This window comes from Treponema sp. OMZ 855, from assembly GCF_024181145.1.
GTDB lineage: Bacteria > Spirochaetota > Spirochaetia > Treponematales > Treponemataceae > Treponema.
The window spans coordinates 56,722-286,035 of sequence record NZ_CP051194.1 but is presented as its reverse complement, the minus strand read 5'-3'; the positions used below and the strand labels follow the sequence as shown (position 1 = coordinate 286,035).

Annotated in this window: 233 protein-coding genes and 2 tRNA genes (2 of these 235 cut by a window edge); 108 read left to right on the top strand and 127 right to left on the bottom strand. The window is 45.1% G+C overall.

Annotated features, from left to right (window positions below):
* Together E4N65_RS01485 and E4N65_RS01480 are read right to left on the bottom strand one after the other, a co-directional pair.
* Positions 1-1,019 carry the 5' portion of a Na+/H+ antiporter NhaC family protein gene (locus E4N65_RS01485; RefSeq protein ID WP_044013938.1) on the bottom strand. It extends 286 nt beyond the left edge of the window, so the window shows 1,019 of its 1,305 coding nt (coding positions 1-1,019); its start codon is at positions 1,017-1,019; its stop codon lies beyond the left edge, outside the window.
* 393 nt (positions 1,020-1,412) lie between these two features.
* The gene (locus E4N65_RS01480) at positions 1,413-2,390 is read right to left on the bottom strand and encodes a metal ABC transporter solute-binding protein, Zn/Mn family (RefSeq protein WP_044013940.1); all 978 of its coding nucleotides are present in this window, start codon (positions 2,388-2,390) and stop codon (positions 1,413-1,415) included.
* 172 nt (positions 2,391-2,562) lie between these two features.
* Between E4N65_RS01480 and E4N65_RS01475 the strand changes: the two genes are divergently transcribed.
* The 4 genes from E4N65_RS01475 (at position 2,563) to E4N65_RS01460 (ending at position 10,716) form a co-directional block, all read left to right on the top strand.
* A complete protein-coding gene (locus E4N65_RS01475; protein ID WP_052185468.1) occupies positions 2,563-3,894 on the top strand; it encodes an exonuclease SbcCD subunit D in 1,332 nt (443 codons plus the stop codon).
* Entirely contained in the window at positions 3,884-7,093 is a 3,210-nt protein-coding gene (locus E4N65_RS01470; protein ID WP_253673736.1) for an AAA family ATPase, read from the top strand. The genes E4N65_RS01475 and E4N65_RS01470 overlap by 11 nt, the downstream gene beginning before the upstream one ends.
* 101 nt (positions 7,094-7,194) lie before the next feature.
* Entirely contained in the window at positions 7,195-9,906 is a 2,712-nt protein-coding gene (locus E4N65_RS01465) for an efflux RND transporter permease subunit (RefSeq protein WP_044013941.1), read from the top strand.
* 39 nt (positions 9,907-9,945) lie between these two features.
* Positions 9,946-10,716 (top strand): outer membrane lipoprotein-sorting protein, encoded by a 771-nt coding sequence (locus tag E4N65_RS01460; protein WP_044013943.1) that lies wholly within the window; start codon positions 9,946-9,948, stop codon positions 10,714-10,716.
* 74 nt (positions 10,717-10,790) lie between these two features.
* Here the strand turns inward: E4N65_RS01460 and E4N65_RS01455 are convergent, their stop codons facing one another.
* On the bottom strand, positions 10,791-11,057 hold the full coding sequence (locus E4N65_RS01455) for a co-chaperone GroES (protein ID WP_016522397.1): 267 nt from the start codon (positions 11,055-11,057) through the stop codon (positions 10,791-10,793).
* Positions 11,058-11,489: 432 nt separating this feature from the next.
* Between E4N65_RS01455 and E4N65_RS01450 the strand changes: the two genes are divergently transcribed.
* Positions 11,490-12,350, top strand: a complete 861-nt coding sequence (locus E4N65_RS01450; protein WP_253673734.1) for a sigma-70 family RNA polymerase sigma factor — start codon at positions 11,490-11,492, stop codon at positions 12,348-12,350.
* A gap of 19 nt (positions 12,351-12,369) precedes the next feature.
* Here the strand turns inward: E4N65_RS01450 and E4N65_RS01445 are convergent, their stop codons facing one another.
* Positions 12,370-12,807, bottom strand: coding sequence for a Holliday junction resolvase-like protein (locus tag E4N65_RS01445; RefSeq protein WP_044013949.1), 438 nt, complete (start codon positions 12,805-12,807; stop codon positions 12,370-12,372).
* A gap of 149 nt (positions 12,808-12,956) precedes the next feature.
* Here E4N65_RS01445 and E4N65_RS01440 point away from each other — a divergent pair, with 149 nt between their 5' ends.
* Together E4N65_RS01440 and E4N65_RS01435 are read left to right on the top strand one after the other, a co-directional pair.
* Positions 12,957-14,105, top strand: a complete 1,149-nt coding sequence (locus E4N65_RS01440; protein WP_253673732.1) for a hypothetical protein — start codon at positions 12,957-12,959, stop codon at positions 14,103-14,105.
* A 49-nt stretch (positions 14,106-14,154) separates the two neighbouring features.
* Positions 14,155-14,700: a histidine phosphatase family protein gene (locus E4N65_RS01435; RefSeq protein ID WP_253673731.1), complete on the top strand. Its 546-nt coding sequence runs from the start codon at positions 14,155-14,157 to the stop codon at positions 14,698-14,700.
* Here E4N65_RS01435 and E4N65_RS01430 read toward each other — a convergent pair.
* From E4N65_RS01430 to E4N65_RS01420, 3 genes are all read right to left on the bottom strand, one after another.
* Positions 14,666-15,370, bottom strand: a complete 705-nt coding sequence (locus tag E4N65_RS01430) for a pseudouridine synthase family protein (RefSeq protein ID WP_253673730.1) — start codon at positions 15,368-15,370, stop codon at positions 14,666-14,668. The two genes, E4N65_RS01435 and E4N65_RS01430, sit on opposite strands and share 35 nt — an antisense overlap.
* A 358-nt stretch (positions 15,371-15,728) precedes the next feature.
* Entirely contained in the window at positions 15,729-16,556 is an 828-nt protein-coding gene (locus E4N65_RS01425; protein WP_253673729.1) for a purine-nucleoside phosphorylase, read from the bottom strand.
* Between the two features lie 10 nt (positions 16,557-16,566).
* A complete protein-coding gene (locus E4N65_RS01420; RefSeq protein ID WP_044013953.1) occupies positions 16,567-17,064 on the bottom strand; it encodes a hypothetical protein in 498 nt (165 codons plus the stop codon).
* A gap of 242 nt (positions 17,065-17,306) precedes the next feature.
* Between E4N65_RS01420 and E4N65_RS01415 the strand changes: the two genes are divergently transcribed.
* From E4N65_RS01415 to E4N65_RS01280, 28 genes are all read left to right on the top strand, one after another.
* On the top strand, positions 17,307-17,819 hold the full coding sequence (locus E4N65_RS01415; protein WP_253673728.1) for an LPD29 domain-containing protein: 513 nt from the start codon (positions 17,307-17,309) through the stop codon (positions 17,817-17,819).
* Between the two features lie 24 nt (positions 17,820-17,843).
* A complete protein-coding gene (locus tag E4N65_RS01410; RefSeq protein WP_253673727.1) occupies positions 17,844-18,041 on the top strand; it encodes a hypothetical protein in 198 nt (65 codons plus the stop codon).
* Positions 18,038-18,271 carry a hypothetical protein gene (locus E4N65_RS01405; protein ID WP_253673726.1) on the top strand — a complete coding sequence of 78 codons (234 nt, stop codon included), beginning with the start codon at positions 18,038-18,040 and terminating at the stop codon, positions 18,269-18,271. The genes E4N65_RS01410 and E4N65_RS01405 overlap by 4 nt, the downstream gene beginning before the upstream one ends.
* On the top strand, positions 18,271-18,543 hold the full coding sequence (locus tag E4N65_RS01400; RefSeq protein ID WP_253673725.1) for a hypothetical protein: 273 nt from the start codon (positions 18,271-18,273) through the stop codon (positions 18,541-18,543). Before E4N65_RS01405 ends, E4N65_RS01400 begins: the two co-directional genes overlap by 1 nt.
* A complete protein-coding gene (locus E4N65_RS01395) occupies positions 18,522-20,246 on the top strand; it encodes a ParB/RepB/Spo0J family partition protein (protein WP_253673723.1) in 1,725 nt (574 codons plus the stop codon). Before E4N65_RS01400 ends, E4N65_RS01395 begins: the two co-directional genes overlap by 22 nt.
* Positions 20,247-20,559: 313 nt before the next feature.
* Complete coding sequence (locus E4N65_RS01390; protein WP_253673721.1) at positions 20,560-22,173, top strand: hypothetical protein; 1,614 nt, start codon at positions 20,560-20,562, stop codon at positions 22,171-22,173.
* 16 nt (positions 22,174-22,189) lie between these two features.
* The gene (locus E4N65_RS01385; protein ID WP_253673719.1) at positions 22,190-22,783 is read left to right on the top strand and encodes a terminase small subunit; all 594 of its coding nucleotides are present in this window, start codon (positions 22,190-22,192) and stop codon (positions 22,781-22,783) included.
* A complete protein-coding gene (locus tag E4N65_RS01380) occupies positions 22,780-22,962 on the top strand; it encodes a hypothetical protein (RefSeq protein ID WP_253673718.1) in 183 nt (60 codons plus the stop codon). Before E4N65_RS01385 ends, E4N65_RS01380 begins: the two co-directional genes overlap by 4 nt.
* Positions 22,963-23,012: 50 nt before the next feature.
* The gene (locus tag E4N65_RS01375; protein WP_253673716.1) at positions 23,013-23,939 is read left to right on the top strand and encodes a DNA cytosine methyltransferase; all 927 of its coding nucleotides are present in this window, start codon (positions 23,013-23,015) and stop codon (positions 23,937-23,939) included.
* The gene (locus E4N65_RS01370) at positions 23,921-24,262 is read left to right on the top strand and encodes a hypothetical protein (protein ID WP_253673714.1); all 342 of its coding nucleotides are present in this window, start codon (positions 23,921-23,923) and stop codon (positions 24,260-24,262) included. The genes E4N65_RS01375 and E4N65_RS01370 overlap by 19 nt, the downstream gene beginning before the upstream one ends.
* The gene (locus tag E4N65_RS01365) at positions 24,249-24,602 is read left to right on the top strand and encodes a hypothetical protein (protein WP_253673712.1); all 354 of its coding nucleotides are present in this window, start codon (positions 24,249-24,251) and stop codon (positions 24,600-24,602) included. The genes E4N65_RS01370 and E4N65_RS01365 overlap by 14 nt, the downstream gene beginning before the upstream one ends.
* A gap of 2 nt (positions 24,603-24,604) precedes the next feature.
* Positions 24,605-24,904 carry a hypothetical protein gene (locus E4N65_RS01360; RefSeq protein WP_253673710.1) on the top strand — a complete coding sequence of 100 codons (300 nt, stop codon included), beginning with the start codon at positions 24,605-24,607 and terminating at the stop codon, positions 24,902-24,904.
* Complete coding sequence (locus E4N65_RS01355) at positions 24,901-26,262, top strand: terminase family protein (RefSeq protein ID WP_253673708.1); 1,362 nt, start codon at positions 24,901-24,903, stop codon at positions 26,260-26,262. Before E4N65_RS01360 ends, E4N65_RS01355 begins: the two co-directional genes overlap by 4 nt.
* A gap of 73 nt (positions 26,263-26,335) precedes the next feature.
* Complete coding sequence (locus E4N65_RS01350) at positions 26,336-28,033, top strand: portal protein (protein ID WP_253673706.1); 1,698 nt, start codon at positions 26,336-26,338, stop codon at positions 28,031-28,033.
* Entirely contained in the window at positions 28,020-28,298 is a 279-nt protein-coding gene (locus E4N65_RS01345) for a hypothetical protein (protein ID WP_253673704.1), read from the top strand. Before E4N65_RS01350 ends, E4N65_RS01345 begins: the two co-directional genes overlap by 14 nt.
* Before the next feature lie 45 nt (positions 28,299-28,343).
* Positions 28,344-29,207, top strand: a complete 864-nt coding sequence (locus tag E4N65_RS01340; protein ID WP_253673702.1) for a hypothetical protein — start codon at positions 28,344-28,346, stop codon at positions 29,205-29,207.
* 18 nt (positions 29,208-29,225) lie between these two features.
* Complete coding sequence (locus E4N65_RS01335; protein WP_253673700.1) at positions 29,226-30,188, top strand: major capsid protein; 963 nt, start codon at positions 29,226-29,228, stop codon at positions 30,186-30,188.
* 77 nt (positions 30,189-30,265) lie between these two features.
* The gene (locus E4N65_RS01330; RefSeq protein WP_253673698.1) at positions 30,266-30,655 is read left to right on the top strand and encodes a Bbp16 family capsid cement protein; all 390 of its coding nucleotides are present in this window, start codon (positions 30,266-30,268) and stop codon (positions 30,653-30,655) included.
* 14 nt (positions 30,656-30,669) lie between these two features.
* On the top strand, positions 30,670-31,125 hold the full coding sequence (locus tag E4N65_RS01325; RefSeq protein WP_253673696.1) for a hypothetical protein: 456 nt from the start codon (positions 30,670-30,672) through the stop codon (positions 31,123-31,125).
* A 128-nt stretch (positions 31,126-31,253) separates the two neighbouring features.
* The gene (locus tag E4N65_RS01320) at positions 31,254-31,847 is read left to right on the top strand and encodes a phage connector family protein (RefSeq protein ID WP_253673694.1); all 594 of its coding nucleotides are present in this window, start codon (positions 31,254-31,256) and stop codon (positions 31,845-31,847) included.
* A 122-nt stretch (positions 31,848-31,969) separates the two neighbouring features.
* On the top strand, positions 31,970-33,916 hold the full coding sequence (locus E4N65_RS01315) for a phage tail protein (RefSeq protein WP_253673692.1): 1,947 nt from the start codon (positions 31,970-31,972) through the stop codon (positions 33,914-33,916).
* 13 nt (positions 33,917-33,929) lie between these two features.
* On the top strand, positions 33,930-34,958 hold the full coding sequence (locus E4N65_RS01310) for a hypothetical protein (RefSeq protein WP_253673691.1): 1,029 nt from the start codon (positions 33,930-33,932) through the stop codon (positions 34,956-34,958).
* 23 nt (positions 34,959-34,981) lie between these two features.
* A complete protein-coding gene (locus E4N65_RS01305; RefSeq protein WP_253673690.1) occupies positions 34,982-37,492 on the top strand; it encodes a hypothetical protein in 2,511 nt (836 codons plus the stop codon).
* The gene (locus E4N65_RS01300) at positions 37,493-44,905 is read left to right on the top strand and encodes a putative barnase/colicin E5 family endoribonuclease (protein ID WP_253673689.1); all 7,413 of its coding nucleotides are present in this window, start codon (positions 37,493-37,495) and stop codon (positions 44,903-44,905) included.
* Positions 44,906-44,950: 45 nt separating this feature from the next.
* The gene (locus E4N65_RS01295; RefSeq protein WP_253673688.1) at positions 44,951-46,207 is read left to right on the top strand and encodes a phage tail protein; all 1,257 of its coding nucleotides are present in this window, start codon (positions 44,951-44,953) and stop codon (positions 46,205-46,207) included.
* A gap of 3 nt (positions 46,208-46,210) precedes the next feature.
* Positions 46,211-47,137, top strand: coding sequence for a hypothetical protein (locus E4N65_RS01290; protein ID WP_253673687.1), 927 nt, complete (start codon positions 46,211-46,213; stop codon positions 47,135-47,137).
* A 14-nt stretch (positions 47,138-47,151) separates the two neighbouring features.
* A complete protein-coding gene (locus E4N65_RS01285; protein ID WP_253673686.1) occupies positions 47,152-47,685 on the top strand; it encodes a hypothetical protein in 534 nt (177 codons plus the stop codon).
* Positions 47,686-47,701: 16 nt separating this feature from the next.
* Complete coding sequence (locus E4N65_RS01280; RefSeq protein ID WP_253673685.1) at positions 47,702-49,480, top strand: LamG domain-containing protein; 1,779 nt, start codon at positions 47,702-47,704, stop codon at positions 49,478-49,480.
* Here E4N65_RS01280 and E4N65_RS01275 read toward each other — a convergent pair.
* Positions 49,473-50,180, bottom strand: coding sequence for a hypothetical protein (locus E4N65_RS01275; protein ID WP_253673684.1), 708 nt, complete (start codon positions 50,178-50,180; stop codon positions 49,473-49,475). The two genes, E4N65_RS01280 and E4N65_RS01275, sit on opposite strands and share 8 nt — an antisense overlap.
* A 160-nt stretch (positions 50,181-50,340) precedes the next feature.
* On the opposite strand from E4N65_RS01275, the gene E4N65_RS01270 reads away from it, so the two are divergent.
* From E4N65_RS01270 to E4N65_RS01255, 4 genes are read left to right on the top strand one after another with little or no spacing between them, the layout of a single operon-like run.
* The gene (locus E4N65_RS01270; RefSeq protein ID WP_253673682.1) at positions 50,341-51,033 is read left to right on the top strand and encodes a hypothetical protein; all 693 of its coding nucleotides are present in this window, start codon (positions 50,341-50,343) and stop codon (positions 51,031-51,033) included.
* 2 nt (positions 51,034-51,035) lie between these two features.
* Entirely contained in the window at positions 51,036-51,485 is a 450-nt protein-coding gene (locus E4N65_RS01265; protein WP_253673681.1) for a M15 family metallopeptidase, read from the top strand.
* Positions 51,486-51,494: 9 nt separating this feature from the next.
* Positions 51,495-51,863, top strand: coding sequence for a hypothetical protein (locus E4N65_RS01260; RefSeq protein WP_253673680.1), 369 nt, complete (start codon positions 51,495-51,497; stop codon positions 51,861-51,863).
* The gene (locus tag E4N65_RS01255) at positions 51,860-52,360 is read left to right on the top strand and encodes a hypothetical protein (RefSeq protein WP_253673679.1); all 501 of its coding nucleotides are present in this window, start codon (positions 51,860-51,862) and stop codon (positions 52,358-52,360) included. The genes E4N65_RS01260 and E4N65_RS01255 overlap by 4 nt, the downstream gene beginning before the upstream one ends.
* 105 nt (positions 52,361-52,465) lie before the next feature.
* On the opposite strand, the gene E4N65_RS01250 is transcribed toward E4N65_RS01255, so the two are convergent.
* The 3 genes from E4N65_RS01250 to E4N65_RS01240 all read right to left on the bottom strand — a co-directional run bounded on the left by E4N65_RS01250 (position 52,466) and on the right by E4N65_RS01240 (position 56,545).
* Positions 52,466-53,650 carry an ISNCY family transposase gene (locus E4N65_RS01250; protein WP_253673678.1) on the bottom strand — a complete coding sequence of 395 codons (1,185 nt, stop codon included), beginning with the start codon at positions 53,648-53,650 and terminating at the stop codon, positions 52,466-52,468.
* A 207-nt stretch (positions 53,651-53,857) separates the two neighbouring features.
* A complete protein-coding gene (locus E4N65_RS01245) occupies positions 53,858-55,843 on the bottom strand; it encodes an ATP-dependent helicase (protein WP_253673677.1) in 1,986 nt (661 codons plus the stop codon).
* A 423-nt stretch (positions 55,844-56,266) separates the two neighbouring features.
* Positions 56,267-56,545 (bottom strand): helix-turn-helix domain-containing protein, encoded by a 279-nt coding sequence (locus E4N65_RS01240; RefSeq protein WP_253673676.1) that lies wholly within the window; start codon positions 56,543-56,545, stop codon positions 56,267-56,269.
* Between the two features lie 93 nt (positions 56,546-56,638).
* Here E4N65_RS01240 and E4N65_RS01235 point away from each other — a divergent pair, with 93 nt between their 5' ends.
* Both E4N65_RS01235 and E4N65_RS01230 read left to right on the top strand, forming a co-directional pair.
* Complete coding sequence (locus tag E4N65_RS01235) at positions 56,639-57,550, top strand: hypothetical protein (RefSeq protein ID WP_253673675.1); 912 nt, start codon at positions 56,639-56,641, stop codon at positions 57,548-57,550.
* A gap of 7 nt (positions 57,551-57,557) precedes the next feature.
* Complete coding sequence (locus tag E4N65_RS01230) at positions 57,558-57,890, top strand: hypothetical protein (protein ID WP_253673674.1); 333 nt, start codon at positions 57,558-57,560, stop codon at positions 57,888-57,890.
* 262 nt (positions 57,891-58,152) lie between these two features.
* On the opposite strand, the gene E4N65_RS01225 is transcribed toward E4N65_RS01230, so the two are convergent.
* Together E4N65_RS01225 and E4N65_RS01220 are read right to left on the bottom strand one after the other, a co-directional pair.
* The gene (locus tag E4N65_RS01225; RefSeq protein WP_253673673.1) at positions 58,153-58,605 is read right to left on the bottom strand and encodes a hypothetical protein; all 453 of its coding nucleotides are present in this window, start codon (positions 58,603-58,605) and stop codon (positions 58,153-58,155) included.
* Positions 58,592-59,056, bottom strand: coding sequence for a DUF3990 domain-containing protein (locus E4N65_RS01220; RefSeq protein WP_253673671.1), 465 nt, complete (start codon positions 59,054-59,056; stop codon positions 58,592-58,594). Before E4N65_RS01220 ends, E4N65_RS01225 begins: the two co-directional genes overlap by 14 nt.
* A gap of 402 nt (positions 59,057-59,458) precedes the next feature.
* Between E4N65_RS01220 and E4N65_RS01215 the strand changes: the two genes are divergently transcribed.
* On the top strand, positions 59,459-59,683 hold the full coding sequence (locus E4N65_RS01215) for a YdbC family protein (RefSeq protein WP_253673669.1): 225 nt from the start codon (positions 59,459-59,461) through the stop codon (positions 59,681-59,683).
* 75 nt (positions 59,684-59,758) lie between these two features.
* Here the strand turns inward: E4N65_RS01215 and E4N65_RS01210 are convergent, their stop codons facing one another.
* A complete protein-coding gene (locus tag E4N65_RS01210; protein WP_253673667.1) occupies positions 59,759-61,468 on the bottom strand; it encodes a methyl-accepting chemotaxis protein in 1,710 nt (569 codons plus the stop codon).
* 465 nt (positions 61,469-61,933) lie between these two features.
* On the opposite strand from E4N65_RS01210, the gene E4N65_RS01205 reads away from it, so the two are divergent.
* The 3 genes from E4N65_RS01205 to ispF are packed head-to-tail and all read left to right on the top strand — an operon-like array spanning position 61,934 to position 63,690.
* Positions 61,934-62,530, top strand: a complete 597-nt coding sequence (locus E4N65_RS01205) for a CarD family transcriptional regulator (RefSeq protein ID WP_253673665.1) — start codon at positions 61,934-61,936, stop codon at positions 62,528-62,530.
* Positions 62,517-63,206 (top strand): IspD/TarI family cytidylyltransferase, encoded by a 690-nt coding sequence (locus E4N65_RS01200; protein ID WP_253673664.1) that lies wholly within the window; start codon positions 62,517-62,519, stop codon positions 63,204-63,206. The genes E4N65_RS01205 and E4N65_RS01200 overlap by 14 nt, the downstream gene beginning before the upstream one ends.
* A 10-nt stretch (positions 63,207-63,216) precedes the next feature.
* Positions 63,217-63,690: a 2-C-methyl-D-erythritol 2,4-cyclodiphosphate synthase gene (gene ispF, locus E4N65_RS01195; RefSeq protein ID WP_253673662.1), complete on the top strand. Its 474-nt coding sequence runs from the start codon at positions 63,217-63,219 to the stop codon at positions 63,688-63,690.
* A gap of 34 nt (positions 63,691-63,724) precedes the next feature.
* Here ispF and E4N65_RS01190 read toward each other — a convergent pair whose 3' ends face one another.
* The 3 genes from E4N65_RS01190 to E4N65_RS01180 form a co-directional block, all read right to left on the bottom strand.
* Positions 63,725-66,970 (bottom strand): SpiroCoCo family coiled-coil protein, encoded by a 3,246-nt coding sequence (locus E4N65_RS01190; protein WP_253673660.1) that lies wholly within the window; start codon positions 66,968-66,970, stop codon positions 63,725-63,727.
* Between the two features lie 96 nt (positions 66,971-67,066).
* Positions 67,067-67,765: an HAD family hydrolase gene (locus E4N65_RS01185; protein ID WP_253673658.1), complete on the bottom strand. Its 699-nt coding sequence runs from the start codon at positions 67,763-67,765 to the stop codon at positions 67,067-67,069.
* 108 nt (positions 67,766-67,873) lie between these two features.
* Positions 67,874-68,614: a head GIN domain-containing protein gene (locus tag E4N65_RS01180; protein WP_253673656.1), complete on the bottom strand. Its 741-nt coding sequence runs from the start codon at positions 68,612-68,614 to the stop codon at positions 67,874-67,876.
* Positions 68,615-68,799: 185 nt separating this feature from the next.
* On the opposite strand from E4N65_RS01180, the gene E4N65_RS01175 reads away from it, so the two are divergent.
* From E4N65_RS01175 to E4N65_RS01165, 3 genes are all read left to right on the top strand, one after another.
* On the top strand, positions 68,800-69,381 hold the full coding sequence (locus E4N65_RS01175; protein WP_253673655.1) for a TetR/AcrR family transcriptional regulator: 582 nt from the start codon (positions 68,800-68,802) through the stop codon (positions 69,379-69,381).
* Positions 69,382-69,647: 266 nt separating this feature from the next.
* Complete coding sequence (locus tag E4N65_RS01170; RefSeq protein ID WP_253673653.1) at positions 69,648-71,015, top strand: alpha-amylase family glycosyl hydrolase; 1,368 nt, start codon at positions 69,648-69,650, stop codon at positions 71,013-71,015.
* A gap of 24 nt (positions 71,016-71,039) precedes the next feature.
* Positions 71,040-72,227 carry an MFS transporter gene (locus E4N65_RS01165; protein WP_253673651.1) on the top strand — a complete coding sequence of 396 codons (1,188 nt, stop codon included), beginning with the start codon at positions 71,040-71,042 and terminating at the stop codon, positions 72,225-72,227.
* Here E4N65_RS01165 and E4N65_RS01160 read toward each other — a convergent pair.
* Both E4N65_RS01160 and E4N65_RS01155 read right to left on the bottom strand, forming a co-directional pair.
* The gene (locus E4N65_RS01160; protein WP_253673650.1) at positions 72,211-73,575 is read right to left on the bottom strand and encodes a TldD/PmbA family protein; all 1,365 of its coding nucleotides are present in this window, start codon (positions 73,573-73,575) and stop codon (positions 72,211-72,213) included. The genes E4N65_RS01165 and E4N65_RS01160 overlap by 17 nt on opposite strands.
* The gene (locus tag E4N65_RS01155; RefSeq protein WP_253673649.1) at positions 73,572-75,017 is read right to left on the bottom strand and encodes a TldD/PmbA family protein; all 1,446 of its coding nucleotides are present in this window, start codon (positions 75,015-75,017) and stop codon (positions 73,572-73,574) included. The genes E4N65_RS01160 and E4N65_RS01155 overlap by 4 nt, the downstream gene beginning before the upstream one ends.
* Positions 75,018-75,169: 152 nt before the next feature.
* On the opposite strand from E4N65_RS01155, the gene E4N65_RS01150 reads away from it, so the two are divergent.
* Complete coding sequence (locus E4N65_RS01150; RefSeq protein WP_253673648.1) at positions 75,170-75,931, top strand: alpha/beta hydrolase; 762 nt, start codon at positions 75,170-75,172, stop codon at positions 75,929-75,931.
* 154 nt (positions 75,932-76,085) lie between these two features.
* Here the strand turns inward: E4N65_RS01150 and fabZ are convergent, their stop codons facing one another.
* The 6 genes from fabZ to E4N65_RS01120 all read right to left on the bottom strand — a co-directional run bounded on the left by fabZ (position 76,086) and on the right by E4N65_RS01120 (position 82,228).
* Positions 76,086-76,508 carry a 3-hydroxyacyl-ACP dehydratase FabZ gene (gene fabZ / locus E4N65_RS01145; protein ID WP_016522437.1) on the bottom strand — a complete coding sequence of 141 codons (423 nt, stop codon included), beginning with the start codon at positions 76,506-76,508 and terminating at the stop codon, positions 76,086-76,088.
* Between the two features lie 110 nt (positions 76,509-76,618).
* Positions 76,619-77,866 (bottom strand): beta-ketoacyl-ACP synthase II, encoded by a 1,248-nt coding sequence (gene fabF, locus E4N65_RS01140; RefSeq protein ID WP_044014000.1) that lies wholly within the window; start codon positions 77,864-77,866, stop codon positions 76,619-76,621.
* 16 nt (positions 77,867-77,882) lie between these two features.
* Positions 77,883-78,629: a 3-oxoacyl-ACP reductase FabG gene (gene fabG / locus E4N65_RS01135; protein ID WP_253673647.1), complete on the bottom strand. Its 747-nt coding sequence runs from the start codon at positions 78,627-78,629 to the stop codon at positions 77,883-77,885.
* 9 nt (positions 78,630-78,638) lie between these two features.
* Positions 78,639-79,607, bottom strand: a complete 969-nt coding sequence (locus E4N65_RS01130; protein WP_253674859.1) for an ACP S-malonyltransferase — start codon at positions 79,605-79,607, stop codon at positions 78,639-78,641.
* A 51-nt stretch (positions 79,608-79,658) separates the two neighbouring features.
* Positions 79,659-80,612: a beta-ketoacyl-ACP synthase III gene (locus E4N65_RS01125; RefSeq protein ID WP_253673646.1), complete on the bottom strand. Its 954-nt coding sequence runs from the start codon at positions 80,610-80,612 to the stop codon at positions 79,659-79,661.
* Between the two features lie 422 nt (positions 80,613-81,034).
* The gene (locus E4N65_RS01120; RefSeq protein ID WP_253673645.1) at positions 81,035-82,228 is read right to left on the bottom strand and encodes a DEAD/DEAH box helicase; all 1,194 of its coding nucleotides are present in this window, start codon (positions 82,226-82,228) and stop codon (positions 81,035-81,037) included.
* Between the two features lie 223 nt (positions 82,229-82,451).
* Here E4N65_RS01120 and E4N65_RS01115 point away from each other — a divergent pair, with 223 nt between their 5' ends.
* The 7 genes from E4N65_RS01115 to E4N65_RS01085 all read left to right on the top strand — a co-directional run bounded on the left by E4N65_RS01115 (position 82,452) and on the right by E4N65_RS01085 (position 86,085).
* Positions 82,452-83,579: a glycosyltransferase family 4 protein gene (locus E4N65_RS01115; protein WP_253673644.1), complete on the top strand. Its 1,128-nt coding sequence runs from the start codon at positions 82,452-82,454 to the stop codon at positions 83,577-83,579.
* Between the two features lie 108 nt (positions 83,580-83,687).
* Positions 83,688-84,209 carry a translation initiation factor IF-3 gene (gene infC, locus E4N65_RS01110; RefSeq protein ID WP_016522923.1) on the top strand — a complete coding sequence of 174 codons (522 nt, stop codon included), beginning with the start codon at positions 83,688-83,690 and terminating at the stop codon, positions 84,207-84,209.
* A gap of 15 nt (positions 84,210-84,224) precedes the next feature.
* A complete protein-coding gene (gene rpmI / locus E4N65_RS01105; RefSeq protein ID WP_253673642.1) occupies positions 84,225-84,431 on the top strand; it encodes a 50S ribosomal protein L35 in 207 nt (68 codons plus the stop codon).
* A 24-nt stretch (positions 84,432-84,455) separates the two neighbouring features.
* A complete protein-coding gene (rplT, locus tag E4N65_RS01100) occupies positions 84,456-84,815 on the top strand; it encodes a 50S ribosomal protein L20 (protein ID WP_253673641.1) in 360 nt (119 codons plus the stop codon).
* A 3-nt stretch (positions 84,816-84,818) separates the two neighbouring features.
* A complete protein-coding gene (zapB, locus tag E4N65_RS12225) occupies positions 84,819-85,289 on the top strand; it encodes a cell division protein ZapB (RefSeq protein WP_371921821.1) in 471 nt (156 codons plus the stop codon).
* Between the two features lie 2 nt (positions 85,290-85,291).
* Positions 85,292-85,630, top strand: coding sequence for a cell division protein ZapA (locus tag E4N65_RS01090; protein WP_253673640.1), 339 nt, complete (start codon positions 85,292-85,294; stop codon positions 85,628-85,630).
* The gene (locus E4N65_RS01085; RefSeq protein WP_253673639.1) at positions 85,627-86,085 is read left to right on the top strand and encodes a YaiI/YqxD family protein; all 459 of its coding nucleotides are present in this window, start codon (positions 85,627-85,629) and stop codon (positions 86,083-86,085) included. The genes E4N65_RS01090 and E4N65_RS01085 overlap by 4 nt, the downstream gene beginning before the upstream one ends.
* On the opposite strand, the gene E4N65_RS01080 is transcribed toward E4N65_RS01085, so the two are convergent.
* Positions 86,024-87,307, bottom strand: coding sequence for a GAF and HD-GYP domain-containing protein (locus E4N65_RS01080; protein ID WP_253673638.1), 1,284 nt, complete (start codon positions 87,305-87,307; stop codon positions 86,024-86,026). The genes E4N65_RS01085 and E4N65_RS01080 overlap by 62 nt on opposite strands.
* A gap of 183 nt (positions 87,308-87,490) precedes the next feature.
* On the opposite strand from E4N65_RS01080, the gene E4N65_RS01075 reads away from it, so the two are divergent.
* The 4 genes from E4N65_RS01075 (at position 87,491) to E4N65_RS01060 (ending at position 94,221) form a co-directional block, all read left to right on the top strand.
* A complete protein-coding gene (locus tag E4N65_RS01075; protein ID WP_253673637.1) occupies positions 87,491-88,930 on the top strand; it encodes an aminoacyl-histidine dipeptidase in 1,440 nt (479 codons plus the stop codon).
* Positions 88,931-89,226: 296 nt separating this feature from the next.
* Positions 89,227-90,648, top strand: a complete 1,422-nt coding sequence (locus tag E4N65_RS01070) for an alanine/glycine:cation symporter family protein (RefSeq protein WP_253673636.1) — start codon at positions 89,227-89,229, stop codon at positions 90,646-90,648.
* Positions 90,649-90,924: 276 nt separating this feature from the next.
* On the top strand, positions 90,925-92,817 hold the full coding sequence (gene oadA, locus E4N65_RS01065; RefSeq protein ID WP_253673635.1) for a sodium-extruding oxaloacetate decarboxylase subunit alpha: 1,893 nt from the start codon (positions 90,925-90,927) through the stop codon (positions 92,815-92,817).
* Between the two features lie 63 nt (positions 92,818-92,880).
* Entirely contained in the window at positions 92,881-94,221 is a 1,341-nt protein-coding gene (locus E4N65_RS01060) for a glycoside hydrolase family 3 N-terminal domain-containing protein (protein ID WP_253673634.1), read from the top strand.
* 4 nt (positions 94,222-94,225) lie between these two features.
* Here the strand turns inward: E4N65_RS01060 and E4N65_RS01055 are convergent, their stop codons facing one another.
* Complete coding sequence (locus tag E4N65_RS01055; protein ID WP_044017008.1) at positions 94,226-95,035, bottom strand: hypothetical protein; 810 nt, start codon at positions 95,033-95,035, stop codon at positions 94,226-94,228.
* Positions 95,036-95,252: 217 nt separating this feature from the next.
* On the opposite strand from E4N65_RS01055, the gene E4N65_RS12205 reads away from it, so the two are divergent.
* The 3 genes from E4N65_RS12205 (at position 95,253) to E4N65_RS01040 (ending at position 98,011) form a co-directional block, all read left to right on the top strand.
* Positions 95,253-95,537 carry a CC/Se motif family (seleno)protein gene (locus tag E4N65_RS12205; protein WP_304413155.1) on the top strand — a complete coding sequence of 95 codons (285 nt, stop codon included), beginning with the start codon at positions 95,253-95,255 and terminating at the stop codon, positions 95,535-95,537.
* Between the two features lie 411 nt (positions 95,538-95,948).
* Entirely contained in the window at positions 95,949-96,881 is a 933-nt protein-coding gene (locus E4N65_RS01045; RefSeq protein WP_253673632.1) for a 2-dehydropantoate 2-reductase, read from the top strand.
* A 71-nt stretch (positions 96,882-96,952) separates the two neighbouring features.
* On the top strand, positions 96,953-98,011 hold the full coding sequence (locus E4N65_RS01040; protein ID WP_253673630.1) for a PTS sugar transporter subunit IIC: 1,059 nt from the start codon (positions 96,953-96,955) through the stop codon (positions 98,009-98,011).
* A 140-nt stretch (positions 98,012-98,151) separates the two neighbouring features.
* On the opposite strand, the gene E4N65_RS01035 is transcribed toward E4N65_RS01040, so the two are convergent.
* Positions 98,152-98,793 carry a YoaK family protein gene (locus E4N65_RS01035; protein ID WP_253673628.1) on the bottom strand — a complete coding sequence of 214 codons (642 nt, stop codon included), beginning with the start codon at positions 98,791-98,793 and terminating at the stop codon, positions 98,152-98,154.
* A 143-nt stretch (positions 98,794-98,936) separates the two neighbouring features.
* Here E4N65_RS01035 and E4N65_RS01030 point away from each other — a divergent pair, with 143 nt between their 5' ends.
* The 5 genes from E4N65_RS01030 (at position 98,937) to E4N65_RS01010 (ending at position 103,569) form a co-directional block, all read left to right on the top strand.
* Positions 98,937-99,470, top strand: coding sequence for a nitroreductase family protein (locus E4N65_RS01030; protein ID WP_253673627.1), 534 nt, complete (start codon positions 98,937-98,939; stop codon positions 99,468-99,470).
* Positions 99,471-99,564: 94 nt separating this feature from the next.
* Positions 99,565-100,386, top strand: a complete 822-nt coding sequence (locus E4N65_RS01025) for an ABC transporter ATP-binding protein (protein WP_253673626.1) — start codon at positions 99,565-99,567, stop codon at positions 100,384-100,386.
* Positions 100,383-101,117 (top strand): ABC transporter permease, encoded by a 735-nt coding sequence (locus E4N65_RS01020; RefSeq protein WP_253673624.1) that lies wholly within the window; start codon positions 100,383-100,385, stop codon positions 101,115-101,117. Before E4N65_RS01025 ends, E4N65_RS01020 begins: the two co-directional genes overlap by 4 nt.
* A complete protein-coding gene (locus E4N65_RS01015) occupies positions 101,114-102,682 on the top strand; it encodes a Gldg family protein (RefSeq protein ID WP_253673622.1) in 1,569 nt (522 codons plus the stop codon). The genes E4N65_RS01020 and E4N65_RS01015 overlap by 4 nt, the downstream gene beginning before the upstream one ends.
* The gene (locus E4N65_RS01010) at positions 102,679-103,569 is read left to right on the top strand and encodes a DUF4340 domain-containing protein (RefSeq protein WP_253673620.1); all 891 of its coding nucleotides are present in this window, start codon (positions 102,679-102,681) and stop codon (positions 103,567-103,569) included. The genes E4N65_RS01015 and E4N65_RS01010 overlap by 4 nt, the downstream gene beginning before the upstream one ends.
* Positions 103,570-103,619: 50 nt before the next feature.
* On the opposite strand, the gene E4N65_RS01005 is transcribed toward E4N65_RS01010, so the two are convergent.
* The 14 genes from E4N65_RS01005 to rsmI form a co-directional block, all read right to left on the bottom strand.
* On the bottom strand, positions 103,620-105,854 hold the full coding sequence (locus E4N65_RS01005; protein ID WP_253673618.1) for an AAA family ATPase: 2,235 nt from the start codon (positions 105,852-105,854) through the stop codon (positions 103,620-103,622).
* Complete coding sequence (locus tag E4N65_RS01000) at positions 105,847-106,884, bottom strand: hypothetical protein (protein ID WP_253673616.1); 1,038 nt, start codon at positions 106,882-106,884, stop codon at positions 105,847-105,849. Before E4N65_RS01000 ends, E4N65_RS01005 begins: the two co-directional genes overlap by 8 nt.
* A gap of 14 nt (positions 106,885-106,898) precedes the next feature.
* Positions 106,899-107,522: a TP0733 family outer membrane beta-barrel protein gene (locus E4N65_RS00995; RefSeq protein ID WP_253673614.1), complete on the bottom strand. Its 624-nt coding sequence runs from the start codon at positions 107,520-107,522 to the stop codon at positions 106,899-106,901.
* A gap of 137 nt (positions 107,523-107,659) precedes the next feature.
* Positions 107,660-108,223, bottom strand: a complete 564-nt coding sequence (locus E4N65_RS00990) for a hypothetical protein (protein ID WP_253673612.1) — start codon at positions 108,221-108,223, stop codon at positions 107,660-107,662.
* Positions 108,224-108,235: 12 nt separating this feature from the next.
* A complete protein-coding gene (locus E4N65_RS00985; protein WP_253673610.1) occupies positions 108,236-108,832 on the bottom strand; it encodes a hypothetical protein in 597 nt (198 codons plus the stop codon).
* A 1-nt stretch (position 108,833) separates the two neighbouring features.
* Entirely contained in the window at positions 108,834-109,304 is a 471-nt protein-coding gene (locus tag E4N65_RS00980; protein ID WP_253673609.1) for a hypothetical protein, read from the bottom strand.
* A complete protein-coding gene (locus E4N65_RS00975) occupies positions 109,301-110,323 on the bottom strand; it encodes an RnfABCDGE type electron transport complex subunit D (RefSeq protein ID WP_253673608.1) in 1,023 nt (340 codons plus the stop codon). Before E4N65_RS00975 ends, E4N65_RS00980 begins: the two co-directional genes overlap by 4 nt.
* A complete protein-coding gene (locus tag E4N65_RS00970; protein WP_253673607.1) occupies positions 110,313-111,590 on the bottom strand; it encodes a 4Fe-4S dicluster domain-containing protein in 1,278 nt (425 codons plus the stop codon). Before E4N65_RS00970 ends, E4N65_RS00975 begins: the two co-directional genes overlap by 11 nt.
* Positions 111,587-113,044, bottom strand: coding sequence for a hypothetical protein (locus E4N65_RS00965; RefSeq protein ID WP_253673606.1), 1,458 nt, complete (start codon positions 113,042-113,044; stop codon positions 111,587-111,589). The genes E4N65_RS00970 and E4N65_RS00965 overlap by 4 nt, the downstream gene beginning before the upstream one ends.
* Before the next feature lie 3 nt (positions 113,045-113,047).
* Positions 113,048-113,533 carry a divergent PAP2 family protein gene (locus E4N65_RS00960; protein ID WP_044014052.1) on the bottom strand — a complete coding sequence of 162 codons (486 nt, stop codon included), beginning with the start codon at positions 113,531-113,533 and terminating at the stop codon, positions 113,048-113,050.
* Positions 113,534-113,554: 21 nt separating this feature from the next.
* Positions 113,555-114,484: a TrmH family RNA methyltransferase gene (locus E4N65_RS00955; RefSeq protein ID WP_253673605.1), complete on the bottom strand. Its 930-nt coding sequence runs from the start codon at positions 114,482-114,484 to the stop codon at positions 113,555-113,557.
* Positions 114,485-114,490: 6 nt separating this feature from the next.
* Positions 114,491-115,639, bottom strand: coding sequence for an iron-containing alcohol dehydrogenase (locus E4N65_RS00950; RefSeq protein ID WP_253673604.1), 1,149 nt, complete (start codon positions 115,637-115,639; stop codon positions 114,491-114,493).
* A gap of 103 nt (positions 115,640-115,742) precedes the next feature.
* Positions 115,743-116,027: a flagellar biosynthesis anti-sigma factor FlgM gene (locus tag E4N65_RS00945; RefSeq protein WP_044017012.1), complete on the bottom strand. Its 285-nt coding sequence runs from the start codon at positions 116,025-116,027 to the stop codon at positions 115,743-115,745.
* Between the two features lie 47 nt (positions 116,028-116,074).
* Complete coding sequence (rsmI, locus tag E4N65_RS00940) at positions 116,075-116,749, bottom strand: 16S rRNA (cytidine(1402)-2'-O)-methyltransferase (protein ID WP_044017014.1); 675 nt, start codon at positions 116,747-116,749, stop codon at positions 116,075-116,077.
* A 61-nt stretch (positions 116,750-116,810) separates the two neighbouring features.
* Between rsmI and E4N65_RS00935 the strand changes: the two genes are divergently transcribed.
* From E4N65_RS00935 to E4N65_RS00915, 5 genes are read left to right on the top strand one after another with little or no spacing between them, the layout of a single operon-like run.
* Positions 116,811-117,224, top strand: coding sequence for a hypothetical protein (locus E4N65_RS00935; RefSeq protein ID WP_253673603.1), 414 nt, complete (start codon positions 116,811-116,813; stop codon positions 117,222-117,224).
* Positions 117,209-117,979 carry a selenium cofactor biosynthesis protein YqeC gene (gene yqeC, locus E4N65_RS00930; protein WP_253673602.1) on the top strand — a complete coding sequence of 257 codons (771 nt, stop codon included), beginning with the start codon at positions 117,209-117,211 and terminating at the stop codon, positions 117,977-117,979. Before E4N65_RS00935 ends, yqeC begins: the two co-directional genes overlap by 16 nt.
* The gene (gene yqeB, locus E4N65_RS00925) at positions 117,876-118,757 is read left to right on the top strand and encodes a selenium-dependent molybdenum cofactor biosynthesis protein YqeB (RefSeq protein WP_253674851.1); all 882 of its coding nucleotides are present in this window, start codon (positions 117,876-117,878) and stop codon (positions 118,755-118,757) included. The genes yqeC and yqeB overlap by 104 nt, the downstream gene beginning before the upstream one ends.
* Positions 118,758-118,766: 9 nt before the next feature.
* Positions 118,767-119,303, top strand: coding sequence for a 4'-phosphopantetheinyl transferase family protein (locus E4N65_RS00920; RefSeq protein WP_253673601.1), 537 nt, complete (start codon positions 118,767-118,769; stop codon positions 119,301-119,303).
* A gap of 20 nt (positions 119,304-119,323) precedes the next feature.
* On the top strand, positions 119,324-119,617 hold the full coding sequence (locus E4N65_RS00915) for a hypothetical protein (protein WP_253673599.1): 294 nt from the start codon (positions 119,324-119,326) through the stop codon (positions 119,615-119,617).
* 84 nt (positions 119,618-119,701) lie between these two features.
* Here the strand turns inward: E4N65_RS00915 and E4N65_RS00910 are convergent, their stop codons facing one another.
* On the bottom strand, positions 119,702-120,388 hold the full coding sequence (locus E4N65_RS00910) for a metal ABC transporter ATP-binding protein (protein ID WP_371921845.1): 687 nt from the start codon (positions 120,386-120,388) through the stop codon (positions 119,702-119,704).
* 78 nt (positions 120,389-120,466) lie between these two features.
* Positions 120,467-121,954: an HDOD domain-containing protein gene (locus tag E4N65_RS00905; RefSeq protein WP_253673595.1), complete on the bottom strand. Its 1,488-nt coding sequence runs from the start codon at positions 121,952-121,954 to the stop codon at positions 120,467-120,469.
* Positions 121,955-122,171: 217 nt separating this feature from the next.
* Here E4N65_RS00905 and E4N65_RS00900 point away from each other — a divergent pair, with 217 nt between their 5' ends.
* From E4N65_RS00900 to E4N65_RS00885, 4 genes are read left to right on the top strand one after another with little or no spacing between them, the layout of a single operon-like run.
* Positions 122,172-123,017, top strand: coding sequence for a sulfide/dihydroorotate dehydrogenase-like FAD/NAD-binding protein (locus E4N65_RS00900; RefSeq protein ID WP_253674849.1), 846 nt, complete (start codon positions 122,172-122,174; stop codon positions 123,015-123,017).
* Positions 123,018-123,072: 55 nt separating this feature from the next.
* Complete coding sequence (gene gltA, locus E4N65_RS00895) at positions 123,073-124,584, top strand: NADPH-dependent glutamate synthase (protein ID WP_253673594.1); 1,512 nt, start codon at positions 123,073-123,075, stop codon at positions 124,582-124,584.
* Positions 124,585-124,602: 18 nt separating this feature from the next.
* The gene (locus E4N65_RS00890; protein ID WP_253673593.1) at positions 124,603-125,982 is read left to right on the top strand and encodes a tryptophanase; all 1,380 of its coding nucleotides are present in this window, start codon (positions 124,603-124,605) and stop codon (positions 125,980-125,982) included.
* Between the two features lie 26 nt (positions 125,983-126,008).
* On the top strand, positions 126,009-127,334 hold the full coding sequence (locus tag E4N65_RS00885; RefSeq protein ID WP_253673592.1) for a sodium-dependent transporter: 1,326 nt from the start codon (positions 126,009-126,011) through the stop codon (positions 127,332-127,334).
* 17 nt (positions 127,335-127,351) lie between these two features.
* Here E4N65_RS00885 and E4N65_RS00880 read toward each other — a convergent pair whose 3' ends face one another.
* Positions 127,352-128,320, bottom strand: a complete 969-nt coding sequence (locus E4N65_RS00880; RefSeq protein ID WP_253673591.1) for a DHH family phosphoesterase — start codon at positions 128,318-128,320, stop codon at positions 127,352-127,354.
* Between the two features lie 283 nt (positions 128,321-128,603).
* Between E4N65_RS00880 and E4N65_RS00875 the strand changes: the two genes are divergently transcribed.
* The 4 genes from E4N65_RS00875 to E4N65_RS00860 are packed head-to-tail and all read left to right on the top strand — an operon-like array spanning position 128,604 to position 133,247.
* Positions 128,604-129,626: a BMP family ABC transporter substrate-binding protein gene (locus E4N65_RS00875; protein ID WP_253673590.1), complete on the top strand. Its 1,023-nt coding sequence runs from the start codon at positions 128,604-128,606 to the stop codon at positions 129,624-129,626.
* Positions 129,627-129,635: 9 nt separating this feature from the next.
* Positions 129,636-131,354 (top strand): ATP-binding cassette domain-containing protein, encoded by a 1,719-nt coding sequence (locus E4N65_RS00870; RefSeq protein WP_253673589.1) that lies wholly within the window; start codon positions 129,636-129,638, stop codon positions 131,352-131,354.
* Positions 131,347-132,396: an ABC transporter permease gene (locus E4N65_RS00865; protein ID WP_253673588.1), complete on the top strand. Its 1,050-nt coding sequence runs from the start codon at positions 131,347-131,349 to the stop codon at positions 132,394-132,396. The genes E4N65_RS00870 and E4N65_RS00865 overlap by 8 nt, the downstream gene beginning before the upstream one ends.
* The gene (locus E4N65_RS00860; RefSeq protein WP_253673587.1) at positions 132,393-133,247 is read left to right on the top strand and encodes an ABC transporter permease subunit; all 855 of its coding nucleotides are present in this window, start codon (positions 132,393-132,395) and stop codon (positions 133,245-133,247) included. The genes E4N65_RS00865 and E4N65_RS00860 overlap by 4 nt, the downstream gene beginning before the upstream one ends.
* Before the next feature lie 11 nt (positions 133,248-133,258).
* Here E4N65_RS00860 and E4N65_RS00855 read toward each other — a convergent pair whose 3' ends face one another.
* The 5 genes from E4N65_RS00855 to E4N65_RS00835 all read right to left on the bottom strand — a co-directional run bounded on the left by E4N65_RS00855 (position 133,259) and on the right by E4N65_RS00835 (position 141,919).
* Positions 133,259-134,131, bottom strand: a complete 873-nt coding sequence (locus tag E4N65_RS00855) for an Rpn family recombination-promoting nuclease/putative transposase (RefSeq protein ID WP_253673586.1) — start codon at positions 134,129-134,131, stop codon at positions 133,259-133,261.
* Between the two features lie 136 nt (positions 134,132-134,267).
* Positions 134,268-135,806 (bottom strand): DUF3375 family protein, encoded by a 1,539-nt coding sequence (locus E4N65_RS00850; RefSeq protein WP_253673585.1) that lies wholly within the window; start codon positions 135,804-135,806, stop codon positions 134,268-134,270.
* A complete protein-coding gene (locus tag E4N65_RS00845; RefSeq protein WP_253673584.1) occupies positions 135,793-137,136 on the bottom strand; it encodes a Wadjet anti-phage system protein JetD domain-containing protein in 1,344 nt (447 codons plus the stop codon). The genes E4N65_RS00850 and E4N65_RS00845 overlap by 14 nt, the downstream gene beginning before the upstream one ends.
* Positions 137,137-137,326: 190 nt before the next feature.
* Entirely contained in the window at positions 137,327-140,731 is a 3,405-nt protein-coding gene (locus tag E4N65_RS00840; protein ID WP_253673583.1) for an ATP-binding protein, read from the bottom strand.
* A 216-nt stretch (positions 140,732-140,947) separates the two neighbouring features.
* The gene (locus E4N65_RS00835; protein WP_253673581.1) at positions 140,948-141,919 is read right to left on the bottom strand and encodes a Fic family protein; all 972 of its coding nucleotides are present in this window, start codon (positions 141,917-141,919) and stop codon (positions 140,948-140,950) included.
* Positions 141,920-142,046: 127 nt separating this feature from the next.
* Here E4N65_RS00835 and E4N65_RS00830 point away from each other — a divergent pair, with 127 nt between their 5' ends.
* Positions 142,047-142,628: a DUF4194 domain-containing protein gene (locus E4N65_RS00830; RefSeq protein WP_253673580.1), complete on the top strand. Its 582-nt coding sequence runs from the start codon at positions 142,047-142,049 to the stop codon at positions 142,626-142,628.
* 71 nt (positions 142,629-142,699) lie between these two features.
* On the opposite strand, the gene E4N65_RS00825 is transcribed toward E4N65_RS00830, so the two are convergent.
* The 3 genes from E4N65_RS00825 to E4N65_RS00815 form a co-directional block, all read right to left on the bottom strand.
* Positions 142,700-143,914 carry a galactokinase gene (locus E4N65_RS00825; protein ID WP_253673579.1) on the bottom strand — a complete coding sequence of 405 codons (1,215 nt, stop codon included), beginning with the start codon at positions 143,912-143,914 and terminating at the stop codon, positions 142,700-142,702.
* Between the two features lie 310 nt (positions 143,915-144,224).
* Entirely contained in the window at positions 144,225-145,487 is a 1,263-nt protein-coding gene (locus E4N65_RS00820; RefSeq protein WP_253673578.1) for a hemolysin family protein, read from the bottom strand.
* The gene (locus E4N65_RS00815; protein ID WP_253673577.1) at positions 145,484-147,010 is read right to left on the bottom strand and encodes a hemolysin family protein; all 1,527 of its coding nucleotides are present in this window, start codon (positions 147,008-147,010) and stop codon (positions 145,484-145,486) included. The genes E4N65_RS00820 and E4N65_RS00815 overlap by 4 nt, the downstream gene beginning before the upstream one ends.
* Before the next feature lie 126 nt (positions 147,011-147,136).
* Between E4N65_RS00815 and E4N65_RS00810 the strand changes: the two genes are divergently transcribed.
* The 4 genes from E4N65_RS00810 (at position 147,137) to E4N65_RS00795 (ending at position 152,544) form a co-directional block, all read left to right on the top strand.
* The gene (locus E4N65_RS00810) at positions 147,137-147,652 is read left to right on the top strand and encodes an HdeD family acid-resistance protein (protein WP_044014100.1); all 516 of its coding nucleotides are present in this window, start codon (positions 147,137-147,139) and stop codon (positions 147,650-147,652) included.
* Positions 147,653-147,866: 214 nt separating this feature from the next.
* The gene (locus E4N65_RS00805) at positions 147,867-148,928 is read left to right on the top strand and encodes an extracellular solute-binding protein (RefSeq protein WP_253673576.1); all 1,062 of its coding nucleotides are present in this window, start codon (positions 147,867-147,869) and stop codon (positions 148,926-148,928) included.
* A 65-nt stretch (positions 148,929-148,993) separates the two neighbouring features.
* Positions 148,994-151,570 carry an ATP-dependent chaperone ClpB gene (clpB, locus tag E4N65_RS00800; RefSeq protein ID WP_253673575.1) on the top strand — a complete coding sequence of 859 codons (2,577 nt, stop codon included), beginning with the start codon at positions 148,994-148,996 and terminating at the stop codon, positions 151,568-151,570.
* A 17-nt stretch (positions 151,571-151,587) separates the two neighbouring features.
* Complete coding sequence (locus E4N65_RS00795; RefSeq protein ID WP_253673574.1) at positions 151,588-152,544, top strand: TatD family hydrolase; 957 nt, start codon at positions 151,588-151,590, stop codon at positions 152,542-152,544.
* Between the two features lie 18 nt (positions 152,545-152,562).
* Here the strand turns inward: E4N65_RS00795 and E4N65_RS00790 are convergent.
* The 4 genes from E4N65_RS00790 to E4N65_RS00775 all read right to left on the bottom strand — a co-directional run bounded on the left by E4N65_RS00790 (position 152,563) and on the right by E4N65_RS00775 (position 155,063).
* A tRNA-Cys gene (locus E4N65_RS00790) sits at positions 152,563-152,634 on the bottom strand.
* A gap of 302 nt (positions 152,635-152,936) precedes the next feature.
* Positions 152,937-153,677: an RluA family pseudouridine synthase gene (locus E4N65_RS00785; RefSeq protein ID WP_253673573.1), complete on the bottom strand. Its 741-nt coding sequence runs from the start codon at positions 153,675-153,677 to the stop codon at positions 152,937-152,939.
* Positions 153,677-154,570 carry a hypothetical protein gene (locus E4N65_RS00780; RefSeq protein ID WP_253673571.1) on the bottom strand — a complete coding sequence of 298 codons (894 nt, stop codon included), beginning with the start codon at positions 154,568-154,570 and terminating at the stop codon, positions 153,677-153,679. The genes E4N65_RS00785 and E4N65_RS00780 overlap by 1 nt, the downstream gene beginning before the upstream one ends.
* 82 nt (positions 154,571-154,652) lie before the next feature.
* Complete coding sequence (locus tag E4N65_RS00775) at positions 154,653-155,063, bottom strand: EamA family transporter (protein ID WP_253673569.1); 411 nt, start codon at positions 155,061-155,063, stop codon at positions 154,653-154,655.
* 192 nt (positions 155,064-155,255) lie between these two features.
* Between E4N65_RS00775 and E4N65_RS00770 the strand changes: the two genes are divergently transcribed.
* Entirely contained in the window at positions 155,256-155,903 is a 648-nt protein-coding gene (locus tag E4N65_RS00770; RefSeq protein WP_253673567.1) for a peroxiredoxin, read from the top strand.
* Positions 155,904-156,075: 172 nt separating this feature from the next.
* Here E4N65_RS00770 and E4N65_RS00765 read toward each other — a convergent pair whose 3' ends face one another.
* The 25 genes from E4N65_RS00765 to E4N65_RS00645 form a co-directional block, all read right to left on the bottom strand.
* Positions 156,076-157,239: a M20 family metallopeptidase gene (locus E4N65_RS00765; protein ID WP_253673566.1), complete on the bottom strand. Its 1,164-nt coding sequence runs from the start codon at positions 157,237-157,239 to the stop codon at positions 156,076-156,078.
* Between the two features lie 88 nt (positions 157,240-157,327).
* A complete protein-coding gene (locus tag E4N65_RS00760; RefSeq protein WP_253673565.1) occupies positions 157,328-157,747 on the bottom strand; it encodes a hypothetical protein in 420 nt (139 codons plus the stop codon).
* Positions 157,748-157,856: 109 nt separating this feature from the next.
* On the bottom strand, positions 157,857-158,153 hold the full coding sequence (locus E4N65_RS00755) for a HigA family addiction module antitoxin (RefSeq protein ID WP_044014121.1): 297 nt from the start codon (positions 158,151-158,153) through the stop codon (positions 157,857-157,859).
* A gap of 9 nt (positions 158,154-158,162) precedes the next feature.
* Positions 158,163-158,444, bottom strand: coding sequence for a type II toxin-antitoxin system RelE/ParE family toxin (locus E4N65_RS00750; protein ID WP_253673564.1), 282 nt, complete (start codon positions 158,442-158,444; stop codon positions 158,163-158,165).
* 154 nt (positions 158,445-158,598) lie between these two features.
* The gene (locus E4N65_RS00745) at positions 158,599-159,105 is read right to left on the bottom strand and encodes a hypothetical protein (protein ID WP_253673563.1); all 507 of its coding nucleotides are present in this window, start codon (positions 159,103-159,105) and stop codon (positions 158,599-158,601) included.
* Between the two features lie 3 nt (positions 159,106-159,108).
* Positions 159,109-159,465: a hypothetical protein gene (locus E4N65_RS00740; protein WP_253673562.1), complete on the bottom strand. Its 357-nt coding sequence runs from the start codon at positions 159,463-159,465 to the stop codon at positions 159,109-159,111.
* A 50-nt stretch (positions 159,466-159,515) separates the two neighbouring features.
* Positions 159,516-160,247, bottom strand: a complete 732-nt coding sequence (locus E4N65_RS00735; protein ID WP_253673560.1) for a TraX family protein — start codon at positions 160,245-160,247, stop codon at positions 159,516-159,518.
* 78 nt (positions 160,248-160,325) lie between these two features.
* Complete coding sequence (locus E4N65_RS00730) at positions 160,326-161,027, bottom strand: LURP-one-related/scramblase family protein (protein WP_253673558.1); 702 nt, start codon at positions 161,025-161,027, stop codon at positions 160,326-160,328.
* A gap of 316 nt (positions 161,028-161,343) precedes the next feature.
* Positions 161,344-161,844 (bottom strand): hypothetical protein, encoded by a 501-nt coding sequence (locus E4N65_RS00725; RefSeq protein ID WP_253673556.1) that lies wholly within the window; start codon positions 161,842-161,844, stop codon positions 161,344-161,346.
* Positions 161,845-161,998: 154 nt separating this feature from the next.
* Positions 161,999-162,457 (bottom strand): hypothetical protein, encoded by a 459-nt coding sequence (locus E4N65_RS00720; RefSeq protein WP_253673555.1) that lies wholly within the window; start codon positions 162,455-162,457, stop codon positions 161,999-162,001.
* A 172-nt stretch (positions 162,458-162,629) separates the two neighbouring features.
* The gene (locus E4N65_RS00715; RefSeq protein ID WP_253673553.1) at positions 162,630-162,773 is read right to left on the bottom strand and encodes a hypothetical protein; all 144 of its coding nucleotides are present in this window, start codon (positions 162,771-162,773) and stop codon (positions 162,630-162,632) included.
* A gap of 239 nt (positions 162,774-163,012) precedes the next feature.
* Positions 163,013-163,324 (bottom strand): hypothetical protein, encoded by a 312-nt coding sequence (locus E4N65_RS00710; RefSeq protein ID WP_253673551.1) that lies wholly within the window; start codon positions 163,322-163,324, stop codon positions 163,013-163,015.
* 128 nt (positions 163,325-163,452) lie between these two features.
* Positions 163,453-164,112, bottom strand: a complete 660-nt coding sequence (locus E4N65_RS00705; protein WP_253673549.1) for a hypothetical protein — start codon at positions 164,110-164,112, stop codon at positions 163,453-163,455.
* A complete protein-coding gene (locus E4N65_RS00700) occupies positions 164,102-164,458 on the bottom strand; it encodes a HepT-like ribonuclease domain-containing protein (RefSeq protein ID WP_253673547.1) in 357 nt (118 codons plus the stop codon). Before E4N65_RS00700 ends, E4N65_RS00705 begins: the two co-directional genes overlap by 11 nt.
* Positions 164,442-164,750, bottom strand: a complete 309-nt coding sequence (locus E4N65_RS00695; protein ID WP_010697523.1) for a nucleotidyltransferase family protein — start codon at positions 164,748-164,750, stop codon at positions 164,442-164,444. The genes E4N65_RS00700 and E4N65_RS00695 overlap by 17 nt, the downstream gene beginning before the upstream one ends.
* A gap of 144 nt (positions 164,751-164,894) precedes the next feature.
* On the bottom strand, positions 164,895-165,191 hold the full coding sequence (locus E4N65_RS00690) for a Txe/YoeB family addiction module toxin (protein ID WP_253673545.1): 297 nt from the start codon (positions 165,189-165,191) through the stop codon (positions 164,895-164,897).
* Positions 165,192-165,443, bottom strand: a complete 252-nt coding sequence (locus E4N65_RS00685; RefSeq protein ID WP_253673543.1) for a type II toxin-antitoxin system Phd/YefM family antitoxin — start codon at positions 165,441-165,443, stop codon at positions 165,192-165,194.
* 262 nt (positions 165,444-165,705) lie between these two features.
* Complete coding sequence (locus tag E4N65_RS00680; RefSeq protein ID WP_253673542.1) at positions 165,706-165,897, bottom strand: hypothetical protein; 192 nt, start codon at positions 165,895-165,897, stop codon at positions 165,706-165,708.
* A gap of 180 nt (positions 165,898-166,077) precedes the next feature.
* Positions 166,078-166,395: a TfoX/Sxy family protein gene (locus E4N65_RS00675; RefSeq protein ID WP_253673541.1), complete on the bottom strand. Its 318-nt coding sequence runs from the start codon at positions 166,393-166,395 to the stop codon at positions 166,078-166,080.
* Positions 166,396-166,437: 42 nt separating this feature from the next.
* On the bottom strand, positions 166,438-166,821 hold the full coding sequence (locus E4N65_RS00670; RefSeq protein WP_253673540.1) for a VOC family protein: 384 nt from the start codon (positions 166,819-166,821) through the stop codon (positions 166,438-166,440).
* Positions 166,822-167,011: 190 nt separating this feature from the next.
* Positions 167,012-167,377, bottom strand: coding sequence for a hypothetical protein (locus tag E4N65_RS00665; protein ID WP_253673539.1), 366 nt, complete (start codon positions 167,375-167,377; stop codon positions 167,012-167,014).
* A gap of 75 nt (positions 167,378-167,452) precedes the next feature.
* Positions 167,453-167,776: a YcxB family protein gene (locus tag E4N65_RS00660; protein WP_253673538.1), complete on the bottom strand. Its 324-nt coding sequence runs from the start codon at positions 167,774-167,776 to the stop codon at positions 167,453-167,455.
* Between the two features lie 554 nt (positions 167,777-168,330).
* The gene (locus tag E4N65_RS00655; RefSeq protein ID WP_253673537.1) at positions 168,331-168,747 is read right to left on the bottom strand and encodes a hypothetical protein; all 417 of its coding nucleotides are present in this window, start codon (positions 168,745-168,747) and stop codon (positions 168,331-168,333) included.
* Between the two features lie 316 nt (positions 168,748-169,063).
* Positions 169,064-171,121 (bottom strand): polyphosphate kinase 1, encoded by a 2,058-nt coding sequence (ppk1, locus tag E4N65_RS00650; RefSeq protein ID WP_253673536.1) that lies wholly within the window; start codon positions 171,119-171,121, stop codon positions 169,064-169,066.
* Positions 171,122-171,157: 36 nt separating this feature from the next.
* Entirely contained in the window at positions 171,158-172,588 is a 1,431-nt protein-coding gene (locus E4N65_RS00645; RefSeq protein ID WP_253673534.1) for an MGH1-like glycoside hydrolase domain-containing protein, read from the bottom strand.
* A gap of 262 nt (positions 172,589-172,850) precedes the next feature.
* On the opposite strand from E4N65_RS00645, the gene E4N65_RS00640 reads away from it, so the two are divergent.
* From E4N65_RS00640 to E4N65_RS00630, 3 genes are read left to right on the top strand one after another with little or no spacing between them, the layout of a single operon-like run.
* A complete protein-coding gene (locus E4N65_RS00640) occupies positions 172,851-175,235 on the top strand; it encodes an asparaginase domain-containing protein (RefSeq protein WP_253673533.1) in 2,385 nt (794 codons plus the stop codon).
* A gap of 13 nt (positions 175,236-175,248) precedes the next feature.
* The gene (locus E4N65_RS00635) at positions 175,249-175,641 is read left to right on the top strand and encodes a GrdX family protein (protein ID WP_253673532.1); all 393 of its coding nucleotides are present in this window, start codon (positions 175,249-175,251) and stop codon (positions 175,639-175,641) included.
* 58 nt (positions 175,642-175,699) lie between these two features.
* Positions 175,700-176,335 (top strand): HEAT repeat domain-containing protein, encoded by a 636-nt coding sequence (locus tag E4N65_RS00630; RefSeq protein WP_253673531.1) that lies wholly within the window; start codon positions 175,700-175,702, stop codon positions 176,333-176,335.
* Positions 176,336-176,389: 54 nt separating this feature from the next.
* Here the strand turns inward: E4N65_RS00630 and E4N65_RS00625 are convergent, their stop codons facing one another.
* The gene (locus E4N65_RS00625) at positions 176,390-177,331 is read right to left on the bottom strand and encodes a hypothetical protein (RefSeq protein ID WP_253673530.1); all 942 of its coding nucleotides are present in this window, start codon (positions 177,329-177,331) and stop codon (positions 176,390-176,392) included.
* A gap of 211 nt (positions 177,332-177,542) precedes the next feature.
* Here E4N65_RS00625 and E4N65_RS00620 point away from each other — a divergent pair, with 211 nt between their 5' ends.
* Positions 177,543-178,034 (top strand): prolyl-tRNA synthetase associated domain-containing protein, encoded by a 492-nt coding sequence (locus E4N65_RS00620; protein WP_253673529.1) that lies wholly within the window; start codon positions 177,543-177,545, stop codon positions 178,032-178,034.
* Positions 178,035-178,092: 58 nt separating this feature from the next.
* On the opposite strand, the gene E4N65_RS00615 is transcribed toward E4N65_RS00620, so the two are convergent.
* Positions 178,093-179,025 carry a hypothetical protein gene (locus tag E4N65_RS00615; RefSeq protein WP_044017019.1) on the bottom strand — a complete coding sequence of 311 codons (933 nt, stop codon included), beginning with the start codon at positions 179,023-179,025 and terminating at the stop codon, positions 178,093-178,095.
* A gap of 154 nt (positions 179,026-179,179) precedes the next feature.
* Between E4N65_RS00615 and E4N65_RS00610 the strand changes: the two genes are divergently transcribed.
* The 4 genes from E4N65_RS00610 (at position 179,180) to E4N65_RS00595 (ending at position 183,597) form a co-directional block, all read left to right on the top strand.
* On the top strand, positions 179,180-180,673 hold the full coding sequence (locus tag E4N65_RS00610) for a S41 family peptidase (protein ID WP_253673528.1): 1,494 nt from the start codon (positions 179,180-179,182) through the stop codon (positions 180,671-180,673).
* A gap of 17 nt (positions 180,674-180,690) precedes the next feature.
* Positions 180,691-181,515 (top strand): RsmE family RNA methyltransferase, encoded by an 825-nt coding sequence (locus tag E4N65_RS00605; RefSeq protein WP_253673527.1) that lies wholly within the window; start codon positions 180,691-180,693, stop codon positions 181,513-181,515.
* Positions 181,497-182,234, top strand: coding sequence for a WecB/TagA/CpsF family glycosyltransferase (locus tag E4N65_RS00600; protein WP_253673526.1), 738 nt, complete (start codon positions 181,497-181,499; stop codon positions 182,232-182,234). The genes E4N65_RS00605 and E4N65_RS00600 overlap by 19 nt, the downstream gene beginning before the upstream one ends.
* A gap of 76 nt (positions 182,235-182,310) precedes the next feature.
* A complete protein-coding gene (locus tag E4N65_RS00595) occupies positions 182,311-183,597 on the top strand; it encodes an S-methyl-5-thioribose kinase (protein ID WP_253673525.1) in 1,287 nt (428 codons plus the stop codon).
* Positions 183,598-183,676: 79 nt separating this feature from the next.
* Here the strand turns inward: E4N65_RS00595 and E4N65_RS00590 are convergent, their stop codons facing one another.
* The 30 genes from E4N65_RS00590 to tuf form a co-directional block, all read right to left on the bottom strand.
* Positions 183,677-184,816 carry an SAM-dependent methyltransferase gene (locus E4N65_RS00590; protein ID WP_253674841.1) on the bottom strand — a complete coding sequence of 380 codons (1,140 nt, stop codon included), beginning with the start codon at positions 184,814-184,816 and terminating at the stop codon, positions 183,677-183,679.
* A gap of 803 nt (positions 184,817-185,619) precedes the next feature.
* Positions 185,620-185,808, bottom strand: a complete 189-nt coding sequence (locus E4N65_RS00585) for a hypothetical protein (protein ID WP_006188395.1) — start codon at positions 185,806-185,808, stop codon at positions 185,620-185,622.
* 3 nt (positions 185,809-185,811) lie between these two features.
* Entirely contained in the window at positions 185,812-186,255 is a 444-nt protein-coding gene (rplQ, locus tag E4N65_RS00580) for a 50S ribosomal protein L17 (protein WP_253673524.1), read from the bottom strand.
* Entirely contained in the window at positions 186,245-187,300 is a 1,056-nt protein-coding gene (locus E4N65_RS00575) for a DNA-directed RNA polymerase subunit alpha (protein ID WP_253673523.1), read from the bottom strand. Before E4N65_RS00575 ends, rplQ begins: the two co-directional genes overlap by 11 nt.
* A gap of 15 nt (positions 187,301-187,315) precedes the next feature.
* The gene (gene rpsK, locus E4N65_RS00570) at positions 187,316-187,699 is read right to left on the bottom strand and encodes a 30S ribosomal protein S11 (protein ID WP_006188392.1); all 384 of its coding nucleotides are present in this window, start codon (positions 187,697-187,699) and stop codon (positions 187,316-187,318) included.
* A 16-nt stretch (positions 187,700-187,715) separates the two neighbouring features.
* Positions 187,716-188,081 carry a 30S ribosomal protein S13 gene (gene rpsM / locus E4N65_RS00565; protein WP_016519026.1) on the bottom strand — a complete coding sequence of 122 codons (366 nt, stop codon included), beginning with the start codon at positions 188,079-188,081 and terminating at the stop codon, positions 187,716-187,718.
* A gap of 16 nt (positions 188,082-188,097) precedes the next feature.
* Complete coding sequence (gene rpmJ, locus E4N65_RS00560) at positions 188,098-188,211, bottom strand: 50S ribosomal protein L36 (RefSeq protein WP_002672206.1); 114 nt, start codon at positions 188,209-188,211, stop codon at positions 188,098-188,100.
* Positions 188,212-188,253: 42 nt separating this feature from the next.
* Positions 188,254-189,573 carry a preprotein translocase subunit SecY gene (gene secY / locus E4N65_RS00555; protein WP_253673522.1) on the bottom strand — a complete coding sequence of 440 codons (1,320 nt, stop codon included), beginning with the start codon at positions 189,571-189,573 and terminating at the stop codon, positions 188,254-188,256.
* A gap of 17 nt (positions 189,574-189,590) precedes the next feature.
* A complete protein-coding gene (rplO, locus tag E4N65_RS00550) occupies positions 189,591-190,043 on the bottom strand; it encodes a 50S ribosomal protein L15 (RefSeq protein WP_253673521.1) in 453 nt (150 codons plus the stop codon).
* Positions 190,043-190,228 (bottom strand): 50S ribosomal protein L30, encoded by a 186-nt coding sequence (gene rpmD, locus E4N65_RS00545; protein WP_006188388.1) that lies wholly within the window; start codon positions 190,226-190,228, stop codon positions 190,043-190,045. Before rpmD ends, rplO begins: the two co-directional genes overlap by 1 nt.
* 3 nt (positions 190,229-190,231) lie before the next feature.
* Entirely contained in the window at positions 190,232-190,753 is a 522-nt protein-coding gene (gene rpsE, locus E4N65_RS00540; RefSeq protein WP_253673520.1) for a 30S ribosomal protein S5, read from the bottom strand.
* Positions 190,754-190,761: 8 nt separating this feature from the next.
* Positions 190,762-191,124 (bottom strand): 50S ribosomal protein L18, encoded by a 363-nt coding sequence (gene rplR, locus E4N65_RS00535; protein WP_044014173.1) that lies wholly within the window; start codon positions 191,122-191,124, stop codon positions 190,762-190,764.
* A gap of 11 nt (positions 191,125-191,135) precedes the next feature.
* Positions 191,136-191,678, bottom strand: a complete 543-nt coding sequence (gene rplF / locus E4N65_RS00530) for a 50S ribosomal protein L6 (protein WP_253673519.1) — start codon at positions 191,676-191,678, stop codon at positions 191,136-191,138.
* Positions 191,679-191,687: 9 nt separating this feature from the next.
* Positions 191,688-192,086 carry a 30S ribosomal protein S8 gene (rpsH, locus tag E4N65_RS00525; protein WP_006188384.1) on the bottom strand — a complete coding sequence of 133 codons (399 nt, stop codon included), beginning with the start codon at positions 192,084-192,086 and terminating at the stop codon, positions 191,688-191,690.
* A gap of 10 nt (positions 192,087-192,096) precedes the next feature.
* Complete coding sequence (locus E4N65_RS00520) at positions 192,097-192,282, bottom strand: type Z 30S ribosomal protein S14 (RefSeq protein WP_081984397.1); 186 nt, start codon at positions 192,280-192,282, stop codon at positions 192,097-192,099.
* An 11-nt stretch (positions 192,283-192,293) separates the two neighbouring features.
* Positions 192,294-192,845: a 50S ribosomal protein L5 gene (rplE, locus tag E4N65_RS00515; protein ID WP_006188382.1), complete on the bottom strand. Its 552-nt coding sequence runs from the start codon at positions 192,843-192,845 to the stop codon at positions 192,294-192,296.
* A complete protein-coding gene (gene rplX / locus E4N65_RS00510; protein WP_044014178.1) occupies positions 192,845-193,159 on the bottom strand; it encodes a 50S ribosomal protein L24 in 315 nt (104 codons plus the stop codon). Before rplX ends, rplE begins: the two co-directional genes overlap by 1 nt.
* A gap of 15 nt (positions 193,160-193,174) precedes the next feature.
* Positions 193,175-193,543, bottom strand: a complete 369-nt coding sequence (gene rplN / locus E4N65_RS00505) for a 50S ribosomal protein L14 (protein WP_044014180.1) — start codon at positions 193,541-193,543, stop codon at positions 193,175-193,177.
* Between the two features lie 21 nt (positions 193,544-193,564).
* Positions 193,565-193,837, bottom strand: coding sequence for a 30S ribosomal protein S17 (gene rpsQ / locus E4N65_RS00500; protein WP_006188379.1), 273 nt, complete (start codon positions 193,835-193,837; stop codon positions 193,565-193,567).
* Between the two features lie 10 nt (positions 193,838-193,847).
* Positions 193,848-194,054 carry a 50S ribosomal protein L29 gene (rpmC, locus tag E4N65_RS00495; protein WP_162664401.1) on the bottom strand — a complete coding sequence of 69 codons (207 nt, stop codon included), beginning with the start codon at positions 194,052-194,054 and terminating at the stop codon, positions 193,848-193,850.
* A 15-nt stretch (positions 194,055-194,069) separates the two neighbouring features.
* Positions 194,070-194,489, bottom strand: coding sequence for a 50S ribosomal protein L16 (gene rplP, locus E4N65_RS00490; RefSeq protein WP_006188377.1), 420 nt, complete (start codon positions 194,487-194,489; stop codon positions 194,070-194,072).
* 3 nt (positions 194,490-194,492) lie between these two features.
* The gene (rpsC, locus tag E4N65_RS00485) at positions 194,493-195,233 is read right to left on the bottom strand and encodes a 30S ribosomal protein S3 (protein WP_044014184.1); all 741 of its coding nucleotides are present in this window, start codon (positions 195,231-195,233) and stop codon (positions 194,493-194,495) included.
* A 2-nt stretch (positions 195,234-195,235) separates the two neighbouring features.
* Complete coding sequence (gene rplV / locus E4N65_RS00480) at positions 195,236-195,601, bottom strand: 50S ribosomal protein L22 (protein WP_044014186.1); 366 nt, start codon at positions 195,599-195,601, stop codon at positions 195,236-195,238.
* Positions 195,602-195,610: 9 nt separating this feature from the next.
* Positions 195,611-195,901, bottom strand: coding sequence for a 30S ribosomal protein S19 (gene rpsS, locus E4N65_RS00475; protein WP_016522594.1), 291 nt, complete (start codon positions 195,899-195,901; stop codon positions 195,611-195,613).
* A gap of 10 nt (positions 195,902-195,911) precedes the next feature.
* A complete protein-coding gene (rplB, locus tag E4N65_RS00470) occupies positions 195,912-196,733 on the bottom strand; it encodes a 50S ribosomal protein L2 (RefSeq protein WP_044014188.1) in 822 nt (273 codons plus the stop codon).
* Positions 196,734-196,766: 33 nt separating this feature from the next.
* Positions 196,767-197,051: a 50S ribosomal protein L23 gene (locus tag E4N65_RS00465; RefSeq protein ID WP_044014190.1), complete on the bottom strand. Its 285-nt coding sequence runs from the start codon at positions 197,049-197,051 to the stop codon at positions 196,767-196,769.
* Positions 197,051-197,689: a 50S ribosomal protein L4 gene (gene rplD, locus E4N65_RS00460; RefSeq protein WP_044014192.1), complete on the bottom strand. Its 639-nt coding sequence runs from the start codon at positions 197,687-197,689 to the stop codon at positions 197,051-197,053. Before rplD ends, E4N65_RS00465 begins: the two co-directional genes overlap by 1 nt.
* A gap of 15 nt (positions 197,690-197,704) precedes the next feature.
* A complete protein-coding gene (gene rplC, locus E4N65_RS00455) occupies positions 197,705-198,331 on the bottom strand; it encodes a 50S ribosomal protein L3 (protein WP_044014194.1) in 627 nt (208 codons plus the stop codon).
* Positions 198,332-198,404: 73 nt separating this feature from the next.
* The gene (rpsJ, locus tag E4N65_RS00450; RefSeq protein WP_253673518.1) at positions 198,405-198,713 is read right to left on the bottom strand and encodes a 30S ribosomal protein S10; all 309 of its coding nucleotides are present in this window, start codon (positions 198,711-198,713) and stop codon (positions 198,405-198,407) included.
* 59 nt (positions 198,714-198,772) lie between these two features.
* A complete protein-coding gene (gene tuf, locus E4N65_RS00445; protein WP_044014198.1) occupies positions 198,773-199,960 on the bottom strand; it encodes an elongation factor Tu in 1,188 nt (395 codons plus the stop codon).
* Positions 199,961-200,495: 535 nt separating this feature from the next.
* Between tuf and E4N65_RS00440 the strand changes: the two genes are divergently transcribed.
* From E4N65_RS00440 to E4N65_RS00430, 3 genes are all read left to right on the top strand, one after another.
* A complete protein-coding gene (locus tag E4N65_RS00440) occupies positions 200,496-202,517 on the top strand; it encodes a DUF4139 domain-containing protein (protein WP_253673517.1) in 2,022 nt (673 codons plus the stop codon).
* Positions 202,518-202,607: 90 nt separating this feature from the next.
* A complete protein-coding gene (locus tag E4N65_RS00435; RefSeq protein ID WP_253673515.1) occupies positions 202,608-203,402 on the top strand; it encodes a hypothetical protein in 795 nt (264 codons plus the stop codon).
* 1 nt (position 203,403) lies between these two features.
* Positions 203,404-205,188: a hypothetical protein gene (locus tag E4N65_RS00430; protein ID WP_253673514.1), complete on the top strand. Its 1,785-nt coding sequence runs from the start codon at positions 203,404-203,406 to the stop codon at positions 205,186-205,188.
* Here E4N65_RS00430 and pheT read toward each other — a convergent pair.
* Together pheT and E4N65_RS00420 are read right to left on the bottom strand one after the other, a co-directional pair.
* Positions 205,163-206,911, bottom strand: coding sequence for a phenylalanine--tRNA ligase subunit beta (gene pheT / locus E4N65_RS00425; protein WP_253673513.1), 1,749 nt, complete (start codon positions 206,909-206,911; stop codon positions 205,163-205,165). The genes E4N65_RS00430 and pheT overlap by 26 nt on opposite strands.
* Positions 206,912-207,216: 305 nt before the next feature.
* Complete coding sequence (locus E4N65_RS00420) at positions 207,217-207,894, bottom strand: YoaK family protein (RefSeq protein ID WP_253673512.1); 678 nt, start codon at positions 207,892-207,894, stop codon at positions 207,217-207,219.
* A 492-nt stretch (positions 207,895-208,386) separates the two neighbouring features.
* On the opposite strand from E4N65_RS00420, the gene E4N65_RS00415 reads away from it, so the two are divergent.
* Genes E4N65_RS00415 through E4N65_RS00400 form a run of 4 tightly spaced genes read left to right on the top strand, consistent with a single transcriptional unit; the run spans position 208,387 to position 215,661 of the window.
* Positions 208,387-209,424 carry an Hsp70 family protein gene (locus tag E4N65_RS00415; protein ID WP_253673511.1) on the top strand — a complete coding sequence of 346 codons (1,038 nt, stop codon included), beginning with the start codon at positions 208,387-208,389 and terminating at the stop codon, positions 209,422-209,424.
* Positions 209,425-209,464: 40 nt separating this feature from the next.
* Positions 209,465-211,633 (top strand): flagellar assembly lytic transglycosylase, encoded by a 2,169-nt coding sequence (locus tag E4N65_RS00410; RefSeq protein ID WP_253673510.1) that lies wholly within the window; start codon positions 209,465-209,467, stop codon positions 211,631-211,633.
* The gene (locus tag E4N65_RS00405) at positions 211,630-212,439 is read left to right on the top strand and encodes an undecaprenyl-diphosphate phosphatase (RefSeq protein WP_253673509.1); all 810 of its coding nucleotides are present in this window, start codon (positions 211,630-211,632) and stop codon (positions 212,437-212,439) included. The genes E4N65_RS00410 and E4N65_RS00405 overlap by 4 nt, the downstream gene beginning before the upstream one ends.
* Before the next feature lie 36 nt (positions 212,440-212,475).
* On the top strand, positions 212,476-215,661 hold the full coding sequence (locus E4N65_RS00400) for a DNA translocase FtsK (RefSeq protein ID WP_253673508.1): 3,186 nt from the start codon (positions 212,476-212,478) through the stop codon (positions 215,659-215,661).
* Positions 215,662-215,756: 95 nt separating this feature from the next.
* Here E4N65_RS00400 and E4N65_RS00395 read toward each other — a convergent pair whose 3' ends face one another.
* The 6 genes from E4N65_RS00395 to E4N65_RS00370 all read right to left on the bottom strand — a co-directional run bounded on the left by E4N65_RS00395 (position 215,757) and on the right by E4N65_RS00370 (position 222,733).
* Entirely contained in the window at positions 215,757-216,509 is a 753-nt protein-coding gene (locus E4N65_RS00395) for a class I SAM-dependent methyltransferase (protein ID WP_253673506.1), read from the bottom strand.
* A 48-nt stretch (positions 216,510-216,557) separates the two neighbouring features.
* Positions 216,558-218,297: a tetratricopeptide repeat protein gene (locus E4N65_RS00390; protein ID WP_253673505.1), complete on the bottom strand. Its 1,740-nt coding sequence runs from the start codon at positions 218,295-218,297 to the stop codon at positions 216,558-216,560.
* Positions 218,278-218,721, bottom strand: coding sequence for a transcription antitermination factor NusB (gene nusB / locus E4N65_RS00385; protein ID WP_253673504.1), 444 nt, complete (start codon positions 218,719-218,721; stop codon positions 218,278-218,280). The genes E4N65_RS00390 and nusB overlap by 20 nt, the downstream gene beginning before the upstream one ends.
* A gap of 3 nt (positions 218,722-218,724) precedes the next feature.
* Positions 218,725-219,810 carry an MOSP complex formation periplasmic protein, TDE1658 family gene (locus tag E4N65_RS00380; RefSeq protein ID WP_371921844.1) on the bottom strand — a complete coding sequence of 362 codons (1,086 nt, stop codon included), beginning with the start codon at positions 219,808-219,810 and terminating at the stop codon, positions 218,725-218,727.
* Positions 219,811-219,883: 73 nt separating this feature from the next.
* Positions 219,884-221,686 carry an alanine--tRNA ligase gene (locus E4N65_RS00375; protein WP_253673502.1) on the bottom strand — a complete coding sequence of 601 codons (1,803 nt, stop codon included), beginning with the start codon at positions 221,684-221,686 and terminating at the stop codon, positions 219,884-219,886.
* Positions 221,687-221,857: 171 nt separating this feature from the next.
* A complete protein-coding gene (locus E4N65_RS00370) occupies positions 221,858-222,733 on the bottom strand; it encodes a TatD family hydrolase (protein ID WP_253673501.1) in 876 nt (291 codons plus the stop codon).
* A gap of 42 nt (positions 222,734-222,775) precedes the next feature.
* Here E4N65_RS00370 and E4N65_RS00365 point away from each other — a divergent pair.
* The 4 genes from E4N65_RS00365 (at position 222,776) to E4N65_RS00350 (ending at position 225,045) form a co-directional block, all read left to right on the top strand.
* Positions 222,776-222,861 (top strand) — tRNA-Leu (locus tag E4N65_RS00365).
* A gap of 177 nt (positions 222,862-223,038) precedes the next feature.
* On the top strand, positions 223,039-223,977 hold the full coding sequence (locus E4N65_RS00360; protein WP_253673500.1) for a septal ring lytic transglycosylase RlpA family protein: 939 nt from the start codon (positions 223,039-223,041) through the stop codon (positions 223,975-223,977).
* A gap of 437 nt (positions 223,978-224,414) precedes the next feature.
* Positions 224,415-224,657 carry a DUF6364 family protein gene (locus E4N65_RS00355; protein WP_253673499.1) on the top strand — a complete coding sequence of 81 codons (243 nt, stop codon included), beginning with the start codon at positions 224,415-224,417 and terminating at the stop codon, positions 224,655-224,657.
* Complete coding sequence (locus tag E4N65_RS00350; RefSeq protein ID WP_253673498.1) at positions 224,638-225,045, top strand: PIN domain-containing protein; 408 nt, start codon at positions 224,638-224,640, stop codon at positions 225,043-225,045. Before E4N65_RS00355 ends, E4N65_RS00350 begins: the two co-directional genes overlap by 20 nt.
* Positions 225,046-225,070: 25 nt before the next feature.
* Here the strand turns inward: E4N65_RS00350 and E4N65_RS00345 are convergent, their stop codons facing one another.
* The 4 genes from E4N65_RS00345 to E4N65_RS00330 form a co-directional block, all read right to left on the bottom strand.
* Positions 225,071-225,283, bottom strand: coding sequence for a BrnA antitoxin family protein (locus tag E4N65_RS00345; RefSeq protein ID WP_016522635.1), 213 nt, complete (start codon positions 225,281-225,283; stop codon positions 225,071-225,073).
* A gap of 1 nt (position 225,284) precedes the next feature.
* Entirely contained in the window at positions 225,285-225,572 is a 288-nt protein-coding gene (locus E4N65_RS00340; protein WP_253673497.1) for a BrnT family toxin, read from the bottom strand.
* 506 nt (positions 225,573-226,078) lie between these two features.
* On the bottom strand, positions 226,079-227,473 hold the full coding sequence (locus tag E4N65_RS00335; RefSeq protein ID WP_253673496.1) for a tyrosine-type recombinase/integrase: 1,395 nt from the start codon (positions 227,471-227,473) through the stop codon (positions 226,079-226,081).
* A 66-nt stretch (positions 227,474-227,539) separates the two neighbouring features.
* The gene (locus E4N65_RS00330) at positions 227,540-227,917 is read right to left on the bottom strand and encodes a YjcQ family protein (RefSeq protein ID WP_253673495.1); all 378 of its coding nucleotides are present in this window, start codon (positions 227,915-227,917) and stop codon (positions 227,540-227,542) included.
* A 142-nt stretch (positions 227,918-228,059) separates the two neighbouring features.
* On the opposite strand from E4N65_RS00330, the gene E4N65_RS00325 reads away from it, so the two are divergent.
* Positions 228,060-228,548 carry a hypothetical protein gene (locus tag E4N65_RS00325; RefSeq protein ID WP_253673494.1) on the top strand — a complete coding sequence of 163 codons (489 nt, stop codon included), beginning with the start codon at positions 228,060-228,062 and terminating at the stop codon, positions 228,546-228,548.
* Entirely contained in the window at positions 228,545-229,045 is a 501-nt protein-coding gene (locus tag E4N65_RS00320; protein ID WP_253673493.1) for a hypothetical protein, read from the top strand. Before E4N65_RS00325 ends, E4N65_RS00320 begins: the two co-directional genes overlap by 4 nt.
* On the opposite strand, the gene E4N65_RS00315 is transcribed toward E4N65_RS00320, so the two are convergent.
* Positions 229,042-229,314, bottom strand: partial view of a phage tail protein gene (locus E4N65_RS00315; RefSeq protein WP_253673492.1) — the end only. The gene runs 3,597 nt beyond the window's last position; only the last 273 of its 3,870 coding nucleotides appear in the window; the start codon falls outside the window, past its right edge — the gene reads right to left on this strand; its stop codon occupies positions 229,042-229,044. The genes E4N65_RS00320 and E4N65_RS00315 overlap by 4 nt on opposite strands.

Sequence of the window (229,314 nt, the reverse complement as noted above, 5' to 3'; positions counted from 1 at the left end):
AGAACACTACCGAATGCAGTAATCCGTTTGCTGAGCCGCTCCATGAACCGCTGTATCCCTGCAAAAAAATGAGTTCCCTTAAACATTCCCGAATAACAGGATGAAATACAGATAATTATCGATACCCGTATCATAGAAACAATCCCGCCGCCGGTCATAAGTTTTGCCAGTTCCGCATCCTGAGGGTGAAAACCGAAAAAGACTATTTTTATCAGCTCTTCTGCATGTATATGCTGAAAAAGTCCGCCGCAGAACAATCCCGCAAGACAGCTGACAGTCATTGTTATTTTTACATCGATTTTCAGCAAGGAAAAAAGAATAATGATGCCGGCAGGAATAATCGTAAAAAGCGAAAGGTTGTAGGAGTCGGCAAAGATATGAAAGGTCATACCGTTCCCCGTACCGGGATTGATAATAAGCCCGATACTACCATACAGAACCGCCGTGACAATAAAGGGGATAAATGCGGTTTTCACCATCGTTTTGATATTATTGAAGACATCAGTATGCGTTAATCCGCTGATGAGATGCGCTCCCGACGACATCGGTGAGCAGCGGTCTCCGAAAAATATCCCCGAAATAACGGCGCCCCCTGCATATATAACGGGAATGTTCATACTGTTTGCCAGCGTCATACAGATAACACCGATGGTAGCGGCGCTTCCGAAGGCAGTACCCATCAAAAACGATACAAAACAGCATAGCAGAAAACAGATCAGCACCATTGCTTGCGGCACCGCGAACATGGATGCATAGTAGACGATAAAAGCAATGGTTCCGCACGCACGCCATATTGCAGTGATGCTGCCTATCAATATAAAAATTATCAGAATATTTTTTACGGTAAGAATACCGCGGAAGGAATAGCAGAGCATATCTTTCCACGTTTTGCCTTTAATAAGGCCGAACGTGAAGAAAAGCGCATAGCCGAATATCAACGCATATAGAATTGAATAGTCAAGAATAACGCAGATAATTAAACTGACGGAAAACAGCAACAGAATACATAATTCAAGCATAAGCCCTCTACGTTCCTTTCCATCATTATTATGCAGAGTTACCTATCTGTCAATGAGGAAGGCGCAAGGCAATTGCATCAGGTGGTTCTTGGCAACCCCGCAGAATAATGGAGATCGTCCAAGCAGAGTTGAACCTCTTCGCGGTTCAAATGCTTACCCAATCTCCATTATTCTGCAATTTTGATGTATTTGTCTGATGCAATTGTCCTTTTTCTCAAAAATAAAATGTGCAAAATTTTATCCAAAATTTTGCACAAAAGGACGGCAAAACCGCATCGAGGCAAAAAAAAGGTGATAATCACGGTACGGCTAAAGGAGAGATGTAAAGGCCGTACAATGACTATCACCGGGATTAGCTATTGTTTGTATTAAGCCGACACGTAAGATTTAAGCTTACCGTGCCAGGCTTTTGTAAATTTTTTCTATATTGGAGGTCATCCGTTCCATATAGGATAAACCGTCCTCAGCCGACTCGATCGTATAAATTGTTTGCACCGAAGCCCCAACTTCTTTTGCTAAGGTAGCCGAAACTTGCGGGCTGGCCGCATTTTCGGAGAAAACAACTTTAATTCCATATTGGTTACAATAATCTGCTAATTTTGCTAATTGTTGTGCACTCGGTTCTCCGGCAGAAAATACATCTTCGACACTATTCTGTTCAAGCCCGAAGTCACGGCAAAGATAGCCGAACGCTGCGTGTCCGGTAACAAAACGGCGATGGGATACTTTAGCAAAATTATCGCGGTATTTTGCTAAAAGCGCATCAGCATTCGCAATAAAAACTGCGGCATTCGCCTTATAGAAAGCGGCATTTGCAGGATCTACCTCGCTTAAACCGTCGGCGATATTCTTAACCATCACTTTAGCGGATTCAAGGCTCAACCACGCATGAGGATCAACTGCATCGTGGTCGTCATCATGATCATGGTCATGTTCGTCGTGATCATGATCGTGCTCATCTTCGTGGTGGTGGTGATGATGATGGTGGTGTCCTTCTGCGAGTTCGATCGGTTTAATACCGTTACTTGCGCAGATAGTCTTTATCGTATCCTGCTTCACCGCATGGAGCGCATCCATAAGCCACGGTTCCATACCCAAGCCGTTGTAAACAACGGCTTTTGCCTGCATTAAGAACTTCAGATCCCCAGCCTTTGGTTCAAAATCATGAGCTTCAACTCCCGGCGGGATAATCGTATGGACATACACCTTATCTTTACCCACGATTTCCGTGAGTTCCTTCATCGCATCAAAGGTTGCTGCAACGGCAACTTTTCCTTCCATGTTTTTCTCGGTTTTTCCGCCGGCAAACAGATTTACCGCAGCGATGCCGAAAAACATCATACAAACTGCTGTAAAAAACAATTTCTTCATTAAAAAACTCCTCTTGCAATGCTAGTTGCAAATCGGTTGCAAGTATACACAAATGCAAAAAGTTTGCAAGTAGCAAATAAGAATAAAAATTAATTATATATCACACTTTTCTCTACTTGAGGTGCTTTTCCGCCCCTTTACAGAACCGGATATTAGTCATACAGTAGCAAGGATGAAACTGCTCCATACCGCTGACCTGCATTTGGGAAAGACGCTGCATGAAACGCCGCTGCTCGGCATACAAGAAAAAATGCTGAACGATATTCATGATATCCTTACACGAGACGACTATGCAGCACTGATTATCGCAGGCGATGTGTATGACCGCGCTATTCCTTCGGCGGAGGCGGTTTCGCTTTTCAGCCGATTCCTTGCACGGATACGGGAGGATTGTCCCGATACGGCAGTGCTTATCATTCCCGGTAATCATGACTCCGCGCAGCGGCTCGCCTTTGCCCGCGAAATACTGCAAAACCAGCGCATTTATATTGCGCAGGATACAAGCAGGCTTACCGATCCGGTGATTCTTACCAAGGGCGCGGAAAAACTTGCGGTATACCTGCTCCCCTTTTTAAACTTCGGCGCTTTTTCGGAAGAAACAAAAGAAGCGTATCATACGGCAGGGGATTCACAGGCGGAAATGGCGGCGGTTGCGTCGCACATACTGAAACAAGCGGTACGGCCGGGCATACCCGCGCTGTTAGCGGCGCACCTCTTTACCGTCGGCGGGCAGAGCTCCTCCAGCGAGCGCACCTTTATCGGTACCGCTGAATATGTCAATCCCGACCTTTTTTCTTTTTTCGATTATGTTGCGCTCGGGCACCTGCACCGCTGCCAACGGATAACCGACAGAATGTATTATTCCGGTTCGCCCCTCCCCTACTCCTTTGATGAATCGGAGGATGCCAAGTGCGTCCTTTCGATAGATATCGACTGCACGCCGAAACAAAATACCGCCGGAAAGAACAACAAGAAGAAAGTTAGTGCGGAACTCTTCGATACTGAGACAACTAAAGCTCATGCGGAGCTTTTCGATGCGGAAATAACGAAATCCCGCACGGAACTGTTTAATACGGCAAATCAGCAGTCCGATATGAACAATGCAAAGGCTCCGCTCAACATTGAGCGGATACCCATTATTTCCGAACGTCCGCTTAAACGGCTGGAAGGCAATTTTGAAGAGTTCTTTACCGGAAACCGCTACGACGAATGGAGCGGCTGCTATCTGGAAATCACCCTGAACGATGCCGAGGTTATTGCGCACCCGATGCAGTTGCTGCGGCAAAAATTTCCGTTTTTGCTGAGTATCCGGCAAAAGAGCTTTATGAATCGGGAACAGCAGGACGGAGAAGAACAGCTGACCCTCCGGGAACGGACGGCTGAAGACCCGCTCACGCTAGCCGAAAATTTTAGCCGGTTTGAAATCGTCATTAACGGCGAGCCGAACCAAATGAAGCAAGAGCTTTTTGAACAGCTTTGCAAAGAGGCTATAGATGAGACCTAAAGAACTGATATTGCACAACATCGGCCCTTTTACCGGCGAGCATACCGTCAACTTTGACAGCCTCGGCTCCCTCTTTTTAATTTACGGACAAACCGGCGCCGGAAAGACCACGCTCTTCGACGCCATTTCCTACGCCTTCTACGGAAAACCGCTCGGCGGTAGATCAGGCGTTATGCGCAACTTGCGGAGCCACTTTGCGGACGACTATGCAGTCTCCGATGTTATACTCACCTTTTTTATCGGAGCGCAGCTGTACCGAATAAAACGGCAGCTGCCGTATACCAAAGAAGGCCGGAAACTGGAAACACCGGAAGAAGTCTCCCTTGAATGCTACGAAAACGGCAGCTGGGAAAACCGCTCATCGACTAACAAGCGGGAAACCGATGCTTCAATCCAAAATCTGATTAAGCTTTCCGACAAAGAGTTCAGCCGCATCGTCCTTTTGCCGCAGGGAGAATTTGCGCAGTTTTTGCGGGCACAGTCGAGCGATAAAAAAGAGACGCTGATGCACCTGTTTCCTATCAAGCGATATTCGGATTTGATGCAGGAAGCGAAGCTCCGCGCAGACACGCTGCAGCAGGAAGCGCATACAATAGAAGCAAACCTCGAAACCCTGCATACCCGCTTTGTGTACCACCGTTACGAAAGCGACCGCGCAGAGCTGCTGAACGAAATTGACCGTATCAGGGATGAACACGGCGGCGTCTTGACCACCTTACAGACAAAGAACACCGAGCTTGAGCAGGAAAAAATACTTGCAGAGAAGCGGAAAGAGCTGGAGCGGGTTACCGAAGAGCTGGAAGCATGCCGCATCCGCGAAGAGGATATCCGCAATTTAAAAGCGAAGATCGAAAAAGCGCAGCGGGCGGCTCCGCTCGCAGTCCACGTAAATCAGCTCCTTGAGTTGGAAGCGGCATGTGCGGCGGACGAGCGGCAGATACGGGAAAAACGGGAACGCATGGAAGAACTGACCGCTCGTATGAACGCTTTGCAGGAACGGCACAACGAGATCACCGCAAAAGAGCAGCAGCGGGACAGCCTCTATGCCGTCATCGACTCGCTGCGGAAAGCCGCCGTGTTGGAACAGGAAATCGAAACGGAGCAAGCCGAAGAAGGCAAGCTGAAACGCACCGCTGCTGCCGCCCAAGCGCAACTGCAACGCATCGAAGCGCAGCTCGCCGCCGTTACGGAAAAAACCGCAGCCATTGCTCCCGCCGTCGATGCGCTTGACGAGCGGGAACACGCCTACCGCAGCCTGCAAACCCGGCTCGACATGGAGAAACAGCTGCACGAGATCTTATGCAAGCAGGAGCAGCTTGCTACCTTTTTGCACAGCTATGCACAGGCTGCGGATAATGCGCGGACACAGCTTGCGGAGATCGCCCGTGATTACGATATTCAAACGGAACAGATCAATAGAATAGAAGAAGAAAAAAAGGCAGCGGAACGGCAGCGTGCGGCGGCGGCACTCGCGGAACACCTCGAAGAAGGAAGCCCCTGCCCCGTCTGCGGTTCGGTACATCACCCCGCACCGGCTCAAGGTATGTCAGAAAGTGCGTTCAGCTTTGACGAGCGGATAGAAGCGGCAAAACGGAGCGCAGCAAAACTACAGCACGAAAAAGAAAAAGCCCAGACGGCGCTCGCCGGTGCGGAGGCTTCGTATACAAATTATCAAAAGCAAATAGATGAACGGGCTGCCGCTGCGGAAGATTTACAGCTGCGGTATAAAGAATGCAGCGCGGTGCCCTTTCCTGAAGGAAAGGATGCGGCGGAGAGCCGCATTAAGGAAACCGCTCAGCAGATAAACGAAGCGGTGCAAGCGTACAACGCATCCCGCAAAGCCTTTGCCGAACACAAAACGCTGGAAGAAGAAGCCCGTCGTTTGCAGCGGGAGCGGCAGGAATGTACGCAGCAGCACCATAGCGCGGAACAACGCTTAAGCGGAGTTTCCGCCGCGCTGCAAGAAAAACGCCGCCAGTTTGACCAAGCTTTTTCCCAGCTACCCAAAAACCGGCGCAGCGTTCAGTTGAGTTCGGATACGGAAATTTTTGACAAACAGGGAACCGGAGGCAAAGCCAAAGCCCTCAATGCCCCTGCCGGCAAGACTGCACCGGAGCAATACGAAGTACCCGATGCGGAAACTGCGTTGGAACAATGCGAAGCGCTGCTGCAGGAACTCAAACTGACTATCAACGCTTATCATACCGATGTTTCAGAAGCAACGCAAAACCTTGAACGAATCCGCGGTGAACTTTCCGCGGCGGAAACGCACGGACAGGAACGCTCGCAGCAGCGCAGCGAAAAAACGGCATTACTCGAAGCCGCGTATATAAAGGAAGGTTTTGCCGATTTGCAGGATTTACAGCAAGCCGTGTGCAGTGAACCGGAAGTTGCGCAGTGGAAAACCGAAATCGACACCTTTTATGAGCAGTACGCGGCGTATAAACAGGCGGCTGCCGGATTGGAAAAAGACGTTACCGCGACTGAGCCGCGCGATCTCGATGAGATGGAAGCCGCCGTCGAAGCCCTGCGCCAACGGTATGATGAAATACAGGCTCGGCTCGAAGTTCTCAATGCGGAGAAAGCAAAGCTGGAGGAGCTGCACGCCCAGCACACGGAACTGACAAAAGCCCTCGCAGTTAAAACAGCGGAGGCGCAAAACTGGGTAGCCCTTGCGAAAGACCTCTGCGGCAGCAATCCGCGGAAGCTCCAGTTCGACACGTGGATCCTTTCCGCCTTTTTGCATGAAGTAACCGTGTTTGCAAATAAGCGACTTGAGCGGATGAGTGAAGGACGGTACCGGCTTGCCGTCAGCGAAGAGCACGGCGCAGGGAACGCATACCGAGGCCTCGACTTGGAAATCGCCGACGCCTACACCGGTAAGTGCCGCCCCTCCGCAACCCTCTCCGGCGGGGAAACGTTTATGGCCTCCATCAGCCTTGCACTCGGCCTTGCCGATTCCATCCAGGCACGGGCAGGCGGCATCAGAATAGATTCGATGTTCATCGACGAAGGCTTCGGGTCGCTCGACGAAAAAGCCCTGGAAAACGCCGTCAGCATCTTAGATGAAATACGTGGGAACCGGATGGTCGGCATCATCTCTCATGTCGGCGAACTGCAAAGCCGCATCCCACAAAAAATTGAAGTAATAAAAACCGGAACAGGTTCCTCCATCCGGCAAGGCAAGGCGCAACCTTGACTTTACTCGGATGGGAGTATAGTATAGGGACTCTTAATTAATTTTCGGGATTCTTTAAATACCCTAGCTTTAGAGTATCCCGCTTGTCAAAGTAGGTGCTTATGAATTTGAAAAACGCACTGGTTAAAAGGCTATACAAACATCCGCGTATTATTTTGGGTACTATCCTCGGCATCACGCTCTTCTTTGCACTACAGCTTCCGCGTGTCCGATTTGATAATAATAATTTCCGCTTTATACCGGAAAGCGATCCATCACGGATAGCCGACGCCGAAATGGCAAAGATATTCGGAGATTCGGTGCCGCTCTTGATAGGAATCCAACGGCATTATTCGACAGTCGTTAATCGGGAATTTCTAGAAAAAATGCAGGAGCTGGATAAGCAATTGCTTGCATTACCGTTAGTGAAAAACGTTGTATCATTGACGAGAACAACCCATATCGAAGCGGTCGGTGATTCAATTGTGAACGAAAAGCTTGTGCCGGAACATTTAACCGGTTCACAGGAAGAATTGAACACAATTACCGAAAGACTCCGTTCGATGGAAACCTATAACCGAAGCTTGGTTTCCGACGATTTAAAAGCGACACAAACTATTATCTTCCTTAACGTCAAACAGGAAGAAAGCGGTTCGCCGGAAACGGTTGCCGTATGCCGTGAGGTGATGCGCATCGCGGAGGAATGGGACTTCCCCGACTCCGTTACCTACGTAACCGGCGCACCGGTATTCAGCGAAATTGTCAACGAAGCAACCGGGCATGATTTAATGTTCCTTGTGCCTATCGTCGTCATCGTAGTTGCTGGGGTTTTATTCTTTTCATTTAGAAGATTTACCGGCGTATTTTTACCGCTGCTCACCGTAATTATTTCATGCATTTGGGCGATCGGTGCAATGGCGTTGCTGCACATTCCATTGACCATTCTTTCGACGGTGCTTCCCGTCATCCTGATTGCCGTCGGCAGTGCATACGGTATTCATGTTATCAATCACTATTTTGATGAAGTAACGCAGAGTAAGGAAATCTCTACCGAAACTCATTCGGCACAGATTGTCGAAGCTATGGCGCGGGTTATTCCGCCGGTTTTTTTAGCGGCGCTTACAACCTTTGCCGGTTTTGTATCATTCTGTTTTACGAGCGTTGTCCCGATTTTTGAGTTCGGTATCTTTTCGAGCTTCGGCGTCCTTTCAGCCTTTATTGTTGCGGTAACACTTATCCCTGCAATTCTTATTTTGCGCGGACCGCGGAATCCGACTATCGGCGGGCGCTTTGGGGCAAAATCGAGCCATAGCGGCATTATCGATCGGATTATTGCAGATACGCTGATGATTATTCATGCACACAAGCGCAGTGTACTTTTGGTCAGCGTTGGCTGTATCATTTTTGCGGGTTTAGGAATTTCAAAACTCGTTATCGATAACGTATTAATGGAATATTTTGAACCGGATGTGCAGGTTGTCCGATCCGATACCTTTATCCGCGAAAACTTCGGCGGTTCAAAGTTACTGAACTTAATTATCACGGGTACGAAACAGGGTGATGTTATCCGGCCGGACGTATTGCAGGCAATCGATTCACTTGCCGAGTATGCGGAAGAAAATATCCCCGAAGTAGGAAAAATAACATCGCTGGCGGATGTTATTAAACGGTTCAATCAAGTGTATAACGCGGATGCTCCGGCAACGGGACTCGTACCTACCGGTAAAAACTCCACGGGAAAAGGAGAAGAAGATTCATTTGGTGATTTCGGGGACTTCGGAGATACGGACAGCTCATGGGGCTTTGATGATACTGACTCATGGAGTAATTCGGAGCCATCGGCAGCAGCATCCGGTAAAACAGGGAACACCGCTGTGAAAACACAAAAAGAACCGGTGTATACTTTTTCCGAACTCATCGAAAAACTTGCAGCTGCTCAAACAGCCCGCCGCGGCAGATATGTTTCTGCGACCGAGGTGATTGATGCGTTAAAGAAAGATGTCAATTATAAAGGCGCTGCCTACTACGAAATTCCTACGGAGCCGCAAAAATACGGAAAAGAGACGCAGGAAGAACTTACTGCACTTATTCAAAATTATCTTCTTCTGATGGCGGGGAATGTGCAGGACTTTATCGACGACACATATACTCCGACCACGCTTAAAGTAAATATTCAGCTAAGGACGCTCGGTCAACAAGACAGCGAACGGGCATTGCAAGCAATTATGGCGTATGTCAAGGATAATTTTCCCAAAGATATATCGGTAGAACCGAACGGTTCAATGTTTATCGAGCAGTCGTTGAATACCCTTGTAGTACAGTCCCAGCTGATTTCCGTGGCGGTGTCGTTCGGCATTGTATTTTTAATTTTAGCAGTCTATTACCGCTCCATTATTGCAGGTATTATCGGCATTATCCCGCTGATGATTTCCGTTGCACTGAATTTTGGTTTTATGGGAATCGTCGGTATAAAGCTCAATATCGGTACGGCAATGGTGGCAAGTTTTGCAATCGGTATCGGTATCGATTATACCATCCACTATTTGGCGGCCTATCACCATGAGTATACCAAACGGCGCGACGACCGGAATTTCCTTATCCACACGTTCTACGGTTCCGGTAAGGCAATTCTGTTTAATGCGGTGTCGGTTGGTGCGGGCTTTGCCGTTTTAATACTTTCAAAGTTTAATATGCTATCCGAACTCGGTCTATTGATTGCGTTGGTGATGGGTACCAGCTCTTTTGCCAGCTTAACGGTATTACCAACCATCCTTTCGATTGTAAAGCCGCGGTTTATTACTAAAGCCTTACCGGGGGATAGTACAGAGCCGTAGGCTTTGATATTTTTCTAAAAGATTTTTATGGAGGTAACAATGAAAAAATTACTAATGCTTTGTTTTTTATTGCTCTGCAGCATCGCAGTGCTTTTTGCCGAAGAAACCGCCGAATCCATTATGAAGGGCGCTCCGTCAAAAATAACAATTGAAACAATCGGGACGCGGGCAAAGATGGAAATCCAACGAAATGGAACGACGATGGCGGAACTGCTGGTCGATCAATATTCCGTGCAAAAAGAAAACGATCACCGTACCTTTTTGGAAATCAAAGCGCCTGCAAATGTAAAAGGAACGCGTTTTTTGATGATTGCAAAAGACGGTGTTACCGATCAGCGGATTTATCTGCCGTCACTCGGCAAAGTCCGCCGTATTACCGGTGAATCGGAAGGCACCGAAAGCTTTCTCGGTACTGATTTTTCGTATAATGATATGTCGTATCTGCAGCGGGACAGCAGTTTGGACACATACAAGATATTGCGCGAAGAAGAATACGGCGGAGCTTTGTGCTATGTCATCGAGGGCGTTCCTAAGGATGCCAAATCCGAGTATTCCAAAACCAATGTGTGGGTAGAAAAAAATTCCAAGCATTTGGTAAAGATTGCCTTTTATGACCGGAAAAATGTATTGGTAAAAATCATGGAACTGAGCAATTACGAGGCAACCCAAGGTGTGGACACTCCTCGAATTACCAAAATGACAACCCTTTCAACGAATACGGCAACAACTATCAATATTATCAAGATGCAATATAATATGAATATTCCTGATAAGATTTTTACTCCGCGCTATTTGGAACAAGGCCGTTAAGTTTTACCATATAAAAAAATAACCGGTATGCCTATTGGCTATACCGGTTCATCAGATGAGTATCAGCGTAACTGTTATTCAATTACCGCGACGATATCGCCTGCCTTTAAAATTAAGTACTCTTCGCCGTCGATCTTAATTTGCGTTCCTGCATATTTATCGTGCATCACTTTTTGACCGACCGACACCTTAATCTTCTCTTTATCATCGCCGATGGCAACGACAACTGCCGTCTGTGTTTTTTCCTGTGCGGTATCGGGAATAATAATTCCGCTTGCGGTTTTAGTTTCTACCTTATCGACCTTTACTAAAACACGGTCTGCTAATGGCCGTACTTTCATGTAAGAACCTCCTATCATAGTGTACTTTTCGGTAGTAAAAAAAATATGCCCCGATGACATCAAGGGCATTTTAACCGGATATAGCTGTGTCAATTTAACCCAGTTTTAATTTTATTTATACTGAGTGTGTCATTTCAACCATACAAGGTTATGTTAAATATACAAATAAAGATATAAAAAGGCAAGTTTTTTTCCTCTTTTTATGATTCTACGCTAAAAACACCGGTAATACAGCGTTTTTGTCTCATCTTTCTTCTTCATTCTGTCAAAATCATGTCGAATTTTCTATTTAAAAAGTTGGCATGGTGTTTGCTGTAATAATTAGTATATACGGTTCAACCAAGACGATCATCAGACCGCCTCATTGACCGGCGAGTTCTTGCTGCATTGCACCGGAATATCGTACACACCATTTGTGCAAGGAGATGACCTATGGAAAGAATACAGAATACACGTGCAGATAATAATGTCTTTGCAACCTATTTAAGAGAAATAAACAAGATACCGCTGCTGTCCGTAGAAGACGAAGTAAAATATGCAAAAGCCGCTGCCGCCGGTGATGAAAAGGCAAAAAAGATACTGATTGAATCGAACTTGCGCTTTGTAGTAAATGTCGCAAAAAAATATCAGAATAAGAATATCCCGATTATGGATTTAATCAGCGAAGGCAATATCGGATTGATGAATGCTGCCGACCGCTTTGACCCCGAGAAGGGATACAAGTTTATTTCTTATGCGGTATGGTGGATTCGCCAAGCAATTTTAAAAGCCATCTGCGAAAAATCCCGCATGATTCGGCTTCCGTTGAACAGAGCGAACGAACTGGTACAGATTGAAAAAGCTCGTAAACTTATGGGTAAGAGCGGCAGCGAACCGGAAGATAAAGAACTTACAACTATCGCGCAAGAACTCCGTATTGAACCTGAAATGGTGCGGACAATTATGAATGCTGCCCGCGATCCCGTTTCTCTGGATGCACCGATATTTAATGATAATAGCGCTGCCAGTACCGGTGATTTTGTCGAAGATACCCGCTATATGCAGCCTGAAAGCTATGCGCTCGATATTGACTTACGCGAAAATATCGATACGCTGCTTGCTTCCTTGACTGACCGGGAAGCAGAAATTCTCCGTTACCGCTTCGGTTTAAATGGATATGAGCAGCTTTCGTTAAAGGAAGTGGGGATGCGGTTCAATTTAACCAAAGAGCGCATCCGCCAAATCGAAAAGAAAGCGCTTGAACGGTTGCAGTCGATAGGTCATCAGCACGAGCTTGAAAGCTTCGTCGCATAAGACCGCAAAAGTTTGAAGGTTATTCTGCTACACTGGGTATACGGTATTCGGTGTAGCGGACATTCTTCTTTTCAACGGCATCGCGCAGCGAACGTTCAACTTTCGAAAGTGCAGCGTTTCCGGTTTTTACTTCGACAAACAGCACTTCATCAACTGTTCCTGTAGAAAGTCCCGGAAAAGCAACAAAGTCTACCGGTTTTCCTACAAACCGAATTTCCGTCGGATCGGCAGGGAAACCGGGAAAAAACGCTGCGAATTGTTCGGAGAGCTGTCCGTTCAGTACGGCTCGCGACCGTTTAACGGCATCTTCACGTGCCATTTTTATTTCCGCAGCGAGGTGCCTACTCGCAATGAGCTTACCGATCTTCGTTCCAAGGAAGAAAGCCACAATAATGAATAAAATCACTGTAACTGCTAAAATAATAAGCAAGAACCTGACTTCTAACGTATCGAGCATACCTTTCCTCCTCCAAAAAATTTCTTATCGACGTAACATGCCGTATACCGTATTACTGTGAATATCGGTTATCTATAGTATTCCTAAAGTATTCTATAAAATATCCGATATAAGAGTTGATTTTTTCTACGAAGTTGAGGCGTTAGCGTATGTACCGTATAGGATCTGCACTTTGTTGCTGCTTTTTTTTATTGTTATCTATTTCTTGTGCATCCGGCACAGCACAAGGTGTTACCGCATCACCGGTCTCAAAACTGAGCGATGTTACAGAACAAGAATACTCGGAACACTCCCCTCAGGCAGCAGGATCAAGTAATAAGATTACCGAAATATCATCGGAGGAACAAACGCTTGCACGGCTGCTTCCGGAACTTACACAGGCTGTTGAAAACTACGATATACATAAGGTACTGGCATTGTTCAATGCTATTTATGAATCGTGCAACGGACAGGAAGATAATGCGGTTCTCATCGATGCCCGCAAGCGGATAGAACCGTTATTAGAAGCTATTTCCATAGAGGCAGTCAACAAACCCGCACCGGTGAATGCCGGTTCCCCGTTCACACAGCCTTTTACCGCTCGTGTCGTCATTACCGCACCCGAAAAACAGTTCCCGCTCGACAATTATCCTATTACCGTTCTCTACCCGTCCGCCGGTACCGGCAGTAGCTTAAAAAGAGAGCTTGTACGGACGGATTCAGATGGTTTTTTATACTTTACCCCTCCAACTCCCAACCGAGCATGCGACGGTACCCTTTTCTTTTGTCTTTATCCGGTAAAAAAGGATGCCGCTTTAACTGATGATGCAACCGACAATCTCTCCGTTTCTTTCCCCTATAAAGTCGCAACAACGGAAAAACGAATATCTTCCATTATCGCTATTCTTGATTATGATGAAAATAATACTCCGATTTTCTCCAGTAATATAACTTCAACACGGCTGCTTATGGGGCTGATGAAACGCGGCTTTACGAGAATAGGTCTTGATGAATATCGAGAACTTGCTCATACGGACGAGAATTCCGTTATCCGTGCCGCACAAGCAAAAATCGGTGCAGCTGTTGACCGTTTTATTTTTGGGAAAACATATATTACGGTAAAAACAGCGGAAGATAATACCTTCATCTGTACTATACGCGCTGAAATCTCGATTTGGGATTTTAAACAAGCACGGAAGATAAACCGATTTACCTTTACCCATACTGCGAAAGCTAAAACAAAGGCTCAAGCAATTTCACTCGCCCGCACCGATTTGGGGGAAACAGTAATCGCCGAAACATTCAATTATAGTCTTTAAGCAATGCGGCCTCTTGCAGTGCAAACTTTATTTGCTTATACTTTTTGCCATGAAGCTTTTTGTTGTGCGTCACGGTGAAACGGATTTGAATGTAAGCGAGCTCGCCTGCGGGGTTTCGGAGGCAAAGTTAACGGAAAAAGGGCGGATGCAAGCCCAAAACTTAGCAAGCCGATTAAAAGAAGATAAAGAAAGAAACAATATCACAACGATTTACGTATCTCCGCTCAAACGGGCGAGAGATACGGCTGCATATATTGAACAGGCATTACAGCTTACGGCTATTCCGGATGTCCGCCTGCAAGAGATAGATTTCGGTGATTTTGAAGGGAAACCGTGGAACAATCCGGAATTTTTATATATTCATAAAAATCCTTTTTTAACATTTCCTGCAGGTGAATCCTTTGCGAAAGTAGCACACCGTGCATACAGCATTATAGAAGATGTAAAGCATAAGCATACGGGAGACGGCAATATCCTCTTTGTCTGCCACGGTGTGCTGACAGCGGCTCTCTATACGTATTTTAAACCTTTTTCGGTAGAAGAACTGCTGCGGTTGGAAATTAAGAATTGCCAGCTGCTTGAGTTTGATTTATAAGAAGATCGGAGGCTGTTTTTTCCCAACCGGAAAAATATTGCTTCAGACAGGTTCCCATCTCGGGAAAAAACGGCGCTTCAATAAAAGGGGGCATATCAGTCGGTCTTGAGGCGGGAAAATACAACCGCCACGCATGGAGCAAGTAGTGCTTACAGGCAGGCAGCGGATTTCCACCACGGTATTTACGATCCCCTGCTAACGGATGACCTACGCTCGCAGTATGCTTCCGTATCTGATGTTTTTTACCGGTGATAAGTTTAAACAGTATCAGCGATGCATCAATCCCTCTATTATAACTCAGCAAATAACATTGTGTGATGGTTTTACCGCTTTCGTCTTCGGCGGTAATAATCCGTGACAACATGGTGCCGCGCACAACGCCTAAATAGTATTTACCTACTGTTCTTTCCCGCAAACATTGAGAAAACCATTGCGCCCCGGCAAGCGTCTGCGAAAAACAGAGCACACCGGTAGTATCTTTATCCAGCCGGTGCAGCGGTCCAGGTTTAAAAGAAAGGCTTTGCAGAGGATGACTAGCGAAGCGGGCAGGAGGCGGTATATCGGGGGATAACTGTACCGTAGTGTCGCACTGTAGGGTATTGCCGCAAAGGTGCGCAGCACCGAAAAGCAGCGCGTCGATGCTGTGCTCCCCATGTACGGGAATTCCCACAGGCTTATTGACGATAAGCAAATCGGTTGTTTTTAATAAGATCGGGATATCGGTAGGAATGCGAGCTTGCCTACCGGAGGTATGGTTCCGTTTACCGGAGGTATGGTTTTGGCTTTGTTCACCGGACGCAGAGTGCTTCCGTATCGGCTGTTTTTCAGCAGAGAGGAGTATTTCAGAAATTGATAAGATATCGCCTACTGCCGTCCGGTAATTAAGCGCTGTCCGCTTACCATTGATACGGATTAAGCCCTTACGGATTGCTGCATACAGCGCCGAAAGCGGAGTATCCGCCAGAAATTTTCTGATTACACGGTCAAGCCGCCTGCCGGCATCGTTTTCCGAAAGAATAAATTCCGTTTTATGCTTTTCCCATACGGCCGATGCTATTTAACACCAGTTGTTTAAACAGCGGAGCCGCTTTCTTCCCTGCATCCAGCACTTCTTGTTCGCTCAATAATGAGCTGCTCATACCTGCCGCAAGATTCGAAATGAACGAGATGCCGCAAACACGCATACCGGCATGGCGGGCAGCGACCGCTTCTACAGCAGTACTCATACCGACAGCATCGGCGCCGAGTATCCCTGCCAGACGTACCTCTTGCGGCGTTTCATAAGCGGGGCCGGTGAATTGACAATATACGCCCTCTTGAAGCGGAATATGCAAGGACTCTGCCGCTGCCTTAATATGCATCCGAAGATCTTTATCATACACTTGCGTCATATCGGGGAAGCGCACACCGAGGGTTTCAAAGTTTTTCCCAATGAGCGGAGAAGGCACAAGACAGGTAATGTGATCGGTAATCAGCATAAAATTACCTGCGCTGAAGTTTTTGTTCGCCCCGCCTGCCGCATTGGTTAAAAAGAGGATTTCCGCCCCCATCATTTTCATCATCCTGATAGGAAGCACCACATCGGTCATCGGATATCCTTCGTAATAGTGGATTCTCCCCTGCATAATAACGGCAGGAATCCCTTCTATTTTCGCAAATACGAATGCGCCGCGGTGTCCCGGTGCTGTAGAAAGCGGAAAATTACGAATGGAAGCATACGGAATAGTCGCATCAACCTCCAATTCGTTCGCCAGATCGCCCAGACCGGAGCCAAGTACTAATGCGATTTTAGGGGTGTACGGGATATGATCTTTGGTATTTTTAAAACATTGTATCAATTTTTCTTCAGCAGTCATATAATTTCCTTTAAACATCTGCATCGACATTTGTCAACAGGCGTTCCATGTCGGCTAAATCTGCAATACGGCTTGCAACGGTTTTGCCTTTCCCTGCCATTTTTGTATCGTATTGGAGCGTTGCACGATAAAGTTCAAGCACCATCGAAGCCAATAGGTTAAGGTTCGGCGCCAGATTGCTGAATGCCATATTACGGTACACTTTATCTGCAGTCGCCATTTTGGTGTTTGCCTCGGCAATCGAATTAATATTGGGAAGAACATCGCGCCGGACTAAATAAATAAAACGAGCAAGCGCGATAATATCATAATAAAGGTCATCAAGATGGAACCCCTGTAAGACAAAATCCTCGGAATGCTCGGTCAAATCAACGATGTGCCGCGATAAATCAATATTAGAAAGAATTTGTGCAAACAAAGGACGTAAGAAACGCGTTGCGATATTTTCATTGTAATGCCGCCCAATTCTTACGATTATTTCAGCGATAATTCTATCATCCACTAACATGGGCTTTACTATATATCAGTTCACAGGTTTTTACAAGTATAAACATCTTACATATCGACAATAAAGTAAAAAGGTGAACACCCCGCGAGCTGCGAAGGTTTGCTGTGTTCCTTGGCAGCTTGCTCGTAAGCTGCCAGCCATCAGGCGTAGTAGCTTGTAACCTAAAAGCCCCCGTAACAACACAGCAGTTGCGGGGGCTTTTTTTACGCCCCTTAGCAGGGAAAATAGACAAGAGATCTTTTATGACGAGCAAAATCACACAAGCCGAGTTAACCGCCGCGGTATCTGCCATTAGAGCCGAATTAAAGGTGCGGCATCCTGCATATCGCTTTTCTGTCATGGGGAGAAAAACAGAAAAGGCTATCACAATCGCACTGATGGAACACCCCATAGAACAACTAACAAATGAACAGCTTATGAGTGAATGGTTTACAAAAGCACCGGACAGTCTCATCTTCTTTGACTATACAACTTGGGATTTGCATCGGAAGCAAGATGTTAACGAAGCGGTATTTATGTCTAAAATCGCCATTCAATGTAGAAACAATAGCGCATTTAGTACGATTGACCACTTTAGTACATGGCTTAATCCCGTCGTGCTTCAATTATTCAACGAAATACAAAAGAAAGCAGAAAAGATAGCAGGTAAGCGGATAAAAATAGAACTTTCTATCGGAAGGACGTCTAGAGATCGAGTAATACCGTCTCACTATGTAGCACGCACACCGAAAGGGCGGCGGTTGCCGCTGTTTTAACATACAAACAAGGGAGGAATAATCATGGAAATTTCTGACAAAGGGTATGAGATGGTTACGGAAGCGCTTGATGACATTATCAACAAGGCTATTACGGGTATTCAAGAGAAAAGCCCGGAAGTAGCCCTGCACGAGATTCGGGCGTTAGGACATTTTACATTGAAAATCTTGCGCAATGAAAGCCTTATTACCGGCCGCAAAGCGAAGGGAACAAACGTATGATACAGCCGTTAAGCTATCGACGCGACTGCCTTTATCGTACCAGCGCTTTAACCGGAACAACCTTTACTGAAGGGGTGATCTGTTATGCGCCGGATTTTTCTTTCAAATACCACGTATTTCTCATCGAAAACGGTATAGAGCGAAAGAAGGGGTATTGCAAAGCCTATTCGGCCGCAGAGCGTATTTTACAAAGGTTTTTAAAAGGCGGAGCACCGGTAGGAGTGTACTGATGAATAAAGCGGAAGGAGACCGGTACGAACTTTATTCGTCGGTATTGGAGCAAAAAGCGGTTATTACCGATTACGGCGCCGGTATTATGGAAATGCAGACACAGGACGGGGTGCACTATACCCCGCCTGAAATGATACTGCTTTTTAAAGAGGGGAGGACCTACGATAAGCGGGTACACTTAATAAAAAAGATATTCGGCGGGAAGATTGTTTCCGTTGAAGAAAATAGGAAAAAAGAGGAGGAGCCGAGATGGCAAGTATGCAAAGAATAGCGATTAAAGACATCGCAATAGATGATGATCGGCACATAGGGGGCAAGGGCTCGCTTGAAACCCTTAAATCATCCATTGAGAAGGTAGGGCTTATCAATCCGATTACTGTCCGAAAGGGCAAGGATGAGGTATTTCCCTACGCCATTATTGCAGGCCGTAGGCGTATAGAAGCGGCTATCCTTTTAGATTGGACGGAAATTGATGCGGTTGTCTATGAAGCAGATGAGGTGGCAGATGATTCATATTTTACCCATGTTGCACTGGCGGAGAATGTGAACCGGCTTGATTTACATCCGCTTGACGAGGGGGCACAGTATGCACGGCTTTTAAAAGAAGGATATAGCCTTGAAGATTTAGCGGCGTATTTTGACCGCTCAATAAGCCACATCTACCAGCGGATAAAGCTATGCAATTTAATTGAGGATGCACGAGAAATTTTCCGGGATGGACAGATTAAAATCAGCACGGCCGCAAAGATTGCATCTTTACCGAAGCAGGTACAGAAAGAAATAGTTTCTGCACTAAAAAAAGAGCTGCAATGGGCAGGCGACCATGAAAAAACAATCGACCGTGTTATCAGGCAAATGATGCGGATGCCGCTTGATTTTCCGTGTGAGGCTTGCGAACAGTGTACGGCAAAGCGGACGCATTACGGCAATGCGGCGTTATTCCCTGAATACCACGACCGGAGCGATTATTGTATGGATAGCCGCTGCTATGAAAAAAATATCAGAGGCTTTTATCAAAAGACGGTTAGTGAATTTTTAAAAAACTGGAGCGATGCGAAAACTGTCTATATTTATGAAGAGGATAAAGAGAAAGCCGAATATTTACGAAGCATACTCGAGAAAAAGCCGCTTATAGATGCGATACCGGTACATGTATACCACGAAAGCTTTGAAGATTGTAGCACTATTAGGATTTTAGATGAGGATGAAACGGATGCAGTCTACTCGTCTTCAAAAGAAGTTTTAAAGCAGCGCGATATTATACCAGTATTGTATCCCCAATATGGGATGTACCAAGAGCCGGTTTTTTACATTGCCGTTGATGATGCTTCGTATGAAGAAATATTCTCTTCTGATTCTAACGAAGCGGAAAAAGCAGCAGGAAGCGACGAGGCCGTAGAATCGAACGGTTGCGATACCGGCGGGGATACCGATAGCAGATACACCGATGGCGACAACCAAAAGGAGAACGCTTCCGGGGCGGAGCAGGCGGCAGAAGAAGCAGTAGATGCCCGGGATTGGCAGACATTAACACCGCGTGCACAAGCAGAAGCCTTTAAACGAATATTTTTAGAATATTTACAACTTGAACGGGATAATATTCATCATCCGTTTTTTTATTTGCCAGCATTCCGGCATATTATGGAGATACATGTTCATTTTAAAGAAGCATTCCAGATAGTAACCGGTACTTCTTTGCAAGATTTTTATCAGCAGAAAAGATATGAAGACCTTACGTATCAACAGCTTTTAGAATTATACGTTTATGCAGATATAATCGAACGGATGCCGTATCATTTTCACCGTTTAAAAGTAGTAAACGGCATTCCTGTTGTGAAGGCAACAGATCTAAAAACCGATCCTTGGCGGGCACTTTGTGCGGATGTGCTGTACCATTTTTTACAGGAGCGTACAAACGCCGCGACGGGAAAGACAGAAAAAAAAACTGCTGCAACAGCCGATACGTCAGCGTAAACGGGAAGCGCTTTGTCATAAATTACGAAGCGCTTTTTAATGACTTAAAAAAGGACGGGCGAACATTCGGGTTAAGCGATTTACAGAAGCGAACGGGCTTACCGTATTACTCCATACAAGGGCTTGTTGATACGATGAGCATTCAGTTCCCGATTTATAGCCCGTCTTACGGTGAGTATGCAATATTGCAATAGCGTTTTAAAGAGAAAAAGTATGTAAGACTTTTTAAGTCTTTAACAAAAGGAAAGCGAGAGAAAAAAGATGCAAATAATCTTCTATTATATAAAACATATCGGAAAAAGAGAGACGTACTATGCCTTATAAAACGACATTACCGTGGCGGAAATTTCCGCGCGACACCCTTCATAATCCTTCTTTGCTTTTTATTATTAACCGCATGAAAGAAGAGCACCGGCAGGCGGTGTTTACGGTTTTTCTTGGGTTGTACTGTGAAGCCGATGATGACGGCTTTGTCGATATAAGCGATGAAGAGTTTTTTGCGGATCAATGCCTTACTGATGCCGATACGCTTAAGTTGATACTACAGCATTTTGAAAAGCGGCATTTAATTGAAAAGGTAGCCAAGGACGTTCCGATTTATCGCATTGTCGATTGGCTTTCTCCCTATCCACAAGGTGGGGGTGGAAAAACAGCGGCAGAGCGGCAAAAAGAATACCGCGAGCGGAAAAAAGAAGAAGCGCAAACGCACGAAGAAACCCCGGCCGCCCCGCCTGTGGGTGAACCCGCCACCCCGGCCACTCCGGCAGAGCAGGAAAACTCCGAAGGAGAACAAGGCGATGATGTCAACATGACAGATAATGATATAGGGCAAGAGGCTCTCGATGAGCAGATGAGTGAAGATATTTGCGCACTCATTAAAAAGGGAGCGGACTTAACGGACGATGAGCTTATTAGTCAGATAAGATTGTATAAGAGCGCCCGCAAAGACGGCGCAAGCCGAGAAGAAGCGCAAGAAGCGGCGGAACGGCTTTGCTCCGCGCCGGATAGATCAGAAAAAACCGAAAGCGAACAAACCGACACGCCCCCCGATTCCAGCGCCGCCGAGCCGACAGAAAAAAGCGTTATACCACCCGTAACGGGAAGCATAACGGAGCATAACGCGTTATGTAACGACTGTAACGCGTTACATAACGGCCGTAACGCGTTACGGCCTAAGATAAGAGAGGAAGAAGAGAGAGATAGAGACGGAGAAAGAAAGAGAGAGGTAGAAAGAGAAAGAGATCAAGAGAGAGAAAAAGACGCAGAAACAGAGCGAGAAGGTGAGAAAGAGACGGAAGAAGAGAGGAACAGGCAGAAAGAAACCCAAGAAGAGAATCCAGAATCGGGGAACGCCGTACAAGAGCCGGTATCGGAAGGTGATTACAACGATGTACAACACCTTGAAGAAATAGGTAATGAAGAACAGGAGGAGATACAGGGCGACGAAGGAAAATCGAGCCCTGTAAGCTGGATTACTGCCCTTTGGGAAAGCGTTTCACACAATGAGGTGGCCGTATCGGGGCTTGATGAAGCGAAAAGAGCACATTTTGAAGCGCTTTTTAGCAGTCATTTTAAGAAAACAGGTGGCCTTTTATACAGCATAAGTGAGCCGGAGAAGGCTTCACTACGGTTTTTAAGCATATTCTTGCTACCTTTGGCGGATGAACGAAACTCCCTTGAGGTTGTGGCAAGTCAATTTGTCGGGGTTTTGAATAATTTTATCAAAAAAGGGGTGTTTTTCGACTATGAGAAGTGCACGGCGCGCACCCTTTGTTCAAGTTATGTGTTTGAACCGGTATTTTTGAAGGTTGAAAAGATTTTGCAGGCAAAAACAGGCGGCGGAGCACGGTGGGGACAGTGTCTTATCAGCTGTCTTAAGCATTTAAAGGCGGCAGAATACGCCGTAATGAGTATCGATAGCGGATGATGGGTAGGAGCGGATAATGGCGGAGGCGGAAAAGCAGGAGATAAGCGTAAAAACGGAAGATAAAACGGCGTGGGATGAGGAATTGTCGGGCAAAAAACGGCTTTTTGTGCTTTTTTACTGTACGGAAGATGAGTGCTTTTTGAACGGCACCCGCGCGTATTTAAAAGCGTATAAGAACTGCCAGAGTGAGAACGCCGCCGCCGTCAACGCGGGTAAATTGCTCAGAAATGCTAAGGTAAAACAGGCAATAAAAAAACTGCTGCGTTTAGCGCGGGATGAGGACGATGAACAAGCGGTATACCGGATGATCAAGCAGTTTGAACAGTTAAGCTTTTACAATCCTGCCGACATTATCGACGCAAGCGGCGCGCTTCGTGTGAAGGATTTAAAAGAGTTGGGAGCACTTGCCTTGTGCGTGGAACAGATAGAAACACGGGTAACCTCAAGCGGAAGTTATACGGTTGTAAAACTTGCGAACCGCCAAAAGGCAATGGAGGCGTTTAGTAAGTACCTGAACATTATCAGGCCGGAAGTAGACATACAGGCGATGATGCCGGTTGTGATGCTTACCGGCAAGAATAGCGAATTTGAAAAGGAGGAAACAAAATGACAATAACGAAAAAAGAGCTTATCGATGCGATGAGAGACCTCGATGATGATGCAGAAATTTATATTTTCTGCAGTTCGCCTGATATGGGTGTAGAGGAATATGCCGATAGTATTTGCTTTGAAGATAAAGTTACCGGCGACGATGTTATGAATGAACTTACGATTGTTGCGTATTTTTAAGGAGGAGTAAATAGCATGATAATGGGAGATATATTAACGTTGGTGGAGTAATGACCTATCTATCCGTCTGCTCCGGTATTGAAGCGGTAAGCGTTGCATGGGAGCCGTTAGGTTTTAGACCTATCGGCTTTTCAGAGATAGAACCTTTCCCTTGTGAATTGTTGAAGCAAAAATACCCGAACGTCAAAAATTATGGAGACATTACGCAATATGAAAAATGGAACGCAGGACAATTTGACATTCTGGTCGGAGGCACACCTTGCCAGTCTTTCAGCGTTGCCGGAAAGAGAGGCGGAACCGCTGACGAGCGAGGCGCTCTCATGTATGCCTATTTGGGAATTGTGGAAACATATCGCCCCCGCTGGGTTATATGGGAAAACGTCCCCGGCGTATTATCCTCGAACAGCGGATATGATTTTACATCGTTCCTTGCCGGCTTGGAAGAATGCGGGTATGGGTGGGCTTACCGGGTGTTTGACGCTCGGTATTTCGGAGTACCCCAACGCCGCCGTAGAGTCTTCGTTGTCGGACATTCTGATAATAGGACAGACCTTGCCGCAAAAGTATTATTTGAGCCGGAAAGCATGCGAAGGGATTTTGAGAAGAGCGGCAAAATACAAAAGAAGCCTACCGGCATTATTGAAAAAGGCCTTGATTATTTCCGCCGAGGCGGAAACTACAAATACCATAGAGACAAAAAAGCCTCAACATTAAGGAATAGTGCATCGCCTGATTGCTTTGATTTGGTTTTAGATAGAGATTTAATCCGCCGCCTTACCCCGCTTGAGTGTGAACGGTTACAGGGCTTCCCAGACGATTATACACAGATTGAATGGTGCGGAAAACCTGCTGAACAATGTCCCGACAGTTTACGATATAAGGCAATCGGAAACAGCATGGCAATCCCTATCATGTATTGGATCGGAGAAAGGATTAAAAGGATGGAGGAGAAAAAACTATGCTCATATTTCCATTGAAAAAAGAATGGTATGAAAAAATCAAAAGCGGTGAGAAAACGGTAGAGTATCGCGAAGTTAAACCGTATTGGACGCAAAGGATTTCCCTCACTGTTTTAAAATATGGGGAACATCATTGGGATTTTGATAAGAAGCCACATATCTTTGATAATTTTCCTGCCCCCTGCTTTTTTCGGTTAGGCTACACAAAAGAAAGGTTAGAAGCGTGGATCACAAAAATTGAGGTTGTAGACGGTAAAGATACGGATTTACACATAGACAAACCGGTATACGCAATCCATTTTAAAGACGTGAGAGAGGTGGTTTTAAATGGAACTCATTGAAGAAGAAGATGATGATCTGTATTACTGTAAACAGTGCGGCTGGAAAGGTTCTTCAAGTGAACTCATAACCACAGATGCGACATGGGAAGATTACGCCCCATTTTTCTGCCCGAAATGTATGGCAGATGAATACTCTTTATCTTTGGCAGATGATTATTCTAAGCCTGATTTCTGGGATAAATTAAAATTTTTTTGCCGAAAAATATCTTTTTATGGGTTTAGGCGTAGGTGGAGTTTCACACATCTACCTTTTAAATATTTAATAGGTAAATTTCTTAAATATGACATTAAAATGTATTTCAGGAATCTTATCAAAGTAATAAAAGAAAGGAGTAAATAAAAATGGTTCTTGAATTACCGAGCGGATATTGCACAGAATGCGAAAGATATGTAGCAAAGCGCTTTGAATGGACGTCTGCTATGAGATTATGCGCAAGCTGCTTAAAAAAAGCACAATACGTCTATAAAAAAGACCTTATGAGAGACTTGCCAGACTATGAGCACTTCTTTTCTTTAACTGAATGGTATGATGTTTTAAAGAGTATTGAAAGGCAAGATGTTGAAGCAATGGAAAAATATCTTGCCATTGCACAAGAAAGAGAAATCATAGCCGACAATCAGGGCTGTTGCGACTACTTATGATTCTCTGGGAACCGCAGCCGAAGCAGCAGCTTGCCCTTTCGTGTCCTGCGTTTGAACTTTTTTACGGGGGAGCGGCAGGAGGGGGTAAAAGTGATTTCTTGCTTATGGACTTTCTAGCCGGTTGTAATGAAGGGCGCGGTGCGTGGAGGGGAATACTATTCAGGAGGACGTATAAAGAGCTTGAAGAGCTGATTATCAGGGCAAAAGAACTTTATACGCCGCTTGGGGCGCACTATCATAAAACTGAAAATGTTTTTACCTTTCCAACCGGTTCCTTTTTGCGCTTGCGCTATTTAGAGCGCGACGATGATGTCGGAAGCTATCAAGGACACCAGTATACTTGGTGTGGCTTTGATGAGCTCGGTAACTATGCAACCGATTATTGTTACCTTTACATGATTAGCCGCTTGCGGAGTGCGGCGGGGCTTAAATGCTATATGCGAGCGACCGGAAACCCCGGAGGAGTCGGGCACAGCTGGATAAAAATGCGCTTTATCGATGGGAAAAAGCCGAACACGATATATACCGATGAGATGGGGCGCAGTCGCTGTTTTATTCCGAGCCTTTTAGATGATAACCGTATTTTGATGAAAAACGATCCCGAATATGAAAAGAACTTAACCCTTTTGCCGCGGTACCTCTATGAAGCATTACGGCGCGGCAACTGGGACATTGTCGCAGGGGCGGCGTTTGAAGAATTCAGACGCGAAGAACATGTTATTAAGCCTTTTGCCTTAGAGAGCGGGCAATGGTTTAAATTTTGCGCAATGGACTGGGGGTACGCGAAGCCCTTTAGTATCGGGTGGTGGGCGGTCAATAACGAGGGGCGGATGATACGGTACCGCGAGCTTTACGGCTGCGAAAAAGGAGAAGCGAACAAGGGAGTAAAAAAAAGCGCGAGCGAAGTGGCAAAAGAAGCTTATGCGCTTTCCGTAGCGGAAGGAGTTACGGTGATGGTAGCAGACCCCGCAGTATGGAGTAAAACCGACAAAGAAGCGAGCATTGCTGAAAAGTTTGAAGCGGTCGGTTGGAAAATGATAAAAGCAAATAACGAGCGCATCAACGGAAAGATGCAGCTTCATCAGCTATTAAAGACAAAGGGTGAGGACGGTCAGCCGATGCTTTTGGTTTTTGACACCTGCTTTGATTTTATCCGCACAATACCGCTTCTTTTGCCGAGTAAAGCGCACCCGGAAGATATTGATACTGCGATGGAAGACCATATCTACGATGAGACGCGCTATGCAATTATGAGCGAGTATGCGCGGCATCCTGCAAGGGCATTGCAAAAACAGAGCGGACAATGGAGCTTCGCAAGTAAAAAAGCGAAAAGCGCCGGATGGGATCCGTATGCGTAATTATCGAAACTGAAAAGAAATATTTTTAAAAAGTTATATAACAAAATCAAAAGCTCCATTTTAGAATGCCATTATGGCAGAAGCGAAAAAGGATGAAAAAGAGGTTTTAAGCGACATTAAAACGCTTTTTGAACATCTTAAAACAAAGCGTAAAGTACACGAGGGGGAATGGCAGGACGTTACTACCTACATCGGAAGCAAGAACTTCGATTGGGAAGAAGTGCGCGATGAGGTAAAGCGGCCGAAGCGGCATACGGGACGGCCTGCAGAATACCTTGATAAACTCGTGTCGGGTTTAATGGGGTATACCATAAGCCCGAATGTTACATGGCTTAAACTTTCTTTAAGCGATTCGTCGATGCTCGATTATACGGGGGTGAAGGATTGGCTTGAGAATGCAGAAAAAGCGCTGTACGAAGAATTTAACCGCAACAATCTTTACACGGAAGCGCCCGCTTTTATCAGTAACGCCGCCCTGTTCGGGCATGGGGTAATGCTTATCGATGAGAAAAAAGAGACAGCCATCCGCTTTATGACGGTTTCTGCGCCGGAAGTATATATCGCAACAAATGAATACGGGGACATCGATACGGTGTGTCGGTATTTTTCCATGACGGTAAAAAATATTGTTGCGCGTTTCGGTTTAGAAAATGTCAGCGATACCATCCGCAAAGATTATGAAGATGCGCAAGGAAAGCAAAAGGAAATAAAAATCCTTCATGCGGTTTTTCCGCGCGAGAATTACGACAGCGATAAACTCGACGATAAAAACATGGCGTATGCAAGTTATTACGTTGATATGGACGGGGATAAAATCCTTGAGGAGTCAGGATACCACGAATTGCCGTACAGCGTTTTTATTTGGGAGCGCATTACGGCAAGTGCATACGGGGATAGCCCCGCGCGCAAAGCTATTCCCGATATGCGGCTTTTAAACAAGGCAGAAGAAGCGCGGCTAAAGCTTGCGCAGCTTGCTGCAGAACCCCCGATGAACGTACCTGACAGTATGCGCGGCGTAGAAAGTGTCGTACCTGCCGGATTTAACTACTATGAAAGCCCCGATGAAATTATGATGCCGATCAATATCGGTGCGAACTTTCCTATCACGCTTGATACCGTGCGGGATATTGAAGCTCGGATTAAAGACAAATTCAACGTTGATTTTATGCTGATGTTACAGGCGCAAGAAGCACAAAAGACGGCGACGGAAGTAGTAGAACTACAGGGCGAAAAGGCCGCGATGCTAACCTCGCTTATCGTCAATCAAAATAAGGCGCTTTCTGAAATTGTCAGGCGTACCTTTAACATCATGTACCGGCAAGGGAGACTACCGGAAACGCCTGCCATTTTAAATAATTCCGGGGCAAGCTTGAATATCGATTTTATCGGACCTTTAGCGCAAGCGCAGAAGAAACACCACCAGTCAGGCGGAGTGCAGATGAGTTTAATGCTTGCGCAGCCGGTTCTTCGATTATCCCCCGAAAGCGTTGACTACATTAACGGAGATGCGCTTTTAAAGAATGTGCTTGAAACAAACGGCTTTCCGCAAACGGCTATCAGAGAGGAAGAAGAAGTACAAAAGATGCGGCAAGCGAGGGCGGAAGCACAAATGCAAGCAATGCAGATGCAGGCAATGCAACAACAGCAAGAAGCGCTGATGGGAAATTATGACAAATTAAATGAGCCGGTACGAGAGGGAAGCCCAATACAGGAGCTCTCCGAACAATTACAGACGGGACTGGGAGGAGAAGCAGACGATGGAGCGCAATAAAGGACGGTGCGAACTGCCGGGCTTTGAGACAGCGAAGCGCGAAGAGCAATACGAAGAATTACAAAAAACATTCAAAAGAGTATTTAAAAGCGCAGACGGCAAAATCGTATTTAATGCACTTTTAAAAGACCTTTACTATTTTGATGCGGCAACAAGCGACGCTGAAAAAGCGTTATGCGAATATGCGAAGTTTTTTATAAGGGAACGATTGGGAATAAAAAAGACGCTTTCCATCACGGATGCCATCTTATCAAACCTTCACTAACCTTATCAAAGACGCGCGAGAAACCTTAAAAAGGAGTAAACGGATATGGACGCATTAGATCAGAATACTGGAAATCAAAGTCCACAGGGTGCGGGGAATGCAGGAAGCGGCACAGGCATCACCGGCACTTCCCTTACCGGCGCGTTTAATGACGCAAAAGCGGGAGAGGCGAAAGGCGGAGACGCTTTGAAAAATTCGACCGCGCAAGGAGCGAACGGAAACGCACCGGAGCAGACAGTAGCCGAACCGGCAGAGCTTAAAGCATGGGGAGCGCAGCTATCGAAGGAACTCAAGGAGAATAAGGACGTGGTAAAGGCGTTAGCAAAGTTTGAAGATATTTCAAGCCTTGCTTCTTCTTATATCGAACTTGAAAAAAAGCTCGGTAGTATGCACACGTTACCCGGAGAGAAAGCCACGAAGGAAGAACTTGACGCTTTTTATAAAAAGCTTGGCAAGCCCGACGCGGCCGATAAATACGGCTTTAAGCAGGAATGGGACGCAGAAAAACGCTTTGCTGAGGCGGCGTATGAAGCAAACCTTTCCGATGCGCAGGCAAAAAGCCTTTATGCGTTCTTCCATAAAATCGGGGAAGATCAGCAGGCACAGCTTGCCAAAGCGGTAAAAAAGCAGGCCGAAGAGTCTGACGCCGCATTAAAAAAAGAATTTGGAAACAAGGTCAGTGAAAAGATGGAGCTGTATACGAAAGGGCTTAAGGCGTTCGGTTCTGCTCCCGTCTTTTCACAATTGGAACAAACGGGATTAGCCTATCATCCCGATTTTGTAAAAATGTTTATCAAAATCGGAGAGGCGCTCGGAGAAAGCCGCACGGTACTGGGAGACGGTAAAGCACTGACCGGCGGCATTACACCCGCGCGGGACGGCGGCACGTTTTCATTTTTTGGCACATAGATTGATAAGGAGTAGTATATGCCTACGTTAAGTATGACAGACCAGCTTACGGCGCTTGAGGTTATGCGCAGAAGCGGCAATCAAGACGGGTTTCATATCGTCGAACTTTTAAGCCAGACGAATGAAATATTAAAAGATATGCCGGTATTGGAAGCAAATGACGGCACCGTACATAACACGATTGTACGTACCTCACTGCGGGGTGGAACGCACCGTAAATACAACGAGGGTATTAAACCGGGAGCGACCACGACAGATACGAAGCAAGACCGCATTACGATGCTTGAAGATTATAGCATCGTTGATAAAGACCTTGCGGAGCATTCGGGAAATGTAAAATCGTTACGCGAAAGCGAGGCACAAGCGTTCTTGGCCGGTATGGGACAGACACAGGCGGAAGAGCTTATTTATGGCAACAATGCCCGCAATGAAGCAGAGATTAACGGCTTTGCGGTTCGCTTAAGCGATTTAGCAAACAAGAACGTTATCAACGCAGGAGGAACGGGGAACCGCTGTACGTCGATTTATGTCTGCGCACTCGGCCGCGGCTTTACGCATTTAATTTACCCCAAAGGCAGAAGCGATTGCGGGATTAAAACCGATGACATGGGCGTACAAAATTGGCCGATGGAAGGCGGGCGCGTTATGCCTGCCTACGTGCAGTTTTTCTCCACGCATTACGGGCTTTCGGTTGCACACCCGGACGCGGTAAAGCGCATCTGTAACATCGACCAGACTACCAGCGGGGATAAGATTGTCGAACTTATCCTTGAAGCGATGATCCGCCTGCCCGCAGGAGCGCAAACGATTGCGATTTACTCCAATCAAGACGCCCTCGTTAAAATCGATAAGGCGGCATGGAGTAAAGGCAATGCCGTCTTTACGAGTACAGACCCGTGGGGCGAATTGATTACACACATTAGAAAGGGACGCTGCCGGAGAGTGGACGCCATCCTTTCGACGGAGCAAGCGCTTGTCTAATTGGTAATGGGTAATGGGTAATTTAAAGCCGTTACCCATTGCGTGAGTTTTACATTTTTTTCAAAGGGGTACTAAAGATGACTAATTTGTATTTGGATAAACGGCTTGAATTTTCTGAAAATCAGGCAATTACGACGAGTGCGGAAAGTGAGAACGCGCTTGATTTCGGCGTAGAAAAGTGCAGTGCTGAAGGGAAGACAATCGACATCAGAATTAAAGAAGATTTTACCGGCGGTACGTCGCTTACCTTTGTGTTGCAAGACAGCGCAGACGGGGCAAGCTATACCGATAAGCTCACGTCCCCGACTTTCCAAGCGGCACAATTAAAGGCGAAGGGGGAAGACGTGTTTTATTCCCTTGCCATTCCGAAAGGGATGCGCCGGTTTATCCGCTTGAAATACCAAGCGGCGGGAACGTTCACGAAGGGGAAGGTTCATGCCATTTTAAACACAGAAGCACGGATTTAAAAGGAGCGTCCTGCATGAATAAGAAAGAGCTTGAAAAGATGAAAGAGAAGATGAGAGCGGAAAACCCGCTTTTAACGGAAGACCAGATTGAAGATATTATCGCCGAAAGCGAATCAGGCGGCGGCGATGCAGGCGGTGAAGGAGCTCCGCACACGCCGGATTCCGGGGTGCCGGATGCGAATACGCTTACGCAAGAAAAGGCGGCCATTGAAGCGGAAAAAGCGGCGCTTGCCAAAGAACGTGAGGAGCTGGAAGCGGATAAAAAGAGATTAGCCGAAAAAGAAGCAGCGATTAAAGCCGCCGCCGGGAATCCGCAGACAAGCGGAGCGGGCAACAGCAATAACGGGAAAGCTACCACCTACGTGTGTAAGACGCGCTGTACCTTTAACGGACAGTATTACCGCGAAGGAGATATCCTCACGACGACAGAGAACGTGCCGGATTTTTTTGAAGCGGTGGAAGAAGCGTAACGCTCATCTTTTTTTTAAGGATTTTTTCTAGAGGCTTTACGGGCTTGCGTTGCTTTTTTCCCTCCATTTTTGGGCAGCAAAGCCTGTCTAAGCCTCTTTTTTTCTCGATACCGAGCAAGATGGAGTAGATGATGAATATAGACCGAGCATTAGCAAATAGAGCGCTTGCGGCAGTAGGACAAAGTGAACTCGATAGCGCCGACACTTCTTCGAAAGCGTACCTGATGGTAAAAAAATTTTATCTTACCACGATGCTTGAAAGTTTAGAGACTGCCAGCTGGACGAGCGGTAAAAAACGAAGGGGGTTAGAAAAAGCGGCTATCGATAACTATACCGATTTTGCAGGGGCCTATCGGCTTCCGATTGATTGCGGAAAGATTATAGAGCTTACCGACAAGAGTTTTTATATCGTTGAAGGGAATATCCTTTATACCGATTCAAATGAACCGGTATTAGTGTACGTTACGAACGGCCGCCTTGCGGAAGGAACGGGGAATCCTGATGAGGATTTTCCCGATTATGCGCCGCCTGAATATGAAGCAATGTTTTATCAAGCGTTTGAACTACGCTTAGCGAGTAAGTTTGCCCTTGAACTTTCAGGAGAACCGGATTTACACCGGATGCTATTACAGGAAGCGGCAATGATTGAGGCGGCAGGATACCGCAATTCCAAGACGTTAAGCGCCGGAAAAAAGAAGGGGAAACAATGGTGGATCGGTTAAACATTGCACATCCTTGTACAATGTTTAACCTCGAGTTTTAGGCCTTACAGCCTAAAACTCGCTCAGTGTTTGATACACCGCCATCCTTGGCGGAAGGTTTGAGAAGATCAGGAATAAAAGAAATGTTAATTACGAATTTTGCAGGTGGGGAAGTGAGTAAAAACCTTTACGGGCGTATTGATTTACCGCTGTATCAGAAAAGCGTATCACGGCTTGAAAATTTTACTATTCTGACGCAAGGCGGTATTACCCGCCGAAGCGGAACAAAGCGGATAGGGCGGCTCAAGGGAAAGGCGCGGCTTATTCCGTTTATCGTTAATACATCGCTTTCTTTTCTTTTTGAATTTGGTGCGGAGTATATTAGGATATGGAAGAACGGAGCGCTTTTAACCCATAGCGGCTACCCGATTGAGTTTTTACCAACCCCTGATTTACCGCTTTATAAGAGCGCGGAACTGGAAGCGCTTCAATATGTACAGACCTATGACCGACTCTATCTTACCCACCGGCACTACCGGCCGTATGTTATTACATGGCAGGGCGGGGACAGTTTCAGTCTTGGGACGCTCAACATTACCGGCAATGCCCACGAAGTGCCGTTTCAAGCGCCTGATGAATACCCTGCCTGCGTCGCCCTTTTTTCAGGCCGTCTTTTTTTAGCGAGCACCATCAAACAGCCGCAGCGAATATGGGCAAGCAAGGTTTTTGATTATGAAAACTTTACCTACTTTGATACGGTTGTATCTTCATCTACTCAATTAAAAAGAGCTGATTTACGGGTATTCAGTGCAAAAGCTACAAAGGGAAGCGCAACACTGACCGCAGTAACGAAAGATTTTACCGGTATCACGAATATTACCGATTACTATGTCTCCGGGCACAAGGGAGTGCCGAGCGGTACGAAGGTTGCTTCTGTTACGAGCGATACCATGACGCTTACCAATGCGGTAACGGAAGATAAAGAGGATATGGTGCTTTCTATTCATTTATGGAAGAACCCCGAAAGTCCTGCAAGTGAAGATTATAAAAATATAGAAAAAATTAACAATGTAACGAGCCCCGCCCATGCGTTCTATCTTGAACTTGCCAGTGATAAAAATGATGCGATTAAATGGCTTGCGTGTGCGAAAGATTTAATTGTCGGAACCGAATGCTCCGAATGGGTAATCCCCGAAGGAGTGAACGCGCAACAGGTGCAAGTACAGCTCCAGAGCCGGTATGGGGTTTCTGATACGCAAGCCGCGCTTATCGGGCGAACCGTACTTTATATCGGGCAAGGCGGGCATACGGTGAGGGATTATAGCTTTGATTTTCAAGAGCGGACGTATAAATCAATTGATGTAACACAGGCGGCAAATCACCTTTTAGCCGAAAGCGCGGCCGTTGATTTTGACTATACCAATACGGCAAGCCCGCGCATTTTTGTAAACCGTGAAGATGGCACGGTCTGCGTACTACTGTATGACAAAGATATCGGATGCGCCGCATGGAGCCGGATTATTCTTAAAAATGGAAAGGTTACTAATATCGCAACAATACCGGGAGAGGGCGGCTATGATGAATTATACCTGTCGGTTGAAAGAGCGGGCGTCTACTATTTGGAATGCCTTACGGAAGAAAAGGCAGGCGGGGAAGCCGTCTACCTTGATTCATATTGTGCATACACAAGCGAGACGGACGAGAGTCAGTATCGAATGGCAAGCGTTTATGTCAGAGAAAATAGAGAGCTTTTTACGTTAGAGGCGCTGCCAGAGAAGTACAAAGATTTTTCTAAAGAAATGTATATCGGCTATCCGTATGAGTCGGTTGTAGAAAGTTTACCGGTGATCAATTCGAGTGAAAATAATAAAAAGCGGATTGTAAGCCTTTCCGTTCGCTTTTTAGATTCGTATTTACCGCTTGTTTCGCAAGCCGATACGCCGGAGCAAACGATTTACAAAGATGAGCCATTTACGGGAGTAGAAAAGGTGCCGGTACAAGGCGGCTTTGAACGTGATGTATTTTTTAAGTTACGGATGGAAAAGTGCGAACGCTGCACGATTTTAGCTGTGAACGCGGAACTTGCGTAAGAGGAGGTCATTGATGGGAGTATTGGCAGCGCTTAGTGCGATATTTGGGGTACTTGGGGCGGGGTTTAGTATTTTTCAAGGTGTCAGCCGCGCACAAGAAAGACAAGAGGAAATATGGGCGCAACAAGAACAAGAGCGCAAAATGCGAGAAGCGCAAATAGCCGAACAAAAAGCACGCGCAGAACGGGAAATAGAATATGCTACCAGCGTTTTTAATATTGAAAAAGAGGACGCATTTAGAAAAAGTGATGATATAAAACATCAAGGCGAGCGTATTGATATGCGCGCCGACCTTAACGAAACACTGACCGGCCGCGCATTTAACTTAGCAATGCAAAAAAATAACATGGAAGATGAAAGCCTCTTGCTACAGCAACAACGCGGAAAGCAAAACTTTTTAAACCGGCAAGGGGCACAGCAAACAGCGCTCGGCATGAGCGGAGCGCGGCACGGGGCAAACAGCGCCGAACAGCTTTTAAAGCAAAACGAAGAGAACTTTAATCAAGACCTCGACCTTATGAACCGCCAAAGGGAGAATCAAAAGGACATAAATTTGATGCAGGCATTTACTAATCTTAAAAGAGGCATGTTCGGCATTGATGAAGAGCGAGACCAGGCAAATAAGGCTTTTCGGGATGCAAAGCAACTAAGGGATGACTACTCCGAAGGAGGAAGAGCGGTTAATTTATTTCATCAAAAGATAAGCAACCGCCGGGCAGACTTACAAGGCAGTATCGATTTACAGAATTTAGGCGGCGACTTTAAACAAGCGGCATTACGCCGTGCGTATGACAGGGCGGCGTATACGTGGATGGACGGGATTCATGATGCGGCGCAAGGACTTACCACCGGTGCTCAACTCGGCTCAAAGATTGCGAATTTTGCCCAAAACTGGGGTGGCGGCGGTTCTGCCGGATTAGATACCGCTGCAATGAATGCAGGAAAAGCGGGCGGTATAGGAAATCTTTTTTCTGATTTTCAACGGTCGAATGCGTTAAGCGCACGGCGGTATAAAGACCCGTTCGGGTTTATGTTTGGTTAAAAAAAAGGGGGAGAAAAAAGAGTATGGGACAGTACGGTATTTTTGATGCGTTTCAGGCAGTAGCCGGAGCGACAGGAACGATTTTAGATGAATTTGATAGGCAAAATAGATTAAAGGCGGAAGTAGAATTGCAAAGTGCAAAGACGCAGGCGGCAGAACAGTTCAATCAGTATTTAATCGATTTACAGTATCGAAATGATTTTGAAAATTTCCGCACTGACTGGGAGAATAAGAGTAAGGAAATATACAACAATGTAACGAAAGGCTTATCTAGTCCTTTTGCTCGGCGCCTGTATGACATGCAGTATAAAGATTTACACAGTGCACAAAGCATAAAGATTGCAGGATACCAGCGGGCAAAATTAGCCGAATTTAATACGGTTAATACCTTTAACAATATTACGGACATTATCGAAAGCGCGGGTTATACCGAAACAACGGACGAAACCGGAAGGACTATCAGTGTTACCGAACAAAAAGCCGCCGATGCGCAAAAGGCGCTCTTAACACTTTATCAGTATGAAGGGAGAAGCTACGAGAACCTTAATAGCGACTTACAAAAAGTCGGCAAGCAGCTCCTTTTGCACACGATGGAAGAAAAGGCTTTTACCGCCCTTGATAACGGAGAAGACATGGAAGCGGTATTAGATGGGATACGGGCTGACACGTCGCAATTGACACTTTTAAATAATCAAACGGTGTATTCAAAAGAGTTGAAAAAACAAGTGCAAGAGAGCGCGACCGACTACTACACTACTAAAATACATTACAAGCAGGAGCGCAATCAAAATTCTATTACGCAACGGTATAATGATTTATTAAAAAAGTCGGTGCTTGAAAGCTATGGCGCCGCCGTTCCGCTTGCGAAACAGCTTTTAAACGATATAAATAGCGCCATTGCGAAGGATAAAACCGCCTTAAGCCGTCCATTCTCCGAAAGTAAGACAAAAGAGCTTGTTGATTTTTTAAGCGAGCAAGATAAATACTTAAAAGGCGGCGGCGCTTCTGCGTTCGGTTTTTTAGCAAAATTAGACGTAAACGACCTTGCAGAAGTTATTATAGAACAATTAAAGAACGGGTATGCTGTTTTAAAGAAAGACGGAACACCGACAGGGGAGAAGAAATATTTTAGCGCAATAGATATTATCAACCATTACAATGACGATATGATTCCGCAAATGGCAAAAGCCGCTGGGGTGAGCGAAGTTGAAATGCGTTATAAACTTGCAGGATTAAAAGACGTTGTAAGCGCTAAACTATTCGATGATAAACACTGCCCGCAGGACATTAGAATTTTTTTAAAAAACAATGAACAGGATATTGAAAACATTGCCCGCGCGAGAATGGGAAAAAAGGCCGATACGGCGGAAGGAAAGATCGCTATTTCTACTTTACAATCCGGGTTTTATTTAGACCTTACGACAAAGCTTTTAAAGTCTAATTTTGTCGACAAGGAAAGTGGTATGTGGAAACTTGAGGCCGTAAAACAAGCACGCGATGAGTATATGCGACAACACTTATTAAATGAATTTAGTGCGGTAAAAGAAGAAGCAAAAACAGAAGCAACAGCCCCTGTAAAACAGCACTGGATTGGTGAAGATCGGAAGCAAGCAATAGAAGCAGGGGCTTTATTAGACACACTAGGCAAATTTGAAACACAGGATGTTCATGGACGTCCTATTGAAACCGATAAGATGCGCGAAGATAAAGAACAGCTTATCAATTACACATGGAATGATATTGCCGCGCGGGACGGTATTACGCTTAACGAAGCACAAGCAAAATACAGTCTTGTCGTCGATGCGAAAAATTCAGTAATTCACTTGACCGAAAATGCCGGGAGCGGACGTATTGATGGCGTTGTTGTCGAAGATGACGAGGGTAACCGGCCGCTTACCTTTATGCGGGTAAAAAAAGAGGGGAATAAATCGTATTATGAACCGCTTGAAAGTGGCCGTACCGTTGCGGATAAGCGGAAGAAAGAAGAAAAGAACACGGCAAAATTCCAAAACGATATGGCCGATTTCGGCGACCGGATGAATATGGATTATAGAGCAAAGAAACCTGTCTCCGATGCATTTAAGGCGTATGTCGAAACGATACCGCCTGAAAAACAAGCGCTTTTTAGCACCATAAAGAAAAGCGTACAAAAAAATGCAATCAAAACCGGTGCCGATACCGCACAAATGGAACAACGTACTAAAGCGGAATACGAGAGGGTTAAAAATACTATTCCTGAATTTGAAAAGACAATGGAATCGCGCATCCCTGAACACTTAAAAGACGGAACAAAAGAAGATGTTTTAGCGTGCTATGCATCGCTTACAGCTCCATACGATAAAGTAACCTTTATCGATGCGTATGAAAAAGAGCGGCGTGAAACCGATCGCGGCGATTTTTCACTTTTACATATTTTAAATAATTTTATCACACTGGCAGAAGAACGCGGTATTTATAACGGGACATATACGCATGCAGGTATTTCGGCTAAGAGAGCGCAATTAGAGCGAAGGGCAACAAAGGAGAGGCGATAAATGAGCGACATAAACGATACGATTCTTGGGGAAAACACAAGCCGACACGGTAAAACGCGCTATCACTATATTACAAACGACCCAAATACGATGTTTAACGGGCCGGAACAAAAACCGCAAAATATTGATTTTTCTTTTTTATCACCGGAAAAAATCGGCGAAGACATGCAGGAAAAGCAGCGGGCAAAAGCGGCATATAAAGACCATTACTTAATCGACTTGAACGACAAGCAATTAGAAATGATGAATACGCTTGTTGCACAGTCGGAGAATCCGGAAGAAGAAATGTTTAAACTGGCAACGATTGTAAAATACGCCGACGCTTTTAATCTTCCGATGCAATTTGTCAGTAATAATCTTGAATCCATCAATAAAGAATGGATCGGCACGGGGGCAACTCCCTACAAAAATAATTTTCAAGCAGTCGCCGACAGTTTTTTAATCGGCGTTAATACCCTAAATCTTTCGATGCTGGGTAATCGTCTGATGATCGCAGAAAAAGCAGGAAATGAAAAAGAAGTGCAATCACTTTTGAAACAGCTTAAGGAAGCGGAAGATAAAAATCTTTCATTACAAGATAGAATTCCGCGCAGTTGGGTAACAAATATTTTAAAGGCGGGAGCGAATACTATTCCTTTCTCCTCTACTGTATTGCTCCCTTCTCTTGCAGCTTCCGTTGCAAGCCCATTAGCAAGCGGTGTCGTTGGTTTCGGAATATCCACGACAATGCAAAACGGCCTTGAATACTGGGAGTTGCGAAAGGCCGGAGTAAAGCGAGAACTTGCCGAACACCTTGCAAATACCTCGGCGTTCATACAAGCGGGCATTGAAACTTCCTTAGGGAATGTCGCAGGGGTTATGGCAAAGGGTTTAAAGATCGATACGGTTACGAGTAAGGTACTAAAAAAGCTTACCGCGCAGCGGGTATTGCCGACGCTTGCACGGGTTATAATGCAATACGGCGGGGAGATGGTTGAAGAGGGCGTTGAAGAAGCATTACAAGAATTGGTAAGCGCCGGAACAAAAGCGACCGCCGCCGCGCTCCAGGGCGAAGGGGTAGAAACAGAGGATGCGTGGACGATTGCCGGTAACGTGTGGGAAAGTTTTAAGGGCGGTATGGCGGGTTCTATTGTCCTTGGAATCCCGGGCGCGGTGATAAACGGAAAGACACAATTTTCCGAAGCGAAGAACATTAAAAAAGAATCGATTATCAATCCTTCAAAAGAAGCGTTTATCAAGCAAGCTGAAAACCTTTCAATTTTTGAGGGTTTGAATGGAGCTGATAAAAATGAGTATTTAAGCGAGTATTACGATTCGCAACAGCACGAGCGCGAGCAGTTCCAAAACAGTAAGGCCAAAAGCTATGAAGAATGGCTTGCCCCCGATGCCCGCATTGAAGGGGAAACGGTACGGGATAGCGCAGGGCGGGTTGTTTACGAAACCGATGCAGAAGGAAAGCCCGTCTACGAGGAGACGGATGCGGGCTTACAGAAAAAAGAAAAGAAGTACGGGAAAGCGGCGGACGTTGTGCGGGCGGGAGAGCGCCTCTATTTAAGCGAAGGATACCGGCACGAGTTAAAAAACGGCAGTATTAAAGGGGAATACATTGTCGGAAACCCGACCGAACAGACCGACTATAACGATTACGGGCATATCTATTATTCATTTGACAAGCAGAAGAACACGGTAACGATTAACGAGGTTCGGATGCAAAGCGATGCGTACGAGTCTATTATAAAAGAGTTTGTGCGGGATTTCGGCGAAAAGTTTACCGGAGCGGAGATCGTTTGGGAGCCGAAAGGGGAAGTACTCCAGAAGATAAAGGCGGAACTGATTGCAGAAAACCCGCGCGGGGAACAAGGCGGCTTACAGTATTTTACTGACCGAACAGAAGAAGCAGACAGCCGCGCAGCGATAAAGCTTAACGAACGACTAAAAGAGACGATGCCGAACCTTACCGACGTGGAGCGCAATACTGCAGTAAGTATTTTTACCGCGCTTGCACACGGGGCAGGAATGGATACGGAAACCTACCTTAACACCTACTACGGGGAAGCGGTTATCACCAATACGCCGCCAGCCGATATGGCAGGCGTTGCAGCGCAAGAAGGAATACACACCAAAGAGATAAAGGGGGCGAGCGAGTTTAAAGAGCTTTCGGGAGACATTAAGGCGCTGGTGTATGTGAGCGAGAAAGCGGACTTTAGTACATTTGTTCATGAAGCCGCACACATTGCACGTAAGACCTTGCAAGGCAGCCTCTTACTTGACGCAGAGAAAGCCTTTGACGTTGTAGAGGGCAAGTGGACGCGGAGCCAAGAAGAAGCATTTGCCCGCGGCTTTGAACAGTACCTCCGCGAAGGAAAAGCGCCGAATGCGGAATTACAGTCGGTATTTCAAAAGGCCGCGGAGTTTTTAACCCGTATCTATCAGAGCTTAAAAGAGCTTGTACATTTAAACAATGATATACGCGCCGTTTATGATGAGCTTTTAACCGGAGAAAAAAGCGTATTGCAGGAAGCAGAACAAAACGCACAGCAAACAGAACAACGCAACCGCAGCAGTATAAAAGAATTCGGCCAAAATTATACGGATTATTATCACAAGGGAATAGAAGCGATTGAAAAAGTTTTACAGGAAAAGAAAGGGCAGGTTGTTGGAGCCTTTACCAGAGCAGACATCGGAGATATTGACGTCGTTTGGGGCAATGAGAAGATAGGACTTCAAAAGATAATCGCAAAGCACTTAAACGATTTTGAACCGTTCGGAGCTGGTGAACAAGGCGTTGTTTACGGTATCGGGGAAATCGTAGATAAAGGGACTTTAAAGGAAAATAACGGGGTTAATACCATCACCTATGAAAAAGACGGAAGGAGTTTTAGAGTAGGTTTAACAAAAGGCTGGAATGGAAAAGGGGAAAATCAATGGATTATAACGGCGTATGAAGAAAATACAGGAAGCGGCAAAGGTAAGACCCTTTCTGCTGTTACCGAATTTAATCCTTCGCAGACACCCGAAGGAACCGCCGCCGTTACCGATACAGTACAAGAAAAGGCGGATGCCGTCAAGGCTTCCGAAACGAAAAAAGAGGTAGTAGACGAGGCATACCGTCAGGCGACGGAAGCGGCGCGGCAGAAGACGCAGGAAAGCATCGAAGCTTCAAAAGCAAAGGCGGCCGACCTTGCGCAAAATGCCGCACAGTATGAAAAAGAAGCGATTAAATCCTACAAAGAGCAGAATCCGGCATTAAGCGAAACCGAAATAAAAGAGAAGATGCGCAAGGAAGCCGCTCGAGCGCGAATGAGTTATGAAGCTTTTACGCAAATGCAGGCGCAAGAAGCGCGGAACTTAAAAGAGTTTGGCGATGTACTTTTTCAAGTAGAACAAGAGTTTTTTGACGAGGTAGCCGAGAGCGCCGATGCAAAGCGTGCAAAGGAAGCAATAGAAGAAGTGATCACCGTCGGCGACCCCGACACTCAAACGTGGAAGCTTTTTTATTCCAGCGCAGAGGAGCGGGCAAAGGCGGATAAAACATTCCGCGATGCAATCGGGCAGGAGCTGGAAGCGGCATTACAGAAGGATATCAAAAACGAAAAGATAAAGGATGAAACCTTTTTAAAGATAGCAAGCGAAAAAGAAGCCTTGCGCTCATTTTTACGGCAGTATAATGACGCCGCACAGGCAGGAGCGATACCGGCAGAACTTACCGCAAATCTTGACGGGGTGCTTCCCTCTATCGCTTATGCCATCAGTAACGGTAAACCCTTTACCGAAAAACAGCAGCGCCTTGCGATGGATGCGATTATGCAAAACACTACCGCATACCGCAATATTTTTGCCGAAATTAACGGATACACGGCGTTACGAAGTCTTACGGATGCAGAAAAGGCGTTTAGTGAATCCTTTAGCAAGGCGGCAACGGAAGGGCGTGTCAGCTGGGCGGAAAAAGCGAATCCGGAAAGCCGAACACAAACCGAAGCACAAAGCCGTGCCGATATCGATGACGCGCGCTTTTTAGAAGAGATGGCAGATGATGAAAAACTTACCGCTTTTTTAAAAGAAGCGGCCGAACTTTCCGTATTTGACTTTGAACAGAACACTCCCGCAGACGAGGCAGAGCGTGCCCACTTTGAAGATATAAAGCGCAAGCAAGAGCGGATATACCGCGAGATGCGGAACTTTTCGTGGAAGGGCACGCTTGCAAAAGTGCTCCATGGAGAAGCGCCATCTGAAAAATCCATTGCAAATATCCGGGGCCAGATGCAAAACGCCGCACATTCGTTCCGCTCCCTGTATGCCGACATTATGGAGCACCCCGATTTACGGGTACAGGACGCCGATACCACCGATGCACGTATTACGACGCGCTTAAAAAGCCGCCCCTATAAAACGGTAACGCTAGAAAATTTAAAACTGGAACAGATGAGTAATACCCAAAAGGAAGCGCTTATCCGCGCCCTCGATAACGAAGATGTTGAACAGCGGGTACGGCAAGGGGCTATTACAAGCGAGGATGTTGAATATATTCAGGATCTTGTGCGTTCGAAAAATCAGACCATTAAAGGGCTTGAAGCAGAACTTGCCGACGCAAAGGCGGAAAATCACAACGACACAAAAAGAATCGGAGCACTTGAAAAGAAGATTAAAGATGAGCGGATCGCCCGTGCGGTATTAGCCGACACGATTAGGGCGCGAGACGTGGCATTAAAAGCGGTTATGAAGCGGATTAGTTTAAAAACCTGCGATGCGGAGCAGGCGCAAGGGCTTGCCGCGGTACAATGGTTTTTAAAAGACAAGGTACAAAAAGCCTTACATGCGAACATTGATTCAGATGAACAGCGTCTCCGGGAAGCGTATACGCTTTGGAAAACAAACGGCGAATATCGACAGACGTTAGCGCGTATGAGCACTCGAAGAAAAGAGGGGGATTTTAAGCAGTTAATCAATAACCTTGATAAAAAAGATTTTAAGGACTGGACGGCGGACGATAAAAAGTTAGCCCGCCGCCTTATCCCGACCCGCAATAAGTTTTTTAGCTTAGGTCTTTATGCAAAAACTGAACAGAACTTTTCAGATATGCACACGGCAGACTTAACGCCTGAAGCGATTGATACGGCGGTGAGTAAGATTCTCCCTGAATCGCTTGTCGCAAAATTAAAGCACCAACCCTTAAAGCAATGGACGGTTGATGAGCTTATCACCTTAGCGCAGGTGATAGAAGAAAAGCACCGCGAGGGAAAACAAAAGTACATGGCAAAAATAGCCGCGAAACAGGCAGAAGCGGCGCGGATACGGGATGCTTCTATCAAGACATTACGCGACGCGAAAGGTTATAGCGACGATAATGCAGGGTGGAGCGAGGATGAAAAGAAGAAGAAAGGTGGCTTTGATGCGCTTAAGCGAAAGTTAAAATATGCGGCAATGCGCCCGTATGCGTTTATCGAAATGCTTGACGGCGGAAAGCGCGGCGCCTTGTATGATATGCTTGAGTTTGAACAGCGGGAATGTTATAGCCGCTTTAAAGCAGGACGGGATACACGGGTAGAGGCATTTAATAGCTTTTTAGAGAAGCAGGGTTTAACACTTGCAGACTTTGAGAAGAAAAAGACGTTTGAAAACTTTTATGCAGAGCGGGAGCAAAAGAGCCTTACCCTTACGACACAAGAAATACTGGGGGCATACTTAGCAAGCTTTGATGAGAAATCCCGGGCGGCGGTACAGTATGGAAACTTTGCAGAGCAGGCGGAGCGCGATATGGCAAAAACCTCCGACAGTTACGGCGCATTAGATGCCTTTACCGATGCACGATACAGCGCAGTTCTTGCCGAAGCGGAGCGGCTCATGGCAGCCGATGCGCGGTTAAAAGCGGTTGTAGAATATTTACAAGCGGAATACAAAAAAGAAGGGGTGCGCTTGAGAGAGCACAACATCACCGTTAATAACACCGTAACTGAAATACGGGATAACTACTTTCCGATGCAGCGGCTTGAGGTTTCCGGTGAAGAAGATGCGCGGCAGACGCAAAAAAAGATTATCGGCGAACATGCGACCGGTACACGGCACGGCGTTGGCAAAGGGCAGACAAAGGCGCGTATTGATATCGGAAAGGCCAATCAAATGCCGATAAACCTTGCCGCGCTTACAACGTACTTTTCAAGTGTGGAAGCAAACGAGCGCCTTTATGCATACGATGCATACGCACAAAAACTGAACCGCGTTATTAAAGGCTATGAAGCAAAAAACTTCCGGCGCACCCTTGAAAACGCATACGGAAGCGAGGCTGTCCGCTACCTTGATAAGCAGGTTAATACCATCATCGATCCGACGGCAGGAAGGGTGTACTCCGATTCCGATAAACTCTTGCGCGTTATCCGGGGCAATACCGCCGCGGCTTATTTAGGTTTTAAACTTTCAGGGATTATTAAGCAGGGAATTTCAAGCCCCGCTCCTTTTATGCAGTACGTAAACCCTCTCCACTATGCAAAGGCGGCAAGTGATTTAGCTTTTCATCATAAAGAGATGGTTGACTTTATATACAGCCGCTCAAAACTGATGCAAGACCGTAGCTTTGATATGATGCAAAACATTACCGAAGAACTTGCCAAACAGGCAAAAACGAAAGCAGGTAAAGCGCTCACCCAAGTACAGCAATTTGGGATGCAAGGTCTTGAGATGATTGATAAAGCCTGCGTTGCTCCCGGATGGCTTGCCGCGTATCGGGAAGAAGCGGCGCGGCTTACGGAAGCGAATAAGGAAGCAAAGACGCCAAAAACCGACAATGAAATAGACCTTGCCGCAAGCCGCTATGCTGATGATGTGTTAGTCCGTACACAACCGTCAGGACGGGCGGAAGAACTTGCCCCGCTATTCCGTGAAGGTGGAGAAGCGTTGCGTTTACTATTGCAGTTTCAAAGTTCATTAAACGTTATCTACAATAACTTACGCCACGATTTACCGAATGCTATTAAAAACAAACAATACAAACGGGCGGCAGGAATTGTAACAGGTTATGCGCTTGCCGGTATAATAACGGGACTTATAACTGAAGGTTTCGGCGGCGGCGATGATGAGCCTGACACGGCGGATAAGGTTAAAAAAACGATTTACTTTGCCTTTACGCAAGGGACGGACAGTGTACCGGTGATTAACGGGATGGTTAATAGTTTGGCTGAAAAACTCATTACCGGTAAGACAAGTTATCGCGGCAGCTCGAGTCTTTACCCTGCCTTTGAAAAAGCGGTACAAGGAACGGCAGCCCTTCGGGATGCAGATATTCAAAAAGCGGCCGGTCGATATGCGGAGGCAGCAGCGTTAACATTGGGCTTACCGACATCAGGAACAAAAGAAGCTATCAGAGCCGCCGAGCAAGTTTTTAACGGACAGGCGCCGAGTGCGCTCTGGGGGCGAAGATGATGGCTAATTTGTAATGAGTAATGCGTAATCGATAAGGGGTATGCAATGAATCTACAGGCGGAAGATAAAAGTAATAAGGCGATGACCGTCGGTTCTTTGAATGTTTTAGGCGGGATGAAAAGCGATGAACTTACCACCATCCATACGCATTTACAGACGCAAGACGGCGTACAATCTCGTATCATCGCGGACATGGAAAAGCTTTATCAAAGTATTTCGGCCGATGGTGTTATTACCGCGAATGAAAAACAGATGCTGAAAAAAGAACTGACCATTATTGAAACCGAATACCCGATCATCCTTGCAAAAGCGGAAGCAGCAAAAAAGCGAACGGTCGATATTGAAAAATATAAGGAAGCGTTTCAAAAGCTGTACCACTATATCTACCGCGAGTTAAAAGTATTTGATTCCATGCAAACCGCTTTAGAGATAGAACGTACTACGTTTAACGCCGTCTTTGCTGCCTACTATTCCTCCCGGGCGTTATTGCAGATTGCTCAAGACGGAAAGCCCGCCGATATGTCATTTCCTTTAGACGGAAGTGCATTAGTACATACCTGCTTTGATGAAACACCTCAAGCACTGCCACAAGTTAATCCTTCCTATACAGCATGGCAAAGCCGTATCATTGAATACGATTGTACCGGTAAACAAGCAATTACAATGACATTTGCCGAAGCGCTTAACAATGTCATTATTTTATCGGGCACTTTACACAATGATTTTACCTTGCGCGTATTTTTTGATAGTCAAAACGGTAACGGTGCAAAACAATATCAGATCATTTATACCCTCACCGGTAATTATACCGTTACTATCAAAACCGATGTAGCGCATACCCGTACCATTACACAACATATTAGAGAAGAAACATACGGCGCGGGATGTTATGCGGTTGTCGATTTTAAAGGAAATATCTGGCACTTTAAAGGTGAAAAAGGTACAGGCGGCACATTACAAAATATAGATGCGGTCGATTTTATTGAAGATACTGATTTTATTATTACCGAAGGGAATAAAGATATTCAGAAGGTGCACAAAACCGGCGCCCTCTCTGCTATTCAGCAATTCGATAGCCCCATCGGGGAAGTAAAAATATTTTATGACGGAGCGTATAAGCACGGTTTTTTAGAAGCAAACGGACTTCCCTTTAGTCCTGATGTGTTTCCTGAATTTACTGCGTATGTAAAGCGTGTATTTAATACCGGTATCGATCCGGTTACCGGTTGGCCGCTCCGCCCGAAGCTTACAGGGCAGATGCTTGAAACAAAAGTATTTTTAAAAGCAGTACAAGGGGTATAAACTATGGCATATACAAATGAAGCGTTAGGCAAGGCGTTAGAAGATTTAACCGCCGCTTATAATAATTTTATCACTAAGGCAAAAGAGGCGGCAATCGCTGCAATAGGCAATACGGTTATTGCTCAAGTTAAGCAGGATGCTAAAGAGTATATCGCTTCCGAGCTTGCCGCACAGAAAAACAAATTAGAAAAAGCGATAGAAACAGCTAAGATTGCCTTACACAATAGTGCAATAGAAGCGGACACTACGCTCAAACAAGCGGCAGAAACAAAGAAGCAGGAACTTGCTTCTCTTATAACTGCCGCAGAAAATACCATAGAAACAAAGTTGACGCTTGCCAATCAGCAAATCAACGATAAAATACAAAAGACCGTTCAGGAACAATTCGAAGCGGCCGCAGACACAACCGTTAAGGCGAAAATTAATACGGCAATCAATGAAACGCTGATCAAAATCTTTCAAAACGGTTATATCCAACGGCCGGGGATGAAAAGCCCGCTGGAAGATACTGCCCTTCATTTTGAGGGCTATAGTTGGTACGAGGTCAACTATGACGGTAACTTTTTTAGAGCGAAAGGGCGAAATGCTAAGGCTTTTAGCTCTAAAAAATTGACGATAGAACAAATCAGGAATGGCGATTATATCTTTCAAGATGATGAGCAAGAGGATGCTGTCAGGAATATAAAGGGGAGTTTTAAAAAAGGACAAGGGGGATATGAGAGTTTTGATTATACCGGCTGTTCTGGTGTTTTTCAAGCAAGCGATAACCATAGAACAAATGACACTGCCACAGGTGTGACAGTGTCGCGGTATGATAATACCAAGCAAATTATTTTTGACACATCAAAAGATCCAAATCTAAAAACAGCCGAAGAAAACCGCTCACGCAACTTAACCTTTACAATCTGGGCGTTGGTAAAAGACGAATAATAGGAGACTATACAATGGAATTTGTAGAGCGTTTGGAAATTAAAGACAATATTATTTTAAGACGAGTAATAGGGGCAAAACCTAAAGTTGAAAAGGAAGGTATAACTTATATCTACGCCCCTAACATTCAAGCTAACATTGGTGATGATGTTAGAATGTATGAAGATTTAATTACCGGCAAAAAGAAGAGTTTAAAACAACTTGTAGAAGAAAACCTAATCCAACTGCCCGAAGGTAAAAAACTCAATGAAGCCGGTACAGACTTTGAAGATATGAGCGAAGCCGAAAAGGTTGCAGCCGGTCTTATTCAGCTCAAGGCCGATGAAAAGGTCGAGGGTGCTTACGTCGTCAAAAAGACTGAAAAAGAACAGTACGATGCAGGGCTTATCAGCAAGGAAGAATATAACGCATACATTGACCGTCAGCGAGAAGCCGCCTATCGACAAGAAGCGGATCCGCTGGGTATGCAGGTAATGCGCGGAGACATAGATAGGTCAGAATGGCTTGCAAAGATAGCAGAAATAAAACAGCGCTACCCGAAGGTATAAAAAAGGAGTATCTGTCATGGAAGCAATAAACTACGTACCCGGCGGGCAAAATATGATTTTAACGGAAGATGCACAAATAGTGCCGGGGGCTTCCGGTAATGCGTGTTATCTTCCGGCGGGAGTCGGTAAAATAGCCCTTGAAGGAGACCGCAATGAACTATCGGTTTCTCTTTGGCGGCAATGGGATGGCATTGTAGAATCTGATACTCCACGCGGCATTTTTAGTTTTAAGAATATCCAAATCTTTTTCGACAATATGACCGACCTTTTAACCGTTGTTATAAACGGCTTTAAGGCGATTACGGATATTAAAGACGACCAGCAACAAACGCACTGGGGTTTCACTTTTACAAAAAATGGGCTGTTTACAGTGTATAAGAATGCAAAGCAGGTGTATAGCCTATCGGCAGGGGATAAACCGGTAGATATGACCAACGGCTTTACCATCGGAGGGGGGCGCACTCATGCGACATTCGATGAGGTACGAGTATATAAAACCGTACTGAAGCAAGGGGAGATAAACGGACTCTTTTATTTAGTAAGCAAGGGCACGCAGGTAAAACAGCTTGAAAAAATTGTACAATCGGCTACCCCTAAATACCTCGGTGTTACCGAAACGGTACCGACTACCCGAACGGTGGTTATTACCAAAGGCGAAAGGCTGGGGGCACAGGATGCCAATCCCGGCGACTGGGTATTGATGGCTAAAACAGTCGGCGGTTGGAAAGTCGGGGTGTGTTACCGCTGGACGGGGAGTATGTGGATTAACCTTGAGCCGGAATACAACTACACCGAACAGTATCAGGCGGCGCTGTATCATATCTGCGAGATACCGGAACTGATGCAGAATACCGGACACTTCGGGGCATTGTTTGCGAAGGTGCTGGTAGCGCAGCAAGCGTTTATCGATAAGCTAATAGCGCAAGAGGCGTTTATTAAACAGCTTGCAACAGAGCAAGCATTTTTACGGCAACTTATCGTGCAGCGGCTCCGCATCGACAGCGATCCGAACTCTAATACAGACTTTGAAGCATGGTTTGATGAAACGAATGGCTTGAAGATAAATAATAAGGGAGAGGAGATGCTTAGAGTTACACCCGATGGAACACTCCAGCTTGCAAAAAAAATATTTTTTAATTTTGTACAGCATAAAGATATAGGGAATGTTTTATATACAAATTCTGTAGGAGAATCCTGTAAAGATATTTTTAATCGTTACGGAAGTATTTCAAAAACTGCATACGGCTACTTAGACAAAGATTTTATACATAAAATAACAATACAAAAAGTTGATGATGCAAATGTTGATTACTGGTGTTTTGTACATTTATTCTTTGGACGAAGTTCTAGAGGCTTTTGGTATAAATTCAGCATACCGAAAGATAAATATCTTATAACATTTTTTGGAAAAGATAAAACATATACTTATTTACAAATAAGGCATCCAGCGTATATTTCTTACCCACCAGATGGAACAAAATTAGATGGTTTCTATGGCTCGCTACTGTATAACAATACAGCAGCAGAAAAATTTCATTCTGATAAAAGAATTTATAAAACTTCTGGGGGAGGTTATTATGAATCTGCGGTAGGTTATATCGGAGAAAATGTAACACCTGGAGAAATTTTTGAATATGATAAAATAATCGAAGAAAAGAATCCACCTGCTATAGTATTGTATGATGATGATCCGTACAAAATAACTTCTGTTATGAAATTTGAAAACATACCGAAAACAAAACCATCTGCACCAAATATTATATGGAAAGATGGTGAGTTTTTAAAAATTAGTTAGTTAAAAAAAGATATAACTTATCACCTGTTTTTTTCCAATAGGTTTTTAATAGCTTCCAATTATCGGTTATTTTAATAGTTTCTGAGGCAAGTCGATTGATGGCATCTGATGTTTTTTGATCGGTTATATCAGTTATCTGTGATAATTGCCATGCAAAAAACTGAATAGGAACAGGATTTATGATTGTATTTTGAGTAGTTATTGATTGAGTGGTGAACAAAGGCACATAATAATACCGCGGTAGCGTTATGATCTTATTTGTTACAGGGTCTCTTGTTTCACGATCGCCACAATAAAAATAATCTTCTAAATTATTTCTTATACAAGCATCGTTTTTAAGAAGGATGTTTCTACCTGTTTTGTTTACAACTAATACATTCATAGGCAGGCTGTTCTCAAGAACAAGCATACTGTTTGTCTGTGTTTTTATTTTAGCCCCATTCACGCTAATCAATTCGCAGACACTGCCCTCATAGACTTCAAAAACAACTCGGTTTGAATGTGCGGAGTTACTATAAGGATCGTTACGTTTAAATATTGTATACAACGATTTATCAACTTTTTTACCAAATTCTTTTACATTTGTGATAGATACGACTACTCTCCAATCAGATTGGTTATCGACAATAAAGATTGCTGTTTTTTTTCCGCACCCCGCCAGCGTCAAGACCAGCAGCAATAAAAAAGCAATCTTTTTCATAATAAACCCCTTTAAGTGTGCGATTAGTATACTATAAGCAGCATGAAAAAAGCAATAACGGGTGAATTTTCTTATAATTTAAAACATTTCTGCTCCACGCAAGCATTTTTTTTTTACAACTTATATAACATCCTGCTTGCAACTTTTTATACTTACTACCATGACAGTAGAAACATTGCCACATAGCGAATTGATTATAGTCGGTGTTATCGTATTAGCCTTTATTCTCATGATGAAGAAGGGCGGAAAATTTTCTCTTTTTGGGCAAACGGTAGAAGTACCGGTCGGGAATAAAAAGCAGACTGTAGACACAATCGGGCTGATGTACCTGATGAAAGACGCCTGCGAGCGTATAGAGTTGCTTCGCAAGGAGCGGGCAGAAGATATTCTGCCGGACATATCCTACCTTTTAACCGGTATTAGCCGCCTTTCCTGCTGTATGTACCGGGCGGAGGCGATTTTGCGCAAACGGTTGTACAAAAACGGATTTGAAGACCTAACCGTCCTAACTGTTATCGGCTATATCGAACAATTAAGCGATGAGCTTTACAGCCACTTACAGCGCGAAATACACAGCGCCGGTCAATGCGCAGTCAACCCGCCTGAATCGATAGAAAAAAGCAAAACATACGCGATTGCGAAGGAGTTTACCCGCAGGGCCGCAGCGATTTATCTTCGTGAAGTAAAGAGTAAGGCGATGATGTACGAATCTTATCTGCCGCTTTTTGAAAAGCTCGGCGATGCTATCCGCGTCGATTTTTGCAGAGAGAAGAAAGAAAAGAAAATGAAGCAAGCAGAACAACTGCTTGAGGTACTCCATAAACTGGAAGCTAAAAAAATTGAGGAGGTTTAACGATGGGAGCGATACGGGATATTGATCGACTGCAGCCGGAGCTGGCGAAGCGGACACGCGCTTTTTTAGCCGAACTGAAAAAGCGCGGTATAGAGGTTATCGTGCTTGAAACGGACAGGACAGTCGATACGCAACTTGCTTATTATGCACAAGGGCGCAAGCCGCTTGAAGAGGTGAACGCCTTGCGTAAAAAAGCGGGGTTGTACCTTTTAACGGAAGCGGAAAATAAGCGCATTGTAACAAAGACGACGCAGTCGAGGCATTTTGGCGGAAACGCCGTTGATATTGCGCCGATAAAAGACGGCCGCGTCTGGTGGAATGCACCGGAGCAAGTCTGGAAAGAAATCGGCACTATCGGTGAAGAATACGGGCTTGACTGGTGCGCAGGCGGATACGGGCAGGTCTGGGGCAAGGGATGGGATAACCCGCACTTTGAACTTATGAAGGAATAGGGTGTATAAATGAAATTATTGTTATTACAAACATTAAATCAACTGATTTTTTATATCTTTTTTCCATTCACAATAGCAGGACTCATTTTAGAATTTAGTTTAATACCCTTTATTTGTTTTGAAGATAAACTTGATTCTTTTTATCGTGATGAATATTGGAAAGTCAAAGAGAACAAACAAAAACGAATATTCTTATTTTTATTATGGGGATTTAAAAATATGATAGCTTTGATTTTCTTCCCGATTACTCTTATAGAATTTATTCTAATGCATCTTTCTCAGCCTTTTATGGATTTTCAAGATGCCATTGAATGTCGTTGCTGTATTGAAGTACGAAAACAATGGGAAGAAAAACAAAAAGGAGCGGTAAATGAATGAAAAGAATGTTTTTATTGTTTGTAGTATCTGTTTTTTGTTGCTTGCTCTTTCCAGCTGTTGCACAAGAGCGGCTGTATACGGTGACGGAGACGGAGCTTACACAGTTAGAGAGCATATCGCAGAGATTGGCGATAAGCAGACAGAATCTGCTGTTACAGGCGAGCAACTTAACGGAGCGCTTGAAAGCGCAAGAGAAAAAAGCGAAGAGCTTAACCGAGAAATTACAGCGGGCCGAGAGCACAGCGAGCACCTTAAACAGTCAATTACAGACGGAGCGGGAGAGCTTGACATCTTTGACGGAATCTTACAACAAATACGTGAAAGATACGTCCGAAACAATAGCGAAAAAGCAAGCCCTAATTGACGAACAAAAAGACACGCTCCACCGGCGGATGGTTACGATTATTATTCTTTCAAGCATAATAAGTATGATCATTATAGCTATAGGGGTTAAATGGTTTATAAAGGGTAAATTGAGTTTTTTACGCCCTCCCTAGCGGCTGAACTTAAAACGGCAGTTGTCAAATAGTCCTTGACGGCTGCTGTGGGGGCGTCTCTTATATTTAAAAATAGTGTACTGATGCAGAACTAATACGCAGGCTTTATCCTGATAGGGTGATACAGCCGCTATGCAAATCCGTATAAAAGTAACTGTATATCAATTCTTTCTCTATTTTTGGCATCGGATCTCCATACACATCGCTAATCGGTTCACACAATTTAACCGGATAATATGCTTTATTTATATACGCCCGTATTCCGTACCGAACATTCAATGCAAGCACAAATCTTACGCAGCACTTACGCGGTGCGTCAAGCTGAAATGTATAACCGTGATAAATAAAGGTTCCATCGGATTTTGTCCGCTTTTCAGTCCGTACGGAAAGCAGGTATTCCAAATCTTGTCCGGTAGGTACCGGCCGCCAATAAAGCTCCTCCTCTTGCGCAGGGACGGCGAAGCGCTTATTAAATTCATCTACATAGTGAGCAAGGTATTCGTTTGCTTTTTCAATTGTATCAATACCTAGAAAGCGGAAAATAAAAGGAAGCCGCCCCTGTAGGGTTTGCCAAAGACGTTCAATACGCCCTTTTGCCTGCGGTGATAACGCAATAATTAATTCTATGTTCAGCATTCTGCATATTTGCTGCCATTGTGAATTTCCCTCGCGGATTTCTTTTGCTTGTTCTTGAGTAGATACCTTTTCCGTTGAATGTTTGATGTTATACAGGAAAGGCGCCTTATCGGTATAGGCTGCCTGTGGCATTCCGCCAAATCGTTTACGGGTTTGTTGTAATATTTCTATATATCCCATCAGACTCTCGCTGACACACAGATATAATCCTGCCAATTTATGCGTTGCATCGTCTATGCCGCCATGTAGCACTACTTGCGGTTGACCTATCAGCCATTCATGCCGCGAAGCATCCATCTGTAACAATTCTCCTTCATGCGGCCGTTCCTTTCTTGGTAGGTGCTTTTTCTTTTCACGTACAGGAATACGTGCACGCGGGGAGACGATATTAGATGCCGTTAGTGCATTATACAAAGTAGAATAGGAAACACCTCCCGGATAATACTCTGCGACAACGGCAAACGGCGCACGAGAAAATTTATTATTGTAGAAAGCGGCTATATCGGCAGAGTTGTATTTTCTGTTTTTAGGTGTGCGACCGGTGTCCCCATGTATGAAAATAGCATCCCCATACTGCTGGTACCGCTTTTTTAACCGGCATACCGATTGCGGCGTAATGCCAATCTGTTTAGCACATTTACGAATAGATATCACGCCTTGGGCGCACAGAGGTATATACTGTATTTTTAATTGTAACAATCTTGAAGATTTTTCACACAGCATACTCTTGTCAACGGCAAAAATGGAATAATCTTTAGAAAATCTATGAAAATCCGCTTGACTTTTAGTACGAGATGATTTAGCATATAAGCATATTAAAACTGTTCACCTTTTCACTTTATTTACGACAGTATAAACATCTTACATGGAAAACTTCTTTTTCATCTGTGCAAACATCTTGGCGATGTCTTCTTCCTCCGGTTCCGTTTCCGGCTCATGATACTGCACCAGCTCAGCAGGAATTTCTTCCAAGAACGGCGAGGGGCTGCATTCCAGCAAACCCGCTTGCCTGCGCCGAGTCCGACAGCTCGTAATAATGAGCTTGTCGCGGGCGCGGGTAATGGCGACATAGAACAGGCGGCGCTCTTCTTCCACATCCCCTGCATTTTCTTCCATACTACGGGCATGGGGGATAATACCTTCCTCGGCGCCTGCAATAAACACCACCGGGAACTCCAACCCCTTTGCTGCGTGAATGGTCATGATATTCACCTCGCCGGTATCTTCCTCATTTTGGTCATCGCGGCTCAACAGTGTGATGCGATTGAGGTAGGTATACAGCGAAGGGTCAAAGTTGTCGGGGTTTGTCTCCCACGTGTCGATGGACTGCAAGAGGCTTTCGATATTCAAAAACTTAAAGCGCGCCGCTTTTTCGTTTTTCTGAAATTCCTGCGTCAAATAATCAAAATACTGAATGCGCTCCACGAGTTTCCGTACCTTATTTGCCAAGCCCTTTCCCGACAGCAGCTGCTTGCGTTCGGAGTTGATCAGTTCGACAAACTCCTCCAAATCGGCAAGGCTCTTTTCGCGGAAGTCATCCGGCGGACGCTCCAGCAGTGCATGAATCGCAATGCGGATAGAGCACTCCTTTTCCGTTGCAATTGCGGAGAGCACTTCCAACGTTTTTTTTCCGATACCGCGCCGCGGTGTGTTGATAATACGCAGGAGATTGATGTCGTCGTCGGGATTCGCAATCACCCGTAGATAGCTGATAATGTCTTTAATTTCTTTGCGCTGAAAAAAGCTCGTGCCGCCGGACATCCGGTACGGAATATTGGCATCGAGGAAAGCTTCTTCAATCGCGCGCCCCAAGCCGTTGGTGCGGATCAAAACGCCGAAGTCCGCATAGCTCCGGTTCTCGCGCATCTTCTCCGTAAGGATGGTGTCCGCAATAAAATCAGCCTCTGCCGCCTCATTCTCCGGGATAAAAATTTCAATCGGCTTACCGGAGCCGTTCCCCGACCACAGCGCTTTTTCCTTCCGGTTGGTATTGTGCGAAATCACTCCGTTCGCAGCCGCCAAAATCGTACCCGTGGAACGGTAATTTTGCTCAAGCTTAATCTCCACCAGATGCGGAAAGTCCTTTTCAAACAGGCGGATATTTTCGTAATTCGCCCCCCGCCACGAATAAATAGACTGATCATCATCGCCTACCACGCAGACATTATCATCCGCAATCAAATGCATCATCTGATACTGCTGAATACTCGTGTCCTGAAACTCATCCACCATCACATACCGGTAGCGGTTCTTGTACACCGCAAGCACGTCAGGATGCTCGGTAAAAAGTTTAATCGGCAGCATAATCAAATCGTCAAAATCCACCGCATTGAACAGCTTGAGCCCCGCCTGATATTCGTTATACAGCGGACGATACACCGCCGTCTGCGCCGTAAAATTTTTCTGCCCCGTCTTTATCTGAGAAAACAGCGTCCCCACTCCGTACACATCGAGCGTTTCCGTTGCAATTTTCAGTTCCTTTGCCGACTCCTTAATCAGCTGATTGCGGTCTACCTCGTCGTAAATGCTAAAGTTCTGCCGCCATCCCAGCCGGTCAATATATTCCCGCAGGATTTTCACCCCCAGCGCATGAAAAGTACTAATCGTTAAATTCTGTAACTTCTTGCCCGTCAGCTCCTTAATGCGCTGCTCCATCTCCCGCGCCGCCTTGTTCGTAAAAGTCAACGCCAAAATCTGCGACTGAGGAATCCCGCTTTCCAGCATATGCGCAATCCTAAACGTAATCACGCGCGTCTTCCCCGACCCCGCCCCCGCAATAATCAGCACCGGCCCGTTAATCGTGTTGACCGCCTTCGCCTGCTCAGGATTCAAATTTTCCGTATTCATAAGACTGGGGAGTATAGCATAAAACGTGGGGAAAAGATATGGAATAGTTAGGTCTTTTTATTCGTTTAGGCGGTTATTTGGAGGGGGAGGGCTCCCCCTACGCTCCGGCTTCCTGCTTGAACCTGCCGAAATATTTCGGCAGCCTGTATCTTGAGCCGGTGTTTTTCCCTCACGGTCAAAAACCGGCTTCTGCTGTTTCTGTGTTCAAGCAAGCGATCCTCCGCTACCCCCTCAGTACCGCCATGGATGGCGGTGGTATTAAGCAGTAGTGAGTTTTTCTAATGAAAAACTCACAGCCAAAGACTATACACGGAAGTATAGTCTTTGGCGAGGACACCCCGCAACGCCCCGTCTTTATCCGTGCGGAGAGGTAATGCTCACAAGCCGCGTCGAAGTTGTTGATTTATAAAGATATCTGTAAAATCACATCCACCGCTGTACTAATGTCATGATTGTGTCTTTTGCCTTTTCTTTTTCGTCATTCGTATCTAAGAATAATGAAGCCGGACTGATGTTTAATGCCTGGCATATTTTTAAAAGCGTATCCAAACTCGGTGTTCGTTTTCCGGTTTCAATATAGTTAATCATATTTTGTGAAATATTTGCTCTCAAAGCCAATTCAAGTTGCGACAAACCTTGCTTTTCCCGCTCTTTTCGTAAATTGAGAATAACCTTTTGCTGTTGTTCCAGAAGCACACTCATTTATTCAATTTTAATAAAATATAGTATTGCAGCAATGTTATATCGTGTGCTATAATTATAAATATAGTGTTGTTTAAAAGAGGAGGCGTCTCTATGACAGATGACAAGAAAGTATTTGGGAAAGGATTTGATGTTGAAATCACATCGTTTAAGGAACTAAGAGCACAAGCAGAAGCATTTGATTTTAACTTTTACCGAAAACGAATGATAGGAAATCTTCCCAAATCCATACATCAAACCTGTGTTTCTCTCCATGAAGGTATGGTTAGATTTATTGGAGGGAAAAGTCTTTTTATCGGCAAGGGTAAAATCACCTTTGATAAAACAATGGATATTTCGTCTATTACCAGTGTCGGTATGAAAAAAAATTGGGATATATGGGATTTAATATTAGGATGTATATTCATCTTTTTGTCGATTTTATTATTGTTGAATAGCGAGTTCATTCCCGGACTAATTACTCTTGCTATCGGTAGTATAGAACTTTATACTGCGCGGGGGATGGAGTTATTTTTTCATTTTACTACAGATGAAATTATTTCTTTTCAAACATGGAATCAGGGGGAAGAACAAGAACTGATACAGATGCTACGACAGATAAATCCGCATATTGAAGAAAGTTCAAACAGTAAGAATAGCAACTTTGAAATACCTGCTTTTGTTAAAACGCCTGATTTTTGGAAAAATAATATTATTGCAATAATCATGGCTATACTTGTTCACGGGATTATGATCAAAGAGGTAATTGAGAAAAACGGAAATATGATGGTTGTTCTAGTCTTGATCATTATAACACCTATACCATTGTTTACTTCTATTGGAGGATGGAAAATCGGTCAAAAATTTAAGGAGGCATTTGCGCCGGACGGTTTAATTTACTCAAAAACGTCTACATTAATAAAGTGGAAACTTTTCTGGCGATTCGGACCGCAAGTAATCGGTTCTTTTCTTGGTGCTGTTTTACCGCCTGCTTTATTATTGGTTCTTTTCGGTATACAATTGTGAGCCTTTTATGAAAAAATATATCGCATTTCTTATAGCAATCATTGCTATCATTACTGTATATAACAGAGTTAATAGGAAACCGGATTATGATGCAATTTTAGATGAAGTGGAAGTCATTTTCCATGAACTTGCAGAAGCATATCAAGAACAAAATCCGGGAAAGATAATGAAGGCACAGCAAAAACTTGATTCTTTTACTGAAAAATATCAGGCAATAGATGAAACACAAATGACTGCTGCACAGATTAACCGTTCATTGAAAATAACAGCAGAATTATACGAAAAACTTGGTATAGCTGAAGCCGCAGAAGTGAGAAAATTATTTAACAATAATCCGTAAAATGTAGACAATATCTTCCCTTTCGCTCTAAAGGTTCGCATCCATATTCATGTGCGGAAGGGTTAGTGTAAATACAATACAAATATCAACTGTATTATACCGAAAGTTTTTTCATCCATCTTGATTCAGATGCAGTAACCGAATTACGTGAGGCAAGTTTGATATGATTTTGGTAGACTAAGCCTTTTTTAATTTCTTTTAAAATGAGATGAAAAAGCGAATTTTAGCCACTATAAAGGCGTCAGCGAGGGAGTTTGGTCTTTTATTCTACCGGCGCTCCCTCTTTCCATGATTCAAAAATATACTCACGGGATTGATAAAAAAAATCCGTATTATAATTTGAAATTGCTCCGTCAATCCATGACGAATAAACAGAGACCACTGTGTCAACAATAAAATCAAGAGAGTTGTTTTCTGCACAAATATCTTCAATAAGGCGTTCGTATACTGCGCCGATTGTCCAATAATCCGGAACTTCATAATGACACCGTAAAACATTATCAAAGTCTCCGGATGTTATATTATAAATGGATATAATTTCATCAGCAATTTTTTCAATCGGTTCGCAATGAAGCGTGTCTGCATCTTTATAAAGTCTTTTTATATTGTTTTTCCCAAGTTGATTTATCAGTTTTGACCGCTCAATTTTGCAGAGGCGGCCGATATATTCCAACAGACTGCACACATAAAATAACGAACTATTATTTTTCATCATATACCTCGTAAGCCGTCTTAAAAGTCAATGTCTCCAATGCTCGCGCTGTATGAAAACTTATCTGATGGGTAGGCTTTTTGAACTTTGCAAGTTCCCAGAATGCAGATCGGGAGATTTTACCATCAATGAAATCCTGAATATAATTGAAGATAGTATCGTTCGCCATAGGGCCTTCCACTATGTCATAATCATGAGATTTCCCACTCCGGCAATCAATGATAAAATCAAGCCATGCCTCTGTCATCTCCGGAAAGTTCAACATTTTGAGAGAGAAATTCTGAACATATTCATATTCGTTCACTATTCCTTTTCCACAGAATCTCACTGCCCATCTTTTCGCCTGCTCGCTTATAAGCGTACAATAAAAACCAAAGTAAAAGTCTTTACTATACCGAAGAATGCGAATTTCCGGGCTTTTTACAATTTCCCGGCTTCCGTGATAAAGTATCATCTAATAGGTTCCTTTGGTAACTATTATAATTGAGATTTGTCTTTCTGAAAACATACTGTATTATCTGTAATTTGAACAACGGTTTGTTTGAACCGGGTGCGGCCTCTCGCCTGTACCATAGCTATTGATTGCATAAAAAAACCGCTCCAGGAGTATGCAAGATGGAGCGGTTTAAAAATAGAGTATAAATCATTCACACTTATCAATACTTTTTACGAACGCCTTTGACTTATAACGACCTCCTTACAAGGAACTTCTTGTATGATTATATGTTAGCAAAAGATTACATTTATGTCAAGCAGTTATAACAAAAAAGTAAAATAATTTCAGTTTTCCAAAAACGATTTCAATTCGCTAGCCCTATCGATGAGATTATGCTATAACACATATATGGAGGGAATTATGGCAGATGAATTCAGCTATGAAATTACACAAAAACATGGAATTCTTTCTACTTCAAAAAGCGGATGGACGATGGAATTAAACTCGGTGGCATGGAACGGGCGCAGCCCCAAATACGACCTCCGCAGTTGGTCTCCCGATCACGAAAAAATGGGAAAAGGGGTTACACTCACTACGGAAGAACTGACGGCGCTTAAAGCGCTATTGAGCGGTATGCAGCTGTAACATCTTCTCTATAGAGAACCCCAAAAGCGGACGGAGCTTTCAGAGGTTCTCCCAACTCAACAATCTCAAAAACATCTATTCTAAGGTCGAAAAGTGCATTAAAGCCGTTTTTGCATCGTCGCCGGTTTTTTCAATCATTGATGAAAAGTCAACCAGTGAGGTATAAATAGCGTCCGTTTGCAAGTGGATTTTTTCAAAAGATTGGTCAAGTTCATCACTGGTGGCTCCAATGCCCGTAATGACGGTTACTACTTGTTTTATGGTTCCGCCGATATCGTGAGAACTTTCCAATGCGGCAGCCGCAAGTCGGCTCAGCTCTTCCGCAACAACGGCAAAGCCTTTACCGGCATCACCGGCATGCGCCGCTTCAATTGCTGCATTCATGCTGAGCATCTTTGTTTGTTCTGCAATACTTTCGATAATTTCAGACATTTCTTGAATTTTTGAAACGTTTTGGATGATAAACTGCAGATGCTCATGGGTTGTTTTGAACAGCTGATGGCCGGTTTTAAATGTTTCCACCAACTTTTTTGCCGTTTCAGAATCGGTACGGTGATTTTCAGCGGTTTGCTGTACCGAAGAAAGAATTTCTTTCATCTGAGATGCCGAATGATGATATCCATCGCGCGCTTTCTCTGCTGTCACTTGCATCGTTTTATATGTTGCTTGCAGATCGGTATGCTTCTTTTCCAGTGAATCATAGCTGCGTTGAAGATCGGTAAGATTTTGTTCCAGCTGAGTATTGCGCTCAAGAAGAGCTGCTTGTTTTTCAGCAAAAGCGCTATTCTTTATATCGGACTGCGTACTGCCAGTAAAGCGGCTTTCCATATCAGTGCGATTTTTTGTTCCCCACGATGCTGCCGCACCCTCCGATTCTGCAAAAGCTCCTGCTTCGCGGTTGCCGAACGTGAAACGTGCCGGTTGCATTGCCCCTTCCGATTGAGGCGAGCGGAAAGACGCTGTACCGGAAGCAAGCCGCCGCTGCGATGCAGTATCAGACGATCCGTAGGTTTTCAAAGCACCTCCCTCATCGATTATTTCCACATCCGTTTCACGGGTATATAAGCTCTTACTATCCGCCTTATTTTGTATCCCAGTCGAATCGGTCGGCAATCTTTGCTCGGAAATACCGGTTTTCGGCCCCGCTTTCAGCACAATCCGCTTTTTTGCATTACGGGCAAGCAGGATGGTATAAATAGTTTGTACCAATGCCCATGTAACAAAAAGACCTAACAGCCATGTTACCGAAATCAATATCCCCGAAAGAATTGCTGCCTGTTTCCGATACCGGCCGGCGGCGCTCTCTAATGCACCGGATACCGCATCAAATTCATTAACATGAGTACTGATCAGTTTTTCAATTGTTTCCAACTTCTTTTCATCAAACGGTTTCGGCTTTACCGCACCCAGTTGGTTATAATCATTAATCAGCGTGGTAAATTCCGCATTTATTGAGCGAGCAGAAGTAAAATACCTCGAAAGGCTGCTCCGCAATGCAGCATCCTTTTCCGTGTATTTCTCTGCGGCATACTCCACGGCAACTAACGTCGGCTCGTACTTACTTAAAGCACCAATGACAGAAGAAGGGATATGTACACCGGCAACACCGTAACGGTAAACAGTACCGCGTACATAAAGCATATTACGTTCGTAACCTGCCAGTTGTACAATCTGACGTTCAAGCGTATCAGCCGGTTTTGAAATTTGCAGGAAAATTCCGGCTGCGATAAGCAATAGCAACACCAGTATGCCCGATAATATCCCGATTTTCAGTTTTATGTTCATAGCAATAGGCCTCAGTATAAGTATCGGACAATAATCACCGATAGATTAAAATACAACCTAATGCGTTTACCTTCCTTGCTGTGCAAAATTTCATAGGTATAAGGTGAGCGTCTACAATGACGCCGCTCCCCTTAACCGTCAAGTTTTCTTTCGAAAACTTGCATATTGATGTGTGCGCTTTTCGCGCACGAATACAACAGTTTCCAAAATTCATATTTTGTTCAACTGTTGCATTTTAAGGAAATAAAATTTTGCACAATTTCTTTGCGAAGAAGGGCAAACGCATCAGGTAGAATAGATAAAAATCGCAGAAAAATTGAGACTGTGAGACCATTTGAACCGCGAAGAGGTTCAACTCTGGGCGGACAGCCTCTATTCTTCTGCGGGGTTTTAAAATACAATCTGATGCGTTTACCCTACAGAGTCCTTTGACCAAAGCCTTTTTTTATGCTATAACACCAGCATATGACTGAATGTTCATTTACAGTGAAAGAACGGGTTGTATATCCCGGTCAAGGTGTCGGAGAAATCGTCGAAATCAGCGAAAAAAAATTCAAAGATGAAATGCTGACGTATTACGTCATTTACTTTGATGAATCCGACATGACGGTTCTTGTGCCTGCGCTCAAAGCGACCGAGTTAGGTATTAGAACAATCGTTTCTGCCGATGAAGCGCAGGCTGCACTGGCATTTTTATCCGAAAAGTTTGACCCCATTCCCAGTGATTGGAAGATGCGGTATCAAATGAACCTCGATTTATTCAAAACGGGGAGCATTTTAGACAATGCATCCATCGTCCGCTCACTTTACCACCGCAGTAAAATAAAAGAACTTCCTATCCAAGAGCGTAAATTATACGATTCCGCATATCGCATTTTTTACGATGAGCTTTCTTATGCACTGCAAAAACCGAAATCGGAAATTGAAGCGATGATTCATTCATATCTGGAGGTTTTAAGTAAAAATGCTCCTGTCGAAAAACAAGATCAAGTTGATACTGATATATTTGGCGACGATATGAATGATATAGACGACGAAGACGATTTCGATGACGACGAATAATGCCGTTCTAATTACAGCTGCCGGAAGTTCTCAACGCTTTGGAGAAAAAAAAGAATTTCTTCCCTTACCTTCCGATACGCATACATCGGTACTGTCCGCCTGTCTTTACGCTTTTGTATCTGCAGGATGCTTTGGCCGTTATGTCATAACCGTGCCGCAGGGCAAAGTTGAAGCAGCCTATTCGCTGTTGAGTACCGATACACGGCTTTCCTCTTTTTTCGATGCACATCGAGATAGTCTTCATATCGTTGAAGGGGGAGCGAGCCGGCAGGAGTCGGTGTACAAGGGGTTATTGACGCTCGAAGATAAAAACATAACCTCTATACTGGTACACGATGGAGCGCGGCCGTGGGTTTCCGGCGAAGTGATTACTTCGGTATTAACGGCAACCGAACAATACGGAGCGGCGGTCCCTGCCATATCCGTAACGGATACGCAAAAAGAAGTGGACGAAACAGGAAAGATTATCCGGCACCTTAAAAGAGACCGGCTCGCCGCCGTACAAACGCCGCAAGGCTTCCGCTTTGAACCGTTGCTCTACGCCCACCGCCAAGCCTGCAACGACGGCAACATCTACACGGACGACAGCGAAATCTACGCACGATATTGCGGAACTGTTTACATCTGCCCCGGATCACGAGAAAACAAAAAAATCACTTATCGAGAAGACCTTTAAGGAAGACACTATGATACGAATTGGCTTAGGTTATGACCTCCACACCCTTGTAGAGGGTAGACCGTTAATCTTAGGCGGGGTTCATATTCCTTTTGAAAAAGGGGAAGCGGGGCATTCAGACGGAGATGTGCTACTCCATGCTCTTGCGGATTCCCTACTCGGAGCCGCTTGTCTTGGCGACATCGGCGAGCTTTTCCCACCGAATGATCCGCAGTGGAAGAATGCCGACTCCCGGATGCTCCTAAAAACAGTGTGGGAACGGGTACGGGCAGCAGGCTGGCAGCTTGAAAACGCCGATTGCGTTATTGCGATCCAAAAGCCGAAAATTCTGCCGTACCGCGAGGCAATCCGCCGGTCTATTGCGGAAATTCTATCGGTAGAAATCAATCAAATTTTTGTCAAAGCAAAAACCGGTGAGGGGGTCGGCGTTATCGGCAGCGGTACAGCCGCCGCCGTGTGGTGCACCTGTCTTCTTTCGCGGTAAACGCGCTCTCGCACCATCACGTTTAGGCGTCAGCTTATTTCTCAGCAAGCTCTAGGATGAGCTGTACCTCTCCTTGCGATAGATTGAGGGCATTGGCAATAGCGTCCTGCGTCCATCCGCTTCTAAAGAGCTTCAACACATTCTCACGAGTACCCACTGCTGTTGAGCCTTCCGTCTTGTTGACCGGCTTTTCAGTCTTAACCAAATCTGCAAGCAGCTTCAGCTGGTTTTCCGAATTTTTCGATATGTCCTGTAAGCGAGTCTCGGTGCCGGCCAGCCATTCGCGGGCATTGTGCAGTTTTTCAATACGGCCCTCAAGCTCTCCAAGCAATTCATCGATGGTATCAAGCTGCTCCCGCGCCTTCTCTGCTTTTTCCTGGTTGGAAATAAGATACTCCATCTTTTCTTGAATATCTTGCAATTCCGGCGGAATGGTGTAGAGCTTACTCTGTACCGACTTAATATCTTTTTCAACCGTCTTTAAATCTTCAAAGGCGGCATCGATACTCTGCACTGTTTGGTCGAGCACAGTACCTTTTTTCTCCAACCGGTCATAGCGGGTATTCACATCGGCAATGCTTTCTTCGATACGCCGAATCTGTACCTGATAGCGCTGTAATTCATCATCAGCCGAAGCGAGCTCAACAAGTTTTTTATCCATCGATTCGGAAAGCACCGTCAGTTTTGCAAAGTCATTTTCCAAAATTTCAATGTTTTTACGTTCACCCATAAATCGGGCAATTTTTTGTGTCGCTTCCTCTTCGAGATGGGTTACCTTTTCGTATTTCAAATTCAGGTCATCCATTGTATTGCGGTAGATTTCAAAACGGGTAACTTCCGCTTTCAGCTTTTCGATATTCTGTTCCAAGTCGGCCTTCAATTCGTCCGCACGATCAAACACGCGTGTCTGCGTAATAAAGGCATTTTGCCGCTTATCGATTTCTTCAACGGTTGCGGTCAGCTGATCGGAATCGCGCCGTATCTTTTCGAATAAATCATGCTGCGTTTCTTCCACTTCGCTGCGAAGACCGTGTACCAGCTCCCGTATGTTGTCAAGCGAATGATTTGCTTCTCCCGTCGCGTTGTTGATCCGTTTATCCAGCTCATTGGTAACCTGTTCGGCATCGCGCGTAAAGGCTTCGGTAACGCTGCGCACCTGTGCAGAAAATTCTTCTTCGGCACTCTGCACCTTTGCGCTCAGATCATTGATTCTTTGCTGCATCAGTTTAAGCGCTTCATCGCTTTTCACGCTGAAATCTTTATAGTACGAGGTGTATTTTGAGCCGATGCCTTCGATAGCCCGCTCCGTCGATGCGGTAAAATTCGCAACCTTTTCGTCTACCGTAGCCCGCATCTCTGCCAACTGTTGGTCGATGCGAGCCTTCCATGTTTCAAAATCGGTTTTAGCCGCATCGAGCTGTCCGCCTGATTCTTGTTTAACGGTATCAAGCCAATTCTTTACCTCTTTTGTAGCATTTTCAACTTCGACACTCTGCTGCCGCATCGATTCCTGCAATTCAAGCTTGAGACCGGAAAGCTCATTGCGCATATATGTTTGAGCTTTTTCCTTTGTCTGATCCATCATATTTTTAAACTGAGTGTTATAGGCGAGCAGCGCTTCATCGCTTGCCGTAATACGCTTGGCAATTCCCTCTTCGATTGCGGCAATATCTTCTTTGAATTTGGCAAAGTGTCCCTTGTATTCCTCTGCCGTCTGCGCAAGCCGTGCTTTTAAATCCTGTTTATACGCATCTTCCAGATCCTTACGGGCAGACTCGCTTTCCGACCCCATCAGCGCAAGCCGTTCGGTAACATCGTTCCGCAGCTTTTGGATATCTCCGCTGAGCGCATCGCTGCGGCGGGTCAATTCGCTTGAAAAATCGGTTTCAAAGAGACGCAGTTTTTCGGAAAGCGCGGCTTGAGATTCTTCCCGCAGCACATTTAGCTGTTCGGTTATCTCCTGCAAGCGACCGGCAAGCGCATTTGCCCGTTCGGAAAAATGTTTTTCGAAGCCGTTATATTTTTCCTGCATGGTATAGGTATGTTTTCCGAAGTCCTGCAAAAGCCGGTCTTTCACCGACTCTTGTGCCTTTTCCATTTCGGCAGAAAGCTTATCGATACCGGCAATAGATTTATCAAATTTTTCGTAATAGTAGGTCGCTTGTTTTTTATATTCGGCAAACTTTGTATCTGCCGATTGGGAAAGCGCGGTAATACTTTGAGCAGCCTTTGCAGCGGTCTTTTCGAGGCGGGCATTCAATCCCGTTTCAAACTCGGTAAGGCGCGAATCAAGCTGCCGGTTCGTATTCTGCATATCCGCCTCGGTTTTCTCCAATCCTTTTTCAAGATTTGTGATGCGCTGCGTAAATGCAATCTCCGCAGCGCTGAACTGCGAATGCAGTGCGCTTTCAAGTTTATCCGCTTCTTCTTGCCAATCCTGTTTAAACTTTTCGGCAAGCGCTTTATTTTCGGCCATACCGGCAGTGATCTCCGCTTCAAGCGCTGCAGAACGATCATCAAGCGCTGCCTTATACTGCTGCATCTGTAGTTCCATCTGGTTCTGTAGTTTAGCAAAAGATTCATCACCCAGGTTCTGCGCTTTTTTGCTCGCCTCCGTAAACGCCTTTTTATACAGGTCATTCAATTGGATTGAGGTTACCTCGAGCAATTCCGCACTTTTTTTCTCTGCGCTAGAAACCCTGTTTTCAAAAGCGCTAATGGTATTATTAAAACCCGCAGTAAGCTGTTCTTCAAGCATCTGTAGATGTTCACGATTCTGCTTATAAAAACTGTCCTGCATTTCGGGCATCAGTTTTGAAATATGGCTCAACTCACTCCGTGCATCCGTAATTTTTTTTGCAAGTGAATCGACAAAGTCGGATTCCTGACTAACCCGCGCAAGATTTTTTTCCGCAAGGGCAGCCATATCCATAACGGTTTTAATAGTCTCTTCTGCTCCCGCAACATTTTTTTCTATTGCATCGATGGATGATGAACGGGCAGTCAACACATCGGATTTTTTCATAAAATCGTTATATATGGAATCGAGCCGGTTAACAGCCGCAATCGCCTGTGAAAGTTTTGCGTCAAGCTCGATCGCCGCATCACGCAAATTCTGCGTCCGTTCCTTAACAAACCCTTCTATTTCATCTTTAACACGGTCGCCGTATTTTTTTGCTTTTTCTATCGAACGGCTGTTTTTATCCATTTGCCGAAAAAAAAGAATCAGCATCAGAGAAAGCATAAGCGTTATCGCGGAGGCCAAAAGTTGCATTGACATTCTAAGTTCCACCCTTACTTAAAATAAATTCTGTTTTAATGAATAGATCGGACACATCTAAAAACAGCGGTTTTTAAAATTATCCTACCTATTATATTATAGCACATAGTTTAAGAATTGACGATAGTTTGAAAAGGAAATATCCGCATACGGCGGTTTTTTTCTCAAAAATGAAATAAGCGGATTTTGGATATAAGCGGTCTTCATACCGACTGAAAAAGCGCCTGCGACATCATACGCTTTACTGTTCCCGACATACAGTATTCGTTCGCACGGCGTGTTCAAGGCTTCGGCTAGTTTAAGAAAAGGAATACGGGAAGGTTTAAGAGCGCCGAGCGCTTCGGAATCCAGTGCAACATCGCAGAGCGGAAGAATGTCCCATACGGAACCTTTCTGTTCGGGCGGAAAATCCGATAGAATACCGATTTTAAACCCTGCCTCTTTTAATCGCATGATCGCTTCTTTTACAAAAGGGTACGGACGAATACGCACAAATTTCTTTTTCCACCCCTTATATATTTCTCTGTCTAAAAAATCGCCTACTTCTTGCGGGGAGATATTAAGATGAGTTGCCAATAGTTCATTTTGCACATTGAAAAAATCCGGCAGCACTTTATCCGGATCAGATGAACTATATCCGTGTAAAATATGGCGGACTTTTCCAAAAGCTTTCATAAAACGGATATGGCGGATAAAAAACGGAACAGCACGCAGCGTCAGCTTCCATGCGGGATAGAGCGTACCGTCTATATCGAATGCAATAGCTTCAATGCCGGGGATTTTGCTTACAATCATTTTTTTATTATACCGTACCGATTACACCCTGTCCATTCATAAAAAAGAACGTGTGTGAGCCTCAGTTGTTTTCATTTCAGTCTCTTTTTCGTCCCTTTGCTGCGAACCCTATAGAGGATATATGCTGCCCGAACCGGATATTCGGCGGTCAATCATAAGAGGATTGCCTTTATAACCGACCGAACCTGAACCGCTGATATCGGCTCGTAAAAACGTCGTAACCCATACTTTTGCAGAACCGGAGCCGGAAATGGAAATATCGGCATCTTCGGTTTCCAGACGAGTCGTTTTTATATTGCCGGAACCGGAAATACTGCCCTCTAAACTTTGAGCTTTCCCTGTTGCTCCAAAAGAACCCGAACCGGATATGTTCAGCTTTAATTTTTTTACGGTAATATCACGTGCAACAACATCACCGGATCCGGAAACAACTACCGACATCGTACGTCCGGGTATATTGAATGATGAAACGGTACCGGTAAGCGAACCGGAGGCTGTTAATTGTATTAAGACCGGCATGGTAATAATAGCTTTGCAGTTCGAGCACCCGATAACATATCCGTGCTGAAAGCCGATATGCAAGATATTATTAGAAACATCTACATATAAATAGTTGAAGAGATTTTCATCAGCATCAATGGTAACGGAAAAAGTTTCACTCTGTCGTATATCGACCATCCAATCGCCACTGATGGAAACGGAATCAAAATTACTTCGAGAAAAGCTTTCCGTTTTCAACGTTCCATTTCCACGGACACGACCATTAACTACGATAAAGCAGCTGCTGGCGGTAAACAGAAGCAATGCGGTAAGGGCAATGCATACAATACTGATTTTTATTTTATTCATAAAAAAATCCTATTATGATAAATTTCTTGTCTGCAGAATACTTTAAGACAAAAACCGTGTTAACGCAACAGGGTAAACGCATCAGACCATTTTTTAACAATCCTGCAGAATAGGGGATAGACTTTCCGTTAGGTATTGACAATTCATATACCGCTCGGTATATTATATACCAGTCGGTATATAATATGAATAGTACAACAAACGATAACAGCAGAGATGAAATTCTCAACACAGCCATTCGTCTTTTTTCTCAAAAAGGATATGAGGGAGTTGGTGTACAGGAAATTTGTGATAACGCCGGTATTACAAAACCGACCCTGTACTATTTTTTCAAAAGCAAGCAGGGACTCTTACAGGCAATAGCGGATACCAAAGGCGCGGAGCTATTGCAGCGTTTGGGTGATGCGGCGGTGTATGAGCACGATTTTCTTAAAAGTCTGACACGCATTCTGACCGCAGTAATCGATTTTGCAGTTGAAAATCCGGATTTTTTTAATCTGCACAGCGTACTCTTAAATGCTCCCGGTAATGCGGAAACCGAGGCAGTCTACGCACCGTTAAAACAGCGTTTTGATTCGGTATTTGCAGCATTTTTTATAAAATCCGCAAACGAGTTCGGCAATATGCGCGGGAAAGAGAAGCTGTACTCAATCTTGTTCCACAATAATGTCATTTCAGTAGCTCTGCTGTGTGTGCAGCACAAACTGCCTAGAGATGATCAAACGATTTATCGGATTGTGCATAGTTTTGTCTACGGCGTCGCTTAACCTTTTGAAAATATACGACGCATCTACTGCGTCGTACGCTGAAAATAAATGCTCAACGTATCAAAGATACGCCTGCGCTTTATTTTCAGCTAGCTCCTTGTATCTACATCGTCTCTTTTCAAAAGGCTTACGGAAAGGATTGTAGGGGCGGCGAAGCCGTTCCGGAGGAATGGAGCCGAAAGGCGGAACCCCGAAAAGCCTGGTTTTTGCTGGAAGCAAAAAGCCGCCCAAAACTAAAAAAATTAAAACAAATAACGGAGGGGGCTATGGCTCAAGTTTTTTCAGATAAGGTTTTTTATCATATTTATGCGCTGGGGATGGGGAATTGTCCTAAGCGGAATGACTTTGCGTGTCCGGCGGGGGATTTTTTTGAAAAATTGGCGGGGCGGTTGGATGAGATTCGGGCGTTGGGGTGTAATGCGCTGCTGATTGGGCCGGTGTTTGAGTCAACGGCGCATGGGTATGATACGGTGGATTATTATCATGTGGAGCGCCGGCTGGGGAATAATGAGCGTTTTAAGGAGTTTTGCCGGCTGTGCCATGAGAAGGGCTTTGCGGTGGTGCTGGATGCGGTGTTTAATCATACGGGGCGGGATTTTTTTGCGTTTAAGGATATTCAGCGGCATGGGGACGGCAGCGCCTATAAGGATTGGTATGTCAATCTTGATTTTTCCCGGCGGAGTGCGCAGGGGGATTGCTTTGAGTATGAAGGCTGGGCTGGCTGCAAGGATTTGGTTAAGCTGAATGGTGATAGCGGCGCAGTGCAGGAGCATCTTTTTGGTGCGGTAAAAATGTGGATTGAAGAATTCGGCATAGACGGACTCAGGCTTGATGCGGCGGATGTGTTAAGCAAAAACTTCCTGGATGCGCTGGGGGCTTTTTGCCGAAGTATTAAGCCTGATTTTTGGCTGATGGGTGAGGTGGTGCATGGCGACTATGCCGAATGGACGCGGAACAACAGGCTTGATTCGGTAACAAATTATCAAATTTACAAAGCGCTCTGGTCGTGTTTGAATGATCAGAATATGTATGAGCTTTTGTATAATTTGGACAGGGAATACAATAGCGAACGAGGGATGTACAGGGAGAGTGCATTGTACAACTTTGTGGACAACCACGATGTAAACCGCGCGGTCAGTGTGCTCAACAAGCCGGAGCAGCATATTCATCTTTTGTACGGACTGCTTTTTACCATTCCCGGTATTCCATCCATTTACTACGGCAGTGAGTACGGCATCAGAGGGGTGCGGAGCCATAATTGCGATTATGAACTGCGTCCGCCGCTTCCGCCGTTCGGGGCGCTTCCGGATTTTACTGCCCCCGGTTTTGATGCAGGGTTTATCCGCACCTCGATTACAACATTTGCAAAGATACGCGAACAACATCCCGCCTTACAGCGCGGTTCGTACCGGCAGGAGTTTATTGCAAACCGGCAATTCGGCTTTTGGCGCGAGTGCAACGAAGAACAACTATTGATTATCGCCAATTCCGATTTTGCTCAGGGCTTTGTTTCGCTGCATACCATCCCGACGGGTGAGTATGAGAGCCTGACGGATGGAAGAGTCTATCATTCCGATACGTTAAAAGGCCTGCAAATGCCTCCGTGTTCGATACTGATATTGCGCAAGAAGTGATCAAGGCAGTATACTGAAAAAATTATGATACATATATTGCTCGCAATCATTTACGCAGCGTTTATCAGTCTTGGACTGCCGGATGCTCTGTTAGGTTCCGCATGGCCGGCGATGTATCGGGAGCTTTCTGTCCCTGTGTCCTATTCCGGTGCTATTTTTATGATTATTGCAGGCGGAACTATTGTTTCCAGCCTCCAAAGCGACCGGTTGACAAAGATTTTCGGTGCGGGAAAAGTAACGGCATTCAGTGTTTTGATAACAGCAGCGGCACTCTTCGGTTTTTCGGTCAGCCATTCCTATAGTGCACTGTGCCTGTGGGCGATACCATACGGACTCGGTGCCGGAAGTGTTGATGCATCCCTCAACAATTATGTAGCAGTGCATTATGCCAGCAGGCACATGAGCTGGCTGCACTGTATGTGGGGGATAGGCGCCTCAATAGGTCCGTACATTATGGGCGCTGTTCTGACCGGCGGTCAGCCGTGGAATATGGGCTATCGATATATTGCGGTGCTACAAACCTGCTTAACCGCCGTACTACTGGTGAGTCTGCCGCTTTGGAATAAGCAACCAAAAACAGACGGCACTACGGATGAGGATGTAAAAGCGCCACCGCTCCCCCTCAGACAGGTAATTGCCATTCCCGGTGCAAAAGAAATTATGCTTACCTTTTTCTGTTACTGTGCTGTAGAGCAAACCGCAAATTTATGGACAAGCAGTTATCTGGTTTTACACCGAGGGCTTCCGGAAAAAGAGGCCGCAGGACTCGCCAGCCTCTTTTTTATCGGTATTACTGCGGGGAGATTTTTGAGCGGATTTTTAACCTTCAAATTAACCGATACGCAAATGATCCGGCTTGGACAAAGCGGCATCGGCGCAGGTGTTGTGCTGCTGTTCCTTTCGTTCGGAAAAACAACGGTACTGCCCCTGCTCGGGTTAGGGCTTATCGGCTTGGGGTGTGCACCGATTTATCCTTCGATTATCCATGCGACACCTGCACAATTCGGAAAAGATAAGTCTCAAGCGATGATCGGGGTACAGATGGCGTCCGCGTATGCCGGAACCTGTCTGATGCCGCCGATCTTCGGGTTGGTTGCAAATCATATCGGTGTCGCATTGATGCCGCTCTATTTGGCGGTGATTTTAATTGTGATGATCTTTATGCACGAAAAAATGCTCACCAAAACGGCAACTTCTACAGCGTGCAGTTAAAATCCTTAACCAAGATACCGGGCAAGAGGCATCCGCCTACTGCGCGCTCTTCGTAGGTACTTGTTTCTACAAAGAGTTTCCGTTCTTTGGTGAGCGCAAGGAGATTCGCGCCGAACATATTGTACAGCGATTCATCCCAGCGCATATCCGCAATGGGGGCTGTAACTTTTCCGTTTTCCACCCAGAGACAGGCAAAGCGGGTCATTCCCGTTACGCGGGCAGTCGCCGGATCGCTCCAGTTAAGGTAGTGGAAGTTCGAAATGTAGATGCCGGTTCCCAGTTCTTTGAGTACATCCGCTTCGGCGAGCGTCCCCGCCCCGATAGCTGCGGAACGGAATCTTTCACTTGAATCGGCGCCGTTTGCCTTTATACCGTACTGTTTTTCCGAGCGGGAACTCACGATGGTATGAATGAGCTTTCCTTTTTCGATAACGGTTAGTTTTTCGGGAGCGGATTCTCCTTCACTATTAAACGACGGTTCTACACCGATGGAAAAATCTTGCGTCAAATTAAAGGAATCGGCAAAATGCTCCCGCCCTTCTTTTAATGCAAGATAGGCGCTTTCACCCTGCTGCATTCCCCGCTCTCCGAAGCCGTTCCACGAGAAAAACTCTACAACATCAACCAACGCATCCGCAGCGATAAAAACACGATATTTGCCCGGCTCGATTTTTTTCGGTTCAAGCGCAAGCACCTGCAAACTCTGCCGCGCATCGGCGATGCGTTTTTCGTATTCTGCCTGCTGCCAGTCGCGCCCTGCGTACAAGCCTTTTACCGCACGTCCGTTTTTCAGCCAAATCGAATAGTCGAGCGTAAAGGTCTTTGTTTGGAACCAGTGCCGCGCACCGGCCGTATTGGCAGCCCCGCGGCATATCATCCCTTGCGAAAAAAGCCCGGCAAAATCCAAATCCGACACACGCTCAAGCAGCGTCTTTTCTATTATCTCTTGCGGAAGCAGCGCACCGTCATAGATTGTTTCGGAATCGTCGCTTGCAGTGGGAATAGACTGATAGGGGTCTTCGGGAAGCTGCGCGATAATACTGCGTGCATTCTCCAACGCTGCAGCAAGTGTTTCCTTATCTTGTTCAAGCTGGCTGCTCAACCCTTGTGCAAAACGATAGGTTTTCTTGTTTTTATAGAGAGTAATCGAAATTGCCGCCTGTTTCACAAAACCGTTTTGCCGCACCTTAGCGTGATTCATCCGCAGGAAGTAAGTGTCCTCCGCGTCGTAGCTTAGAGACGCTTGTTCAGTGGGCAACAGCTCATCGAAGAAAAAGTCTGCAAGAGACTCAAAATGCCATTTAAAATCGGAATCCATTTCACACATCATTTCTTGATCACAACTCATTTTCCGCCTCCAAATACTTCAACATCGCTGAATGCGCATACGGGACTTGCGTGCCCTACCCGTATCACCTGATTCGGTTCGCCCTTGCCGCAATTCGGGGTGCCGAACACCTCGAAGGTGCTTTCGTCGCCGACTGCGCAGAGGCTGTTCCAAAAGTATCGTGAAATGCCGCGGTAGTTCGGGTCGCGGACGGTTTTTGTCAGTTTGCCGTTTTCGATTAGCTTGGCGTACTCGCAGCCGAATTGAAATTTATTGCGGTAATCGTCGATCGACCATGAACGGTTGGAGAACATCAGAATGCCGTTTTCGATTGAGGCGATGATGGAGTCGAAGCTGCTCGTTCCCGCTTCGAGGTTGAGGTTTGCCATCCGGTCGATGGGCGGACGGTTCCATGAACAGGCGCGCTGGTTTGCAACGCCCCGGAGTCCCGACCGTTTTTGACTTTCCAAACTACCGAGCACCCGTATCAAAATGCCGTCTTTAATGAGGTATTCTTTTACCGCAGCGTTGCCGATATCGTCCGCCCCGTAGCTTGCCAGCTCCTGCGCGATGGTCGGGTCAAATGCGACGTTCATCAGCGGGGAACCGTAGCGGAAGTTGCCGATATCTTCCGGTGTGATAAAACTGCCGCCTGCATAGTTGCGCTCGTCGCCGAGGATGCGGTCTATTTCCAGCGCGTGCCCGACGCTTTCATGGATTTGCAGCATCATCTGGTCGGGCATCAGCACGAGCGTCCGCTTACCGTTGGGGCACGGCTCGGCAGTCAACAGCTCGACTGCTTCCGTGCCTGCCTTACGAGCCTTTTCAAGCAGCGCCGCAGGATTGAACAGTTCCCGTCCGCCCTGATAAGTGAGCGCAGAACGTCCGTGCGCACTCCGCTGCTGGATAACATCTCCTTCCCGTGCAACGGCATTCATGCTGATACCGCCGAACCGAACGGTTTGCCGGATATCGGCTCCGTTGGTAGAAACCATTTCGGTTTCGCAGATACCCGTTTCGCAGGAAGCGGCGGTCTGAATAATCTTTGAAGAAACCTTTGCGGCATCGCAGATGCTGCACAAAAGCTCCACCGTTTCGGCGGCGGGAATCCCGCTTAATTTTTCACGCTTTGTGGCATAGCGTACCTGCGCGGCGGGGCGCATCGTTTGGTCAAAACGGTGGATGCCGTAAGGCTGCGCTGCCAGTGCCGCCGCAAAAGCCCGCTCCGCAGCACGCTTGATACCGCCGCTGCTCAAATCGGCTGTCGCCGCATAGCTAAACGTTCCCTTGTACAGCACCTCCAGCATAACTCCCTCGTCGGAGCCGCCGGCCGCCTCGTCAAATTTACCGTCGATAGCGGAAAACCCAGTCAGATAGTTGGTAACCCGCCGTAACCCGATCCACTCGGCCTGCGGAATAGCGTCCTTCGCTTCCGTTAAAAGCCGGTGTATATTCACTTTCATAAAAAACTCCTTCCGGTGCAGTAAACCTGTTCGAAAACGCAGTTATCGAATATCTCTAGTATAGCATAAAACGGCAATAACCGCATCAATTTTCTATTTACAAAAGGCAGATAAGGGGGTATTGTTTATATGCAAAATAATAGGAGCTTCAGATGTTTTATGATAATAATCCGGCAAAAATAAATCGGTTCACCAAACCTCATTTCTTTCAGGGCGGGGATAAAGCCATTTTGTTGATACACGGGTATACGGGCTCTCCGCGGGAAATGCTGTGGCTCGGTACACAACTGCATAAGGCGGGATACACCGTATCGATCCCGCGCCTGCCGGGGCATGGAACAAACAAAGAGGACTTTATCGCAAGTTCGTGGAAGGATTGGCTGCGGCGTGTGTATGACGAATATCTCAATTTATCCGAAGCATATCAGACGGTATATGTCGGCGGGCTTTCGATGGGGGGCGTGTTGACTGCGCTCCTCGCGGCAAAATTCCAACCTGAAAAAATATTCCTTTGTGCGCCCGCATTTATGGCCGCCGACTCGCGGATCAAACTGACACCGTACTTAAAATATTTTATACAGACCATTCCAACGGAAGGGAAAACATTTTATAAAGAACCCGAATATTATGATTGTGTTAAAAATTATTGCAATTATGATTACGTCGGCAAGGCCGCGGACTTGTACAAACTGCAGAAGATGGCTATTCAGCAGCTTCCGAATATCCGGTCAAAGGTAATAACCGTTTTATCAAAATCGGATCAGTCGGTACCGTTTAAGGAAAAAGAACTTATCGACCGGCTGCTCAGGGCGCCGAATGAGTATGTTATCTTGGAAGAAAGCAGTCATATTGTTACCGACGATGTCGAGCGTGAACTGGTAGCGCAGCGTATTATCGACTTTTTGAACAGATAACTGATAACGTATTTTGCTCATTTCCGTGAGCTGTTTGTAAATAGCTTATTGAATAGAACTGTCCAAAAACTTCAGCTTTTGGACAGTTCCTGCTACTGCTTATACCCGCGGACATCCTGTCAGAGTAGGTGTGCCGTATATTTTAAAAAGGAAACTAGGCCTTTCCCACCAAACACATCCACTCCGCTTCCGCAGCGACAGCATCACCGTTATAGATTTTACCGGATTGCTTAATCATCTGGGATGAAACCCGCAAATTTTTTACCTCGATGCGTACCGTATCTCCCGGGCGTACCTGTGCACGAAGCTTTACCTTATCGATAGTCGCCAAAAAGAACAGCGCACCTGTTTCAAACTTGCCCATAGAACTCAGTGCGGCGCCGCCTGCCTGAGCCATTGTTTCTACCAACACAACGCCGGGCACTACCGGATATTCGGGGAAATGTCCTTTAAAAAAGAACTCTTCCGGCTTAAAGGTATACCGGCTTTCGCTACCTTCATCATCGGCACGGATAATTTCATCGACAAACAAAAACGGCTTCCGGTGCGGAAGCAAGGCTTCAATATCTTTTGTCATCGTTTTCTCCTTCTTCTAAATAAATAGCGCGAAATTTTATCTAAAATTTCGCGCATCTCAAAAGGAAGGCAACCGCTTGAAATATTCCTAATGCGGTTGCCCATTTTTTCCTATTTTACTTTTTTGAACACTAACACGCCGTTGTGGCCGCCGAAACCGAGCGAACCGGATGCGGCGCAATCGATCGTGCAGGAAACGCCTTTTTGCGGCAGGTAATTCAGATCGCACCCTGCTTCCAAATCAGGTTCCGTTAAGTTCACGGTGGGGGGACAGAAGCCTTCTTCAATTGCTTTTACGCAGATAATTGCTTCCAACGCGCCGGCAGCTCCCAAACAGTGTCCAATCATCGACTTTGTTGAAGAGATTTTCAGGTTATATGCATGTTGCCCGAACGCTTTTTTAATCATCGCGGTTTCGGAGGGGTCGTTAATCGGGGTTGATGTTCCGTGCGCGTTATAGTACTGCACATCTTCCGGTTTTACCCCTGCGTCTTCCAAGGCCTTCGTCATCGCCAAAGCTCCGTTGACACCGGAAGGGTCGGGGCTGGTCAGGTGATATGCGTCGGAGGAGCCGCCGTAGCCTGCAAGTTCTGCATATATCTTTGCACCGCGCTTCTTTGCATGTTCGTATTCTTCAAGAATGAGGATACCTGCGCCTTCCCCCATCACAAAACCCGTTCGCTTTTTATCAAAGGGACAGCAGGCTTTGTGCGGTTCATCATTATAATCCGACGCGAGCGTTTGCAGTACGCTGAATGCATTGATACCGAACCCTGTAATTGCGGCCTCGGTTCCTCCTGCAAGGCACATATCCATTCTACCCGAGCGGATTAAATCGAGGGCATTGCCCAAAGCGTCGGTACTGGAAGCACAAGCGGTCGTAATTGTCCACGAAACGCCGTGTAGTCCGAAATGCATACTGACGTTGCCTGCTGCCTCGTTCGGAATGAGCAGCGGAATAGCGAGAGGCGGTATCCGCGAGTGCCCCGCTTCAAAGTATTTTTTGAACGAACTTTCATGGATTTCAAAACCGCCGATACCGTTTCCAATCATCACGCCGGTACGGTCGCCCTCTATCGTTTCTTTTGAAAGTCCTGCATCCGCTACTGCCTGTACCGCTGCCGCCACTGCAAGCTGCGAAAATCGCGCCATTTTACGGGCATCCTTTTTATCCATAAATACGGTAGGATCAAACGCTTTACATTCAGCCGCAATTCTTACCCTATCATCTCCTGGGTCATAGTTGACGGTAATCTTCTCGATTCCGCAGCGGCCTGCTTTTATTCCTTCCCATGTTTCCGCAACCGTATTTCCCAAAGCGGAAACGGCGCCAAGCCCGGTAATTACAACTCTTCTCATTCTTTTCTCCTTATGATTAGGCACCCATACCGCCGTCTACGCCGAGTACCTGCGCGGTAATATACACGGATAAATCGGATGCTAAAAAGACAGCCGCATTTGCAACATCACGCGGCGTTCCTCCGCGCTTTAAGGGAATAGCGGTTTCTATCCAATTCTTCCGCATATCTTCCGGTAATGACGATGTCATATCCGTTTCGATATAGCCGGGCGCAATCGCATTGACACGCACCCCTCTGCTGCCGATCTCTTTTGCAAGGCTTTTGGTCATACCGATTAAGCCTGCCTTACTTGCCGCATAGTTAACCTGTCCGCCTTGTCCGTGTAGACCGACGATACTAGCCATATTAATAATGGAACCTTCCCGCTTCCGCAACATATCGGAAGAGACGATTTGCGATGTTAAAAAAGCCCCGGTCAAATTGACGCGCAATACAGCGTCCCAGTCCTCCTGCGGCATACGGAACGACAGCCCGTCCCGCGTAATCCCCGCGTTGTTGACTAAAATATGGAATCCACCGGATTGCTTGAGTGCCTCTTTTACCGTAACGGTCAGTTCCTCGGCATTTCCGCAGTCGGTGTATATCTCGTGAAATACGCTGTTGTGCTGTGCAGCGAATGCTTCCATTTCCGCCTTTCCTTGAGAGGGCTTTGTACAGAGCCCCCATACCTCAGCTCCTTCTTCGAGAAACCTGCGGACTATTTCTTTCCCGATTCCGCGTGAAGAACCGGTTACCAATGCTTTCTTCCCTTGTAATAACATATAAACCTCTTATGAACGGCTGCCGTCTATCACAGCCGATAATTGTTCAGCGGTACCGGTGGGGCGGCAGTTTCCTGCACAGCCGCTGTCCCGCCACAGATTGCAGAGCGTCATGCCCGGCCCTATTTCCAACAGTGTAGCCGCATTTGCCAGCGCAGCGATTTCCCGCTCTTCCTCAAGCCAGCGCACAGGACGCGTTAGGTGCAGTACGGCGTTTTTTTTCGCTTCTTCGCCGGTTAAAAGCCGCTTTCCGGTAACATTTGAAAAAATCGGAATAACGGGATCATTGAACGCAACATCCTGCAGCACTGCGGAAAATTCTTCGGCTGCACCGCGCATCAGCGGCGAATGGAACGGCCCTGCAACCGCAAGCCGGATAAAGCGTTTTGCTCCCGCTTCCTTGCAGAGTTTTTCTGCGACATCAAGCCCTTCGGCTGTTCCCGATACAACGGTCTGCATCGGACTATTCAAATTTGCTGCAAAGACAATCCCCGTCGCAGGATCGGAATACGGTTTCAAAACTTCGACAATCCGCTCAGGATCAAGTTTGAGTACCGCCGCCATACCGCACCCGCTGCCGGACGCTTTACTCTGCCCATCAAGTTTTTCGCAGTATTTCTGCATGATTTTTCCGCGCAAAGTTACCAGCTTTGTCATCGTTACAAGGTCCAAGACCTTTGCGGCATACAACGCTGAAAATTCACCTAGGCTGAACCCCGCGGCGGCAGCCGGCGTAATACCGTGTTCTCGCAAGACGGTAATAATTGCAGCCTGCATCGCGGTGATTGCAATCTGGCTCCGGTCGCTGCGTGCAAGTTCTTCCGGTTCCGTGTTCCACAAGAAAGACGCGATATCCTCTCCCGAAGCCTTGCTCATCTCATCGATGACAGCGCGAGCAGACGGGTATTCCTTACAAATATCTTCAGCCATTCCCTTAAACTGAGAACCCTGTCCCGAAAACAAAAAAATGTATTCCATCATTTTCCTTCTATGACTATGGTTATAGTAATCTTAAAATTATATTAGACATTAGAACCGGATAATAGCGCCGCCCCATGTCAGACCCGCGCCGAAACCGGTAATCAGTATGGTCATACCTTCATGCAGTTTTCCTTGTTCCATCAGCTCGGTAAGGGTGATGGGGATGGACGCTGCCGAGGTATTTCCGTAGTTTTCAAGATTACGGACAAATTTGCCGAAGTCGATTTTAAGCCGTTTGGATGCGGCTTCCAGTATCCGCTCGTTCGCCTGATGGCATACGATTAAATCAAGATCGTCGGCTTTCAAGTGTTCCTTTGCAAGCAGCGTTTTCACCGTTTCGGTAATATGACTGACAGCAAAATCGTATACAGCCCTGCCGTTCATGTGTACACGGCGGTCGGGCGAAATATAGAGCTTATCAGCCCCCGTTCCGTCAGCACCCAGTATGGTAGCGCCGATGCCCAGTCCGGAAGGCTCAAATGTGTTCTCAAGCAACGCAGCGCCCGCACCGTCACCGAATAAGACGCACGTGGAACGGTCTGTCCAGTCCATAATACGGCTAAGCACCTCCGCCCCGCACACAAGTGCAAATCTCCAATGGTGCCGTTCCATCATACTTGCCGCCGTGTCCAGCGCGTAGATAAAGCCGGAACACCCTGCCGTTAGGTCAAAGCAAACCGAATGCACTGCTTGCAATTTATTTTGAATAAGGCAGGCATTTGACGGGGAACCCGGAAAATCGGGTGTTGCCGTGCCGCAAATAATAAGGTCGATTTTGTCTGTCGTTACAGGCTCGGAAGTCTTACTGTTTTTAAGCGCTTCCGTACATGCCTGATATGCCAGCGATGCGCTCGTTTCATCTGCTCCGGCAATCCGGCGTGAGCTGATTCCGGTGTGACTCTTGATCCACTCATCCGATGTGTCGAGCTCCGGCGGAAAATCGGTATTTTTCATCTCTTTTAAGGGAAGGGCTTTACCCAATCCCTGAATAACAATAGCCATATTTTATCTCCAGTAATAAATTAAGAAAAAACTTGCAACTGTATCTAACGCAGATTGCGTTACGTATTTCGATACAGTCTATATTAGACTAGTATATTTGTTAATTTTTCCCTGTCAACCTTCCCCTTTTGCAAATATACGGCACATCTATCATTAAAAGTGTACATCCGTGTACACTTTTAATGGCGAGTTTCGCACAAGCGAAACATCGCTGCTGGTTAATACGAGCGGCATCCGTGCCGCTACTGAAAATCCTCAACGTATCAATACGTCCATGGATGTCCGGTGTGATAACCAGTAGCGAGATTTTGGCTATGCACAAATCTCGTCGTTGTACAGTTGTGCACGGACGTACAACTGTGCAGCAGGCTATTTTCAAAAGGCTTACGGAAGGCAATATACTGGAATAGCCAATTCCATATCTATGCATTTTCTGCAGCAGACTCGATTTTTCCGTTAGTGAGAATTTTGGGATATACCGTTATTCCCAGTTTTTTTTCGATGCCTTGTAAAATACGCAGCTCGTACTCATCTCCGATAATGATGTTAATGCCTTTTCTTCCTGCCCTTCCGGTACGTCCGGCGCGGTGTATAAAGACATCGGCATCCTTTGAAAGCTGCATCTGCACGATGTAGTCAATATCGGCAATATCGAGTCCGCGCGCGGACAAATCGCTGGTAATCAATATCCGTGTTTTGCCCGATCTAAACCGTGCGATAATTTGTTTTCGTTCGGAACCTTCGAGTTTACCATATAACGGCACGGCATCGATTTTTTTATATTGCAGCTTTTGCGCGAGGGTTTCGACTTCCTGTGCAGGAGCAGTAAAAATAAGGATTTTTTTTCTGCCGTCCAATGCTGTACTGTCCAACGCATGGATCAGCGCACGCAAGGTATCGGCTTTGCTCCGACGCTCGCTAAAAAGCGCCCAATGTTCGATGGAGTTTTGAAGCACTCCCGTATGAGCAATCGAAACATATTCCGGCACTGTAGTAGTTTTTGAACGCCGCAAAAAGCTGTTAAGTAGCTCAATATTTTTTCCATTAAATGTTGCCGAACAAGCAAGCGCCTGCACATCCTGCGGCAGCGCACTAAGAACGACTTGCAGCGCATCTCTGCTTTCCCGCGCAAGCTGCCGATCTGCTTCATCAATTACTACAGCTTCTATTTCTTGCAGTTTGAGTTTCTTTAGCCCGATTAAATCGGAAATGCGCGCCGGTGTTCCGATGATGACGGCAGGCTTTTCTTTTAAGCCGTCTATCTGCCGTTTTAGTGAGCTGCCGCCGACACAGAGCAGTGTCTTAAAACATTTAGTATCAGTCCCTTGCAGCTGTGCAGCAGCTTCTTTAATTTGAGATGCAAGTTCTACCGTAGGGCTTAAAATAAGAATACGCGGAGCGGTTGTCTTTTTCTCATCCCGCATCAGCCGAGTTAGAAGCGGCAGCAAAAAGGCAAAGGTTTTACCCGTGCCGGTTTCAGATTCAAAAAAGACGCTTTTACCTTCTAAGGCGAGCGGTATCACTTTTTCTTGAATAGGAGTCGGTTGTATAATCCCGCCGGCGGCAAGTATTTCAACAAAAGGTTTGTACAGCGGCAAATCCAAAAAGTCAGTCATGTGGCAAGGATAGCATATTGTTACGGTAAATGCTATAATCGTGAAAATATCCAGCAGAGCAGTCTCACCGGATGTTTTATATAACCCCGCAGAATAATCGAGGCTGTTCAACCAGAACTGAACCTCTTCGAGGTTCAGTTAGTCTCACAGCCTCGATTATTCTGCGATTTTGATTTATTTATCCGGTGAGACTGCTCTAAGATACTTAAAAAAGAGGTTTCCTTTGAAAATAGGAATTGATACGCTCGGATGCGATCACGGCAGATCGGGAATCGGAGCCTACATTCTTTCATTAGTCCATAATTTGCCCAAAACCGAACACAGCATTCAGCTTTTCGGCCACGAATTGGATAAATATACCTATACATCGGGTGTTGAAGGGGTTAAGTACACCTGCGTTTCCGTCGGAGATTCTGCTTTTGCGGAGCAGACTTGGCATCGCCTTTCTTTTAATATCTTTGCCCGTAAGCAGCAATATGATATTGTCGTATTGCCGTCGGGGACAAAACTCCTGCCCATGCGTTTTGAAGTACCGGCAGTGCTTGTTATGCAAAATATCCTTACGGATAATGCTCAAGGATATTTAAAAAACTTATCGTCTTTTGTTTCCAAGTTAACGCTTAAATCCGTCAAGGGAATCATCAGCCCCAGCAACTATATCAAGAACAATCTACTTAAAAACGGCATTGCGGAAGATAAAATACGCGTTATACACAATGGAATCGATACCGATCTGTTTCACCCGCATAATCTGCAAGCGCAGGAAGCGCTGATGATTAAGCCCTTTGCCATTCGGCGTCCGTATATCATTTATGCGTCACGGATTATTCATCCGGAAAAGCGGCATATCGAGCTGATTAATGCTTTTTCCATCTTTAAGCAAAAAACAAAGGCGCCGCATCGGCTGGTGATTGCGGGTGCGGACGGCGAACAGGCAGAACAGGTGCATCAGGCTGTCCTTCGCTCTCCCTTTGCATCGGATATCTTGCTCACCGGATATTTCCCGCACGAGAATCTTCCGCTGCTCTATTCTGCTGCCGACCTATGTGTGTTTCCTTCTCCCGTCGAAGGCGTCGGCTTGCCGGTAATCGAAGCGATGGCATGCGGTATTCCGACAGCCTGTGTCCGTGCAGGGGCATTGCCGGAAATTGCAGGCGACTGCACTTGTTATTTTGAACCCGATAAGCCGGAAGAAATTGCCTCAGTCATCGGCAGCCTCATCAACGATAGCGCCGGTGCAAATAAAGAACGGCGGCAAAAACTAATCGATGCCGGAATAGAATGGGTAAAGCAATACAGCTGGAAAAAGACAGCCGAAGAGACGCTTGCTTATTTGGAAACAATCAGATGATTGAAGATAATTGATAGTAACCTTGACATATTCAAAGAAAATTCGATATACTTACGATCTATAGCTTTATTTTATGTGCATTGAGAAAAGTGTACTGGAGGAGAATAGTTGGCGGAGAATAAAGGTTTGCGGATTAATGAACAAATCCGTGTCCGCGAGGTTCGTTTAATTGATGATGCAGGGGAGCAAAAGGGCATTGTTTCCACCCTTGAAGCTCTTAGGATGGCTCAAGACGTTAATCTTGACCTCGTTGAAGTGGCTCCGCAAGCGGATCCTCCCGTTTGCAAGATCTTAGATTATGGAAAGTATCGTTTTGAATTGGAAAAAAAGCTCCGTGATTCCAAGAAAAAACAGAAGCTGCAAGTTCTCAAAGAAATTCGTATGCAGCCTAAGATAAATGACCATGATCTATCCTTTAAAGCACGGCATATACAGGATTTTCTTGATGACGGCGATAAAGTAAAAGTAACAATCCGCTTTCGGGGGCGGGAGTTAGCCCATACCGAGCTGGGGCTGGACGTATTAAATAACGTACTGGCAAAACTCGGCGGAGATTTAACGGTAGAAAAACCTCCGGCAATGGAAGGACGCACCATGTCGATGACGCTCGCGCCCAAATCAAAGAAATAATTTACGAGGTGTACTATGCCTAAGATGAAGAGTAAGAGTGCTGCAGCAAAGCGCTTTAAGCTTACCGGCAGCGGTAAAGTGAAGTACAAGCAAATGAATTTGCGCCATATTTTGACCAAGAAAGCCCCGCAACGCAAACGCGATTTGCGCAAAGCCGGAATTTTAGCCGAAGCTGACAGCAAAAAGATAAGAAAACAGCTGCTTCCTTACGGCACCAATTAAGTTTTGATTATTTAGGAGAATACAATGCCCAGATCGTTATGTTCAAATAAACGCATTCATAGACGCAAGAAGATCTTAAAGTTAGCAAAGGGATTCCGCGGACGCAGAGGTACGAACTATAAAGCGGCAAAAGACGCTGTTGTAAAAGCTCTTACCCATAGCTTTGAAGCACGCCGCGATCGCAAAGGTGATATGCGCCGCTTGTGGATCAGCAGAATAAATGCGGCTGTTCGCGCGGAAGGAATGAGCTATTCGCGCTTTATCAACGGAATGGTCAAAGCGGGAATTACTTTAAACCGCAAGGCCTTATCCAATATGGCTATCGAAGATCCGGCCGCTTTTAAAAGTGTTGTCGAACAGTCAAAAAAAGCATTAGGAGTCTAAAGTATGTTAAACCTCGATCAAATTAAACAGCTTGAAGCGAGAGTCTCCAAAGCGATTGAGCTGATGCAGACTCTCAAAGATGAGAACGATTTATTAAAACTTGAACTACACGATCGCCAAAAACGAATTGATGAGTTGGAGAATATAGTACTTGTCTTTAGAAACGACCAGGCCAAGATCGAGGAAGGCATCATCAATGCGCTCAATCACTTGAGCGCATTTGAAGACACCGTGTATCAAGCAGCGAATTCCACCGCTGCATCTGCCGTACACGAAGCAGCTCCGGCTGTAAGCGAATCTCCGGAAACGCAGTCACCAGCACAAAACTCCGCTGAAGTCGTCGCACCTGAGCAGCCGGAATCGGTACACGAAGACGTTTCGGAAACTCAGGCACCGACCACAGTTGTCGAAACGGCACCGCAGCCGGCTCCGCAAGAACCGGTAAATCATTCCAATCAACTGGATATTTTTTAACGATGGCCGAACGCAAAGGGCGGCTGCAAATCGATCTGTTAGGTACGTCATTTGCGCTCGAGGCTGATCAACCCGCTGAATATTTACAGTCCATTTATAATCATTATAAAAAAGTCGTTTCGGAGGTTCAGCAAACATCCGGTGTTAACGATTCATTGCGTATCGCGATTATCGCGGGTCTCTTACTTTCGGATGAATTGAGCAAAGAACGGCTCAATCAGCAGGGAACGATTCCGCAAAACGAAACAGAGGTATTAATCGAGCAATCGGCAAAAAAAATGATTGAAGATATTGATTCGATTATTTACTCGATTGCTCCGGCAACTGATGAACGCGCATGACCCTCTTTATCGATGCGGATTCCTGTCCGGTACGAATTCGGGAAATTATTTGTAAAACGGCAAAGCGGCTGCAAGTTCCGGCAGTGTTTGCCGCTAATCGCCTCATTCCTATTCCAAAAAATTCTTATTGTACCTCGGTTATAACCGAGGCCGAAGATCAAGCGGCAGATATGTATATTCTTGCCCATGCTGTGCAGGGCGACATGGTTATTACCCGTGATATTCCGCTTGCAAAACAGCTGGTCGATGCACACATCAAAGTTATTAACGACCGCGGTATTGTATATACTATCGAAAATATCGGCGAACGCTTATCTATCCGGAATTTTATGTATGAATTATCGGTAAACGGGCTTGCTCCGGAACGGACAAAAGCATTCGGTAAGAAAGAAATTATGGAATTTGCCCAATCGCTCGACCGGGAGACGCAGCGTCTTCTGAAAAACGTTCCTTGATAGCCTTAATCCTCGGTACAATTTCTAAGAAAGCATCGGTAATTTCGGGATCGAATTTTACGCCGCGCAGCCGCCGTATTTCTTCCAAAACTTTATCTTCAGTCCATTCTTCTTTATACACTCGTTTACAGGAAAGCGCATCGTAGACATCTGCAAGCGCGGTAATGCGTGCACCAAGCGGTATTTCTTCACCGATAAGCCCCTGTGCAGCGGTATTCGTGCGATTGTATTTTACTATCGCGCCTGTCTCCTCCGAGATATGGCCGGGATAGCCGGTTCCGTCCCAGTTTTCGTGGTGCCGCAATGCAATATCCCTCGACATGGTATCAACCGCCGAATTGCCTGACAAAAACAGCTTTGAACCGCGCCATGTGTGACTCTGCATAATTTGGTATTCTTCAGCGGTAAGTTTGCCGGGTTTTTTGAGTATCGAATCCGAAATCCCAATCTTTCCGACATCGTGCAGCATAGCGGCAATTTTGAGTGCATCGCGGAATTTTTCACGTTCATGCCGGTGGACATTATGGTTAAACGCCCAGCGGTCATAAATTTCTACTGCGTAGTTTGCAACGCGATGTACATGGAGTCCTGTTTCCCGCGGATCATGCAGCTCTGCCATCTGCACCATTCGGAGAATCATCTCACGAGTTAACGATGCATGCATGAGCGTTGCCGCAGCATTTGCCGCAAAATGAGAAAGGAACATTTCATCATCGGAAGTAAATGCGCGGATACGGCCGTGTATATCAAGCGCATTAATCATCTGTAACACACCCAATACATCGCCGGAAACGGCAATTAACGGAATCGTCAGCGTCGATACTGTTTTATAACCTGTCGCTATATCACTGACAGTACCGAATTTATAATGCTTATCGGGAGAAATGGCATAAACATCAGGTTCATTGATCAGCTGTTTGGTAATCGCAGCGGAGCCCGCAATAGTCGTGTCATTGATTGGGAACGAAAAAATGTGAAACGGAAGTTTCTCTCCGGGTTTTAATCGTTTTTGCAGCGTTGCGTTTTGCGCATAGTGAATAACCAGCTGCTTTCCTTCAACCAGATAAATGGAACCTGCATCGGCATTCAGCGCCTGCCGCGCTTCAGTTAATATCCTTTCCAGTAAAATATCTTTATCGCGAATACTGTATAACCGGGAAGTGGTCTGCATTATATCAAACAGAATTTCTTCCCGTGTCCTGACTGTCGGCATCGTATTCATACTATTTCCTTTCTACATTACAGTTAACAATATGCGGAGACTGATAATATCATCTAAAATGCGATATGACAATACGGACGGACACCCTGTAACATTCGTAAAATTATGATACACTGAAAGGAACTCTAAGCGATATTTCGATGGTTTAGAGGAATCCACTCTTTCCACTCAGGAGGAACAATTATGAATATAGAAAACATTCAACCCAAAGAAGTATTCCGTTGGTTTGCCGAGATTTCGGCTGTACCGCGCGGTTCACACAATGAAAAAGCCATCAGCGATTTTTTAGTACGCTTTGCAAAAGAACGTTCTCTTGAAGTGTATCAAGATGAGGCGCTCAACGTCATTATCAAAAAGCCCGGGACGGCCGGATACGAAAAATCCCCTACGGTTATATTGCAGGGACACATGGATATGGTCTGCGAAAAAACAGCCGATTCAAATCACGATTTTCTTAAAGATCCGATCAAGCTGATTGTGGAGGGAGACAATCTCCATGCCGACCGCACAACACTCGGCGGCGACGATGGCATCGCGGTCGCTTATGCATTGGCAATTCTCGATTCCAAGTCGATTGCACACCCGCCGCTTGAGGTCTTAATTACCACAACCGAAGAAGTCGGTATGGATGGGGCACGAGCGTTAAAAGCCGATCATTTACAGGGGAGAATTCTTTTCAATATCGATTCCGAGGAGGAAGGGGTCTTTTTAGTCAGCTGCGCAGGCGGCGCGAATACCCATGTCGATTTTAAGATCGAAACGGAACCATTGAAGGGACAGGCGCTCTCAATCAAAGTTGACGGACTGCTCGGCGGGCATTCCGGTATGGAGATTATTAAACAACGTGCAAACGCCATCAAACTACTGGGACGGATTTTGTCCGCAGTAAAGGCGGAGCAGTCCGTGCATATCGTGTCGATTTCGGGCGGTTCGAAGCATAACGCCATTGCAAAAGAAGCGCAGGCGATTATCACTGTCGAGGATGCCGCTCGCTCACAGACAGCGATTGCAAAACTTGCCGAAGCAATTAAAGCGGAATACCGTGTTGCCGACAAAGATATCCGCATTGCAGCCGAAGCAGCGACGGCTCTGCCTAAGATGATGTATAACGGTACGGTCAGCTCCGGCATCATAGACTTTATGACGATGGCTCCTGACGGGGTACAATACATGAGTATGGATATCCCCGGATTGGTGCAAACCAGCTTGAACAACGGCATTCTTGCCCTTGACGGAGAAACTCTGAAGTTTACGATTTCGGTGCGCAGCTCGGTGAAGAGCGAGCTGGATGAAATTGTACAAGTGCTGCGGCTATGCGCCGAACGTACCGGCGGTATCTTTAACAAGGTGTCGGAGTACCCCGCGTGGGAGTATTCGCCGAAGTCGCATGCCCGGGACGTTGCCGTAAAAACATACAAAGACCTTACCGGAAAAGAGCCGGTTGTTTCCGCCGTTCACGCAGGACTCGAATGCGGTCTCATCAAAAAGACCATCCCCGATATCGATGCCCTCAGCTTCGGCCCGAATTTATACGATGTGCATACCCCGAATGAGCATTTGAGTATTTCCTCAGCCGAGCGGATGTGGAAGTTTATCGTTAAACTTCTGGAAAACATGCGGTAAGAAATACAACCCAATAGTTTACGCAGGGAAGCATCGGAAATGGGTAAATCTTACTCGATGCTTCCCTGCGTTCTTTATGTATCAGCCATTTTATGCTAATTAACCGCTAAGTTCACAGCGTGAGCAACAGAGCCGGAATTTTATGACAAACTCGTTACGCTTCCGTCTTACTTATTATCCGTTTTTCAGTTCTATTAAAAATATTTATAAATAGATAAAAAAATAATTATATTCTTGCGGGCGCCGATAATATATGATACGATATATTAAGATTGTTAATTGGAGGTGCTTGTTGTATGGAAGCATTTTTACAAAATCTTACTCATGTGTTTGGAAGTATTAACGGTTTTGTATGGGGTCCCTACTTCCTTATTCCCTTGCTCTGCGGAACAGGGATGTTTTTTACACTCCGACTCAAAGGGGTGCAATTTTCAAAGTTCGGCGCCGGATGGAGCAGGTTGTTCAGTAATTTCTCTTTAAAGGGAGAAAAAGCGGGAAAGCACGGTATGAGTTCTTTCCAAGCCGTAGCAACGGCCATTGCAGCACAAGTCGGTACCGGAAATCTTGTCGGTGCAATGACTGCTTTGATTATGGGCGGACCGGGCGCAATCTTTTGGATGTGGCTCGCCGCATTAGCGGGGATGGCGACGAACTTTGCCGAAGCCTGTATCGCGCAAGTATACAAGACAAAAGATAATTCGGGGCAAACCGTCGGCGGCCCTGCGTATTATATTTCTCGCGGTTTGGGGAATACGGGCTTTTCAAAATTCCTTGCAGCGTTCTTTTCCGTTGCAATTATCCTTGCACTCGGTTTTATGGGAAATATGGTTCAAGCGAACTCAATTTCCGATGCGTTCTTAAACGCCTTTTCTCTGCCGACGTGGGTAACCGGTATCGGCCTTGCGATTATTGCCGGTATTATCTTCATGGGCGGTGTAAAGCGTATTGCTTCCGTTACCGAAAAAGTTGTGCCGTTAATGGCGATTGTTTATATTATTGTCGGGATTATCGTTATTATAATGAATGCGTCCAATATTCCGGCAATGTTCGCGATGATCTTTAAAGGCGCCTTTAACCCGCGCTCAGTTTGGGGAGGAGCTTTGGGATTCGGTATAGGGCGTGCCGCTCGTTACGGTATTGCCCGCGGTCTTTTTTCCAATGAAGCCGGTATGGGTTCGACGCCGCATGCTCACGCGGTTGCTAATGTCGATAACCCGGTTGAGCAAGGTGTATTGGGAATTATCGCGGTATTTATCGATACCTTTGTTGTTTTGAATATTACTGTTTTTACGGTGCTCAGCTCCGGAATTATCAAATTTGAAAACGGACAGCCGGTAATGAAAGGTATTCAGTTGGTTCAGGAGGCTTTCTCACAGCATCTCTTCGGACATACCTTCGGCTACCTCTTCATTGCAATCTGTTTGTTCTTTTTCGCATTCTCCACGATTATCGGGTGGTACTATTTCGGTGAAACCAATATCCGGTATCTATTCGGTTCAAAAGGATTAATGCCGTATAAGCTGCTGGTTGTAATATTTATCTTCTTAGGCAGCTTGCTGAAAATCGATTTGGTATGGGAACTGGTAGACTTCTTTAACGGCATTATGGTTATCCCGAATCTTATCAGCTTGTTGTTACTAAGCGGTACCGTCGCAGCTGTCCTGCGCGATTACAATGCGGGGAAGCCGTATGACGTCAATAATTATATCAGAAAGTAGTAACTGGACATCTCTAAAAACTCAGTTAGACTTTTAGAAGATGCCATCTGTTAAAACCAGTCTTTCCGTAAGCCTTTTGAAAATAGACAGTGTAGATACGAGGCGCGAGCACAAATTAACCGCAGGCGTATCTTTGATACGTTGAGGATTAATTTGTGCGCAGCAACGAAGTAGATGCACTGTATATTTTCAAAAGGTGTATACCTTGCAAAAACCAGCAATAAGCAATATCATTATACTTTAATGTTCAATGTATGAACCGCATAGGAGTAATGTATGGCACATAAAGTTCGGATTTCCGATCTGGTATTAAGGGATGCGCATCAGTCTTTACACGCAACGCGCATGACAACCGCAGATATGCTGCCTATTTGCAGCAAGTTGGATAGCGTCGGGTATTGGAGCCTGGAAGCATGGGGCGGAGCGACGTTTGATTCATGTATCCGTTTTTTAAATGAAGATCCATGGGAACGACTGCGTTCTTTGCATAAGGCTTTGCCGAATACTCCCATTATGATGTTGCTGCGCGGGCAAAATTTATTAGGTTACCGGCACTATGCCGATGACGTCGTCGATGCGTTTGTGAAAGCTGCTGCCGATAACGGCGTCGGTGTATTCCGTATCTTTGATGCGCTTAATGATCCGCGCAATCTTAAACGTGCGGCGGATGCGGCAAAGAAAACCGGCAAGCATGTCCAAATGGCGATCTCCTTTGCGACGACTCCGTATCATACTATCGAAAAATATGCGGAACTGGCAAAAACGTATACGGAATTCGGTGCCGATTCCATCTGTATTAAAGATATGGCAGGGCTTTTAAAGCCGTTTGAAGCATTTGATTTGGTAACAGCTATCAAAAAAAAGACGAGTATCCCGATTAATATTCATACCCATTCGACGACAGGACTCTCCGTAGCGACACTGCTTAAAGCGGCAGAAGCGGGAGCTGATATTTTGGACACTGCGATTTCGTCGATGTCGATGGGGACATCCCACAGTCCGACCGAAACTATGGTAGAAATTTTCCGCGGTACCGAAATGGATACCGGTTTGGATATTAACCTACTCCTTGAAATTGCCGCTTACTTCCGTGAAGTGCGCAAGCATTACGCTCAGTTTGAATCGAGCTTCCTCGGCGCAGATACCCGTATCCTCGTGTCGCAGGTACCGGGCGGTATGCTTTCCAACCTCGAAAACCAGCTGCGCGACCTTAAAGCTTCCGACAAAATGGATGCGGTATTAAAAGAGATCCCGATTGTTCAAAAGGACTGCGGCTATATTCCGCTTGTTACTCCGACCAGCCAGATTGTCGGTACTCAGTCGGTATTCAATGTCTTGTTCGGCCGGTATAAAAAACTGACCGCAGAGACCCGCGATCTGCTTATCGGCCGGTATGGTAAAACCCCAGCCCCGTGCAATGAAGAACTGGTAAAAATCGCTTTGGCAGAAGCAAAAGTTGAAGCCCCTGTAACAGCGCGTCCTGCCGACCTCATTCCCAATGAGCTGGATAAAATAAAAGCCGAAGCAAAAGAGAACGGCGCGGGCAATTCCATCGAAGATGTTTTGACTTACGCGATGTTCCCTAAGGTTGCGCCCAAATTCTTTAAAGAGCGCAGTAAAGGCCCTGTTGTGTTTACGGCGCCGGCGGCGGAGAAAAAAGCTGCGGGTACTGCAAACGGCAGCGGCTCATATACGGTAACGGTAAACGGAACCGATTATGCGGTTTCTTCATCTAACGGCACATTCACCGTAAACGGTACTGCATACGCGGTGAGTGTAAAAGAGAATGCATCCGCCGCATCTACGCAAAAAACGGCTGCCGCAGCTTCGGCATCAACCACATCAGCAGCCCCTGCCGCAGCGCAAGCAGCACCGGCCTCCAAGTCGACAGCACAACATTCCGCGGCTCCGACCGCTTCTAAACCTGCTACGGCATCTTCGTCAGCAGCAAGCGACAGTGGTACAAAGCTGCTCGCGCCGGTAACCGGTACCCTTCTTCGCTACACTGTTGCGGAAGGTGCACAGGTGAGCGAAGGGCAAACGGTTATCATGCTCGAATCGATGAAGATGGAGTTGGAAATCAATGCGCATAAGGCGGGCGTTATTCACTTTACGGCTACAGCCGGTGCACAGATTGCAGAAGGCGACTCACTCGCAGAAATCCGTTAACAGCCGCTCCGCCGGTATCGCGTATCTATGCTAGTACTAAAAAAAATATGCTGCAGATGTTGTTTGACGGCTGCAGCTGTTTTCTTTTTTATCATCTCCGCTTTATTTGTGCAGCCTTTTGCCGCCTTGGCACAAGCAGCGTCAACATCAGCGCAGAACGGCAGCTCTCCCGAACATATCGGCAAGAGAGCCGTACTGTCACGCAATCTTGCCGTATCAACGGCAGCTTCCGAACATACGGCATCATCTCAAAATGAGGAGGCCATACGTGCCGTTGTTTCTCAGCTTTCGCTTGAAGAAAAAGCAGCGCAAGTACTGATGGTTAATATCGCAGGGAGCAAAACGGCAGATGCAAAAAGCATCGCATCGTTTAAAGGAACCGTTCCGGGCGCCGTGCTTTTGTTCGGATATAATATCGCGGACACGCCCCAAGCGGTTGCAGACTTTTTGGAATCGGCCGTACAAGGCTTTCAGGAAGCGGCGCGCCGTTTAGGTCATACTTTTATCCCGCCGCTTTTCGCGCTCGATAACGAAGGCGGTACCGTATACCGAACTCGCCGCATCACTGTACCGCTGCCCGCTGCAGAGGAAATCGGCAAGCGTTTTTCCGTCGAGGAAACGGAGGAGCTCTATCGGTTATTGGGTCAACAAATGCGGGAACTAGGTCTCCATCTTAATCTGGCGCCGGTTGCGGAAGCAGGAACGGAAGATGTTGCAACGGCGCTCGGTACGCGGACATTCAGCCCGGAACCCGAACAAGCGGGGCAATACGCCGCCGCCGCAGTGCGGGGTATGCAGGGCACCGGCATTCTTGCGGCGGTCAAACACTTTCCCGGCAACGGCGCCGCGGATTTACACAAAAGCGCTGCCGAATTAACCGTTGACTATGACACCTTCCTCAGCCGCTATTGCTCAGTATTCCGGCCTTCAATTACAGACGGTGTGGCAGCGGCGCTCATTTCTCATATTATGGTGCCGGCAATTGAAGCGGTGCCGTTCTGCTTTTCCGAAAAGGGAATTGCCCTGCTCCGTAATGAATTGGGATTTTCCGGTCTTATCATCACCGACGACATTGCAATGCAGGCATTAAACCGGAACGGCGCATCGCCTGAAGAAAATGCTGTACGTGCAATCGCTGCCGGCTGTGATATGGTTATGTGTTCGCTGTCGAAAATCTATCCGTTGATTACAGCCATTGCCGAAAAAGCCCGCACCGATACTGCGTTTGCAAAGCGGCTTGACGAAGCAGTGCTTCACGTTTTAACTGCCAAGCAAAAAGTGAAACTCATCGATACAAGCAAGCCCATTGCTGCCGACAACTTCTCTATACCGCATACACCGGATTGGGAAAAATTCCGGCACGCAAAAGAAGCTGCCTCCGTATACGAAAAGGCAATTCGTTAAAAACTCATTTTATCCGATATGGAGAATAGCCTGAAGATGCTTGTGAAGCAATGTCTTTGTAGTCGTCAAAATGCGGAATATAAACACCGATATCGGAATCTTTTCGTTTATTTTGTTCAGTAAACCACTCATATAAGAAAATCTTTCCATTTGTTTGCATAATACCAATCGGATCAAATTCATAAAATTTTTTATTAGGAAATTTTTCCTTTACATAAGGGTGCTTTTCAAGCGCAACCCAATCCCGAGGGACGCTGTTTCCCAAAATTTTATCAAATCTACTTGGAAGTGCATAGTAAAAGAGAAGACCTGTATGCATATCCAGCGCGAAAAGATACACATCAAGCCATGGTAACAAGGTTTTCCCCGTAAAACGATAAAAACAAAACCTCTTTAGGAAATTTACGGTACCTTCATCTTGCGCATAGTATGCAGAGTCAAGCGGATGCATATTTTTGTATCTATAATAGCGAACATGCTTTATCATATTAAATTGGTAGGGAGAAACAACCTCATCCTCACTCCCTGACACCCAACAATTATCTTCTTTTAATTGCCATTCGCCTTTTTCAAACCAATACAACGGGATATTGGCGGAACTAACATACATTTTTAAAATAAGTCGGTCATATTCTTGCTCAGAAAAAGGCGAGCTTCGAGAAACATCTCCAAATAAATTTTTTTTCTGATGTTCTGCTGCTTCCTCTGTTGAATTGCTAGACATTTTTGATTCAGCACTATAGAGAGGAAGAAATACCACTGCAATATAAACGAACAGCAGAGCAAAGCATAATGAATGTTTATTATATAACATAATATGTATGGTTGTGCTATTTCTCGACTTTGTCAAGTGATCTGCACATCGCATATTACTGGTAAATACATCAAACAACATCCAATAAGTTTACCCTGACATTTTTTTAATAGATTTGACGAAAAGTCAAAATTTTTTTATATTACCTCTAGAAAATAGGAATAAATCCTATAACTATAAAGCATTTCTTTAATGTATTAAAGAAAAAGGAGGAACTATGACAGTTACTGTTGATGAAAAAGCAAGAGCCTTTCTTGCAAAACACAATGAAACCAGCGTGTATACCTACTTAGGCGGATGCCGCACGTGAGGCGGCGTCGTACCTCAACCGGCCGTGTTTGCCGGTTCGCCTGATTCGCTCGATAACTACGATACCTTTAACACCGATGGTATTACCGTCTATGTACGCAAGGGTACCCAAACCGAAAATGGCACACTGACTGTTACAGTGGTTAAGATGCTGTGGATGGATTCTTTAGCGGTAGAAGGGATGGCATATTAGCCATAGAAGTTATCCCCGCAGGATGAACGCCTCCGGCAATCGATTTTCAATCTATTTTGAAAATCGATTGTTGGGGTTACCGAAATGAGCTTCCCCTCCTTTTTATCTATTTCAGGATGTTTATCGTCTTTGCAAATATAAACTGTTTCTTTTTTATATGAACCGTCTCTATTCTTAAACGGAAGAAAATAAGCTGAAAGCCTGCAATAATTTATAAATATTATCAGGGAGCTCAGTTTTGCCCAACACTGTGAGTTCCGTGATACCGGCGTCTGATTTATAGACATTGTATATGAAAAGCGATAAAATACCGGCTATTAGGATAGCGGTGTTATATACGGGTTTTATAATCCTATTTTTATAGATAATATGCTATCTATTATGCCGGTCTATCCTAATAGAGGAGTTTTTATGAAGGTTGTTATTGCCGGCTCAGGTGCTATGGGCTGCAGTTTCGGTTTTATGCTGCAAAAAAGCGGTAATGATGTAACACTGCTGGACGGTTGGCAGGATAATATCGATGCAATTAGAAAAAACGGTTTGCACTTGCAAGACGGTACTGCGGAACTATCGACAAAGATCGATGTTTATAAACCGGAAGAGTTTAAGGGCTCTGCCGATTTTGTTATCGTGTTTACAAAATCGATGCAGTTGGAACATATGCTGAGTAGTATTAAACATGTTCTGCGAGATGATACAAAAATCCTCTGTCTTTTGAATGGACTCGGTCATACTGAAACACTGAAAAAGTTTATCGCTCCTAAAAATATTTTTATGGGTGTTACCGTAGTAACTGCCGGTATGAAGGGGCCGGGGAGTGCAGTGTTGTCAAGCCATGGAAAAACAGAAATTCAGAATATTGTACCGGAAGGTAAAGCCGGTGCGAAGGTCATTGTAGAAGCGCTCAATAAAGCAACAATGCCTGCAGTTTATTCCGATAATATTTTATGGTCTATTTGGCGGAAGGCAGCACTCAATGGAGCAATGAACAGCACCTGCACAATTATGGAATGCAATATGCTGGAGCTTGGCAGTATCGTAGGTTGTAAAGATATGATGCGCTGTATCATCTCTGAATTTGCCGCAATAGCAAAAACACAAGGGGTTACATTGGATATCGACTCCGTAACTGACTACGTTTACGGGTTTACGCAGCCGGACTTTGTCGGGGCAAAGCACTATCCTTCGATGCACCAGGATCTGATCAAAAATCACCGTTTAACCGAAATTGATTTCTTAAATGGTTATATTTCCCGTAAAGGTAAAGAACTGCATATCCCTACACCGTATTGTGATCTTATTACCACCTTTGTACACGGCAAAGAGAAATTATTCGGGTTATAAAAGGGCAATGGGAGTATCATTTTGGGGTACTCCCGTATTTGATAGTATAAGGATATAAGATCGAGAACATTATGGCTGAACAAACAAAGAAAATTACGGTTAAATTTTTTATTAATACGCTTTTAAATGGCATGGCTGCAGGGATTGTTGTTGCCCTTATTGCTAACGCTGTTTTAGGACAGATATTTAAGGCGTTGGCGCCATACGGTGCCATATTCGGTATGCTGTACCAGTCTGTTGCGGATGTGCAATATTTGGTATCTGCGGTGATCGGCTTTATCGTCGGTATACAGCTTGGTTTTGTGCCGATTAAGGCTTCTATGATCGGGCTTGCCGGTTTTATCGCGTCTGGAGCAGTACGCCATGTAGACGGTATTGTTAAACTTGCCGGTATCGGCGACTTAATCAATGTGATGATTATTGTTGCACTGGCAGCCCTTGTTACGCTGTGGTTGGGTAACAAGCTCGGCTCGCTTACGATTATTGTGCAGCCGATTATTGTCGCAGGCGGGTTGGGGGCATTGGGACTCTTTATCTTGCCGTATGTAGCAGAAGTAAGCGCTGCAATCGGCCGCGGTATTAACTCGTTTACCGTGCTGCAGCCGGTACTGATGTGTATTCTTATTGCCGCATCTTTCTCTATTGTCATTATCTCACCTATTTCGACGGTGGCAATCGGTATTGCGATTGGACTTGCAGGGTTGGCATCCGGGGCTGCAAACTTGGGGGTTGCTGCTTGTACTGCCGTACTTATTGTAGGATCGTGGCGTGTAAATAAGGCTGGAATTACCGCAGCTATTGCCCTCGGCGGTATGAAGCTGATGATTCCAAACCTTGTGCGTTACCCTATTATGGCATTGCCGGTTGTATTAACGGCCGCTGCATCAGGGATCGCAGGGCGTTTCCTAGGTATTATGGGCGATAAGGTGAGTGCCGGCTTTGGTATTGCAGGGCTTGTCGGTCCGATTAAGGCATACGAGCTATTAAGCGGATCTCCTGCTGTGCGGATTGGTGCATTGCTGATTGCATACTTAGTTGTACCATTCGGCTGTGCTTTGCTGTTGCATATTTTGTTTACAAAAATAATTAAACTCTATAAGCCGGAAATTTATAAATCCGAAGCGGTGTAGGTATTTAACGTCATGTATGGCAACTGTATCGGATATTTCCGGTGCAGTTGCCGTATTAAGACGGAATATCTTTATGTAAGAATATCATATCATTAGAATCAACAATCCCAACGCAGAGCGTTGCCGAAAAACGGCAGGTATTAAACCGCACGAATAAAAGCAAAATAAAATACCGCAGTAAAGAAATAGAAAACTGCAATAATATAAAAAAATAAAGAAGAAGGCATAAATGCGGAGGCGGCAGCACCGGCTGCGAAACATATAATGCCGGACAGATAGTGTACACTGCGTCGCAGTTCTTGCCTTTTTCCACGGATAACTTTCCCCATCGCGAGTCCCGCATCCGTTAAATAGCCGCTAAAATGCGAAGTTCGTATTAAAATTCCGTCATAAGGAATGAACATACCGTTTTGTATACCGAGTATCACACAAGTTATGGAAAGGACAATACGTAGTGGAGGTCCTATAACGGCTATTGCAAAAAAGACTGTTGAAAAAACCAATAAAAGAATGCCGTAGCGTTTTGAAAATGTACAATCACTCTTGTGAAAAAGCATACCGGAGATGCATGCGCCGATATAAAAAGAAAGAATAAGCAATAAAAATGCTGCTGCCTCCGCAATCGCTCCTTTGGAAAGGGTCAGCGCTACACGAGTAATAGTACCGGTATGATGGCTGACTGCCGTACCGGCTATAATAAAAAATACGCCGTTCAGAAACCCTGCGATAAAGGTTAGCAGATGTATTAATATCGTTAGAATAAGTTTATGTCTTTTACTCACGCGAATACTATAATCCGATTTCGATAAAAAAGCTATGTGATTTATTCATACAAAGGCTTTAATACCTGCCGTTTTCGCTCTGTGACGGGGTTTGTTGATTATCCGAAAAGTGATATAGTACATCTTCATCAGGAGGTATTCGTATGGATTTACAAACATGTATGGAACAGCGCCGGAGCGTGCGCAAATATACAAATCAGCCTGTACCGCGTGAGCTGGTACGGGAAATTATTCAGGCGGCGATTCTGGCTCCTTCGTGGAAAAATTCTCAAGTTTCGCGCTATTATGTAGCGGAGGGTAATGCCGAAGAAGAGCTTGCAAAATGTCTTGCAGATTTTAATCGGCAGAGTGTGCAAAACGCGCCGGTCTTGATTGTGTCTACAGTGGTCAATAAGCGTTCGGGCTTTACACGGGACGGTGAATATGAAACGCACCTTAAAGACGGCTTTCAGTACTACGACCATGGAATGCAGGCGATGAACCTCTGCCTTAAAGCGCATGAGTTAGGGCTTGCAACACTTATTATGGGAATTTACGATGAGGCGGCAATCAGAAAGTTTTTTAATATCGATGAAAATCAAATTATCGTTGCAGTTATTGCCGTAGGTTATGCTGCCGAAGAGCCGCCGATGCCGAAACGGAAAGCTGTGGACGATATTACGGTTTTCAAAGAATAGGGCATCTCTAAAAACTCGGTTAGATTTTTAGAGGTTTCCAATAAGGCAATAAAAGTATTGAAGCTGCAAGCAGTTCTTAAGGGCAGAGGCAACAGTGATTATCCTTGAAGTACAGGACATCTGTAAATATTACGGCGCAGGAAAGAAGCGGCACATCGGCTGTGAACACATCAGTTTTACCGCGGAAGCTGGAGGTATTTACTCCCTGCTTGGATTAAACGGAGCGGGGAAAAGTACGGTATTGAACAGTATCAGCGGGTACCGCCTGCCCTCTTCCGGAGACGTATCGATTTGCGGATACTCCATTTTGAACGAACCGATCGAGGCTAAGCGGAATATCGGGATTTTGTATGAGCAAAACCCGCTCTATGATTCGATGACGGTACGGGAGTTCTTGCTTTTTACGCTGCAAATGCGCGGCTTCGGTAATGCCATGCAGCAAGACCTTCTTGACGAGGCGGTTGAGTTTACCGATTTGCAAGAGGTATACGCCAAACGGATTAAGGAGCTGTCGAAGGGATACCGGCAGCGGGTAGGGCTTGCGCAAGCGATTATCCATCACCCCCGCCTCGTCCTCTTGGACGAACCCGCGTCCGGCCTTGATCCGTTCCAGCTGAAAGACTTCGAAAAAAAGATACTCGCGCTATCCACGTATGCGGCGGTCATCCTTTGCACCCATCAGCTTGAGCTGGCCGGACGGATATGCTCGCAGCATATTCTGCTCCACAAAGGACGGCAGATTGCCGGAGGAACACGGGCGGAACTTGCCGAGCGTTTATACGAAGACTTCGGCATTGAAGAAGATGTTTCTTCCGACACGCTTTTGTTCAAAACCTTTGAACAGTACGCCGGAGTTACCACCCGCGAGTTTCGTGAATCTGCCGTTTCCGAAGCCGGTAAGCGGGGGCGGCGATGAATCGATTCCCGGCGTTTAAGGCGCTTTTTAACAAGGAGCTACATGCGCTCATATACAGCCCCGCGCTGTATGCGGCGGCGCTCGTGCTTTACCTCGGAGCGGCGCTCCCGTTCGTGGGTTCAGGATACTGGTTTTCGGCGGGGCTGTCGGACTTCCGCCCCTTTTTCCTCAATCTGCCGTTCCTGTTCTGTATTGTCATTCCGCTGCTCGCGATGAACAGCTGGGCTGACGAAAAAAAACACGGCACCGACCGGCTCCTTGCCGCCTATCCGGTGGATAAACGCCTGCTTGCCGCGGCAAAATATGCAGCCCTGCTCGTCTGTTTTGCAGGAGTCGCCACACTTACGATGATGATTCCGCTTTCGGTTATTCCGCTTGTCTATTTTGATTTTTTTCCGTTTTTTCTTTCGTATTGCGCTGTCCTCTTTTTCGGCGCAGCCTTTACCGCATGGTCGCTCGCACTTTCAAACATCTCTGCGCACACCGCCGTCAGCTTTTTACTCAGCTTTTTTACCGGTATCTTTTTTACCGCAAGCCACGTACTTGCTCAAGTACTCCCGCTCCCGTCAGTCATTGTAAAAATACTGCGCTATTGCTCTTTTACGCTTCATTTTGAATCGGCCGCGCGCGGTATTTTCGACACTCGTGATTTCTTCTTCTATATATTGCTCATCGTTGCGGCGCAGGGGCTTTCGGTCTTTTTACTGTACGTTCAGGAGGAAAGCCGATGAAAACAAAACCGGTAAACATAAAAATGCGCAGCGTAAAAGAGTACCGTATTCAAGCCCTGTTGTTGGGCGCCATCGTCGTAACGGCAGCGCTGTTCTCACAGCGGCTCTATGCTCGGCTTGATATGACGCAACAGCACACCTATTCACTTTCAGCCTATACCCGATCGATACTGAACAGCCTTGAAGGGACGGTAACAATCACGTGGTTCCGCTCGTATAATATTGACGGGTTCCTGCCATCGCTGCAATATGTTGAAGACATCCTCGCAGAATATCAGCGAACTGCGGACGGACGCTGTCTCGTGCTATACAAGGATACGGAGAAGCTTTCCCCGCAGCAGCTGAATCAGCTCGGCATTGTCGCGCGGCAAATTGAGCGGAACAGCAATAATACGCAGGTACTGCAAAACCTCTATTCGGGATTGCTGTGCGAATATCGCGGGGAAAGCCGCGTTATTCCGTTCCTCTCCGATATCTACACCCTTGAAGCTGATATTGCGCGTTTCATTTCCGAGATGAATCAGGATGCGCAAGGGCGAAAACTCGACCGCTCCGTCTATGTTGCGCTTCCCGAAGGCGGCGCAGAAAACGGTGCAGCGGGCAATTATAAGTATGTACTGCCGTGGCTTGAGTATGCGGGGTTTGTACCGATTACGTTGACCAAACCCTACCCTGAGCTGCACCCTGAAATTCCGCTATTGGTAATCGGCTCTTCCTATTTTGATGCCGATATGCTGACGGCTGTTGATACCTTCATTAACAGGCACGGTTCCGCTGTCTTTTTTGTGTCCGCAAACACCGTGGATATCGGCGGCAGCTGGGAGGCAACACCCAAAAAAGATGACGGGCTGCTTGAACTGCTCGCCCGCTCAGGTTTTGCGGTGCAGGCTAATCTTGTGATGGATCCCGTAAACTTCCGCATGACATTACCGGCCGCCGACGGTACTCGGTACGAGCATATCAACTACCCGTTTTGGGTTCAGGTATTCCGGCAGGAGGCGGAAGCGATGCCTCCGCTGCTATCTGCGGCAAAGCCCGTGCAGTTTTTCTGGCCGTCGGAGGTTGTTTGTACCGCCGCGCGGGGAAAGACGCCGCTTCCGCTCTTTGTTTCAAGCAACAGGTCGGCGCTGCAACTGCCGCCGTATAACACCGACCCGCACGGAGCTCCGCTTGCCGCAGCCGCGAACGGTGAACACACAGCCTATCCGCTGGCAGTCTTCAGCGAACGTGGCGTCAATGCGGTGAGCGGGATCAGCGGCGCAGACAATGCGCGGCTCTTGGTGGTTGCGGATGAGTATTGTGTGAGTTCCGCCGTAGAATACACAAATTCCGATGCGAATTTGGACTTTATGGTGAATACCGTGTACTGGATTGCGCGGCAGGATGCGCTTTTGCAGCTGAAAAACAAACAGCCTGCGGTTTTGCCTTTCCGCTACTTTGAAAGCGATGCGGCGTTTAACCGCATTATCGCCGCCGCCCGTATCCTTAACCTTGTGCTGATACCCATGCTGATTATCGGTGCAGGCGCCGCGCTATACATCCTCCGGCGGAGGAACCACGCATGAAAAAAGAAACAAAGGTTCTGTTTATCATCCTCTGCGTGCTGCTCTGCTGCTATGCGCTGAGCTTTTTACACCGGCCTTCCCGGGCGGGCATCTTTTCGAGCAGCTTGATGCATGAACAGGATATCCGCGAGGTTGCGGAAATCCGGTTTTCTATTCCGACAAGGGCTGAACCGGTAGAGATGGGCGAAATGACACTGATTAAAGACGGCGCCCGCTTTTATCTCCGTACCGGAAACGGCAGCTATCCGGTCAGGCAGGAGATTATCGACCGCTTTTTTTCGCTGCTCGGCGCCGGACGCTCCTTTCTCCCCATATCGGCACGCCCGCAGGATTATCCCGATTACCAAATCGATGACGGACACGCTTCGCGTATTGTCTTTGTGCGGAAGGATAAAACCATTCTTTCGGAACTCTTTTTCGGAATGACCGATGCGGTCGGCGCCGGTCAATATGTACGGACGGGAACAAGCGTCAAGGTGTTTTTAATCGATAATGCGTTTGAACCTTTTTTAACGGTCGCCGCTCCCTTCTGGCTCGATTTACAGATATACGCGGCGCTTTTCCGCGGCACGGGCATCCAAGGCTTGGAGTACGGAAATCACAGCATAATCCGAACGGAAGCAAACGGCGCTGCGTTCCGTGCATTGGAAAGCTTTTTAGAAAAATTCTCCTGTATCGATATATACAGCGCGCCGCCATTGCAAAGTCCTCAAACCGCACGGGTGCGTTTAGCGCTCGGTAACGGCACGGAGCTGCGCTTTTCGTTTACTCCTCTGCAAAGCGGCGACTATGTATTTTTCGATAACCGCAACTCAAATGCCTACCTCATCAGCGGGTATACCTGCGAACAGCTGCTCCGGTATATCGATGCGGTATGTAATTCATAATGGGGATAGAAACTAAGGATTGGGTAAAACGCCGTTATGGTGGAGTTCCTCTAAAGGGAAACACTCATGTATACGACGGTACGGGTATACACGGCAGGTTTTCTACACCGCTGTTCCAGCTGCTGAATGATTTTTTCGAGAGCACCTTCCTCCGAACCAAAAGCCTTACGGATTGCCGTGCCGTATTCGGATTCTGCCGAGAACCATCGGCCGAGTTCCGCCTGCGTTACCAGCCGCTTCTCCTGATAATCTACCTTTTTCAGCAGCTGTATACGGTAATCTGCTTTTTCGGCGATGTTTGCAACGGTGTTTTCCGTCCATGCGGTACGTGTATTTCGGCTATCGGAAAAAAAGGCTGCCTCGGCAGCCGCAAAACGATTTACGGATTCGTCAGTCGGGAGCAGTGCCGACAGCCGGAGTCCCTGTTGCGGAAGCGCGAATGCAAAAATGATACGTGCACCGGCGGTATGCTCTTGCGCGATACGGGAAAAGAAAGCGGTAAAACCGTCCGCAGTCGCAGCGGGGTTATACGAAAGCACAACATCAAACGCCAGCTCAGGAAAAAGCGTTCTATACTCTGACGCAGCGGATGGGGTTTCATCGAGCTGAGTAGCGGCAGGTGTTTTTTCACGAGGGTGGGTACAGGCTGGAAGCACGGTCATAATCGGACGGTTTAAAAATTCAAAGGTTTCCGCGTATCGCTGTGCGGATTGCAAGGCTTCTTGGTGTTCAAAGATTCCTGCGGTACATCCGTTAAGGGTGATACGGGTACTCGGCCACAGCAAAAGCCCCCCGTCAGCCCGGTACACCAACACGCGGTCATCGGCGGACAGGTTTGCCAGCCCGATAAGGGTGTCCCGTATCTGCTCCAGTATTTCGGCGCTGCTGCCTTCCGTCCGTGCCTGCCAATCTTCAACCGTAAAGGCATCCTTCTTTCCCTCGGCAGCTTCGTGTATGGCAGCCAGCTGGGTTTCCCGCTTTGCCAGCACCTCATTCCGTATCTTTTCTTCGTAGCCGGTGTATCCGGGTGTGTAAAATACCCTGCCGATCAGTTCGTCGGGCAGATACTGCTGCGCAATCCAGTGGTCGCGGTAGGCATGAGGATACAGGTACCCTTCTCCATGCCCGAGTGATTCTCCATCGCGGTTTGCATCTTTCAAGTGATTCGGCACCTCGGTTTGTTCCCTTTCTACCGCCTTGAGAGCGTCAAAGAAACCGAGCGAGCTATTCGATTTAGGGCATGTCGCAAGATACAGCGCTGCATGGGTGAGGTGGTACCTGCCCTCCGGCAAACCGATACGATCAAAGGCTGCCGCCGCACTTGTAACAACGGTCAGCGCGTGAGGATCGGCAAGTCCGATATCCTCGCAAGCGGAAATAAGCATACGCCGAAAGATAAAGTGAGGGGACTCCCCTGCCCGCACCATTCGGGCAAGCCAGTAGAGCGCCGCATCGGGGTCGCTCCCTCGGATGGATTTTATAAAGGCACTGATGATATCGTAATGGTAATCGCCGTCCTTATCGTAGAGCACCGCTTTTTGCTGGATACTTTCCTCAGCGGCTTGCATGTCGATGATGATTTCCGTACCGGCAGGCGGCGGCCAGTGCTCGGTAGAGGTTTCAACGGCTAACTCAAGCGCGTTTAAGAGACTGCGGGCATCACCTGCGGCGGTTTCGACAAGATGCTCTAATGCGCCTTCGGTAAAAGAGACCTTCCATTTTCCGTAGCCCCGCTCCGTATCCTGCAAGCACCGTTCCACAGTCCGGTACAGGTCGGCATCGGTGAGCGCCTTGAGCTGAAATACCCGACTGCGGCTCACTAAGGCTTTATTCACTTCAAAAAAAGGATTTTCGGTTGTCGCGCCGATAAAGATAACGGTTCCGTTTTCTACCCACGGCAGCAAAGCATCCTGCTGTGCGCGGTTCCATCGGTGTACTTCATCGACAAAAAGAATGGTCGGTTTTCCGTAGAGTTTTTTATATTGTTCCGCCGATGCAATCGCATCGCGTATCTGCTGTACGCCTGCAAGGACAGCGTTTAAACTTAAAAAATTACTTTTGGTATGATTGGCAATGACTTGAGCAAGGGTTGTTTTTCCCGTCCCCGGCGGCCCAAAAAAGATAACGGACGAGAGCCTGTCCGCTTGGATGGCTCTCCTTAACAACCGCCCTTTTCCGACAATATGTTCCTGCCCGATATATTCATCAAGACTGCGGGGGCGCATTCGTGCAGCAAGCGGAAGCCGTTCCGCCGCCGCCGCTGCCTCGAATAAATCGTTACTCACGGTTCCATTCTATTTGACCGGGATTGTAGAAGCCCCACAAGCCGCTATATTTTGTATTGGGATCGTTTACACCGGCATAGATGACATAACCGGTACCGTTCTCAAACGCATAAATAGGATTAATCACATATTTTCCAACGCTGTTGTTATATTGAAGAATATTCCCTGGCGGGACGGAAGAATCTGCGGACCCCGCTTTAATCGATTGTGCACCCGCAAGAGTAGGAATATCGCCGGCAAGCTTAATTTCTCCATATCCCTTTATACCGCTGATCAGTACTAACTGCTTATTTTTCAAATAGGTAATACTTTGCGGGCTGCTTACGCCGTGTACAATATTTGTCCAAGTCGAAGCACTGCCGTCATAACAGTACAATTTCGTGTCGTCAACAACAAAGACTGAATTCAGTGTAGGGCCATCACAAATACCCTTTAGTCCCGAAGAAGGACTCCCAGTTATCTTTGTACTGTCATTCTTGTAAAGACCGTCTTCCAATAAGCAGTATAAACCGGCCGCACCGACCGGCGCCTTGTCGGTAGGCGACGCCCATGTATTCGGCGTGCCGCTCTCAATAGCGCTGCTTATCGTATAGGCCATCGTATTACCGTTCTTTAGTGAGTTGACGGCAAAAACCACCCGCGTTCCGAAAACAGCCTTCGCCGCTAGTCCGGGCACCTTATTCCAAGATTTAGCTCCCGTGTCGTACCAATAAATTGTGAAGGTATCGCCTTGCCCGAATGCGGCATAGAGATCGGAGCCACTGACAGCAAGTCCTGTACAACGACCCAAGGGGCAGCCGCTCAGCTCCGACCATTTTCCTGTTTCTCCCTTTGCCTTGTACCATATTTTTCCGTTTGAAGCATATAACGTACCGGTTATCTCAACTATTCCGTGGACGAAGCCTTTAACGGATGCAGGGTTGAGCTTTACCTCCTGCTCTATAGCAGCAAATATCGGCGGGTTTTTACATGCTGATAAACCGATTATGACAGAAGTTACAAAAGCAATCACAAACATTCTTTTCTTCATAGTTCTGTTCCTTTTTAAAAGTGATACCGGGCAGCAAAGCCGATATTCAAGAAATTGCCCGTACGATTCAAGCTTGAATCTTTATACCATTGCGGAACAATATCCCATGATAATTCGCCGCCGAACGACCATTCGGGGGAATACTGATAGAAAACGCCGGCTTGCGGTCTAAAGAACAAGCTGAAATACCGTGTACCGTTGTAGGATTGAAAATCACCGCCGATCCCGAACGTGAGCGGAATACGGATTTTTTGAATTGCAAAAGTATATCCTGAATTGATGGTAAAGGGAATGGCAAAATAGAGATTACTGCCGCGCGTTAAATGAAAGGTAAAAGCAACATCACCGCCGATGGAAACTCCTTTCGTCAGATAGTGAGTATAACCGAGGAAGATGCTGCCGCCCGGATAAATCTTGGGGTTAATCGCAAACTTATTCGGCGAGGTATTAAAAAGCGGTATCCCCAACTGTAACCCCATGCGGATAAACTGATCGCCCTTCCGAATAGGTTCATAAACATAAGCGGCAATAGGGGCTTGCGCAGACGGTGTTTCCGGTTCTTGAGTTTCGGCAGCTTCTTGCGCAAAGGTATTCCATATCAAAACAGAAAAAAAGAAAAATAACCAACAACGTTTCATAAAGGAATTCAACTCCATCTCATTTTATAGGATTGGGCATCTCTAAAAACTCACGTATAGATTTGTAGAAGATCCCGATAAAACAATATCAAACTTGCCTTGTAAAGTATCTGTAAACAATCACCCTGTACCATAAGTTACAGAAGCGCCGGCGTTAACCATGCAACGTCCCATGCATAGAGCGCTAATGCAATCAGCCCCATACTGATTAGTAATAGCGGTGCATTTTTCCATTGTGTACTGACATTGCTTTCCTCAACCCTCCGTCTGACGGCACAAAGCACAAACGACCAAACAAGCATACTTACTAAGGCGCTCACCAGAATAGCAATCAATTCGATATAGGTGAAAGCCTGATAGAGGGCAAAGATAACGGTACCGCCCGAAAACAAGCGCTCCCGTATCAGCCGACTTTCAGAATGTTTAAAAAATATTCGGTGTACGGTCAGATCGCACAGATATACGATTATCAATGCGGCAATCGGCGTTATACTTACGATATCGAGCGGTAATAAAATAGAAAATTCAAGCAGCCAGCTGAGTGACGCAGAAATGAGTATCACTGCACCATCCCGTAGAATAAACGGAATCACTACGCGGGTTGAACGCGCATTCATCGAAAGGCGTTCCAAACCGATACCGTGCAAAAAGACTAATGAAGCAGGAAAAGTATAAAAAAAGATCAAGGATGCAATAAACATACGGAATCTCCCCTACTGCCGGTTTCGATACGATTCATCGGTTTGGAACGGCAAAAGTTCACCCTTATGAAAACTGCGGAAAAGCCAGAGTGCAACACCGAGCATCATAAGAACACCGGCGCTGCTCCCAAAAAATTTAAGCGGTAAAGGGAACGGGATAAGCGTAATACTGAATAAGCCGGAGCGAGCAGGTAAAGAAACCGTACCGAACACCACGAGTTCCCGCAATATCGAAATAGCCGCTAAGAGAATCGAATAGAGTATCGGCATTTCAAACGGATATTGGCTTGAATCATACATACCGATGCTGATAATCAGTATATACGAAAACCCAACCATATATATGTATCTTTCAAGGCTAATTGCCATCACGGGAAAAATTGCCCCTACGATTTGCGCATATAAGGCTGCCGCAAAAATAATATCAAGGTAGAGTATCATCTGAGAAAACTTATCAATTTTAAAATAAGCGATAAGCATCTTACTTACTATTCCGACAGCCAAAAGAAACCAAAATTCCGCAATAAAGATCAAACCTTCAGCAAAATGAGCTGCGAGGGGGATGACCGGACATAAACCTAAAAAAAAGACAATAGATTTGTTTATCATATTACCACCACTCCCACCGCTTCATTACCGTTTCAATTTTATCTTGCTGCATTGCAACGGCTGTCTGCGTTATTCCGTAGCGCTCCGCTTGCTCCGGAAGGGCGTCAACTCCGGCGAGTCCGCAGAAGATGCAACCGATTGAGCGTTCATAAAAAAAGACGGCAGGATAAACACCGTACTTACCGGTTAGCGGGAGCATAAATACAAAAGCTTCATATCCTGAGTATGATGCAGACAATACAGTGCGGAACGGCAAGCCGGATACTCTTGAGTTACCAATGCCCGTGATTGTTATTTGTTGATCCTTAAAGCCCGGATATGCACGGCAAAGCTTTTCTGCTGCGGCGGTCAAATATTGGGCATCCGCTTTTTTCCGTAGATATGACAGCCCAAAAAATGAGGCAAAGAATACAAGCACAATTCCGGCAAGTGCGGCATATTTTTTTAAAAGGTATTTTGCAGCATCGGTCATAATGCACCTCGTCTTCTTTTATAAAAATATGCTTCGAGCCACTCGATGAGGGGGGTGAGGCAATCAACAAATAAAACGGCGAAAGGAATACCGGCCGGTATCGCACCGGGACCCGCAATACAAAAAGCTAAGATGCCGGTCAGTATACCCGTGATGAATCTCCCTTCCCATGAACGGGGAATAGAGCCGCTGTCGTTCATGACAAAAAAGGCCGAAAAAAGAGCGCCGCTCGTCAGTAGCGCAGATAATATATCACCCTGTCCGTATGCACTTGCTTGCGCTGCGGAGGGAAACAAATACACAAGCAGACCGTAAACGATCAAAAAGGTAAAAGGAAGTGTTTTATGAATCGTTTTTACTGACAGCAATACAATCGAAGAACATAACGTTAAGAGATTATAACGGAAAGCCGGTACGGCGGATGGATAATGAAGGAAAAGACTGATATACCCTTCCGGCAGCGTTACATCAACCCCGTGCAAAAATGTTGAATTAAACACTGACGTTATATATTGGTCGGCCGGTGTCTGCAACAGACCGGAACCGTTCATCGCTGCAAAAACGCTGCCGCCGGAGAGAATCCGATCGGCACTGACCGGCTGTACAAAGCAATCGGGCTTGCAGACTGCGGCAATACAGACGGCAAGCATAACCGGATTAATCCATGATGAACCTTTTCCGCCGAAAACACCCCAGCTGAAAAAATAACTCATAAACGCGATCAAAAAGCTAAAAACGAAGCCTCCGTTAACCGGTAGGAAAAAACCGATCAACAATCCGGTTACGAGCGCATGAATATCAAAGGTACCCTTCCCTTGCATATAACCGATAAGAAAAGACGCAAGCGCTGCCGCCGCTCCGGCAGATATGACCAGAAAGATACTTGCAAAATCGTGCATAATACCCATTGCGATAAGCTGAAGCGATAAGAGGCTCAGCACGAGTATAGCTGTCTGCCGCGCATTCATACCGGTATAGACGTAAGGCGCAGGAGCGAGCATTGTACGGTTATACGGCATAACTATCTCCTCTTGCTGCTGCCGATTTGATAATCGCGCTTAACGGAATACGTACCGGACATACTGCCGAACAACAGGCACAACCGCTGCATAATGCAATAGAACGCAGCGTTTCGGAGGTGTACCGGTCTCTTTGAATATGGCGTACCGTATCGATGGGATCGATATATGCCGGGCAGCTCCGCAGGCATTGTCCGCAGTGCCCGCATTCCTCCAGCTGTTGCTGAATGTTGATATCGTTCCCTACTGCATGAATTGATTTAATCCCCTTACCGGCGGGTAGGTCTAAACTATCAATCAGAGTTCCGCGCAATAAGCCGTTCAGAATGATATGGGTGTTTTTGCTCTTAAAGCCGCCGCATTCTTCTATCAGGTGTCCGATCGGTGTCCCGATGCGTACTTTAATAACCTTGGCATGTTCCAATGTCTTGCCGGTAAGGAGCAAATACGTTGTTAACATCGGTTGGTTATGCTGCACCGATTCATAAACCGACAACGCAGTCGAAGCGTCGATCACGACAGCATCTTTTTCTGCCGAACGTGTATGGGCAGTTCCTGCTGGATAGGTTTGCGGGATGGTGAGATGTGCAAGATCGCGGTCGGAAATAACGGTTCCGATTGTATCAAAAAGGGTGCGGTCTTTCTTTTCCGTACCTGTTTCAACGATGATTTTTGCGGCGCCCATCGCATGAGCGATAATGCCGATTCCTTCTGCAACTTCGCGGATAAAACGGTGCGCTAAAAAAGAATCCAGTATACAGGTAGGGTCTTTATCGTAAAGCATAACGGTTAGTGTTTTTACACCTTGCTTTACCGCCGCTCTAATATCTTCTGCAAGAGAAACCGTTTCTCCTGAAGTATTCACTAAACCGGCATGGTCGAGGAAATGAATCAGCCCTATCTGATCACTTTGCTTCCATAAGTACGGAGTACGTTGCTTCCCCAATATACCGAAGCTGCCTCCTGTTTTGATATGGAGTCCGCGGAATGAATGACCGTTCGGAAGCTGTGCGTCAACAATCCCCGAAACAATACCGGGAACCGAGGCATGAACGTGCGCCGATAAGCTATTCCCTGCACGGGCAACCATCTGTCCTTCATTCACAAAATCTCCTACGGAGACCAGCGGAAGGCTGCTCATTTGTGTTCTGAATGCAAGCGGAACCAACGCATATTGCGGCAGAAAAGCATTTCCTTCAAATTGGGGATCTAAGCGGATATATTTTACTTGCTGTTGTCCTCGTTTAAATCGTATAAATTCCATCATCGTATTTTGCTCATTATAATCAGAACACAGGGAAATAACAACGTGCCGAGGATAATAAAAAATGAGGCAAACGGAGTCAGTGTAGATACATATAAGGGGCGATAGGCAGCAGCAGAAAAACCGGCTTGGGCTATCAGCATCTTTTCTAGCGGAAGCAGCGCCAGCCGTTCATTTCTTAAAGCTCGAAGAATAAACACCGTATCGAAGGAATAGATAACTCTTTCTTCACGATGCAGTTTTCCCTCTGAATTCTCATAATAGGAATCAAAGTACACCCGCATATTCGGTGTAAGCGGCTGGAGCGGTTCATGCACATTCAGGTAGGGTAAAACAGCCGTATACCAATAATCTTCTATATAGTTACTTAAATCGGGGAGATAATCTTGCGGCCGCGATGCCTGCACGGTAAAAAAGCCGGAATCGGTAAACGGAATCGGCTGCCGTGAAACCGGCTGAGGCGCGTTCAATTTAGCGGCAGCAGAACTCAAACGGTTCGTTGAGAACACAAGCGGTATAATTGCAGACACCAGCAGCAAACAGCCGGTTAAAACGGTCGCAGTAATTGCATATCGTGTATTCCAAAACTGCGTCCATGATTGCGGATGCATGGCAAACAGCTTTAACGAAGGATGTTGACGGTACTGCTCCCAATAGGTCTCTTTCAGCTGTAAAAAGCTGTATACGGAAAAAAGTATACTTGCCGATAACAGCAGCGCCAGCAAGAAAAAACACAGCGGAACTATTCCATCGATAGCCGCAGTCAACAGCGGGGCAGCAGGAAGAATCAGCATGAATATATTATGCTTTATCCGCTCTTTAAGCTGCTTCCACTGAATGGTCAATTCGTTTTCCAGAGCCTCCAACCAATATGCGGCAGTCAATATACTTAACAGGGCAGTTGCAGACGATAAACTGCTTTTAATACAAAAAGCGTAACAGACAAAGCTGAACGCAGCGGCAAAAAACAGCAGTTTTTTACGGGAACCGGCAATACAGTAGGCAAACAGAATAAGCGCAAGCAGCCCTTGTATCGGACTATATGGAATAGCAGCTTCAAGAAAAAAATGAGCTCGTTTACCGTAGAGCGAAAAATAGAACGAAAGGTATTTAAAAATCGAAGTATATGGAAGATACAGATATTGATATCCGCCGTCGTCATCGCGGAACCATCGGGTATAACGGCCGATATCGGTAAATGGAAAGCGTTCATGCCGGCCGGTTCCTAGTAATGAAAAGCGGTTTGAAACGGAAAACTCCGATGCAGCTCCCGATATACCGGCCTCTTCCGCAGCAGAAACATACCGTTCAATATCGTCCGAACAGGGAACCGCTGCTATCCGGTACCCATCCCACACAGGAGCATAAAAACGGAGAGGAAAGATAATAAAAAGCAAGAGGATTCCGGTTGCGATGAACGCCGACAAGAAATATAAAAAACCGTTCAGCCGCTTCATGGGTTATACTGTATAATAGAGTGAAAAATAACTTCCGATTACAACACCGAGAATCATACCGGCAAAAACTTCAACAGGGGTATGACCTTGAACTTCTTTCACGGGCTTAAAAGGTATGTCCATTGTTTCGGCCATTTTAGCGCCTACTTCGTTTAACATTTTTGCTTGAAGTCCGCTTGAACGGCGGACGCCCATTGCATCTCTAATAACAATCATCGCAGAAAAAATAGAAAAAATAAATAAATCCGAAGAAACGCCCTGTTTAAAACCGATTGTAGTCGAGAGAGCCGTCACAAGAGCAGAATGACTTGAGGGCATCCCTCCTGTGCGCCATACCAATAAGTCAAAAAAGACCGGCAGAGAATGTACTGATGATCCGCAAAATCCGATGAATGTTTTGATAAATTGACTCAAAAGCCAGCTTGTAATCGCCGCTAAAAAAATCGGGTTTTGAGCTACAATTTTAACTTGTGTAAAAAAAACCTGCATCTTGTGGACAGTTTTGTATAATTAACAGCTTTTGTCAAGCACCGTATCTTTTAAAGAGGCTATCCAGCATTGCATGAGGATACCGAATGCGACTGCAACATTGAGCGAGGCTTTGATGCCCTTCATCGGAATGCTGACAATACCGGCGGAAACCTTTTTGAGGGCTTCCGCGCTGAGCCCCAGTTCTTCGGAGCCGAGCAGGACAATGCCGTGCTTGGGGAAAGAAAAAGAGGTAATCGGAGTACCGCCGGTTTCAAGCGCAAAGACGGGTAAGTCGGCAGGCAGAGCTTCAAGCGGGCAATATTCCCACGGTAGAAAGTGAGTGCATCCCATCGCCGACCGCTGCGCACGGGGCTGTTCGGGGGAAACGCAGCCCTCCGACAAGAGCAGCTTTTCCGCACCGAAAGCCTCTGCGGTACGGAATATGGAACCGAGGTTAAAGGGTGCGCGGATATCTTCGGCATACACATAAACGCCCGGATAAGACGGGCGCATTACCGGAATCGCTGCCGACGGTTTGCCGGTCTGTGTTTCTGCATCGGGCGCTGCCGGGTTCGGCACGGTTGTATCATGCTTCGGTGTATCGATGCCATAGTGCAGCCCCGGAGCGATTAAATCCCATTCTGAGGGCTGCACGCCACTCTGCCGGTACAGCGCATGGCGCAGTGTATTAAATAGTACGCGGTAATCTCCGGCGGTGAGCGTTTCCGCACGTAAGGCGGAAATATAGGTTTTGACGGCAGCGGTAATAACGGAATCGGACGGATACATTGACGCAAGATGCGCACAAAGCCCTTCGATATAAAATGAATCGCAGGAAAGAGAAACAGCCGAACACGGTAAGCCGGAAGGAACCGGAACACATTCGGCTTCAAGTATCTCAAGGATTTTAATAACCTTGCGTATCTTTTGAGTAGTAGGGAGCCGGACAAGCTTAAAAAGCTCAATCATGCGTTATTAATACGCTTGTTTAAGCAGCTCAAACACATCGTCGCTCCGCATCGGTTTGGGGATATAGTTCATAAAACTGAGCGACACGGCGTCTTCGGAAATGGCAACCAGCTGCTCAATAGACAAACCGATATCTTTTAAACGAGTGGGCAGATTAGCCTGAGCTAAACGGCGGCGGATTTCTTCGATAGCGGCCTTTGCGACATAAAGCGGATCGACACCGCGTGTATCAACATTCAGCATCCGCCCGATCTTTAAGAGTTTGTCGAGATTCGATGTTTGTGCATTCGTAAGGATATACGGCAAAAGAATGGTTCCGACTACCGAGCTTGAAATATTATAGCGGCTTGCACATGCAAGGGCGATGGCACTGCCTAATCCCGGACTGGAAAAAGAAATACCGATGGCGGTTAAACAGGCTGCTTCCGCAATAACCGTTTCGCGGGAAGCACCGGTAGAACGTCCGTGCTGCGGATCAAGCGACAACAAAAAGCGATCGATTGCTTTCCCTAAAATCGTTTCCGACAAAAAGTTTGTTTTTGAGGAAGTATATCCTTCAAACGCAATACCGACACCTTGAAGAATAGTTGCCGTCGTTGCATTCGGTGCAAGGTTTGAATAGCAAGCGGTATCGAAAACGCAGAGCTTACAGAGATCCTTCCGCACTTTTAACAGATGAATTTTTCGTGAACGAGCGTCAACAATCGGACTGAACGGAGTAAAGGTAAACGGTTCGCGGCAAGTAGCGGGAACTTCGATAAAAGGAAGCGGTTCCGCCGTACAGGGCTTTCCTTCGATAAAATCATAGATGGAACCGCTTTCATTATACAATGAGGCAACAGCGCGGCCGACTGCAACCGGTCCCATACCGCCGGAGGCAATAACAGCATCGATAAAGACTCCGCGTGCAAGACTTAATGCATTTTCGATAATATCGGAGTCGGCGGAACGTTTTACACCGTCAAATACGAGAACGGATATTCCCCTTTCTTCCAATGCATCAATAACTTTTTTTGCAATACCGGTTTCATGCAGCAACGGATCAACAATAAATAAGAATTTTTTTCCAAACTGAACGGCTTCCGCGCCGATTTTTGCTATGGAGTAACTTCCGAGGATAATATTTGATGTAAGCTTAAAGGTAAAACTAGACATACTCGTATTCCGCCTTTATTTCAGGTTTTTCGGGAGAAAATATATTAGCGATTAAAACTGCGTTGAAACGGCACCATACAGTTTAACCGGGCGCCGCACTCTTTTAGAGACCGTAATCGTCTAATATCCTGTCAGCAACGAGTTCCAAGAGAGCATTATTTATATATGAAGGATCTGCAAGTTTTTTCTTTACCTCAGCAACCTTATCTTCACGAATGTCCGGTGCATTTCTCACCGCTTCCAATGCGATATTTGCATCTGATAATACCCGTGCTTCATTTGAAACGGAAACCGCATCGGTTTTACCGAATGCTTCAGTCCTTTGCGTCCGCTGAAGAGGTTGTACAGGTTTTACAGGATCAATTCCGTTTAGTCTATCAATCGTCATGTTTTTTCCGCCTTCCATAGCTTTTATCGGCATTTTTATCGAAAAAATTAAGCTCTTCCGGATACAAAAACCGAAAACTCGCCTTTTATCGATTGCCGCTCCTGTAATGTATGTAAAATATCCGATACCGAACCGGATAAAATTTCTTCATGCAGTTTGGTCAACTCGCGGCCGACCACTACCTGCCTCATGCTGTCAATATCGGCAATATCTTGTAAGAGCTTAATAATTCTGAACGGGGATTCGTAGAGTACGAAACCCGTTTGCATATCGAAAAGCTCCTGCAGCCGCCGTTTTCTCCGCCCCTGTTTAGGGGATAAAAATCCTTCAAAAAGCACCGATGAGTCGCCCGTTCCCGCAATGCTGACCATAACCGCAAATGCGGAAGCGCCCGGGATAGGGACGACAGGATACCCTGCCTCACGTACCAGCTTGACGAGAACGGCTCCGGGGTCGCTCAAAGCTGGAGTACCTGCATCGCTCGCATAAGCGACGTTCTTTCCGTCAGCCAATAGACCGATAATTTTCTGCGCAGCTTCTGCTTCATTCTGCGCCCTGCACGAAATAAGCGGCTTCCGTATCTCAAAATGAGTTAAAAGCCCCAGCGTGTGCCGCGTATCCTCGCAGGCAATATAGTCGGCCGTTTTGAAAATTTCCAATGCCCGTACTGTAATATCGCCTAAATTTCCAATCGGTGTTCCGACTACATATAACGATGCCACTATAAAAGTATACTGCGTTTTATAGGTTGTCGCAAGTCCGTGAATCGTGTATCTTATTGGCATGGGTACGTTTCTTTCACCGCTTTCGTGGTTCATATTGGTGTTTATCGGTATACTATTAATGGTTGTCGCCTATTTTTTGTTTACTTTCAGCAGCAAAAAAACCGGAACTGCCAAATATTTACCGAAAGGAAAACCGGGTGCGCCCGGCGTCTGCCCTGTTTGCTGTACCGTATTAAGGAAAGGGGAACAGCTAAAAACAAAGGTTTACCCATCGGAAGGAACCGACCGATTATGTTCAATCTATGGGTGTCCTCACTGTTATCCGATAATAGAACCCGATGCAGACCGCTTTTGTCCTGTATGTAAAGCACCTATTCCAGCCGATTCATACCTCATTGCCCGGCTATTTGACCGCGGTAAAACGGATAAACACGTGCGCATTCTCGGATGTAGAGCATGCCGGCACGCATAAACCGACAACGCCGTATCCACAATTTTAATCGCAGAAGTATAGGTTCCCTCACGGAAAAACTCCGCCTCTGCCGCGGCGATGTCGTTTCGTTTATCGGGAGCGGCGGCAAAACCACCTCCATGATTACCGTGGCAAATGAACTTGCGGCACAGGGATTGCGCGTTGCGGTAACTACTACAACAAAGATGGGAACGCGTGAAAAGGGGCGGCTTAATGCCTCCGTGTCTTTCTTCGGCACGGAAACGGGAGAAAAGCTGAGTGCGCCGCCGCCGGAAGTCATCGATGCTATCTGTGACACCTATGATGTGGTGTTAATTGAAGCGGACGGCAGTAAACGGCGGGCGGTCAAGGGGTGGAACGATACCGAACCTGTCATCCATCCCCGTACCACAAAGACGGTAGGACTTATTTCGACACGGACACTCGGCAAGCCGGTGAATGAAACATGGGTACACCGGACGGAACGATTTTTGAATATTACTTCCGCAAAGATGAATAAACCATTGCGGCTTACCCATATTATGCAAGCGGTTTTTCATCCGAACGGTCTTTTTTTAAAGGCGCACGGTACCTGTTTTGTACTCTGTGTTGCGCCGAGGAGCGAACATGAAGCAATCCGCACCGCTTATTATCGTACGCGGGGCAGGCGATTTGGCCAGCGGGGTACTGGCAGCAATCCATATTTGCGGTTTTCGTGTCCTTGCACTGGAAACCGAAAACCCTTCCGCCATTCGCCGCACCGTTGCGTTCAGTGAGGCTGTTAGGATTGGGCATTGCTCAATCGAAGGAATCGAAGCACGCTTGATTGCAAAAGAGCAAGTCGCAGCAATTCTGTCTGCGAACGATGGTGAAGCGGGTACCGATACTACGGCTGATTTCCCCGGCGCAGAGGCAATGACAGTCGGTATAGAAACCGGCGCCGCTGCCGGTTCCAAAGCAAACCGTCCAAGCTTTATCCCCATTGCGGTTGACCCTACGGGAGAGTTGATCAGTGAGTTGCAGCCTGCCGCCGTTGTAGATGCCATCATTGCGAAAAAAAATTGCGGAACGCGCCTCGATATGGCGCCGTTAGTGATTGCGCTGGGGCCGGGCTTTACCGCCGGGAAAGACGCGCACATCGTTATCGAAACCATGCGCGGGCATAATTTAGCGCGCTTGATTTATCAAGGAACGGCGCTCCCCAATACCGGCGTTCCCGGACTGGTCGGCGGAGAAAGCGCCTTGCGGGTTATCCATGCACCGGCGGCAGGTACGCTGCGCGTTCTGCGCGATATCGGCAGCTCGGTTGCCCGCGGCGAAACCATTGCCCGCATCATACATACCGACGGCAGCGTCACCGACGTTGCCGCTTCGCTTAACGGAATAATCCGCGGTATGTTGCCCGACGGGTTTACCGTCCGCAGCGGCCTTAAAATGGCGGATATAGACCCGCGCCTTACCGAGTTGAATAACTGCTTTACCATTTCCGACAAGGCGCGTGCGCTCGGCGGGGCGGTATTGACGGCGCTGCTTTCCCGCGGTATTGTGCCGTGAAATAGCATTATGACGGAGTTGCGGATTTTCCGGCACAACGGATTATCTTTTGAACAAGAACGTACACAGGCAAGGGAAGTGCTGAAGGCTGCTCTTGTCGAACGGCTTCCTCATTGTCCCGAGCAGCTTGTGTTTGAATATGGAAAATACGGGAAGCCGTACCTAAAAAATGCGGCATGGCACTTCAGTGTATCGTATACGCATGGGGTATGCCTCATTGCATTATCAGACGCTGAGATCGGCGCTGACATTGAACGGCTGCGCGCTGCGAAACCGCATGTTGCAAGCCGTTGTTTTACCGATTCCGAAAACCGCTATCTTTACCAAGACATGACGTTGTTTGATAAACGGTTTTACGAGTTGTGGACACAAAAAGAGGCGTATCTCAAATATACGGGGGAGGGGTTTTATCGTTCACCGAAAAGTGTCGATGTTTTATCCCAGCCTATCTGCGAATGCCTCTATACTTTTGCAAATAATGATGCAATAATTTCTTTATGCGGCCGAAGCATACATCCCGTTTCGGTCTATCAGGTTTCTTTATAAGAAAAGTAAGAAGGTGGTTTATGAATCAAGATATGGCAATACTGTGCGTTATCGGCGCTCTTTTGCTTATTATGATGATAAGTTGGACTATCAATCTTGTACGGGCGGCAAAAAATAAGCAGCCGCTGCGCTGGTTGGGGCGGATTGTATATATATCCGGAATCCTTTGTATCGGCTTGAATGCAATCCGCAGTTGGCGAATCTACGAAAATAGTGCCGGTATCATTATTGCGGCTCATGCGATCGCCCTTTTCAGTATTTTATCGGCTCTTATCCGGTCGGAACGGCAGCATAACGAACAAAGCAAGCCGTGAACAAAGTTTGTTTGAGGCGTTTGTGCAAAAATCGGTGTGTACCTGCTTAAAAAGCAGCTGCCGCAGTCGGTTGGTATTTTACGGTCATGAGAGCCGTGTATCCGAATTGTACGGCGGACGGCGGAAGTGAAGAAACTCCGCGGCATATTTTTGCGGATTGCAGAGATGCCCGCATCCGTTTGCGAGATGGAAAATATCGGTTGAGTTGAGTACCGCCGCGTCAAGGTTATGTTCAACGGAGATAACCGTCAGCCCCTGTTCCGTATTCAGTTTTTTAATAAAGGTATAAATTTCCTGCTGGCTCTGTATGTCGATTCCCGTTGACGGTTCATCAAGGATGAGCAAGTCCGGCTCACCGATAAGGGCACGGGCAATGTACATCTTTTGCAGTTGCCCGCCGGACAGCGTCCCCGCCAAAGCATACTTGTAATCAAGCAGCCGGACATCCGAAAGATAGCGGTCGATAACGCCCTTGTCGTGCTGTTTGCGTAATATCCGATAAGAATTTAAGGTTTCGTAAACGGTAATGGGAAAGCCCGTTATCGCCGCTTTTTTTTGCGGCACATAGCCGATACTACGTGCGTTGCAGCGGATAGTCCCCGTATCGGGAGTCAGCAGTCCGAGAATCAGCTTTATCAAGGTGCTTTTTCCCGTGCCATTTTCTCCGACAATCGAGATATACGCCCCTTGCTTAATCGTAAGGCAGAGATTTTCAAATAATACTTTTTTACCGGCGCCGTACTTAAACGATAAATTCTGAATACAGACCATTCCGCACGCTTCGGTATGTTCGTGTGCGGGACTAAAAGCCGGCAAAAATGAAGATTCCTGTCCATTCATAAAAATACGTTAGGCCGGTTCGTGAAATTTTGCATTGAGTTTTTCACATATTTCACGCAGCTGTGATTCATTTTCAATATTATGCTGCCTGAGCAAAATCGGCGGAATTTGATAGTAGCTGATATTTCCGTCAAAGAACTGCAACATAAATTCAGCAAAACTGACCGTAGAAATAAGCTCATAATATTTTTTAGGGGCAGCTTCCGGTTCATATTGGTATTTTATCGTATTGATAATAGCGGCGGGTAAATGCCATTTTTCAGCAACTGCAACACCGATCGCTTGATGCTCCATCCCCGACATCACGCTCTTGATAACCTGATCGGGAATATTTTTTTCGGCTTTCAAGTCGTCGATTTTTTCCAATACTTCCGGATAAATGGAACTGAAAACAATCTTACCTAAATCGTGCAAAAGAGCACAAACATATATTTCTTCGAGAAGTTTGGTCTTTCCCTGCATTTTAGCAAGGTTATATGCAAAAAATGCACATCGATAGGTATGATCCCACAGCCTTTTTTGCTCATTCCCCGTTACTTTTAAAACTTGCAGCGTTCCAACGGAATACAACAGATGCTGAATACCCCGTATACCGGCCATTTTAACCGCTTCGGTAATACTCATACATTCCTTTGTAAGCCCGAATGCAACAGAGTTAACAAGTTTTAACAGGTCGGTTGTTAATGCAATGTCATCACTGATAAAAGAGGCAATTGTCCCCATTGTCGCATTCGGATCGTTGATAAGATGCTGTATTTGCATAATTTTTTCGGGAAATTGCGGAATTTCGTCAATGTAATTGACAATCGTCTTCGTCAATTCTACAAGGTGCCGGTTCGCTTCAAAATCAACCGGAATGGTAATCCGGTTAATCGTTAAGTCTTTTTCCGAAATTAATTGGAACGCATCTTCTTGCAATCCGATTTTTTTCAGCATGAGAAGCATGATAATTAAACCAAGTCCCGCACCTTCCGTATCATCGATGGCCTGCATAAAAGCTTGATCCATATTTTCATAGTCCCGTGCAACCACCATTCGGTCGAAAATACGTTTGAATTCAGTTGCGACCATTTGGACATTATTGCGTACTTCGAAAATAATGTTTCCTTGCTTTACCTGCATAATAACTTTAATATAAAGACCTGCTTTTTTTTGTTGCTGCAGATAATAATCGATGTTCTCGAGACTTTCTTGTTTAAAATTGAGCATACCTTCGTCATAGGACTTCTGATCATAAATATCAAAGCCTTTTTCTTTAAAATACACCCGTTTTGTATTTGCCTTTTTCGCGTTCGTTGTCAGTTCACTGAGACAATAGACAATATAGTCTTGAATTGCATCTTGATGAATTACGCTAAGGAAAGCCTTTGCAACATCGACAATATAGTTTTCCGTTTCCTTGGGGAGCGTATAGGTATTAATCGAGATGGGGATATTCATCTGCACCGCTTGTTTAATCTTGTTTTTATCTACCGGTATAGTTGCAACATTATCCATATATTTAGTATAAGAGAAATTGATAATTTTCGCAATGCGTTATGAACAAAAAGCAGCGGCTTCTGCGGGTACCGGTAACAATCAGACCGATGCCTCTACCCTGATACGAAGCAGTGCGTGTATTGATATTCCATACTTTTGCGGGTAAAATATCGCACACGTGTATCACTGCAAACCGATACCGTATTTTTCCTATATATAGAGAAGAGGTCGAATGATTCACACAATTTTAGAGAAGAAACAATTCTCAAAAGATGTTTTCTATTTGCGCGTTGCTGCGCCGGAAATTGCCCGTCAGAGAAAGGCGGGACAATTTGTCATTATTCAGCTTGATATCGATTACGGTGAGCGAGTTCCGCTTACCATCGCGGATGCCGATCCTGACGCGGGGTGGATCGCGCTTGTCGTTCAGGCGGTTGGAGCTACCACGATTAAGCTCTGTCAGAAAGAGGTGGGAGATTCGGTTGCGGCAATCCTCGGGCCGCTCGGCAATCCCACTCATATCACAAAAGTCGGAAAGGTAGTGTGCGTCGGCGGCGGCATTGGTACGGCGCCTTTACACCCGATTGCCCAAGCCTATAAGCGTGCGGGTAATGAAGTTGTTATCATCATCGGCGGGCGTACAAAAGAACTCGTTATTTTCGAGGAAGAAATGCGTAAGATAGCGGATGAACTCATTATCGTAACCGATGACGGAAGCTACGGCAGAAAAGCGCTGGTTACCGAACCGCTCAAGGAAATCTGCGAAAGCGCCGCGCCGCCTCAAGAGGTTATTGCAATCGGCCCGCCGATTATGATGAAATTCTGCGCAGCAACAACCCGTCCGTTCGATATTCACACAGTGGTCTCGTTAAATACGATTATGATCGACGGTACCGGAATGTGCGGCGGCTGCCGCGTTACGGTTGATGGAAAGACAAAGTTTGTCTGCGTGGACGGTCCCGAATTTGACGGACACAAAGTCGATTTTGACAACATGATGATGCGGATGAAAGCGTTTAAGGAACGGGAAGATCACGATCGTCATGTATGCAGAATCGGGCTGTCGAACGGAGCCAATTAAGCCGAACAAGGATAAACCGGCATTTTCGGAGACTTGCCGGATAGAGGAGTATGAAATGGAAAATGAAAATACACATACCGAACATCACTATGTGCCCCGCGAAGAACTTGCGGAACAGGCAAAAACATATTGGGGTGAACTGAAAGATAAAGAATTAAAAATGAAGGATCGCGCGGCTATTCCGATACAGGAAATGCCGGTGCTTGAACCGCATGCCAGAGCACGCCTTATGGACGAGGTCGCAACCGGCTACACCGAAGAACAGGCACGGATAGAAGCGGAACGCTGCTTAAACTGTAAGAACCGCCCCTGCGTACAGGGCTGTCCGGTCGGCATCCCCATCCCCGAATTTATCACCTGTATTCAAAAGGGAGATTTTAAGGCCTCCGTCGATACGATTAAAACGACGAACTTACTCCCCGCTATCTGCGGCCGCGTATGCCCGCAGGAAAAACAGTGCCAAGCGGTATGTACCGTCGGCAAGATGCATAAATCGGTGGATAAGGCGGTTGCAATCGGCAGATTGGAACGCTTTGTTGCGGATTGGGAACGGGAAAATAATAAGACAACGATTCCGCCGATTGCTCCCGATACCGGAAAGAAGGTTGCGATTATCGGCTCGGGGCCTGCGGGGCTTGCCGCCGCCGCCGATATCCGCCGTGCCGGTCATGCGGTAACCGTATTCGAAGCCTTCCACAAAACGGGCGGCGTTATGGTCTACGGAATCCCTGAATTCCGCCTCCCCAAAGACATTGTCGCTAAAGAAGTAGAAAATCTGAAAAAGATGGGCGTCAAGTTTGAAACCAACTTCTTAGTCGGACGGACGGCAACGCTGGAACAGCTGCTTCAAGACGATGGTTTCGACGCCGCCTTTATCGGTACCGGCGCGGGGCTTCCTAAGTTTATGAACGTCGAGGGAGAAAACCTCATCGGCGTATTCAGCGCAAACGAATACTTAACCCGCGCCAATTTGATGAAGGCCTATCAAGAAGATAAGGCAGACACGCCGCTATATCCTGCAAAGGTTGTTGCGGTTATCGGCGGCGGAAACGTCGCGATGGATGCCGCCCGTATGGGATACCGGCTCGGCGCCGACAAAGTGTACTGTATTTACCGCCGTACTCGTGCCGAAATGCCCGCCCGTGCCGAAGAAATCGCCCATGCGGAAGAAGAAGGCGTCGAGTTCTGCTTTTTGCAAAACCCGACACGCTTTATCGGCGACAAAGACGGCAAGGTGTGCGCAGTCGAAGTGCTGAACTACGAGCTTGGTGAACCCGACGCTTCCGGCCGCCGCAGCCCCGTCGCCATTCCGGGTACCGAACATCAAATCCCGGTGGATACGGTTATCGTTGCGCTCGGCAATAGCTCTAACCCGCTGATGGCAAAGACGACGGAAGGATTGCAGGTAACCAAGACCGGCAACATCATCGTCGATGAAAACCAGAAAACCAGTATCCCGAAAGTGTGGTCGGGCGGAGACATCGTACTTGGCGCTGCCACCGTCATCCTCGCGATGGGCGAAGGACGCAAAGCGGCGGCGAGTATTAACGAATATTTAGCACAGTAACACAAAAGGAGAAGCCGTATGAAAAAGTATGTACCGGAACCGTTTAGAATCAAAATGGTAGAGCCAATCAAAATGACAACCCGCGAAGAACGCCTCAAAAAACTTGAAGCAGCAAAGTACAATATGTTCAACCTGCGCGGGGAAGATGTGTACATCGACTTATTAACCGACAGCGGAACAAACGCAATGAGCGATAAACAGTGGGCGGGTGTGATGGTCGGTGATGAGGCGTATGCCGGCGGAAAAAGCTATTTTAAATTGCTCGAAGCGGGACAGGATATTTTCGGATATGAATTTATTCAGCCGGTACATCAAGGACGTGCAGCGGAAAAAGTTATGTTCCCCTTATTGCTTAAAAAAGGGCAGTTCGCTATTTCCAATATGTTCTTTGATACGACACGAGCGCATGTTACGTTATCCGGCGGAAAACCGGTAGATTGCGTGTGTGCGGAAGCAAAAAAACCGTCCGTCTATGCTCCGTTTAAGGGCAATATGGATGTTGAAAAACTTGAAAAGTATATCAATGAATACGGCAAAGAAAATGTCGGCATGATTGTTATGACCATTACCAACAATTCTGCCGGCGGTCAGCCCGTATCAATGCAAAACATCCGCGAGGTTTCTGCGGTCGCAAAAAAATACGGCATCTTATTTAATATCGACGCCGCTCGTTTTGCGGAAAACGCCTATTTTATCAAAGAGCGCGAAGAGGGATATAACAATAAATCCATTAAGGACATTGTACGCGAGATGTTCAGCTATGCCGACACCTTCACGATGAGTGCAAAAAAAGATGCAATCGTCAACATGGGCGGCCTCATCGGTATCAAGAACAACAAAGATATTTACCAGCTGATTAAAGGCAACTGTATTTCGTTTGAAGGTTTTATTACCTACGGCGGTCTTGCCGGCCGGGATCTGGAAGCCTTGGCGATTGGTTTGTACGAAGGTATCGATGAGGCATATCTGAAATACCGCAATGCTTCTATGGAATATTTGGCATCTCAGCTGCTTGATGCCGGTGTTGCCATCCAAAATCCTGCGGGCGGACACGGTGTTTACGTCGATGCGAACGCAATGTTCCCGCACATTCCCTACTATGAATTCCCCGGCCACACACTCTGTGTAGAGCTGTACAAAGAAGCCGGTATCCGTACCTGCGATATCGGGTCGTTCATGCTCGGCAATGATCCTGAAACAGGCAAGCAGATTAAGTCCGAATTTGAGTTTGCACGGTTAGCTATCCCACGCCGTGTATATACGCAGGCACATTTGGATGTCATTGCCGAAGCGTTAATCAACATCAAAGAGCGAGCTTCGCAGGTGAAAGGCTACCGCATCATCTGGGAACCGCCGATTTTACGTCACTTTCAAGCTCATTTGGAACCCATTAAATAGTCCTAAGCGGGCATTCGGAACGCGATATGATACATAAAGAAACACGGCGCGATCAATTCGGCTCACAGTTTGGATTTATTCTTGCTTGCATCGGTTCCGCCGTCGGTATGGGGAATATCTGGCTGTTCCCGTTTCGTGCCGGGCAGTTCGGAGGTGCGGCATTTTTAATTCCCTACGTCATCTTTGTTACTTTTATCGGATATACGGGTATTGTTGAAGAAATGTGTTTAGGACGGGCAATGAGAACAGGCCCGCACGGTGCGTTTCTGAAAGCGACTCAAATGCGCGGCAATAATTCCGGAGCTGCTATCGGATGGATTCCCGTTATCGGTTCGCTCGGTATTGCAATCGGATATACAGTTGTAGTCGGCTGGATTATCCGCTTTACGGCGGGAGCTTTTTCGGGTTCCATGCTTGCAGCGGAAAACAGCGGTGCATACTTCGGAGCCATTGCCGGACGGCTTTCAAGCTTACCGTGGCACAGTACCGCAATTATCGGTTGCTTTATAATTATGGCAGCAGGTATTTCATCAGGTATCGAAAAAGTCAACAAAGTGATGATGCCGGCATTTTTCGGCTTGTTTATTATTCTTGCCATTCGTGTTGCGACATTACCGAAAGCAGCTGACGGATATACCTTTTTATTTAAAGCAGACTGGAGTAAATTAGCTGATGTAAAAACATGGGTTTATGCACTTGGTCAAGCATTCTTTTCGTTATCCCTCGCCGGAAGCGGTACTGTGGTATACGGCAGCTATTTGAAGGATAATGAAGATGCTCCAACCAGTGCAAAATTCACGGCGATATTCGATACCCTTGCAGCGCTACTTGCGGCATTGGTTATTATCCCCGCAGTCTTTGTGTATAACCTTGAACCGACAGCAGGGCCTCCGTTGATGTTTATCACCATGCCGATGATCTTTAAAGAAATGCCTGCCGGCACCCTGTTTTCGATTATATTCTTTGTTGCGGTATTGTTCGCCGGAATTACCTCACTGATCAATCTCTATGAAACACCGGTAGAAATGCTGCAGCAAAAGTTTAAGCTGAGCCGGAAAGTTTCGCTTCTGATTGTGCTCGGTCTCGGTTTTCTTATCGGATTGATTGTTGAAGACGGAAACATACTCGGTACATGGATGGATGTTATCAGTATTTATATTATTCCGCTCGGAGCCTTACTTGCCGGTATTATGTTCTTCTGGGTATGCAATAAAGATTTCGTGTTACGCGAAGTTTCAAAAGGCCGCTTAAAACCGATCGGCAGCGCGTATGTTGTGCAAGGAAAATATCTTTACTGCGGCGTTACCGTCATCATATATATTCTCGGTATTTTCTACGGCGGTATCGGTTGATTCTGCTTGTATCGGTTTTATTTTCCTTGTTCAGAACGGGCTAATGCAATGATAGCGTTTAAAAATGCGGTTTTGCCGCAGTATCTATCTGCATCTATCGCTCCGCCAGCCATGTGCGCGTGGCCTCCTCCAGACCCCATGTCTTTTACCGTTTCTTGAATTAGATAACCCGCATCAAGTTTGCTATCACGGCTTCGTGCAGAGAGTTTATATTCATGCCCGTTTGTTTCTATTACAATAACAAAAGAAATATCTTTTATCCAAATTAAAAAATCGGCTACAATCGACAAAATGGCTCTTGAGTAATCTTCACTTAATTCTACAATTAAGAAATTATCTATGCGTAAATAGTCGGTAAAAGCCCGTCCTATTTCTTCGAGATCGCAGATGTTTATGGTCGTTTTAATCATTTGATATGTTTTTTGCACATCCGATTTAAAGTAGAGTTCATAATAAGCATCCAGATCAAGTTTGTTTACACTTCTGGATAAAAAAGCCGTATCCAGCTGTATACCTGCAATCATTGCTGTCGCAGTCATTCCGTCATATTCTTTTCCCGATTCTTTCCAATAAGACCAAATAATAGAAGAACAGGCTCCGATTCCCGCCCTTATATCCGTATAAGCTGCTGTAGACTGCATTCGTGCCGGATGGTGATCTATTACGGCCTTTAAGATACCGCCTACCTTTTTTACGGTTCCCTTAAAAGGGGAGCCATCTACAATTACAACTTGGTATTTTTTTAAATCAGCAATTTCATCAAGTTTTAAAAGAGGATAGTCTAAATATTCTACAAATTCTATTAAAGATAGACTTTGAATATGACCGCCATAAGCAATCTCTACTTTGTAGCCGTAACTTTCTAAAAGTTTTAAAAGAGCATACGCCGCACCGAGGGCATCATGATCCGGAAAATCATGCGTTTGTATAAGTACCGGTTGGTCTTTGCTTAAAACCGAGCAAAGCGTAGATAACTTTTCTTCCATAAAGAATAATCCTAAAGTAAAGTAGATAACATTATAGCATAAAAAGAGGTATTTTCCAATCGTAACAATTCGGTGTAATTTATTAAAGGAGAGGTCACACAGGCATTATTATTCTATGGGACTGCTAAAAATAGTCTGACGCGGCCCCCCCCTCGCTCTGTCAAAAATCCTAGACAAGAATAGAGAAATATTGTACGGTATGTACCTGCCGATTAACAATTTTACTATTTTTAATCGCTTTATTCATAATTAATATAGTTAATATAGTAAGTAGGAGTGTAACATGACGTTAAAACAAAAAATCATCATACTCGGTTGTAGTATCGCCTTAATTGCAGGCGTACCGCTTTTTGCAAAACCTAAAACGGTTTCCGTTGCGGTCTTTGTGCCTGGAATTGTCAAAGGGAACCCGACGTATGAATTGCTCGTAGAGGGTGTGCAAGACGCGAAGGCGCAGCTGGATAAAAAAGGTACACCGATTACCGTCAAGGTTGTAGAAGGCGGTGTGAATCAGGGAGAATGGCAAAACGGATTGACGGCGCTTGCCTTAAGCAAAAAGTATGATCTCATTATCAGTTCCAATCCTTCGTTGCCGGCCATTGCAGAAAAGGTGCTGCAATCCGCTCCCAAGCAAAAATTCCTGCTGCTGGACGGATACCTTGCCGGAAACGCTCAAATAAAAACCGTCGGATTTAATCAGTACGAACAGGGTTACCTCAACGGTTACTACGCCGCGCTCATCAGCAGCAGTTCGATGAAGAATGCAAACGCTGCGTATAAGATCGGTCTTCTCGCCGGACAGGAATTCCCGGTTATGAATGATAAAATACGGAAAGGCTACTTGGATGGAGCCAAAGCCGTCAATAAAAACTTTGAGCTCGATTTCCGTGTCCTCGGCAATTGGTATGACGCAGCCAAAGCCTCCGAGCTTGCCGCTTCGATGATTAAAAACAATGTGGATGTCATCTTAACAATCTGCGGCGGCGGAAATGCAGGCGTTGTGGCAGCCGCCCGTGAACACGGCGCGTATGTGATGTGGTTTGACCGGCCGGGCTATTCCTACGGGAAGGACATTGTCGTCGGTTCAACGGAAGTCAGCCAAAAGACAGCCTGTACCGATTCCGTGATTGCCTTTGTGGAAGGACGCTTGGAGTTCGGCACATCGGCAGAACTCGGCATAAAAGACGGTGCGGTAAACTTTGCTTTTGAAGGAGTACCTTCCGCCGTACCGGCAGACATTACTCAAAAAGTAAAACAACTGATAGACGGCGTTAAAACCGGAGCATTGACCTTATCCGCTCACTAGGATTCCTTTGTGTTTTCGACGGAAAACTTACGCTTTACGTTTCCGGAAAACGGTATTACGGCTGTAGACGGGGTAAGCATTGAGTTTGAGGCAGGTAAGATACATGCGCTGTTAGGCGAAAACGGCGCCGGAAAATCAACGCTTGCCCGCCTCTGTACCGGTCATTTACAGCCGGACGGCGGCCGCATCCTTTACAACGGCGAAGCGCTGGACTTACGTTCCGCTGCGGACGGTATTGCACAGGGGCTCGTGCTGACGCCGCAGCATCCGCAGCTTTCGGCGGAGCTTACGGTATGGGAAAATCTTGCAATCGGATTACACACCGAAAAAGATATCGCCGCCAACGTTCTTTCGCCCAAAAAAACTCAAAACGCAATTGCGGCGGCGCTCGCCCGCTACGATATCGTACTGCCGCTCACCCAAAAAGCGGAAACGCTCGATACGGCGCAGCTGCACTGGGCGGCAATCGGAGAAGCGCTGCTTAAAAATCCTTCCGTATTCTTTTTAGACGAACCATCCGCCTCCTTTAGTCCGCAGGAAATTACCCAGCTGTACGGCATACTCCGCAGCTGCGCGGACAGGGGCGCATGTATTATCGTAGTAACGCACCGCATTCAAGAAGTCTTGAGCTTTATGGACACGGTGCATATTCTGCGAAACGGTAAAACGGTCTGGAACGGTTCGATCGATTCTACCGTAAACGCAAACCTCCTGCTGCAAGAAATTTTCGGTTCCGAACAGGCGGAATGGACTGCCGCCGAAGCAGCACCGGATACTCCGCCGATTCAAGCCGACTCCGGTACAGCCGCCGGGTCATCAAACACCAATACTCCGTCATATACAAATACACTGCAACCCGACACGGTATCTCCGGAACATCCGTCTGCGGCATCCCCATCCAAAGCAGCGCTAAAGGGCACGCTACAATCGAGTACGCTCTCTTCGGTATCGCAGTTCCAAAGTTCTTCCACATCGCAGTTTCAGGATGCTGCGGCAAAACCGGCGGAGGGACTGACTGTTTCGCATGTTGCTGCCGTCAGCAGCAGAGGCGTCCGCTTTTCGGATTTTTCGATCGATGTTCCGCACGGGAAGATAACCGGCGTCGTCGGCATAAAAAAACAGGGGCTAGAGCTTTTGGAATATCTATTGGTCAACACGCTCAAGCCGGACAGCGGCACTATCCGGTTTGACGGGCAGCCCCTGAGCCGCATACCGCGCGAAACCTACGCCTACATCCCCAGCAAGCGGATGAGGAACGGCATTGCCGGTAGACACAGCATTGCGGAGAACCTCTATGTCCGCGCACGCACCTCGCTGTACCGTTTCGGTATTTATTCCCCCGCGGCGGTTGAAGCATGGAAGCGCAGCTGTTCATTCGATATTCCCCGCTCGTGGAAAGATTCGGTGTTGAGCTTATCGGGCGGTATGATCCAAAAACTGATTTTCAGCCGCGAACTCGACAATCCGCCGCCGCAGTTGGTTATCTGTGCCGAACCCTATTGGGGGCTGGACAGGAAGGTACAGCTTGCGCTGCTGCAGCGGCTCCGCAATCTCGCTGAAAACGGGGCGGCGGTTATCGTGCTTACCTCGGACGTAGACGCTGCGCTTGAAACCTGCGACCGTATTCATGTATTATACCGCGGCGTCCTGACCCGCTTTATGGAACGTTCCGCATATAACCGCGCGGAAATCATTGCGGCGATGATGCAGGCGAGTAAAGATGAATAAAGATACGCAACAACACCGTCTCAAAAAAGCAGCCCCGCTTTTAAACAGTATTATTTCGGTAACCGCAAGCGCAGCCGCAGCGGCAATCTGTTTGGCGGCGCAGAGCGAAGAACCGCTCGAAACGCTTATCGCGTTTTTTATTTCCCCTTTTACCAACACGTTTTATTTCGGCAATATGCTCGACCAAGCCTCCCTCATTTTGCTCTGCGCAATGGGTTTTATCCTTTCGGCAAAGGCAGGCTTTTTCAACCTCGGCGGTGAAGGGCAAGCGTATCTCGCCTCGTTTATCGCGGTAGAATTCGCATTGCTGACTCCCCAGTTCCCGCAGCCCTTCGGCCTTATCGCCGGATGTATACTCGCGGCTCTTTGCTCCGGCCTTTTAGGTTTTATTTCCGCTTTTTTGAAGCAATTTCTCGGCATTACCGAACTGATCAGCACCTATTTATTATCGTGCGCACTGCTCCCGCTCATCGATTACGGCGTGAATGACATATTCAGGGATTCCTCAAGCAATCTGATGGCAACCCCGTATACAAGCGAAGCGTGGTTCTTCACTTCCTTTTGGAATCCTTCGACATTGAATAGTAGTATCTTTTTTACGGTGATAATAACGGCGCTGCTTTTCTGGATGTTCAAGCGTACCCGCTACGGCTACGAACTCGGATTAACCGGCAATAACCGCGCTTTCGCACAATCCCAAGGAATTAAGGTCGGCTTGATTTCAGTCTTGGCGCTGACATTCGGCGCAGCAGCCCACGGACTTGCGGGCGCATTCAGCGTATACGGCTCGCGGCACTATGTCTACGCAGGCATTACGTCGGGACTGGGTTGGAGCGGCATCTCCGCCGCGCTTATCGGGCGCAATCATCCGTTGGGGGCGGTATTCGGCGCGCTGTTTTTTGCGTGGATGGAAGCAGGCGGCAAGGCTGCGATGCTCCAGACAAGCACGTCCTTTGACCTTTCGTCGATTGTGCAGGGAATTGCGTTTATATTGATAACGGTTGATTTTTTCCGGCAAAAACGAGGGAGAAAACTTTTATGATAACCGCGATTACTTTGATTGCACAAGCCGCGCCGCTGCTGATTGCCGCCTGCGCCGCCCTCGTTTCGGAATATGCAGGGTTATTGAACGTCGGGATAGAAGGACTGATGCTTTTAAGCGCCTTTACAGGAATCGGTGGAATTCTATTAACTGAAAGCCTCGGCGGTCTTATTCCGGGGCTTGCCGTCTCGCTTGCGTTGGGGGCAGGGTTAAGTATGTTTATTACCTATCTTGCTATCTATCGTAAAGCCAATATCTACATACTCGGACTTGCGGTAAACTTAACCGCCGCAGGCTTTGTTTCGATACTCAGCACACGGTTTTTCGGTAACCGGAGCATCGTTGCGCTGCCGCCGGAGCTGCTGCTTCAGCCGCAGCTCGTCAAAACGGCGAGCGCCGCGCTCGCCGTTTTGACCGGCCTCGGACTTGCGCTCTTTTGCCGCTACACCAAAACAGGCTTGCGGATAAAGATTCTCGGAAAAGACTCTGCATTTTTGGATTCGATTGGGGTGCATACCGCACGGTTAAAGATAGCGGCAATGGGTATGTCCGGGGCGGCGGCGGCGTTGGCAGGCTGCCTGTTATCCCTCCAGCTGGGAGCCTTTGTTCCAAACCAAAGCGCCGGCAAGGGGTGGATTGCACTCGTGCTTGCGTATGCAGGCGGACGCTCCGTTATCGGAACAATCTGCGCCGCGCTGTTGTTCGTCTATCTTGAAAATACCATCGCGGCAGCGCAAATCGGTATGGAACATCCGGCGCTTTTAATCGGCCTGCCTTTCGTGCTCGGGCTCTTTCTGATTATCGCCGAAAAGCTGATTATCCGAATATGGAAGCGGTATAGAGGGAAATGATTGATAAGGAATTATTTTATCGCTTCAACCTCTGCTTGGCTGAGTCCTGCAATTTTGCAAATATCGTCAAGCGGATAGCCCATAGTAAGCATTGTTTTTGCTGTTTCGAGCTTTGCTTGGCGGGAACCGCGTGCCTCGCCTTCGGCAAGGCCACGCTCAAGCCCTTTTCTCTCCGATTCGCTTATCATCGATAACCGATCGCTCTCATATTCCCATGCTGCTTCATACCGTTTCCGTTCTTGCTCATCAAGATAAAAAATATCCATCACTTGGTTTGCTTTCGTCATTACCGCATTTCCCTGTGCAAGCATTGCTCTCTTCTCCTTGCTGTCCGTTTTGATAAACATAAGCCATTTCTCTAGGCTTGTCAAATTATCTTTTTGTAGCTTTGTTAAGTCTAAAAAATGAATCTCTAATAACTCATCTAAGAGTGTTTGCTCTTCACTTTCCCGTATCTGATAGATCGAATGCACTTTCCGACTTAGCTTAAAAGGGCTATTCACTACATTGATTGCAATACATTTTTTTAAATTTCCATACTGTAAACCACTGCTGAAATGCTCATGGATCAGTTTAGAACAATAAAAGATACTGCGCTTCGGGTAATAGTCAAAGTAAGTATTCTGCATTTCTACATCGATTTTGCGGCCGTCTTTTAACCGAATTTTTATGTCGAGCCGACCGGTTTTTTCTTTATAGAAACGCGGAAGCTGTTCGGTATTCTCGATACGGACATCATCAAAATCATCTTTACCCAAACTCGCAACCAATGAGATAAACTCAATCATAATATCTTTGTTTTCTTCGCTACCAAAAAGCTTTTTGAATGCGTAATCGTTTCGAGCGGTAAAACGCAACTGCTGAGTTATAATAGATTTTCTCATTCTCACCTCCTACAGTACTTATGCGACTTTTGGAGATTTTTGGCTAAGAAAATTAAAGGTAATAGGGTATTTTTCTATATTTTCTATAATTTAAAAGACATAAAGGCTTCGGCAATGGCATCATTACCCATTATTGCTACCCGAATAGAATCTTAGGCACTGTCAGCGCTACGGACTTGCCGTTGTATGTGTATGTAATCCGCTCGGTTGCATCATCGAGGATAACGGCGGCGGGTTTGAGTTTCGGCGCAAGGGCAAAATAGGCGGCGACTTCGGAAAGACCTTTTTCTATCGGGAATTTTTCGCTCAAGTCGTGCAGCGAAAATTGAACGGCGCTATGGAGAAATTGACTGCGATACTGTTCAATATGTTTTTTGAGCAAGGCTTCATCAATATAAAATTGATTAAAAATACCGCTTCGCTGCAGCAGCGCTGCCGACTCTTGCTCGGTGAATGATACGATCGGTTCAAAGCTTTGGTTAAGCGGCGGAAGAATAAGCGTCCGTGCCTGCGGGAAAGAGAGTTTCGGCCTGGTCTGAATATAAAAATCATCAGGAAAAACAATATCACGTTCGGCTAATTCAAAGGCTTTCGTCTTGATAAAAGCAATAAGTTCGGTCAGCTGTTTGTGATCACCGCAGTCACGCGAAAGCAGCACACGGTTGAGCCGGTGCGTCAGCGAATGGTTGGTGTCGATAATCTTTCGCCCCGCTTCATGCAGATATTGCTTGAGGTGCAGCAGGAAGGAATCCTCCCATGCAATGCCATGCTCGGTGACCTGTGCGATAATCGTCCGGGTTAAGTGGTTGATCTCGTTTTTACCGGCATCGGCTGCAAGAAAGTCCCAAAAAGAATCGAAGGTTTGCCCCTGCGGAGTTTCCTTCATTTCCAAATTGGCATCAAGAGCGTAGCCAAGCACCGCGCCTTTTGTTTCGCTCACCGACTGTTTTTTGTATACATCAGCAAGAATGGCCTTAAAGTTTTCCTCTACCTGCCGGAAATCCGATAAGAGTTCGCGTGCCGCTTTTGAAACTTCACGTAACCGTTCAACCATTTGCACCGGCGTATACACTTCCACCTCTCCGGTTGTTTTAATTGCATCTATACGTTGCTGCAATGCTTCTTTCTGTTTTTCAAGTTCGGCAATTTGTGTTTGAGGATCATGCGTAGTGTTTTCCGAAAGCTCTCTGAGTTTATGCAGAATATCTTGAAAGCGGGATTCGGTACCGATAAACATTTTTGAATCCATCGTATCAAGCCAGGTAAACAGCCGTTCCACCCCTGCGCTCAGTTCGATAATCACATCCTGCCGCTCATTATAGTATTTTTTGATATAGCCGGCCTTTTCCGAACACCATTTATTCGCTAAAAAATGAGCGCGCGCCTCGATGCTTTGCGTTGCGAGTCTGAACTCTTCGCTGTTTTGTATTTCTGCTGTTTCCCCGTCATACCAATCGTCGATACCGCTATTGTCAAGTCCGGAAAATTCCTGCGACCGCAAAAAATCCGCCAGCAGTGTTTCAAACCGATCGGCATTGACGGTTTGCAGATTCCGCTCTCTGAATATTTTAAAAAGAAATGAAATAACCGGTGCGGGATTCTTTGAACGTAAAAGCCGCAATCCCGAATCTTCCGCAATTAAGGTTGCTATATATGCACTGTCAGAGCTTTGCATAACTATTCCTTATCGTTATAAGCGATGAGAGTCTTTCCTTGATAAAATCCTGCGGAAGGCGTTCCTGCTCAAGTCTGTTGCACTCCGTGTGTTCCCGCAAATAATGGAAAAGAGCTAACTCTTCGGCTGTGAGATAGAGGTCTGCAATATCCCGCTTGGAGGATTTTCCGGGAACGGCAAACTGCGCAAATGTTTGGTAAGTTGTACTGTCCATACAAAATGAAGTAACGTCCGGAAAGATTGCACGAAATTCCGACAGGATTTCAAAACCGTGTTCGTCTATATCGCCAAAGTAATAGAGCTTCTTTTGATGCAGATGGATATTGCACTGTAATTGCACGGCAGCAAATCCCGAACCGAAAATACAGACCCCTTTAGGAACGATGGGAAACGTCAGATACACCATCAGATTTTCAACGACAAAAACAGTATCGGCGGAATCAAAGCGAATCGCCGCAAACGATTCAAGCGGTATCTGCACCTCGCCGCTTCCGAGCGTTTCTCCCGCCAGAGTTACACCGATTGCATCATCCAATAAACGGAAACGGACAAACGGCGGCGCTGTGCGGACTCCCCATTCGGCGTACACGGCTTCCGCGGTGTTTTGTAATTCCGTTGCTTTTTCTCCCACGATACGCCCATTGCAGGATTCAGCAGCGAGCGGTTGTGCTCTATCACTACTCTGTCCACCGGTTTCATCTCGATGCCTATTTCTTTTGAGTGCACAATACAGCGAGAAAATAAGCATACGGTTTTGTTCGATAAACTTTGTGTGTACCGGAAGCGGAATTTCGCGCAGGTATAATCCGCACGGGCTGTGATGTATAAACCACTCCGCACATAAAAAAAGCTGCTCCCAATACTGTGCGTCAAACGACTCGGTTAAAACGGAGCTATGTTTAACCGTCCAGTCATGCACAATATCGGCAGCATCAAGTTTGAGGCATTGCGTTTTAATATGTTCGAGGTTTGTTTTGAAATTGCAGGCTTCCGTTTCTTTTTGAATAAATCGCAAAAAATCAGCTTCGCTTTCAAATAGGATTTTTTCAATAACGGTCTGCATGCCCTTGCTGCGGGTTTTAACGACAGAGCTCATCACCGTGTAACCGAATCCCTTTGCCTGCTTTGAATGCCGGTACAGTTTTTCCGCTTCCGTTTTCCGCATGGCAAAATCATCCGTTGCGGAACCTCGTGCCGCCGGAATATGCAACGGGAAAAAAGCATCGTCTCCATTAAGTACGGAATACAGATACGGTACGAATTTATGCTCGGCTTTTTTTCTGATCTCGTCAACACTTATCATACTGTCCTTTGAAAATATACGGCGCATCTACTGCGTCATACGCTGAAAATAAATGCTCAACGTATCAAAGATACGCCTCCGCTTTATTTTCAGCTATCTCCTTGTATCTACACCGTCTATTTTCAAAGGCGGTGATTCTATTTAATGCAAGTATCATTACAAACGTATCAGCAATACTATCTGATGCATTTACCTCATACCGTGAAAATAATACCCCTTACAATATACCGCTTGTAGTTACTCTTTCCTTTTCTTTTTGATATCGGTCAATCGTGATATTCAGTAGGCGCGAGGTATTATCGTTATGCTTTTCGGTAATGTGAACCGATGCGATATAATCTTCTACGATGTTGATTTTATCCATCGGTGTTACGAGAATCATCTGGAGCCCGATCTCTTTAAACAGCTCCATTGCATAGCACGAATTGTCCATATCGATTTTACTGAATACCTCATCGATGATCACCAGCCGTAACGAATATCCCTCTCCACCGGTAATGCCGAATTGAAATGCAATTGCCGATGCTAAAATCGTATAGGTTAATTTTGATTTTTCTCCGCCCGACAAACTTGCAGAATCTTCGTAATATTGTTTTTGCGTATTGTCGTTGAGATAATATTCAATAGCGGCAAAATTAAACCACTGGCGTACGTCCAGCACTTTTTTACGGCGCGGATCATTTTCTTTTAAGTAGGCAATCAGCGTTTCAATTTTTTTATACTCTTCAAATTCCGAACCGGATGTGCGGTTAAAGATGGACGCGGAGTCAGGCAATGCAGCTAACAACAGAGCCTGGAAATCTTTTATGGACTGATCGGTTGTTTTGCGATTTTCCAGCTTGATATATGTCGGAGGATTTTTGCTGTATGGAATTGTTTTTAAGCTTTTATTCAATTCCTCTATTCCGACAATAATCTGCTGACGTCCGGTATCAAGTATGGTCTTAAAATTGGTAATATCGTTTTTTACGTGTTCATTAAAAATGAGCTTAAATTTTTTCCGGCACGAAGGTAAATCATCGCGGTTCACTCGATCATAAAAGGCTTGAAAGTCTGCAAGCCCCGATACTTCCACTTGGAAATCCCGTACATCAGCCTCCCACGACGGAAACTTCCGCTTTATATCCGGCTTAGGGTTTTTCACTGCGGACATTTTTTCGCGGACTTTCCGCTCCGCATTTCTGACAGCTGTTTCCGCCTGTTCGCTCTCTTTATTCAATGCCGATTCAATCCGATCCCGTTCGGTATCAACGGCTTCAGACTGTTCAAAAGTTTTTTGTACACTGAAATGCTCTGTAAAAATAGCGAGCGCTCTTTGTGTTTCTTCACTTTCTCCATCGGCATACTGATGCAGCTGAGCGGTAAATCGTTCCTGTTTGATGCGGATATCCGTCAACTGCTGTTCCGCTTTTGACGATGTTTCAATATAAGCGGTACGCGCTTCTTCTTTTGTTTGCTTTTCAATTTGCAAACCTTGCAATTTATTTTCAAGCTGCCGCAATTCCTTGTCTCCGCGGAGAATAGCTTCCTTTTCTTCAAGAGACGCATTCAATGCAGCCGAATATTTTTGCACATCAAGATCATCCCAGAATTGCATCTTTTCCAAACTGCTCAAGATAGCAAGCTGACCGGTTATATCATCTTGTTTTTTCTTGCTGTCTTCCAGAGCGGTATCGTCTTTCGCAATTTCGTTTTGCAGTTTTTTTAAGCTGAACGAAAGTTCCTGCCGCTTTTGAATATTATCCCAGCCAAGCACAAATGCTTGCCGACCCGGCTGCTGCGGGCGGTCGTCTTTTTCATGGCGTATTTTTGACTTAATTAAACCCGTCGAGGTAAGCGCCTTGGCTGCCCTGCTAAATGCTTCCGTATCATCAGTACAAATATAATCGAATGTGTCATACAGATACGCTTCAAGCCAATCGGAAAGTTCATGCTTTTTTTGTATCTCTAATTTCGCAATAAGTGAATTTTTTTCAGGGAAACTCTTTTTCAGCTGCGGTTTGGTATCTGTTTTAAGGTAGACGAGCCGTCCCCGTAAATTATGTGTTGCCGCATACGTATTCACTTTTGTATAGAGGTGAGGAGGCACCAGCAGACATAACGCAAAGTTATGCAGCAGTTTTTCTATCGCGGCTTCCCATCGGCTTTCTTCTTTTGCGACCTGCAATAGCTCTCCGGCAAACACCAGTTCTTTTTCCGAGCAGCCGATATGTGCGCATATTTGATCCCGTATCCCGATATTATGCGCAGGGATATTCGTTGTCCGTTTACTCAGCGATTCCAATTCTTCGATAATTGCTTGTTTTTCTTTTTTATTTTCCTGATTTTGCGCATTCCGTTCAAGGCTTGATTTATACAGCAAATCTCTTTCCGCACTCAGCTGTTTTTTTAATTCCGGCAGCAATTTGATATTTTCGTTAAATTTCTTTTCCGTCTGCGGAACTTCTAAAGATAAAACGCGGGCGCATTGCTCATAGTCTCGCACATTATTCCGGCATGTCTGCAACCGTAATTCATTGAATTGAATTTTATGCTCAATTTCTTTGATCAGAATTGCCGTGCTGTTTTTTTGAATAACTGCTTTGAGCGAATCCATATCGGCATCAAGCTGTTTTATTTCAGCTTCAAGTATATTTCTTTTATTATCAGCGAGTAACTTTTCTTGTTGTAAAACAACTATTCGTTTTGTAATCGTATCCAGGACTGTTTGTATATACCACAACTGTAAAATCATTTTGAACTGTTTTAATGTTCTATTCTTTTGCTCGCAGTCTTCAAATATTTTTCCGGCATCTAAAATTTCCTGCAGTAGTCTAAGCTGTTCTTGTGCTTTTTCTATCTCGTTGTATATCTGAGAAAGCTCTTCGTAATGCTTTACCAAATCATCAAAATCGCGTTCGGTATCGTGACTTTCAAACATATAGGTTCTGATAAAGTCATTTAAGTTGCCGACTCCTTTCAGTCCAACCGTTTGCGAAAAAAGATAGAGAGCCCGATCCGAACGTAAACCTGCAAGCTGAGAGAATGCTTCTGCATACGGGGCAAAATTATCGACGTAAAATTTGGTTCCGAATACTTCGGTCATGCGTTTTTTCCAATTGCTCTGCGGTGTAAAATCAATCCCTGCTTTTTGTATCTCTTCAATTGAAAGCCGCGTATGTGTTATCGAATAGATTTTTTGCAAGGCTCCGCCGCCGGAAAAAAACCGCACTTGCATAAGCGTTATCGGCCTTTGATCATCTCCCAACACAAAGCAGCCGAGCAAAATAGAAATACAATTTTCTTTTGTGCGTAAATTTTTTGCAGTGCCGGAGGTAAATTCTTCCTCGCGTTTGTTCCCATACGTACCCAGCACATAGCTGATTTCATCACGTTCCCGTTTGCTCTCCGCTCCGGCGGATTGGTTATAAAAGCGCTGCCGCGGCGGCACGATAAGCGACAAAAAAGCATCCACCAGCGTCGTCTTCCCGGAACCGTTTAAACCGGTCAACAGCGTCGCCTTTTTTCCGCACCGCATCGTATACACTTTTGAATCAAAAACACCCCAGTTGTATACTTGAAAAAAATCAAGATACATTCCGTTTTTATCAATATCTTCGGTTTTCAATAAATCAAATTGCATTAGCCGTCCTCCTAAGGTAAACGCATCAGCCGTTTTGGAGTATATTCCCGCAAAATGAGAGGCTGTACCACCAAAGTTTCGCCGCTTTACGGCTCAAATGGTGTTCCAACCTCTTATTTTGCGATATGTGGTCTGGGTGGCTGATGTGTTTACCTTGCTTGTTTTGAAAAAAAATAGGCCGTTCCGTAAACATTAACTATTACCCTATTATTATCCTTAGTTATTCTCTTCAATATGCCAGTAGCCGTTTTTGTCGGCGCCGACACGGGTGATGTGTCCTGCTTTTTTTAACTCTGCAAGCTTGCGGCTTATTGTTATCCGCGATTTGCCTGTTTTTTTTGCAAGTTCTTCGTAGGAAATAGCAGGATTTTCTTTAATACAGGTTAAAATCATATTTACAGTATCATTTACAGTATCATTTACAGTATCATCCTGTTTATTTTCTTGTATCGTTTGCATAATGATTTCAAGCATAAAGTCTATAAAAATCCCGGAGTCGTTTGCTGCCGTACTGTGTTCCAATGCTCTGTAATAGGCTGCCTGATTCTTTAAAATCATATTTTCTATCGGCAGATGTATAAACAATGGATTCCATTCTGCTAAAATACGTGAATGCCAGAGCCGCCCCATTCTGCCGTTACCGTCTTCAAAGGGATGAATAAATTCAAACTCGTAATGAAATACGCTGCTTTTAATAAGCGGATGAGCGTCCGTATCTTTGAGCCATTGAAATAAATCATCCATCAAAAAGGGTACCCGATCGGCAGGAGGAGCAATATGACTGATGCCGTCTTTTCCCGCAATACAGACACCGCCGTACCTAAAATGCCCCGGATGATCCACAAGACCAAACGTCATCAGTTTATGTGCGGCAAGTAAGTCCTCTTTTTTATAGGGATTAAAGGACAGGCACTGCTCATACGCTTGAATTGCATTTTTGGCTTCTTGCACCTCTTTTACCGGTGCGATGATATGTTTTCCTTCAATGAGAGCCGTAACCTGTTCTTCCGTTAGTGTATTCCCTTCGATCGCAAGCGACCCCTGTATCGTTTTCATCCTATTGATTTTCCGCAAGCGTACGCTATCGGAATGTTCAAATCTGATCTTCAAGCGCTCCATTGCGGCAGCTATTTGAGAAATAAAATTGATCGCTTTTGAGGTAATTTTAAACGGCGGTTCATATTGCATTTGTATTCATTATACCGGATTTTTGACAATTTCTCTACCTTGTTTTTAGAGATGCCCAATCGCAACTCTTTCAAAAAAAGGATATACTGACTGTTGAAAAAGGAGCACAGTCATAGGAGGCTGAATAATGACGGCACAGTGGGCGGCAGTCTGTATAAAATTGTTACAAGGGGCTATTTACGAAAATGAGGAACCTGAGGCATGGAAGCTCTTGCAGCAATACCAGCGTGAAATTGCCGCATATTTTGACCAAATCGGTATCAGCCTCTTTATTGAACCGGCCGACGGCTACGCATTTTTAGAGCAAAAAGAGGGCGAAGAAGGGGATTCTAAATCTGTTAGGCTTATCCGGCATTATCCGCTGTCATTTGAGTTATCATTGCTGTGTGTACTGCTGAGGGAGGCATTGGAGCAGTTCGATGTTTCTCAAAACACATCTTCAATTTTAGTACTTAAAGCAAGTGAAATTCGAGGAATGCTTTCCATCTATTTTAAAGAAAAAACCGATCAAACAAAACTCTATAAAGAATTAAATAGGTATTTAAATCAAGTTGTCGATATAGGCTTTCTTAAAAACTTGAGCGAAAAAGACCTCAGCAAAACCGGCGATGCAGATATCGACCCCGCATATGAAGTCCGCAGAATAATACGGGCAAAAGTCAGTGTCGGTTTTTTAGCGGAATTTAAAGAGCGGCTGCAAAAGCTTTAGAAACCGGCTAAACCAATATTTCCCGGCAGCCGGTTTGCTCTTTTCGTGAGTTTTAATAGTTGGGCAGACCTTTAAACCCGCCGCGCACCGTCTCCTGCCTCGCAAGCAAAAAAGGAAGCTGTCAGTCCTGTTTTTTCGGTGTAGGCTTTGCCGACATGGGCGGTAAATTCCGCAACGGCATCTTTTTGCACTAAGGCAATGGCACAACCGCCGAATCCCGCGCCGGTCATCCGCGCACCTAAGCAACACGGTTCAGCATTAGCAGCATCGGCAAGCGTATCAAGTTCAAGACCGGTTACTTCATAGTCGCGCCGCAGCGAGTCATGGGACGCCTTGAGCAGCTCGCCGAGTTTCGGCAAGTTACCGGCTTTTAGCGCCGCAACCGCTGCAAGTACCCGTTCGTTTTCCGTAATACAATGGCGCACCCGTTTATAGATACGCTCATCGGCTATTGCCGCCTCAACCGCACTCAAATCAGCAGAGCTCAAGTCACAGAGGTTATAAATAGGCTTAATCTTCTGTAAAAGAGCAAGTCCTTCCATACATTCGGCGCAGCGTTCATTATACTTTGAATCCACAAGCGCACGTTGCTTATTGGTGTTCATCACAACAATGCGGTAATCACCCAGAACAAGCGGTACGTATTCATACTCAAGCGTTGCCGTATCAAGCAGCATCGCACATTCTTTTTTACCCATTGCGATACTGAACTGATCCATAATTCCGCACTGCATATTCATAAAAATATGCTCAGACTCCTGCCCCATTTTAGCAAGTTCTACCGCATCAACCTTAAAGCCGAACAATTCGGCGACTGCCCGCCCGAAGCCGACTTCCAGCGCAGCCGACGAAGAAATACCGCCGCCTGCAGGCAACTTGCTAAAAAACAGCACCTCAAATCCGCTTGTCAGTTTATATCCGCCTTTTTGCAGCATCGCGAGCATACCGTTCAGATAGTTCGCATATTGATTTTCTCTCCGGTAGCAGAAGGTTTCCGTAGAAGAAAATTCAAGTGCACCCGGAAACCGTATATCATCATAGATAATCGTTGTATCGGCTCTCTTGCGCAGCAGCACATAGAGGTACCGGTCGATCGCCGCAGGAAACACCTTCCCCCCGTTATAGTCGATATGCTCCCCGATAATATTGATACGGGCAGGGGAGGCAATCATCATGATTTCTTCCGTACCTGCTCCATACCGCTCGGTAAAGGCCTTTGTCAATTCCGCCTTCATCTGTTCTTCCGGCAAATCGGTTAAAAACTGTATAAATTCATGTTGTGTCATAGTGCCCCTCCCTTTAGGATTATTACAGCAGACTGTTTTTTAACAACCCCGCAGAATAATGAGGTTGCTTAACCAGAATTGAACCTGCGGTTCAAATGGTTGCTCAACCTCATTATTCTGCGATTCTGATTTATCTGTCTGTTGTGATAATCCTTCTGCTAAATAAAATAAACTGTGTGAAATTTTTGACAAAATTTCACACAAAAGGTAAGCAACCGTTTGAAATATTTTTGGTACGGTTGCCTTATTCTGTTGTCCAACGGTTACTCTTATTTTCGGCATTAGTTGGCTGGTGTTTTATAACCAGTGCTTACAATACCGATGAAAGGTCTGCGATGACGGTATCGATTCGTCTATTGATAATATGAGTAACGGTAAACGTTATCCGTCCGCAAGTGATCCTCTTATTAGTATGCGGCAAATATCCCCATTTTTCAAGCAGAAAACCGCCAAGTGTGTCATAATAATCGGAGTGAAAATCGGTGTGCAGTAATTCGTTGCAATCTTCCAGCCGCAAAGTACCGGGGAGGACAAGCTGCGAAGTATTGATAAAACGCACCGAACGCATCGGATCGTTCCGTGCCTTGCCGTACTCATCCTGCACCGTACTGAACACCGCGGCAATGATATCATCCATCGTAATGAGTCCTGCCACACCGCCGTGTTCATCGATGACGATTGCGATATTTTGCATCTTGGCATTCATCGCTTTGATAATAGAAAAGATGGAAGCTCCCTCGGGAACAAAAATCGCAGGACGCTGCAAAGTTTCAAGTTCAGGCTCCCGCCGCTCCTGCAAAGCAAACAGCAGCGTCTTATAATGGATAATACCGGTAACAGTCTTTGTTTCGGAATCGTAGACAGGCAAGCGGGAAAAACGGCTGCGGCGGAACTGCTCGATAACCTGCGGAAAAGTCGCGGCAGAATCAACGTAACTAATTGCCGTACGCGGCGTCATAATATTGCGGAGCTTAACATCCTGCAGCAAAACGGCTTTGCGCAACAGCGCTTCTTCTCCGGCGGCGAGGGCGCCGTCTTCTTGCCCGATATGCACGAGCAGTTGAAGATCTTTTTCCTTGAGTGTATCCGGCGTTGTTTTCGGGCGGGCATTACACAGCCTAAGCACCGCTTTTGTCAGCAGCGAGAACACCGCCACAATGGGGCGAAGCAGTGTGTAACACACATACAACGGCAGCGAGGCTTTCTTGCCGATCGATTCCGCCCGTTCGGCTGCCAGCGCTTTAGGGAAAATTTCGGCAAGAATGATGATGAGTACGGTAATAACCGCAGTTGCTGCGGGAACAGCCTGTGCGCCGAACACATTGAGGGTAAAGGCGGTAATAAGACCCGAACTCAGCGTGTTGACAAAATTGGTACCGATGAGCGCAGTCGTAACGATTTTTTCTTTCATCTCCACCAGCCGAGCCAACCGTTGGGCATTCCTGCGGGAGCTTTTTTTAAGATTGCGGTATTCCGATCGCGTAATAGCGGTTACCGCCGTTTCGGTACCGGAAAAAAAGGCTGCACAGGCGAGCAGGATAATTATCTCAACACTGATAACGACAACGTTCATTCTTCCGCCTGCATCCGCACTTCAATTTGCACAATACGGTTTGCTTCAACCTTCGTTACGGTAAAAAGATATGGTTCTGCGGTAATTGAATAACCTGCCGCCGGGATTTCACCTGCTTTCTCCATAATGTAACCGCCGATGGTATCGCTATACTGCGATTCAAGGTTGAGGTTCAGCTTTTCGTTTAAATCGCCGAGCCGGGTAATGCCTGCGATGGAGAAAACATCCGCTACTTCGCCTTCATCATGAGCGGTACCCGCATCACCGGCTCCTGCCTGTACCGTTTCCGCCGTATCAGCGCGTATGTTTACCCCCGCAACAGTACTGTAAGTATCCTTGCCCGCCTCTGCGGTATCTATGTTTGCCGGTTCGGCAGTTTGTCCAGGTTGCAACGGCTGCACTACCCCAACCTCCTCACCGGCAGCACCGGCGGCTTTTGCAACAGTATCTGTTTGTCGAGCTGTACCTGCTTGCACAGCAGCGTCTGCCGGTACGACAGTTTCCCGTACATCATATTCGTCAAGAATACTACCGAATATTTCTTCGCTGACATCCTCGACGGTTATCAATCCCGCAGTGCCGCCGTACTCATCGAGTACAATCGCCATCGTTTGCTGCTCAGTATGGAATTTTTTTTCCGCTTGAGCGAGCTTCGTTGTTTCAAATACAAAAAGCGGTTTACGCAGATAGGCGCTTACCTGAAAGGCAGCACTTCCGTCCAAGTATTCGGGAGAAAAGAGAAAATCTTTAATATAGAAGAACCCTTGTATGGCATCGATATTTGTGCTGTACACCGGAAAGCGCGAAAAGCGGGATTTTTTTGCCAACTCTATGATCTCTTCCGCAGATGACCCGATGTGAATTGCCGTAATATCACGCCGCGGCGTCATCACACTGCGAACCGAAAAGTCGCCGTAACGGAGGATGTTCGTTAGCAACATACGTTCATCACTGCCGATAAAGCCGCCCTCCTCCCGCGCTTGAAAAAACTCGCGTAAATCGGCCTCAGTAACAGCCGCCGTGTTTTGCGCTTCACGGATTCCGCAAAGCCGCAGCAAAACATCGGTAATCGCAGAAAAAAGTGCAACAACCGGCGAGAGTATCGCCATCAATAATAAGATAAAGCGGGCAAAGACAAGGCTCAAAGCATCGGGATACACCAACGCAATCGACTTAGGCAAAATTTCGCCGAAGATCAATAGCAGTACCGTACCTGCGGCGACCGCAATACCCAACCCTGAATCCCCGAATATCCGCAGCGTGGCGGCAGTCAGCACTACGGATATAGCGATGTTGACAATACTGTTTCCTATCAAAATTGTTGATAAAAATTTTTGTTTATTTTGCAGAATCTTTTCCGCCCGCGCCGCCGCACGGTTATTCCGTTCGCGCAAAAACCGCAGCTTGAGCTTATTCAAAGATAAGAACGCCGTCTCCGCTGACGAAAAAAACATCGACAGCAAAAAAAGCGCCAATAAACTGATGAGCAGTAAAATTATATGCGGGGGTTCTCCAGTATCCATATTCGATAGATTATATTAAAAGGAAATGTTAAAAATGTCAATTTTTACTAAGAGTGCTTCCGGCTTGACAAAATACGATACGGCATATACCCTTTTATTAATAACACCTTTCTTAAAGGAGGAGATATGAGAAAAGAGTTCCGCATTACGGCGTTGGTAGTAGGTATCCTTTCTATTATTGCAGGTATCTATATGTTCATCAACCCGATTACCAGCTTGGCATCGCTTTCGTTTTTTTTCGCAGCGGTTATGTTTATAAACGGTGTGTATGAAATTATCCATTATTTTGCAGACAGAGAAGACCATATCTTAATTGTCTTGCTGAACGGTATTCTCACTATCCTGCTTTCAATTCTCGTACTGACCAGCCCTCTGTTTACAGCCGCAACGATTATCCCGTACCTCTTTGCCTGTTGGATATTGTTCAGCGGTATTACGCGGTTTATTATCAGTTTTAAAATCCGCTATATAACCAGAAGAGGCGGTTTTTATTTGATGCTAGTCGGCATACTGGGTATCATCTGTGGAATTGTTATGCTGATGCATCCGCTCTTTACGAGTCTATTCGTCGCATACATGATCGGCTTTGACTTTATCTATCACGGTATTATCAGCATCGTTTTATTCTTTAGAGGACGATAACCGGTTGGAGAAGATTCATCAACTGATGCACGGCTCTGTGCATTAGTTGATGAGAGGTGATAAAAGGCTGTAAGCAGTTCTGCGGTATACAGATAGTCAAGCAGTTGTTTCTTAGTAAACGCTGAACTCTCCCGCTGGAAGTTTGATTCCGGCTTGTCATCTATGGGTTATTTCTTGTATATTCCCTATATACAATATCATTGTGAGGTAGGCTATGGATCATCGTTTTAAAAGGGTACGTTCTATTTTTTTATGCATCGTAGTAACACTCTCTTTTCTTATTGTTTTTACCGCTTGCCGCGATGAACGAGACGCAGTTCTCTATCTGTATAATTGGACATACTACACACCCGATTCCGTTATCCAAGCTTTTGAAAAAAAATACAATGTCAAAGTTGTCTATGATGATTTTGCATCCAATGAAGATATGTTCGCTAAGCTTATGGCCGGTTCAAAAGGCTACGACCTTGTTATCCCATCGGCGGATTATGTTTCAATCATGATAAAACTGAACATGCTTGAGCCTATCGATATTTCAAAAATCCCGAACATCCGCTATTTACGCCCGGAAGTACTCCATCGAATCGAGTATGACCCAAAAATGGAATTCTCTGTACCGTATTACATGGGTGCAGCAGGTATTGCGGTAAACACCAAAGAAGTGCCCAATTATGAACGCGGTTGGAATATCTTTGAACGGGCAGATTTAAAAAACAGAATGACGATGATGGATGATATGAGGGAAGTGCTCGGCGCTGCATTAGGTTCTTTGGGTTATGAGCCGAACAGCACCAATCCTGATGAGCTGGAACAAGCATATCGTCTAATCCAAAACAATTGGAAACCGAATCTCATAAAGTTTGATGCGGACGGCTTTGCAAAATCTTTTGCGTCAGGGGATTTTTTAGCGGTGCAAGGATATGCGGAGGCAATTTTTGCAGAGTTGCAGGAAGATCAAACGCAGTATGTTGACTTCTTTATTCCGCAAGGCGTTCATTCAGGCTTGTATATCGACAGCTTCTGTATTCCCAAAGGAGCCCCTCATCCGGAACTTGCACATGCCTTTATCAACTTTGTGCTTGAACCTACCGTTTATGCCGAGTTCTTAGATACATTCGGCTTTCCGGCTTCCATCCATACGGAGGCAAGGTACTACCAAAAGAAACGACCTCACTACGCACTTGATGATCTCAACGACTGCATTCTCAAACAGGACCTCGGTGTAAACTTAGAGCTGTATAACAGCTATTGGCAGCGGATCCGTTTTACGCCATAGGATAAGTCGCCGTTCTCTAAAAAAATTTTATTGCCGTTTTTCCATTTTGTGCGTAGATTCATTGTATGAATATAGACAAATACACAGTGAAAGCACGTGAGGCTTTGCAGGACGCTGCCTCGCTTGCCGAACAAGACAATCACAGTCAGATTGAGCCGGTTCATCTCTTATATAAACTCTTAGATCAAGAAGAGGGGATTGTACCGCCGCTCATTGAGAAGATCGGTGCATCAACTGATCAGATTCTTGATGCACTCGATACTATTTTGGATAAAAAACCGCGGGTAACCGGAGACTCTGCACAGGTATATATGTCGCCGGTTTTAACAAAGCTCTGCGCTCAGGCGGAAAAGATCGCCGCTTCGCTCAAGGATGAGTATGTTTCCACGGAGCACATTCTGCTTGCGCTTACCAAAAGCGATGACGAGGTTGGTGAACTGCTCCGCTCGCACGGTATTACCTACGATGCGGCGTTGAGAGCCTTAAAAGATGTGCGGGGAAATCAGCGGGTTACCAGCGAAGACCCCGAAGCGACGTTCAACAGCCTCGAAAAATACTGCCGCGATTTAACCGAACTTGCCCGGGAAGAAAAAATCGATCCTGTTATCGGACGCGATGAAGAAATCCGGCGGGTGATGCAGGTACTGTCGCGCCGCACTAAAAACAACCCCGTATTGATCGGTGAGCCGGGTGTCGGTAAAACCGCTATTGTCGAAGGGCTTGCCCGCCGGATTGTGTCCGGGGACGTGCCGGACAGCCTTCGCGGGAAAAAGCTCTTGTCGCTTGACCTCGGCGCCTTGGTTGCCGGCGCTAAATTCCGCGGCGAATTTGAGGAGCGCCTCAAGGCGGTTATCTCCGAGGTGCAAAAAGCCGAGGGCAGTATCATCCTCTTTATCGATGAGCTGCATACCCTTGTCGGTGCCGGTGCGAGCGAAGGGGCGATGGACGCTTCCAACTTGCTAAAACCTGCATTGGCGCGCGGTGAGCTGCGGGCGATTGGTGCTACCACCTTGGATGAGTACCGCAAGTATATCGAAAAGGACAGCGCCCTTGAGCGCCGCTTCCAGCAGGTATACTGCCCCGAACCGAATGTAGAGGACACGATTGCCATTCTGCGCGGCTTGCAGGAAAAATACGAGGTACACCACGGTGTGCGCATTAAGGATGAGGCGCTCATCGCAGCGGCGGTACTTTCCAACCGCTATATCACCAACCGCTTTTTGCCTGATAAGGCAATCGACCTGGTGGACGAGGCAGCCAGTAGGCTCAAAATGGAGATTGAAAGCCAGCCGGTTGAGCTTGATCAGGTGGAGCGCAAAATTCTCCAGATGAACATTGAGAAGGTGTCTCTTTCAAAAGAAACGGACGCCGCTTCAAAAGAGCGGTTGGAAAAGCTGGAGCAGGAACTGTCCGACTTAACCGAAAAGCGGAATGTGATGCAGGCTCAGTGGCAAAACGAAAAGACCCGCATCAACGAGTCGCGGAAATATAAGGAAGAGCTTGAGCAGCTGCGCCGCGAAGAAACGCAGTTTACACGTGACGGCAATTTGAATAAGGCTGCCGAGCTAAAATACGGACGCATACCGGAGCTGGAAAAAAAGATTGCCGCCGTTACTGCGGAGCTTGCAAAAAAAGCAGGCAGCAGCGGACAGCTTCTCCGCGAAGAGGTGTCCGAAGAGGATATCGCGAAAATTGTTTCGATGTGGACGGGTATTCCTGTTGCAAAGATGCTGGCGAGCGAACAGCAAAAGTACCTCGATCTGGAAGCAGTATTGCAGAAACGGGTTGTCGGACAAGATCAGGCAGTACAGGCGGTTGCCGATGCCATCAGACGGAATCGGGCGGGACTTTCCGACCCCAACCGCCCGCTCGGCAGCTTCCTCTGTATCGGACCTACCGGTGTGGGTAAAACCGAACTGGCGCGCACCCTTGCAGACTTCCTCTTTAACGATGACCGGGCGCTTACCCGTATCGACATGAGCGAATACATGGAAAAGCATTCGGTGAGCCGCTTAATCGGAGCGCCGCCCGGCTACGTGGGCTATGACGAAGGCGGACAGCTGACCGAAGCAGTGCGCCGCCGTCCGTACAGCGTGGTACTCTTTGACGAAATCGAAAAAGCGCATCCCGATGTGTTCAATGTATTCTTGCAGATACTGGATGACGGACGGCTGACGGACGGACAAGGCAGGGTAATCGACTTCCGCAACACGATTATCATTATGACAAGCAACCTCGGTTCGGAGCTGATTCTATCGGCGGACACCCCGGAAGAAATGACCGCGCAGATTAAAGACCTGCTCAAACAGCATTTCCGCCCTGAGTTTTTGAACCGCATAGATGAGCTTTTAACCTTTAGACGGCTCGGCAAAGAGCATATCCGCAAGATTGTCGATATTCAGCTGCAGGCTGTTTCCGCACGGCTTGAAGCACGCCGCCTGCATTTGATTGTAACGGATGCTGCAAAGGACTTCCTTGCGGATATCGGTTACGATCCCTTGTACGGTGCGCGTCCCTTAAAGCGGGCTATTCAAACCGAACTTGAAAACAAGCTGGCAAAAGAGCTGCTTTCGGGTGCCTTCGTCGGCAAAACCGACATTACGGTGGATGCCGGAAAGGGCGGCTTGACGTTTAAAGCGTAAATAGTCTCAATGTATGTATGTATATTGATGCCCACCTCCATCCCGCAGACTATTGTGATACGTGCGCCTCTGTAGGCGGTGCCGGAAATGTAGACGAACCGTTTGCGTATCCGGCATCGCTTTGCTGTTCGGCGCATGACCATACCGAATATGAACGGTACCGTCGCCTCTTTGAACGCAATGTATGCGGCGATGCCAATTCTCCTACTACAGAAATCGTCCTACACCAAAGCGTATCTCATTTACCGCTATCTGAGAAACAGCACATACTTTTTTCCTTCGGCATCCATCCCCAAAATCCCGTAACCGATGAAGCGGAGTTTTTATACCGCCTTTTGGAAACACGGCAAATCCACGCAATTGGAGAATGCGGATTCGATCTTTTTAATGATGAGTATAAACAACTCTTGCCGATGCAGCAAACAGTATGGGATATGCAGTTACGGTGGGCGCAGGAGTTTCAGTTGCCGGTGGTGATTCATTGCCGGAAAGCGCTGCCGCTCATCTTTGATTCTGTACCGCGACTAAAAAAACTACCGGCGGTTATCTTTCACGGCTGGGGTGGCAGTCCGCAAGAGGCAACGTCATTTCTCAAAAAAGGTGTCAACGCCTATTTTTCGCTCGGTAAGGCAGTACTCCGCGGGCAGAAATCCGTATGCGCAATGGCTGCCTCGTTCGATAGTACCCGTCTCTTAACGGAAACCGATGCCCCGTATATGAGGCTCAAGGCGGAACCCTACTCCCATCCCCGCGATATTATCGCAGTTACGGCGCAATGTGCAAACCTGCGGTACAACAGAACCGATTCGGTAAAACAAACCGGCTCCGATGCGGTAAAACGGGCATGCGTTATCAAACAATATGAATCGTCCACGGCGGCACTTGAAGAAATCAGCATCGATGAAGCTGCAATAAAAGAATTCACCGATATGATTGTACGGAATTTTAATTGTGCATTTGGATTATCGGATTGAACAAATAGAGGGGAAAAAAGGCGCCGATCAGAATCGAACTGATGAATGAAGGTTTTGCAGACCTCTCCCTTACCACTTGGGCACGGCGCCGATAATGGAGCTACTATATCAGAAACCGATATCTTATGCAAGAGGTTCGTCAGGGCAAATGCATCAGTCGGTATTTAAATAACCCCGCAGAAAAAATAAGGTTGTTCAACCAGAGTTGAACCACTTCGCAGTTCAAATGGTTTCACAACTTCATTTTTTCTGCGATTTTTTATCTTCTCTGCCTGATGCGTTTGCTCTGTTGTCGAAAAAATGTGCGAAATTTTATTCAAAATTTCGTACAAAGGGAATACTCCTGTTTGAAATAGTATCGATGCGATTACACTGATAACTGTAACACTCTCCTATAACTTTTGAAGCTGATGCACCGTACTCTTAAAATCCTTCGCGTATTCAGCAGTAAAGGAGAAAGGCTCGCTTGTCCGCGGATGCCTTCCTTCAAGCTGATAGGCATGAAGCGCAAGCCGCCGGATAAGTGGCTGTTCCGTATACACATCACCACGCCACCGTTGTTTGAGTTCGGAAAGGAGTACCGGCTTACCGCTGCCGTACAGTGAATCACAGACAATCGGGTAACCGGCGGCTGCAAGGTGCGCCCTAATCTGATGCGTCCTACCGGTAACGGGACGCGCCTCAAGTAGGGAGAATTGACGGAATGTTTCCAGCACCGTAAAATGCGTTATCGCTTCCTTGCCGCGCCGTTTATCTACAACGGTACGGTGCAGCGCATCTCCGTCGGCGCGCAGCGGCAGGTCAACGGTAAATTGTTCTTCCGATACCCGCCCGTGAATCAGCAGTCGGTATGTTTTCTTTATCTCCCTCTCTTGAAATGCGGTATTCAACGCACGGTGCGCTTCCGCATTGAGGGCATAGAGCAAGATGCCGGAAGTGTCTTTATCAATCCGGTGTACGGCATAGAGTTTTTGACACAACGGCGCAATCTGCGGCAGCTCTTTTTGAATGAGCAAGTCGAGCCGCGGAGCTTCAATATCCCAACGGTCGGCAGCGACTAAAAGACCGGCGGCTTTATTCACCGCAATCATATCCTCATCGGCATAAATCAGCGTAAAGGGCGTTTTTTTCATCAAGCATTCCTCAATTTTAAAAATCGGATTAATTCTGCGTAGCTTTCACAATCGGGTAAAATGGAAGGTGTGCCATATTCGGGAGAGATTAATACGTGAGCATCAAGCGCCTGCAAAAAGAACGCAGGGTATTCGGCTTCGGGAATATGAGGGAAGAGGTACCAACCTTTTTGTGTCCACACGCCGGGAATGAGGCGTTCCGCTTCGGCTTTCCGGTTTAGAGCCGCCTGACGTTTCTTTACTATTGTATGGCTCACTCTTGCGCTACGTCCTGCCGCTCCTGAGCGTTGTCCGTCTTCGATTTTAATTTCTTTGGGTTGAAGTTCTTCCATCTTACGCTTTAAATCGAAAAAAGCTCGCGCAAGGCTGTACGCAAGCGGCGGGAACAGCACATCGGAAGGCGGCAAGCGTTCTTCAAACCGGCTGCCGGCAGCGATAATGCCGCACGGTACCGGATAGGCGGGCGTTACCAGCATGATGCCATCGGCTATCGGCTCTTGAGAATCGGAAGCGGGATCAAGGTCTAAAAACGGCCGCCATACCGGCAGCGACTGTACCGTACCGTTTTGATCGGCTTGCATCACAGAACCGGCTATCCGCTCCGCCTTATCCTGCGTTTCATACCAGCGGATAACGGGATAATCCGGCAGCAGGACGTCCAACGCACGCCGTAGTTGAACACCAGCCTTGGTCGGCAAAAAGCCGGTGAGCCCCTTATCCAAAAATTGCTTACAAACCAGATTTGCCTGTCCCGTTCTTCGGCCTAAAATAGCCCTTCCGCCGTCAAGCCACAGGTCAAGCAGCCGGACATTCTTTTCCGTGTATAAATAGTAACCGCGGGCGCGCCGAACATTTCCGTACCGCTTGCGGATTTCAGTATAGATATCGATCATTAGAAAGCTATCATCGCATAACGGCAAAAAAACTACAAGAGAATAAGTCAATCGAACAAAATTTTATGCAAAAGATAGATACTTATAAAAACAGCAGAGTACCTGCGGTGATGAGTACGCTGCCGAGGGCTGTTTTTATCGTCAGTTTTTCATGCAGAATAAGGCACGACAAAATCAACGTAAGCACAACGCTCAGCTTATCGATCGGAGCAACGCGCGACACTTCACCGATCTGTATCGCCTTAAAATAGCACAGCCATGACGCACCCGTTGCAAGCCCTGAAAGAATAAGGAACACCCAATTAACAGACGTTAAATCCTTTATGCCTTTGATATTCCCGTTTGCAAAAATAATACCCCACGCCAGCGCGAGCACGACAACGGTTCTTATTGCCGTCGCGAGCGTTGAGTCGATGTTCTTCATACCATATTTTGCAAAAATCGACGTAAAAGCGGCAAACACCGCGGAAAGAAATGCCAATAATTTCCACATAGGTTCAGTATATACTGAAATACATTCAATAACATAGGATAATATAGAAAAAAGCAGCGGTAGTGCGGAAATCCATTTACAAAAAGGAAGTACAAGAGATCCGGCGGAAACAAAAAGATATGAAGTGCTTGCCTTTTTTTAAAAACTATGATATATTAAGAATCATTACTAAGATTTAAGGAGATACTACTTATGGACGAAAGAATTAACATGCCGCTTTTAGGCGATGCATTTCCCACTTTACAAGTACAAACTACACAAGGACCGATGACATTACCGGCAGATCTGAAAGGCTCGTGGTTTATCGTATTCAGCCATCCTGCCGATTTTACCCCTGTCTGCACAACCGAGTTTGTCGGTTTTCAGGAGTTAGTACCCGAATTTGATAAGCTCGGCGTAAAATTGGTCGGTCTTTCCGTTGATCAGGTATTCAGCCATATTAAATGGATTGAATGGATGAAAGATAAGCTCAATGTGCAGATTACCTTCCCTGTTATTGCTGCAAACGATTCCATCGCAAATGCGCTTGGTCTGCTGCATCCCGGTAAAGGAACCAACACGGTTCGTGCCGTATTCATCGTTGATCCCGAAGGAAAACTTCGATTGGTACTGTATTATCCGCAGGAAATCGGCAGAAACATGAAAGAAATCCTGCGCGCGGTAAAGGCTTTGCAGATTTCCGACAAAGAAAATGTCGCGCTGCCTGCCAACTGGCCCGAAAACGGCTTAATCAAAGATCACGCAATTGTGCCGCCTGCTTCTAACGTAAAAGATGCCGAAAAGCGGCTCAAGGAATACGAAGGTTTTGACTGGTGGTTCTGCCACAAAGCGTTAAAGTAGTTGATACTGTAAAACAACGAATCACGCACAGTTGCCCGTAACGGATAACCGTACAGCGCTAAAAACATTGAACGAGCCCTCTAAAAACTCAAGTTTTTAGAGGGTTTTTAATTGCCATTCAACCACTGCCCCTATTCCCGCAGGCACGAAAACACAGATGTGCCGTATATTTTTAAAAAGTAAGCATCATTGACAGATACAGCCGTGCTGCCTGATAAAGTTGAGAAAGTTTAATATGTTCGTTTTCGCGGTGGACAACGGCAAGATCGCCCGGGCCGATGATAACGGGAGCAAGCCCCTGCTTTACCAATACGCTGCCGTCGGTAGAGCCTGCAAAGATATCCGGAATATACGGAAGACCGACGGATTTCAGCGCCGTTTTACACCGCTGCACCAATGGATCGTTTTCCGCTGTAGTCCACGAAGGCCGCTTATCGACAACGGTATACGACACCTGGGCAGTAGGAACTTCTTGGTGCAATCCTGCAATCAATTCATCCAGCTGCGCCCATACTGCATCGATGGGATGCCCGACGGCAAGCCGCGCATCTACGGTAAAAACACAAGTGTCGGGAACTACCTGCGGTTCCACGCCTGCCTGTATTGCCAGCGTCCGCCAAAAAGACTCCCCGCTCTCCGCCGAAGAATAGCCCGTTAACTCCGTATGCTTAATCTTTTCTATTAAATTAATAGCCGTGTAAATCGCATTATCGCCTGCGCCGGCCTGTGAACCGTGAGCGGTTTTGCCCCGTACACAAACATCAGCCCATGTTCTACCTTTCCCTTTTATACAGAGCTTTAAATCGGTCGGTTCGCACACTACCAGCGAACGGGCTCCGTCAAACAACGGAGAGTATAAAAGCTTCTTTGAGCCTTTCATGTAGTTTTCTTCGTCGATTGTCGCGGCAAAGATGATATCTGTCGGCGGAATGATGCCATGCCGCTGTAAAACAGCCATTGCATAGAGCGCAGCCGTCAGTCCGCTTTTCATATCGCTGCTGCCGCGGCCGTACAAAACACCATCCCGTATTTCAGCACCGAATGGGTCAAAATTCCATCGTCTTCGCTCTTCGTCGGAAACCGGTACGACGTCCATGTGTCCGGTAAAGATGATGCTGTTTTCACGGACTTCCCCACGTACCCGAGCGACAATATCACAGCGGTTTCCTTCAACCGGAATCCGCTCATATTCAATCTTATTCGCTTGTAAAAAATCTTCCATATATTGCACCATCGGCGCTTCGTTCCCCGGCGGATTGATGCTGGGAATTTTTACAGCGCCTGCAAAAAATGTGCAAAGTTCATCATCATCGATATAATCAAAATAGTTTTGCATTGGTACTATCCTTTATCCTTTAAAAACCACTAAGTTTTTAGAGACCTTAAATGTGATTACAGTAAGCTTGACTTGCTGAAGAAATATTCTATTTTGCTTCAATTTTAAATACCTCGATATTTGGAAAATCTTTTACATCATAATACGGTGCTTCATTTTCCCATAATTGATGAAATCTTAATATAATATGATCGTTAAAATCACAGTCCAAATAGACATAGAAATTTTTATTTGGAAAACTTGTTTTTAAATTTTCAATGAGATTTTTTGTAATTAATTTTGCAGAAGTTATGGCTGTATGTTGAACACGTTTCCTAACTTTACCGCAAATATGAATATGATTTTCATATGCCTCTAATTGTGTCTTATCAGATACTTTATCTAATGAATTTATCGTTGAATCTTGAGTTTTTAAAAATATATATTCATTATTTTCAGAATCTATTGCTTTATAAAATTTCGGGAAGAGAATATCTTGTAATTCGATAATAACCTTAAAACCATTCATATCTTTTCATAAAACCTCGCATCTTAGTGTAGTGTCGCCATAACATTGTTTTAAAGCGCAACCAGTTTGTCTGTATTGTCGGCTTTGAAAATAATGTTATGGCATATTATTATGCATAAACGTAGGCTTTGATTTCTTCTAATTGTGGAGCAAGCTCTAACTTTGCATTTCTTATATCAATATCATCCTGCAAAGCCATAAAATAACCATCTGAAACTCCAAAGAATTTTGCAAGTCGTAAAGATGTATCTACAGTAATTCTTCTGCGATTATGAAGAATATCTTGAATGCGAGATGTAGGAACCTTAATTTCCTGTGCTACTTTATATGCGGAGAGTCCAAGAGGAATCAAGAATTCTTCATTTAAGATTTCACCCATTGTCGGTGTTTCGATATACTCTGCCATAGTTTTCTCCTAGTGGTACTCCACAATTTCTACATTATAAAAGTGTCCATCTTTTTCTGTAAAACAGACACGCCACTGATCATTTATACGGATAGAGTACTGTCCTTTTCTGTCTCCTACAAGTTGTTCAAGGTGATTATTTGGAGGAACCCGCAAATCTTCAAGACACTTTGCATTATCTATCAACATAAGCTTACGCAAAGCAACTTTCTGAATTGTATTCGGAAGCCGTCTTGAAAACTCCTGTTTATAAACATGCTCTGTTTCTTTATCCGCAAAAGTCTTTATCATAAGTATATTATACACACAGAACGTGTATATGTCAAACAGGCTTTTTTAAGTGGCGTAAAGCCGCGTTTTACTGCTACTTTGCTTAGCCCTAAAGTTCAATTTCATTTTAGGAAGCAAGCTTGAGTTGCTTTCTAAAACATTCTCTCTTATTACCTTAATATTTTATTAAAGAATTGGAAATTTCTATTTTTTTTCCATTTAGTTTTCCAAATATAGAATTTACATATTTGTAATCAAAGAAATCTGAATGTATTTTTATTTTTTCTTTTCCATGATGGTTTGATATTTTCCATATACGAACAGGACGACATCCCCATTTAGGATAACAACTTCCCATTTTTATTTTTGTATCTGTTGTTATTTCAATTTTTGAATGAAAGAAGAAATAATTCTGATATTCAACAATATTTCCAAATATTACTATTTTTTTTCCTAAAGGTAAAAAGAAAAGAGACAGGCCTAAAATAAAAAGCAACAAAAGAAAAAACGTCCCAATGATTAAATATGGCCAGTCAGGTAAAAACATCATTTCTTTTAATACTGCAGTAATTTTTATGATGGGATAAAAAAATCCACTAAGAAAAAATAAACCTAAACAAATAGAACCAATACAAACAAAACTTTTCAATTTTGGATAAATAATGACTTTTGTAATTCTCATTTATTACACCTGTATAGTTGTAACAATAATACATAGAAAAATTGCAATTACATATAAGATGTTTTTATATCTATTTATACGGATATATTCACCGTATTCAAAATACTCTTTTTTGCTGGTTTTCTCGTATTGCAAATTTAGTCTTTCTAGAGCCGCACCAAGCGAATAAGACCTTCGTAAGCCGTATTCTTCGCCATAAAATTCTTTATACCCAATAAAGGCCGTAGTTTCTGTATCGCCTTCCAAACGACAAAAATCAATGAAAGCTTTATATTGATTATTCCATGCAACCAAACTCCGAATAAGTATAACAAAAAAGTATACTGCACATAATCCACTAAAAATTTTCAATACAATCATTTTTCTCCCAACGACGAAAGCCGCGTACACCGCTACCTTGTTCCTTTATTCTAACTTCCAATCATAACTCCAACATTCCCATTTACAATTATCCTGATGATTCCACAGACAACAAGATGAATCGGATAATAAAAATAAAAGAAATATTTCATTCTTTTGAAAGCACCTCTTTGTTCGTTATAATTTTTGAGTAAAGGAATTGTTAATACCACGCCCATTTGAATGATTCCGTATATTGGATTGATAAAAACTGCATAAACTATTGCATAAACTGCAATCCACAAAAGCATCATAAGCATTTGTTTTTTGAAATCATCACGATTCGATCCAAAATACAAAATCACTAGAAAAGCAGGACTGGACCAGTCTGACGGAAATGCCAATGCAGCAAGTATAAAAATCAATACAGTTTTCTGCCACTGCTTTAACTTTTCAGAATCAGAAATTGATAAGCCTAGAACTCCGAGAAACAATGGCCATATTATGCTTGTTTGATTGAAGCAGCTTGTTTTAAAAGGTATGAATGGAATTCCAAATGCAAAATTATATGCAAAATGTCCTATTACAGAAAAGATAAAAAGCCTTAAAAGATATTTTTTTAGATTATGTGCATAATGATATCCTTCTGCCGCCATATACCAGAAAATTGGAGCAGCAAGTCTCCCGAGCATATGAAGTAAAATTATCCACCAGTCTGTTTGATAGTTCGGATAAAGTACCCACAATACATGATCTAATGTCATGGAAAGCACAGCGATTATTTTTAATTTATTACCTGTCAATTTTTTTCCTTTTTTTTCAAAGCTACGCTTCTATTATTATAATCGTAAAGACACATACTACCACTACCGTGCTTCGCCCTAAAGTTCACATTTTATTTCAATTTCGATAACGGTTTTGAATTCCTCTTCTTGTCTTCCTTCTATGTTTAGATTACCCTCAATATAAAATTTATATTTCCGCTTTCCTATTTTTTTAACTTCAGTGATGTGTATCCAAGCAGCATAAATCCGTTTATCTGCTAATTCTTTTATACAATCAATTGTTTTTATTTCAGTTCCATCAGAATAATGGTAAAATACAATCTTTTTCATCATAGAGTCTGGATCAATTAAAATATTCCCTTCGACATCTTCAAATGGATAGTATGAGTTTACTACTCTGACGATGGAAAGATCTTCGTAGCTTCTGTATTCAAATCTTATTCCTCCTCCAGAAGTACCCCAAACTTTAATCAAGTAATTCTTTGTCCATTTTACATCATCACATGCCCATCCAGGCTCACACTCAGCTATTATTTTCTTTGTTTCCAGATTATATAATGTCATAAGGAAGGCTTTAGTCTTATCAGGTCTATGATAAACAAGCATTTTTTTATTGTCAGGAGAAATGTAGAAATCTTGAATTAGTTCCCAGTTCTTAAAATGTGTAATCTGATTATTGTTTTCGTCATATATTTGCTTATCATATGGTTTTCCATCGATTCTAAATTTTATTTCTTGCGCAAAAACCGAAAAAGATATGACAATCAATGTTGAAAATACCAAAAATACTTTTTTCATTTTCTTCCTAAAAAGCAACCCAACGGACAGTCCATCTAACTACCGCCTAACCTGCATTGCCGCAAAGGTAATGATAGGTTGAAGCGGGTGTTATGTGTCAAATCAATTATAATTATAGTCATAATATAATTCAACAATATTCATTAAATTCTCTATCCTTTTTTGATAAATCCATTTACTTATATTCCGGCTTGCTTCTACGCCAAACTGATTTTTAACAAATTCAATCATGCTATTTTTGTAAGACTGCCACAAAAATTCTGTTTTTTTAATATCTGCTAAAGTAATTGTAAACTTCGGACATTCAATTTGACTATCACCCTATATCTTCATCGTTATAAAACAAATCATATTTTTTACAGAATTTCTTTGAATCTAATGCCGGAAGTTCTGCGCATTTAGCAAGAAAATCAAGTGTATCAATAGCATGCTTATTGTTTTCCAAGCCTGTTTTTTTTAAATATTTTTTATAAACGTTTAACGCTTCTTTGGGGTTAGCTCTTCTAAAAGTTTCTGCACGGTAAACAGTTCTATCAAGGAAATAGTCCATTGCTTTCTCGTGTCCATTAACAGCTGCATTCCGTAAATATTTATAGGAAGCTTCCGGAGTATTTATATAGCGGTAAAATAATTCAAAGTCAGCATTAAAATTCCCCTTTTTTGAAAGTATCAAAAACATTTGCAGAGCCTGCTCTTCATTGCCGGACTCGTATACGTCAATGGCCTTTTCAACAGTTATTTGATTTTGCTGTACTGATTGTGAATAGCATGATGCTGCAATTATAACTAAAAATATTATAAAAACTTTCCTTTCCATTTTTTATTCCAAGCGCCCCAGAGGGCGTCAACCTAACATTCGCTTAACCTGCATTTGCGGCTTGACCGCAAAATCCGTTTTGAAGTTTTGTTATGTGATGTTTAAAAATGGACATACCGTTTTCGTCAAATAATATAGATCAATGGAATATACATTACAGCAAATCCTCATATCTCATATGTCCGCCATAAGGATTTTCGTAAACAATTTTACTAATACAATCGCTCTTATCAAAAATAAAGAACATATCTATTCCATTATCGTGATAGTCACCAGAACAGCGGTAACGTCCGTCAGAATTAACGTAAAGGTCATTCCCTAAAATTTTAAAAAGAGCTTCTTTCTTCATTCCGACTTTTATACCATATAGAAGTTCAAAGTACCTTGTATCAATCTCAAATTCTCTGTGATTAAAATATATCTGACCATTATACTTTTCGTATTCTGTTATTATAGAATCAAATCTTTTTATAAGCATATTGATTCTTGCATACTCCAAAGTATACGAATAACTATCTGTCCGTTTGATTGTTATTTCTTTTCTATTACCAAACTCTTTCTGATACACGCATTTAAAACTATCATCTGACTGGTTATATGAGAATAATGTCATATACACTTCTCCGTCTAACGGATGCTGGTATTTTACTTTAAAATCTAATTCTGTAATCCAATATGCATTTATCCAAACATTTTCATTTTCTGAAATACATGCCCAATAATCTAAAATACCATCAACAGATTTACCGGATCCTGAATATGAGTAAATGTTTATAATTGAATTTTTATCTTTTTTTTCCCACTATTTCAGCATCAAGACCGGGATATCTTCTTAATCGTACTCCATTATCAATTACCAATCCTTGTCTACTTTGGGCAAATCCGCTGAAACTCAAACTCAAAAACAAAAAAAGGATAGCTTTTTTCATTTTTTACCCCTCATTTATTTTCTGCGCCCCAGTGCGGGCGTCCACCTAACATTGTTTTAAACTGCAAACGGGCACAGTCCCGTTTGTCGGCTTTGAAGTGCATGTTATGTGATTATTCTACAATTTTTCTACGGTTATTTGCTGTATAAACTGTTTTTGCCGTTCCATTTAGCAAAAATTACAAGACCATTTCACAAATTATTCTGAAAATCCCAATTCCATACAATCACATAAAATAATTAGGAACAACCTGCTAACAGCGATATCAGCGGAGCCCCCAGAAGGATTCCTAAAATATTGAACACTTTTTTCTCGTTCCTTTTGATATTTCCAATCAAGCCAATAATACTGAATACTAAACCGGTCAGAATGACTTCGCACGCAAGTATAAGAAATGTCAATGCCGTACCTCCAAAGGAACCGCTGAGAACAGTTTGTAAAGAAATATTAGAAGGATCTGGATTTCCAACCAGCTTGCTTCCAACGGTACTGATAATTGCACCATTAATAAGTAGAATGTCACCTACTAAAGTTAAAATAAAACCTTTCATAAAAATCTCCATTTTTTGAAAACTTGTTTGGGATTTTACTTATCAACGATAAGCGCCCAGTGGGCATCCGTCTAACACCCGCTTCAACCTGACATTGCCTCAAAGGCAATGTCAGGTTGAAGCGGGTGTTAGATGTTTTCATCTATTTTATTGGCTTTTAAAACTGCATGTATCATATCATCATTTTTATACTGCTCGCCTAATTCTTTTATATTCTCAATAAATTTTTTACTATCTTCAATATATTCATAAAAAGAATACACCTCAATATTTCCTTTTGCATAACAATAAAATATTTCATTATATTTTTTACACAATTTGAAAAATAACTTATAGTTTTTTGTTTTAATTAAATAATATAATAAATGCATTACAGGATGTATAATAGTATCCATTACCATATACCGCCATAATTCAAATGAAAAACCTATTGGCAAATCTTTTCTTTGTAAATCCGCTTCTGTATACAACAGCACAATATTTTTATATTCATTCAGTTCAAAGATTAGTTTCTTCTGTAATTCTATAATATGCCTATTCTTATTTTTTATATAATTTTGTTTATTGAATATATCGATATTACTTATTTCTTGAAAATCTTGGTTATGTACAATAGCGTTTAGTTTATTTTTTGAAAACATAATCCATTCAAAAAGATGCGCAATGACATCTTTATAATTCCAATCATTGTAATTACTGACAAGTCGTTCACTTTTGTAACTACTTATAAAATCAACAATATCTATTTCTATTTTATTGATTTCTGTTATTATTTCTTTAATTGTCATTTTTCTTTTTTTCTGTATCCATGATTTTTATCAGCTGGTTCTTAAATTGAGGAATAATATTTTTTGCAACATCCCACACAATTTCATAATCAACGGAAAAATAACCATGAATGAGTTTATCTCTCATACCGGCAATATTTCTCCATGGAACTTCTTTATATTTAATGATTATATCATTTGAAATGTTTTTGACGGCTTCTCCAATAATTTCAATACTCCGTGCAAATGCCCGTTGCGTTTTTTCATCTTTTAGAAACGCCTCTTTTGTCATAGTACCTGTTTCAGATTCCAAAAAAATGATTTCATCAAAAATATGATTATACAAATCTTCATTGGATCGATACATATTCAACCTCATTGAGTATTCTCTGACCAATATACGGACTTAAACTTTCTATAGTTAATAAATCTATTTTTGTATTCAAATTATCTTCCAAGTAATAAACTAAATTTATAAAGTTATTATAGTTTTTTTTATTAGCATGAAATTCTACTAATATATCAATATCGCTATTTTTATTTTGTTGATTATGTATATAAGAACCAAAAAGACCTATTTTTTTTACGCCATAGGACTGGAGAATGTTTTTATTATATTCTAAGAAATTAAAAATTTCTTTTTTTTCTTTAGGTTTCATAGCTCTATTATACTTTTTTTTAATATTAAATCTAGCTTTATACCTAAAAATTCAGCTCGTGCAGTAGCACGAGTCCACCTAACATTGTTTTAAACCGCAAACGGGCTCGGTCCCGTTTGTCGGCTTTGAAAACGGTGTTATGTGTTATTTCAAATTATCATAGTGTGACCACATTCTAATAATTTTTACTGTGCCCTCATATTCAATAGTATCTTCTACCATTTTTCCAACATAAACTTGATAGACAAATCTATGCTGAATATTTAATCTTCTGGAAAAAAGACCTGACAGATTTCCTACTAAAGCTTCATATGGTGGTGGATTTTGAAAAGGATATTTTCTAACAATTTCTATCAGTTCTTTGGCCTTACTATCCAGTTTTGCTGATTTCAAATTCTGTATATCCTTTATAGCTTGTTTTTCATATACAATTTTATACATTTACCACTCTACATCTTTTTCTGAAATACATTCGCTTAATGGAGTTTCAATTCCACTTTTAAGAGAATCATACATTCCTGGAATCGAGTTTAAATATAAAGTCTCCTGAATCGCATTCCAATCATCTTCGCCAATTAATACAGCATTTTTTCCTTTACTATTTGTAAGAGTAATTGGTTCTGAATTGGAATTTACATTTGCAATAAGCTGAAAAAGCTTTGCCCTTGCTTGAGTTACGTTCATCGCATGCATATAACACCTCTATCATTAGTATAATGTACACTATTACGTACGTCAACATGTTTTTTATCTATTCTTTAATGTTAAAAACCGAAGTTTCATCAAAATTCAAAGGAATATATCTTTGATGAAATATAATTTCCACTATCATCGAATTTAATTGATAAATAGGTAAAAGGCATTCCAAGGGTAAAAATAGATCCTTGCTTTAAGAAATATGAAAATTCATTATCTTTAGTGTATTCCATTTCAACGGCTGCAGTTCCAAGTAATTCTAAAACTTTTCCTTATTTAGCCTTTTCTTTTCTAATATTTGAATTAAATCATCAGACATTTCAAATCTATGACTTACTTTATCCCATTTATTTTTATCAAATTTAGTTTTTTTATTTGATATATAAAAGATGCACAATAAGGCAATAAAAAATACAATTACTGATAAAACAATTTTATTCTTTTTTTCCATAATTCAATAGATAATCAAACGCCGCCACTGGCGTTGTACACATAACTGCCGCTTAACCTGCATTGCCGTGCCCGTATAGGGCTTGGCGTGGAAATTGCATAAAAGAAGCGGAGTCGCTTTAGCGGCGCAGCGTCATAAGCAATTTCCATGACAAAGGCAATGTCAGCGTTGAAGCGGGTGTTAGGACTTTTTTCTCTTTTGTTCCGGCAGTTCCTCATACATACCCAAAATCAAATCCCGAAGAAATTCACGGTTATCTATCGCATCAACTAAAATCATTTCTTTTGTACCGGCATACGGCACTTCATATGATGCATCAGGTATTTTTTCCATTACTGATTTTGTAGGCTTTACGAGAAAACGATCATCATATATCCCGCCGATGATTTTATCTTTATAATAAATTATATACTCTCCCATCATCTGTCGAAACCTTATATCTTCCAAATCAGAAAGCTGGTCAAGTACAAAATCTAAGTAATCTTTAGTAGACGCCATTACTTATTATTCTCCTTTTTGAGGTATAAAGCAACTTGCTATTTATATATTTTTCATTTCTGTAAGATTTCCTTCGGGGTCGGCAATGTAGCAAGTTCGCTGTCCCCAAGGCTCTGTTGTAGGCGGCATTACAGATTCTCCACCCTTTGCGACTATTTCATTATATGCTTTATCCACTGCCGCAAAATTTTCTACACCTAAGGCAATTTCAAAATGCCCATTTATCTTTTCTGCATAATTGAATTTTGTAGAAGTCATCTTTTCAAAATCTGAGCGTCTGTAAAATAAAAACAGAGTGCCGTCCTTTTCAAGAAATACATTCGATGCATCTTCTGCCTCTTTGATTTCAAATCCCAATATATCCCTGTAAAAACGCACCATTGTCGGCATATCTTTTACAAAAACACCAAATCCATCTAATTTCATAGATTTCCTCCAAAACATCGCACGCCAGCGGCGTGTCGTCCTAACTAACGCTTAACCTGCATTTGTGTCTTTGCCGACGCGCATAGCGACGGCAAAGTTGGCGCGAAAGTTGCATAAAAAAGGGAGCTGCTGCAGCAGCGACCGCCCAAGCAACTTTCATGCCAAAACAAATGTCAGGTTGAAGCGGGTGTTATGTGATTTTCTTAACCTTATAGTTAATTAATTCTAAATCAAAAATTTCATCATTTTCATTATAAATACGAATCGTATCATTATCAATTAATTCTGTTTCTTTAATAAAAATCCATTGGACATCTTTTTCTAAAAACGGATTATACCAGATTGAATAAATTGATACTGTTTTTTTTATTTTTGAGTCTTTAATAGATTTGATGATTATCTGACCAGTTCCCTTAAAAATGCCATTTGAATAATTTGCAATATACTCGTATCCATTATGAATTATCGATGGAACTTCTGGAGGCGGAGTCCTTTTTGCATATAAAAACGAGAGTGAAAATATAAATATACTTAATAATATGATACTTTTTTTCATTAAACATACCTATTGAATAGAAGTATTGTAAAATGCTTCTTCGTCCTTGCCCTAAAGTTCAATTTATTTTTTTGATTACTTTTTTTGCGGCGAATATTTTTCTTTTATAAAAGCTTCAATTTCAAGTTCTTCCTCTTTTGAATTAAAGAAATTTCGGGGAATTAAAATAGCTTTTCTATATGATACATAAACTGCAATTAATTTTTTAGTGATAATAACTTTTCTGAAATCTTCAAGCGTATAACTAAACGAACCTCTACAAGATGCATAATTTATACCATTCTCTGTTAATGTAAGTATAACCTCATCATTTGAGGTTCTATCACTCTTAAATGAATAATTGCTAAAAATTTTAAGTATTAAAAAATATATAGCAAAGATAATTAAAACAGGTAACAAAAGATAATTAAAACAGGTAACAAAAGATAATTAAAACAGGTAACAAAAGATAATTAAAACAGGTAACAATTGAGCAATTATATTTTCAATGCTAGAATCCTTTATTATGCTTGAAATTGGACTTGAGAAAATTACAAAAAAACAAATAAACAGAATAAAAAAATAACTTTTTTTATGCAAAAGGGCTGCTCTATTAAAATTTACATAATCGTCTAAACTTAATGTACCTTTTAAAACATATTCCATTTTTCCTACCTCGCGTCATAGTGTGGGCGTTCATATGACATTGTTTTAAACCGCAAATGGCTTGTCCGTTTGTCGACTCTGAAAACGGTGTTAGGTTTTTTTCTTCTCAACAAGGTTTTACTATATTTTTATAGATTCATACAAACCTGTTTTTCACTATTATAGAATAAGTGTAAATTCGCGTCAATTTCATTTTAAAAATCCATCTTGAATAGATTTTCAAGATATTCCTTATTTTACTTTCTTAATAATCACTTCTTCGTCAAAGTCCGAAGGTCATATTGCACACTAATACTTAAATCAATTTTTTACTTTTGTAGATTTACTATTTTTATTAAAAGAATTATCTGAAATAGTATTCCTAAAAATAACAAAGAATAAATATTAATTTCTGAGAAAAGCTGAAAGAGTAGTTTTGTTTCTCCATCTGGGTGAAAAAACATTTTTGTAGAGACGCCCCAGTTAAAATAATGAAGAGAATTTCCAAGTAATCCAAGAAAAATAGAAATAAATATTTCTACAAAGAACCATTTTGCTTTCATTTTTTTTATAAATAAAAAGATAATGATTCCAACAGGAAGGAAAATATCTATCAACGTTTCAAAAAAAGTAATATTAGTCATAGCCATTACAAAACCATATTTTGTAGTAATTATCCACGGAAATAAAAGAATAAAGTGCGTAGAAATTATAATTATCAGACATTTTAAATAATTCTTAACCATATATTTTTTTTCTTCCTTTCTTAGCACCGCATTACGGTGTCCACATAACACCTTTTAGACCTTTCCTCATAATATCATAAAAACTACGCGCTTTCAATCTAAGCTCGCGCCTCTCCAAGCAGCTACATCTTTCTACCATAATATCTGCCGGAACACATCATCAACAGCCAGATTAGGCCTATCTTCACTAAATGATATAACGACAAATCACATTCGGTCGATAGGGCTTTGAACGCCGAGGCCACCGCGGTTGAGGACGTGCATGTAAATCATAGGGTTGAAACATCGCTGTGAGCAAAAAGCTCTCTAAAATAATTCAATTGGCGGCTTGCTGTTCAAAAAAGCGATGGAAGGCTTCTTGTGCCCGAACCGGCGGCTGCCCCTGCTGCAAAGTTTTACGGTGCCAACTGCCATCCGGCTGCATTTCAAAGGCCTTTACGTTATCCGCAAAGTACACGCTAAAAAAATAATCCAGCAGTAACTGATTCTGCTTATCCAGAACAGGAAACAACAGCTCTACCCGCCGTTCAAGATTGCGGGGCATCCAGTCCGCACTGGAAAGGTACCATTCAGGATTACCGCCGTTTTCAAAATAGAATATCCGGCTATGCTCCAAATAGCGGTCGATAATACTAACAACGCGGACATTGTTGCTGATGCCGCGCTGCCCGGGAATAAGCATACAGATACCCCGCACGTTTAAATCGATACGGACACCTGCCTGCGAAGCCTTGTATATGGCGGCAATCAGTTCGGGATGCGAAAGGCTATTCATCTTCGCGACGATACGGGCGGGCTTATGCTGCCGTGCAAAGTCGATTTCCCGCTCGATATGTTCCAGCAGAGTACGTTTGAGCGCTTCGGGTGCAGTAATGATATAGTGCGGATTTTCCGGCGTATATTTACCGCACAGACGCGAAAAGATTATCTGTGCATCGGCAATCATCCGCGGATTAACCGTAAACAACGATATGTCCGCATAAAGCCTCGCGGTGGTGTCATTATAATTGCCGGTAGACAGGTGCAGATATCCCTGCTCACCCAGCCCCTCGCGCCGCATAATCAACAGAAGTTTTGCGTGAACCTTCAAATGCGGCAGGTCGTACACCACCCGCACGCCGTGTTTTTGCAGCCGCTTTACCCAGCCGAGATTCCGCTCCTCATCAAAGCGCGCTTTTAATTCCACAAATACCGTAACCTGTTTTCCCCGCTTTGCAGCATCCACCAACGCGCGCACAACGGGCGAACTTTTACTCGTGCGGTACAAGGTCATACGTATGGACATTACGGCAGGGTCTTCCGCAGCGTCAGATAAAAATCTGATAACCGGTTTATATGATTGATACGGAACATGCAGCAGAATATCGCCGGCTTTGATACTATCCCACAACGTACCGTCAGAGGGAAAGGCAGGATGTGCAAAATGCTTCCATTTTTCATTCCTCAGCCGCTTAAACCCGTCTATTTCCGTGATTTTTGCAAAAGAGGAAAGACCGATGGGCGCCTCGCTTAAATAGACATCCTTTTCGTCCAGCTGAAACAGCTCGCTCATCCGTTTAATAAATGCCGGTGATTCATGCGTACTCGTCATCCTAACCACAAACGAATAGCGGCGCCTGATAAGAACTTCTTCCAACGCTTCGATAAAACCGTCATCGGAGGAATCGTCAACTGTCATACTCGCAGAGCGATTAATCTTAAAGATTCCCGTCCCGGTAATCCGGCAGCCGGAAAAAAATGCACCGCCGAAATACCGAATCAGCTCATCGATTAGCACAAATTCCACTTTTTTTACCGGCGCTACCCCGCCGTCCGGTGATAAAAAGACAAAGCGCGGAACTTCGGGCACCGGCACAATTGCCAGCCGGTCTTGTTTGCCTGCATCATCCGAAAGCAAAAACCCAATATGCAGCCGCACATTGGCGACACTGTCTGCAAGAGCTTGTTCATCATCGGATAGCTGCGGTTTAATAATAGGATAAAGGTGCCGATAAAAAAAATCTTCCAAAAAACGCTGCTGCACTTTGGAACATTCTTCCGGTTTGCGGTAAATAAGCCCTTGTGTTTTAAGCTGAGGAAGGATTTCGGTATTTAACACCGCTTCTTGAATATCAAACAGCCGCCGTGTTTTCTGAACAATACCCTTTAGCAGTGTTTCCGGCGACAAACCACCCGACTCATCGGAGGGATGTCCGCTTTTGTAAAGCTCCTGCAAACCGGCGACCCGTACCATAAAAAACTCATCAAAGTTTGAAGATACAATGCCGATAAACTTGAGCCGTTCCAAAAGCGGCACCGCAGAGGAGCACGCCTCTGCCAAAACCCGCTCGTTAAAATCGATCCATGAAAGCTCTCGATTAAGATAGTCCATCATAGTGAAGGTCTCGCCAAACCTTACAGGCAGCTCCGCTTACAGTTTATCGATGAGCATCGAACACTTACCGGAAGGTATCGGAAGCGTTTTCTTTTTTTGTCCGAGGATATTGATGGTAAAGTAATAGAGCTTTTCGCTTTCCATGTGGATTTCCCAGCCCCGCTGCGTTTTTGACGACAGGATGGTAACGAGGTTCCGTTTCAAGCTCAAGTTTTCGATTCCCATCACCTCAAGGTTCGGAATAATCCAATCGACGGTTTTCCGCGGGAAGCTGATAGAAAGTCCGATCACATTTTCAATCATCAATGTGATGGTCGAGAGCGCTGCCGAAAAAAGATATTGCTTACGCGGGAAATTTTCATGCCCGGGCCACTGCGCGGGACCTTCTTTTTGCGGCAAATACGCTTCCCACAACGCGCCTTTTTTGCTGTTACCATCGGGAGCAAGTCCGTCAAGCACATAATAGATATGCCGGATAGCACATTCCCGCGCAAGTTCCCATCGCTCATATTTTTCCAAGCCCTTAATGACGATAAAGTTCAAATGCGGGAATACACTGCCCAGCGCTCCCATACCGCGTTCATTATACGCAGGGTCATCAAGCGACAAACTGGGAATAGGATGATCGGAACCGAATGTTTTGGGATTGAGCAAGTGTGCGGAAAGCTGCTCGGCTTTATCCTCATTAGGAATTTCAGCAAGCAGAGGCCAAAAACCGGCGATTGTCTTCTGCGGTAATTGCCGTTCATCCGCATCGATATCGTGATAAAAACCCGTTTCGGCATTCCACATAAGGGCATTGATACGGGTTTTCAGGGTAAAATAAACCCGCTTATATTGAAAACTCAATTCCTTGTCGTTAAGGATATCCCCCAACACCGACATATACAGCGCATTAACCGCAACCGCCGCATTAAAATCCACCAGATACGCAGCTTTCTCACGCGGGGTATTGTACATCTCTACGGCTGCGAGCGGGACGGTATACAATCCGTTCGGTTGCTTAAATGAGGTTTCCAACCACTTCATATAGCGGGTTAGTACCGGCATAACATCCTTCACCCGTTTTTTATTTGCCGTCTTGTGGAACATATTATATTCCGCCCATGCAAAAAGCGGCATACCGACCCCTTCGGGATTATCACTTGAGAAAACCGGTTCGCCCGTTTCGACGTTATACTGAGATCGAATAGCCCCCGATTCTTCTTGATGTGCATAAAAAAAGTCTAAACCTTGATTTGCATTATAATTCCTGTTCGAATAAACAAAAAAGAACGATGAAAAAATGGTTTCGTACTGATTTAAAAACCAGCCGTTGTTATCGGGATAGAGAAAGAAACTTTCAGTTGCTCCTTTTTCGGTTTTTATATTGAATAAAAAATCCTGAATGAACGACCATGTCCTATCATAAATATCAACAAAATCCTGATCATAAAAATGAACTTTTGGAAAATCGCGCTTGTTCACCACTGCTCCTCAACAATCCGCCGCTTTTATTCGTATTCTTTTTGCACAGTTTTAACTGTAACCGTTTAAATAGTGCCGTCCTGTTAAACACTGAGAAAAATCATAAAAATAATTAAGCAAATCTTTCGCGTATATAGTATATCATATTTTTTCGCATAGTTGTATAATTTTTTCAGTTTTTTGTATATTCTGATGAGGATCTTTTAAACTCATCAATTTTTTAGAGATATCTGATTTCATTCCAGTGTTGCAGGAGGAACGCTTGTACCAATCATTTGTTTTTCTTGAAATCCGCATTTTAATCTTATCGGATGAAAAAGCGTTTTGCTCATGCAAAGCAGGCTCCGCTGCCGGAAGTTGCCCTATTTGTACACGCACACCGGGATATCCGCCGCTTTTAAAAGAACGCATTGCCCGCGATGCATACCGACTTGCTCAAAGCCTCGGCTGTACACTTATCCAAAAAGCTCAATATGAATACCCTTCGGGTATGCCCGCCCTTCCGCCCGAATATCAGCTCTGCGGTGCTTCGGTAAAAATTGCGGAAAAAGGCGTGCTCGATATCGAATTTCACAAACACAAAAAGCAGATTGATATTTTGGAAATACGCATCGAAGAAGATGCGGGACGCCTTATGCACGCCGACGGCAAGGCTTTTATGGATTACAGCTCTGCCGGAATGCCGAGCATTAGGATACGCACCGGTAACAATCTTGAATTAGGTGAAGAAGCGGAGATGTTTTTAACCGAACTGAATAACCGGCTTCGGTACATCGGACTCCTCACCGATTCCGACAGTAGTCATAAAATCCGCTGCAATGCCTACGTTGCTTCTACCGAATTCCCCAACCCGCCGCAGCACTACGTAAAACTGAGGAACCTTAACTCTTTTAACTTTGTACGGAAGGCGGTAAACGAAGATTTACGGCGGCAGGAAGATATGCTCAAACAGGGGAAGGAGCTGATTTCGGAAAGCCGGTTGTGGAATGCCCGCATGGAGCGTACCGAGCCGTATAAAACGCGGGATTTTATCGATTACGTTAAAACAAAACCGGTAGAAGAGCAGGCTTTTTACACCGCGCCGGATACACTGCTGCAAGAGGTATTGCAGACTGCCCCGGAAAATCAACAATCACGGAAGCTGCGCTATATTCAATCCTTCGGCCTGTCCATCCCGATTGTACGGGCGCTGTGTACCGAGGCGCGGCTTGCGAATTTTTTTGAAGCGGTGCTGCAATTCGGAATTGAGCCGAAAATCGCCGCAAACGGCATCCTTGAAGATATTCTCCCACTGCTGAAGCGTGCCGGCAAAACAATCGATTGCCTTGTTTTACAGCCTGAATACTTTGCCCGTATTTTGCGGCTTGCGCAGGAAGGAACGATTAACCATCCGATTAGCCGCACGCTGCTACAAAAGATTATCATAGACGGCGCTGACCCCGCAGCCCTGCTTGCTCAAGATGAATGGATAAAGATATCGGACGAAACAACGCTGAGGACTCTCGTGCAAGAGATGCTTAGCAAACATCCGAAAGAAGCGGAACTGCTCAAAACCGGTTCGATGAAATACCTTGAAATCTTGTGCGGCGCGGTGATGAAGCGGACAAAAGGGTTTGCCGACCAGCAATTGGTAAAGCAACTCATTAAAGAAGAATTGAATATCCGCATTATCTATGTGCTTTCGATGGGCGGCGCAATTTCGGCGACTATACAAAACGGACAGGTGAAAGCGGGAAACACCAAAATTCTGTCCGAACTTTTGGATACCGATATTGCAAAACGGCATATCCGTATCGAACCGAGTATTTCCGACGGGCTTTTTAGCGAAGAGTTGGAACCCGCGGATTGGGCGCGGCTTATTCACGCAATCTGCGAAAAGATCACTTCGGGTACGGCAAACGGCATCGTCATAACACATGGAACCGATACCCTCGTCTATACTGCGCCGCTGATATACTGGCTTTTTGCCGACACACCGGTTTCCATCGTATTGACCGCATCCGGTACCGCCCCTTCGGAATCTGAAGAAGCGCGGCGCAACTTTAACGCGGCAATCAAACTTGCGTGGGAGAAAGAAAACGGGGTATATGTTTCTTTTAACGGTAAGGTGCTTTCGCCGCTCAATCTCAAGTTCGTCGATTCAGGCGATATCGGCTTTGTAAACTGGAATATGCAAGCGCCGCTCTTTAGAGGTGAAGGACTGCTTTCGGATTATGAGGAAAGCGACAGCCTTGTTTTTGAAAGCTTATTGAGCGAAGCTGCCGACAATATGTTTTTGATAAAAACCTATCCCGGCATTAGAAGCGACCGGCTCATTCCGTTGCAAAAAAATATACGAACATTCTTCTTAGAGCTGTATGAAAACGGCACGGCCAATATGAAAGACAGTTCATATTCTATAAAAGAGTTTCTTAAACGCGGTAAAAAACAGCAATGCAGATTTTATTGTACTTCCCAACAAGAAGAAGTCATCGATTTTTCCAACTATGCCAGTGCACGAAGCTTATGGAAAGAAGGCGCCGTACCGATGGGGATGCTCACAACCGAAACAGCCATTGCACTGTACTATGCAGCATCTCTCGTATGCGACACCCAAGAAGAACTCGATCGCATTATGGAAACGGCAGCACTCTTAAACGAAAGATAAAAAGGAAAATTACGTGAAGCAACTGATTATCACCAACAACCCTCAAATTGCAGAATATCTTGAACGCACCCACGAAGATTCGAATAACAGCACCGAAGCCAAGGATATTAAATTGATCTTCTGTACCACCCGTGAGGAGCTGTATATACAAGTGCGCGACTATATTCACCGGAACTGGAAGCTGCAAAATCATGCAATGTATGGAAATATTCAGCTGCACAAGCAGCCGTACCGCAGTATGGTGTTAACGGAAGGAACCGAACTGGACACCCGATCTTTGCAGTTATGGGAGCAGGCTATGGAGCGGGTAAACCGCACTAATCCGCCGACTTATTCGGAGAAAGTACTGAAAGATTTTCAAGCACTTGATTTTTCTTTATTTAACAGTATAGTATCACCCACTTAAAAATACATCAGCATCGAACATCTTGCTACATCATCCTCATTATTCATAGGAAGAACACATGAATAGAAATATTGAACGTCTTCAAAGTATTGCGTATACAGCGCAAACAACTCCCGCGGAGCTGACGAGTGAAGATATTGCATTCGTTACCAAAAGTATTAAAAGCAGTAATGAAAAAGAGGTCGCACAAGCTTACGAGACTTTAGGCCGCATAGGAAATCATCTTCCTGAAAAAATTACACATTTGATAGACGGTGCTTTTGCAGCATTAAAAGACCGAAATTGGGAAATTCGGGAACAGGCTGTTTTGGCGATCGGCCGCACGGGGAGGGCGGATATCAATACGGTAAAAAATCGGCTGGATAGGATTATTCAGCTACACTGCGACCCCATACCCAAAGTACGGGCGGCAATGCTGGATGCGTGTCAAAGTATTGCTCATGCTAAGGCAGCCGTTTTTAAACCGTACATCGGTTTATTTGAACGGATGTTAGACGATCCTGACCAAAAGAATGTTCGTGAACATTCCCCTGATATACTCCGCGTAATCGGAAAGTACGAACCGGAAATGGTTGAACGTTCGTTGGTATTGCTAAAGGAAAAGCTGCGCGATCCTTCCCCGGCAACACAAGCTCACGCCGTCGAAGCCATACGCACAATCGAAACATTTTTGCGCAGGACACCGACGGTGTAAAGCATTCATAAGGGCATTGTTAAAAAAATCTAGCCAAGTTTTTAGAGATGCCCATTAGTTGTTGGGGAGATTCACATCGAAGATAATCCCCACACGCTTAAAGACTATCTTGTCCAGCTTACTTTTATCGATTGTACGTTTTTGATAAAATGTTTTTAAATCACCGACTGTATAGTTATGAGCGGTCTTCCATTGTGCAATCAACATGATCGTCAGCTGATCGATCGGTTTAAAGCTGATGATTGGTCCGAATACGACATTATAACGATCTTCGCCCCATATACTTTTATCGGCACCGGTAGGAACTTTAAAAAAAGTTTTCTCCGTTTCCAGTCTAAAGGCAATCATATTCATCGGTAGGGGCATTTGATAGCCAAGCACGTATGAAGCACAATAGGTCAAGCCGTTTCTGTTTTCGCCGTCATCATTCTGAAACACCCATGATGTAAGCGGGTCAACACCTGTAACACCCCTATATAAAAAGTACTGATCAACCCTCGCGATTATATGAGTCCAATCAGTCGGGATAATTGCGCCCAAATCAAATTGCAAAGCACCGCCAAAATTTGCAGTGTAAAATGCGTTTTTAAAGTTAATAGGAACTTTGTGCGTTGTGCCGGAAACATCCTGATTTAAGGCAAGGCCGTGCCATCCTGCAAGTGTCCACCCGGATCCAATACTGGCACCTCCATATACTTCCAAAAAGGCGAGCGGAGTCCAGACCACATCAAACTTTCCTTCGACGGTAACCGGCGTAAGTTCCGCCCCTAGTTTAAATTTAATATTATTACCACGCATAAACGGATTATCAAAGTTCAAAACCGGAACTTTAATAACTTCTGTCACATTCAGCTTGCCGGCCCAAGGATAGGTAATAGCCAGATTGATATTTGTCGAATATTTTACCTTTGACTTTTCCTCTGCCCCTTCTTCCTGTGCAGAAAGCGTACTGAGAATCAGCAGGGCACCAATCACCGATGCAATCAGTTTCTTCATAAAACACTCCTTAGACTGCTCGTTTTTTTCACGACAACGTAATATAAAAACAACGTTGCATAAAAACGGCACACTATCAAGCCTACACGGATGCTGCTTTTTATGCAAGACCTGCCCAGCCCCCATCCCCCAAAGTATATTCCTGTGTTGTCTTTTCTTTTATTTATGCTATAGTATTTAAAGAACCGGATAAGGTACAAGGAGATTTTTTATGACACCTGCCGAACACGTTTACAAAGCATTGCAAGATATGGGTATCAGTTACGAAGTTGTCGAACACCCGCCGGCTTTAACTACAGAAGAAGCCGACAAATACATCGAAGGCAAAGAAGGGTGCCGGACAAAAACGCTCTTTTTGCGAAACAGAAATAAAAAACGGTGCATTCTACTCATTATGGACGAAATGAAACGGCTTGATATGAAAAAGTGTGCGGAAATGCTCGAAGAAAAAGAATTTAAATTTGCATCGGCAGAATTATTGGCAGAAAAGCTGGGTCTTGCAGCCGGGGTCGTGTCGCCGTTCGGTTTATTAAACAACACCGCACACGATGTGCCCGTATACTTTGATAAATCAATGCTTGACGAATATCGCATTTTAACCTTTCATCCGAATGAAAATACAGCGACGGTTTTTATCGATTCCGGCGACCTGCAGCGTTTTATCAAAAACACGGGACACGAGTATTTTATCATTAATGCATAAGACTTCTAAAAACAGCTTGATGCGTTTACCCGATGTAGACATCAGGCATATTGGTAAGTTATGTAAGCGGCAAGCGATCGATCTGCAAAACGGCATTTTTTGAGCGTGCATAGCTTTGCAGCCATCGTTTTACGGGAATAGTCCAATCATTTTCATGGGCACCCTCTAAAAGGAGGCGTTCAAACATAAAGTGAATGTGTGACCTCACTTCTTGTTTGACCTGCTCAGAAAGTGTCTTGTCGTCGGCAAACAAACTGTTGATAATATCGACTCCTGCGCTTATCGTAAATCGGCCTTTCAGCACATACAGCATCATATACATTGCCGCAGGAATGCAATTTACACTGTGCTGCTTGATATACAATACACTTTCAATAATATGCCGCGCTCCTTCTTGTAATTCTTCCGTATAGAATTCCCGCTCTTCTTGTGTAAAATCCTCCTGTTTAAACACTTCGGCATAATAAACCGATGCAAGAACAACGATAGAAACGTGCAGACTTGGCACGCACAACAAATGAGGGTCTAAGGCATGAATTATTTTGAATGCCTTATCCGCTTTATAATCAGGGCGGTTTGTTGTCGTCATGCAAAAGCGGTATATCTTTGCAGCCCCTGAATATGCTTGTTCGATAATCGAAAGATATTCGGTGCAATACGGCAGCGCTTTTTTTATTCCAATCCGACGGAACAAAAAGGTCATCGGCCGGATCCAAAAATTCGTAAAATTCAAATAAATTTGTACTTTGTCGGGTGTAAAAGGAATTAATTCATCCAGAGAATGCGATACGTCCAAAATGGGAATCGTTTTAAAGTGCCATTTTACCGAAAACTGTAGCCAAAAAAAATCGCGTATAACGGTACGTAAAAAACGGAAGAGTACTTTTGCACTTTTGATCCGGAAAGGAATAATCAAATACGGAAGGAACACGCCGTAAGAGTTAATTGTCCGCAGAGAGGATGCTTTTCCACTGACAGTACTTTTTATCATCAGTAATATTGTATCGAAAAGCACAGCGCTATACAAGGCATCGTGTGTTGTACTATCCCATATATCAGGTACTTTACCTCATTTAAATATGCGAACAAAGATACAAACTCGCTAAAGGCTTGACAATTTTCCAATATAATAGAAAATATTTTCTATGAAACCGCGAAAAATTTGGATTATTACCTGTTTATTTTCCGTTATTCTCATTTCTACCGTATCGTATGCACCGTCTATCTTTGCTCAATCTCAGCAGGATCGGACTCAAAGTACGATACCGTATATGCAATACCTGCAATACTTAAATGAGGCGCTTCAACGCTATTATGTCGATGAGGTAAATCCGGAGGTGCTCTTTCAGGGCGCCGCGGAAGGAATGCTCAATGCACTCAAAGACCCGTATACCATGTATATCGACAACGGCAGTTTAACCGGCGTAGGATTGCAGGATACCACAACCGGCTACTTCGGCGGCATCGGTATTACCTTTACCAAGCCTACGGCTTCGGCAGCTGAACGCCCATCCTATATTGAAGTTGCGTCCGCCCTCGAAGGAACCCCTGCATGGAAAGCCGGTATTCAGGCAGATGACTTCATTACCGAAATCGAGGGAGAATCTACCATCGAGATGACGCAGGCGGATGTCGTAGCAAAGCTCCGCGGCAAAATCGGCACATCCGTTACCGTAACCGTTCGGCGCGGAAAGAATATGGAGTTTCCGGTTAAACTGGTTCGAGCGCGGATTGAAGTGCCGACCATTAAATACATGAAGCTCGATAAGGATATCGGCTATATCCGCCTGATAGAGTTTAATCCGAACGGCAGCCGGCGCATACGGGAAGCAATGGAAAGCCTACAAGCGGAAGGCGTAACCAAACTGGTCCTCGATCTGCGGAATAATCCGGGCGGACTCATCACTGCAGCAGTTGATACGGCGAGCCTTTTTATTAAAGAAGGATTGATCGTTTCTACAAAATCGCGCATTCCTCAGCACAATCTTGAGTTTAACAAAAACGCTGCGATCGATGCGGTGTTTGCGGATGTGCCGCTTGTTGTGCTTATCAATAAGGGTTCGGCGAGCGCCTCGGAGATATTGGCGGGAGCTTTAAAAGATTATAAGCGTGCATACCTCATCGGGGAAACCAGCTATGGAAAAGGTTCCGTGCAGCAGATATTCGATTTGACACAAAAAGATTCTTTTAAGATGACGACTTCACGCTATTATACACCGAGCGACGCAAATATCGACAAAACCGGCATCAAACCGGACAAAGAGGTGCTGCTGTTTCCGCCGCTATCGGCAGATGACGAAAAACAGCTGGAAAAACTGTTCAAAGATGAAAAACTTTCCACCTTTGTCAAGAAGAACCAGGATTTAACCGCGGCACAAATTACCCGATATGCGGAATCGCTCGCAAAAGAATATTCTCTGAACAAAGAATTGCTCCGCATTTTGATTCGGCAGGAATATAATAGAACTCACACCGCTCCCGCGGCTGATATTGAATATGACGCACCGCTACAGGAAGCTGTCAAAATTCTTAAAAGCGGGACATTGCCGCAACTGCTGCGGAACAGCAAAACCGTGCGTCAAATGCAGGACGAAGCAGCTCAAGAAAAAGCCGTAACCGACTTGAAGAAGGCTTCATAAATCGGTATCACGAAACGATGAAGCAATTTATTATCGAGCAAGAGCCGGACAGTAATGGTATGCTCACCTTGAGCGGCAAGGCTTTTGTATACTTGGTAAAGGTACGGCGTATGAGGGAAGGTGATATACTGTCGGCGGTACTGCCGCAAAGCGGCGCTGCCGATATGGTCATCGATTCGATAAACACCGCAAAGAAAACGCTGCGGTTAAAGCGACGTCCAACGCCCTTCAGTGTGTGCGGGACGGCTGCTGCGGATGCAACCAACGAAGCCGCAAACACTTCGCCTGCGTATGTTGCACCTGCTGCCGAACTTATCTTGCTGCAATGGGTGCTCAAAGGCTCTAAAACCGACACCATTATTAGGCAGGCAACGGAGGCAGGCGTGCGCGCCGTTTTACCGGTAATCGGAGAATTTTCCATTGCAAAAAAACAAAACCCTGCACAGCTGGAACGGTTCAGGCGCATTATCAAAGAGGCGCGGCAGCAATCGGGCTCTCCGATCGATACCATCGTTATGGAACCGGCTCCGCTTGCCGAAATGCTCAACACCTTAAAAACGCTTGTACCGGCTGCTACTACCGTGTTTGCTCAGTGCAGCGAAGCCGCCGCGACATCCGTCGGATTTCACCAACTGCTTGCAGAAAAGCCTTCCCATATCGTGCTCGCAATCGGAGCGGAGGGAGGCATTAGCTCCGCGGAAGCAGCAGTACTTCGCGACGCGGAATTCCAAACCATTCATTTTAAAACGAACGTATTACGTGCAGAAACCGCCGCACTGTATGCAATTGCAGCGGCGCAAACTACTATAAACGAGGCTGATCAGTGGCACTTACCCGTATAAACCTTTTAACAATTCCTATCGATATCCTCCCCGATGAAGATATTGAGCAAACCATATTAGATATGCTGAGCAAAGGAGAACCTCAACATATCGTGTTCATTACAATCTGGGATTTGCTCAGAGCGCGCCGCGATGCGGAATACCGCGCAATGCTTGAGCAAGCAGCGCTCTGTCTTCCGCTTTCAAGAAGTTTATTAAAAGCGGCGCAGTTCCTCAAACTTCCCGTACCGATCAGACGCGATTCTTTTGATATGATTATCAGAATTCTCAACATCATCGACTCGCATTATAAATCGCTCTACTTACTGGGCGGACGGGCGCAAAACCTGCTCGATGCCGAACGCAATGTACACGTAACTTTTCCGGGTATCGGTATTGTCGGCCGTTTTAACGGTTTCTACCGCAAGACTATGGAACAGGACATTATCCTTTCGATTGTCAAAGCCCATCCCGCCCTGTTGATTGCCGGAAACGGGCTCCCCGGCGGCGTCCGATGGATTTATCGGAATAAAGCGAAATTACCCGCAAGCATCTTTATCCATGATAACGATATCATCGATATCTTTGCAAAACGTAAAAAGCGTATTTCCGACGCCGCATTTCGGAAAGGTCACGAGTTTTTACCGCAACTGCTGCGTAATCCTTTTAAAGTATTTTACGTATTCCGTTACGCCCTCTTTTTGCTGATTGTGCTGTTCTACCGATTGTTCAAAACATAACACGGTCTAACTTCGACTGCTGATACAAAATCCATATTTTGTTCGACCGGTGCATTTTAAGGATATACATACCACTATGAAAACGCACTATTTACTTGATACGGAAACAGTGAAGACCTACCTCGTTGAACAGCTGCGGTTATTTTCCCACGATGACCCGCTCAATGCGGAAGAAATCGGGGACGGAAACATCAACTATGTATTCCGTGTGCGTTCCTGTATCAGTGGAAAAAGCATTATTGTAAAGCAGGCTGACCGGTTGCTCCGCTCATCGGGGCGTCCGCTCGATATTACCCGCAGTAGGAGAGAAGCGGACGCACTCCGCATTTATGCCGCCCTTACCCCGCAGTTCATACCCCGTATTTATACCTACGACGATACAATGAGCGTTATCTGCATGGAAGATATTTCCTATTGCGGTAATTTACGGAAGGAACTGATGGCAGGACGTCCGCTTCCGTCAAATTTCGCGGAAAACGCCGCATCCTTTCTGGCGGATGCGGTTTTCGCAACAAGCGATTTGTTTTTGTCTCCGGAAGAAAAGAAGGAGCGGGTAAAAGCTTTTATCAATCCCGAACTATGCGCAATTTCCGAAACGCTCGTGTTTTCCGAACCGTACTGCAACGGAAAAAACCGCAACCGCATCACCCCCGGTAACGAGAGCTTTATTCGAAAAACACTTTACACCGACGAAGCGCTTAAAGCCGAAGTCGCTTCACTGCGGGAAACCTTTATGAATAAGGCAGAGGCGCTTATCCACGGTGATTTACACACCGGTTCGATTTTTATCGGCAATACTATCGGCATACCTATCGATACGAATGCCACTCCCGATAAGAATGCAACGAGCGAACCGTGTATGAAAATTATCGACCCCGAATTTGCCTTTTACGGTCCAATCGGATATGACCTCGGTAATATTATCGCAAATCTTTATTGTTCTTTGATGTACGCTGCTTTCAGCCGCAAAAAGCTCTCCGCTGCTGATGATTTTGATGATTTTATTGAGCGGATAGCCGCCGCAATAGAAGCACTCCCGCAGCTTTTTACCGCAAAGGCGTTGGAACGGTGTAAAACAGTTCCGTTAAGCGACCCGCTCTACAACGAACGGTATATCCGGTGGCGGCTTTCTGAAATACTTGCCGATGCCTACGGCTTTGCCGGTACGGAAATAATCCGCCGCGCGGTCGGGGACACAAAAACCGCTGAATTCGATGCGATGGGGCAGGACACACACCGCATTACTATGGAACGCATCATCATAAAGACAGCCTGTAGGTTAATTAAGCGGCGGCGGCAAGCGAATATCGGAGCGCACACAGTTGCATACTTTAAAAAAACGCTTTTAAACAGCGGTATATAAACGGGAGAAGCATCCCGCTAAACTTGCAAAGCCTTCAGCAATGCCCCCATACCGGTACCCATCATCCATGATATAACGGTCATCCATCAATGAACGGTGCGCACAGCCAAGTCAGCTCGTGTTTGTTTGCTGTAAGATGAACAATTTTTGAATGAGGAATTTCCGCAAAACGGCGGATCGTATCGAAGTCGGGCGCCCCCTGCATTTTGATTGTGCAGATAAATTTTGAACAAAGACCGCTTGCCCGCCACCGTTCAACCCATTCCAGTAAGCGGGGCGGATAACAAATAACATCGGAACATACCCAATCCTGTTTACCGAGACTTTCGGGAGTTAATGTAAACGCATCATGCTGCATAAACGTAATCCGCGGTTCACGCATCAAAAAATCTGCCAGCGGGCTCCGGTCAATAGCAATTATCTCCGCGCCCAGATTATTCAGTACCCACGTCCATCCGCCGGGACACGCCCCCGCATCCACACAATGGGAACCGCGCTGAGGTAATGCCCAGTCTACCGGTATTACCGATGGAACAGCCCCTCCCTTTTGCTCTGCAGCACATCGATAGTAAAAGTCTAACAGGGTTAAGGCTTCCCACAATTTAAGGTAGGCGCGGCTTGGTGGATTTTGATGATCTTCGGTAAAGCGGATAACGCCGAGCGGAAACGGCGACGAGGTTTTCGCAGATGCAAGCAAGATATGTTCATCTAGCAACGACCACACCCCCATACCGGCAAGCGGCACGGTATAAGGAAACGGTTTTTCTTTTTTGCTGATATACGGCAGCTTTGCACCAATCAATTCCGCCCGCCTAAAACAGTTAAGCGGATAGTGCGCCCAATTTCGTTGAATACCTCGCAACAGCTCCGCAGCTTCTCCAATACTACGGAACCGCACCACAAACGGTTCTTCCCAGCACAGCTGTTTCCAAAATACTTCCTGCCGTATATCCTCACAGTACACAAGCTTGCTTGACTGAACCGGCACATCGCTCAACTTAAAATCACTATGGCCTTCGGAAGCGGAAGAAAAGCGCCACATACGCCCGGATGAACCATCAGTCTGCAAAGCCAGCTCATCATCCAAATGCGATTCAAAACCTTGTACCGGTATCCATGCCTTACCGGCTAACTTACAAACAGAACCATAAGGTTTTGCAGCCGCAATTTTACACAAATCAACAACCCCGACGCAAGCGTCGGAGTATGTTGTTCTCATAAGGTGGTTGCAGTCGGCTTTAATACCCTTTGTTACGACGCAAAGCGTCGGGGTATTAAATCCTCCGCACGAATCAATCATCATCATAATAGTCTTTTCTTTTGTATCGGCAAAAACAATAGGGCATAAATGAGATTAAATCAATAGTGTGGTATAATAAGAACCCGAGGTATAAGCAATGAACAGATATAAACAATTGTATTATAAGCTTTTTACAAAATTTGATCATGTTCATCACGGTTGGACAAACTTACATTTCTATTATTATGATTATTCCATAACAGTAGATTTTTCGGCGATAATGGATTCATTTCCGAATTTTTTACAATGGATTAAGCGTGTCGAAAATTTAGAAATACATAAAAGGGCATATGTGAATATCGATCAGGAAGGATACTATAAAAGATTAACATGCAAAAAAATTAGTGAAACGTTGCTGAGTTTTACTATTCAATCCGATAACCGTTTTAGTTTTAAAATTGAGGGAATCGATTCAAGATATTTTATATGTCAATTACTTAAAACGTTACATAATTACACTGTACAGCTTCCGAACGAACCATGGACAGGAATCAAGCTTGATAAATTAATATATACTGAATGCGGCTCTCTAATAGAAAAATATAAAACGATCTGTAACGCCTGCGTAAAACAATGCGAGCAATTTCAAAATTCAGTTTGTTTATGTGATACATGAGCAAAACTATCAGTATGACAAGCCGCACTACCGCTATGGCAAAAACAATAGGGCATAAAAAAACGCTCGGCAAAGCGAGCGTTTTTTGCAAAACATAGCGTTATATTTACGCCTTAGCTTCGGCGGCCTTCTTGTTTTTCAGCATTGCACGGCCGACTTTTGAGATATTGACTTTCTTTCCGTCAATTTCCTGTTCATATAGGAGTTTAACACCGGTTTGGCCGGTTACGGGACAAGTACCCCGCCCATGGTTGGGAACACTTTTAATTCCCTTTCCGCGATGTGCTTTCGACATAGTTTAGCCCTCCGCTGCCTTTGACTTTGCAGCACCCTTGTCTGCACTGTCTTTCTTTGCGTCTGCCGACTTCTTCGTGCTCTTATCGAGCGTATAGTCAACCAGCTCTAAAATTGCAACCTGTGCGGCATCGCCCTCGCGTAACCCTAATTTAAGCACACGAGTATATCCGCCGTTCCGCTCCTTCATACGCGGCCCGATGTCGGTAAACAATTTATTCAAGATTGCCTCATCCCAAATATAGGTTGCAGCCTGCCGCCGATTATGTACTGAATCGACCTTAGCACGGGTAATAAGCTTTTCTGCAGTTCGCCGAATCTCCATCGCCTTTTGTTTTGTCGTAGTAATCCGCTCGTACTTAAACAGTGATGTAACCATGTTACGATGCAATGCGCGGCGATGTGCACTGGTACGTGAAAGCGGATTAAAGCCGTTTTTATGCTTCATCTGTTTCTTCCTTCTGTCTCGATAACTTGATCGAATTCTTTAAATGACTGTAATCAGTCATACCCAAACTCAAATTACGTTCCGCCAACTTTTCTTGTATTTCCTGCAAACTCTTCTTTCCGACATTTCGAGTTTTCGAAATCTCATCCTCGGTCATCATTGTCAAATCACGGATTGTTGAAACGTTTGCGTTTTTCAAACAATTAGAAGCCCGCACGGAAAGATCAAGCTCAGTTATCGGTGTGTCAAGCAACTGCTTTATCATTTCATCGCTTTCATCGGATTCATCATCGCTGATCAATTCATTTTCGTTAAAATTGACAAAAACGGTAAAATGTTCTTTTGCAATTTTTGCAGCTTCCGCTAGTGCATCTTCAGGCCGTATGGTACCATCCGTCCAGATTTCAAGTACAAGCTTATCGTAATCGTTACGCTGCCCTACTCTGCACGGCTGAATTTCATAACTGACTTTTCGAACCGGACTAAAAATGGTATCTAACGAGATTGTCCCGACAACTTCGACATATTTTTCATTCGTTTCCGCCGGTACATAACCGCGGCCGAAATCAACCTGAACTTCCAGCTCAACATGAGCATTATCCATTAACTCCATAATATGAAGATCATCGGATAAAATCTCAAGCTGGCCGGGTTTAGCAAAATCGGCTGCGCTAACCGAGCAGGGACCTTTAAAATCAAACAAAAAAACGTCTTGTTCAATTTCATTAGGAAGTCTCAACCGCATTTGCTTGAGGTTATTCAAAACTTCCATTGTGTCTTCGGTTACGTTTGGAATTGCTTCAAACTCGCTCGATATACCATGCGGAACATCATCAGCGCCGTAAGAGGTAATTTTTACAGCTGAAATAGCATACCCTTGTATCGAAGACAACAAAACACGCCGCAAACAATTGCCGATCGTTGTGCCGAATCCTGTTTCAAAGGGAGACGCCGTAAACTTACCATAGCTGTCATTTGAGACATCTGCTGCAAATTCCAGACCTTTTGGTTTTTTGAATCCTTTCAAAAGATTTTTACGAGCCATTTAAACTCCTTTTTATTAGATGCGGCGGGTCTTGCGGGGACGGCAACCGTTATGCGGAATAGGGGTTACGTCATTAATGGAGCGAACTTTAAGCCCCATAACGCCAAGTGTTCTGATTGCAGATTCGCGGCCGACACCCGGCCCCTTCACAAATACGTGAACTTCCCGTAATCCATACTGCTGAACGCGCTGTACAGCCGTTTCCGCGACTGTTTGTGCAGCGAAGGGGGTAGATTTTTTCGCACCGTTAAATCCCAAGCCGCCGGAGGATGCCCAAGACAACGCATTGCCCTTCAAATCGGTTATGGTAATAATGGTATTGTTAAAGGTTGCCTGAATATAGACATTTCCTTCATATACGCTTTTCTTTTCTTTTCGTTTTTTTGCGGTTGTAGCCACAGCTTATCCTCCAAAATTACTTCTTCTTACCGGCAACGGTCTTTTTCTTACCTTTGCGAGTACGAGAATTAGTTCTTGTGCGTTGTCCGCGGACGGGCAAGCCTTTACGATGTCGTAAACCGCGATAGCAGCCGATATCCATCAAGCGCTTGATGTTCAGAGCGACTTCGGTACGAAGCCGGCCTTCAACCTTGTAATCCTGGTCGATAACGGCACGGATGGCGGCAAGTTCATCCTGATTTAAATCGTTGATCATCCGCATCGGATCAATTTTTGACTTTTCGCAAATTGCTTTTGCAGATGAGTGAGATATTCCATAGATATACGTCAACGCGATATTAACATGTTTATTGGGGAGGTCGACCCCAGAAATACGAGCCATTCTTCAGTTTCCTCCATTAGCCTTGTCGCTGCTTGTGTTTGGGATTCGTGCAGATAATCCGCACAATTCCGTTGCGTTTAATAACCTTACATTTATCGCAAATAGGCTTTACGCTGGTTCTTACTTTCATATTGTTCTTCTCCTTAACAAAAGAATAACCTTTCCTGAAATACTACAGATTCCGTGATCTGAGCTTTCCTCGTTTTACCAACCCCTCATGATGGTGCATTTTAAGCTGCGCTTCAATTTGACTCATTGTATCAAGATCAACGCCAACCAAGATGAGAAGTGATGTTCCACCCATCAGCATTGAAATCGACTGAGGGAAGCCGAAAATAGTCTGTATCACAGTCGGTAAGACGGCGATCAGCGCCAGATACAAAGAACCGGGCAAAATCAAACGATTTAGAATTCTTTGCAAGTATTCCTCGGTTTTATCGGTTCTAATTCCGGGAATCGAGCCTCCATTTTCTCTTATCTGCTTTGCAATTTCTGTGGGGTTTAACGAAATCTGTGTATAAAAATATGCAAAGAACACAATAAGAATCAAATAGAAAATATTGTACCACAAACCGTTCGGACGCAAAAAATGCGCAAGACTGTTCAACCATCGGACATTCGGTCCTATCGTTGTCGCAATCGAAATCGGGAAGGTCAAAAACGATGATGCAAAGATGATCGGAATAACACCTGACGGATTAATTTTAAACGGAATATAGGTATTTTGACCGCCATACATTTTCCGCCCGACAACCCGCTTCGCATAGTGCACCGGTATCTTCCGCTGTCCTTGCTGCTCATAAACAACCAGTACGATAATGCCGACAAACATAATCAATGCTATCACGACAAATACAAGGTTCAACTCACCGAGCCGCACCAGCCGGATCATCTGAGAAACGGCATGGGGCAGCCGGACAATAATACCGGCAAAGATAATCATTGAAATACCGTTTCCGATACCGCGAGCCGTAATCTGCTCACCCAGCCAAACCGTTATCATCGTACCTGTTGTTACGGTAAGCATCGTAACAAAGATGTACATAAACCGGCTCTGAAGTACAATAGCGCCGGGTATCATATACGCATAAAAGGTCACCGCATACGATTGAATCAATGCGACAAATACGGTAAGGATACGCGTCCATACCTGTATCTTTTTCCGGCCGCCGTCATCTTCCGCAATCTTTTTCAAACTCGGAAATACGAACAACGCAAGCTGCATCAAAATTTGAGTTGAAATATACGGCATAACGCCAAGCATGAACACGGAAAAGTTGGAGAATGCCCCGCCGACAAAGAAGTCCATATAATCGACAAAAGCATTTCCCCGTACCTGCGATTGGAAATATGCCGATAAAGCATGGGGATCAATACCGGGAATAGTAAGTACCGATCCCAAGCGGAAAACGATCAAAACTCCAATCGTAAACAGGATACGATCGCGTAATTCTTTTATCCGAAATACATTTACAAGTGCATTGTTAGCCATGTATGAAGCCCGCCTGTTTAGCCGTTTTGTTTAACGACCGTCCCGCCGGCTTTTTCAATCTTTGCCTGCGCCTGTGCGGAAACTTTATCTACATCAACCGTCAACTTTTTTGTAAGCTCTCCGGAAGCGAGCACTTTTACCAAAGCAGTCTGCTTTTTTACCAGTCCCTTTGCTTTCAGCGTTTCTTTATTAACGATTTCCCCATCGGAATATTTTTCGTCGATCATAAATAAATTTACAACCGAATAAACTTCCTTAAAGGGATAGTTAGAAAAGCCTTTTTTCGCAACGCGACGATACAACGGCATTTGTCCGCCTTCAAAACCGATATAGGTTTTACCGCCGGAGCGTGCATTCTGACCCTTGTTTCCCTTACCCGATGTCGTTCCCCGACCGGATGAAGAACCGCGGCCTACAATGCGCTTCTTTTTATTTGCCCCTTTCGGCGCATTCAATATAAAATCAGACATTAATCAAGCTCCTCTGTTTCAACTAAGTGAGAAACCGCCCGTACCATACCCAAGATGGCGGGAGAAGCGGAGTGCTCAACTACGGAATGCAATTTTCCAAGTCCCAAGGAACGAACGGTTGCGCGAACCGGTTTTTTTTGTCCAATGGTACTTTTAACTAACGTAATCCTAATTTTCTTTGCCATAGTTTACCCCCAGACATCCGTAATAGACTTTCCGCGGTTCTTAGCAATCGTTTTAGCATCCATCAATTCCGCTGCAGCCTCGAAAGTCGCCCGCACAACATTTACTGCGGAATTTGACCCCAAGGATTTTGAAAGAACATTCGCTGCTCCGGCTGCTTCCATAATCGCACGGATAGTACCGCCTGCGATAATTCCCGTACCTGACCGGGCAGGGCGAAGCAATACTGAAGAACCTTTGAACTTAGCCTGCACTTCATGCGGAATAGTACCGTTTTTCAGCGGAATATAAATCATATTGGCTTTCGCCTTTTCAATGCTCTTCTTAATAGCCTGACTTACATCATTCGCCTTGCCGAAACCGTATCCCACATGTCCATTCTGATCACCGACAACCGTTAAAGCGGAAAAAGAGAAACGGCGTCCACCCTTTACAACCTTTGCAGTCCGGTTTAACTTAACCAGCTTTTCTACCAGTTCCTTCTCGCGATGTGAACTGTCTCTGTTAAAATCTTTCTGACGATCCATATCCGCTCCTAGAAATTTATTCCCGCTTTCCGGGCACCGTCTGCAACTGCCTGTACCACACCATGATACAGATAACCATTCCGATCAAAAACAACCGTCGTAATATTCTTTTCTTTAAGACGCCGACCGAGTTCTTCCCCGATTTTTGCTCCGGACTCGATATTTGCTTTTAAGGGCTTAAAATCTTTTTCGAGTGTGGATACCGACGCAACAGTTACACGTGCATCATCATCGATAACCTGCACCGAAATATTCTTATTACTGCGGAAGACAGTCATACGCGGACGTTCAGCTGTTCCATAAATCCGTTTACGGATATGAACTTTACGCTTAAATCTCTTTCTATCTTTCTCGATTCGCTTTTTAAACATAGTACCTATCCTTATTTAACACCGGTCTTACCGACTTTGCGTTTAATGACTTCGGTTTCATAACGGATACCCTTTCCCTTGTAGGGTTCGGGTAATCTGAGTTTACGGATCTGCGCTGCAAATTCGCCGACTTTTTCCTTATCAATACCGGAGATAATAATTTTATTTCCCTGCGGTTCAACCTTTACTTCAATGCCTTCGGGGATCAATGCGATAAAATCGTTTGAATAGCCCAAAGCCATTACCAACAGTTTGCCCTGTACTTCGGCACGGTAACCAACGCCGTTTACAACCAAGGTTTTAGAAAAACCCTGACTGACGCCCACGACCATATTGTGAATTAAATTCCGATACAGACCGTGAAACGAACGGGCTTCTTTGGTATCGTTCACCCGTGTTACGGAAACCTCAGAGTTTTCAAACTTTACCTGTACCAGAGAATTGTAGGTACGGGAAAGCTTCCCCTTGGGGCCTTCAACGGTCAATGCACCATCGGCAATATTGATTTTTACTCCGGCAGGAACAGCTACCGGAAGTTTTCCAATTCTTGACACACTCGCCTCCTACCAAACTTTGCAGATAAGCTCGCCGCCAACCTGCTTTTCGCTTGCGTGCTTGCCGGTGATAACGCCCACCGAAGTTGAAAGAATAAGAGTGCCGTACCCGTTATATACGCGGGGAAGCATCTTATATCCTGAATATACGCGGCGTCCGGGTGTAGACACTTTTTCAATACCATGGATAACGGGTAATTCGTTATCATCATATTTTAAGAACATCCGGATTGTACTTTCGCCGGCTTCGTTAAGTCTTTTAAAATTCTTAATAAAACCTTCGGTTTTCAAAATCTTCACAATTTCAAGTTTTAACTTTGAAGAAGGCACATCGACTTTCTCATGACCGGCTGCCGCTGCATTCCGAATCTTTGTAAGCATATCTGCGACGGGATCTGAAACGCTCATCTTTTACCTCCTACCAACTTGATTTTGTAACGCCAGGTATCTGGCCTTCACTTGCTAATTTGCGAAAACAAATACGGCACATCTGAAATTTCCTCATATATCCGCGCGGACGACCACATACTCTGCAGCGGTTGTATTGGCGGCTGGAATACTTCGGCGTACTGTTTGCCTTATTTATCATTGCTGTTGTTGCCATGAAAACCTCTCTTACTTTCTAAAGGGCATACCGAACTTCAAAAGAAGCGCCCGTGCTTCTTTATCGGTTTTTGCCGTCGTTACGACGTTGATATTCAACCCTGCGATCTTTTCGATTTTATCGAAGTCAATTTCAGGGAAAATAATCTGTTCCGTAACACCTAATGAATAGTTTCCTCTCCCGTCAAACCCGTTCGGATTGACACCGCGGAAATCCTTAACACGAGGCAGCGCAACATTAATAAAACGATCCAAAAATTCATACATTTTGGCGCCGCGTAATGTTACCATCGCCCCGATCTCATGCCCTTCACGAAGTTTAAAGTTAGCGATACTTTTCTTTGCCTTTGTTTTTACCGCTTTTTGGCCGGTAATAGTACCAAGATCGGTTACCGCAGCATCAAGCAATTTCTTATTTGTCAATGCTTCGCCAACTCCCATACTGAGTACGATTTTAACAAGCTTCGGCACCTGCATAACCGTAGTATAGCCGAACTCTTTTGTAAGCTCAGGCGTTATCGTTTCCGTATAGATTTTCTTAAGCCGTGGCACATAATTGCTCATTATAATACTTCTCCACCCTTACGGCAAAAACGCACTTTTTTATCGCCGTCCATCTTATATCCAATGCGGGATACGCCACTTTTCTTACCGACTATCATGACATTTGAAATATGTATCGGCATCTCAATTTCGGCAATTCCGCCCTGATCCTGCTGAGAACGCTTGCGCATTGCTTTTTTACCCATATTAACGCCCTGAATAATCACTTGATTTTTTTCAGGTAAAACACGCAATACGGCGCCGCGCTTTCCTTTCTCGCTGCCCGCAATCACTTCTACCGTATCGTTCTTACGGATCTTGATTTTTCCTTCCATAAATGCTCAATCTCCTTATAGAACTTCAGGCGCAAGCGATACGATTTTCATAAAATCCATATCACGCAGTTCGCGCGCGACAGGCCCGAAAACACGCTTACCCTTGGGGTTCTTATTCGCATCGACCAATACACAAGCGTTATCGTCAAAGCGGATATATGTCCCGTCAGGACGGCGATATTCTTTAGAAACGCGGACGATAACCGCTTTTTCTACAGAACCCTTTTTGATTGTAGAAGTCGGAAGCGCATCCTTTACCGCTACTACAATGATATCACCGATACCGGCATACCGGCGGTGGGATCCGCCGAGTACCTTAATACACTGTACAATCTTTGCACCCGAGTTATCGGCAACGTTTAATCTTGTTTCTACTTGAACCATAATATAGACGCTCCTTACTCGTTATTTTGCACGCTCAATAATCTCCGCCAAACGCCAGCATTTTTCTTTGCTGATCGGACGGTTCTCTACAATACGCACCGTATCACCAATGTGAGCTGTATTTTGTTCGTCATGCGCCTTATATTTTTTTGTATTGAGCACATACTTTTTATACAGCCGATGAAGTTTCTTGGTAGCGACCTGCACAACAATGGTTTTATCCATTTTATCGCTGGTTACCAAACCAACAAACTCGCGGTTCCCGGATTTCTTTTTTGCCGTTGTTTCTTCCACGGGCCTGCTCCTACTCTGCACTTACGCCGGCCAATTCTTTCTGCCGGATAAATGTGTTCAGCGCTGCAATTTCGCGGCGCATAGACCGTTTCAGCATAGGGTTCTCTACGTGTCCCACTACAAACTGAAACCTCAAATCCATATATTTTTGTTTAAGTTCGCTCCGCTTTGCCTGCAATTCGGCAAGGGATAAATCTTTATAGTTCGGCTTTTTCATTCGGAAAACTCCATCTTAGTTATCGCGCGGCTGCTCGGCAAAGCGTGTCTTAAACGGAAGTTTACTTCCTGCCAAACGCATAGCCTCTTCCGCAAGCGAGCGATCAATACCGGTAAGCTCAAACAGCACCGTTCCGGGCTTTACAACAGCAACCCAATACTCCGGAGCTCCCTTACCTTTACCCATACGTGTTTCAGCCGGTTTTTTTGTATACGGCTTATCGGGGAATACGCGAATCCACAACTTACCGCCGCGCTTTACCTTTCTGTTTAAAGCAACACGAGCAGCTTCGAGCTGGCGATTAGTCAGCCAAAAGGGTTCAAGCGATACCAATGCAAATTCACCAAAGTCAATATGATTACACCGTGTTGCGTTTCCCTTAACTCTACCGCGCTGAATTTTGCGGTATTTTACTCTCTTAGGACTTAAAGCCATCGCTTAATCCCTCCCTGCTTCCGCACGCTCGCCACGGCCTTTTTCCGATCGAGGAGCGCGCTCCTTGCGCTGTTTTTTTAACAATAAACCGGCGTCATCTTTTTGGTCGCTGCCGTACATCATACCGCTATAGAGCCAAACTTTTACACCGATTTTTCCGTAGGTGGTATGCGCTTCCGCAAAACCGTAGTCGATATCCGCACGGAGTGTGTGCAAGGGTATCCGCCCTTCCTTCATTTCTTCGGTTCGGGACATTTCAGCGCCGCCAAGACGACCCGAAACACGGATTTTAATTCCCTGAGCACCGGCTTTCATCGTAGAAAAGCAACCTTGCTTTAAGGCTTTTCTAAAGGAAGCACGCCCCATCAGCTGACGGGCAACATTCTGGGCAACGAGAGAAGCATTCAATTCAGCACGCTTCACCTCTTTAATCTTAATCTGAACCTTTTTATTCAGTTCTTTCTGAATAATAGCGCCGATTTTTTCAATATTGGCACCTTTGGTTCCGATGATCACACCCGGCCGCGCGGTATGAATAACAATTGTTACACGCTGGGGATGACGAATAATTTCGATATCGGCAACATCCGCATTTTTGCACTCAGGCAGTGTCTGGAGCATTGCACGAATCTTTAAGTCTTCATGCAATAAGTCCGCATATTCTCTCGGACTTGCATACCAGCGAGACGACCATGTTTTATTAATTCCAAGTCTTAACCCGATAGGGTTTACTTTCTGTCCCATACTTACGCTCCCGCCTTTTCGTCAACTATTACCGTAATGTGACACATTCGTTTTAATTGAACATCCGCACGTCCGCGGCCGCGGCACCATAAGCGCTTCAGCCTCGGGCCTTCATCGATACGGATCTCTTTAATATAGAGCATATCTTCATCCAATTTTTTATTACCGTTCAAAGCATTCGAGGCAGCCGACTTAACCGTTTGTGAAATCAGTGCAGCCCCTTTATTGGGTATATGCTCTAAGATCGCCATTGCATCGGTATAAGACTTGCGTTTAATCACATTTGCAACCGGCCGAACTTTTGTCGGAGAAGCAATAAAATACTTTATCGTAGCGCGGTAACCGTTCTTTGCAGTCGTTTCAGTCATTATATCCACCTACTTTTTTGCCGCTTTCTTATCCGAGCCGCCGTGCCCGCGGAAAATACGGGTAGGAGCGAACTCGCCAAGCTTATGTCCAACAAATTCCTCTGTGATATACACAGGGATCCATGATTTACCGTTATATACCGAAATAGTAAAACCAACCATCTCAGGTATAATCGTGGAGCATCGGGAGTAAGACTTAACCATCTTTTTTGTTTTCTGATCTCCCGTCTTGCTCATTTCAACAACCTTTTTGTACAAGCTTTTTTCTACAAAAGGGCCTTTTTTAACAGATCTTGACATTCTCTACTCCCTACTTCCGCCGTGAAACAATAAACCGATCCGAAGTATTCTTCTTCTTACGGGTTTTATATCCCTTACAAGGCTGACCCCACGGAGTAACAGGATTGCGTCCCTTTCCGCGTCCTTCACCACCACCAAGCGGGTGATCAACAGGGTTCATAGCCATACCGCGTACGGAAGGACGAATACCGCGCCAACGTGCACGTCCCGCCTTTCCTAAATTGATATTCATGTGATCGGCATTTCCAACCTCACCGATTGTTGCATAGCATTTTTTATGCACCAAACGGGTCTCACCTGAAGGAAGGCGCAACGTTACATAATCGCCTTCTTTTGCAGCAATAAGCGCAGCAGCACCGGCAGAACGAGCCATTTGCCCACCCTTTCCAAGCGTCAACTCAACATTATGGACGGTAAAACCGACCGGTATGGATTCAAGCGGTAACGCATTCGCAAGCTCAAGCGCAGCCATCGTGCCGCTCATAATCTTTTGTCCGACCTTCAAACCTTTAGGAGCAAGGATGTATCGTTTTTCGCCGTCAGCGTAAAAGATCAATGCGATATTTGCACTGCGGTTCGGATCATATTCGATAGTTCGGACAGTTCCCGGAATACCGTACTTGTTACGTTTAAAATCAATTTCACGATACTTCCGCTTATGTCCACCGCCCTGATGCCGAACAGAAATACGCCCATGGCTATCCCGCCCCGCATTGGCTTTTTTTCCGGTTGTAAGGCTTTTTTCAGGTTTCTGCGCAGTGATTTCATCACGCAGCAAGTCAATTCGACCGCGCATACCCGGTGTTATAGGCTTATATAATTTAAGAGCCATTTATCTTCCCCTTCAAAGCAGCGATAAGTGCTGTTATGCACCTTCAAAAACTTTAATCGATTCGCCTTCAGCAAGCGTCACAATAGCTTTTTTCCAGCTTGCAGTCTTACCTGCCCGATAGCGAACTCGACGCATTTTTCCGTCGACGTTTACAACAGCACAATCAAGCACTTTAACATTAAAAAGCTTCCGTACTGCTTCCTTAATCTGCACCTTTGTAGAGCGCGGATCCACCTTAAAAACATACTTACGCTGCTCACGCATCTCGTTTGATTTTTCCGTAAGCACAGGCGCTATAATAACATCAGTATATTGCATTACTCAGCCCCCTCAACCGCATAAAAACTCGAAAGATTTTTTGCAGCAGACTCAAGCATCAGCACTTTCCGCCCATAAAACAGATCATGCGCACGCAAACGGTTATACGTCAAAAACGACAGTGTAGGAATATTCTTCCCCGCACGCTTCAACATTGCATCATCATCTTTCAACACAAGCACAGTGCGCTCATCCTGAACAAATGCCTGCAATATCTTCACAAGATCTTTCGTTTTACCGGTTTCAACCGTAAAATCTTCTATGACAACAAGGCGATCTTCATCCTGAGCCTTCAAACTCAAGATAGATTTCATTGCCAACCGCTTTGCTTTTTTCGGAATTGCATAGCTATAATCACGCGGCTTCGGCCCAAAAATCGTACCGCCGCCGACCAAAAGCGGTGATTTTTTATCACCACGGCGGGCACGCCCGGTACCCTTCTGCTTATACGGCTTCGCATTAGAACCGTTTACCTCAGCACGACCTTTTGTACATGCCGTACCGACACGCATATTTGCTAATTCATTTGTAATGGCATAGTAAATGACATCTTCATTAACAGGCAAACCGAACACAGCATCGTTAAGCTCAATTGTCCGCAATTCCTTACCATCAATCGAATAGACTTTCTTTTCCATTCTCTTCTCCTGCCGTTATCTTTCCCGTTTTACAGCGGATTTAAGGAACACAACCGCATCCTTTTTACCGGGAACGGAACCACGTACCATAACGACGCCCAATTCGGGATCTATTTTTTCAATCCTCAAATTCTGTACCGTTACTCGTTCGGCACCCATGTGACCGGGCATCTTAACGTTTTTAAACGATCGCCCCGGACTGGTACACTGCCCTGTCGAACCAGGCTCACGGTGAAACTTTGAACCATGAGAAGCGCGTCCACCGCCGAAACCATAGCGCTTTACAACACCCTGAAAGCCCTTTCCTTTTGAAATTGCGGTAATATCAAGATACCGGACAGATTCCAAAACTTCGACGCCAATTTTCGCACCAACGGTAACTTCTTTATCAAAACCTCTAAATTCTTTTAAAAGACGGACAGGCGCAACACCTTCTGCAAACTGATTTGCATATACCTTTGAAACACGTCCTTCTTTCAATTCACCCGTTCCCAACACAACTGCTTCATAACCGAAATGATCCGCATCTTTTACTGCGACCACTGTATTCGGCACTACTTGCAAAACGGTAACAGGTGTCAGCCGCCCCTCGTCATCAAACAACTGGGTCATGCCGATTTTTTTACCAATCAGACCAACCATAACTCACAACTCCTTGAGAAACTCATCGCTTCTCCGGTACGCACATCCTGATTAAATGCCGTCTACCGTTCTTTTATTGTTTAATTTCTACATCAACCCCCGCCGAAAGCTCTAATGCCATCAAAGCATTCATCACTTCTGCAGAAGGTTCAACAATATCGATCAACCGCTTGTGCGTCCGCATTTCAAACTGCTCACGCGACTTTTTATTTACGTGTGGAGAGCGAAGCACAGTAAATTTATTAATACGTGTAGGAAGCGGAACAGGACCTAACACCTTTGCCCCAACCTTCTGCACAGCCTGCACAATCGCTTTAGAACTTTGATCAACCAACTCAACATCAAATCCGCGAAGCTTAACGCGAATCTTTTCCTTAGCCATATTTCCTCCGTACAAAAACAAGCGGCCGAATAGCGCCTACCCGACCGCCTTGTTTTTTATTACGCTAAAATCTCCGTAACCTGTCCGGAGGCGATAGTCCGGCCGCCTTCACGAATAGCAAGCTTAAGACCCTTATCCATAGCGATAGGATGGATCAGCTCACCGATAATCTTGGTATTATCACCCGGCTTAACCATATCAACGCCCTGAGGCAGCGTAACGGTTCCGGTAATATCGGTTGTTCTGAAATAGAACTGCGGGCGATAACCCGAGAAGAACGGGCTGTGACGACCGCCTTCATCCTTAGAAAGAACGTAAATTTGCGCTTCAAATTTAGTGTGCGGCTGAATAGTACCCGGCTTAGCCAATACCTGACCTCTTTCAACCTCTTTCTTATCAATACCGCGGAGCAAGAGACCGACGTTATCACCGGCCATACCCTGATCAAGCAGCTTGTTGAACATTTCGATACCGGTAACAACGGTTTTCTTCGTCGGCTTAATACCGACGATTTCGACTTCTTCGTTAAGATTGATAACACCGCGCTCGATACGTCCGGTAACAACAGTACCACGTCCGGAAATCGTGAAGATATCTTCAATCGGCATCAAGAAGGGCTTTGCATCATCACGGACAGGATCAACAAAGTAGCTATCCATAGTCTTCAGCAATTCATCGATACAAGCAGTATCTTCAACGGAAGCGCCGTCAGCCAATGCCTTAAATGCGGAACCTTTGATAATCGGCGTATCGCGGGGGAAGCCGTAAGACTCAAGAGTTTCGCGAACTTCTTCTTCTACCAATTCGATAAGTTCAGGATCATCAACAAGGTCAACCTTATTAAGGAAAACGATAATAGAAGGAACACCAACCTGACGAGCAAGCAGAATATGTTCTTTAGTCTGAGGCATAACCGAGTCCGGAGCAGAAACAACAAGGATTGCACCATCCATCTGAGCAGCACCGGTGATCATGTTCTTAACATAGTCAGCGTGCCCGGGACAGTCAATGTGAGCATAGTGGCGCTTGTCGGACTGATACTCCAAGTGACGAGTATTAATAGTAATACCGCGAGCCTTTTCCTCCGGCGCATTATCAATCTCATCATATTTAAGAAGCTTATCACCATACTTCTTTGCACAATGAGTAGTGATCGCTGCCGAAAGAGTTGTCTTACCATGGTCAACGTGACCGATGGTACCAACATTCATGTGAACTTTTGTTCTCTCGAACTTTTCCTTTGCCATGTAAATCCTCCTAACAGACAATAGGCAACTAACAAAAACCCCGCCCATCAAACAGCGAGACCATTTCCATATCGAAAATGAAAAAATGTTATAAACTGGATACCAAATACAGAAAAGAATAGAATGCGGATAATCAGACAGTAAACACCGTTGCAAAAGACGTGTTGTATAAGCTCGTCATAGCAATTCGACAAGCCTTATTCGGATCCACCTGATCATCATCAGAATCCATTCCGATGACTGGTTTGGCATCCTACAGAGTAATAGGGCGAACCCCTTAATGCTTTTAACAGCATTAACACGGAAACCTGCCTTTAAAAGGCTTTACGGTACCGGAAAACTCTTAAAGAATACCGGACAAATGGCTTTTAGCCACTTATCCAATTGAACAGAGCGACTATACTATTTTGAATAACAAATGTCAAGGCTTTTGAAAATATACGCGCATCTCTATAAATTACAAGAGGTACCGCCGCATGCCCTTTCATTTTTCCCCATCGGTTAGTATAATCAGGATATGAATAGGGGAGCTTTCATGAAAAATATGATTTGTATGATTTTATCTGCTGCTTGTATAGTCGGCACCACAGCCGACCCTGCGAAAAACTTTAGCGGGGACGATATTCCGCTTAAAAAGGTAACACTCTATTCGTCAGGCGTTGCACACTATATGCATGAAGGGACTGTTTCCGGTTCAGGGAATATAGAGCTATTATTTTCACCGGCTCAAATTAACGATGTGCTAAAGTCTCTTGTCGTTACTGATCCCGGTGCAAAAAACTTAGCAGTCAATTATCAGTCCGAAGATACGCTGAGGAAAACGCTGGAAAGTTTAAAAATTGACCTTTCCGCCGCTACAACGCTCTACGATATTTTAAAAGCGCAAAAGGGCGCGGAAGTGGAACTGTTTACGCCTCATCAAATTACCGGAAAGATTTTGAGCGTCGATAAAAACAGCTCAAAAGAAACGGACTCTTTCTTTATTTCGCTTGCAGCGAAAGACGGCATCCACCTTATCGCTTTTTCGGACATTCAATCCTTTAAATTTACCGATGCCAGACGAAATGAAGATTTAAATACCGCTTTGGCGCTCATCCTCGACGCTTCGGCAAAGAACCGCAAAAAACTGGACATTAAAATCGATGCGCAAGGTGAGCGGAAAATCGGTCTTTCATACGTTATGGAAGCGCCGGTATGGAAAGCAAGCTATCGGCTCGATATGGGTACCGATAAAGCAGCGTTTCAGGCATGGGCGATTATCGACAATTCAACCGACCTCGACTGGAAGAATATTACACTCACCCTCACAACGGGAAGACCGGTCGGTTTTACGCAAAACCTCTATGCGCCTTACTATACCTATCGCCCCGAAGTACCGCTTGCAATTGCGCAAACTGCGAAAGCGGAAACATTTGCCTCGGCTGATACGGGTGTCGAATATGCCGCAGCTATGCCTCTCGCAGAAAACCGGTCGATGATGATGATGAAAAAAGAAGCGTCTAGATATGCATCCGAAGCGTATGATGAAGCGGAATATCAAGACTTACAGGAAAAAAATACTTCAGCCTATTTTGAAAATCAAGCTGAGGCCGGTAATGCGGGAGAAATGTTTGCCTTTACGCCGTCAAAACCGATTACACTTGAGCGGCAGCAAAGCACGATGATTCCCCTCACCCTAGCATCTCTTCCTGCGGAAAAGTATTCGGTATTTTCTTCCATTCCATATAACGAGCGTGTTAATCCGAAATTCTGTATCAGTATTGAAAACACATCGGGCTTAAAACTGCCGGCCGGCCCCATTACGGTTCTTGACGGGGGGGAATATTCAGGCGATGCTCTTTTGGAGTTTTTACCCGAAGCCGAAAAACGCCTGATTGCTTACGGAGACGATATTGAAGTAACCGGTTCAAAGCGAGCCGACTCCACAAGGACGATTGAAACCATAAAGATGGCTGACGGAGTGATGACAACTTCGTACCGGCAAGTCCAAAGCACGATCTATTTGATACGAAACACCAATAAGAAAGAGAGAACCGTTATTGTTGAACACGCAAAGAACACAGGGTTTGAACTGACATCAAAACAAGCTCTTGCGGAAACGACTGCAAACAAATACCGGTTTAAGTTTAAAGCTGCAGGCAATACCGGTACCGAGTTAAAAGTAGAAGAAGCTCGCACCTATCAATCAACTCAAAAAATATTCGATATGAATTCAAACACATTCATTTCCTACACGACCAATTCCGAAATTCCCGAAAAAGTACGGAAGGCATTTGCGTCTATTATAACGGAAAAAGAAAAGGTTACCGCGGCGGAAAAAGCCTTGAAGACTTTGCAAGATCGTCAGACGGAAATCGGAAAGGAACAAGACCGTGTACGGAGGAATCTTGAGGCAGTCGGTTCGGAAAGCCAGCAAGGGAGAGCGTTCTTAACCAAGCTGCTCAAGCTCGAAACCGAACTGGATAACCTCAAAACAGACATTGCTGACGCAACGGAACAGCTCAACAAAGCGCAGCAAAAATTTACCGCATTCGTAAAGAATATTCGGATCGAATAGTAAAATCGATATGTAACAAAGGAGATGCGCCGTTTATTTCAAAAGGCACCCTTGAGATTGTATCTATAACGTGTTACTCTAAGGATACCTATGAAGAATGCTTTACTGGTTCCCGGCGTTTTTTTCTTAAGCCTTTTAAGCGCGGTTGTTATCTTTGCCTTTTTCGGCGGAATAGCCTTGCGTTATGAAATGGCTATTCCGTTTGCATCAGAATCGGCGGGATTGCTGCTTCTCTGCATGGCGCAAAAGGCATGTTACGTACTCCCATTAGCGGTAATGATGGCCATTATCGGAGTGTATACATTTTTGATGAGACACCCTGCAAAACTGAGTGTAGCCCTTACACTGTTCCTCGCATGTTTGCTATTTACCGTAACGGTTATTATACCGGCCTGTTATGCGCAGTTTTCCGTCATCGAGAAAGCAATAGCAGCCTACAAAACAACGGCACCCATCGACAAAGCGTTGGCCGCCTTTACAAGCAAACCGTTATTTCTAGCTTTATTACAGCAAGGCTCCGACAGCCTCTTTTCCGATGTATATGCTGCCTATGCCTATACATTACATTTTACAACATACCTCTTGTTCGCAGGTGCGCTTTTTTTCTGCGTCAGCTCATTTTGGTTTGCATGCATCATAACACGATGGAATCTGTTCAACCTTCTTTTCTTACTTCTTCTTTCAGGGGCACTATTACTCGTATATCCGTATATGCAGTTGGAAGGATTCAAGACAGCGCTCTTTAATCTCCATATAACAAATTCGGAAAACGGCATTTACGGAATTCCGCTCGTTTTGTGTGTTGTTGCCGTAGTATTTCATTCTATAGGCGGTTTAAAACTACTGCTGATATATTCAAAGACCAAAAAAAGGAGCGCTGCATAAAATGCCTGAGATGCTAAAAGGCTGGCTGTCCGTTCTTATTCACTTTGTGATCGGACTTGGGTGCTGCCTAATATATGTGTTTTTTCTCAAAAAAATTGATGTACTGCCGCAGTTTTTGTTCAGCCGGAGATTAGCGGAAACAGGAATCTTGTTTATACGGATTATGCCGAGCTTACTGGTTTCCGCTATATTGATAGGGTATGCCGTTATTTTCGGTACATCCGGTCAAAATACCGTACCGCGATTTTCTGACATATTACTTCGCTACTTAAAAGAAGCATTTATTATGCTTTTTGCGTGCGTTACTATTTATATCATATTGATAGAAATAGTATTGCCGTTGCTGGCAGACTACCGGCGCTACAGCGAACTGAAAACACATGATTATTACGATTTTATAAAAGAGACTGATAATTCATTACGAAACGGAGATGCCGAAAAAGCGTATGATAAGGCGAAGGCTGCCTTAGGAATCTGGAAAAACAATCCTGAAGCATTACAACTTTTCGATAAGGCTAAGATATTGCATGAATCATACAATGCAGATCGCAAGCAAAACAATAAAAGCGAACCCTCTTCTGAAACAGCTGAGCCGGAAAACTTAACAGCGGAAGGGGCATTGTTCATCAGCAAGCGGTTTATGAACAAATATGATTTTTACACCGCACACTATTATGCCATGCGGGCATATCAGCTGAGTGCCGAAAATGCACCCTATCATGAAGAAGCGTTACGGCTGGCCGCACAGGCGTGGAATCAAATTGAAAAAGGGATCGCCGAGCTTACCGCCGAATTTGATATCCGCTTATACCAAGCAAAAAAAGCCGGATACGAGATGATCCAGCAGGAAAACTACATCAAAGCCTACTATCAATTTGTGAACGCGAAGCGAATGCTTGAACAGAATAATCCACTCAAAAAAGACCCTGATATAGACCGTTTTATAGATATTACCCGAAAAAAACTATTGGAAGAAGTTTTCTTTATCGATGAAACAGCCTCTCTGCCGCTTTTTGAAACAGCACGTAATATTCATTTTACCATTCCTGCATCAGGCACGAGGGCACCGGCACAGATAACAATAGAAGGTCTTTCTTATATCACCAACAACAGTATTAAGGAAATATATGGAAGAAATTGTGAACTTACACAATACACCGCCGACGGTAAGATTCTTTATCGGGCACGGATTCCTTTCATCAAACTTATTCCGATTGAGAGTGCTGATGGAGTTCCTATGCTCCGCATGCTGTTCCGCGCTGTGGATAAGCAACGTGATACAGTAGTGTTAAAACCGTTCATTCTGGAAGGAACAATGCCGATTGAGCGGCAGACCTCTCTGAGGCTGCCGTTTTCATACAGCGATTTTGAGCTGATTATCGCGGCCAACGAAGGTGAAAAATCTATGACGCTCCCTCAGCTCTATGCCTTTCGGCAGCGGGGAACACAATACGGCTTCCCTGCGCAAATATATCATCGAGAATTATTGGCGAGAATTATCGATGTGTTTCTTATTTGGATTATTTCGATTTATATGCTCGTATTGGCATGGCGCTTCAGAGTTCCGCCGCACCGGCCATTTAAGCATACATGGGCACTGGCATTTCCGCTCTTTTTTGTACTGGCAACAGGACTGGTAGAGGCGGGACGGTATTGCGCCCGCCTTGTCATTGCCCTGCTCACCGATATATCCTACAGCTTGTCCCCGCTACTGTTATTGCTTGCATACATGCTCTGTTTTATCGGAATGTGTTTTTTCTTTATCGGTCAGCGTTCGGAAGCGTAAGAATAAGGATACTTTCGATATCGAGTTCGCCTGCAAATGCCGGAACGGTAACAGACCAGTTTTCCAACACTTGCGGGTGCAGTTCACCGAAAATACCAATCTGTTTCCCATCGGCAAGAACACCGGCCTGTCGCCCTTCGATAAAGCGCGGGTCGTGTGTCTCGCATACGTTGTAGTCCATTTGCAGATAGTACAGTAGACCGGCGACAAGGCTGGCAGCTTCGTTAAAGTTAGCATCTTGGTTTACGGTCAAAAAGCCGAGACTTTGTCGGGTGCGCGTACCGGTATTTTCTTCGGGAGCAAGATACGCGATTTTTCCCGTTTCGAAGATACGGTGCGGATAGACCGCATTGCCTGAAACCGTTTCTGCGGATAAGAGCGACGGAATGATGGATGGGCGGACAAACTGATAGTTTTCCGACATGGGGTTGGCAATTTCGATTACCGACGCTCCGTCTATATTCATGCGGTCGATGTAGTCTTTCTTTGAACCGAGATAGTTAAAAATCATCTCTTGATAACCGAAACCGACCATCAAACTCTTAATCTTTCTGCTGAGCTGGGTAACCGGCAACAACCTTCCAATGGTAAATTCCCGCGGCGTTTCCGGTTCAAAGAACTCAACCGTTTTACCCATCATCACGTCTTCGATAATATCAACTTCGTGTAAAAAGTCGTTCCGGTATGCAGGCGGCATCAACGACAGACAATCCCCCTCGACGGTAACGGTATTGTCCATATGCTCTAACGCTTCCACAATATCCTGCGCCGAAAGCTCAGTTCCGAGGAGTTTATTGACGGCATGAACTGTCGTCTTTGTCGGCTCTTGGAAGTAAAGCGGCGTGGTAATCGTCTCACCGAAGCCGGTTTCATACGGATATTCTACGCTGACCGGTAAAATCGTGTATCCCGCATCGGAAAAATCGCAGGCAACGATGTTGGTTGCAAGCAGCAGAGAGGGCATATCGGTACCGGTCAGCTCAACCAACAAATCGGCATCCCCCGGCTGTACCGCGCCGATCTCCGCACTGTTGATAATCGGCGCCATTGAAAGCACACCGCCCTTCGCATCCGATAGGAGCGGTACCTTCTTCATATCCTTGAGTATCCAGCCGTATTCCTTGCCTTTCGGGTGTTCGGTGATAATGCGCTCACACGTCATTTCGGTATCGAAGCCGAGCGGCGTAAACGAGGTTGTGTGCGGGTCAACAGCACGGTACTGTACCGGCCAATTGATCAGCGCGCTGCGGTACACCCCCATCGATACGGAACGGCGCTTCCGACCGAAGTTCCAGCACAGTTTTTCCTGCGTTTGGATAATATCTTTCAACATAGCATCGTCGATGGGCTTGCCCGAAATGACAAATGCCGTCATAAAGGGGCGGATATGCTGTAATTCGGGATCTACGGTTACTGTCCGTTTTCCGGAATCCTTCCGCTCACTCAATGTCGATAAAAATGCTTGATACCGAGCTTTGTTTGAAGCTCCTCCCGTGTGCATACGCAAAAGGCGCGCAAGCCCCGCTGTTGACCACAGGTCGGGGCGGTTTGTATCGTTTAATTCAATTTTTATAATGCGTTCATCTTGAGGGGCCGCTGCGGAAGGCGCTTCGTCCAGTTCCGCCTTTGCAGAGCTTAATAAGTGTTCAAATTCGGGGGAATAGTCGTATTTTTTTCCTAACAAGTTGAAAAAAAGCTGTTCATTTACATCGATCTTTGGCATAGTCTATCCTTTTTTAATATGACTGAGCTGAGGCAAAGGTTAAAACGCACGGTTCACAATGCCTCTGAGACAATTCACATATAATAGGGCATCTCTAAAAACTCGGTTAGATTTTTAGAGATGCCCGACGAGTATTTTTGATAAGTCTTTACATTGTTATGACTTATCAAAAAACATCGCAAAATAAATCTAAGGAAAACCTCTAAACAACTGAGGTTTTTAGAGGTTTCCTATTGAAAGAGTATATGCAATATGCCCCTGTTTGGCAAGAATGATGCCTCTGCGTGTCTCTGCGGCCTTTCACACTACACAAGTTGTTCCTCTCTTTGTAACATCACAAATGCGATAATAATGAAGAGTTCGCACAATAAAATCGATTTTTCCGCATAGTATTGTATTGTAATAAATCCAACAGAAACACCGATGCCGAAGCTTGCGATGATAAGAAGATACTTAAAAAAAGAATACAGATATTTGATGTCTTTTACAGCTCGATACTTCGCAAGATTTATCATACTGCTTTTTAAGTTACCGGTAATCATTGTGGTGGCTATCGGATTGCCGTCAACCTTATCGAAGTTGGCGACTTGCAGCGCTGCAATAAAAGAGATAACGGAATTGATAATGTCATACCTAAAATACGTACCGGTTAATCCGATTGCGGCAATAACCAATACTTCAAATACCAAGACTGTAACCATTCGGGTGTAGTTTTTAACGTAATGTTTGTTTTTGAGAAATTCTGAAATAAATATGCCGAACGCAAACGTAACAATAGGTATGATATATTTAAGAAACTTATGAAGTTCCCCATTTGCAGCAGAGATAAACAGCAGCACAAGATTACCGGTTTGGGCATTTGCAAATACCTTACCTTTTAATAGATAAGAGTATGCATCTAAGAAGCCCCCAACTAACGAAAGACATACGCCGATTACAATATTGTCATGCAGTTTTTCTTCTCTTATTTGTATCGTATCCACCTGTACATCCGTTAAAAAGTCTTTAAAAGTTGAAATCTTTAAAAAAGTATAGGTATGATAGGGCTAAACTTATCACCTGTCAACAGTTGCAGAAACAGATGTCGTAGAAACAGAGAACCCCTTCCGTAAGCCTTTTGAAATAGACGATACAGATGCTAGGAGCTTAGGCGAAATAAAGCGGAGACACGTCCAAAAATATACGTCCATGTATATTTTTGGACTTCGAGTTTGCAAAGCAAACTCGTTATTGCATAGAACCACCGCCGTCCATGGCGGTATTGATACGTCGAGGCCTTTTGCAGTAGCGGCATGGATGCCGCTGGTATTAAATAGCAGCGATGTTTCGGCTGTGCCGAAACTCGCAGCCAAAACTATACACGGATGTATAGTTTTGGCGCAGATGAGCCGTATATTTCAAAAGGAATTTCCTTTTGTATTGACTAAGATATGCCGATACTATAAAAGTAAGGTTTTAATAGAAGGAGTAGTGTAATGGCAGGTAAAATAGGCATAAAACTCGCAGATGGAATGTTTCTTCCCATTATGGACGATGATGCATCAGCCTCTGAAACGCTTGAATTAACTACGGTACGCGATAATCAACGAAGTGTACAAATTAATTTGTTCAAAAAAGAGGATGATACTTCAGACCCTTTGTATATCGGCTCACTGATTGTTGAAGATATTCAAGAGAAGACCGCTGGAGAACCGACAATAGAATTACGATTAGTGCTCGACGAAGATAAAAATCTTTCTGCCGAGGCTGTTGATAAAGATTCCGGTTCGCATCAAGCCCTGCGAGTGTCATTAGAAACATTTGCGGATCAAGCATTTGATGATCTTGATTTTGATTTAAGTTCGGAAACGGCCGATGCCGATATCAATCTTTCCTCCACTAACATAAACACTGATGATAATTCCGGCACCCATGATGAATTTTCCACTGCGACTTTTTATACTGATGAAGAGGATGAAAAAGAATCGCCGCCGAAACGCGGAATGCCGATTTGGCTTTTAATTCTCCTTATTTTGCTCGGTATTGCTGCATTAGTCTTGGGCATTCTGCTGCTGACAAAAAAGAGTCTTAGCGACGATAGCCGGCCGATGGCTGTGGAGCCTGGGGTAGCCGCGGTTATACCGGCTCAAAAGCCCCCCGCACAAGAACAACCTGCTCCAAATACGGCACCGTCATTGCCCGCAGACAAAGCGGTAACCGAACCGCCTGCTCCTCAACCGACAGGCGCCGCTCCAATAGAGCAGCCGGTGCCGCCGCAGCCTGTTCAGCCGGAGCAACCGGTAAAACAAGAACAGCCTGTTCAGCAGACTAAACCAGCGGTAAAAGAGCCGGCAGCTTCCGCATCAGGACAAAAAGCCGTCCGCTATAAGATCCGTTGGGGCGATACGCTTTGGGATTTATCGGAAACTTATTACCGTAATCCGTGGTTGTACACAAAGATTGCAAAGCATAACAAACTTAAAAATCCTGATTTAATCATTTCGGGAACTTATATTGAAATCCCTCCGCAGTAAGATACTACGCAACAAGCAAGAACGATTTTTTCGTTCTTGCTTGCTCCTTTTTTTTCAGCTCCGTATTCCTTTTTTTTGTCTTTTCCTCTTCATCGGTTCCGTCACAGCCTGTGCCGCAGATAGAAGTGCTGCTTTATTAAAAGACTTAAAAGCAGGAAATTACGGTTTTTTCTTAAAAGCAGACAAAGCAGCCTATCGCAGTATTAAAATGATGGGGCACGGCAGCGCCTATTATGTCGGTTTGCATCTGAAACGCGCAGGACACGAACAATCTGCCCGTTTCTACTTTAACCTTGGAGAAAAGCTGTATGAGTCGCCGCTGAACCGTCTATGCCGGGAAGAATTGTACGAAACAGGTTCCCCTGCCGACCGTCTGCAGTCGATAGAAAAACGCTTGCAGGAACTTTCCAAAGCAACCGATACTTCCGTACAGAACGAAAAAAAACTGTCTGAAAAAGACCGTTTAACCCGCTTGAAAAACCTCCTTCTCTTGCAGATGGGTGCTTATGACAGCATCACGCAATCGCCGGAAACGCTGTATCTTACCAGCCCGCTGACGGCAACACTTGCCGAAGCCTTTCCTCAATTCGGCAAGGATATGCCGCCGTTTTTACATAAGCTTGCCGAAATCCGTATCGCAGTTTTTAGCAAACACTATACGGAAGCATGGGCATCTGTTCCGGATACTTTCAGGATGGAGAATGCCTTTGCAGATTTTACCTTTCCAAGTCTGCTCTCCGATATCGGCAAGGCAGGCGTCTATGGGACTGAGAACGCCGCCGAGGCAGCGGCTTTTTTTGAAGATTTTGCAATACGAATACAAAGCGGGGTCAATAAGAAGCTTTCCGGTACGGATATGCGCCGGTGCCTTTTTTATGCATCCTTTTATGAAGCCCGCTGCCGGGTAAAAATCGGCGGCGCAGAACAACAAGAACGCGCTATAAAACTTTTCTTACAGGCAGCTGAACTGGCCGACACCGATTCCAATCTTGATTCTGCATTGTGGTACTATTTAGATACCATAAAACTACGGGGCATTCCCCGTTATCTAAAAGCACTGGCAGATACGGCGCCCCGCTGGAAAAAACCTGAATGGTATACCGATTTGATACAATCATTACGGGCGCAGCTGACTGCGGCAAAGGATTGGAAACACTTAAAAACGCTCTATGATGTGCTGACAAAAACAAACTTGCCGGAACAACAAGCTGCTGTTGCCTATACGCTTGCCTGCACCGGTTCACTCCCGCCGGATCAGACGGTACGGTTACTGCAAGAAGCATCCGGAGAGTCCCATGACTCGTTGTACTACAGGATTTTAGCCGCATATCGGCTCGGCGGGGCGCAGTTGTTACAAGATGTGTTCCAGTTCCGCAGTACACTCCCATCCGGTGCTCAAACACAATCCGTCCGACGCCCGCAGACGCAAGCCGGTGAAGCACAGTCTCAATCCGGCGGACAAGCGCAAACCAGCGAATTTTCCGTACAAGAGGCGCGGGCATATATCGACGGCTTGCTTCATTTCGGCTTATACGATATGGTCTATCCCCGCATTGTTGCCGTATATCCGGCGATTCCCGCCGAAGAGGCACTACAAATCGCCCGTGTATTGGCTGATGAAGGCCGCTATGCCGATTCAATACGGGTAATACGCTTCTCGTTAAGAAATCAGGAAGATGCGGCGACAAAAGAACAGCTGGAGCTGCTGTACCCCCGTCCGTGGCACGAAATTGTCTCGAAATACGCCGCGGAATACCGCCTGCCGGAATATCTTTTATACGCGCTGATAAGAAGCGAAAGCTTTTTTCAACATCGGGTGGTATCCGGAGCGGGAGCCGTCGGTCTTACACAGCTGATGCCTGCTACGGCTGCGGATATTGCAAAGAAGTTAAAGGTTGCAGATTACAGCCTTACCGATCCCGAAATAAATATCAGATTCGGTGCATATTATCTTGCGGAAATGATCCGCCGATCCGATAACCGTATTATGCCTGCCTGCTTTGCGTACAATGCAGGCATATCACGCGTTCGCGGATGGCAAAAAAAAGCGCAAGGTCTAGCGGCAGATCTCTTTTTGGAGAGTTTGGAATACGCTGAAACGCGGGATTACGGGCGAAAGATACTGTCCGCAGCAGCAATATACGGAGCACTCTATTATTCCGAAAAACCGGAGGATATTGTACTGCTCTTTTTCAAGGAACTATTATGACGGTTATACAAGCAATTTTTCTCGGCGCCGTTCAAGGCATTGCCGAATTTCTTCCTATTTCAAGCTCCGGCCATCTCGCCGTAGCAGAGTACTTTTTGGGGCATACCGATGTCCCCATCATTTTTGATATTCTACTGCATATCGCGACACTCGGAGCAGTTTGTATTGTGTTTTACAAACAGATATGGCGGCTTTTAACCGTACTCGGCCGGTTTATCATCAGAAAAAATACAATAGAAGACAGCGCAGACCTTAAACTAATTGGTGCGCTGCTCATTTCTACCGTTGTTACCGGCGTTATCGGTATCGTTCTGAAAGATATTGTGCAGGCAAAAAATATGCTGTTTATCTCGATCTGTTTTATTATTACCGGTATCGTACTTTTAGTTTCAGTTAAAATTCAACCGAAAAAAAACGTTGCCGTGCCGTCCATGCTGCAAGCGGTGATTATCGGAGCAGCGCAAGGTATCGGCGTACTACCGGGTATTTCCCGCTCAGGCTCTACCATCGCAGCGGCGCTCTTAACCGGTGTAGACCGCGAAAAAGCCGGAGAGTACTCGTTCCTTCTTTCTATTCCGGCGATTCTTGCAGCGTTTATCTTTGAACTGAAATCAGCCGATACCATAAGCGGTTCTGTCGGCATCGCAGCGCTCGCAGCAGGAATGTTGACTGCCTTTATCGTAGGTTTTTTTGCATTGACCTTTTTGCTTAAATTGATACGGAAGGGAAAGCTCGGGATGTTTGCCTACTATTTGATTCCTGCAGGGGTTATATTATTCAGCGCAGTCGGCATCTTTCAATTCTAGGGGTGTTCAAAAGGAACGGGAGGGGAAATAACATTGATGGGAAACCGAGATCATCGATTTAGAATTTTAGCGGTCATTTTAAGTATACTGTTTTTTTGTATCGGGATTGTCTTGACGCTCGGCATTTTTTTGCCGATTGCCGGACTGACTCAATCAAACTATGGATTGTTTGCCGTAGGACTGCGCGTATTTTCGGTATACGGTTTCTCTTCTTTTCTGATTCCGCTTCTCTTTTTATATGGAGCCATATTATTGCTGATTCCCGGCTGGACGCGCGAATCTAAAGCGGTTTTGCTCGGCGTCCCGTTCTATTTTGTTACTGCCATCATCGGTGAGCGGCTTATCTACGCTTTTGCTCCATCGGTTTCCATTCCGCTTGTCCGGCAATTTGTAACCGTTTCGATATTGATCTGCGCACTGCTGCTTGTCTGCTTTGAAATTTTTTTAATGCTCATACTGAGCGAAAAGCTATCAGGCAAACACTTCTCTGTGAGCTCCATTCCTACGGAAGATACCGTTTCCGAAAACGCTGAGCCGGATAGCAGCGATACGAAAGATACAACGGCGTCTTTTACTCCGCCGGTACCGGCACCAGAAGACACACCGACGAATTCGCTGGAAGAAACCAGTGCCGAAACTCAGATTCCTCCGGAAAGCGATACGGGCGCAGCATTCACAGCTCCGATCAATACGGCCGGTACGGTTCAAGAACGACCGGAGGCAACCGCTGTATCCGGCGCATCTACGGATTTGGAAGGAACGGCGTTTAATCCGCTCTCGGCTGATAGTACCGTTGAGCCCCTTAACGAACATACTACCGATACGCTTGAGTACCGCGCCGAACAAGACATATCAGTTGAAACCGGCATTCCGGATACTGAAAATATGCACAGCGAAACACCACAGAGTGAACCGATGCATTCTGCTGAAGCGGTAGAAACTCTTGAGCCTACGGATATGGAGGAAGATGATGTGCAGCCGCTCCCGCTGTCAACCCCATTATCAGCCGTTATGGATATGCAGGAAGAAGATACTGCCCGACCGGTATTTGACCCCTCCGATCCGAACAACCTCTTTGCAAGCTTAGAAGAAATTACCGCTCCGGTTGAACGCATTAAACAGACCGGCCATTCCGAAGCACAGACCAATCCCTTGCCGCCGGAAGAAGACACGGCGACTCCTATACCGCCGGAAGACGATGTACCGGCAGGAGCGGAAGAGGTCGCAGATACCATCGCTCAAATGGATATTATTCCCGAAGAAACAATTCCAGAACAACAATCGATAGCCGCGGCTTCTCAAACAGAAGCCGATTTTTCAGATACCAACAGCGCTGCTGAAACCGAAAGTGCCGCCGAGCCGGATATGCCGCTTGTTTTTGTAAACGGCGTACCGCTGCCGAATGAACGCTCAGACCTGCTCGACACAATGGTGGTGATCGACTCGGAAACGCACACAAACTCAAAAACTATGCAAGAAGAGCAATCCGTTTCATCGGAAACCGGCAGCATCACCCAAAACCGGACGGTAATGCAGGAGGAAACCGCGCCGGTTGCGCCGGTTGAAGAGTTCCAAGACGAAACGTTTGTATCCGATATCGATATCAATGAGGCAGATGTACCGGCTGAAAATATTTCGGAATCGGATATTGCCATTGACGGTTTGGATATACAGAATGAAGAAGATATCGATGACAGCGAGACTGATATCGGCGCCGAAGCCGCACAGGATACTGATGAGAAGTTGTTAGAAACCATCGAACAAACCGTACCGGTCATTCCGGCAAAACCGGCGCCTCCCCCTCCCCCGCGGAAAAAATATGCCATCCCGTTTGATCTTTTAACGAATTATCCTGACGGTGAATACTGGATTGTTGACGATGCGACACGGCGAGCAGCGTTGATGCTGAAATCGACCTTTAACGAATTTAAAATCGATGTGTCCATCACCGGTATCCGTAAAGGGCCTGTCGTAACAATGTTTGAAATGCTGCCTTCGCCGGGTATCAAACTATCCAAGATTACCAATCTACAGGATAATATCGCATTACGTCTCGCTGCCTCCAGCGTCCGTATCGTTGCGCCCATTCCGGGTAAACATGCCGTCGGCATCGAAGTTCCAAACAAAAAGCGTTCAATCGTCAGCTTTCGGGAACTGATAGAAACCGATTTGCCGGAAGCTGCTAAGATGGCCATTCCCGTTGCTCTCGGAAAAGACGTAACGGGCAATCCGCAAGTCCTTGACCTTGCACAGACCCCGCATCTGCTCATCGCCGGAGCAACCGGTTCGGGCAAATCGGTTTGCGTTAATTCGATCATTTTGTCGATTCTCTATAACCGCCGCCCCGATGAGGTAAAGCTGATTTTAGTCGATCCCAAAATCGTCGAGCTCAAGCTCTATAACGACATTGCACATCTTTTAACCCCCGTTATTACCGAACCGAAGCGGGCATTCCAAGCGTTACAATATGCGCTCTGCGAAATGGAGCGGCGCTACGCCTTACTCGATAGCATGGGTGTGCGCGACATAAAAACCTTCAATGCGAAAATCAAATCGGAGCGGATAGCAACGGAAACGCTGCCCTATATCGTCATCATTATCGATGAATTTGCAGACCTTATGGCAACATCCGGTAAGGAACTTGAAGCTACAGTCGCACGCTTATGCGCAATGAGCCGCGCAGTCGGTATTCATCTGGTGCTTGCGACACAACGGCCGTCCATCGACGTCATCACCGGTTTGATTAAGGCAAATATTCCGAGCAGAATTGCGTTCATGGTTGCGTCAAAAACCGATAGCCGAATCATCTTGGATGAGATGGGTGCGGAAAAACTGCTAGGAAAAGGCGATATGCTGTACGTAAGCGCCGCTCGTCCGTTCCCGACCCGTATGCAGGGAGCCTTTGTTTCCGAACAGGAAGTAGAGCGTGTTGTCGCCTGCGTGAAGGAATACTGCGAACCCGAATATATCGATGAAGAAATCTTTGTGGATGATGATGACGAGCCGTATGATAATGCCGTGTTCTCCGACGATAACGATCCGCTGTATGAGCAAGCATTGGAAATTGTTACCTTTGCAGGAAAAGCCTCTGCTTCCTATGTACAGCGAAAACTGAAAATCGGCTATAACCGCGCGGCTCGTCTTATCGAAGAGATGGAAGCCCGAGGCATCGTCGGCCCTGCAAACGGTTCAAAAGCCCGCGAGGTCATCAGACGAGTGTAGGGATGTTTAATAATCCCTTGTTAAACAAAAGAACGGACGCAATACGGTCTTCGGCCTTGTCGATCGGAAAAGTCTTCTTTGTGAAATGACTTCTCTTATACACGCCCGACCAGTATCATGGTTCGGGCACGCTCATTATAGGGGGAGCGGTCAAAGTCGCCGTATATTTCGACGGAAGTAAAACCGGCAGACAACATAAGCTGCCGTAATTCGGTTGCGGCATAGAGACGCTGCACAAAGGTGTGGTCTGCCTTGAGTCCGTCTTTTGTGTAGAGCTGCCAATGCGAACGTAAGCCCTCCCAGGCGCCTTCTACCGTAAAATCGGTGAGTACGGTATACCCTGCCCGCTCAAACCATTCTCCCGCAGTAAAATCCCGCACAGCTATTTCCCGCCCTACCATTTCGAGGATAAAACAGCCGCCTTTTTTTAACGATTGGGCAATATTGCGGATAATGAGAGCATCTTCTTCAATCGTTTTGCAATAGCCGAAACTGGTATACATATTGACTGCAATATCGAAGGCGGCTGGGCGTACAAACTCCCGTAAATCCGCTTGCACCCATTCGATAGTTACATTTTCTGCCGCCGCTGCCTCTGCCGCTGCATCTAAGAACGGCTTGATAAGATCGACACCGGTAACCTGCGCCCCAAGAACGGCAAGTTCAACGGTAATACGGCCTAAACCGCACCCTGCATCAAAAATTTTTAATTTCTGCGGCGGGCGACCTGCTCCGGCAAGTGTAATAATACCTTTAGCAACGGCGGAAGCCTCTTTCCATCGCGAGGCGTCAAACATGATAGGTGCATACTGTACCCAAAAAGATTCATTTTCAAACCAATCGTTCATATTGATCCTCACGCGCCTCTGCTTCAGACTCACACCGCCGCTTGCGCACTATTGCGGATTGGTATCCGTACCAGTTTGTAAGAACGAATCTAAACCGGAATTCCGATTCACGCTACCGTCGGCAATCAATTTTTGTTTCAACACATTGGCCCGATGATTTTCAGGATCAAGTTTCAGCGCCCGATTCAACAGCGCAATTGCTTCCGGCATCCCATTGCGTTCGGCATATATCCGCGCGGCTTCGTAGAACATCTTACTTTTTGTACGTTTATCGGAAAGGAGCTCCGCGGCGCGGGAGAAATACTTAATCGCCATATCAGGTTCATTGCGGGCATCATAGATATAGGCTTGGTCAACCGTGGCAGGAATTTTATAGCGGCTCTCCGTTTCCACCTCGGCAAAATGCTTTAGCGCCGCAGTCGAATATCCTTGCACCGCACGCCGGATACCGTTGTAGAATACATCTTCATCATGATTATCAGCCTTATCAATTCCGAAACAAGCGTTAAAATCGCCTGAAGAAGCAAAGTACCAGCGTGCATACGCCTTGACAAGCGGATTGTGGGGATGTGCTTCCAGAATTTTCCACATTTCTCCGTTTCCCTGCGTATAGTTTTTCGGCTGGACATAGCGGTATCGAAAGTCTTCCAGCAGGAACCGTATATCCTCACTATCAGCTGCCATTGCCCCCTCAAGCACTTGCTCGGCAGAAAGGGTAAAAGCCGAAGATACAAACAAGTTTTTTTCCATTTCTAACGAGAAAAAATCTTTGCTTTGCAGATATTCGTCTAAAGGACTTTTTTGATTATGCACTGCATTAACAGCGGAACAAGCCCGGACATACTGTGCAACAGCCGGATAATATCCCGGATTTTGCGAAATACAATCAATCAATACTTCGGCTTTTTCTTCTTCCGTAGCGGCAGTCATCGCTAAGTTATAAAACACTTCGCTTGAGGAATCCGTATAACGATCAACATATATGTGCCAAAAACCGCGTGCCTGCTCCATATCACCAAGCCCTGCGCTTGCATCGGCAGCAAGCAAAAGGTGACGGCGGGCGTATTCAAAAGCTTTGGGATTATTTTCAGGAACACCTGCCATGTCGGCATACGCGAGTGAGTAGACTAAATCATCCAGTACCGGCTGAAAGTTTCCCATATCATAAGCCAAACATGACCAAAAATAGGGGGAACGCAGCGCTTCTTCTTTGGCGATCCGGGAACGGAGCGCGGCGGCTTGTGCAATGTCGCCTTGATGAGCAAGCATTACGGCAGCATTCTCCAAGAAAATATGTTCGCCCGTAAGCCGAAATCCCTCTTGCCAAAATGAAACGGGTGTCCGGTACGTTCGTTTTTCCTTATCTGCAAGGATAAGCGCCTCCGTCCCAACACCGGCATAAGAAGTACCGAGCAAAGATTCAGCAGCCGCGGCCGCATCTTCTATCCGGTCTTCCCGTATCAGTGTATGAGTAAGAGCCGCTTTAAGCATCGGATCATCGGGATATTTTTTCAGACCGGCCTGAATTGATTGTAAGGCTTGCACGGGACTATGCAGCCGCAATTCCCGTTTTGCAATGCTTAAATACTGAATAGGAATCTGTGCTTTTTTACGCAATGCACGTAAGCTATTCAGCGCTTTTTGAGTATTACCTTCTTGCACAACACCGTCAATGACATTTAGTTTTTGTTGAAAAAGCTCATTTTTATCTGTTTTTGAACATGCTGCGGCAATGACGCAGAGGAAAAGACTTCCTATAAGAAAGAGATTAGTTTTTGTCCTTTTCATAAGAGCAGTCTAAACACTCTCGTTTGATACTGTCAAGTACTGCGTTTACAAACTTGAAGGAATCATCGGTACCATACGTGCGGGCTATGGAGACTGCTTCGTTAATCACTATTCTGGGATCGGTATCTTGTTGGAAGAGAAGCGAATAAGTACCAAGCCGAAGAATCGCTTTGTCAACCAATTTAAGCCGATTAAAATCCCAGTTTTCCAAGTTTTTGGTAATGAGGGTATCGATTTTATTGATATGCTCAACAGTACCTAAAAAAAGAAGCTGCGAAAATAAAAAATCTTCGTCCTCTACCTCTTTACCGGTACGTTCGACCCACGGAAAGGTCAATAAATCATTAGGCAAAAGCGATCCTGCATCCCAGGCAAATAACGCCTGAAACGCCAGGATCCTCCCGCGTCGTCTTCCGATCGCCATTTTTTACCACGAAAGCGTTTTTTCGAGATCGGAGCCGGTTTTGAATATGACGAAATTATCCGGTTTACGGAGCTCATTGGTTACCGAAACCAACGCATCGTTAAGCGCTTCATTTTGACGCTGCATGATCACCATCTGTTTTATATATTCGTAGAGACTGACATTCCCGCCGGGTTGTACGACATCACTTAAACCGAGTATTTTCGCATCTTTTTTCTCCAGAACAACAAAGCACTGGTAATTAACACCCGTTTCGGTGATCGGCGACACTTCTCCTACTTTCATGCTAAAAATCTTGAGAAGTTCTTCCATCGGAATACCGAGCTGTTCGGCTGCCAATGCGGTTTTACTGACAAACATTTCTCCAGCTTGATAAGCTGAATTCTTTTCCTGCGATTTTGTACGGATATCAGCCGTCGCCTTCGGGTTTGCCGTCAGCTTTTTCTGAATATCTTTTATCGTTTTTTCCGCAGTACTTGCTTTGTCGCCTTTCGGGGCTACCACAAGGAAAAGCTGTACTGTGTCAGGCTGCACGAAAGACTGTTTATTTACCTCATAATACGAACGGATTTGATCATCGCTCGGACTGGGAATCGATTGCAGCTCTTTTTGTTTTTTCTGCATCACATATCTTTGCGCAGTCAGTTGGGTTCGTAAAAAGCTCTTAAACTCAGCAAGGGTCATACCGTTTTGTGCTTTCATATATTCGTCAAGCGACATATTCGTTTTTTCTTTAATAAGTTTCGCAAAATCCGCTTCGGATACCTGCTGACCCAATTGATTGGATACGTATTCGGTGAAGTAATTGTTTACTTCCGAATCCATGATTTTTATCCCGTCTTTTTCAGCCGCTTGGACGATCAACCGTTCATTGATAAGACCATCCAGCGTTTGCTGCCGTTCCGGAACGGTCATCTTCCGTCCGATTTCCTTTTCTAAGGCTGAAACACGGGTTTTAAGCTGACCAAGCGTAATAGGTGTCCGACCACTGAGTTTCACCTCTGCAATAGGCAGCAGATTAGTTTGGGCAAAAACGCCGCTTATAGACAAACTTAATACAATAAACAATGTAATTACAGGTTTTTTCATCATATCCTCTTCAGGTTTTTGATATTAGTAAACAACCGAACCGCCAGTAAGTTACTTACAGATCCCGTGTGTCCTATTTTGTAAGCACCGCACGGATACGTCTAATCCCGGCCGATGACGATTGTTCTTTCTGGATTACAAACCGGCCGAGTACTCCTGTGTGTTCTACGTGAGGGCCGCCGCATACTTCTTTGGAAAAGTTCCCGATGGAGTATACTTTGACGGTATCTTCGTATTTTTCACCGAAGAGCGCCATCGCACCGGATTGTTTTGCTTCTTCAAGCGACATTATTTCCATAGTAACTGGTAAATCAGCTTGGATCTGCTCGTTGACAATGCGTTCAACTTCCGCCTTTTCTTCGGCAGTCATCGGTTGCGGATGAGAAAAGTCGAAGCGGAGCCGTTCTACCGTAATATTAGACCCTTTCTGTTCAACATGATCACCAAGAACCATTCGCAGCGCCTTATGTAAAAGGTGCGTTGCCGTATGATATGCAGTGGTTTGCTCGGAATGATCGGCTAAACCGCCCTTAAAAATTTGCTCACTGCCCGCACGGGATAGTTCTTGATGCTTCTTAAAGGCCTCTTCAAATTCCGCTTTGTCAACGGTTAAACCCGATTCCCGCGCAAGCTCTTCGGTAAGCTCGATGGGGAAGCCGTAAGTATCGTAGAGTTTAAAGGCAAGCCTGCCCGGGATAATTTTTTTAGCATTCTTTAACAGGTTCGGCTTCATTTTTTCATATTCCGCCTCGCCTTTTTTGAGGGTTTCAAGGAAGCGTTTTTCTTCCGCCTCAAGCTCGGCGCAGATGGATGCTTCTTTTTCTTTTAATTCGGGATATGCGCCCTTGTACTGCTCAATGAACACCTTTGCCGGAGTTGCCAAAAAAGTACCTTCGATACCAAGTTTCCTGCCGTGGCGAACAGCCCGTCTAATAATGCGGCGGAGTACATACCCGGCTCCAACATTGGACGGCAGCACCGCTTTCGGGTCTCCCAAGATAACGGTAGCGGCTCGCGTATGATCGCAAATAATACGGACGGAAACATCTTTTTCAGCATCGCTACCGTATTGGTAGCCGGTAATCTTTTCGATTGCGGCAATCAGCGGGGTAAAAATCTCGGTTTCGTAGACGGATTTCTTGCCCTGCAACATCGCAACAGTACGCTCAATCCCCATGCCGGTATCAACACAATGCCGCTCCAGCGTGTGATATGAACCGTCTTGTTCCTTGCGATACTGCATAAAAACATCGTTCCATATTTCGACGTATTTACCGCAGCTACAGCCCGGACGGCATTCGGCGCCGCACGCAGGTTTTCCCGTGTCGATGAACATTTCGGTGTCGGGACCGCACGGACCTGTTTCTCCTGCGGGACCCCACCAGTTATCCTCGCGGGGCAAAAAGTGAATCCGTTCTTTCGGGATACCGTGCTTTTCCCAAATCTCCGCGGATTCGGTGTCGCGCGGCACTTTGTCATCTCCTGCAAAGACCGTTACCGAAAGGAGATCGATCGGGATATTAAGGTACTGCGGACTGGTTAAAAATTCAAAACTAAACCCGATTGCTTCTTTCTTAAAATAGTCGCCGAGCGACCAGTTTCCCAACATTTCAAAAAAGGTAAGGTGAGAAGCATCTCCTACCGCGTCAATATCTCCGGTACGGATACACTTTTGATAGTCCGTTAAACGGTTTCCGGCAGGATGCGGTTCGCCCATCAAATAGGGAACAAGCGGATGCATACCTGCGGTAGTAAATAATACGGTAGGATCATTTTCCGGAATTACCGACTTACCGGAAATTTCCACATGATTTTTGCTTTTAAAAAATGCAATATACTTGGAACGAAGTTCGTCTGCTGTAATGTGTTTATTCATATCTTACCATAGTAAGAAAAGATATTGAGCCTGTCAACTGTGCTTTTGAAAATATGCATACCGTCTACGGCGTTGCTACACAAAAATAAATGCTCGACGTACAACAAGTACGCCTCCACTTTATTTTTGTTCGCGCCTTGTATCCGGTATCACTATTTTCAAAAGCGCTGGCTATGCAGAACGGACACGGCTGTCCGGGGTTTTACACAGCAGCGAAAAAAGCCGGCGGCAGTTCCGGTGCACAATTTCGCATAAGTGTTCTACCGAACACTGCCGGTATTTACTTGCAGCTTGATAGGTATATGGAATATTCAACGGGGTGTTTACCGCCCGTCTAACCGGTTGAGGGGCGAGATACGGGGCATCCGTCTCCAATAGTAGTTTATCGTCAGGCACCATGCGTACCAGTTCCGCTATTTCAGAAGCCGTTTTCGCATTGTCAGTGTATGTGATGGTACCCGGAAATGAAAGATACCAGCCCCGTTCTAAAAAAGCTTCGGCTTCCTTCTTCCTGTACGAGAAACAGTGAATGACACCTCGATGCCAGCCTACTTCGTCGATACAACGGAGCGTCGGTTCAAAACCGTCGCGTGAATGAATAATCACAGCCAATCCGTACCGTTTGGCAAGGGCAAGCTGTTCTTTAAACAGCGTTTCTTCACCGGCGAGATCACCGGTTCCCGTACCGGTTGCTCCGGCATGGTTCCAATACCGGTCTATACCGCATTCTCCGACTGCCGTATACAACTGCCCGCTTTTGAGAATCGCTTGAATATCGGCTTCAAGCTTTTGCAATGCCTCTACCTGATGTTCAATAGCGGCACGCCCCGGCCACAATCCCGCAGAAAAATGGATAAAATCGGGTATAGAGCCGTCTTTGCCGCAAGCTTCCGCAACGGTGTTATACCGTGGTGTAAAATCTCCGGCATCGGTTCCTATATCCATTATAAAAGGATACCTTTCTTCCTGCATCGCTTTCAGTATCAGCGGAAAGTGTGCCGTTTTTTGAGAAATATGATGTAAATGACAATGAGAGTCTGTAAACAATCTTGACCGCCTCTATAATTTCCGGTATAGTATATCATCTTTGCCGGAGTGGTGGAATTGGTAGACACCAGGGACTTAAAATCCCTTGACTGGAAACGGTCGTACGAGTTCAAGTCTCGTCTCCGGCAGCTTCTTACATCGCCTGCCTTATTTATACACAATGTTTATATAGTCTCCCGTATCATAAAGCTTTAGGCTCAATAGAGCATATTCCCCGTTAATTCCTTAAAAATGCTTTCCTCTTTTGCACTTAATTTTTTTTCTTGTTTTCCGATATTGTCTATATGAAGCTATGGGAGGATCTTATGAGAAAATACCATGTACTGTCAGCTCTAGTGGGGGCATTGTTGTTATTACCCCTTGGAGCGGAAGAATTACTCACAGCAGAAACTTATGCATCTTATTACGGAGAGGCTTTTAACGGTCGTCCGACGTCAAGCGGCGAAATTTTCGATATGAATGCCTATACGGCAGCCCACAAAACACTGCCGTTCGGAACTTTTCTTGAAGTAACCAATCTTGAAAACGGGAAAAAAGTGGTGGTACGCGTAAACGACCGCGGCCCATTCGTCCCAAACCGCGAGATAGATTTATCAAAAGCTGCCGCTAAATCGTTGGGAATGATTAGCCGCGGTATTACACGAGTTTCGATTAAAAAGGTTGATTCGCTTGATCATGCAGCACTCGTTGCAACAACTGATGTTTACAGCGACACACCGGCAAAATCTGCACAAAAAGAAACACCTCTCGCCTCAGGTACGCAACCCGAAGTAGTGCCTGTTCAGAAGGAGGCGATGTCCGATATACCTGCTAAAGGTTCCGGCACAGCAGCAGAAGCGCAAACGGCACCGTCTAAAGTAACACAAGCACAAGCATCGCAACCTAACACAACACAAAGACAACCGGCATCTGTAGATCAACAACCGGCAAAGCCTGATACCGTTAAAGGTGTTGCAAACCGTTCAGCTTCCGCACAACCGGCACAAACTCCGGCTCCGGTTTATTCACAAGGTACTTCAGGCGTGTTGTGGAGAATTCAGCTGGGCGCTTTTGCACGGGAAGAAAATGCGCTGCGGCTTGTTGTCCAACTGAGAAAAGCAGGATTCGACCCTGCGTATGAGCGTACTGAAAAATCGGTACGGGTTGTCCTTCCGGGCATACAGCCTGACGATCTTGAAAAAGTAAAAGAAGCACTGGCGAATCATTCCTTCACCGATTACGTAATCAGACAGGAAAGCTGGTAAGCCGATTTTTTTATCAAAGTAAATGTATCAGACAAATCGACAACTCCGAGACGCAAGGTGCAGGGGTTGTCGATTGCTATATGCTATGGTGATCATTAGTGATGAGTGTTGCATCATTTCTTCTTGCTAATACGGCATAATACATCTATTACTTGTTGCGCTATAGTTCTATTTTCAGCTTTTGTAACGTATGAAATTTTTCTATAAATATCTTCAGGACATTCTCTGACTTGCAATACAGACATCCCCCCCCCTCAAAAGTCAAGAGGAAAATTCAAGATAGGCAGGGCAAATATAACGGAAATACTTAAAGCAGACGTATTCTTTCTATATGAAATTTCGGAGGTGTAAGGGGAGCAGCAGTAAGGTTAGCGAGAAAGTTCGATTCCTTGACAATTATTACGTGTATTATTATATTTTATACGTAGGAGAAGGCTATGCAAAAAAAACTGACACTTAATATCGATGATGAACTCATTAACTTCGCCCATACGTATTCCCGTCAAAACGGTTTGTCCATCTCAAAGTTATTTGAACAGTATTTAAGCAAATTAAAAACAAATAATCAAACACAGCCGCTCCAGTCAAAGGTGCAGGCTTTATACGGAATATTTCATAACTCACCCATTCCGGATAAAACCGAATTAAGGCAAATATTCAATGAAAAAAGTGCTCATTGATTTAAATATCATTCTTGATTTTTTAAACAAACGAAATTTTCATCAAGAAGCTGCGCGACTCATTAATATGTGCGCTGAAAGTGTATTAACGGGGTACATTTGTGCACATGAAGTTACAACATTATCATATTTTTTATTCAAAGAACAAAAAGATAAAAATAAAGTAGTGACTACTATTTCAACATTGTTTGATATTTTTCAGATTATTCCAATTGATGAAACAATACTGAAAGCTTCATTACTATCACCAATAACGGATTATGAAGACGCAGTAATCGAAGTCAGTGCCGTTAAATTCAATATTGATTATATACTTTCCCGTAATATTTCCGATTTTAAATTATCACGCATTCCGACATACACACCTGAGCAGTTCTTTTTGTTGTGATAGGGAATGGATATGACAGTACCGTCTATTCCCGAAATGCAACTTCCAAGTGTCTTTTTTCTTTTACACAATCCTTTAGATAATAATTAATTATATTCTGATACGGCATACCTGTTTCCTCTGCCATATTTTTAAAATAATTGATTACTTCGTCATCAAGACGGATGGTAATCTGTTTCTTTAATTTATCTGCATAGGGATTTTTGATTCCGTTTGAAAAATCATAATCGTCTCTCATATTAATTACCTCCGTATTGTTTTGATTCCTGCAAATTTGCTTTTCTTGCAGAAATTATTCTGATTCTGTCATTTTCTCTATAGCAATGACAAACGAGCAGCATATGCATTTCTGAACTCAAACCAAGCATAATAAACCTATCTTCATCTATATTTGAATGATCAGGATCTGCAATCAATAGTGCATTTTCATCATAGAATACGGTTTTTGCTTCCTCAAAAGTTACTTTGTGCTTTGCGTAATTCAAATCTGCTTTTACCGGATCCCATTCAAAAATTATTGAATCCATAATTATATTATAATTACCCCTTTGCTTTCGTCAATATAAAAAAGCTGCTCCATGATCTGCCGATTATCGATGTAATACCGTATGATAACTTCGGTAAAGGGAACTTGAAGCTACGGAAACAAAATTATCAAACTGCCGGATATCTTGTTTTTGCGATGATGAGACTGTTTGTCCGCAATTAATTCTTAATTGTGCACCAAGGAAAAATGCTAAAAGATAGGCAAAAACGCTCGTTTTTGGGCGTTTTTAGTACATATTTTTAACTCGTTATCTTACACTTTGTCTTACAAAAACATTGTGTTCTCTAACTGTCTTTATACTAAGCTATGTGCGCGCTCTTGTCAAGCATGATTTTGTGTTTTTGGTATCTTTTTGATAATTTTTATCGGTTTTTAGGCCTTTTCAGCTTCTTTTGCAAACTGTTTGCATATATCTTGCCTGTCAGGCGTATCCGGTACCGTTCAGTAGGTGAGAACTTTGTATGTGTTAAGCCGTTCTATAGCTGTCTACGCTGCAAGACGCTCAATATCGGCAGCCGCCTGATACTTCAACCGCTCCATATCAGGGGTGTAGTGGTCGGTATAGCGGTGTACTTCTACTATACTGTCATGCCGCGTCAGAAACCGGAGTTGCTCTTCCGAATATCCGGCCATGCGTAAAAAAGTCGCGAATGTATGCCGATAGCTGTGAATGGTTAAGTTCGTTTTTTTTATGCTGAGCTTAATCATTGTCTTGTTAAAATTCTTGCTGATACTTTCGTAACAGAGTGGGGTATACGCATTTTTTGCGGAGCTAAAAACAAACGCTGTCGGTATGTCTTTAAAAGGGCTTTTTTCGATGTGCGCTAGCAGCTTTGCCGCAAGATCGGGAGAGATGGGGACAAGGTCGCGCCGTTCCGTTTTAGTGCTCTTGATCCGCTTTCCCGCCCTGCAATAGTTCTTATCAATCTTGAGTACATAGCCTTGCTCTGTTTTTATAACGTCCTGCATCTGGAGCGCTTGCAACTCTCCGATACGGCAGCCGGTTTTAAAAAGTAGTTCATTTATCAGCCGGAATGTTTCCGAACCGAAAGGGTTATCATCGGCATTAAAAAGCCGCTGTATCTCTTCTGTTTTGAAAATTGCTTTTTCTGCTTCTTTCTTGGCTTTCTTTCGTGTGTTTTTTGAAACAGGGGTTATCTGCTGCGCAACATCCCGGGCAAGCAGAGTGTTCCGATAGGCAAAATGCAGGGCTTGAATAAAAATATAGCTGATATTTTTCATCGTCTGCTCTTTGAGCTTACCGGCATTTCTAATCGCGCCGAGCATAGCGTCAATCTTTGCGCCGGTGATTTCGATAAGCGGGCAAGAAGGTATATTAGCGGCATATTTTTTCAGTATTCCGGTTGACTGACGGAAACGTTCAGGGTTCGGTGGTGTTTCGCCTTTGCTGATGCGTTCTTTTATATCAGGACTTTCATCATAGTTCCAATACAACAAGAGATAATCATAAAAGGTAAGTGTTGGAAGCTGATCAAGCAGCGGCTTAACCTCTTCCGGCGCATCTTCGTACTCTGCTGCTGATACGGAATATGGCCGCTGTGTGTTTTTACTACATTGGGTACCCTGCAACGCTTGAGCGATAGCATCTTGACAGGCTGCCTGTACCAGCGCCGCTATTTCAGTATTAAGCGGACGCTTTTCATTGGAAAGCGTTATCATTGAAACATTCTTAACCCATTCGGTGTACTCTGTCGCAATACCGCTATCAAACTCCATCGCCCGCCGATAGGCGATGAGTAGTGCTTCATTCCGGTCTTTTGTGCCGGTGCTTTTGGCAGTACAATACCGCTTGTTTTTGTAATCATACATCTGTGTCTGATAAATGCCGTTCCGTTTGTGCATACTCCACGGTTTACGCATAAGGGATACCTCCTAAAAGTAGACATTCCCTCCCGATGCGCATATCGGCATAAGGTGCGATATTCTTTATGGAACTATAGCATCTTTCACTTCTTTAACCGTTTTGAATGCGTTCCACATCCGCACCATCATGGTATTTTCCGCTAAATACTGTAATCCTTGAAGCGTCAAACTGACTTCCGATATGTCAATATCGACCTCGCCGTTTATATAATCGTCAATTCTTACGCCGGTAATATAACCGGCATCATTAAGCATTTTGATATAGGCGTTCCATCGATTTTCGGTAATTTTGAGCGCTTTGGGGCTAATTTCTTTTTCGGCGTCAAAATCTTCATAGTCAAGGCCTTTTTCAAGCCGGTTAAGAAGGGTATAAATTGTTTTAAATGCCTTTGTCATATTGGCATTGTAACATACAACCGTATTTTTTGCAGTGTTTTTCATAAAGACCTCCGCGTAGTTATGTAAGTTCTTCGTTCATACCCCTATAGTCAGGCTGGAGGCAAGAGAACCGGTGCTATAAGCGCAAAATAAGCCCTTGCGCTCCCGCCTTTCTCGCGCTATACTATCAAATGAGGTGCGTTGTATGAAAAAGATTTACAGTTTAATCATTGTCTTTTGTATGTTTTATACATCCCTCGCTGCTACTGAATTTGAAAAACTGTATTATATCGATAAGTTTGATGATAAAACCAATGAATGGTATCTCTGTTCTGAACCGATTTTTGGAACGTCTCCCAATACATTTGGCGGTGTAACAGAATTTAGGGCTAATCTATGTGTAGATGAAGAGGACGTATTTTTTATAGTAAAAAGGCTCAATGGTGACAAATATTCCGGTGATGGAACCGTTTATGTAAAATTAAACAATGGTGAGACAAAATCTTTTTCTGTAAAAAATCATTCTAGCCAGTTCTATATAAGCGATAAAGAACAGGAAGAATTTAGAGCTTTACTTTTGCATGAAAATTCAATAAGAGTTGTTATTGAAATAGATTATATGGATTATAAATTTAAGCTCGGAACGATTGATTTAACGAACTTACATACTATATTGAAGGAAGGTCAAGAATGAAAAAACTTGCTGTTTTATTGCTGCTGGTCTTAGCGCTGGCGGGGTGTCAAATGTATAAAACAAAAGACACCATCATTGAAAATAAATCTGATTATGCTGCAACAGTTGATGCAAGAAATTTTAAAGAGGATGAAAAACAAATTTTATCTTATAAATTTACAGTAGATTCAGGTAAATCCCTTTTGTTGCCTATGTACGATAATGGTGATGTTTCGCTTGTGAGTATTGGGCGTAATTATTTGAATAAAGTTACTGATACGCGCTATGAGATTTTAAATGCTCAACCTGTTACCTTTACTATTTATAATACAATTGACAAAAAAATAAGGGTATCAGATATACACAATTTGTTTGATGCCCAAACGCTTAATGAAGGGCAAACGTCTTCTGCACAGATATTTAATCCTCAGAAAATACAGCCGCTTGCAGTTTCTATTCCCGATAACATTATTTTAAAGGTGGATATCCAAGGTAAAAAAATCATCATAAAGTACTAAGGACTGATACATAAAATTTTTGTATCCCCAAACAAAGGATGCTTGTAGGTATAAAGACTTCCTGTTTCGCCTGGAACAGCAGGTAAGTTTTTGATTTTCATTGTGGTACCACCTGCATTTGCACTGAGCAAAATGTTTTTAGGAACTCGTTGATCAAGCAAGAGACCTTCTCGTACAAGGCGCGTATCAGAACTTGACAATATTTCGACATATTCATATCTAAATGCTTTTTCGTATGTGTATAAGTACAGTTGATAACAATCTTCATC

What these genes read in the sequence shown, in the direction of transcription:
- E4N65_RS01480 (WP_044013940.1), bottom strand. Translation starts at nt 2,390, where the DNA reads ATGAAGAAATTGTTTTTTACAGCAGTTTGTATGATGTTTTTCGGCATC.
- E4N65_RS01475 (WP_052185468.1), top strand. Translation starts at nt 2,563, where the DNA reads ATGAAACTGCTCCATACCGCTGACCTGCATTTGGGAAAGACGCTGCAT.
- E4N65_RS01470 (WP_253673736.1), top strand. Translation starts at nt 3,884, where the DNA reads ATGAGACCTAAAGAACTGATATTGCACAACATCGGCCCTTTTACCGGC.
- E4N65_RS01465 (WP_044013941.1), top strand. Translation starts at nt 7,195, where the DNA reads ATGAATTTGAAAAACGCACTGGTTAAAAGGCTATACAAACATCCGCGT.
- E4N65_RS01460 (WP_044013943.1), top strand. Translation starts at nt 9,946, where the DNA reads ATGAAAAAATTACTAATGCTTTGTTTTTTATTGCTCTGCAGCATCGCA.
- E4N65_RS01455 (WP_016522397.1), bottom strand. Translation starts at nt 11,057, where the DNA reads ATGAAAGTACGGCCATTAGCAGACCGTGTTTTAGTAAAGGTCGATAAG.
- E4N65_RS01450 (WP_253673734.1), top strand. Translation starts at nt 11,490, where the DNA reads ATGGAAAGAATACAGAATACACGTGCAGATAATAATGTCTTTGCAACC.
- E4N65_RS01445 (WP_044013949.1), bottom strand. Translation starts at nt 12,807, where the DNA reads ATGCTCGATACGTTAGAAGTCAGGTTCTTGCTTATTATTTTAGCAGTT.
- E4N65_RS01440 (WP_253673732.1), top strand. Translation starts at nt 12,957, where the DNA reads ATGTACCGTATAGGATCTGCACTTTGTTGCTGCTTTTTTTTATTGTTA.
- E4N65_RS01435 (WP_253673731.1), top strand. Translation starts at nt 14,155, where the DNA reads ATGAAGCTTTTTGTTGTGCGTCACGGTGAAACGGATTTGAATGTAAGC.
- E4N65_RS01425 (WP_253673729.1), bottom strand. Translation starts at nt 16,556, where the DNA reads ATGACTGCTGAAGAAAAATTGATACAATGTTTTAAAAATACCAAAGAT.
- E4N65_RS01420 (WP_044013953.1), bottom strand. Translation starts at nt 17,064, where the DNA reads ATGTTAGTGGATGATAGAATTATCGCTGAAATAATCGTAAGAATTGGG.
- E4N65_RS01415 (WP_253673728.1), top strand. Translation starts at nt 17,307, where the DNA reads ATGACGAGCAAAATCACACAAGCCGAGTTAACCGCCGCGGTATCTGCC.
- E4N65_RS01410 (WP_253673727.1), top strand. Translation starts at nt 17,844, where the DNA reads ATGGAAATTTCTGACAAAGGGTATGAGATGGTTACGGAAGCGCTTGAT.
- E4N65_RS01405 (WP_253673726.1), top strand. Translation starts at nt 18,038, where the DNA reads ATGATACAGCCGTTAAGCTATCGACGCGACTGCCTTTATCGTACCAGC.
- E4N65_RS01400 (WP_253673725.1), top strand. Translation starts at nt 18,271, where the DNA reads ATGAATAAAGCGGAAGGAGACCGGTACGAACTTTATTCGTCGGTATTG.
- E4N65_RS01395 (WP_253673723.1), top strand. Translation starts at nt 18,522, where the DNA reads ATGGCAAGTATGCAAAGAATAGCGATTAAAGACATCGCAATAGATGAT.
- E4N65_RS01390 (WP_253673721.1), top strand. Translation starts at nt 20,560, where the DNA reads ATGCCTTATAAAACGACATTACCGTGGCGGAAATTTCCGCGCGACACC.
- E4N65_RS01385 (WP_253673719.1), top strand. Translation starts at nt 22,190, where the DNA reads ATGGCGGAGGCGGAAAAGCAGGAGATAAGCGTAAAAACGGAAGATAAA.
- E4N65_RS01380 (WP_253673718.1), top strand. Translation starts at nt 22,780, where the DNA reads ATGACAATAACGAAAAAAGAGCTTATCGATGCGATGAGAGACCTCGAT.
- E4N65_RS01375 (WP_253673716.1), top strand. Translation starts at nt 23,013, where the DNA reads ATGACCTATCTATCCGTCTGCTCCGGTATTGAAGCGGTAAGCGTTGCA.
- E4N65_RS01370 (WP_253673714.1), top strand. Translation starts at nt 23,921, where the DNA reads ATGCTCATATTTCCATTGAAAAAAGAATGGTATGAAAAAATCAAAAGC.
- E4N65_RS01365 (WP_253673712.1), top strand. Translation starts at nt 24,249, where the DNA reads ATGGAACTCATTGAAGAAGAAGATGATGATCTGTATTACTGTAAACAG.
- E4N65_RS01360 (WP_253673710.1), top strand. Translation starts at nt 24,605, where the DNA reads ATGGTTCTTGAATTACCGAGCGGATATTGCACAGAATGCGAAAGATAT.
- E4N65_RS01355 (WP_253673708.1), top strand. Translation starts at nt 24,901, where the DNA reads ATGATTCTCTGGGAACCGCAGCCGAAGCAGCAGCTTGCCCTTTCGTGT.
- E4N65_RS01350 (WP_253673706.1), top strand. Translation starts at nt 26,336, where the DNA reads ATGGCAGAAGCGAAAAAGGATGAAAAAGAGGTTTTAAGCGACATTAAA.
- E4N65_RS01345 (WP_253673704.1), top strand. Translation starts at nt 28,020, where the DNA reads ATGGAGCGCAATAAAGGACGGTGCGAACTGCCGGGCTTTGAGACAGCG.
- E4N65_RS01340 (WP_253673702.1), top strand. Translation starts at nt 28,344, where the DNA reads ATGGACGCATTAGATCAGAATACTGGAAATCAAAGTCCACAGGGTGCG.
- E4N65_RS01335 (WP_253673700.1), top strand. Translation starts at nt 29,226, where the DNA reads ATGCCTACGTTAAGTATGACAGACCAGCTTACGGCGCTTGAGGTTATG.
- E4N65_RS01330 (WP_253673698.1), top strand. Translation starts at nt 30,266, where the DNA reads ATGACTAATTTGTATTTGGATAAACGGCTTGAATTTTCTGAAAATCAG.
- E4N65_RS01325 (WP_253673696.1), top strand. Translation starts at nt 30,670, where the DNA reads ATGAATAAGAAAGAGCTTGAAAAGATGAAAGAGAAGATGAGAGCGGAA.
- E4N65_RS01320 (WP_253673694.1), top strand. Translation starts at nt 31,254, where the DNA reads ATGATGAATATAGACCGAGCATTAGCAAATAGAGCGCTTGCGGCAGTA.
- E4N65_RS01315 (WP_253673692.1), top strand. Translation starts at nt 31,970, where the DNA reads ATGTTAATTACGAATTTTGCAGGTGGGGAAGTGAGTAAAAACCTTTAC.
- E4N65_RS01310 (WP_253673691.1), top strand. Translation starts at nt 33,930, where the DNA reads ATGGGAGTATTGGCAGCGCTTAGTGCGATATTTGGGGTACTTGGGGCG.
- E4N65_RS01305 (WP_253673690.1), top strand. Translation starts at nt 34,982, where the DNA reads ATGGGACAGTACGGTATTTTTGATGCGTTTCAGGCAGTAGCCGGAGCG.
- E4N65_RS01300 (WP_253673689.1), top strand. Translation starts at nt 37,493, where the DNA reads ATGAGCGACATAAACGATACGATTCTTGGGGAAAACACAAGCCGACAC.
- E4N65_RS01295 (WP_253673688.1), top strand. Translation starts at nt 44,951, where the DNA reads ATGAATCTACAGGCGGAAGATAAAAGTAATAAGGCGATGACCGTCGGT.
- E4N65_RS01290 (WP_253673687.1), top strand. Translation starts at nt 46,211, where the DNA reads ATGGCATATACAAATGAAGCGTTAGGCAAGGCGTTAGAAGATTTAACC.
- E4N65_RS01285 (WP_253673686.1), top strand. Translation starts at nt 47,152, where the DNA reads ATGGAATTTGTAGAGCGTTTGGAAATTAAAGACAATATTATTTTAAGA.
- E4N65_RS01280 (WP_253673685.1), top strand. Translation starts at nt 47,702, where the DNA reads ATGGAAGCAATAAACTACGTACCCGGCGGGCAAAATATGATTTTAACG.
- E4N65_RS01275 (WP_253673684.1), bottom strand. Translation starts at nt 50,180, where the DNA reads ATGAAAAAGATTGCTTTTTTATTGCTGCTGGTCTTGACGCTGGCGGGG.
- E4N65_RS01270 (WP_253673682.1), top strand. Translation starts at nt 50,341, where the DNA reads ATGACAGTAGAAACATTGCCACATAGCGAATTGATTATAGTCGGTGTT.
- E4N65_RS01265 (WP_253673681.1), top strand. Translation starts at nt 51,036, where the DNA reads ATGGGAGCGATACGGGATATTGATCGACTGCAGCCGGAGCTGGCGAAG.
- E4N65_RS01260 (WP_253673680.1), top strand. Translation starts at nt 51,495, where the DNA reads ATGAAATTATTGTTATTACAAACATTAAATCAACTGATTTTTTATATC.
- E4N65_RS01255 (WP_253673679.1), top strand. Translation starts at nt 51,860, where the DNA reads ATGAAAAGAATGTTTTTATTGTTTGTAGTATCTGTTTTTTGTTGCTTG.
- E4N65_RS01245 (WP_253673677.1), bottom strand. Translation starts at nt 55,843, where the DNA reads ATGAATACGGAAAATTTGAATCCTGAGCAGGCGAAGGCGGTCAACACG.
- E4N65_RS01240 (WP_253673676.1), bottom strand. Translation starts at nt 56,545, where the DNA reads ATGAGTGTGCTTCTGGAACAACAGCAAAAGGTTATTCTCAATTTACGA.
- E4N65_RS01235 (WP_253673675.1), top strand. Translation starts at nt 56,639, where the DNA reads ATGACAGATGACAAGAAAGTATTTGGGAAAGGATTTGATGTTGAAATC.
- E4N65_RS01230 (WP_253673674.1), top strand. Translation starts at nt 57,558, where the DNA reads ATGAAAAAATATATCGCATTTCTTATAGCAATCATTGCTATCATTACT.
- E4N65_RS01225 (WP_253673673.1), bottom strand. Translation starts at nt 58,605, where the DNA reads ATGATGAAAAATAATAGTTCGTTATTTTATGTGTGCAGTCTGTTGGAA.
- E4N65_RS01220 (WP_253673671.1), bottom strand. Translation starts at nt 59,056, where the DNA reads ATGATACTTTATCACGGAAGCCGGGAAATTGTAAAAAGCCCGGAAATT.
- E4N65_RS01215 (WP_253673669.1), top strand. Translation starts at nt 59,459, where the DNA reads ATGGCAGATGAATTCAGCTATGAAATTACACAAAAACATGGAATTCTT.
- E4N65_RS01210 (WP_253673667.1), bottom strand. Translation starts at nt 61,468, where the DNA reads ATGAACATAAAACTGAAAATCGGGATATTATCGGGCATACTGGTGTTG.
- E4N65_RS01205 (WP_253673665.1), top strand. Translation starts at nt 61,934, where the DNA reads ATGACTGAATGTTCATTTACAGTGAAAGAACGGGTTGTATATCCCGGT.
- E4N65_RS01200 (WP_253673664.1), top strand. Translation starts at nt 62,517, where the DNA reads ATGACGACGAATAATGCCGTTCTAATTACAGCTGCCGGAAGTTCTCAA.
- ispF (WP_253673662.1), top strand. Translation starts at nt 63,217, where the DNA reads ATGATACGAATTGGCTTAGGTTATGACCTCCACACCCTTGTAGAGGGT.
- E4N65_RS01190 (WP_253673660.1), bottom strand. Translation starts at nt 66,970, where the DNA reads ATGTCAATGCAACTTTTGGCCTCCGCGATAACGCTTATGCTTTCTCTG.
- E4N65_RS01185 (WP_253673658.1), bottom strand. Translation starts at nt 67,765, where the DNA reads ATGATTGTAAGCAAAATCCCCGGCATTGAAGCTATTGCATTCGATATA.
- E4N65_RS01180 (WP_253673656.1), bottom strand. Translation starts at nt 68,614, where the DNA reads ATGAATAAAATAAAAATCAGTATTGTATGCATTGCCCTTACCGCATTG.
- E4N65_RS01175 (WP_253673655.1), top strand. Translation starts at nt 68,800, where the DNA reads ATGAATAGTACAACAAACGATAACAGCAGAGATGAAATTCTCAACACA.
- E4N65_RS01170 (WP_253673653.1), top strand. Translation starts at nt 69,648, where the DNA reads ATGGCTCAAGTTTTTTCAGATAAGGTTTTTTATCATATTTATGCGCTG.
- E4N65_RS01165 (WP_253673651.1), top strand. Translation starts at nt 71,040, where the DNA reads ATGATACATATATTGCTCGCAATCATTTACGCAGCGTTTATCAGTCTT.
- E4N65_RS01160 (WP_253673650.1), bottom strand. Translation starts at nt 73,575, where the DNA reads ATGAGTTGTGATCAAGAAATGATGTGTGAAATGGATTCCGATTTTAAA.
- E4N65_RS01155 (WP_253673649.1), bottom strand. Translation starts at nt 75,017, where the DNA reads ATGAAAGTGAATATACACCGGCTTTTAACGGAAGCGAAGGACGCTATT.
- E4N65_RS01150 (WP_253673648.1), top strand. Translation starts at nt 75,170, where the DNA reads ATGTTTTATGATAATAATCCGGCAAAAATAAATCGGTTCACCAAACCT.
- fabZ (WP_016522437.1), bottom strand. Translation starts at nt 76,508, where the DNA reads ATGACAAAAGATATTGAAGCCTTGCTTCCGCACCGGAAGCCGTTTTTG.
- fabF (WP_044014000.1), bottom strand. Translation starts at nt 77,866, where the DNA reads ATGAGAAGAGTTGTAATTACCGGGCTTGGCGCCGTTTCCGCTTTGGGA.
- fabG (WP_253673647.1), bottom strand. Translation starts at nt 78,629, where the DNA reads ATGTTATTACAAGGGAAGAAAGCATTGGTAACCGGTTCTTCACGCGGA.
- E4N65_RS01130 (WP_253674859.1), bottom strand. Translation starts at nt 79,607, where the DNA reads ATGGAATACATTTTTTTGTTTTCGGGACAGGGTTCTCAGTTTAAGGGA.
- E4N65_RS01125 (WP_253673646.1), bottom strand. Translation starts at nt 80,612, where the DNA reads ATGGCTATTGTTATTCAGGGATTGGGTAAAGCCCTTCCCTTAAAAGAG.
- E4N65_RS01120 (WP_253673645.1), bottom strand. Translation starts at nt 82,228, where the DNA reads ATGACTGACTTTTTGGATTTGCCGCTGTACAAACCTTTTGTTGAAATA.
- rpmI (WP_253673642.1), top strand. Translation starts at nt 84,225, where the DNA reads ATGCCTAAGATGAAGAGTAAGAGTGCTGCAGCAAAGCGCTTTAAGCTT.
- rplT (WP_253673641.1), top strand. Translation starts at nt 84,456, where the DNA reads ATGCCCAGATCGTTATGTTCAAATAAACGCATTCATAGACGCAAGAAG.
- zapB (WP_371921821.1), top strand. Translation starts at nt 84,819, where the DNA reads ATGTTAAACCTCGATCAAATTAAACAGCTTGAAGCGAGAGTCTCCAAA.
- E4N65_RS01090 (WP_253673640.1), top strand. Translation starts at nt 85,292, where the DNA reads ATGGCCGAACGCAAAGGGCGGCTGCAAATCGATCTGTTAGGTACGTCA.
- E4N65_RS01085 (WP_253673639.1), top strand. Translation starts at nt 85,627, where the DNA reads ATGACCCTCTTTATCGATGCGGATTCCTGTCCGGTACGAATTCGGGAA.
- E4N65_RS01080 (WP_253673638.1), bottom strand. Translation starts at nt 87,307, where the DNA reads ATGAATACGATGCCGACAGTCAGGACACGGGAAGAAATTCTGTTTGAT.
- E4N65_RS01075 (WP_253673637.1), top strand. Translation starts at nt 87,491, where the DNA reads ATGAATATAGAAAACATTCAACCCAAAGAAGTATTCCGTTGGTTTGCC.
- E4N65_RS01070 (WP_253673636.1), top strand. Translation starts at nt 89,227, where the DNA reads ATGGAAGCATTTTTACAAAATCTTACTCATGTGTTTGGAAGTATTAAC.
- oadA (WP_253673635.1), top strand. Translation starts at nt 90,925, where the DNA reads ATGGCACATAAAGTTCGGATTTCCGATCTGGTATTAAGGGATGCGCAT.
- E4N65_RS01055 (WP_044017008.1), bottom strand. Translation starts at nt 95,035, where the DNA reads ATGTTATATAATAAACATTCATTATGCTTTGCTCTGCTGTTCGTTTAT.
- E4N65_RS01045 (WP_253673632.1), top strand. Translation starts at nt 95,949, where the DNA reads ATGAAGGTTGTTATTGCCGGCTCAGGTGCTATGGGCTGCAGTTTCGGT.
- E4N65_RS01040 (WP_253673630.1), top strand. Translation starts at nt 96,953, where the DNA reads ATGGCTGAACAAACAAAGAAAATTACGGTTAAATTTTTTATTAATACG.
- E4N65_RS01030 (WP_253673627.1), top strand. Translation starts at nt 98,937, where the DNA reads ATGGATTTACAAACATGTATGGAACAGCGCCGGAGCGTGCGCAAATAT.
- E4N65_RS01020 (WP_253673624.1), top strand. Translation starts at nt 100,383, where the DNA reads ATGAATCGATTCCCGGCGTTTAAGGCGCTTTTTAACAAGGAGCTACAT.
- E4N65_RS01015 (WP_253673622.1), top strand. Translation starts at nt 101,114, where the DNA reads ATGAAAACAAAACCGGTAAACATAAAAATGCGCAGCGTAAAAGAGTAC.
- E4N65_RS01010 (WP_253673620.1), top strand. Translation starts at nt 102,679, where the DNA reads ATGAAAAAAGAAACAAAGGTTCTGTTTATCATCCTCTGCGTGCTGCTC.
- E4N65_RS01000 (WP_253673616.1), bottom strand. Translation starts at nt 106,884, where the DNA reads ATGAAGAAAAGAATGTTTGTGATTGCTTTTGTAACTTCTGTCATAATC.
- E4N65_RS00995 (WP_253673614.1), bottom strand. Translation starts at nt 107,522, where the DNA reads ATGAAACGTTGTTGGTTATTTTTCTTTTTTTCTGTTTTGATATGGAAT.
- E4N65_RS00990 (WP_253673612.1), bottom strand. Translation starts at nt 108,223, where the DNA reads ATGTTTATTGCATCCTTGATCTTTTTTTATACTTTTCCTGCTTCATTA.
- E4N65_RS00985 (WP_253673610.1), bottom strand. Translation starts at nt 108,832, where the DNA reads ATGATAAACAAATCTATTGTCTTTTTTTTAGGTTTATGTCCGGTCATC.
- E4N65_RS00980 (WP_253673609.1), bottom strand. Translation starts at nt 109,304, where the DNA reads ATGACCGATGCTGCAAAATACCTTTTAAAAAAATATGCCGCACTTGCC.
- E4N65_RS00975 (WP_253673608.1), bottom strand. Translation starts at nt 110,323, where the DNA reads ATGCCGTATAACCGTACAATGCTCGCTCCTGCGCCTTACGTCTATACC.
- E4N65_RS00970 (WP_253673607.1), bottom strand. Translation starts at nt 111,590, where the DNA reads ATGATGGAATTTATACGATTTAAACGAGGACAACAGCAAGTAAAATAT.
- E4N65_RS00965 (WP_253673606.1), bottom strand. Translation starts at nt 113,044, where the DNA reads ATGAAGCGGCTGAACGGTTTTTTATATTTCTTGTCGGCGTTCATCGCA.
- E4N65_RS00960 (WP_044014052.1), bottom strand. Translation starts at nt 113,533, where the DNA reads ATGCAGGTTTTTTTTACACAAGTTAAAATTGTAGCTCAAAACCCGATT.
- E4N65_RS00955 (WP_253673605.1), bottom strand. Translation starts at nt 114,484, where the DNA reads ATGATTGAGCTTTTTAAGCTTGTCCGGCTCCCTACTACTCAAAAGATA.
- E4N65_RS00950 (WP_253673604.1), bottom strand. Translation starts at nt 115,639, where the DNA reads ATGTCTAGTTTTACCTTTAAGCTTACATCAAATATTATCCTCGGAAGT.
- E4N65_RS00945 (WP_044017012.1), bottom strand. Translation starts at nt 116,027, where the DNA reads ATGACGATTGATAGACTAAACGGAATTGATCCTGTAAAACCTGTACAA.
- E4N65_RS00935 (WP_253673603.1), top strand. Translation starts at nt 116,811, where the DNA reads ATGGGTACGTTTCTTTCACCGCTTTCGTGGTTCATATTGGTGTTTATC.
- yqeC (WP_253673602.1), top strand. Translation starts at nt 117,209, where the DNA reads ATGCCGGCACGCATAAACCGACAACGCCGTATCCACAATTTTAATCGC.
- E4N65_RS00920 (WP_253673601.1), top strand. Translation starts at nt 118,767, where the DNA reads ATGACGGAGTTGCGGATTTTCCGGCACAACGGATTATCTTTTGAACAA.
- E4N65_RS00915 (WP_253673599.1), top strand. Translation starts at nt 119,324, where the DNA reads ATGAATCAAGATATGGCAATACTGTGCGTTATCGGCGCTCTTTTGCTT.
- E4N65_RS00910 (WP_371921845.1), bottom strand. Translation starts at nt 120,388, where the DNA reads ATGGTCTGTATTCAGAATTTATCGTTTAAGTACGGCGCCGGTAAAAAA.
- E4N65_RS00905 (WP_253673595.1), bottom strand. Translation starts at nt 121,954, where the DNA reads ATGGATAATGTTGCAACTATACCGGTAGATAAAAACAAGATTAAACAA.
- gltA (WP_253673594.1), top strand. Translation starts at nt 123,073, where the DNA reads ATGGAAAATGAAAATACACATACCGAACATCACTATGTGCCCCGCGAA.
- E4N65_RS00890 (WP_253673593.1), top strand. Translation starts at nt 124,603, where the DNA reads ATGAAAAAGTATGTACCGGAACCGTTTAGAATCAAAATGGTAGAGCCA.
- E4N65_RS00885 (WP_253673592.1), top strand. Translation starts at nt 126,009, where the DNA reads ATGATACATAAAGAAACACGGCGCGATCAATTCGGCTCACAGTTTGGA.
- E4N65_RS00880 (WP_253673591.1), bottom strand. Translation starts at nt 128,320, where the DNA reads ATGGAAGAAAAGTTATCTACGCTTTGCTCGGTTTTAAGCAAAGACCAA.
- E4N65_RS00875 (WP_253673590.1), top strand. Translation starts at nt 128,604, where the DNA reads ATGACGTTAAAACAAAAAATCATCATACTCGGTTGTAGTATCGCCTTA.
- E4N65_RS00865 (WP_253673588.1), top strand. Translation starts at nt 131,347, where the DNA reads ATGAATAAAGATACGCAACAACACCGTCTCAAAAAAGCAGCCCCGCTT.
- E4N65_RS00860 (WP_253673587.1), top strand. Translation starts at nt 132,393, where the DNA reads ATGATAACCGCGATTACTTTGATTGCACAAGCCGCGCCGCTGCTGATT.
- E4N65_RS00855 (WP_253673586.1), bottom strand. Translation starts at nt 134,131, where the DNA reads ATGAGAAAATCTATTATAACTCAGCAGTTGCGTTTTACCGCTCGAAAC.
- E4N65_RS00850 (WP_253673585.1), bottom strand. Translation starts at nt 135,806, where the DNA reads ATGCAAAGCTCTGACAGTGCATATATAGCAACCTTAATTGCGGAAGAT.
- E4N65_RS00845 (WP_253673584.1), bottom strand. Translation starts at nt 137,136, where the DNA reads ATGCGCCGTATATTTTCAAAGGACAGTATGATAAGTGTTGACGAGATC.
- E4N65_RS00840 (WP_253673583.1), bottom strand. Translation starts at nt 140,731, where the DNA reads ATGCAATTTGATTTATTGAAAACCGAAGATATTGATAAAAACGGAATG.
- E4N65_RS00835 (WP_253673581.1), bottom strand. Translation starts at nt 141,919, where the DNA reads ATGCAATATGAACCGCCGTTTAAAATTACCTCAAAAGCGATCAATTTT.
- E4N65_RS00830 (WP_253673580.1), top strand. Translation starts at nt 142,047, where the DNA reads ATGACGGCACAGTGGGCGGCAGTCTGTATAAAATTGTTACAAGGGGCT.
- E4N65_RS00825 (WP_253673579.1), bottom strand. Translation starts at nt 143,914, where the DNA reads ATGACACAACATGAATTTATACAGTTTTTAACCGATTTGCCGGAAGAA.
- E4N65_RS00820 (WP_253673578.1), bottom strand. Translation starts at nt 145,487, where the DNA reads ATGAACGTTGTCGTTATCAGTGTTGAGATAATTATCCTGCTCGCCTGT.
- E4N65_RS00815 (WP_253673577.1), bottom strand. Translation starts at nt 147,010, where the DNA reads ATGGATACTGGAGAACCCCCGCATATAATTTTACTGCTCATCAGTTTA.
- E4N65_RS00810 (WP_044014100.1), top strand. Translation starts at nt 147,137, where the DNA reads ATGAGAAAAGAGTTCCGCATTACGGCGTTGGTAGTAGGTATCCTTTCT.
- E4N65_RS00805 (WP_253673576.1), top strand. Translation starts at nt 147,867, where the DNA reads ATGGATCATCGTTTTAAAAGGGTACGTTCTATTTTTTTATGCATCGTA.
- clpB (WP_253673575.1), top strand. Translation starts at nt 148,994, where the DNA reads ATGAATATAGACAAATACACAGTGAAAGCACGTGAGGCTTTGCAGGAC.
- E4N65_RS00795 (WP_253673574.1), top strand. Translation starts at nt 151,588, where the DNA reads ATGTATATTGATGCCCACCTCCATCCCGCAGACTATTGTGATACGTGC.
- E4N65_RS00785 (WP_253673573.1), bottom strand. Translation starts at nt 153,677, where the DNA reads ATGAAAAAAACGCCCTTTACGCTGATTTATGCCGATGAGGATATGATT.
- E4N65_RS00780 (WP_253673571.1), bottom strand. Translation starts at nt 154,570, where the DNA reads ATGATCGATATCTATACTGAAATCCGCAAGCGGTACGGAAATGTTCGG.
- E4N65_RS00775 (WP_253673569.1), bottom strand. Translation starts at nt 155,063, where the DNA reads ATGTGGAAATTATTGGCATTTCTTTCCGCGGTGTTTGCCGCTTTTACG.
- E4N65_RS00770 (WP_253673567.1), top strand. Translation starts at nt 155,256, where the DNA reads ATGGACGAAAGAATTAACATGCCGCTTTTAGGCGATGCATTTCCCACT.
- E4N65_RS00765 (WP_253673566.1), bottom strand. Translation starts at nt 157,239, where the DNA reads ATGCAAAACTATTTTGATTATATCGATGATGATGAACTTTGCACATTT.
- E4N65_RS00760 (WP_253673565.1), bottom strand. Translation starts at nt 157,747, where the DNA reads ATGAATGGTTTTAAGGTTATTATCGAATTACAAGATATTCTCTTCCCG.
- E4N65_RS00755 (WP_044014121.1), bottom strand. Translation starts at nt 158,153, where the DNA reads ATGGCAGAGTATATCGAAACACCGACAATGGGTGAAATCTTAAATGAA.
- E4N65_RS00750 (WP_253673564.1), bottom strand. Translation starts at nt 158,444, where the DNA reads ATGATAAAGACTTTTGCGGATAAAGAAACAGAGCATGTTTATAAACAG.
- E4N65_RS00745 (WP_253673563.1), bottom strand. Translation starts at nt 159,105, where the DNA reads ATGAGAATTACAAAAGTCATTATTTATCCAAAATTGAAAAGTTTTGTT.
- E4N65_RS00740 (WP_253673562.1), bottom strand. Translation starts at nt 159,465, where the DNA reads ATGATTGTATTGAAAATTTTTAGTGGATTATGTGCAGTATACTTTTTT.
- E4N65_RS00730 (WP_253673558.1), bottom strand. Translation starts at nt 161,027, where the DNA reads ATGAAAAAAGTATTTTTGGTATTTTCAACATTGATTGTCATATCTTTT.
- E4N65_RS00725 (WP_253673556.1), bottom strand. Translation starts at nt 161,844, where the DNA reads ATGGAAAGGAAAGTTTTTATAATATTTTTAGTTATAATTGCAGCATCA.
- E4N65_RS00720 (WP_253673555.1), bottom strand. Translation starts at nt 162,457, where the DNA reads ATGACATTATTCTCATATAACCAGTCAGATGATAGTTTTAAATGCGTG.
- E4N65_RS00715 (WP_253673553.1), bottom strand. Translation starts at nt 162,773, where the DNA reads ATGAAAAAAGCTATCCTTTTTTTGTTTTTGAGTTTGAGTTTCAGCGGA.
- E4N65_RS00710 (WP_253673551.1), bottom strand. Translation starts at nt 163,324, where the DNA reads ATGAAAGGTTTTATTTTAACTTTAGTAGGTGACATTCTACTTATTAAT.
- E4N65_RS00705 (WP_253673549.1), bottom strand. Translation starts at nt 164,112, where the DNA reads ATGACAATTAAAGAAATAATAACAGAAATCAATAAAATAGAAATAGAT.
- E4N65_RS00700 (WP_253673547.1), bottom strand. Translation starts at nt 164,458, where the DNA reads ATGTATCGATCCAATGAAGATTTGTATAATCATATTTTTGATGAAATC.
- E4N65_RS00695 (WP_010697523.1), bottom strand. Translation starts at nt 164,750, where the DNA reads ATGAAACCTAAAGAAAAAAAAGAAATTTTTAATTTCTTAGAATATAAT.
- E4N65_RS00690 (WP_253673545.1), bottom strand. Translation starts at nt 165,191, where the DNA reads ATGTATAAAATTGTATATGAAAAACAAGCTATAAAGGATATACAGAAT.
- E4N65_RS00685 (WP_253673543.1), bottom strand. Translation starts at nt 165,443, where the DNA reads ATGCATGCGATGAACGTAACTCAAGCAAGGGCAAAGCTTTTTCAGCTT.
- E4N65_RS00680 (WP_253673542.1), bottom strand. Translation starts at nt 165,897, where the DNA reads ATGGAAAAAAAGAATAAAATTGTTTTATCAGTAATTGTATTTTTTATT.
- E4N65_RS00675 (WP_253673541.1), bottom strand. Translation starts at nt 166,395, where the DNA reads ATGGCGTCTACTAAAGATTACTTAGATTTTGTACTTGACCAGCTTTCT.
- E4N65_RS00670 (WP_253673540.1), bottom strand. Translation starts at nt 166,821, where the DNA reads ATGAAATTAGATGGATTTGGTGTTTTTGTAAAAGATATGCCGACAATG.
- E4N65_RS00665 (WP_253673539.1), bottom strand. Translation starts at nt 167,377, where the DNA reads ATGAAAAAAAGTATCATATTATTAAGTATATTTATATTTTCACTCTCG.
- E4N65_RS00655 (WP_253673537.1), bottom strand. Translation starts at nt 168,747, where the DNA reads ATGGTTAAGAATTATTTAAAATGTCTGATAATTATAATTTCTACGCAC.
- ppk1 (WP_253673536.1), bottom strand. Translation starts at nt 171,121, where the DNA reads ATGATGGACTATCTTAATCGAGAGCTTTCATGGATCGATTTTAACGAG.
- E4N65_RS00630 (WP_253673531.1), top strand. Translation starts at nt 175,700, where the DNA reads ATGAATAGAAATATTGAACGTCTTCAAAGTATTGCGTATACAGCGCAA.
- E4N65_RS00625 (WP_253673530.1), bottom strand. Translation starts at nt 177,331, where the DNA reads ATGAAGAAACTGATTGCATCGGTGATTGGTGCCCTGCTGATTCTCAGT.
- E4N65_RS00620 (WP_253673529.1), top strand. Translation starts at nt 177,543, where the DNA reads ATGACACCTGCCGAACACGTTTACAAAGCATTGCAAGATATGGGTATC.
- E4N65_RS00615 (WP_044017019.1), bottom strand. Translation starts at nt 179,025, where the DNA reads ATGATAAAAAGTACTGTCAGTGGAAAAGCATCCTCTCTGCGGACAATT.
- E4N65_RS00610 (WP_253673528.1), top strand. Translation starts at nt 179,180, where the DNA reads ATGAAACCGCGAAAAATTTGGATTATTACCTGTTTATTTTCCGTTATT.
- E4N65_RS00605 (WP_253673527.1), top strand. Translation starts at nt 180,691, where the DNA reads ATGAAGCAATTTATTATCGAGCAAGAGCCGGACAGTAATGGTATGCTC.
- E4N65_RS00595 (WP_253673525.1), top strand. Translation starts at nt 182,311, where the DNA reads ATGAAAACGCACTATTTACTTGATACGGAAACAGTGAAGACCTACCTC.
- E4N65_RS00590 (WP_253674841.1), bottom strand. Translation starts at nt 184,816, where the DNA reads ATGAGAACAACATACTCCGACGCTTGCGTCGGGGTTGTTGATTTGTGT.
- E4N65_RS00585 (WP_006188395.1), bottom strand. Translation starts at nt 185,808, where the DNA reads ATGTCGAAAGCACATCGCGGAAAGGGAATTAAAAGTGTTCCCAACCAT.
- rplQ (WP_253673524.1), bottom strand. Translation starts at nt 186,255, where the DNA reads ATGAAGCATAAAAACGGCTTTAATCCGCTTTCACGTACCAGTGCACAT.
- E4N65_RS00575 (WP_253673523.1), bottom strand. Translation starts at nt 187,300, where the DNA reads ATGGCTCGTAAAAATCTTTTGAAAGGATTCAAAAAACCAAAAGGTCTG.
- rpsM (WP_016519026.1), bottom strand. Translation starts at nt 188,081, where the DNA reads ATGGCTCGTATTTCTGGGGTCGACCTCCCCAATAAACATGTTAATATC.
- rpmJ (WP_002672206.1), bottom strand. Translation starts at nt 188,211, where the DNA reads ATGAAAGTAAGAACCAGCGTAAAGCCTATTTGCGATAAATGTAAGGTT.
- secY (WP_253673522.1), bottom strand. Translation starts at nt 189,573, where the DNA reads ATGGCTAACAATGCACTTGTAAATGTATTTCGGATAAAAGAATTACGC.
- rplO (WP_253673521.1), bottom strand. Translation starts at nt 190,043, where the DNA reads ATGTCTGATTTTATATTGAATGCGCCGAAAGGGGCAAATAAAAAGAAG.
- rpmD (WP_006188388.1), bottom strand. Translation starts at nt 190,228, where the DNA reads ATGGCAAAGAAAATTAGGATTACGTTAGTTAAAAGTACCATTGGACAA.
- rpsE (WP_253673520.1), bottom strand. Translation starts at nt 190,753, where the DNA reads ATGGATCGTCAGAAAGATTTTAACAGAGACAGTTCACATCGCGAGAAG.
- rplR (WP_044014173.1), bottom strand. Translation starts at nt 191,124, where the DNA reads ATGTTTAAAAAGCGAATCGAGAAAGATAGAAAGAGATTTAAGCGTAAA.
- rpsH (WP_006188384.1), bottom strand. Translation starts at nt 192,086, where the DNA reads ATGAGCGTTTCAGATCCCGTCGCAGATATGCTTACAAAGATTCGGAAT.
- E4N65_RS00520 (WP_081984397.1), bottom strand. Translation starts at nt 192,282, where the DNA reads ATGGCAACAACAGCAATGATAAATAAGGCAAACAGTACGCCGAAGTAT.
- rplE (WP_006188382.1), bottom strand. Translation starts at nt 192,845, where the DNA reads ATGAGCAATTATGTGCCACGGCTTAAGAAAATCTATACGGAAACGATA.
- rplX (WP_044014178.1), bottom strand. Translation starts at nt 193,159, where the DNA reads ATGGAAGGAAAAATCAAGATCCGTAAGAACGATACGGTAGAAGTGATT.
- rplN (WP_044014180.1), bottom strand. Translation starts at nt 193,543, where the DNA reads ATGGTTCAAGTAGAAACAAGATTAAACGTTGCCGATAACTCGGGTGCA.
- rpmC (WP_162664401.1), bottom strand. Translation starts at nt 194,054, where the DNA reads ATGAAAAAGCCGAACTATAAAGATTTATCCCTTGCCGAATTGCAGGCA.
- rplP (WP_006188377.1), bottom strand. Translation starts at nt 194,489, where the DNA reads ATGGCTTTAAGTCCTAAGAGAGTAAAATACCGCAAAATTCAGCGCGGT.
- rpsC (WP_044014184.1), bottom strand. Translation starts at nt 195,233, where the DNA reads ATGGGACAGAAAGTAAACCCTATCGGGTTAAGACTTGGAATTAATAAA.
- rplV (WP_044014186.1), bottom strand. Translation starts at nt 195,601, where the DNA reads ATGACTGAAACGACTGCAAAGAACGGTTACCGCGCTACGATAAAGTAT.
- rpsS (WP_016522594.1), bottom strand. Translation starts at nt 195,901, where the DNA reads ATGTCAAGATCTGTTAAAAAAGGCCCTTTTGTAGAAAAAAGCTTGTAC.
- rplB (WP_044014188.1), bottom strand. Translation starts at nt 196,733, where the DNA reads ATGGCTCTTAAATTATATAAGCCTATAACACCGGGTATGCGCGGTCGA.
- E4N65_RS00465 (WP_044014190.1), bottom strand. Translation starts at nt 197,051, where the DNA reads ATGCAATATACTGATGTTATTATAGCGCCTGTGCTTACGGAAAAATCA.
- rplD (WP_044014192.1), bottom strand. Translation starts at nt 197,689, where the DNA reads ATGGAAAAGAAAGTCTATTCGATTGATGGTAAGGAATTGCGGACAATT.
- rplC (WP_044014194.1), bottom strand. Translation starts at nt 198,331, where the DNA reads ATGGTTGGTCTGATTGGTAAAAAAATCGGCATGACCCAGTTGTTTGAT.
- rpsJ (WP_253673518.1), bottom strand. Translation starts at nt 198,713, where the DNA reads ATGGCTAAGGAAAAGATTCGCGTTAAGCTTCGCGGATTTGATGTTGAG.
- tuf (WP_044014198.1), bottom strand. Translation starts at nt 199,960, where the DNA reads ATGGCAAAGGAAAAGTTCGAGAGAACAAAAGTTCACATGAATGTTGGT.
- E4N65_RS00440 (WP_253673517.1), top strand. Translation starts at nt 200,496, where the DNA reads ATGAAAAATATGATTTGTATGATTTTATCTGCTGCTTGTATAGTCGGC.
- E4N65_RS00435 (WP_253673515.1), top strand. Translation starts at nt 202,608, where the DNA reads ATGAAGAATGCTTTACTGGTTCCCGGCGTTTTTTTCTTAAGCCTTTTA.
- E4N65_RS00430 (WP_253673514.1), top strand. Translation starts at nt 203,404, where the DNA reads ATGCCTGAGATGCTAAAAGGCTGGCTGTCCGTTCTTATTCACTTTGTG.
- pheT (WP_253673513.1), bottom strand. Translation starts at nt 206,911, where the DNA reads ATGCCAAAGATCGATGTAAATGAACAGCTTTTTTTCAACTTGTTAGGA.
- E4N65_RS00415 (WP_253673511.1), top strand. Translation starts at nt 208,387, where the DNA reads ATGGCAGGTAAAATAGGCATAAAACTCGCAGATGGAATGTTTCTTCCC.
- E4N65_RS00405 (WP_253673509.1), top strand. Translation starts at nt 211,630, where the DNA reads ATGACGGTTATACAAGCAATTTTTCTCGGCGCCGTTCAAGGCATTGCC.
- E4N65_RS00400 (WP_253673508.1), top strand. Translation starts at nt 212,476, where the DNA reads ATGGGAAACCGAGATCATCGATTTAGAATTTTAGCGGTCATTTTAAGT.
- E4N65_RS00395 (WP_253673506.1), bottom strand. Translation starts at nt 216,509, where the DNA reads ATGAACGATTGGTTTGAAAATGAATCTTTTTGGGTACAGTATGCACCT.
- E4N65_RS00390 (WP_253673505.1), bottom strand. Translation starts at nt 218,297, where the DNA reads ATGAAAAGGACAAAAACTAATCTCTTTCTTATAGGAAGTCTTTTCCTC.
- nusB (WP_253673504.1), bottom strand. Translation starts at nt 218,721, where the DNA reads ATGGCGATCGGAAGACGACGCGGGAGGATCCTGGCGTTTCAGGCGTTA.
- E4N65_RS00380 (WP_371921844.1), bottom strand. Translation starts at nt 219,810, where the DNA reads ATGAAAAAACCTGTAATTACATTGTTTATTGTATTAAGTTTGTCTATA.
- E4N65_RS00375 (WP_253673502.1), bottom strand. Translation starts at nt 221,686, where the DNA reads ATGAATAAACACATTACAGCAGACGAACTTCGTTCCAAGTATATTGCA.
- E4N65_RS00360 (WP_253673500.1), top strand. Translation starts at nt 223,039, where the DNA reads ATGAGAAAATACCATGTACTGTCAGCTCTAGTGGGGGCATTGTTGTTA.
- E4N65_RS00355 (WP_253673499.1), top strand. Translation starts at nt 224,415, where the DNA reads ATGCAAAAAAAACTGACACTTAATATCGATGATGAACTCATTAACTTC.
- E4N65_RS00350 (WP_253673498.1), top strand. Translation starts at nt 224,638, where the DNA reads ATGAAAAAAGTGCTCATTGATTTAAATATCATTCTTGATTTTTTAAAC.
- E4N65_RS00345 (WP_016522635.1), bottom strand. Translation starts at nt 225,283, where the DNA reads ATGAGAGACGATTATGATTTTTCAAACGGAATCAAAAATCCCTATGCA.
- E4N65_RS00340 (WP_253673497.1), bottom strand. Translation starts at nt 225,572, where the DNA reads ATGGATTCAATAATTTTTGAATGGGATCCGGTAAAAGCAGATTTGAAT.
- E4N65_RS00335 (WP_253673496.1), bottom strand. Translation starts at nt 227,473, where the DNA reads ATGCGTAAACCGTGGAGTATGCACAAACGGAACGGCATTTATCAGACA.
- E4N65_RS00330 (WP_253673495.1), bottom strand. Translation starts at nt 227,917, where the DNA reads ATGAAAAACACTGCAAAAAATACGGTTGTATGTTACAATGCCAATATG.
- E4N65_RS00325 (WP_253673494.1), top strand. Translation starts at nt 228,060, where the DNA reads ATGAAAAAGATTTACAGTTTAATCATTGTCTTTTGTATGTTTTATACA.
- E4N65_RS00320 (WP_253673493.1), top strand. Translation starts at nt 228,545, where the DNA reads ATGAAAAAACTTGCTGTTTTATTGCTGCTGGTCTTAGCGCTGGCGGGG.